This window comes from Duganella sp. CF402, from assembly GCF_900109645.1.
Classification (GTDB): Bacteria; Pseudomonadota; Gammaproteobacteria; order Burkholderiales; family Burkholderiaceae_D; genus Rugamonas.
On sequence record NZ_FOBG01000001.1, the window covers coordinates 1,363,252 to 1,593,937 of the forward strand.

The following is a 230,686-nucleotide window of genomic DNA, read 5'->3' on the forward strand; positions in this document are numbered from 1 at the left end:
GGTCATGCAGCGGCGCGGCCAGCGGCACGCCGAAGCGCAGGCCAACGCCGCGAATGAAGGCCTGCTGCGGATCGGCGTCGTAGACCAGCGTGTGCACGATGCGGACGGCGTCAGAGTTCTTGTAGAAATAGAGGCGCAGCGTGAATGACAGCAGCGTTTGGCCGTCTGCATGGCGATGCGTGCCGTTGATGCGCACCACCGCGCGCTGCGGACCGTTCTGTTCCAGCGTGGCCGTTTCGATGATGCTCTGGTAGGCGCGGCGGCTGGCGGCGGTGGCCTCATCCTCAGCGTAACCATCCACCAGCAGCACCAGCCGTCCTTGTCGCAGCAGCGGCTTGCCGTCACGCTGAATAGCGTCTACCAGCACCGAGCCCGCGCGCGGCAGCGTGCAGCGCAAAGGCCCCGTGTCGACAACAATCCGCTCCACACCCTGCTCCGCCAACGCCGCGCCCTCCGTGAGCGCGGCGCCGGGCCGCACCGCTATGTGAGCGTCGAGCAGCGGGTGTAGCGAGTAGCCGCCGGCCGGCGCAGCGCCATCGGCTGACGGCGGCAGCGCGTGGGCCGACCATTTAAGCGTGCCGTCCGGCCAATACGCCAGCGGCCACGATTGTACGGCCAGCGCATCGCCCGCGTCACGCTGTGGCGCCTCGGCCCGACGCAACGCGAAGCTTGCATCGCCGGGCACACGGCCTTGCGGCCACGGCACGCCCCACGTCGCACCCTTGAAACTTGATGGCGTGCCTTCCAGCCAATGCAGCAGCGTCGCGCCGTCCTCCGTCTCTTGTTGCAAGCCGCTTGTTGCCGGCGTCTCGCCGGCATCCACGCCAACCGCCGTCGCGCCGCCGGTAAGCAGCGCCGCCAGTTTGAAGAACTGCCGCCTGTCGAGCGTTCCACTCATACCGCCAACTCCTTAATACTTGTACGCCAGCGTCGCGCCGACCGTGCGCGCTTCGCCCAGCCACGCCCACACCGAACCATAATCGCCATTGGCGACGCGACGGTAGTACTGCTTGTCGAACGCATTGTTCACCCAAACCGAAGCACTCCATTCGCCATGCCCGACGCTGCGCTTGGTCCCCGCCGCAAAAGACGCCAGGCCATAACCTTCCACCCGTGTCAAACGGGAATTATCGACCGTGCCATACATCCAGCCGCGATACGAGTAACGCGCGCTGACAAAGTTCTCAAGTCCGTTCTCGCTGCGCCACGAATAGCGTGTGCTGGCATTCCACGTGGTGCGCGGCGCATTGAACACACGCTCACCAGTCAGATTGCACGACGCCGGTGGTTTCGGCGACAACGTCACCTCGGCCGGGCAACGCGCATTCTCGTATTCCGAATATTTGGCGTCATTGAGGATGCCCGCCAGATTGAACTGCCAGCCCTTGGCCAACGTCGCCGCAATACTGGCCTCAGCACCGCGCGAACGGAAGCTGCCAGCATTCATCAAGTAGGTCTGCTGGTCGTCCGGGTTATAGCCCTGCGTCTGGAAATCGCTGACCTCCGTCTGGAACACGTCGGCACTCACGGCAAGCTTGCCATCCCACAGCGAGCCCTTGACGCCCAGCTCCGTGCTGCGGGTCTTCTCCGGCTTGATCAACAGCGTGTCATAGCCGGCCGCCTTGGCTGCACCAGCCGAAATATTCAGGCCGCCCGACTTCTCGCCATACGACGCAGCCAGATAGCTCTTCCACGCCGGCGACAGATCATGCTTGAGCACCAGCGTCCCCGAAGGCAGCACATGGTATTCCTGCAGATAGCCCGAATTGAAAGACGCCCGGTTGTAGCGTACAAACGAACCGCCCTTCTCCTGATAGTTGGCACGCACCCCCGCCACCAGATCCCACGCCGGGGCAAAATGCCAGGTGCCCTGCGCGTACGGCGACGCCATGTAATCATGCACCTGGCCGACCCGGATCACATCAAGGCCGTTATAGCTGGTGGAATCCAGATAAATCCCCGCCAGCTTGTTATTGGTGTAGCGCGTGTGTGCCAGCGTATCCTGATGCTGGCCGAGATACGTCAGGCCAAGCGCATAGTCGAAATTCTCGCCGGCCGGCGAATCCAGACGCAGGTCCTGCGACCAGCTGCGATCGATCACGCGCGTGCCGGTGTTGTTGTACACGCCCACGCTCAAGCCGTCCGCCACATTTGGATCGGAACGGAAGAAACGATACGAGGTCACGGAACGCAGCTGGTAGCCGCTATCGAAACGCCAGGTGGCCTCCGCCGATGCGCCACCCTGCTTCACGTGCACGCTGTTCTCGTCATCCAGGTCCACATTCGGCCCGAACACCACGTGATTGCCCACGGCGGCAGAATGCTTGAGGAAGCTATCGACGCCGCTGAACACATTGGTCGACAACAGCACTGCCGTCGGCTCGCTGTTGGTGACATTGATATCCGCGCTCAGGCGCAGGCTGAAATTGTCGCCGCGCTTGTACAGCAACTGGCCGCGCGCGCCACTACTGGTCACACCACCCAGCGTATTGCCGTTACGGACATTGGTCACCGGGCCGTCGTTATTGGTGTACACCAGATTCAAGCGCCCGGCCCAGTTGCCGGACAAAGCGCCGGACAGCATGGCGCGGCCGCGCGTGTAGCCGTTCTGGCCATACGACACCGAAGCCGAAGCTTCCGGCGTAAAGCTCGGCGCGCGGGTGTGGATATTCAACACGCCGCCGGTGGCGTTGGCGCCGAAGGTCGTGCCCTGCGCGCCACTCAATACCTCGGCATATTCAATGTCGCCCAAGCCGCTGCTCAGCATACCGGCGCGTGGCAGGTAGACATTATCGACATAGATCGCCACGCTGCTCGGCATGCCGATGTTGGAATCGCCGCTGGCCTGGCCGCCACCGTCGCCAACACCGCGAATAGTGATCTGCGTATCCGAAGGATCGGTGCTCTGAATGACCAGTCCCGGCACCAGCTGCTGCAAGTCTTCCAGCGTGGTCAGGTTCTGCTCTTCCAGCTGCTCGCCGCTGACGCGATAAGACGATGTCGGCGCACGCTGCACATCGTCGGTCTCGTCGGAGGAGCGGCGCCTGGCGCCGCTCACGGTAACGCGAGCCAGCACTTCCGCATTTGGCGCTTCCGCAGCGGCGACAGCCGCCGCCGGGGCACGCAAAGCGACTTGCGTCATTACCGCCTGCACCGGCGGCCGGGCTGCGGCAGGCACGGTCAGGGAACGGCGAATGGTCAAGGTGCGGCCGCCGCCGGCGCTCACCAGCTCAAAGCCAGAGCCTTCCAGCGCCCGCGTGATTGCCTCCGTCGCGCTGTAATTGCCGTTGACCGGCGCCGAACGCGCCGATTCCAACAACTTGGGATCATACGCCAGCGCCACGCCGCTTTCGGCGGCGATGCGCAGCAGGGTCTTGTCCAGCGGCGCGCCGGCCAACTGGTATTGATGACGGGTTGCGTCCTGCGCCAGCGCCGCCGGCAAGGCAAGCAGCTGGGTGACGGCCAGGATGGCCAGGATATGCTGTGGTTTCTGCAAAACGTGCCTCACAAGGTTATGGCGCCTCGATCAAGGCGCTTCACTACCCATGTGCAGCGAGAATCGAAAAGTGTCACCACAAAATCAAAATATTTTTCAGGCCGCGCTCAACACCGTCAGATAGCCGCCATAACGCTGGATGCGCACCGGCAGGATGTCCGCCACTTGCAGCAATGCGCGCTCGATATCTTCGAGCCGGAATACACCGCTGATCTCCAGCGCGGCAGCACGTTCGCTAGCCCGCAGCAAACCCTTGCGATAGCGGCCGAAGATCTCCAGCAGTTCAGCCAGCGGCATGCGGTCCGCCACGCAAACGCCGCGCGTCCAGGCGCTGACAGCATTGAAGGACAGTCCGGATGCCAACGAGCCACCGCTGCCGCTGCTGCCGCCGCCGAAATAAAAACTCTCGCCGGCCGAAACCAGCACCGCCGGCCCATCCTTCGGCCGCAGCAAGGCGCTGCCCGCGCTCACCGCGACCACACTGCGTGCATGCAGGCGGCCGACGTTGAGCACCGCGCCGCCGGTCGCCACCGAGCCATGCGCGGTCGCCACGGTCAGCACGCCTTCGCGCTGCGCCCAGGATTTCAACAGTACCTGCCCTTGTCGCAGGTCCAGCACCGGGCTGGCGGCACTGCCGGATAAGTAGATGCGGCTGTTCGCATCGTAGGCCAGCGGCGTACCGTCGGCCAGCATGCCCTCGCCGCGTTGGCCGACGCCGCCCTGCCAATCCGCATCGAGGCCTAGCCCATGCACGCCTTCGCGCAGCGCCCAGGTGCCGCAACCCAGCACCAGCAAGCCAAACGCCGCACGCAGCGCCCGCCGACGTTCTGCCGCAGGCGTGCGCAAGGCATGTTTGACCGCAGAAGCATCGCGCGCATGCGCGCCGCCGATACGCGACAACCGCTGTTGCAAAGCGTTCCATGCGCGCTCATTCGCCGCTTCCGCAGTACGCCATTGGTCGAATTCATGCAGCACCGTCGCGCCAACGTTGCCTTCGCGCAGGCGCACTTCCCACATCACCGCCTGATGCTCGGCCGGGGCCAGCTTCATGCGAACGCGTAGCAGGCAGCCAGTGCCTGCGCCAGGTATTTGCGCACCATGCTGACCGAGACGCCGAGTCGTTGCGCAATGTCGGCGTAGCCAAGTTCTTCAAACTGGCTGAGGATAAAGGTTTCACGCGCCTTGGCGCTGATACGCTGCAAGGCCGCGTCGATGCGCATCAATTCATCAATGGCGACACAGATGTCTTCGGGCGAGGCATCTGAAAACTCCGGCGCCAGCGCCAGCTGTTCAAGATAGGCGCGTTCAAGGTCACGCCGGCGCCAGAACTCATAGGTCAGGCGGCGGGCGATGGTTGTCAGCAGCGCGCGCGGCTGGCGCACCTGGCTGACGTCTTCCATCCCGGCCAATTCGGTGAAGGCCGATGACGCCAGATCTTCAGCGTCGCAACGCGAGCCGACCAGCCGGTGCACACTGGCCGTGAGCCAGCCGTAACTGCGGCGGAATTCACTGCCCAGTAGCTGATCGCGAGCGGAGGTGGCAAGGGATACGGTACTCATGGCCGCCAATATAAGCCGCCGGTCCGCGTAATAAAACGAACAATTCCGAATAAGCTAGTTTAAAAAAATCGTTGATATCGAAACCGATATCAATGGCGCGATTCAGCTTATCGCCGTGTGACGCAGCAATGTGGCGAACATCTGCTCCACATCGATCGGCTTGGCGATGAAATCGTCCATGCCGGCTTGCGTGCACTGCTCGCGTTCGGACTCCATCACGCCCGCCGTCATCGCAATCACTGGCAGGGTCAGTCCCAGTTCCTCGCGGATCTTTTGGGTGGCGGTGAAACCATCCATCACCGGCATCTGCACATCCATCAGTACCAGGTCATAGTCGTTGGTGCGCAGCAGTTCCAGCGCCAGCTGGCCGTTGTCCGCCACGGCCACCACAGCATTCGCCTGTTCCAGTATGCCGCGTGCCACGTTCTGGTTGATTGGATTGTCCTCCACCAGCAAGATGCGCACGCCGTTCAGCTGCGGCGCGGCCGACGGCGGTGGCGTGCCGATCGCCTGCGCGCTTGGCGCAAGCGCGGTCTGCACCGCGTCGAACAGGCTGGAAGCCGTCACCGGCTTGGTGAGGAAGGTGGCGGCGCTGGACTCGACCATGTCCTTCATCATTCGCCCGCGCGTGTAGGCCTTGACCATGCAAATGACAGGAATCGGCTGCGCCGGGATCTGCGCGAACTGCCGGCTATCGACCAGCGCCACGTCGTAATGCGTGCCGGTGCGCAGCCGCGCCAGCGCCTCCTCGGCGGAGGCCACGCGGTCGCAGGTCCAGTTCCACGAACGAATAGTCTTGCCGATGAAGGTGCGGCTGGTGCGGTTTTCGTCCACAATCAACAGGTGCAGCCGCCGCGATGGGCGTGGAACTTCACTTTCTTCGGCCGCAGCCAGTTCCAGCGTGAAGCGGAATTCCGTGCCCCTGCCCGGCTCACTCTCCACCTGAATAGTCCCGCCCATCAACTCGATCAGGTTCTTGGAGATGGTCAGGCCAAGGCCGGTGCCGCCGAAGCGCCGCGTGAACGACAGGTCGCCCTGCGTGAACGGCGAGAACAAACGCGCCAGCTGTTCCTGATTCATGCCGATGCCGGTGTCACGTACGCAAAAGCGCAGCGTCAGCGGCGCGCTGGTCATGCGCTGCACCAGCACCGACACCTCGCCGTACTCGGTGAATTTGATGGCGTTGCCGGCCAGGTTGACCAGCACCTGCTGCAGCCGCAGCGCGTCGCCGACCAGCACGCGCGGCACATCCGGCTCCACCGCCATGCACAGTTCCAGCTCCTTTTCACCGGCGCTCACGCTCATGATGCTGGCCACCGAGTGCATCACATCATCCAGCTTGAAGCGCGCTGGATGCAGCTCCACCTTCCCGGCCTGCATCTTGGAGAAATCAAGAATGTCGTTCAGGACACCCAGCAGCGACTGGCCGGAAGCGCGTATCATCTCCAGATAGCGGCCCTGTTCCGGCGACAGCCGGGTGGTACCCAGCAAATGCGCCATACCCAGCACCGCGTTCATCGGCGTGCGCAATTCGTGGCTCATGTTGGCCACGAAGGCATCCTTGGCGGCGGCGGCCTGTTCGACCGAGCGCCCGACCTTGCGGCCATAGAGCCACGCCACGCAGAAACCGGCCGCCAACAGCAGCGCCACCACAAGGCTGATCCACTTGATCGACGCCAGCATCTCGGACCACACCACGCTGCGCGGCACGCCGATCACCACCGTCCATCCGCTGAACGGCGAACTGCTGTACATCGAGTACACCGGCAAGCCTTCCAGCGTGATGGCCTCAACCGCCGCCTCTTGCTTGAGCGGCAGTTGCGCCAGCAGCGACGGCGCGCCTTTCTTGCCGACGGTATGCTCCGCCTCCAGCGAACGCGCCACGATCACACCCTTCGCATCGAAAATGGCAACCACGCGGTCGGGCGGGAGGCGCTGCTCCTTCAGCACCTGCCCGAGGCGTTCCGGGACAAACGCGGTCGAGATGCAGTAAATTACCTTCCCGTCGCGTAGTACCGGGGCATGGATCGCCACCAGCGGACGTTTCAATACGCCGCCGATGAATAAGTCGGAAATCACCGGCTTGCCGGTCTCGAACACCTTGCGGATGCGCGCCGCGCTGCCTGGATCTGGCAGCAGCGGTCCATAGGGCCGCGCGGTGTTCAGCAGCTGCACCGAATCGCGATCGCTGAGGACGAAATTAAAACCGGGGAATTCAGGCCGCAAGGTCTTGCTGGCCTCCGCATGGAAGGCCGCGAAGTCGCGTCTATCGAGGCTGGGCGAGTTGGCCAGCGCCAGCGCCACCGTAATGCCGGTGTTGAGATCACGGTCCACCGCTAACATCAGCGCACGCGCCGTGATCAGGGTGTCGCGCTTGATCTGGTCGCGTTCGCGTTCGATAAAATGCGCCGTCAGCAGCGCGAAGCCGACGATGGCGGGCAATGCGCAAGCCCATACCAGACTATAGATCTGAAACTGAATCGACGGCAGCCTGCGTCGCACCATGAAAGTTGCCCTGTGACTTATATGGGAAACAACTCTATCACAAGCGCAGGTTTGCTCCCAATCGTATCGTGGCGGCGATATTACGCGCCGCGCCGCGCACATTGGCTGCGGCATTGGCCAGCGCTTCCTCCACCGTGCACGGGCGGCTGACGGAACCGAACACCGCATCGATGCCGTGCGCATGCACCGCCGCCGCGCCGGTTCCCAGCGAACCGCCGATGGCGATCACCGGTTTGCCGTGGCGTTGCGCCACGCGCGCGACACCGACCGGCGTCTTGCCCTGGGTGGTCTGGCCGTCGATGCGGCCTTCGCCGGTGAGCACCAGGTCCGCATCCGCTACCGCCGCATCCAGCCCGACGGCGTCGGTCACGATCTCGCTGCCCGGCCGCAGGCGGCCGCCGAGGAACACCAGCATGGCCGCGCCGATGCCGCCGCCGGCGCCGGCGCCCGGTACGTCGGCCACGTCATGTCCAAGGTCGCTGGCGATGATGCGCGCATAGTGGCGCAGGTTATCGTCCAGCCGCGCCACCATCTCCGGCGTCGCGCCCTTCTGCGGGCCGAAGATGGCCGATGCGCCTTGCGGGCCGACCAGCGGATTATTGACATCGCAGGCTACATCAAACGTGCAATCCTTGATGCGCGCATCGAGGCCGGACAAATCGATCCGGTCCAGCATATTCAGTGCGCCGCCGCCCACAGCAAGGTCGGCGCCGGTGGCGTCAATCAACCGGCCGCCCAGCGCTTGCAGCATGCCGGCGCCGCCGTCATTGGTGGCGCTGCCGCCGATGCCCAATACGAAACGGCGCGCGCCGGCATCCAGAGCGTGGCGTATCAATTGGCCGGTGCCGTAGCTGGTAGTCAGCAGCGGATTGCGCTGCGCCGGCGCGACCAGTTCCAGTCCGCTGGCGGCGGCCATTTCAATCACCGCCGTCTGGCCGTCGCCCATCAAGCCGTAGAAAGCGGCCACCGTTTCGCCCAGCGGGCCGCTGACGTTCAGGGCCACCAGCTTGCCGCCGCTGGCGTCGATCATCGCCTGCACCGTGCCTTCGCCGCCATCGGCCACCGGCAGCTTGCGGTATTCGGCGTCGGGGAAGATCTCGCGGAAGCCCGCCTCGATTTCATTGGCGACGACCATCGCCGTCAAGCTCTCTTTGAAGGAATCGGGCGCTATGACTATTTTCATCGGCTGCTCTTAACGGTTGACCAGACGCGCGGGAATGCGCAGCACCAGTATCGCACCAAGCAGCAGCACGCTGGACAAAATATACAGCGCCATGTCGGTGCTCTGTGTTGCATCCTTGATCCAGCCGACCAGGAAGGGGCTGACGAATCCGGCGATCTGGCCCAGCGAATTAATCAGCGCCAGTCCGCCCGCCGCCGCAGCGCTGCCGAGGAAGGCCGCCGGCAAGGACCAGAACTGCGCCAGCGCCGCCAGTGCCCCCATCGTCGCCATGCTCAAGCCGATCATGACGATCAGCGCATTGCTCGAGAAATTAGCCGCCATCAGCAGGCCGACGAGGCCCATCACCATCGGCAGCGACACGTGCAGGCGACGCTCGCGGTGCTTGTCGGCCGAGCGGCCGGCCCACACCATGAACACGGCGGCCAGCAGGTAAGGCACGGCGCTCAGCCAGCCCACCGTGACGGCGCTCTGGAAACCGAGCGACTTGATAATCGATGGCAGCCAGAAGTTAATCGCGTACACGCCCATTTGAATGCAGAAGTAGATCGCGCCCAGCATCCATACGCTGCCATTGCGCAGCACGGCGCTGAACGACTGGCCGACATTGCTGGCGGCGGCGCGTTGCTGCTCGTCGCTGGCCAGCGCGGCCTGCATGGCGCTCTTCTCTTCGCTGCTCAGCCATTTGGCTTGCGCGATGCCGTCGTTAAGATAGAAGTAGACGCCCACGCCCAGCAGCACGGTCGGCAAGCCTTGCAGCAGGAACAGCCACTGCCAGCCGGCCATGCCGCCTTGCCCCGCCGAGAAGTGCGACAGCATCCAGCCGGACAGCGGGCCGCCGATCAGGCCCGAAATTGGAATCGCCGACATGAACAGCGCCATCACCTGGCCGCGTTTCCGGGTCGGGAACCAGTGCGTAAAGTACAGCACCATGCCGGGGAAGAAGCCCGCTTCCGCCACGCCGGTGAAGAAACGCAGCACGTAGAACGAGGTTGGAGAATTCACGAACAGCATGCAGGCGGACAGGCCGCCCCACGCGACCATCATCACCGAGATCCAGCGCCGCGCGCCGATCTTGTGCAGGATCAGGTTACTCGGCACGCCGCTCAGGACATAGCCGATGAAGAAGATGCCGGCGCCCAGGCCATAAACGGTATTGCTCAATTTGAGCGCGTCCAGCATTTCCAGCTTGGCGAAACCGACGTTGACGCGGTCCAGGTAATTGAACAGGTAACAGACGAAGATAAACGGGATCAGGTGCCAGCCGGCTTTTTTATAGGCGCCCTCGAGGACGGAAGTGCTCATGCAAGTCTCCAGTGTCTTTTAATAGTATGGCGATTATCTGGAATCGATCACAAAAATGCATTGGCCGAATGCCTTAATCCTGTCAACCAAAGCCGCCATTTATTGTGCAAATGCCCTAAAATGAACAGCATGAACATTCTGAGCACGGCACTGGCGCAGGACATCGTCACCCGCACCATGCGCATCATTCCCTACAACGTCAACGTCATGGACGCCAACGGCAGCATCATCGCCAGCGGTAATCCGACGCGCATTGGCGAACTGCATGCAGGCGCCCTGCTAGCCTTGGCCAAGCAGCTGACGGTAGAAATCGACGAAGCCAGCGCGCGCAACCTGCATGGCGCCCAGCCGGGCATCAATTTGCCGCTGACGGTACACGGCCAATTGTGCGGCGCTGTAGGCCTGAGCGGCGCGCCGGACGAGGTCCGCCAGTTCGGCGAACTGGTACGTCTGACCGCCGAGATGATCCTTGAACAGGCGCAGTTGGCCGGCGAGCTGCAACGCGATTCGCGCTACCGCGAAGCCTTTGTGCTCAAACTGATCAACGGCGTGCACGCCAATCAGGCGGACCTCGCCGACCTGGCCGCGTGGGCGCAGCGCCTCGGCGTGCAGTTCGACCGCATGCACGCAGTCTACCTGCTGGAACTCGACGAGCCTGACGACGGCGCCGATCTGCATGCACTTCAACTTCGCCTGCAAGCGCGCATGCCGTCGCTGCTGACGGCCGCCGCCGGCCCGCAGGAGCTGGCCATCCTCGAATTCTTCGATGCGCCCGCGCACCAGAAGCAGTTGCAGGCGCTGGCGGCGGTACTGCGCACCGTCTGCCCGCAGCCGCACCGGCTGACGATGGGCATCGCCCTGCAAGGCGTGGAAGCGGTGGCGACCTCCTGGCACAGCGCCCGGACGGCGGCGCGGGTCGGCCGTCGGCGCCATCCCCGCCGTCACCAGTACAGTTACTACGACCACGTGCTGCCTGTACTGCTCTCCGGCCTGCACACCGGCTGGCAGGCGCCCCAGCTGCGCGCGCCGATCGAAAAGCTGGGCAAGAACCGCGAATTGCTGCAGCGCACACTGGAAGCGTGGTTCGCCCACGACGGCCATCCGGCCGCCACCGCCGACGCCCTGCACATCCACCGCAACACGCTGGACTACCGCCTGCGCCGCATCGGCGACATCACAGGGCTGGACCTCGGGCGGCTGGAAGACCGCTTCCTGCTGTATTTATCGTCTCTGCTAACCATCGACAAAACGAATACCAGCTAGTGATATAAACCATTCGTCGCCGGATGCCGTGCGGTCTACCATGAAGTCATAACAACAGGAGACACTCATGGCCATCCTCAAAACCGCCCTGTGCGCGGCGATCCTCGCCTCGCCGCTGGCTGCACCCGTCGTTGACTGGTTCGTGGAAAATGCCACGCCGGCCGCCGACCAGATCCTGCTCGCCCAGGCCTACGTACCGCCGCCGATCGACATGGGCAAACTGGGACAGGCGTTCCGACACTAAAAAGAAACAACCTGCGGCCCTACCGCCGATTTTTCGCTGATTAATCGGTATATTTGGCTCCACCGTATTGTATTATTTGCGGTCGCCCGACTTTCACGCCCACAAGGCGCCGTCGGGAATCAACGATAACCACAATAAAACGGAGCCATTTTGAGCATTTTTAGAACTAAGAATCTGGATGACATGATCGCATCCGCCCAGAAGCCGGGCGGACTGGCGAAAGTGCTCGGTCCTATGGACCTGGTCTTGATGGGTATTGGCGCCATCGTCGGTACCGGCATCTTCGTGCTGACCGGTACGGGCGCTGTCACTGCGGGTCCCGCGCTGACGCTGTCCTTCATTATCGCCGCCATCGCCTGCGGTTTCGCGGCGCTGTGCTACGCTGAATTTGCCTCCACCGTGCCGGTGGCCGGCTCCATTTATACCTACTCTTACGCCACGCTGGGTGAACTGGCCGCGTGGATGATCGGCTGGGACCTGCTGCTGGAGTACGGCCTCGCCACCTCCGCCGTGTCGGTCGGCTGGTCGGGTTACTTCCAATCGCTGCTGTCGGGCTTCGGCTGGCAGCTGCCGGTGGCGCTGACCGCCGCGCCGGGCGCGATTCCGGGTGTGAGCACCTTCATCAACCTGCCGGCGCTGTGCATCATGATGCTGCTGACCGCAATGCTGAGCATCGGCGTGCGCGAATCGGCCCGCATGAACAACATCATGGTGGTCATCAAGATCGGCGTGGTGCTGCTGTTTATCGTGGTTGGCGCACGCCACGTCACCCCGGCCAACTGGCAGCCGTTCATGCCTTACGGGATGGGTGGCACGCTGAGCGCCGCCGCACTGGTGTTCTTCGCCTTCATCGGCTTCGACGCCGTGACCTCGGCAGCGGAAGAAGTCAAGCGTCCGGAGCGCGATCTGCCGATCGGCATTATCGGTTCGCTGGCCGTCTGCACCGTGCTGTATGTCATCGTGTCGGCCATCATGACCGGTATCGTGCCGTTCAAGGAATTCCTCGGCATCGACCACCCGGTGACGCTGGCGCTGCAAAAAGCCGGTGAAAACTGGTTCGCCGGTTTCGTCGACCTGGGCGCCATCCTCGGCATGACCACCGTGATCCTGGTGATGGCTTTCGGCCAGACCCGCATCATCTACGCCATGTCGCGCGACGGCCTGCTGCCGAAGAAACTGTCGGAAGTGCACCCACGCTTCCATACCCCGTTCTTCTGCACCTGGCTGGTCGGCATCGTGTTCGGCGTGATGGCTGCATTCGTGCCGCTGAACGTGCTGAATGAACTGGTCAACATCGGCACGCTGGCGGCATTCAGCCTGGTGTCGATCGCCATCGTCATCCTGCGCAAGACCCGTCCTGACCTGAAGCGCGCGTTCCGCTGCCCAGGCGTGCCGGTGGTGCCTGCGCTGGCCGTGATCTTCTGCGTCACGCTGATGGCTTACCTGAGCTGGTTCACCTGGGTCGCCTTCGGCATCTGGCTGGCCATCGGCCTGGTGATCTACTTCACCTACGCCCGCAAGCACTCGCTGTTGAACAAGTAAGCTGCCCCTAAGCTGCCCGCGGCTGGAATTTCTTCCGGTACGACGCGGGCAGCAGTCCCACCCGCTGCTGGAATAGCCGGCGGAACGAATTACTGTCCTCATATCCCACTTTGAAGGTAATGGCGTCGAGACTCATGCGGGTCGACTCCAGCAGGTGCTTGGCTTTTTCCAGCCGCAGCGTTTGCAGGTAGGCCAGCGGCGTGTAGCCGGTCGCCTCCTTGAAGCGCCGCGCGAAATTGCGTACGCCGAAGCCGAAGCGCGGCGCCAGTTCGTCGATCGACAGCGGCTGGTGATAGTGCTCTTCCAGCCAGTTCTGCACCTTCAGGATGCCTTCGTCGCCGTGGCTCTTCGGCATGGACCACATCACATACACCGACTGCTCGCTGCGGGCGTTATCGATCAGCAGGTAGTGGCTGCACTTCTGCGCCAGATCGAGCGAGCCATAGCGGCGGATCAGATGCAGCAGCAAATCCATCGCCGCGCTGGCGCCGCCGCTACTGAGGATGCGGTTGTCCTCGCACAGGGTCTCGCGTTCATCCATGCGCACATCGGGATAGCGCTTGCGGAACAGGTCCGCAAAGGCCCAGTGGGTGGTGGCGCGGGCGCCGGACAGCAGGCCGGTTTCCGCCAGCATGAAAGTGGCGGTGCACATGGTGGCCAGCACAGCGCCTTGCGCATGCTGTTTGCGCAGCCAGTCAGCGTAACGGCCAAAGCCCGGCAATGCTTCGCGCAGCGTGAACAGGAAACCGGGAATCAGCACCAGGTCCGTGTGCGTGATTTGGTCCAGCGCCACCTCTGGCTGCAAGGTCTGGCCGCGCAGCGTGCGTACCGGCTTGCCGTCCAGCGAGGCAGTTTCCACGTCAAATACCGGCTCGCCAGCGAACAGGTTGGCGGCGGTGAGCAGTTCCAGCGCGGTGGTGGCGCTGGCGGCCGAACACTGGTCGGCAAACAATAAAGTCAGGTGCATGGCAGATTCCGCATGAAATAAGTCATTTCTGCACCTACCTTAGCAGATTCAGCTCACCTATAGTGGTGGTCATCCTCTACTCATCATACGTCACCTACACACTATGAATCTCTGGTTCCGACTGTTCTGGATGTTGCTGAAGCGCCCGTGGCGCAAGGCGGCCGATCCGTTTTCCACCACCGTGATCCGCATGCGCGTCTGGCCGCTGGACCTGGACCTGAACCGCCACGTCACCAACGGCCGCTATTTCACGATGGCCGATATCGGCCGCATGGACTACGTGTTGAAAACCGGCGCCTTCCGCACCGCCATGCGCCTCAAGGCCGTGCCTATCGTTGGCGACGCCTGGGGCAAGTTCCGGCGCGAGCTGAAATTGTTCGAGACGTTTGAAATCCACACTCGCATGCTGGGCTGGGACGACAAGTGGAGCTTCCTCGAGCACCGCTTTGTCAAGGATGGCCGCACGGCCGGCGTGGTCGTCATGCGCGGCCTGTTCCGCGCCTCCAAAGGCACCGTGCCGCCGGCGGTACTGATCAAAGATCTCGGCCTGCCGGAACAATCGCCTGCCATGCCGGAGTGGCTCACCGCGTGGTCCGACAGCTGCGACGGCATGAGCGCCCAGTTGCGCCACGAAGAAGCAAAAAACTAAATTCCCTCAAGGCTCAGCGCGCGCACTGCGCCCTTCAACTGAGCCAGCAGCAACCCGCGTTCCTCGTCGCTGGTGTCGGGGAACATCAACAACTCCACTTCGCGCACTTTCGGATCGCACTCGCGCAGGATGGCATGGCCCTCCTCGGTCAGCTGGATCTGGATGATGCGGCCGTGCGCCGGATCGGGCGAGCGCTCGATCCACCCTTTGCTCTCCATCGCCTTCACCATCTCATTGGCCGACTGCGGCGTGGTCATGATGCGCACCGCCAGCTGCGCGTTCGACAGCGAACCATGCGCGCGGAACACCGACAGCGCCGTGTACTGCGGCACCGACAGCCCGGCCGGGGCCACGCAATCGCGCAGCCGCTTGTTCAAAATGTGATCCAGACGCCCCACCAGATAGGCCAGTCCCGCCGGCCGATTATCGGAATGTGCTTTAACCATAAAAATTCATCTTGTAAAACGTAGAAGGTGGGTATAGTATAAGTCACATATCAGGTAGCCTGATAATAAACTTACACACAGGAGATATTGTATGTCCAAATACGCAGGCCGATGGGAAACCGTAAAGGTCGATATTGAAAACAGCATCGGCTGGATCACGCTCAACCGCCCGGAGAAGCGCAACGCCATGAGCCCGACGCTCAACCGCGAGATGATCGACGTGCTGGAAACGCTGGAACTGGACGAGGAAGCGCAAGTGATCGTGCTGACTGGCGCCGGCGACAGCTGGACCGCCGGCATGGACCTGAAGGAATACTTCCGCGAGAACGACGGCAAGCCGGAGATTTTCCAGGAACGCCTGCGCCGCGACTGCTCGCAATGGCAGTGGAAGCTGCTGCGCATGTACTCCAAGCCGACCATCGCGATGGTCAACGGCTGGTGCTTCGGCGGTGCGTTCTCGCCGCTGGTGGCATGCGACCTCGCCATCGCCGCAGACGAAGCGGTGTTCGGCCTCTCGGAAATCAACTGGGGCATCCCGCCCGGTAACCTGGTCAGCAAGGCCGTCGCCGACACGATGGGCCATCGCCAGGCGCTGCACTACATCATGACCGGCGACACCTTCACCGGCCAGGAAGCCGCCGCAATGGGCCTGGTGAACAAGAGCGTGCCGCGCGCCGAACTGCGCGACCACGTACTGGCGCTGGCCGACAAGCTGCTGGAAAAATCGCCGACCGTGCTGCGCATCGCCAAGAACGGTTTCAAACGCTGCCGTGAACTGAATTGGGACCAGAACGAGGACTACCTGTACGCCAAGGTAGACCAGTCCAACTACCGCGATCCTGAAAAAGGACGCGCCCAAGGCCTCAAGCAGTTCCTGGACGATAAGACCATCAAGCCAGGCCTGCAAACCTACAAACGCGGTTAAGCCCTACAATAAAAACGACGAGGAGACAACCATGTTTAATACCGATTTGCTGATCGGCGGCGCCACCGCCCCGGCACACAGCGGCGCCGTATTCGAGCGCCGCAATCCGGCCAGCGGCGAAGTCGCCACCAGCGCCGCAGCAGCCTCGCTGGAAGATGTGGACCGCGCGGTGCAAGCTGCGCAAGCAGCTTTCCCTGCATGGTCCGCCATGCTGCCGGGCGCGCGCCGTGCGCTGCTGCTCAAGGCCGCCGATGCGATGGAAGCACGCCGCGCCGAATTCGTCGAACGCGGCATCGCCGAAGCGGGCGGCGCGCCGGTCTGGTATCAGTTCAACGTGACGCTGGCCGCCAACATGCTGCGCGAAGCCGCCGCCATGACTACCCAGATCAGCGGCGAAGTGATTCCGTCCGACGTACCGGGCTCGCTAGCGATGGGCGTACGCCAGGCTTGCGGCGTGGTGGTCGGCATCGCGCCGTGGAATGCGCCGGTCATTCTCGGCACCCGCGCGCTGGCCATGCCGCTCGCCTGTGGTAACACCGTGATCCTGAAAGCATCGGAGCTGTGCCCTGCCCTGCACCGCCTGATCGGCAGTGTGTTTGAAGATGCGGGCTTCCCGCCGGGCGTGGTCAACGTTATCACCAACGCGCCACAGGATGCTCCGCAAGTGGTGGAACGCCTGATCGCCGCGCCGGCCGTCCGCCGCGTCAACTTCACTGGTTCTACCAATGTCGGCCGCATCATCGCCCAACATTGCGCCACCCATTTGAAACCGGTGCTTCTGGAACTCGGCGGCAAGAACCCGATCATTGTGCTCGATGATGCGGATATCGACGCCGCCGTCGAAGGCGCGGCCTTCAGCGCCTTCTTCAATCAGGGCCAGATCTGCATGTCGGCCGACCGCATCATCGTCGATAACAAGATCGCCGACGCCTTCCTCGATAAATTCGCCGCCAAGACGGCCAAGCTGAAAGCGGCCCACGCCGACGCGCCGCTGACCGGCATGATCGACAGCGCCGCCGCCCAGCGCGTGAGCGCCATGCTGCGCGATGCGCAAGAGCGCGGAGCGCGCGTGCTGCAATCCTCGTCCGAGGTGCAGGGCAACCTGATGCAGCCCGCCATCGTCGACGGCGTCACGCCGGAGATGCAGGTCTACCAGCAGGAATCGTTCGGCCCCATCGTCTCCATCCTGCGCTTCGATACGGAAGAGGAAGCGCTGCGCCTTGCCAACGACAGCGAGTACGGCCTGTCGGCGGCGGTGTTCAGCCGCGACATCGGCCGCGCAATGGCGGTGGCCAAGCGCATCGAGTCCGGCATCTGCCACATCAACGGCCCGACCGTGCATGACGAAGCGCAGATGCCGTTCGGCGGCGTGAAGCACAGCGGGCAGGGACGCTTCGGCGGCAAGGCGGCCATCGCGGAGTTCACGGAGCTGCGCTGGATCACGGTCCAGACCACGCCACGCCACTACCCGATCTAAGGAGCCACGCATGAACCAAGCATGGACTGCGGCGCCTGAAGTCAGGCGCCGCCCGGTCAAGCTGGGCAACCCGGAGGTCGCGGTGTACCAGGCCAACGGCTTGTGGCACGTGGACGCCGTCACGCCGCTGGAGGCCTTCCCGCCGCGCTATACCGACCGGCTGGAGTCAGGCGCCGCCGCACATCCAGACCGCACGCTGGTGGCGCGGCGCGGCCCGGACGGCGAGTGGATCCGCCTGTCGTATGCCGAGGTGCTGCAGCGCGCGCGCCGCATCGGCCAGTCGCTGCTCGATCGAGGCTTGTCGGCCGAGCGCCCGCTGCTGATTTTGTCGGGTAACGACCTTGAACACTTCCAGCTGGCGCTGGGGGCCATGTATGGGGGCATTCCGTATGCGCCGGTGTCGCCTTCGTACTCGCTGGTGGCAACCGACTACGGCAAGCTGGCGGAGCTGGTGACGCAACTGACGCCGGGCGCAGTGTATGCCTCGGACGGCAATGCCTTCAGCCGCGCCATCACCGCAGTGATGCCGGTTGACGCTGAGCTGATCCTGGCGCATGGCGAAGTGGCCGGCTACCAAGCTACCCGCTTCAGCGCGCTGCTGGACGTGGAACCGAGCACGGTGGCCGCCGCGCACGACAAGGTCAGCGCGCACACCATCGCCAAGTTCCTGTTCACCTCCGGCTCCACCAAGAAGCCCAAGGCCGTCATCACCACGCACGGCATGTTGACCAGCAACCAGCAGATGCTGTTGCAGACCTTCCCCTTCCTTGGCGAGGAACCGCCGGTGCTGGTGGACTGGCTGCCGTGGAATCACACCTTCGGCGGCAGCCATAACGTCGGCATCGTGCTGTATAACGGCGGCACGCTGTACATCGACGACGGCAAGCCGACGCCGCGCGACTTCGGCGCCACGCTGCGCAACCTGGCCGAAGTCGCGCCGACCATCTACTTCAATATCCCCAAGGGATTTGAAATGCTGACCGACGCCATGAAGACCGACAAGCAGCTCAGCGCCACCTTCTTCTCAAGGGTGAAGCTGTTCCTGTGCGCCGGCGCCGGACTGTCGCAGGCGGCGTGGGACCGTCTCGACGCGGCCGGCATCGCGGAATCGGGCGAGTCGATCCGCATCATGACAGGCCTGGGCATGACCGAAACCTCGCCGTCCTGCACCTTCGGCACCGGCGACATCATCAAGGCCGGCTACGTCGGCGTGCCGGCGCCGGGCTGCAAGGTCAAGCTGGTACCGTCGGGCGACAAGCTGGAAGCACGCTTCCACGGTCCGCACGTCACGCCCGGCTACTGGCGCGCGCCGGAGTTGACCAAGGCGGCGTTCGATGAGGAAGGCTACTACTGCACCGGCGACGCGCTGCGCTTTGTCGATCCCGATCACCGCGAACTCGGTTTCATGTTCGACGGCCGCATCGCCGAAGACTTCAAGCTCAGTACCGGCACCTTCGTCAGTGTCGGCCCGCTGCGCGCGCGCGTGATCAGCGCAGCGGCCCCGCATGTGCTGGACGTGGTGGTGACGGGCATCGACCGCAACGCCATAGGATTGCTGGTGTTCCCGCGCATGGAGCACTGCCATCCTCTGTCCGGGCTGGGTGCGGACGCCAGCGTGGAAGAAGTGCTGGCCAGCGCGCCGGTACGCGAGCGCTTCCAGTCGCTGCTCAACCGGCTCAATCAAGACGCCAGCGGTTCCTCGATGCGCATCGACCGCATGCTGCTGCAAGCGGAGGCGCCGTCGATCGATCATCGCGAGATGACCGACAAGGGTTCCATCAACCAGGCGGCGGTGCTTACGCGCCGCGCAGCAATCGTAGCATCGCTTTATGAAGGTTCAGATCCAAATGTAATCATCGCAGCATAAATAAAAACGACAGGAGACAATATGAAACTGAAAAAAGTAGCAATGCTGGGCGTGGCGCTGATGATGACTGGCAGCCTGGCACAAGCGCAGGACACCGTCCGCATCGGCGTCATCGCCGCCTTGACCGGGCCGTTCGCCAACACCGGCAAGCCATTCGAGGATGGCATCAAGACCTATATGCAGCAGTACGGCGACAAAGTGGCCGGTAAAAAAATTGAAATCATCTACCGCGACGATGGCGGCTCCAACGCCGACCTGTCGAAGCGCGCCGCGCAGGAACTGATCACCCGTGAAAAAGTCAGCTTCCTGATCGGTTTCTCGCTGACGCCTAGCGCGCTGGCGGTGGCGCCGATTGCCACGCAAGCGAAAATCCCGATGATCGTGATGAACGCCGTCACCACCGGCATCACCGCCAAGTCGCCCTACATGCTGCGCACCAGCATGACCATGCAGCAGATGACCGAACCTTTCGGCACCTGGAGCGCGGCCAACAAGGTCGGCAAGGTCTACACCCTGGTAAGCGACTACAGCACCGGCATCGACGCCGAAGCGCGCTTCAACAAAGGCTTCACGGCGGGCGGCGGCAAGGTGGTCGGTTCCTCGCGCGTGCCGCTGGCGAACCCGGACTACTCACCGTTCGTCCAACGCGTCAAGGATGAGAAGCCGGATGCGCTGTTCTTCTTCGCTCCCGGCGCCGAAGACGGCATCGGCGTGCTGAAAGCCTTCAGCGATAAGGGTCTGGACAAAGCAGGCGTCAAGTTCCTCGGCGTTGGCGACATGACTAGCGATTCGCCGACCCTGGAAGCGCTGGGCGACCGCGCGCTGGGCGCGATCACGGTGCTGAACTACTCGACGGCGCTGGACAACCCGGCCAACAAAGCCTTCCTGGCCGCCTACGCGACCGCGCTGCCAAAAGCGCTGCCGCCAACCTTCGTCACCGTGGCGGCCTATGACACGATGGGCATGCTGTATGAAACCATCCGCAAGCTGAATGGCGCGGTCACCGGCGACAAAGCGATGGCGATACTGTCCAACATGAAGTGGGACAGCCCGCGCGGTCCTATCTCCATCGATCCGGCAACGCGTGACATCGTACAGAACATGTACATCCGCGAAGTCAAGAAAGTCAATGGCAAGCTGGTTAATCAACCGGTCGGCGTGCTGAAAGACGTCTCGCCGATTTAATCCCTTGTAGTACCCAAGGCCGATCCGGACGCAGCCCACAGAAGGCTGCGCGGACCGGCACGTCCATCGCTTCGCGAATAGAGGAGACAACTCGTATGAAAAACACCCAACTGACTGCGGTGGCGGCATCCGTCGCCCTGCTGCTCACCGCCTGCGGCGGCTCAGGCACCAAGCCCCCGGCCGCCAACGCCCTTCCGCAACTCGGCGCCGCCACCGGCGCCACGCTCGGCAGCTGCACCGAGCTGGCGGCGAAGATCAACTTCGCCAATACCACCATTACGGCGGCCAACGCCATCGCGGCCGGCACGCTCACCGTCGCCGGCAAGCCTGTGCCGGCGCACTGCCAGGTCACGGGCCAGATGTTCAAGCGCACCAGCGCCGTGGATGGCAAGAGCTATGCCATCGGCTTTGAGATGCGCCTGCCGAATAACTGGAATGGCCGCTTCTTCTACCAGGCCAATGGCGGCGTCGACGGCAGCGTGGTCACCGCGACCGGCGCCGTGGGCGGCGGCGGACCGCTGGATAATGCATTGAACATGGGCTTTGCGGTCATCAGCTCGGACGCTGGCCACGCACCGGCCACGCCGTTCTTCGGCACTGATCCGCAAGCGCGCCTGGACTACGGCTATCAGGCGGTCGGCAAGCTGACGCCAATGGCCAAGTACATCATCGAAACGGCTTACGGCAAAAAGCCGGACCGTTCCTACATCGGCGGCTGCTCCAACGGCGGGCGTCACACGATGGTGGCGGCGGCGCGCTATGGCGACCAATATGACGGCTTCCTGGTCGGGAATCCCGGCTTCCGCCTGCCGCTGGCGGCGATCGCCAATATCGCCGGCGCCAAGGCCTACAACGCGCTGGCCACCACGCCGGGCGACCTGTCGACCGGCTTCACGCAGGCCGAGCGCACACTGGTGTCCAACGCGGTGCTGGCGAAGTGCGACGCGCTGGACGGCGCCGCAGATGGACTGGTTCAGAACACGCAAGCCTGCCAGGCGGCGTTCGACTTGAACCGCGATGTGCCGACTTGCAGCGGCTCCCGCGACGGCACTTGCCTGAGCGCCGCGCAGAAGACCGCCATCGGCGGCCTGTTCGCCGGAGCCACCACCGCCAGCGGTACCAAAATCTACTCCAGCTTCCCTTACGACGCGGGCCTCGCGACGGGCGGCTGGGCGCAGTGGAAGTTCAATGCCTCGCTCAACCTGGATACTGGCGCGGTAGGCTTTATCTGGTCGGTGCCGCCCGAAGATATCGCCACCTTCAATGGCCCTAACTTTGCGCTGACCGGGGACCTGGCCAGCATGCTGGCCAAGGTTGGCGCAACCAACGCCACGTTCACCGAAAGCGCTTTGTCGTTCATGCTGCCGCCGAATCCATCGGATTTATCGACGTTGAAAAACCGGGGCGCCAAGATCATGGTCTATCACGGCACCAGCGATCCGATCTTCTCCAGCGACGACACCACGGCGTGGTACAACGCGCTGCGCACGGCGAATGGCGGCGATGCGTCGAACTTCTCACGTTTCTTCGCGGTGCCGGGGATGAATCACTGCGCCGGCGGCCCGACCGCCGACCAGTTCGACATGCTGACGCCATTGGTCGCGTGGGTGGAGCAAGGCAAGGCTCCGGACAGCGTGCAGGCCAGCGTGCGCGGCGCGGGCAACGCAGGCGGTGTGAATGCCGACCTGCCGGCCGCATGGTCCGCCGCGCGTACCCGTCCGCTCTGCCCTTATCCGAAAGCCGCCAAGTACAAGGGCAGCGGCAGCATCGAGGACGCCGCCAACTTCACTTGTGAGTAGGGCTTAAATCACGATCAGATCAAGCTCGCGCAGGAAGGCTGCAGCCTGCGCGTGCGAGATCACGGCGCCTTTGAACAGACCTGCCTCGGTCAGCCGCACGCCTTCGATGCTGGCAGAGCGCAGGTCGGCACCCTGGAACTTGGCCAGCTTGAGCACCGCGTTGCGCAAGCTGCCACCTTCGAAGACAGCTTCGCGAAAATCACAGCCGGACAAGTAGGCGTCGGAAAAATCCAGTTCCTTCAAGGTCGCCTTGCGGAACGAGAAGCCGCGCATATCGGCGCCCACCAGCAGGCACTCTTCAAAGTGGATGCCGAGGTGCGCCACTTCCTCGAACGATGCGCCGGTCAGCTTGCAGCCGTGGAAAGCGGCGGAAGCCAGTTTGGAGCGGCGCCATTTGCTGTTATTCAGATCGCAGCCGTCGAAGCGCGCATCGACCGCGTCGACCGATTCGAAATCCGCGCCGCCGGCACGGCAACGCAGCCACTGCGAACGCGCCAGCTTGCTGGCGAACAGCGAGGTCTCGGCGAAAGTGCAGCGTTCGAACACGCAGCCTTGCAGGTCGAGGCGCGACAGGTCTTCATCGTCAAACGCACAGTTTTCAAAACGGCGCACGCCTTGCGCCAGTTGTGCTTCCAGTTCGTCGCGCTGCATTATTTCAGGTTCATGGTTTGTACTGCGAGCAGCTTGCACTGGCCATCGACGTTCACGTAAGTGCGCATAAACTGGTAGCGGTTGGTGCGCCAGGTCGCGCCGTCCGCATTCCACTGTTCGGTGGTGCTGATGCCGCGCACCACGGAAGTCTCGCCCTGCACATGCACCTGCGTGTCGCTGGTCGTGCGCGCCTTATAGACCACCGGCTTGGCCAACCGCGCCAGCAAACTGCTGCGGGTTTCGATCTGCGAGCCGAGCGAATGCACCCACACATAGTCATCCGCCAGCAAGGATTGCAAAAACGGCACGTCGCCGACGCGCAGCGCTTCTTCGTATTTCGAATCGAGCGCGGTCAGCGCGGGAGCCGGCAGGCAAGGCGCTGCCGATGAGATCAGCGGCACGCAAGCCGCCAGCGAGAGGAGGAATTTTTTCATAGTGGCGACGAGTATAACCGCTCCACCGTGCCCTAACCCACATACAATTTGAAGAAATACTCTTAGCCTTCCAGCATGAGTACTAACCAATGGTTCCTGCTGGTCGGCTTGCTGATGCTGGCACGGGGCCTGGCGGCGACGACGATCTCGCGGTCGCCGTTCACGTCGGCCATCGTCTACCTGTGCGTCGGGATCCTGCTCGGCCCGAGTTTCCTTGGCATCCTCCGCTTCGACCCTTGGAAACAGTCGGCGCTGCTGGAAATGCTGACCCAGACAGCGCTGCTGATCTCCCTGTTCTCGGCCGGGATCAAGATGCCGGTGCCGTTCAAGCTGGCGCGCTGGAATGCGCCGTTGCGGCTGGCGTGGATCTCGATGACGCTGACCGTGGCGCTGGTGGCGCTGTTCGCCTGGTACGTGCTGCACTTCCCGCCCGGCGCCGCCATCCTGCTGGGTGGGATACTGGCGCCGACCGATCCGGTGCTGGCCACCGATGTGCAGGTGCGCCATCCGGGCGACAAGGACCAGTTGCGTTTCACCCTCACCTGCGAAGCCGGCATGAATGACGGCAGCGCCTTTCCCTTCGTGCTGCTCGGTCTCGCCATGCTGGGTGTCGGCGGCGATCACAATAGCGAACACTATTTGCGCTGGCTGCTGGTGGACGTGGTCTGGGCGACAGCAGGCGCAGTGGCCGTCGGCGTAGCGGCCGGCGCCGGGCTGGCGCGGCTTGGGTGGCAATTGCGCGTCATCGAACCGCGCCATGACATCATGGACGACCTGGTGGCGCTGGGCCTGATCGCCATCGTGTACGCCGTCGCCAGCATGCTCAAGACATCGGGCTACCTGGCCGTGTTCTTCGCGGCAGTGGCGCTGCGCCAGACCGAGTTGGTGCTGGCCGGCGCGCCCAAGGACCGGCAAGGCTTGCTGGAACCGGACGTCGCCAAATCCGAAGCGGCGCAGGACAGCGCACCGCCGCTCGTCGTCAGCGCCGAAGCGCTGGTCTTCAAGGAGCACCTTGAACGCCTGTCCGAGCTGACGCTGGTGCTGCTATTGGGCGGCATGATATCGCTGCGCGAGCTCCCCTACGAAACCATCGGCGTGGCGGCCTTCCTGTTTGTGATCGCGCGGCCGCTGGCGGTGTACGTGGGGCTGATGGGCAGCGGCGTCGGCAAACGCATGCGCGTCATGACAGGATGGTTCGGCGTACGCGGCATCGGCTCCATCTTTTACCTGGTGTATGCGATACAGGCAGGCCTGCCGCCGAACATCGCACACCAGCTGACCGGCATCGCGTTCGGCGTGGTCATGCTGTCGATACTGATGCACGGCTTCAGCGTCAAGCCGCTGATCGATCCCGAATAAGCGCGGCGATGGCCATGCCTACCTGCGTGGTATCGGCAGCGCCGCCCATGTCCGGCGTGCGCGGTCCGTCAACCAGGCAGTGCTCCACGGCGGAGACGATGGCGTCATGCGCATCGGTATGGCCGAGGAAATCCAGCATCATCGCGCCGCACCAGATCATGGCGATCGGATTGGCGATGTTGCGACCGTAGATATCGGGCGCGGAGCCGTGCACCGGTTCGAACAGCGACGGGAAGGTACGCTCCGGGTTCAGGTTGGCCGATGGGGCGATGCCAATGGTGCCCGCGCACGCCGGCCCAAGGTCCGACAAGATATCACCGAACAGATTGGACGCTACCACCACATCGAAGCGCTCGGGCGACAGCACGAAGCGCGCCGCCAGGATATCGATGTGGTACTTATCATGCCGAACCTGCGGGTAGTCCAGGCCCATCGCGTCCACGCGCTCGTCCCAGTACGGCATGCTGATCGAAATGCCGTTCGACTTGGTGGCCGAAGTCAGATGCTTCTTCGGCCGTTTCTGCGCCAGTTCGAAAGCGAACTTCAGCACGCGGTCCACGCCGGTGCGGGTGAAGATCGATTCCTGCAGCACGAACTCGCGCTCCGTGCCTTCGAACATGCGGCCGCCGACGCTGGAGTATTCGCCTTCGGTATTCTCGCGCACGACGAACATATCGATATCGCCGGGCTGCTTGCTCGCCAGCGGGCAAGGCACGCCGGGCAGCAGGCGCACCGGGCGCAGGTTGATGTACTGGTCGAACTTGCGGCGGAACTGCAGCAGCGATCCCCACAGCGACACGTGGTCCGGCACCGTCTCCGGCCAGCCGACCGCGCCGAAGAACAGCGCGTCGAAGCCCTGCAGCTGCGCCATCCAGTCGTCCGGCATCATCTTGCCGTGGCGCTGGTAGTACTCGCAGCTAGGCCATTCAAACGTGGTCCACTCGATGGCGATATTGAAGCGGCGCGCGGCGGCGTCCACCGCGCGTATCCCTTCAGGCATCACTTCCTTGCCGATGCCGTCGCCGGCCAGCACCGCGATTTTATGTACCGTCATGACTGCTCCCTTCATAGAAAGCCACAGCATAAACCGGATGAACGTGTTTATAATTACCTGAAATGTGAAGCCTTAGAACACGATTCATGAATAATCCCATCGATAACGAAGACCTGCGCGTGTTTGTCACAGCGGCGCGCAAGGCCAGCTTTGCGGCGGCGGCCGAGGAACTGGGCATGTCGCCGGCCTACGTCAGCAAGCGAATCGGCATTCTTGAGCAAGCGCTGGGCGTGCGTCTGTTCCACCGCACCACGCGGCGCGTGATCGTCAGCGAAGATGGCGAGCGTGTCTACGCACACGCCATGACCATCCTTGAAAACCTCGACAGCTTGCTACACGAAGTGGCGGAACGGCGCGACCTGCCGCGCGGCCTGCTGCGCATCAGCAGCAGCTTCGGTTTTGGACGCAACGTGGTGGCGCCGGTGGTGGCGCGGCTGGTGGCGGCGCACCCCTCGCTGCAAGTACGGTTTGAAGTGTTCGACCGGTTGGTGGACATCGTGGCCGAGGGCTTTGACCTCGATATCCGCATCGGCGACGACATCGCGCCGCACCTCATCGCGCGCAAGCTGATGGCGAATCATCGCATCCTGTGCGCATCGCCGTCTTACCTGAAGCAGCACGGAACGCCGCGCAGCCTGCAGGAGCTGGCGCGCCATAACTGCCTGGCCATCAAGGAGCGCGACCTGCCGTTCGGCGTTTGGTCGCTACGCAGCAACGGCGGCGAAGAGGAAACCGTCAAAGTCACCGGCTCGCTGTCATCCAACCACGGCGAGATCGCGCTACAGTGGGCCGTGGAAGGCGCCGGCATCGTCCTGCGTTCGCAGTGGGACGCAGAACCGTACCTGCACAGTGGCGAACTTGTACAGGTACTGCCCCAGTACACACAAAGCGCCAACGTCTGGGCAGTCTACCCACAGCGCTTGGCCGGTTCCGCCAAAGTGCGTGTGTGCGTTGAGTTTATTCAGGCGCAACTGGTTGGCGTATAGTGTTGACTTGTTGTCGCTGAAATGGAAATCATGGACCTGCACTATCTAAGCCCGCTGTTTGCGCCCAAGTCGATCGTCGTGTTTGCCGGCCCACCGGATGAACCGGAGCGGCAGAATGTGTACGGCCGCAGCATCTGCGCCCAGTTGCGCGACGGCGGCTACGAAGGCGCCCTGACCTTCCTCGATGTCAGCATGACCGGCACCCTGGCAGACCTGGTGCACTCGCGCGCCGACCTGGCCCTGATCGCCCTGCCCAACGACGAACTGGCGTTCGCGCTGGAAGTGGCCGGCCGCATCCAGTGCAAATCGGCGCTCATCATTTCGTCGGGCGTGCTGCCGGAGCTAGCGGCGGAGCTGCACGCCATCGCCCGCAAACACGATATGCACCTGCTTGGGCCGAACAGCCTGGGTTATCAGCGGCCGCGCCTTAAACTCAATGCGGGCGTGGCCGGCAAGCTGGCGCAGGCCGGCAGCCTGGCGCTGATCTCGCAGTCCGGCGCCCTCACCTCGGCCATCCTGGACTGGGCTGGCTCCAATGCGGTCGGCCTTTCAGCGGTGATTTCGCTGGGACCGAACACCTCGGTCGACCTGGCGCAGGCGTTGGACTTCCTGGCCACCGATCCGGCCACCGAAAGTATCGTCATCTACATGGAAGGCATCACCGACGCGCGCCGTTTCCTGTCTGCGTTGCGCAGCACGGCCAATACCAAGCCGGTGGTCATCATCAAGTCTGGCAATGGCGCCGCGGCCTCGCGTGCGGCGGCCACCCACTCGGGTACTTTGATCGGCAGCGACGAAGTGTTCGACGCGGCACTGCGGCGAACCGGCGCGGTGCGCGTCAACACCTTCGTGCAGCTGTTCTCGGCCGCCAAATGCCTGGCCTCGCGCTACCGGCCGGTCGGGCCACGGCTGGCGATCATCAGCAATGGCGGCGGTCCCGGTGTGCTGGCGGCCGACTGGCTGGCCAAACTGGGGCTGCAACTGGGCGTGCCCGGCGCCGAAGCCGCGCAAACGCTGGCGCCGGAACTGCCGCCGCACGCCACGCTCACCGATTTGCTCGACCTCTCAGAGGAAGCCGGCGCCGAACACTACGCCGCAGCCATTCGCTCGTGCGCGCAGAATCCGAACATCGACGGACTGCTGGTGATCTACTCGCCCAAGCTGGATGGCGATCCGCTGGCGGTGGCACGCGGCGTGGTCGACGCGGGGCGAGGCCTGAGCAAGCCGCTGCTGGCCTGCTGGATGGGCGACGAGCGCGTGACACCGGGCCGCCAGTTGATCGCGCAATCCGGACTGGCCAACTTTCGCACACCGGAAGCGGCGGTCGATGGCTTCAGCAACATCGCCGTGTTCTACCAGAACCAGCAACTGCTGCAACAGACACCGCCGCCACTGTCGCAATTGGCCAAACCAGACCTCGACGGCGCGCGCCGGCTGGTGGAAAGCGTGCTGGCGGAACGCCGCAGCGTGCTGACCGAGATGGAATCCAAGGCCCTGCTGGCGGCCTTCCACATCCCGATCACGCCGACCATGCCGGCCCGCAGCGCAGCCGAAGCGCAACTGATCGCCGCGCAATTGGGCTACCCAGTGGCGCTGAAAATCGATTCGCCCGACATCAGCCACAAATCGGCGGTGCAAGGCGTGGTGCTGAACCTGGCAGACGCCGCCGCACTGGGCGTAGCCTACAACGACATGCTGGCCAATGTGCGGCGCCTGCAGCCCGAGGCACGCATCAACGGCGTCACAGTGCAGCGCATGGCGGGCAAGCGCGATGGACGTGAACTGTACATCGGCGTCGCCAGCGATCCGCTATTCGGGCCGGTGATCGGCTTCGGCGCGGGCGGCATCATGATCGACCTGCTCAACGACCGCGCGGTCGAGCTGCCGCCGCTGAACCAGTTCCTGGCGCAGCGGCTGGTGACACGCGCCCGCGTAGCCGACACGCTGGGCGAATGGCGCGGCGCGCCGGCGGTGGACATGCAAGCCATCGAGCATATCCTGCTGCGGGTGTCGGAAATGGTGTGTGAACTGCCGCAGCTGCGCGAGCTCGATATCAATCCGCTGATCGTCGACCAGCACGGCGTGCTGGCGGTGGATGCGCGTGTCATGGTCGGCGCCGCGCCGCCGCTGGCGCAGCGTTACGACCAGCTGGCCATCATGCCGTATCCGTCCAACTACGCCAGCGAATGGCCGATGCGCGGCGGCGGCCAGTACGCCCTGCGGCCGGTACAGCCGACCGATGCGGAAATGCTGCAATCGCTGGTGCGCGGCCTGTCCGAGCAGTCGCGCTACAACCGCTTCGCCTCCTCGCTGAGGGAACTGTCGGCGCAGATGCTAGCTCGCTACACCCTGATCGACTACGACCGCGAAATGGCGCTGGTGGCGGTGCTGACCACCCGCACCGTGGAAGACGACGGCAGTTTCAATGAAACCGAAAGCATCATCGGCGTCTCGCGCTACATTGCGAACCCGGACCGCAGCAGCTGCGAATTCTCGCTGCTGGTGGACGACAAGTTCAGCGGCCAGGGCCTGGGCACGCGCCTGATGGCCGAGATCATGGACGTCGCGCGCGATCGCGGCATGAGTGAAATCGTCGGACTGGTGCTGCGCAAAAACCGCCCCATGCTCAAGCTCATGACCAGCCTGGACTTCGAGATCCGCCCTTACGACGACGATCCCGAATTCCAGCTGTGCAGCAAAGCCCTCTAAATCAAGGCGACGGCTGCAGGCGCCAGCGCTGGCAGTCGCCGCCCAGCCATTGCCACTGCTGGACGTTGGCGCCGGCGGTGGTCGAGCAGGCGTCGACATCCAGCACCAGTCCACTGTTTTTGGAGACCCAGCGGAAGTAGCCGTCGCCCACCGGCTCCGGACGCCATGCCTGGCAGGCCGCGTTGTTCGGCGTCCATTGCTGCACATTGCCGCCGTTGGCGGTCGAGCAGGCGTTGACGTCCAATGCGAGGCCGCTGTTCATCGCGGTCAGCACGTAGTCGCCGTTACCCTTGTTTTGCACGTTCCAGCGCTGGCAGTTGGCGCCGTTCGGCGTCCACTGTTCCACGTTGGCGCCGGCCGTGTTTGAGCAGCCCGCGACGTCCAGCGCCTGGCCGCTATGCTTGGCCAGCAGTACGTAGATGCCGCTGGCGACCGGATTGTCCATCGGCCCGGCGGCAAACTTGATCGAGCAGCCGACGTTGACCAGCTCATACAGCTGCGTGCCGTCGGTGGACGGCAGCAGCTGCGTGGTGTAGCCGTTGCACACGTCGCTGCCGCCGGTGGTGGCGGCGCTCAGCGGCGTGGCGCCTTCGGTCCACACGCCGCTGCCGTTATTGGTGTTCCACATATAGGTCTGGCCATTGCCGGCGGCAATGCTGTTGTCGGCGTTGCGGCGCAGGACCATCGCCGTCACCAGCAAGCGGCCGTTGGCGCTGCCGTCGTTATACCAGCGTACCGTCGGCGTCTGCGTGAAGTGGTTGCCGGAGCTGGACTCGATGCGCGTGCCCATGTTGGAGGCAGTGCCCCAGCTGACGCCATTGGCCGAGGTGCGAATGAACGCTTCGCAGTTGGATGCGCCGCACACTTCATAAGTCATCACATAGCTGCCGTTCGGCAGGCGTACCACCAGCGGCATGCCGGGACGCTGCACATTGCCGTCGCTGACGCCGACGTCGATGGTGTCGCCGCTCCATGTCACGCCGCCGTCGGTCGAGATGCGGTGCGCGATCAGCTGGTTGTAGCCGCTGCCCTTGTATTCCTCGCTCGAGTAGTACATCACCAGCCGCCCGCTGCTGTCGATGGCGAATTCCGCTTCCCAGACGCCGGTGCTGCCGGTGACTGGCGTCGACAGCAGGCTCCATGTATGGCCTTTATCGAGGCTGCGATAGATCTTGATGGCGCGCGCGCTGCCGTTGGTGGTGGATGTGGTCCACAACAGCGCGCTTTTCGGCGTGCCGCCCACCGCCTGAGGCATTTCATACAGGCCGCTGCAGCAGTGCCCCGGCTCGCTGAGGTTAATTATGCCGATCTGCGCCCAGCTGGCGCCGTTGTTGGTGCTTTCCCAAACGGTGCTTTGGGTATTGCCGTAGTCGAAGCTGGCGATCAGGCGGTTTTCGGTCGAGAGCCGCAGCAGGCGCGGATAAAACGAGGTCTGGCTGCCCAGCGTGACGGCGGCGCCGGCGTCGAGCCAGCAGAATATCGCCAGCAAGGCGGCGTAAAAACGGGTCTTCATGTGCATGTCTCCTTTTTCTTTGGACGAAAAAAAAGCAGGGGGCGAGCCCCCTGCGAAGGTACAACACTGGAGCGGTTGAAACGACAGGGTTTACAACTTGAAGCGCAGGCCCAGCGAATACACTGCCGGGTCATAGCGGATGTCGCGTGCGAATTGCTGGTAGCCGCTGTAGCTTTCGTAAGCCGAATGCGTCAGGTTCCAGGCATTGAATTGCAGCGACAACTGTTTGTTGATTTCATAGCCGACCGACAGGTCAAGCTGGTTGCGCGGACGGACCACGTTGGTCGCCGGCAGCTGGACGCCGCCGTTGTTCAGCGATTCCACATAGCTGTCGCGGCGCGTGTAGGCCAGGCGGCCACTGATGCCGAACTTCTCGTAGATCAGCGCCAGGTTGGCGTTCTTCTTGGCCACGTTGGTCAGCGGTGTGACCGTGAAGGTGCCGCCGGTCAGGCTGGTCGCGGTCTCGGTGGTGCCGCTGATCCAGGTGTAGTTGGCCTGCACGCCCAGCCCGGACAACACGCCCGGCAGGAAGTCGAGGAACTTCTGGGCCGACAGCTCGTAGCCATGCAGCTTGCCCTTGCCCGCGTTCTGCGGACGGGTCACGGTGTAATCCAGGCCGTTGATGCTTTCCACCTGCGAGAACGGCTGCAGATAGCCATCGATGCGGCGGTCGAAGTACGCCGCCGAAGCGTAGCCGTTGTTGTCGAAGTAGCGTTCCAGCGTGATGTCGAACGATTTCGATTCCACCGGCTTCAGGTTCGGATTACCCGCGCTGCCGTAGCCTGGACGATTGATCGACGGCGGCGTCAGCGACAGCGCAGGATTCAGCGAGGCGAAGTCCGGACGGGTAACGGTCTTGCCCCAGCCGATGTGCGACATCAGGTCGCTGGTCCAATCCACCTTGGCGCTGGCGCTAGGCAGGACGTCGTTGTGGGAGGTGTTGATGTCGATATTACTGATGGTGTCGCCGATGCGGTTATTGCCGCTCAAGTCGCGCTGCACACGGCTCACACGGACACCCGCCAGGCCGGACACGCTGACCGTGCCGACATCAAAGCCGTAATTGGCCATGCCATAAACGGTGGTGGTTTTCTCGGTCTGCTTGAACAGGCGATTCGGATCATCCGCCAGGCGGCCGGCCGCGAGGCCGTAGTATTTGCGCACCTGGTCGCGGTTATCGAGCAGGAAGTCGGTCGACGGCGTCGCGAACGCACCGCCCAGCCGCGCCACACCCGGCACGATATCGTTGAACCCATTACCGAACACGCTAACCGGCACCGGACGCGCGCCGCCCGGCGTATCGGCGCCGCCTTCGGCGCCGTGGTACTCGGCGTCACGCGAGGAGAAGCGGAAACCGCCCGACAGCTTGCTGATAAAGCCCGTGCCCAGGCGGTAGCTCACGTCGTTGCGCCACTGCACCTGGCGGCCGCTGCTCTCGTTCCACGACTGGAAGAAGCCGCGCAGAATGTACTGGCTTGGGTCGGCGGCGGCGTTGGGGTGGCCCGGCGTGTAGGCAGTGAAGCCGCCGTGACCCTGCGCATCCAGCCCGACCACGTGCAAGGACGCATTCGGAATGCTCTGATCGACGATGATGCGGTCGTCGGTGAATTTGGAGTACGTGAACGCCAGGTCGGTGCTGGCCTGCCACGCGCCATCCTTGTATTTGGCGCCGAAGCTGCCGTAGCCGGTGTCGGTTTTCTGCTGGTGCGCTTGCGTACTGGACGCGGTGTACGGCGCAGTGCCGTCAGCGGCGGCCAGCACATCGGCCGATGCGATCGGGCAGGCATGGCCACGGCTGGTGTTGCAGTAGTCGCCGTCCGGCGCCAGTACCACGTTGGTGGCGCTGAAGCCTTCACGCGCCACGGCGAACAGATAGTCTTCCGCACTGCGCGAACGATAGCCCATGTAGATTACCTGGCTGTCCAGTTCCAGCTTGTCGTTCGGCTTCCATTGCAGCGCGCCGTGCAGCTGCTGGCGTTCGCGTTCGCCGGAGTTATAGACGCCGCCGGGGAACGGCATCACTGCGGCGGTGGTGGCGCCGCCCTTGGCTTTTTCAGCCGCCAGATTCGGATTGCTTGGGTCATCGCGGTAGGCGGTGCCGTCGGCGCGCACTTGCCACAGGCCCGGACCGCCCGGCTCCGCAAACCACTGCACCGGATTGACGAAGCGGTCTTTCACGTAGGTGCCATCCAACAGCACACCGACGTCGCCATGCTCGGTCTTCCAGCGATTCGAAATCAAGCCGCCCAGCGACGGATCGGTAAAGGACTTGGCGCTGGTGCCGCGCGGATGGACGTTGACGCCGTCGACAAAACCGGAAGCGCTCAGGCCTTTGAAGTCGAACGGCTTGCGCAGGCGTACGTCCATCAGACCGGCGATGCCGCCCTCCTGCTGGTTCGGGGTCGAGGATTTGAACACGTCCAGACCCGCCACGCCTTCGATGCGCAGGTCCTGGTACGACAGGCGGCGGCCGTCGCCGGTGAAGATCTCATTGCCGTTGATGGTGGTGGCCAGGTCCGGCAAGCCGCGAATCAATACGCTATTGACTTCGCTGGCGGTGCGGCCCACTTGCACGCCGGGGATGCGCTGCAGCGCTTCGCCCACCGAACGGTCGGGGAATTTGCCGATGTCTTCGGCGTTGATGGAATCGACCACCTGGTCGGCGGCGCGCTTGATGTCTTCGGCCTTGCGCACACTTTGGCGGATACCCGAGACCACCACGGTGGTGCCTTCGTCAGCTGCCTGCTGTTGTTGCGCCCATGCTGGAACACTTGCTAATACGCCCAGCAACGCCGCGGCGATCGGCGTCATCTTGAACTGTTGCATTGTCTGTCTCCACTATTTATCTCGGATGACTGCTGCCGTGCTGACCCGGTATGCCCTGTCGAGCTACAGATACCGGTTGCCTCCAGCGCTTGCACGGCGCGTCATCGCTTTATGTATTCGTTATGGGCGGCCACTATCGCAAACTTAGTTGCGACATTTAGCCCTGGTAACGAGGTAATAGTGGCGCGATTTCTATTTTATTTCAAGATTATTTGCGACTAATGCAGAAAAATGGCTCAAGCGACACTAAGCAACAACAAAAGTTGTTGGAAAAACGTCACGCTGGATCGAATCCGAGACGCATGACGATGTCCTGCGGGTAGTTACCGAACTTGCGGCCGAACAGATTCAGGCCGCCCTTGTTGCGCGCATCTTCCTTGACGCCGATGCGCACGCGGATGTGATTGGCCTGCGCCAGCTTGAGATCCGCAATGGTGGTCGGGCCCAGCGACATGCCGTCGATCATGGAGCCGCGCTCGTTGACGCTCCATTGTTTCAGCACGCCGTAGGTGGTGCCTTCGATCTGCCACCACGATGGCGTGAGCAGCGCCGGCTTGCCGCCGAAGTCGCCCGGCGAAGTCCAGGTGCCCACTTCCACGTCGTTGATCCACAACGTGATATCGGACGGCCAGTCCGGATTGTAGTTGGGCGCCTCCGAGCACAGCTCCATCGACAGCGACAGTTCGGTGGTCACCGCGCCGTACGGCACATTATTAGGGAAGGCATATTCCACATGGCCCGCGCCGAACCACAGCAGCTGGGCGTTGACGTGCTCCGGTTCGAAGAAGGAGCGTGGATCGTCCAGCATGCCGATGATTTTGGTCTCGCTCACCAGGCCGCAGGTGGGGCTGGCTTCGACGCTGCGGTAGCTGCCGATCGGCATGCTGATGGTGACGGTGTTCTGCTCCGCTTCCACCGCCGCACCGGGCAGGCGGATGCGCACTTCGTCGTAGCGCTTGGAGCACAGCTTCTGGATGCCGCGCGTGCCGGGCTCCGTCTCCACCACCACCAGCCCTACCGCTTCCAGCTGGTTGACGTTGAAGCTGACGGTGGAATGCGGCAGGTTCATGGCGACGGCCAGTTCGGACAAGTTGAGCACCTTGTGCGTCAACAGCGCCAGCATCGCTTGCCGCGTGTCCGACGACAGCGCCTTCACCAGCGGCAGCACCGCATCTCCCTCAACCAGCAACGCCCGATTTCCTGCATCCATGTAGCACCTATTCCTATGAATTTAGTTGTTGGTTCACCGTGCCGGGTGAGCCATCCCGCATCATACCTCGTGGCGAAAATGCCAGTGCGCCAAAATTTATAACAAATATTGTTGTCACTAATGACGAATGTTGCGATAATTAATCCAACAAAAATTATTGTGACTATCAAAGTCCAACCACCAAGGAGACCAGTATGACCCACTCGACCGGCGTCTTTGCCGCCGTGACGGCGCTTTGCGCCAGCCTGATCCTGACTGCTTGCGGCGGTAGCAGCGCCGTCGCCGCCGCACCAGCCACCACTACCACCACGCCGCCTGCCGCCAGCGTTGCGCCGCGCGGCACGCTGATGGCCGATGTCTTCGGCGCCTATCCGCGCCTGGTGCGACAAAGCCATCACCAGAACGCAGCGCTCAACGGCCGGCTGGTGGCCAGCATGTCGTCCAATGAAAACGGCACGCCGGTGGCCGGCATCTACGCCAGCAGCGACGACGGCAAGACCTTCGCCCGCATCAGCGCCATCGCCGATCCGGAGTTCAAGCAAGGCCACTGCTGCGGCACCTTGTATGAGCTGCCGGTGAAAATCGGCACGCTGCCGGCGGGGACGCTGCTGTATTCCGCCTCGGTCGGCCAGGAGCGCAACGCGCCGATGGAGAACCGCATCTATCAAAGCGCCGACGGCGGCGCGACCTGGAATTACCTGTCCTTGTGCGGCAAGGGCCGCATCGCCAAGAACCTGAAAGACCCGTCGGGCATCTGGGAGCCGGAATTCGCCATCGCCAAATCCGGTGAGCTGGTGTGCTACTACTCGGACGAAACGCTGGCCGGCAAATCGCAGATCCTGGTGCAGGTGACCAGCAAGGATGCGATCAACTGGAGCGCGCCGCAGACCATCGTCGCCGGCGACGATCCAAATGCGCGTCCCGGCATGGCGATTGTGCGCCAGCTGCCATCGGGTTCCTATCTCATGACCTATGAGAACTGCTACGGCGGCCCGCTCGATTGCGCGCTGCGCGCCAAGCGTTCACCGGATGGCCTGGACTGGGGCGCCGCCAACGATCCCGGCTTCCGTCTCGAAACCGCCAGCGGCCAGTTCTTCCGCCACGCGCCGACCTTCACCTGGATGCCGGTGGCCGGACAGCCGAACGGCATGCTGGTCGCCATCGGCCAGATTTTGTTCGACAAGAATGGCGTGGTGGATGCCAGCGGCAACGGCAAGACCATGTTCACCAACACCACGGCCGACGGCAGCGGCCCTTGGCGCGCGGTCGCCGCGCCGCTGGCGTTGCCGTCGCCGCCGCAGGTCACCAACTGGTGCCAGAACTATTCCAGCCCGCTGCTGCCGTCCGCCGACGGCAAGAGCCTGATCATGCTGCAGACCGACGGCGGCGCGGACAACAGCTGCCGCACGCGCTTCGGCAGCGCCGCCATCACTCCTTGAAACTCACTCACCCACATCAAGAAAGAACACGATGACTAACGCAATCGCCCCCGCCGTTCCACAAGCCCCAACGTGGAGCGCCTCGGCTGCGCATGCCTGGTACGCGGCACAGCCGCGCATCCTGGGCGCCAACTTCCTGCCCGCCAGCGCGATCAATCAGCTGGAGATGTGGCAGGCTGAAACCTTCGACACCGAACGCATCGACCTGGAACTGGGCTGGGCCGCATCGCTAGGCATGAACACCATGCGCGTGTTCCTGCACGATTTGCTGTGGGCGCAGGACGCCGCCGGCTTGAAGCAGCGTATCGACACTTATTTGTCGATCTCGGCGAAGCATGGCATCCGCACCATGCTGGTATTATTCGATTCGTGCTGGGATCCGCGTCCCGCCTTGGGCACGCAGCGCGCGCCCATGCCCGGCATCCACAACTCGGGCTGGGTGCAAAGCCCGGGCGCAGCGCAACTGGCCGATGAAGCCACCTACCCTGCGCTGCGCGCCTATGTCGAGGATATCGTGACCACCTTCGGCAAGGACGAACGTGTGTGGTGCTGGGATTTGTGGAATGAACCAGACAACCAGGGCGGCGGCATGGGGTATTACCTGCAGTTCGAAGCAAAGGACAAGATCGCGCTGGTGGCCAGGCTGCTGCCGCAGGTGTTCGGCTGGGCGCAGGCTTGCGCGCCAACGCAGCCGCTGACCAGCGGCATCTGGTTCGGCGACGACTGGTCGCCAACCTCCACCATCATGAACGATGTGCAGAAGGCGCAGCTGGCGCTGTCGGATATCGTCACCTTCCACGATTACAGCTGGCCGGAGAAGTTTTTGGCGCGTGTACGCCAGTTGCAGGCTTATGGCCGTCCGCTGGTGTGCACCGAGTACATGGCGCGCGGCATGGGCTCGACCTTCGACAACACGCTGCCGATTGCACGCGCCGAGAATATCGGCATGATCAACTGGGGCTTCGTGGCCGGCAAGAGCCAGACCAATATGCCGTGGGACTCTTGGAAGAATCCATACACCTTTGCGCCGCCGTCAGTGTGGTTCCACGACGTGCTGCATACCGACGGTACGCCGTATCGCCCTCATGAAATCGAGCTGCTGCGGCGGCACGTGAACGCCGTATGAAGATGACGCACGAACTGGGTGGCATCGAGTGGCGCGACGTCAGCAAGCGCTATGGCCAGCATACGGTGATCCCGAACTTCAACCTGTCGATTGCGGCCGGTGAGTTTATCGCCTTGCTGGGGCCTTCGGGCTGTGGCAAGTCGACCTTGCTGCGCATGCTGGCCGGCCTGGAGCCGGTGTCCAGCGGCCGCATTTCCATCGGCGGGCGCGACGTGACGGAGCTGGCGCCGGGCCAGCGCGGGATTGCGATGGTGTTCCAGCAGTATGCGCTGTATCCGCACATGACGGTGCGCGACAACATGGCGTTCGGTCTGCGCAATATCCGCATGGCGGAAGCGGAGATCGAGCGGCGCGTGGCTGCGGCGGCGCAAATGCTGGAGTTGCAGGCGCTGTTGGAGCGCAAGCCGATGCAGCTGTCCGGCGGCCAGCGGCAACGCGTGGCGATCGGGCGTGCGGTGGTGAAGGAGCCGCTGGCTTTCCTGTTCGACGAGCCGCTGTCCAATCTCGATGCGGCGCTGCGTACGCGCACCCGGCTGGAACTGGCGCGCCTGCACAAACGGCTCGGCGCGACCATGCTGTTCGTGACGCACGACCAGGTGGAGGCGATGACGCTGGCGAACCGCATCGCGGTGATGAACCAGGGCCGCATCGAGCAGTTTGCCGCGCCGATGGAGTTGTACACGCGGCCAGCCACGCGCTTTGTGGCCGGTTTTGTCGGCAGCCCGTCGATGAACTTTCTGCCGGTACAGCGCGCGGCCGACGAGGACGGCTACTGCGCCGTCACGCTGTCAAACGGCGCCACAGTGCGCACGGCCGTGCCATCGTTCGCGGCAGACGGCGCGATGGAACTGGGCTTGCGCCCGGACGCCATCACGCCGTCTGCCGACGGCCAGCTGCAAGGCGTGGTCGAAGTCATCGAGCGCCTTGGCGACCGCACCTTGCTGCACGTGCTGCTGGCGGACGGCCTGCTGGTCGTCGCCGACGCCCCGCCGCGCGAGGCAGAACCGGCCATCGGCGCCACCATCCGCCTGCGCATGGAACTGCAACGCGCACACCTGTTCGACGCGGCCGGCGCCGCGCACCATCCAGCATGAAGCGCGACCTGCCCATCAACGCGCTCGCGGCCAAGCGCCTCTCCGCCGGCTGGATCGGCCTCCTGTTCGTCGCGCCATTCCTGCTGTGCTATCTGACGCTGCTGGTCTGGCCGCTGCTGAACGGCTTGTGGCTCAGCCTCCACGCCATTGACCTGCTATCCAACATCGGCCGCTGGGTCGGCGCCATCAATTTCATCGACTTACTGCAAGACGAGATGTTCGTGCGCTCCGCCTTCAACACCGTGCTGTTCGCCGCCCTGTGCACACCGGCGATGGTCATCACCGGCCTCGCCCTGGCACTGGCGCTGAACCGCCCCGGCAGAGCGACCGCCATCCTGCGCGGCATCTTCTTCGGCGCCGGCGTGCTGTCGGTCACCATCGTCACCCTGATCTGGCGGCTGGTGCTGATGCCCGAACGCGGCATGCTGGCCAACGCCCTGCACGGCATGGGCCTGGCCGATATCGCCCCGCTCAACAACGAGTGGCTCGCCCTGCCCGCCGTGGCGCTGGCCACCGTCTGGTGGGGCATCGGCATGCCGATGATGCTGTTCCTCGCCTCGCTGCAGCAAATCCCGCACGACGTCTACGAGGCGGCGGCGCTGGACAACACCAGCCGCTGGCGCAGCCTCCGCTACATCACCCTGCCCGCCATCCGCCACAGCGTGATCCTGGTCGCGGTGACGCAGATGATCGCGCAGCTGCAAGTGTTCGGCCAGGTCCAGCTGCTGACCCAGGGCGGCCCGAATAACAGCACCCGCTCGCTGGTGATGTTTGTCTACGAAGCCATGTTCGAACAATGGCAGCTCGGCTACGCAGCCGCCGGCGCACAGGCCCTGTTCCTGCTGATGCTGTGCGGGATGTCCTTGCAAGGCTGGCTGGAACGACGCGCAGGAAAGGCGCAATCATGAATCCCAATCTGACCAACCGCTGGGGCAACCGCGCCATCCTCGGCGCCACCGTGTTTGCCGCCATCTGCTGGGTGGCGCCGCTACTGTGGGTACTGGCCCTGTCGTTCAAGCCGAACGAACTGCTGGCGCAGCGCACCGACATCCTGTTCGCGCCACCGTATACGCTGAAGAACTACAGCGACATCCTCGGCACCTCGCTGGTGTTCCGCTGGATCGCCAATTCCTGCGTGGTGGCGTTCGGCCAGACCATCCTGGTGCTGCTGCTGTCGTCGCTGGCCGGCTATGGCTTCGCCCGCACCGAGTTCCCTGGCAAAACGTGGATCTACCGGCTGGTGCTGGCCGGCCTGGCCGTGCCGCAAACCGCCGTGGTGATTCCGCTGCACCGCATGTTCGCCGACTGGGGACTGCACAACAGCTACCCCGGCCTGATTCTGCCCGGACTGGCCGCTCCGTTCGGCGTGTTCCTGATGACGCAGTACTTCAACGCCATCCCGCGCGATCTGGAAGAAGCGGCGCTGCTGGACAACGCCTCGCGCTGGACCGTGTTCACGCGGATCATCCTGCCACTGTCGCTGCCGGTGCAGGCTACGCTGGGTATCGTCACCTTCCTCAGCGCATGGAATGACTATCTGTGGCCGCTCATCTCCGCCACGCAGTCGGAGCACTACACGCTGACACTGGGACTGGCCTCGACCCAGACCAATTTCGCGCAATCCGAGGGCCTGGGCTTCCTGATGGCGCAAGCAGTGTTTGCGGCGGCGCCGGTGCTGGTGTTGTACGCCTACTTCCAAAAATATATCGTCGCGGCGGTTGCCGGCGGCAAGGTACGCTAAGCATGAGACTCATTTTAAAAACTGCGGCGTTGGCGCTGCTGCTGGCCTGCAGGCCGGCGGCCGCCGCGCCGGTGGAAATATCGTTCGCGCGCTTCTTCGGTTCGTGCGACGCGGATTACGGCAACGTCACCGATCCTTCGCAAGCAACCGGCGAATGCGGCATCATCACGGCGCTGGTCAACAAGTTCAACGCCCAGCATCGCGGGCAGATCGTGGTGCGCACGCAAGTGGTGGAGCATGGCTCCTACTACAGCCAGCTGGGCGCGCGCATCGTCGGGCGCGACGTGCCGGCGGTGGCCATCCTGCACAGCTCCGCGTTGAACGATTTCGTCAAGCGCGGCCTGATCGCGCCGCTGGACCACGAGTTCCAGGCCATCGGCATCGACAGCGCCGACTTCACGCCGCAGGCAGAAACCGCAGTCACGGTGGACGGCCAGCATTACGCCCTGCCGTTCGATACGCATTCATGGCTGTGGCACATCAACCTGAACCTGATGCGGCGCGCAGGGCTGGTGCGCGCCGACGGCAAACCGGTGCTGCCGAACTCCCCGCAGCAGCTGCTGGAACAGGCGCGCCGCTTCAAGAAAGCCACCGGCAAGCCTTACTTCATCTGGCTGACCACCAACGATCCGGCCTTCTTCCCGCGCACGCTGCTGTCCATGCTGCGCCAGCAGAATGGCTCGCTGTTCCCGAACGACGACTTCCATATCGACCTGCACAGCCCCGCCGTACGCGACGCCGTGCGGGTGCTGAAAACACTGTACGAAGAAGGCCTGACCTCGCGCGGCATGGACTACGGCGTGGCGCTGCAAGGCTTCGCGGCCGGCGAAGGCGCGGTCATGGTGAATGGCACGTGGATCATCGGCGACCTGCTGAAACAGGCCAGGCAGGCGGATAGCGCCACCTACAAAGGCTACACCGCCACGCCGTTCCCGCAGCTGTACGCGAACAGCGCAATGTGGGCCGACAATCACATCATGGTGATGCTGAAAGGCGGCACGGCCGATGCGGGTACGCGCCAGGCGGCGCTGGTGTTCCTCAAGTTTTTGTACGACGAAGGCGGCGTATGGGCGCGCACCGGGCAACTGCCGACGCGGCGTTCCGTGATCGATTCGCCGGCGTTCCGCCAACTGCCGCTGCGCAGCGAGATCGCCACCATCTCGCGCGACGGCGTGGCTCTGCCAATTGAAGTGGCACGCCAGGCCATCGTCGGCAAAACGCTGGGCGACGCGCTGACCGCCACCATCGTCTACGGCGCCGCCGTCGATAAAACGCTGGCACAGGCCGAAACCAGCATCAACCGCATGCTGGCCCGCGATGCGCAGTTCAAGGGAGGCACGGCCGGGGCGGCGCCTTGATCGGCTAGCGCGCGGACACCACGACCACGCGCTCGCTGGTGCCGACGACTTTCATCGGCACCTGGCGTTGCAGCAGGTGCTGGTACATGGTGTGGCGCATGATGGCGTATTGCGGCTGGCGTTTTGCCGCGCGGGCCTGCCAGCGGGTGATGAATTGTTCCAGCGTCGGGATGCCGAGTTCCGGCTGTTGCTGCAGGCCGAAAGTCAGTTCATCGCCGAAGGCCACGGTGGTGACTTTGTGCGCCATATAGAAGGTCATCGACTGTTCGTAGGTGCCGACCATGTACACCGGCGTGGATGGCGTCAGCGCCGGCCGCAGCGCCTTGGCCAGCGCCACGCCGGACTGTTCGCGGCCATGCGGTTCGGTCGCCGCCATCAGCAGCTGTGTCATGATCCAGCCGCTGACCGCCAGCGCGATCACCATGCCGGTGCGATGGCCGCGCCATTCCGCCATCCAGCCTGCGCCTGCACCGAGCAAGGCGACCAGGCTGGCGGTAAGCAGCAAGTGGCGTATATCGTCCAGCCCAGGCATCAGCAAGGCCACGCTCAAGCCGGCCGTTCCGGCCAGCGCCACAATAACTGTCATGCCCAGCGCCGCATTGCTGCTGGCGCGTTCCAGCTGGCGGCCCATCAGCAGCGCCAGCGCCGGGAACACCGGCAGCATGTAGCCCGGCAGCTTGGAGCTCGAATAGCTGAAGAAGGCTAGAATGAAGACGATCCAGATCAGCAGCATGATACCGGACTGGAAGCGGCCCGGCAGACGGCGGCGCGCTGCCACCACGCTGACTGGTATGATGGCGATCCACGGCATGGCGGCGGGAAGCAGCAGCACAAGGAAGTAGTACCACGGGCCTTCGCGGTGATGCTCTTTCAGGAAGAAGCGGTCCCAATGTTCGTGGATGAAGAAAAACGCCGGCTGCTCCGGATTGCGCGCGCCCACCAACAGGAACCACGGCAGGGACACCAGCAGGAACAGCGGCACGCCAGACCCGATATGCAGCCGCCGCCAGATCGCGCGGTCGCCGCTCAGCAGCGCGTACAGCACCAGCACGCCGCCCGGCAGCACGACGCCGATCAGGCCTTTCGCCAGCAGCGACAAGCCCATGCCGGCCCAGCACACCAGCATCCAGCGGCGGCGCTGCGTTTCGGTCGCGCTGCCCTGCTGCGCCAGCAGCAAGGCGCATAGCGACAAGCACATGGTCGCGGCCACGCCAAGATCGAGCGAATTGAATTGCGAAGCGCCGCCCCAGAACAGCATCGAGGCTAGCACCAGCGCCGCATATTCGCCAGCGAGGCCGCCGTACACGCGGCGGCCGGTATAAGCCACCATCAACACGCCGAAGATGCCGCACACGCCATTCCACAAGCGCGCCTGCCACTCGCCGATGCCGAACAGCGCGAACGACAAGGCGCTCATCCACGTGTGCAGCGGCGGCTTTTCAAAGTATTTGATGCCGTTCAGCCGAGTAGTGATCCAGTCGCCGCTGAGCAGCATTTCGCGCGCCATCTCGGCGTAGCGCCCTTCGTCCGGCGGGATCAAGGTGCGCACGTTGAGCACGAACAGCGATGCGACGATGAACAAGCCAGCCAGCAGATACCAGCCGGCCCGGGAGCGCAGGAACGCGAGCATCAGCAGCGCGTGGCGTCAGTTGACCAGCGCTTGTGCGTCAGCCACCTGGCCACGATAGGCGTCGAAGATTTTCTTCAATGCGTCGGCCATCGTGGTGGTCGGCTTCCAGTCCAGCTCTTCGCAGGTGTTGGTGATCTTCGGCACGCGGTTCTTCACGTCCTGATAGCCTTCGCCGTAGTAAGCACCGGAGGTGGTCTCGACAATCTTGACCTGTTTGGCGCTGTCGGCGTACTCGGGATATTTGGCGGCCAGTTCCAGCATCATGCCGGCCAGTTCGCGAATCGAGTAGTTGTTGACCGGGTTGCCGATGTTGTAGATCTTGCCGCTGGCCGCGCCGTCCTTGTTGGCGATGATCTTCACCAGCGCATCGATGCCGTCGTCGATGTCGGTGAAGGCGCGCTTCTGGTGGCCGCCATCCACCAGCGAGATGTTCTCGCCACGGACGATATGACCGAAGAATTGCGTCACCACGCGCGACGAGCCTTCTTTCGGCGTGTGGATCGAGTCCAACCCGGCGCCGATCCAGTTAAATGGACGGAACAGGGTGAAGTTCAGGCCTTCCATGCCGTAGCCCCAGATCACGCGGTCCATCAGCTGCTTGGCGTTGGAGTAGATCCAGCGCGGCTTGTTAATCGGGCCGCAGATCAGTTCCGAGTTCTCAGGGTCGAATTCCTCGTCGTGGCACATGCCGTACACCTCGGAGGTCGACGGGAACACCAGGTGCTTGCCATAGCGCGCAGCGGCGCGCACGATCGGCAGGTTGGCTTCGAAATCCAGTTCGAACACGCGCAGCGGGGCTTTCACGTAAGTCGAGGGGGTCGCGATCGCGACCAAAGGCAGGATCACGTCACACTTTTTGACGTGGTAATCCACCCACTCCTTGTTAATGGTGATGTCGCCTTCAAAGAAATGCATGCGCGGATGCGCCAGCAGATCACCGATACGGTCGGTGCTCATGTCCATGCCGTACACGTGCCAATCGGTGGTTTCCAGGATGCGCTTGGACAGGTGGTGGCCGATAAAGCCGTTCACGCCGAGAATGAGAACTTTTTTCATTTAAGACTACCGCTCGATTTTCAGAAGCGGGAAGTTTGCCTGAAAGAGTATTAACGCAGCATTAAAAAAGTACGGAGACGCTTAATCCGCGCCCTTCCAGCCCGTCAGACAGTACGATTTCGGCCTGATGGTGGTCGGCGATGTTGCGCACGATGGACAGCCCAAGGCCTGCGCCCCAGGCCTGCTGGCCGTCCGGCCGGAAGAAGCGGTCGAACAGGCGGCTCCGGTATTCAAGCGGCACGCCGGGGCCGTTGTCGCGCACCCGCAGCAGCGCGCGCCCATCTTCGCGGCAGGCCTGCAGGTCGACCCGGCCGCCCTCCTGCGTGTAGCGAAGCGCGTTGTCGACCAGGTTATTCAGCAGCACGCGCAAGGCGTCTTCGTCGGCGTCGATCACCAACTGGCACGGCGCCTCGATGCCGAGGTCGATGTTGCGGCTTTCGGCCAGCGTGGAATGATCGGCCACCACGGACTCCAGCAATCGCCCCAGGTCCACCGGCTTGTGCTGCGTTGCGGCCAGCGTGGACTCGTGCCGCGCCAGGCTAAGAAGCTGGCGCACCAGGTGGGTGCTGCGGTCCAGCCGTTCATCCAGCTTGGCCAGCGCCAGCGCGCGCGCCTCGTCGGTCGTCGCGCGTTCGACCAGTTGCAGTTGCAACTTCAACGCGGTCAGCGGCGAACGCAGTTCGTGCGCAGCATCCGCCACGAAGGTGCGCTGCGCGGTCAGCGCTTCGTCAAATTTCTGCATCAGGGAATTGAGCGCCAATACAACCGGCTGCAGCTCAGGCGACAATTCCTGGGTGGACAGCGGCTCCAGCGATGACGCCGAACGCCCTTCCACCGCCTGCGCCAGCCGCTCCAGCGGGCGCAGGGCGCGGCCGACCACCACCACCAGCAACGCGCCCAGTAGCAAAGCAAAAAACACCAGCGGCGTCCCGGAGCGCAGCGCCATCTCCGCCGCCAGCTTGTTGCGGATGGCCAGCGGCTGCGCCACCTGCACATAGCGGGTATGCTGCCGCTCGCCGTATATGCGCCAGTGATGGCCATCGATCTTGGTGGTGGTGAAGCCGCTTACCGCGAGACGTGGCAAGGGACGCAGGCCGTGCGAGGTGTGAAGCACCTCCACCCTGCCGCTACTGTCGTCCCAGCGCTGCAGCACAAATTCTTCTTCGGGATCTTCGGCCAGCGGCGACCCGCTCTCCGGCGCGACCGCCAGTTGGCGCAGCTGCAGGTCGGCCAGTTCGTTGGTTTCCATGCGCAGCGCGCGATAGAGCAAAGCACCGGCGCCCAGCACGCAGACCAGCGTGGCGCCGAGCAGGCCAATCAGCAGCTGGCGGCGGATGGTTTTCACGGCGCCGCCGCGATCTTGTAGCCGACGCCGCGCACGTTCTTGATGAAGTCCGAGCCAAACTTCTTGCGCAGGTGATGCACGTAGACGTCGACGGTGTTGCTCTCTACTTCGGCATTCCAGCCGTACAGCTTTTCTTCCAGCTGCGCCTTGGAGACCACGCTGCCCGGATTGTCCAGCAGCACGCGCAGTACGGAAAATTCGCGCGCCGACAGCTTGACCGGCTGGCCGTCGAGCGTGGCTTCGTGGCTGGCCAGATCCAGCCGCAGGTTGCCATGCACGATAACGGACTGGGTGCGGCTGACGCGCCGCCGCAGCAGCGCGCGGATGCGCGCCAGCAGTTCATCAAGGTCGAAGGGTTTGACGAGGTAGTCGTCGGCGCCGGCGTCGAGACCTTCGACGCGGGCCGGCGTGCCGTCGCGCGCAGTGATGATCAGCACCGGAAAATCGTCGCCGCGCGCACGGGCGGCGCGCAGCACTTCCATGCCCTGCTTGCCCGGCAAGCCGAGATCGAGCAGCATCAGGTCATACGCGACGCCTGCCAGTGCCAGCTCGACGTCGCCGCCGGTGCGCACCCAGTCGACCGCGTAGCTTTCGCCACGCAGGCCTTCCTCGATACTCTCGCCGATCATCGGATCGTCTTCGACCAGCAGCAAGCGCATCGCGGGCTCCTTACTTCCCGGACGGCGGCAGCTTATAGCGCTGCTCGCGGTACAGCAGCGATGGCAGCACCACGTGCGACATGGCCTTGTCCACCAACTGCGCATCGGGCACGCCGCCGGTGGTCAGCACGCCGGTAGCGGCGTCGTACTGGCCGGCCAGGGGCGCCTGCCCCGGACGCAGGATGGTGGCGGACGAACCTTCCAGCCATGCGAAATAGTTATCGAACTGGATCAGCGCACGGCCCGGCGTGTCGCTGTCGCGCGCCAGATCGCGGCCTATCATCGGGTGCTCGCTCGATACGCCCAGCAGCGACAGCAGCGTCGGCGCCAGGTCGACCTGGCTGGCGATGGTGGTGATGCGCTTCGGCTGCACATCCGCGCCCAGGATCAGGCCCGGAATGTGGAACTTCTTGATCGGCACCAGGCTGTCGCCATACACGCGGTTATCGTGGTCGGCCACGATCAGGAACACGGTGTCCTTCCAGTAGGCCTGCTTTTTCGCCTCGGCGATGAAGCGGCCCAGCGCATAGTCGGCGTACTTGACGGCGTTGTTGACGGTCTGCTTCTCCGCATCGTGCAGCTTGATGCGGCCGTCCGGGAACTGGAACGGCTCGTGGTTGGACGAGGAGAAGATCAGGCTGAAGAACGGCTTGCCGCTGGCGTGCAGGGTCTTCAAACGCTCCAGCGATTTGTCGAACAGGTCCTCATCCGATGCGCCCCAGCTGCCTTCGAACACCGGGTTCATGTCGCGGCGGTCCACCACTTTCTGGAAGCCGTTCCCGGTGAAGAAGCTGCGCATATTGTCGAAGTGCGCCTCGCCGCCGTACACGAATTCAGTGTGGTAGCCCTGCTTGCCCAGGCCTGCGGCCAGCGTGTAGAAGTTTTGCTGCGACAGCGACAGCTTCACCACGCTGCGCGCAGGGGTCGGCGGATAGCCCGCCACCACGGCCTCGATGCCGCGCACCGAACGGGTGCCGGTGGCATACAGCTGTTCAAACCACCAACCGTCCTTCTTCAGTTTTTCCAGCTCCGGCGTGACCGGCAGGCCACCCAACGATTCAACGAAGGTCGCGCCCAGGCTTTCTTCCAGCACGATGACCAGGTTGAGCGGACGCTCGCGTTGGATCGCCGCCACTTGCTTGTGCAGGGTCGGCATGTCGGCGGAGGTGAACTGCTGGTCACGCAGCCACGGTGCGCTCTTGACCACTTCGAATACTTTTTCGCGCGGGTATTTGCCGTAGATTTCGGACGAATTGGCTTCGTGGCTCATGGCGGCCCACGCGTCCAGTACCGACCACGGCGAGTTGATGATCAGGGAGTTGACCATCGCATCGCCGGTCAACGCGAACAGCGCCGGGTTGGCCGGACGGTGCGCCAGCGTCGAACGGATCTGGAACGCCACCAGCAGCACCAACAACGGCCACAGGGCCAGCAGTTTCAGTGGACGCCATGCGACCATGTCGGCCGATGCGGCTTTCAGCAGCTTGAAGATGGTGGCGCCCAGCACGATGGTCAGGCTGACGCCCAGCACCAGCGCGATGCGGAAGCCGTTCCACAAGGTAGACATCACCTCGGCCGGATACGACAGGTATTCGATGAACAGGCGGTTCGGACGCACGTCATACTGCATCACGAACTGCGGCGTGGAGACTTCCATGAAGACGATGAAGATCAGGGCGAATGTGCCCCACACCACCGTGATGTTCTTCCACAGGCCGAACGTCTTGTTATGCGCCAGCAGCGGCGACAACACCAGCGGCACGGCAATCAGGTAGCCGAGCATAATCAAGTCGGCGCGCACGCCTTGCACCAGAATTTGCCCGACGATGCCGGTGGCGGATACCCGCTCCCACTGCCACGCCACCAAGCCGATGCGCGACATTGAGAAGATCACCAGCCCAAGCAGCAGCAGTTGCAGCACGCCGGCGAATGGGCCGGCCCACAGCGTCAGTTTGCCCAGCCGGGCTGCCATACGCTTAATCATTCAGCACCGAAGCCTGGATGGCTGGCGATGTAGGCGCCGGCGCCTGCGCCGGCGCTCAGCATCCAGCCGCACAGGAGAATGAACACGAGGATCATGCAGAACAGCGTGGAGAGGTTGCGGCTGTCGCGCGATTCGCCGAACACCGGTTTTTTACCGTAGTTCACGCCGAAGAAGTATGCCGCAACCACGGTCACCAGATAGTGCATGGCGCCGAACAGTTCACCCAGTTCGCCCTTGCGTGGATGGTCGACCAGCAGGTGCGACAGCGCCACCAGCACGATGTAGATCAGCGATGCCGACAGCGGCGGCAGGTACAGTCCGAACTTCTCGACGAAGTCACGCACGGCCACGCGCTTGCGGGCCAGCAGCGGCAGGATGACGTTGTGGGTCAGGCCGACGACCGCGATCACCTTCAGCAGCACGGCTTTATGCAGGCTGCTTTTGCCCATTGCGAGGTTGTGCAGGTTGGTTTCGCCCTGGCGGTTATTTTGGGCGAAGAACTCCGGCGGCACGATGTGCAGCACGCGCTGGAACCAGCTGATTTCTTCCAGCGCCGCCAGACCGACCAGCGCGCAAAGGCCGGCGAAGGCAAGGAATTGCAGATTGATTTTCGGTTCGCGCTGCCACTGTTCGACGGCCAGGAAGCCCAGCAAACCAGACAGCAAGGCAAAGCACAGGAACTGCATCCACTCGACGATGCCGTCTTCCACCAGCAGGCGCCACTCGGCTGCGTTGTCGTTCGCCCACAGCACGGCCAGGCCCAGAATGAACACATTGATGATGACGCCGGTGGCGACCACCGGATGCACATACCACTTCGTCGATGCCATGTAATTTACTCCCTTGTTTATACTATTTATACCAATTTTATTCGATGCCGTTGGCAACGCGCGCCGCAGCCAGTTCTGGTTCCGGTTCAGGCGTCTCCTGGGCCGGGGCCTTGCGCGCCTGATGGCGGCGTACACCGGCCAGGATCACCGATCCCGCCGCCCATGCCCACACCAGCGGATCGATCAGCGCATCCCACAGATTGCCGGTCGGGAGACGCAGCAGCGAAAACAGCAGCACGCTGGTCATCAACGCCAGGCCGGCGCTGCCGGCAATGCGGAACAGGATGGCGGCGCCGGCGGCGACAGCGGCAACGCAGGTCAATAGCGTGGCGGCGCCGGAATCGAAGCCGCGATAGTACAGTCCCAGTGCCAGCACGCCAAAGGCGTCCAGGTACAGCACCACGCCGGCCACGGTCAGCAGCGCGGCGAAGGCCGGATGCAGCGGGAAGATCACCGGCCGCTCGCGCCAGCGCGCCAGCAGCGCCACCAAGCTGAATCCGGCCAGCAGGCCGCTCGGATACTGGAACACCAGCGTGAGCCAGTAGGCCGGCGAGGCCTCGCCCGGCAGCACCATCACCAACGCCACGGTGGCGATGACGATGGCCTTGGTGCGGTTGGCCAGTTGCGGGAAGACTTTCGGCAGCAGCGTCGGAAGCACCGACAGCAGCATCGCGGCCGCGATCAGGCCCCATGCGATGCGCGCATAGATAATCTGCAGTTCGAGTTCGGGCAAGCTCATTGCGGCTCCTCCGCGTCATGGATTTTCATGCGGTGGTGCGCGATCGCTTGCCGCTGGTGGGTGTACGTGATGTGCAGCTCATCGCCCACCTGGAACATGGCGGGATACGAGAACTCGTCGCCTGGCTTGCCGGCGACGATGTCGGTCAGCGGCTTCCAGGTCTGGCCGTCGGCCGATATCGACAGCGACAGCGTGCTGCGCGCGGTCTTGCGGTTGGTGCCCTGGTTCCCCAGCATCAGCAGGCTGCCGCTATGCAGGCGCAGCACCGCAAGCGAGGTGCCGAGATTGCGGATGGTGGTCGGGCCGAGGTCTTCCCAGGTGGCGCCGCCGTCGTGGCTCACCGCTTGCTGGACCACCGAGTTATCCTTGTGCGCATCGCGCATCCAGGCCCGGACTTCGGTCGGCGAAACCGGTACCAGCGTCGGCTGCAAGGAACGGGTGCGGGCGCCGATGCGGGTCAGGTTCTGTGGGTCGCCGTTGGCGTCGAAGGTCACCAGCATCGGATATTTGTGGCCGATCTCGAAGTACACCGGCAGCCACCAGCCGCCATCGGCCAGGCCGACCGGCGTGGAGCGCACCAGCACACTGGTATTGAACACCGGCGACATCGGCAGCACGCGCCGCACCTTGAAGCTGTGGCCTTCGTCGTGCGACTCCAGCTGCACTACGCGCGAGGCGGCCCAGCCGCCAAGGCCGGTGGCCACCACATAGAGATGCACGGTGCCGTCGGCCGCGGTCCACGCCACCGGGTTGCCGATGCGGCGCACGCCGTGGCCCAGCGCTTCGCCGAGCGAGTCGCGGCTGGCGACCACCCAGTTGTCGCTCCACTGGCCGTTGGACCAGCGTGAGGCGTACACCTTCACATCGGGGCCGCTTTCGCGGCTGCCGGCCCACCAGAAGGAAATCAGGTCGCCTTGCGGCAGCTGCGCCAGCGCGCTGGCATGCGCGGACGGCACGCCTTTCGGCATCGGGATGATGGTGCGGGAAATTTCGGTCAGCGTGACCGGCGATGGCGCGGACGCATCGGCCGTTGCCGGTTTTGCGTGATGCTGCCGCGCGCGCGACCAGCGCCAGCCCTCAGCAGCGGCCACAGTAGCAATAGCAAGAATACAAGCCAACACAGCCAGTTTTGCCGGCTTGTGCATCGGTGGGCGAAAAACTCCCATTCCGTCTCCAAGAGAAATAGTCGTACATCCTCCGGTCGGAAGAAGTCGGTATCCTACAGGAAAATGCGTGTCCGATGTGAAATTGATCCGGATCAAACCCCACGCGATATGGTGCGATGCCGCATACACGCGTGGTTGCGCAGGCCTCCAAGTTGGCACACACTGGATTCTCAGGAGGCGCCCATGAAAATGACTGTGACGATAGACGACGATCTGTACGAAGAGGCCTTGGCAATGGCGGACCCAGCGATGGATAGAGCCGACCTGTTCAGGGAAGCGATCAAAACCTTTATTCGGGTACAGGCTGGCAAGCGCTTGGCGGCTTTAGGCGGCACAGCGCCAGACATGCCGAAGATTCCTCGTCGCCGGCCCGGCCCAGCCCGATGAACGGAGTACTCGTCGACACCTCCGTATGGGTCGCTCATTTCAGGCGCCCCAGTGCAGAGCTTATCGATTTATTAAAGCGCGATCTCGTGCTAACCCATCCACTAATATTGGGCGAGCTGACCTGCGGCACTCCTCCGGCCCCCCGTGCCCAAACCCTTAAAGACATGTCCGTCCTGCAAAAACCACGACAAGCAGCGCTACGAGAAGTCATGTACTTTATCGAGCGCGAGCAATTATATGGATTTGGCTGCGGAATAGTCGATATGGCCTTGCTTTCTTCTACGCTGATTACTCCCGGCGTCAAGCTGTGGGCTTTTGACAAGCGCCTCGCACACTTAGCTAGTCGCTTTCGAGTCCAACACTAGCGCTTAGAGCATGGCGTTCAATTCAACTTGTATTTTCAACAAGGCCGGCAGGCAGCGTTCGGCCATTTGTTCAAGCGTCATGCGGCCGGCGTGGACGCTGATGTTCATGGCGGCCACGACTTCACCACGGAAGTTTTTCAGGGGTACGGCCATCGTGCGCAGGCCCAGTTCCAGCTCCTGGTCGACCAGCGCGTAACCCTGGCTGCGGGCGCGGTGGATGGCCTCGGCCAGGCGTTTTTTGTCGATGATGCTATGCTCGGTGATCGGCTCCAGCTGCACCCGCTCCAGATAGGCATCGAGCTGCGCCGGCGGCAGGCTGGCCAGCAGCATGCGGCCGTTGGCCGTGCACCAGGCCGGCACGCGGGTGCCCGGCTGCAGCGTCACCGACACCAGCTGCCCGGCGCTGACCGCCGCCACGCACACCAGTTGGTCGTGGTCGAGCACGCCGACCGAGGCGGCCTCTCCCTGCGCATAGGCCAGCCGGTACAGCAGCGGCTGCGCCAGACGCGGCAGGCGGGCCGAGTGCAAATAGGATTGCCCCAGCCGCAGCACCATCGGCGTCAGCGAGAACAGCTTGTTTTCATGGCGCATGTAGCCAAGGTGGGTCAGCGTAATTAAATAGCGGCGCGCCGCCGCCCGCGTCAGGCCGGTGCGCGCGGCCACGTCGGCGATGCTCAGGCGGCTGCGCTCCTGGTCGAAGGTGGCAATCACCTGCAGGCCTTTTTCCAGCCCCGCCACCAGGTCGCGCGGTGCGGGCGCTATCGAATCGTCATCGATATCCATAAAAAATAAATCGTCATTTGTGCGATATGCGCACAATTTGTGCGTATAGCGAATATAGCACGACAGCTCCCTCTTGTCCCCCGCCAGCCCGCTTCGTACCATCATCACAGCATTCACTAGAGGAGACTAGCTGTGAAATTCGACGCCATCGCTCCCGGGATCTACCCGGAACTGGTTTATCCACCGTACAAATCGACCACCCATCGCGGCCCGCAACAACCGCTGCTGCGCCTCGACGCGCCGGTGCCGGTGTCGGAAGGCATCGCGCCGAAGTCGCGCATTGTGCTGCCCAACGACGCCGACCTGACCAAGCACGGCGACGGCGAACCGATCGGCGAGAAAATTGTGGTCACCGGCCGCATCGTGGACGAAGACGGCAAACCGGTGCGCAACTCGCTGCTGGAGGTCTGGCAGTGCAACGCCGCCGGCCGCTATCGCCACAAGAAGGACCAGCACGACGCGCCGCTCGATCCGAATTTCAGCGGCTGGGGCAAGATGATGACCGACGACGACGGCCGCTATCGCCTCATCACCATCAAGCCTGGCCCTTACCCTTGGGGTAACCACGACAAGGCATGGCGCCCGGCGCACATCCACTTTTCGTTGTTCGGCAATGTGTACGCGCAGCGCCTGGTGACGCAGATGTACTTCCCGAACGATCCGCTGTTCGCGTACGACCCGATCTTCCAGAGCATTCCCGACGAAGCCGCGCGCCAGCGTTTGATCTCGCGCTTCAGCATCGAAGAAACCGTGAGCGACCAGATGCTGGGCTACGTATTCGATGTCGTCCTGCGCGGACGCGACGCCACCCCATTCGGCATCTGAGGAGACCAGTATGAGCAATATCACCACCTCGCAAACCATCGGTCCGTTCTCGCACGAAGCGTGGAAATGGGCGACTGAACTTAACGCCAGCGCTGGCGCCATCACCATCCAGGGCATCATCTACGACGGCGCCGGTGCGCCGATCAACGACGCGCAGATCGAATCATGGCAGCCTGCCGCCGCCGGCGCTGAAGCTGCGGCCGATATCCCCGGCTTCCGCCGCGTGCCTAGCGGCGAAGATGGCGGCTTCCGCTTCCAGCTGTCCAAGGCTGAACAGGCGGCGGGCGAGCCGGTGGCCTACATCACCGTGTTCGCGCGCGGCCTGGTCAAGCACCAGTTCACCGCCGTGTTCCTGGCCGACGATGCCGGCCTGTCGCAGTCCGCTATACTGGAACAAGTACCGGCCGCCCGCCGCGCTACGCTGCTGGCCGCGCCCCAGCCGGACGGCAGCTACCGCTGGGACATCCACATGCAAGGCGAACGCGAGACCGTGTTCTTCGACTATAAGTAAACATGAGCGTATCAATCTTCGATAGTTTCCTCACCAGCAGCGACATGATCGCGGTGTTCGACGACGCCGCGATCGTGCAAGCCATGCTGCGCTTTGAACAGGCGCTGGCACAGGCCGAGGCCGACGTCGGCCTGCTGCCGCAAGCCACCGCAGACACCATCGCCGCAGCGTGCGACGTGCAGCGCTACGACGTCGACGCGCTGGTGGTCGCCAGCCGCCGTGCCGGCAGCCTGGCGATCCCGCTAGTAAAAGAGCTGACCAAGGCCGTGGCCAGCATGGACGCTGAAGCGGCCCGCAAGGTGCACTTCGGCGGCACCAGCCAGGACGTGATCGACACCGCGATGGTGCTGGCCACGCGCGAAGCCTTACAGTTGCTGGACGACGGCCTGCACGACCTGACCGGCCGCCTGCTGGAACTGGCCGAGCAGCATACCGGCACGCCGGTGCTGGCACGCACGCTGATGCAGCCTGCCCTGATTACCTCGCTGGGCTTCAAGTTCGCTGGCTGGCTGGCGCCGCTGGTGCGCGCCCGCACGCGCCTGCGCGAAGCCAGCGCCCGCGCGTTGCAGCTGCAGCTGGGCGGTGCGGTCGGCACCTTGTCCGTCATTGGCGAGCAAGGGCCGGCGGTGGTCGAACGCATGGCCGCCATCCTCGGCCTGCGCTCGCCGGACGCTGCGTGGCACACCCAGCGCGACGAATGGGTGCGGCTCGGCCTGGAAGTGGCCGTGCTGTCGGGCAGCCTGGGCAAGATCGCGGCGGACCTGAGCCTGATGGCGCAGGGTGAAATCGCCGAACTGGCGGAACCGTCCGGTGAAGGCCGTGGCGGTTCGTCGGCGATGGCGCACAAGCGCAATCCAGTATCGGCCATGATCGCGCTGGCTGCCGCCACGCGCACGCCGCAGCATGGCGCGACGCTGCTGGCGGCAATGGGCCAGCAGCACGAGCGTGGTCTCGGCAACTGGCAGGCCGAATTGGCCGAGTGGCCGTCGCTGTTCCTCAGCGCGCACGGTGCGCTGTATGCGCTAAATGAAGCAATGGCCGGCCTGCACATCGACAGCGACCGCATGCTGCGCAATATCAGCGAATTCAAGGAATTGATTTATCCTGGTTCGGCGCAGGATGCAGCCGCGCTGGCGCGCCCCGCCCAACGTCTCGCCGAACAACAGCTGCGCCAACTGCGCGCGGACATCACCAAACTCTCGACACCAACATGAGCTACGATCCTATCGACCACGATTTCGAGCGCGGGCTGAATAACCGCCGCGCCATCCTTGGCGACGCCTGGGTAGAGCGTTCGCTGAACAACGCCAATACCTTCAACGCCGACTTCCAGAACCTGATCACGCGCTTCGCGTGGAATGAAATCTGGGGCCGTCCGGGGCTGGAGCAAAAGACCCGCCGCGCGATCGTCCTGTCCATCACCATTGCGCTGGGCCGCTGGGAAGAATTCGACCTGCACGTGCGCGCCGCGCTGCTGGGCGAGGACAGCAACCGCCTGACGCCGGACGAACTGAAAGAAGTGCTGATCCAATCGGCCATCTACGCCGGCGTTCCGGCCGCGAACACGGCTTTCACCCATGCGCAAGCGATCCTGCGCGAAGTCGGCCCGCAGATCGGCTACGTACTGGAGCCGCTGGCACCTGCCGCCACTGCGCATCCTGGCATCGGCCGCGAAGGCCGCACTGCCAGCACGCCAGCCCTGCACTACAGCGTACGCGAGCCGCGCAACGGCAAGACGCCGCGCCGCACCGTGGTGCTGAGCCACGCGCTGGGCTGCGACCTGACCATGTGGGACCACCTGGCCAACCTGCTGTCGGAAGACAGCCGCGTGATCGCCTACGACCATCGCGGCCACGGCAGCTCGGACGCGCCGGCCGGTCCGTACGCAATGGCCGACCTGGCCGACGACGCCGCACGCCTGCTGCGCGAGCTGGACTCCGGGCCGGTCACGTGGATAGGTTTGTCGATGGGCGGCATGGTGGGACAGGAACTGGCGTTGCGCCACCCGTCGCTGGTATCGGCGCTGGTGCTGGCGAATACCACTTCTTCATATCCGGCTGCGGCGCAAGCGATGTGGGAACAACGCATCGCCACCGTGCGTGAAGGCGGCATCGCAGCAATTGCGGAAGCGGTGATGGGACGCTACTTCCACGAAGGTTTCCGCGCCCAGCGCGGCGGCACGGTGGAGCGCTTCCGCCGTCGCCTGCTGACCACCGACACCGATGGCTACGTGGCTTGCTGCGCGGCCGTCGGCGGCGTCAATACGACGGATCGCCTGGCCAACATCAACGTACCAGCGCTGGTCATCGCCGGTGAGCTGGATGCCGGCACGCCGCCGGCAATGGCGGAAGAACTGGCCAAACAGCTGCCACGTGCGCAACTGCGGGTGATTCCCGAAGCCTCCCACATCAGCGCCATCGAACAGCCTGCGGCGTTCGCGGCGCTGGTGCTGGCGTTTCTGGCAGACGCTTAAAACGCGCCGACGTAGTTCTCAGCCAGCGCTGTCGCCAGCGCTGGCGAGCTGACGATGTTTTCCAGTTCGGCGCGCTGCATCGCGCGTTCAAACGGCGTGGCGTCGGCAAAGGTGTGCAGCAGCCGGGTCATCGTCCACGAGAAGCATTCCGCGCGCCAGATACGCTTCAATGCCGTTTCGCCATACGACTGCAGCAGCGCCTCGCTACCATTGCGGTAGAACTCCACCAGCCCTGCCGTCAGCACCTTCACATCGCCCACCGCCAGATTCAGCCCCTTGGCGCCGGTCGGCGGCACGATGTGCGCGGCGTCGCCGGCCAGGAACAGGCGCCCTGCCTGCATCGGCGTCGAAACGAAACTGCGCATGCCGATGATCCCCTTCTGGAAGATCTTGCCCTCCTTGAGCTTCCAACCGTCGTGATTCTCAAGACGGCCATGCAGCTCGGCCCAGATGCGGTCGTCCGACCAGTTATCGACGCTATCTTTCGGATCGCACTGGAAGTACAAGCGCTGCACGGTCGGCGAACGAGTGCTGACCAGCGCGAAGCCACGTTCATGCTGGGCATAGATCAGTTCTTCCGACGACGGCGCCGATTCCACCAGGATGCCGAACCAGCCGAACGGATAAATCTTCTGGTAGTCCTGGCGTTTGGCCTGATCCGGCATGGCGGGACGCGACACGCCGTGATAGCCATCGCAGCCAGCGACGAAATCAGCATCGATGCGCACTGCTTCGCCGGCGTGGCGCAGCGTGACATACGGCTTGGTGCTGGTCACATCGTGCAGCGCCACGTCGCTCACTTCAAACAGGATGGTGCCTTGCGCCGCCAGCCGCGCCGCCACCAGATCCTTCAGCACCTCGTGCTGCGGGTAGACGGTGATGGACTTGCCGGTCAGGCCGTGCAGGTCGATGCGATGGCGCTTGCCGCCGAACGCCAGCTCGAAACCGTGGTGCAGCGCGCCTTCCTTGCGCATGCGCTCACCGACGCCGGCGGCGGTCAGCACATCCATCGTGCCCTGTTCCAGCACCCCTGCGCGGATGGTCGCTTCGATATCGGCGCGCGAGCGGGTTTCTACAACGATGGAGGAAATCCCTTGCAGGTGCAGCAAATGGGACAGCAACAGGCCGGCGGGACCGGCGCCAATGATAGCGACTTGGGTGCGCATGTTTTATCTCCGATGTGGTGTAGGTATGACGTCATCGTAGCGGCGTTGGCACGTAAAAAACATGGATGAAAAACGCTAAAACTTGTACTATTTTGACAGACGACACACCGGCTCACGACCATGAACAAGCCCGATATTCCCCAGTTTGCCCTGTACGGCGAGCAGACCCGCCCCGCCACCGCTGAATTTGTACATATTGAACTGATCGAAACGCGCAGCCGGATATACGACTGGCATATCGGCAGCCACACGCATCCCGGCCTGTTTCAGGTACTTTTCCTACTCGGCGGCGAAGTCCGCGCCAGCATCGGCGACGCCGTGTGGCAGCGCAGCGGGCCGGTAGCGATCACCATACACCCATCGGTGGTGCATGGCTTCGATTTTTCGCCGGAGGCGCACGGCTATGTGCTGACGGTGGACCAGAACGTGATCTTCTCGGCCGCGCACGGCCAGGGGGATTTGTATTCGCCGCTGTTTGTGCAGCCGCTGGCGATCGACCTGACAGCGTCGCAACAGCGGCTGGTGGCCTTGCTGGAGAATTTGAGTGCGGAAGCGGCATGGCCGGAATACGGCCACACGTTGATGCTGGAATGGCTGGCGCGCAGCGCCCTGCTGCTGCTGGTGCGCGAACAGGCGGCGCACACGCTGGCCGATCAATCGGGCCGCAGCGACTTTGAACTGTTCAGCCGCTTCCGCGCGGAGGTGGAGCGGCACTACAAGGAACAATGGCAAGTCGGCCAGTACGCCGAAGCGCTGCGCGTGACGCCGACGCGCCTGAACCGCTTGTGCATCAAGCTGTCCGGCCAATCGGCCTTCGACCTGACGCAGGACCGCCTGATGCTGGAAGCCTGCCGCAAGCTGACCTATCTTCCGGCCAGCATTGCGAGCATCGCCTATGAACTAGGCTTCCAGGACCCGGCCTACTTCAGCCGCCTGTTCAAGAAGCGGATGGGCAGGACACCCAAAGACTTCCGACGCTAGCCCTTCGGCGGCGGGCCGCCCGGCGCCCACTTTTCGCGCGACTGGAACAGGAACAGCTGCGAGGCGTCGGCACTCATCGGCGCCTGCCGCGCCACCCACGCCTCGTCATGCAGGTCCATGTCAGCGTCGTACTCCACGTGGCAGCCCAAGGGACTGTTGAAGTACCAGAACCAGTTGGAGCCGAACCTGTGGCGCCCCGGCCCCCAGAACGACTGGTAGCCCTTGTTGACGAAGCGCGTCCCGGCCAGCAGCACTTCGGTCGGCCCGCCCATGTGGAAGGTGAAGTGCTCGCAGCCTTTCATGAAGGGCGGCGTCTGGATCAGGAACAGCGTGTGGTGGTCGTCGGTGCCGGCCGGCTTGAGGAACGGGCCGGCGCCCAGCAGCCGGTCGGTGCAGCGGAAACCCAGGCGGTCGCTGTAGAACGCTTCGGCCTTGGCGGCATCCGGCACAAAGTACACCACGTGCGACAGCGAGCGCGGTTGCGCTGCCGCCGCCTCGTCCACCGCCGGCACGTTGAGCGGACGTCGCAAGCTGGCGCCTGGCGCGTTGACCGCTTCGGCGCGCAGGTCGATGGCCTTGCGTACGGTGAGCTGGAAGCCCAGCACAAAGCCCATGTCGTCCTGCGCTTCGATGCTGCCGTCATCCAGCTTGTGCACTTCGCGGTCACGCTGCAGCTCCGTGGCGATGGCATCCAGCGTGCGCTGGTCGGCCACCCCGTAGATGGTCTTGCGCAGCATGCTGGCCGTGCCCAGCGACGGCGGCAGGCCGGCGCTGTCCTTGTGCGCGATGATGATGGCGGTGCCGTCCAGTGCTTCAAAGCGGCCGCCGTCGACCGTCACGCCCACCGGCGTCAGGCCGTAGTCGGTCAGGTACTGGGCACAGGCGCCGACGTCGTCCACGCCGAATACAAGTGCGTCTGGTCCGATGATGTTCATGCGTGGTTCCTTAGAAGTTGTAGCCTGCACGGATGCCGTAGGTACGTGGGTCGCTGATGAAGAAGGCGCCTGGCACGCGGCTTTGCAGCGTGATTTCGTCCTCGATGTTCTTGACGAACAGCTGCACGTTCCATTTGCCGTCCGCGCTGTCGTAGCCGATCGATGCGTCGGACTTGCGGAACGACGGCTGGCGATAGCGCACGTCAATCGTTGGATCGCTCAGGTAGTACGACGTCGAATGACGGGTCGACAGCGTGGCGGCAATTTCACCGCCGTTCTCCAGCAGGAAGCGGTGCGTGTAGCCCAGCCCAATGGTCGTATTCGGCGCGCGGTCCAGGTCTCGGCCCGAGTAGTTGATGGTGGTGCTTGGGTGGTAGTCCTTGTAGTGCGCATCGGTGAAGGCCGCCGTGGCGCGGAACTCGCCGCCGCTACCGACCTTCAGTTTGCTCTCGATTTCCAGGCCGTTGACCACCGAGTTGGCGGCGTTGCTGGTGAACGAATGGCAGGTGGCCGGGTCGTTGGTGCGGCAGGTGGTGATGGTCAGCTGCTGATTTTTGTAATCGTAGTGGAAGGCGTTGGCCGACACTTGCAGGTGGTTCTCGAAGAAGCGGCCCTTGACGCCGGCCTCGAACGATTTCAAGGTCTCCGGCTGGTACACGCCGGTATCGGCTTCCGCATTGAAGCCGCCGGACTTGTAGCCGGTCGAAACGCTGGCGTACAACATCACGTTCTTCATCAGGTCATGATCGATGCCGACTTTCCAGCTGGTGTTGTTGAAGCTGACGTCCTGCGCATAAGCCTTGCTGCTGGTGGTGGCCGGCGGTATGGCGGCTTCACCGCTCAGCGGATCGTAGCCGGACTTGCGGTCCTTGGTGTAGCGCAAGCCGGTGGTCAGGCGCGTGTCTTCGCGCAGCGAGTACGTAAGCTGGCCGAAGGCCGCCTTCGATTTGTTGTTGATCGAAGCGAGGAACGGCAGGTTGACCACGAACGAGCCGAATGGCGCGGTGATGTAGGTGTTGTATTCCGAGTGGCGGAAGTTGTCTTCGTCGAAGTGGTACACGCCGGCCACCCAGCGCAGCGGACCGGTGCCGGTGGAGTTGAAGCGCAGTTCATTCGATACCGCCTTGCTGTCGCCATTGATCGTATTGGCGAACGGGAAGCCGAAGTAGACGCCGTTGTTCAACTGGTCGGTGTGCATGCGCATCTGCGCCAGCTGGTAAGTCATTTCGGTCGATCCCAGCTTGGTCTTGAATTCGGCACGCAGCGAGTTGGCGAAGTTGTCGCGGTGCTGGTTCAGGTCCTGCTTGAACTCCCAGGCGGCGGTACGCTGTACATCGCTGCCGCGATCCACGTACACAGGATTCAGCAGGTCGTTGCCACGGCCCGGCGCAGTGAACGGCAAGGTACCGGTCGGCGTGCCGGAGAAGAAGTTGGTCAGCGGGACCGGCGACACGCCCGCGCCGCCGATTTCATTGCGCTCGGCAGTCAGCAGCAGGCTGGTGTCGGCGCTGAAGTTACCCAGTAAATGCAGGCGCAGCGACTTGTCGTCCTGGCTTTCCAGCGGAATGTGGTTCGGGCCGGGATTGAGGAAGGTGTCGTGCTTGTTGCCGTTGACGGCGGCACGGAAGGCCCACACATCGCCCAGCGGAATATTCAACACGCCGTCGTAGCGACGGGTGTTGAAGTTACCGAGCTCGATGCCGACTTTTCCTTCCAGCTTGCGGGTCGGCTTGTTGGTGATCAGGTTGATGGCGCCGGCGGTGGCATTACGGCCATACAGCGTGCCTTGCGGGCCGCGCAGCACTTCGATGCGATCGAGGTCGTAGAACGCCACGGCTTGCGCTTCGTAGCGCGGCACATACGCGCCGTCGACGTGGAAGGCCGCCGATGGATCGCCCTTCTCGGTCATGTCGAGGCTCGTCACGCCACGGATCGACACTTGCAGCATGCCGCTTTCCTGGCCGATTTCCACGTTCGGCAAGGTCGCTGCCAAGGCGCGCGGATCAACCGTGCCAGCGTTTTTCAAATCATCGCCGGAAATCACCGACAGCGCCAGCGGCGTCTTGCTGGCAGGTTGCGCGATCTTCTGCGCGGTGATGATGACTTCAGTCAGGCCGCCGTCTTTCTGCGCCTCGCCTTCGGCGGCTACGGCTACCGTGGCAATCGACAGGGAGCCAATGGCGATAAGGGCCTTGGCGATGGAAGTCAGTTGGGGGTTGTGCATTATGGTCTCCTAACATTTTCTGGTTTGTGTAAAAAAATGATAGGCGCTTTCCCGTTTTTTCCTGAAGCTCGTTGTATGGATAGCTAGCATTCGCGCGCCGAATAGCAGGCCCGGACGGCCATGCGTTTCGCAAATAAAAAAGCCCCGCCTGTGGGACAGACGGGGCTAACGACGGGCGCTTTTTCAATCAGGGGAGACTGACCCAGGCGCCGCCGGAGAGAGAAGAATGTTGTACCGTTTCGATGAACTGCACACCGCGCACGCCGTCGGCGATGGTTGGAAATTGTGCTGCGCCGGGATCGCTACCGTCGCGCCGGGCCAACAGATGGCAGGCGATCTCGCTGTACAAGGCGCCGAATGCATCGATATAACCTTCCGGATGCCCGGCGGGCACGCGGCTGGTGCGCGCGCCCGCAGCGTTCATGGCGCCGCTGCCGCGCGTAATGATGCGGGTCGGTTCGCCCAGCGGCGTCCATTTCAGTTCGTTGGGCTGCTCCTGCGCCCATTCGATGCCGCCCGCGCTGCCGACCACGCGGATGCGTAGTTCGTTGGTGCAGCCCACCGCCACCTGGCTCGCCCACAACATGCCGCGCGCGCCGCCCTGGTAGCGCAGCATGACCTGCACATCGTCGTCGATGGCGCGTCCCGGCACGAAGGAGCTCAGTTGCGCCGCCAGCGATTCCAGCCGCAGCCCGGTGATGAAGTCCGCCAGCTGCCACGCGTGCGAGCCGATGTCGCCGATGGCGCCGCCACCGGCCTTGGCGGGATCGGTGCGCCATGCAGCCTGTTTGTGGCCGTCCTGCTCCAGCGGCGCGGCCAGCCAGTCCTGCGCATACTGCACCTGCACCACGCGGATGGTGCCCAATGCGCCTTCCCGCACCATTTGCTGCGCATGGCGCACCAGCGGATAGGCCGAGTAGTTGTGCGTGACGGCGAACAACAGTCCGCGTTCCTCGGCCAGCGCTTGCAGCGCTAGCGCGTCGGCGCTGGTGGTCGTCACCGGCTTATCGCAGATGACGTTGATGCCCGCCTCGAGGAAGGCGCGTGCCACTGGCGAATGCATGTGGTTCGGCGTGACGATGACCACCGCCTCGATGCCATCTTCGCGCGCCGCTTCGGCTTGCGCCATTTGCTTGTAATCGTTGTAGATGCGTTCCGGGTCCAGGCCCAGCGCGCGGCCCGAGCGCTGCGAGGCGTCGGCGCTGGACGATAGCGCACCAGCCAGCAGTTCATAGCGATCATCAAAGCGCGCCGCGTGGCGGTGCACGGCGCCGATGAAGGCGCCCTCGCCGCCGCCCACCATGCCCAGCCGGATGCGGCCGGGGAAAATCTTCGGTTGTTCCATTTACTCTCCTAAGCGATGCCCAGCATGCGCAGGTTGCGCTGCGGGTCGGCCGCGCTGCCGGCAAAATCGTCGAAGGCTTTATCGGTCACGCGGATGATGTGGTCCCGGATGAAGGATACACCCTCGGCCGCGCCCTGCTCCGGGTGCTTCAGGCAGCACTCCCACTCCAGCACCGCCCAGCCTTTGAAGCCATACTGCGCGAACTTGGAGAAGATGGCCTTGAAGTCGACCTGCCCATCCCCGAGCGAGCGGAAACGACCGGCGCGGTCCACCCACGGCTGGTAGCCGGAGTACACACCCTGGCGCGCGTCGGGACGGAACTCGGCATCCTTGACGTGCATGACCTTGATGCGGTCGTGATAGCGATCGATGAAGCCGAGGTAGTCCAGCTGCTGCAGCAGGAAGTGCGACGGATCGTAGGCAATCGACAAACGTGGATGATGGTCGACGCGCTCCAACAGCATTTCAAACGTGGCGCCGTCGAACAGGTCCTCGCCCGGATGCAGCTCGAATGCCAGGTCCACGCCCGCCGCATCGTAAGCGTCGAGAATCGGCAGCCAGCGGCGCGCCAGTTCATCGAAGGCAGATTCGATGAGGCCCGCAGGACGCTGCGGCCACGGATACACAAACGGCCACGCCAGCGAACCGGGGAAGCTGATCGACGCATCCAGCCCGAGGTTGGCGGAAGCCCTGGCAGCCAGCAGCATCTGCTGCACCGCCCACGCCTGCCGCGCCTTGGGATTGCCGCGCAAGGCGGCCGGCGCGAAACCGTCGAAGGCTTCGTCGTAGGCCGGATGCACGGCCACCAGCTGGCCTTGCAGGTGCGTGCTCAGTTCCGTGATCTCGACGCCGTTGCGGCGCGCCACACCTTGCAGCTCGTCGCAATAGGTCTTGCTCTCCGCCGCCAGCGCCAGGTCGAACAGGCGCGCATCGTTGGATGGCACCTGTACACCTTTGTAGCCAAGCTCCCCGGCCCAGCGCGTGATCGCATCCCAGCTGTTGAACGGCGCCGCGTCGCCCGCGAACTGCGCCAGGAAGATAGCCGGTCCCTTGATGGTGGTCGCCATGAGTGTCCTCAGCCTGCGATGTTGGCGGTAACGGTGCAGCTGGTGACCGGGCTCCACGGCAGGTAGGAAATACGCAGTTGCACCGCCGCCGTCACCGTATGCTCGCCGGCCGGCAGGCCGCCCGGTTGCAGCACCGAGATCTCGGCCACTTCACCGAACTCCCAGCGTTCATCGTAAGTGGTTTCCACTTCGTCCAGGGTGCGGGTCACGCCGCGCACCGTGAAGCGCACGTTCTCGCGCGGCACCGGAACACCGTCCACCGTCAGCGCAACGTCTTCCACCGCCGACAGGATCTGGCCGCGATAGTAAGGCAGGCGCGCGCCCAGGCGCCAGCCGCCTTCGATGTTCTCAACGCTGCCCGGATAAATAATGTGTTTGTCGTACATGCTCTGGTTCCCCTTAAACTTCGCCCAACAGGCGCTTGAACATCTCTTGCTGGCGGCGTACCTGCTCGGCGCCATCCACTTCGAAGGCGTCCTCGATGTGGCGCTGGCCTTCGTACTCGCTCGACAGGTGGCCGTCGTAGCCGCCCTCGATCAGCACCGGAATGATTTCCTCGTATGGAATCGCCGGCTCCTTGCCGCCGTCGTCGATCTCGTAGAACTTGGCGTGGATGTTGAAGATCCACGGCATGAATTCCAGCATGCGGCGCGGATTGCTCCAGATGTTGTGGCGGATGGTCTCGGCCATTTGCAGGTCGACCGGGTTACCGCCCATCTTGCGCACATCCATCAGCACATAGTCGGCCAGCACGCGCGCCTTGTGCGCTTCGAGGATGAACTCCACAATCTTCGGCGTGGCGCCATTGCGCAGGAAGCGGTCGCGGAACACCGGCGGGTAGTTTTTGGTGTACATGCCCATGTCCGGCACATAGCCCACGTGGTCGGAGCCGGTGGCGCGCGTCAGTTCGGTGTAGCGTAGGATCCACGGATGGTCGAAGTGGAACGGCGAGTGCACCTCGATCCCCATGCGCACGTCCAGCTGTTCGGCCAGCGGCACGCAGGCCACCACCACTTCCGGCGGCGTGTTGACGATCACGCGCACATTGCGGCAGCCGATCTTCTTGGCGAAGTGCAGATCGCGCTTGAGCGACGCCACCATCTCCTCGAAATTCAGTTTGCGGTCCTTGTACAGCTTCACGTCCAGGAACATGTCGTGGCACTGGGCATAGGCGCCGTGGCGTTCCAGCGATGCGAACCAGCCGTCGATCTGCGCCTGCGGCACGTTGGGGAAGCCGGTGAACGACTGTTCGCTGACTACTTCGATGCCCTTGGCGCCAAGGCTGGCGGCATGGGCGATGCAGTCGTCAAGGGTCATCTTGCGCAGGAAGGTCTCGTATTGGTAGCTGTAGAGCGAGACGCCGCGCTTGATGCTGTGCTGAGTTTTCATACTATAAACCTCTGGTTGAGTTATTAGAGTGCGACGCTGGAAGGCGACGCCGGTGCCCGCAAGCGCAGCACGCAAGCCAGCAGTGCGCAGACGGCGGCGATCACGCCGAAGGCGACAAATGCGCCCTGCAGGTTGCCGACCGCGCCGCGCATCAAGTTGACCACGGCCGGCGACAGGAACTGCGCCACGAAGAAGGAACTGGCCCACCAGCCCATGCCGCGACCACGGTGTTCGAACGAGAATTTGCTTTGTGCCCAAGCGATCAGCGCCGGCACGATCAGGCCATTGGCCAGCTGCTGTACAAAGGCGAAGGCCAGCGCCACCTTGTAGTCCGGCGCCATGCCGATGCCGCCCAGGCCTATCGCGTAGCCGACGAACACCAGGAAGATCTGGGTGCCCGAGCCGTAGCGCGTGGTCAGCTTGAACAGCACCGCGCCGATCGGCACTCCGATGCTGGGAATCGCCATGCTCAAGCCGATCGATTTCGGATCGCCCACGCCCAGCTCTTTCAGCAGCAGCGAGAAGTTAATCACCTGGACGTAGTAAATGGTCGACAGGATCACGGTCACACCGCACACCACCAGCCCCGCAAGATAAGGGAATGGGGTCGACTGCACTGGCGCCACGCCCGCTGCGGCATTGCGCTTGCTGCGGGATTCCGGCTCGAACAGGAAGGCCAGGCTGGCCACCAGGATCGGAATCGCCACCGCGTACACCAGGAAGGGATACTGCCAGCCCTGCGCCGCCAGGAAGCCCGAGCTGGCGATGGTCACCGTGCCCAGCACCGAGCCAACCACGCCCTGTATCATCAGCCAGCGGTGGCGTTCCTGCTCTTCGTAGTAGTCGGCCAGCAGAGTGTTCACCACTGTCAGCACGCCGGCCTCGCCGATGCCGATCACCACCCGGCCGGCCACCACCGCCCAGAAGTTATCGATCACGAACGGCATCAGGCCACCACCGCCATAAAACGCCATCGCCCATAACAGCAGGCGGCGACGCCCAAAGCGATCGGCGATCACGCCGGCGGCCGGCGCGAACAAGGCGATGCAGGCGCTGGGCGCGGTAATCAACAGCGGCACCATTAATTTGGCGTTGGGCACATCATGGAAGTGCGCCAGCAGCGTGGGCAGGGTCGGCGCCAGCGCGATAATCGCCATCACCGGCAGGAAGCCGGAAAACACCAGGATCCAGCCCTGGCGCCAATCAGCCTTCCGGGGCGCCGGAAAATCAGAACTTTGCATTACTTGTCTCCTTTGTTGTCGTTTTGCCTGTACATGCAGGAAAACCTGGTCACGGAAAAATGATAGCGCTTTCCCGGCCTGCGCTCCACCGATAAATGCGCTTGTACAAGGCTTTTTATCGATATGTCGTATTGATATCTTGGATACCTGAAAAGGGCGGTTTTTACGGTATATTAGGAAAAACTTTTCCTGATTTATCACACAATGCCATCATCAGCCATCAAGATCCGAAACAAACCCGCCGCCACCGCCTCCATTTCGGCAGTGGCCGAGCGCGCGGGCGTGTCCATCGCCACCGTATCGCGGGTACTGAACGGCACCAAGGCGGTCAATGCCGATACCCGCGAGCGGGTCGAAAGCGCGGTCGCCGAACTGGGTTACCGCGCCAACGCGCTGGCCCGTAGCCTGATGCGCGGCGAAACCCGCTTGTTATTAGTACTGGTGCCGGACTTCGCCAACCCCTACTTTGCCGAAATCGTCAAAGGCGTGGAGTCGGTCACGCGCGCCAATGGCTATGGGCTGGTGATCGCCGACGCTTCGCAAACGCTGTCGCGCGACAGCGCGGCGCTCGATTCACTGTACAACCGGCTGGCCGATGGCGTCATCAGCCTGGCGCGCTTCGCCGACCTGAAGCCGCTGTTGCAGGAGATTCCCGATCTGCCGTGGGTGGCTTGCTCGGAATTCGTCGAAGACAGCGATGTACCAAGCGTCAGCATCGATCATCGCCAGGCCGCCATCGATGCGGTGCAGTACCTGCTCAATCGCGGCCACAAACGGATTGCCCTGTTGAGCGCCAGCGAGGACTATCGCTGGGCGCGGCAACGCCACGAGGGCTATGAATATGCACTGCAGCGCGCCGGCATCGCGGTCGAACCGCAGCTGGTGCGGGTGGCGCGCGGCACCGATTACATCCACGGCATGGAAGCCGCCGGCACGCTGCTGGCGATGGAGCATCCGCCGACCGCCGTCTTCGCGGTGGCCGACACCCTGGCCATCGGCGCCATCAAGGCCTTCCGCCGCGTCGGCCGCCGCGTGCCGGAGGACGTGGCGGTGCTGGGCTTTGACGATATCCCGGTGGCGCAGGTGTTCGAGCCGGCGCTGACCACCATCGCGCAGCCGGTGCGCGAACTTGGCGCGGCGGCGGCGGAGCTGCTGCTCAAGCGCCTGGCCGGCGGCGCCGCCGAATCGCGCACGCTGGATCATGCACTGATTGTGCGCCAGTCGGCATAACGCTTGTGGAGCAGCCATGCGTTTCAACAAACTCGATTTGAACCTGCTGGTGGCGCTCAATGCGCTGCTGGCCGAGCGCAATATCAGCCGCGCAGCGGAAAAACTTTACCTGAGCCAGCCCGCCACCAGCGGCGCGCTCTCCCGCCTGCGCGCCTACTTCAACGACGAGCTGCTGGTGCCCTCGGGCCGTCAACTGCTGCTGACGCCCCGCGCCAAGGAGTTGGTGGAGCCGGTGCGCGAAGTGCTGATGCGGATCGGCACCACCATCGCCGCCCAGCCGCAGTTCGATCCGGCCGCCGAAACACGCGTGTTTACGCTGCTGGTGTCGGACTACACCACGGCGGTGCTGATCCCGCCGCTGCTGGCGGCGCTGTATCGCGAAGCGCCCAACCTGCGCATCCGCCTGCGCGACCAGTCCGACCGCGCCAGCGAGCTGCTGGAACAGGGCGAGGCCGACTTCCTCGTGATTCCGTCGCAGTACACGGCCAAGGACCATCCGTCCGCCGCGCTGTTTGAAGAGGACTACCTGTGCGTGACCTGGGAGGGCAACACCCGCGTACGCGAAGGCCTGACGTTTGACGACTACCTGGCGTGCGGCCACGTCATCGCCACCTTTGCCAATCACGGCACATCGTCGCTACCGACATTTGACGGCTGGTTCATGGAGAGCTTCGACGTCAAGCGCCGGGTGGAAGTGACGGCGCCCACCATGACCGCCCTGCCCTCGCTGGTGATCGGCACCGACCGCATCGCCACCGTGCATCGCCGCATTGCGCTGCATGCGCTGGAGACCCTGCCGGTCAAAGTGTGGGAACCGCCGCCGCGCATACCGCGCCTGGTACAGATGCTGCAATGGCATAAGCACCGCAGCAACGATTCAGCCCTGAGCTGGATCCGCGACAAAATCATCCAGACCGCCGCCGGCGTCTGACTTCAATCAAAGGAAAACTATGCATCAAGCCGTTCCCGGAGCGGAGGGCAGCGCTTACGCTGCCGCCGCCGCATTCACGCCCCGCCGCCGCCTTTTGGCCCTCGTCGCCGTGGCACTGGCGTTCGTGATGGACCTGCTCGACACCACCATCGTGAACGTCGCCATTCCATCGATAGGCTCCACCATCGGCGCCAGCAAGGCCGCGCTGGAATGGATCATCGCCGGCTATGCGACCGCGTTCGCGGTGCTGCTGATCGTCGGCGGCCGGCTGGGCGACAGCCACGGCTACCGCCGCATGTTCCTGCTCGGGATAACGCTGTTCACCGCCACCTCGATGGCTTGCGGCCTGGCGCCGGACGCGCTGTCTCTGCAAATCGCCCGCGTACTGCAAGGCGCCAGCGCGGCGCTGATGGTGCCGCAGGTGATGGCGCTGGTGCAGGTGATGTATCCGCCAGAGCAGCGCTACAAGGTCTACACCGTGTTCGGCTTCCTTGGCGGCTTCTCGGCGGCGCTTGGCCCCATCATCGGCGGCCTGCTGATCGACGCCAACTGGTTCGGCCTTGGCTGGCGCCTGACCTTCCTCATCAACCTGCCGATCGGTTTATTCAGCCTGCTGGCCGGCGCGCGCCTGCTGCCGGCGGGCCGTGGCGTCAATGCGGTGCCGGTCGACGTGCGTGGCGCCGCGCTGTCGGTGCTGCTGCTGTTCGCGCTGCTGGCGCCACTGATCGAAGGCCCGTCGCGCGGCTGGCCGCCGGCCTTGATCGTGGTGCTCGCGGCAAGCGTTCCCCTGGCGTGGGCCACCGTGCGCTATCTGGCGTGGCGCCAGGCGGCGCGTGGCGATGCGCTGGTGCCGCTGTCGCTGTTCAAATTGAAGAAGGTCGCTCTCGGCCTGCTGTGCACCCTGACCATCAATCCCATCCTGCCCGGCTACCTGCTGGTGATGACCTTCGTGCTGCAAGCCGGCATCGGCCTGGGCGCCTCGCAGATGGCCTATGCCTGCGCGCCGATCGCTCTCGGTGCGATGGGCGGCATCACCATGATCGGCCCGCGCCTGTTCAAGCTACTCGGCGTGCGCGTGATGATGATCGGGCTGACGGTTACCACCATCAGCTTGTGCCTCGCCGGATGGTCAGTGCATGGCGGCGTGCTGCAATACTGGCCGCTGCTGGCAGCGCAATTTGGCATGGGCTTGGGCATGGGATTGTGCGGCCCGCAGCTGTCCAACGCCACCTTGCAGGATGTGCCGATGTCGGACGCCGGCGTGGCGGCTGGCTTGCTGACGGCGGTGCAGCAAGTCGCTGCCGCCCTGGGTGTGGCGCTGGCCGGGCTGGTGTTCTTCCATGACCAGCCGGCTGCGTCGGCGGCTGCGGCGCACTACGCACAAGCTTACCTGCAAGTGCTGCCGCTATTCGCCGCACTGGTGATGGTCGCCATGACAGGCGCCCATCACCTGGCCAGAGTGATGCCGCTGGTGCCGCGCGCTAGCGGCCTTCGATAATGCCGATACATTTACGCAACAACGCCACCTTGTCCTGAGCGGCGGATGGCGTCCATTCATGGCTGACAAAACCTCGATAGCCCAGGTCCGAGATGGTCCTGGCGAGATGGCGGTAATTCAGTTCCTGCGTTTCGTCTATCTCATTCCGGTTCGGCACACCGCCGGTATGGAAATGGCCGATCAGGTGAATATGCTTGCGCAGGAAATTGGTGATATTCCCATCCATGAGCTGTGCATGATAGAGATCGACCAGCAATTTCACGCGCGGCGAGTTCACTTGCGTGACCACGTCCAGCCCCCACGGCAAATGGTCGAACATGCTGCCCGGCGGTTCGGGAGGACCGCCGGCATGGCCCGAGTTGATGTTTTCCATCACGATGGTGACGCCGCGCTGCTCCGCTTGCGCACGTAAGCGCTCCAGAAAGCCGATCGCATTGCGTTTCCCGGCTTCGTAGCCTACCTCGCCCCTTGCCCCGCAGGTCACCAGGATGTTGGGAATCCCGTTCGCAGCAGCGGCATCGATACGGTCCCTGAACGCGGCTTCGAACAGGCCATCCCGATCGGGTGTTCCGATCGCGTTCCAGCCGGGAGGACCGGCCGGCGCGCGGGCCAGGGTGGATATGCCACCGCCATAGTCGACCCTTAGCACCGACATAACCAGGCCATATTTTTTCAGCAGCGGCCAGTCCAGGGGATTGCTAACGAAGTCCAGCGCCTGTATGCCCAGCGATACCGCCATCTTGCATGTGTCTTCAAGATCGGCATTGAACAGGTGTGGCGTCAGTCCTTGCCGCAATCGCTCGCGCGACATGGCGGAAGGACTGGCTGCGTAAGCGCCTGCCAATGCAAGCGCGGATAGAAAACGCCGGCGGTTAAATGCCGAGCGCATGGCGGGATCTTTCCAACGACGCGCCGTCAGCCGCAGTCGGGAAATACTCAAGCCCGATAACGCCCTGATAGCCTTTTTGGCGCAGCGCCGCCATGATGTCTCCCCAGCCGATATCGCCGGTGCCCGGTTCGTGGCGGCCGTTGGTGTCGGCTACCTGCACGTGGGCGATCAGCGCCATGCGGTTGCCGATGGCGGCGACGAAGTCCTCTTGCGTTTGGGCGGAGTGGTAGGCGTCGGCCAGCAGGCGCAGCGCCGGGCTGTCCACCGCCGCGACGATGTCCAGTCCACGGCCCACAGTGTCGACGAACATGCGCTGGCCGTTCACCACCATGTAGACCGGTTCCAGCCACAGCACCACGCCAGCCTGCTGCGCCAGCGCGGCTGCGCGTTTCAGCACACGGACGGCGGCGTCGAACTGTTCGCCCTCGGCCACATCCGGTCGGGTGAAACCGGAGGCCAGGATCATGGCGCTGTTGAAGCGCTGCGCCACCGGGACGGCGTCGGCGACTGCTGCCAGCACGGCCTCGTGGTCGGCAGGATCGACCAGGCTGCGGCGCGGCTCGACGCAGAAGCTAAGCAGTTGCGAGCCGGTCTCCTTCAGTGCCGCCTCGATGGCGTCGAGCGGCTTCTCGCGCCACAGGTGGAACTCCACGGCTTTCACACCGGCCGCGCTGGCGGCGCGGATGCGCGCGGCCAGGTCCTCGCCGGCATCGGCGAACATCCATTCAATACAAGCTGCGATTTGCATATCATTGTTCTTTCTGAGTGAGAGTCATCACGATGGCTGCGACAATGCATACACCGCCGATCACGGCCACGCTGCCAAGGAAGCTGAAGCCCGCGCTGCCGATCAGCGTGACCAGCGGTGGACTAAGGAATTGACCGAGGAAGAATGCGCCGCCCCACAGGCCCATGCCGCGTCCGCGATGTTCAAAGCTGTACTTTTGCAGCGCCCAGGTCACCAGCACCGGCAGCATCAAGCCGCCGCCGACCTGGCCCAGCGCGTCCAGCGGCAGGCCGATGGCGAGACTGGGCGCCCATGCGACGCCGAGATAGCTGGCGCCGTAGAAGGCCAGGATCACCGCCATCCAGCGCGCCACCGTCGTCTTGCCGTAACGTTTGAACAGGTAGCCGCCAACCACAGTGCCCAGGCTTGCGATGGTCGCCAGCACGCTGATGCGCTCGGGCGACGCCACGCCCATGTCGCCGAAGATGCGGCCGTGCTGCACCGCCTGCACGAAGAACACCAGCGAGAACAGCACCGTCACGCCGCCCACCAGCAGCGCAACGCGCCACGGGAACGGCGCGGCAGCCACCGGCTGGCCGGCGTGCGCTTGGACATGGCGGCCAGGCTCCCAGCACACCAGCCACACCAACGCCAGCACGGCAAAGCCGCTCAGGTACAGCAGGAAGGGATAGCGCCAGTGCAGGCCAGCCAGGAAGCCGCCGGACAGCAAAATCGCGGAGCCGATCAGCGGCGCGAACATGTTCTGGTAGCCGAGCCACTTCTGGCGTTGTTCGCCTTCGAAGTAGTCGCCCATCAGCGCGTTGCCGACGGTGAGGATGGCCGCTTCGGCCAGCCCCACCACCACCCGGCTGGCGACGATCAACAGCAGGCTGTCGAACATCAGCGGCGCGTGGCCGAGCAGCGCGAAGGCGAACAGCGCCGCCAGCAGCAGCTTGCGCCGCCCCCAGCGGTCCGCGATGGCGCCCATCACGCCGGAGAACAGCGCAACGCACAGCGACGGCACGGTGATAATCATCGGCACCAGCAACTGGAAATTCGGCACCGAAGAGAATTGCTGGAACAGCTGCGGCAAGCTGGGAACCAGCGCCGCCAATGCCAGCGTGGGCATGGCAAGGATAGCCATCAGCGCGATGCCTTGTGCCGCTCCGGCGCGACGTCCGCCGGCAGCCGGCGGGGCAGCATCGGCCACGTGGGCTGTGGCGGTGGACGCCACGGGTGGCTGGAGCGGATTCATGACAGCCGTTCCAGCACGTTCTGCCGGTACCAGCTATTGAGCATCATGCCGGTGGCGATGGGCTCGGGGCCTTTGTCGCTTTCGACGATGATCCAGCCCGCGTAGCGCTGCTCGCGCATGGCCGCCAGCAGCGCCGGGAAGTCCACCAGCCCGGTGCCCATCTCGCCAAACCAGCGCTGGATTTCACGCTCGCCGCCCGCCGCAATCAGCGCCCGCTCCGCGTTGGGCAGCTGGTACTCGCCCAGCGTGTCCACCGCCAGCGCATCCTTGAAGTGGAAGTGCAGCACGCGCGCATGGAAGCGCCGGTACAGCGCCACCACGTCATGCCCGGCGATGGTCAGTTCCGCCGTGTCGAACGCCAGGCCGACCGTATCGGCATCGCACAATGCCAGCAGCTGTTCCAGCTCGTCGGCCGTGCGCAGCGCCGACAGCGCATCGATATGCAGCGCCACCTTCAAGCCCAGCGACGCCGCCATCGCGCCCACCGCATTCCAGCAATCGGCCGCCGCCTGCAGATGCTCCGCATTCAGCGCCCCCTCCTTCCAGAACGACGGAAACGGCCGCACCACCAGCAATTCCCCGCCCAGCTCCGACAGCATTTCCGCATGAATGCGCGCCTGCGCCACAATGCGCGCATGGTCCGCCGGCTGGGTGCTCATCAAGCCGAAGTGCAGCTCTTCAAAACTCATCACCGTCGGGTCGAAGAAGGTGCTGGCCACACGATTGATGCCCAGCTCTTTCAGCTTCAGCCTGAAATGCGCCGCCGAGCCGTAATTGATCGCGACATTTTCTGGCCGCCCGATCGGATCCCAGCGCCCGCTGCCCGCGTTCAGCTCCACCGCATCGAAGCCGCAAGCCGCCGTCACCTTGAGCGCGCGCTCGATCTCTTCCAACCGCGCGAAACTGGTGAAGCCGGCCTTCCATTGATTAACGCCATATCCCCATTTGATCATTTGTTCACCTCACGCGTAGATTTTTTTCAGGACGTGCTGGATATACCAGGCCGACAATGCCGTGCTTTCCGGGTAGTTGCCGCCGCCGACATCGGCCTTGTCGTGCTCGACGCCGACCCAGCCCTCGTAGCCGCACTCCTTCATCGCCTGCATCATCGCGGGGAAGTCCACCAGGCCGCCCTCTACGCCCATCTCGTGGAACCAGCGCGGCGTGGTCGGCGCCATCACCTCGGCGTCCGGCTTGCGGCGATAATCGCCGGTCAGATCAACGTGTTTGGTGTCTTTCATATGGAAGCCGCCGCAACGATCATGCAGCTTCAGATACAAGTCCACCGGATCGACGCCCGCGATCACGTGCTGCGCCGTGTCGCAGTAGAAGAACACATAGCGCGGATCGGTCCATTCGTAGAACTTGCGCAGCTGTTCGGCGCTGCGGATACCGCAGAAGAACTCATGGTGGCAGCAGGTCTTGACACCATATTCCAGCGTCATCTTGCCGACCCGGCTCCACAACTCCGCGCAGGCGCGCAGCTTGTCGTCGGTGACCGGCTCCACGTCGTAGTACAAACCGGCCGGCATCACGATGAAATTCTCCACGCCCAGGCCGGCGCTGGAACGCATGATGTGCTGCGCATAGTTGAAGATGTGGTCATGCGTCGAACGCACGTGCGGCGCGCTCTGGCGCTCGTCGTACATCACCGCATGGAACAGGCTAAGCACCTTGTCGATGCCGCGTTCCTGCATGAAGGCGCGCGCATTTTCCAGCGAGCCGAATAGCTCGCGCAGCGGGCCAAGGTGAAAGTCAAACGTCTCGATCGCCTCGTAACCGATGGCCGAGATCTGTTTGAGAAACGCGTCGAAACGCTTCACCGAGGTGTATTGTGAGAGTTGCCCTTGCGGGGTGTCGATGCGCCAATGGTCCATGTAGGCCCAGCGCAGTTTGCGTGCGGGTGCAGTCATGCCTTTCCCTTTCCGGAATCAGAATGTTGATTAGGTTTTTGTGCGCAACCTGGAACGCGGAGGACCCGCGCCCCACGCCTGGTCAGCGCTTGGGAGGCGTAAACAACAGGAATGCCAGCATCATGTCACTCAAGTCTTGCAACAACTCGTTCCACTTGCTGGCTTCACCCTGCCCGCCGACGCTATCGAGTCCGAGGAAGCGGGCCTGGGTGGCATAAATCAGCAGCATTGATGTATCGATCGCGCGCTCCGGCTGCGGATGGCGGATCTCTTTGGAGCAGGCCTTCAACAAGGCGATGAACTTGCCGTGGTTCTCAATAAACGACTTCTTGCCGGCAGCCTCGATGGCGGCGTCGGTGGCGCTGCGCAGCATGAAGGAACGCAGCACGCTGGCGTTGTCCTTCAAAATATTACCGAGTCCCGCCACCACGGCCGGCACTACCTGCGCCAGGCCGCGCGCATTCTTGGCGATGTGTTCGGACTCCTTGTTGAACTGCTCGGCCATCCGTTCCAGGAACAGCACCTGCACCGCGCGCAGCAATTCATCCTTGCCAGCCACGCGTCCATACAGCGAACCTGTGGAGACGCCAGACCGTTCGCAAATCTCGGCCAGCGTAATCTGGTCGTAGGAACGCTCACGCAGCAATTCGATCGTGCCTTCGATGATGCGTTCGAAGGATTGACGGCTGCGGCCTTGTTTCGGCGCGCGTGCATGAGCGGTGATGGCTGGCATAGGTTCTTTGCTGTATCGGGACATGGGATTATAGACGACCCGCCTTGAACTCGGCCACGGCAAAGTCCACCGCCCGCGCCGTCAGCGCCATGTAGGTCAGCGACGGGTTGACCGTGCCGCTGGACGCCATCGCCGCGCCGTCGGTAACGAACAGGTTGGGCACGCCGTGCACCTGGTTGTGCGCGTTCAGCACCGACTCCGCCGGGTTGTGGCCCATGCGCGCGCCGCCCATCTCGTGGATCGACACTCCGGGAATCGCCCGCGACGGGATCAGCTGCACACGCTCTGCGCCGGCGGCCTTCAGCATCATCTCCGCCTGCTTGCCCGCGTCGACCGCCATCTTGCGCTCGTTCTCGCCGTAGGCCACGTCGAAGCTCAGCTGCGGCAAGCCGTAGTTGCCCAGCTTTTTGTCGTTGAGCGTGACGCGGTTATGCGCCTGCGGCAGCTGTTCGCCGAACGCGCCGAGGAAGGCCACCCACTTGCCGGGCCGCGCGATATTGTGCTTCATGCCCGCGCCGAAATCGTCGGTCAGCGCGGCGGTGTTGGTCCAGTCGTCGCGCATGGCGCCGCCCTGGAAGCCGTAGCCGCGAGTGAAGTCGGCATCGGCATCCTGCCCGCCGATGTTGCGGAAGCGCGGCACCAGGATACCGGTGGCGCGGCGGCCCTTGTAGTTGCGGTCTTCGAAGCCCTTGATCTCGCCGAAGGCTGCCACGCCGTGGTGGTCGATCAGGTAGCGACCCAATACATCGCTATGGTTGCCGATGCCATTCGGGTGCGCGGCACTGCGCGACTGCAGCAACACTTGCAGCGTGCCGTAGGTCGAGGCGCACAGAAAGATCACACGCGCCTTGAAGGCCATGCGCTTGCCGCTCCTGGCGTCGACCACGCGCACGCCGCTGGCCTTGCCAGTTTTCGGATCGACATCGATGGCTTCCACCACGCTGTCGGTGCGGACCGTGAGGCGGCCGGTTTTCTGCGCCGCTGGCAGGGTCGAGCTCAGGGAACTGAAATACGCGCCGAACGAGCAGCCGCGATTGCAGATATTCCGGTTCTGGCACTGGCCGCGCCCATTGTGCGGCACCGTCAGGTTGGCCACGCGGCCGATGGTGACGCGGCGATCGGTCCACTTGGCCTCGATGCGCTGCTTCAGCGCCGCTTCCAGCGCGGTCATCTCCATCGGCGGCAGGTAGTGGCCGTCCGGAAAATGCTCCAGCCCTTCCGGCTGGCCGCTCACGCCGATGAATTTCTCCACGTGCGAGTACCACGGTTCCAGGTCGGCGTAGCGGATCGGCCAGTCGTTGCCGTGGCCATCGCGCGCGTTGGCGAGGAAGTCGTCATTACCCCAGCGGTAGGACTGGCGGCCCCACGTCAGCGAGCGGCCGCCCAGCACATTGGTGCGGTGCCAGCGAAATGGCTTGATTTGTTCGTACGGATTTTCACGGTCATTGATCCAGTAATGGCGGTTGGCCCAGCTGAAGGCACCGCGTTCGATCTTGCTCTGGATTTCGTAGTCGCGCGCATACAGCTCGCGTTCCGGCAGGCCGTGGTTGGGCGCCTGCCACGGCGGCGTGAATTCGTGGATGTAGCCCTTCTGGTGTTCAAGATTGGCGCCCCGTTCCAGCACCAGCACTTTCAGGCCCTTCTCGGTCAGTTCCTTGGCGGCCCAGCCGCCGGTGATGCCGGAGCCGATCACGATGGCGTCAAATTGCGTAGTTTTGCTCATGCTCGATCCTTAGATGACGACCTGGTACGGCCAGTCCTTGATATCCACATTCGATTCAAACTTGCCGGGCACCGGCATGTAGCGCAGCTCCTGGTTGCTGCCCGCTTCAGAGGTGAAGTAGCCCAGCACCACCAGGTCCCGCAGGCGCAGGTAGAACGGCGCTTTTGGATCGAGAATGCGGTCGGTCAGCGAGAAGGTGCGGCCGCCGTATGGGCTGGACGCGCGCAGCGCCTGCAGCACTTCCGCGCCCTGCTCCGGTGAGCAGGCGGCAAAGCCGAGCTGGTAGCGCTCGCGGGCGCTGGCATCGAGGCCGGCGAGGCCTTTGCGGAACAACGCCGCCTCGTCGTCAGTCATCCAGCCGGTGAACAGCGCACCGACAAACTGCGGCACGCCGGCCTCTTTTGCGCCCGGTGTGTCGGTGGCCGGCACGATGACTTGCGCCGCCGCCGACAAGATCGCCATCTCTTCGGCGCCCAATGCGGGGCGCAGCACCGCTGGCGCACCGGCCTTCTTCAGCGCCGCAGCGGCGGCCGGAGCGCTCCAGGTTGCGGCAATCGCGCCGCCTGCCAGCAGCGCGGCCAGCACGTCGCGCCGCGACACGCCACCGGGCGCCGCGCCGGACGCGAAGCCCACCGTCTTGGCAAATTCCATTTTACTGATCTTCATGCATCACCTTTCTGTCAGAACTGCGTGCCTGCGCGCAGGCCAATGGTGCGCGGTGCGCCGATGCCGAAACCGCCCGGCAGCAAGCTATCCAGCGTCACCGAGTTTTCGAGATTGCGTGCATAGGCCTGCACGTAGTGGCGCTGGTCGGCCGAGGTGTAGGTTACGCCGATGTCGCTCTTGCGGTAGGCCGGCTGGCGGTAACGAATCGCTGCCGCCGAATCGCTGAGGAAGTAAGCGCCGTTCAAGCGCGTGCCGATACGGGCCGCGATGGTGGCGCCGCTGTCCAGCGCAAAGGAGTGGGTGTAGCTCAGGCTCCCGTTGTAGGCCGGTGCGCGGTCGATCTGCTGGCCGGACCAGTCGGCGGTGTCGTTCGGATGGTACTTCTGGAACTTGCCGTCCGACGTCGCCAGCGAGAAGTTGATGCGGTCGTCCGCCGTGACGTTGTAGCTGCCCTCCACTTCCACGCCCTTGATTCTGGCGTTGGAGGCGTTGGTGGTCAGCGCGCCGCAATTGGCCGCCGTGCCGGCGCCGGTGCAGACCACGGACGTCAGCTGCATGTCCTTGTAATCGTAGTGGAAGGCCGCAGCGCTCAGGCGCAGCTTGTTGCCGAAGAAGCGGCCCTTGATACCGCCTTCCACCGAGGTGATATTCTCCGGCAGGTATTCCTTGCCGCTGGTGTCGTTAAAGCCGCCCGCCTTGTAGCCGGTGGACAGGCTGCCGTACACCATGACGGCCGGCGCCACGTCGTAATCCGCAGCGAGGCGGAAGTTGGACTTGGAGCTTTCCACGTGCGCGGTGTAGCCAGGCCCGGTGGTGCTGCCGCTCAGCGCATCACGGCCGGACTTTTCATCGCGCGTGGTGCGGGCGCCGAAAGTCACCCGCAGCTTTTTGTCGAAGCGGTAGGTCAGCTGGCCAAAGGCGGCCTTGGAACGGCTCTCGATACTCGGCGCGAACGGCACCACGATCAGCGGTCCCGGCGTCACCGTGTTGTAGCTCGATGCGCGGAAGATGTCCTCGTTGAAGTGGTACACGCCGGCCACCCAGCTCAGGGCCGAATCGCCTGCGGAATTCAGGCGCACTTCATGCGTGCGCTGGGTCGAGCCGCCGGTGACGTAGTTATACATCGGGAAGCCGAAGTAGGTACCGTTGTTCAGCTGATCGACTTCCGCACGCAGACGGGCAAACTGGTAGGTCAGGTCGGCCGCGCCGCCAAGGCTGGTCTTGAATTCGGAACGCAGCGACGTCGCCACATCGGCCTTGTGCGAGCCGATATCCGCATACTGCGCGGCGGCAGTCAGCTGGGTGCCTGCGCCACGGTCGACGTACTGCGGATTGGCGAGATTGTTCCCGCCGGCGATTGGCGTGCCGGTGAAGAAGTTCGTCAGCGGCACCACGCTGGAACCATTGCCGCCGGACTTGCTGCGTTCCGCGGTCAGCAACCACGAAGTCTGCGGCGTGAAGGTGAGCAGCGCATGCAGGCGGCCGGCGTTGTCGTCCTGGTCTTCCAGTCCGATCTTGTTCGGGCCCGGATTCTGGTAGGTGTCGTGGCTGACCTTCACCGCCGCCGCGCGCAGCGCCAGCGTGCTGTTGACCGGGATATTCACCACGCCTTCCAACCGGCGTGCATTATAGTCGCCGATTTCCACATCGACGCGGCCTTCCAGCTTGTTGGTCGGCTTATTGGTAATCAGGTTGATGGCGCCGGCGGTGGCATTGCGGCCATACAGCGTGCCTTGCGGGCCGCGCAGCACTTCGATCCGTTCCAGATCGAGGAAGGCGCCAAGCTGCGCCTCGGTACGGCCGATGTAGGCGCCGTCGACGTTGAAGGCTGTCGAGGAGTCGCCCTTCTCGCTGGTGTCCAGACTCACCACGCCGCGTATCGCAACTTGCAGCTTGCCGTTGTCGGTGGAGATTTGCACGTTCGGCGCCAGCTCGGTCAGGGCCACCGCGTTGGTGGCGCCGGCCTGGCGCAAATCGTCGCCGCCCAGCACCGACAGGGCCAGCGGCGTTTTCGATGCGGGTTGCGCGGTCTTCTGCGCGGTGACGATGACTTCCTGAATCTGGCCGTCCTGGGCGGCGGCGCTGGCGGCGCACAGGCCAGCGAGGATGAGGGTCGATTGCGGCCGAACGAGCATGGCGCGCAACCGCTGTTGAATCACGGTTTGCTTAAGCACAGTTGTCTCCGATGTTCTTGTAGTCCGCACGCGCCTGTTATCGTTCAGACGTCATGTGCGGACCAGAATAGCATAAATTAGAATACGAATTCCAGTTTTATTTAACTCGCCGACGACGGGCTGCGGACGCCCACCACCTGCTCCGCCAGCATACGCAAGCTGCTGCTGACTTGCGCATCGGTGCACTGGCCATCGGCGTCGAACAGCTTGACGCCGGCGGTGTTGAGGGTGACGCCCAACGGCGTCGGCCAGCCGCGCAGCGCGTGCACGATGGAGCGCATCGCGCCCAGCGTGGTGTTGCAGCCTTGCCACCCGGCGGCGGTGACGATGCAGCCGACTGGCATGCCGTCGAGGTACACACGTTCATCGGCGCGCAGGTCTTCCAGCAGGTCGATGGCGTTTTTCACCAGGCCCGATACGCCGCCGTGGTAGCCGGGCGAAGCGAAGATCACTGCATCGGCGCGACGCACGGCTTCCACCAGTGCGGCCTGGCCTTCGGTGCGTTCTTTCTCTTCGGGCGAGTAGCCTGGCAGCGAGGCCAGTGCTTCGCCGCCAAACAACTGGGTCACGGCGCCCAATTCTTCGGCGTGGCGCAGCGCGGCTTGCAACGCGCTCTCGGTGCTGGAACCGGGGCGCGTGGTGCCGCCGATGCCGACGATGAAGGGCGCGCGGCCGTTGGCGCGGGCGTTGTTGGTGTATTTGTTCATGATGTGTCTCCTGTATTGATTACTGCTTGATCTGCACCGACAGCGGCAAGTCGGCGCTGGAACGGCCGACCAGCAGATCGATAGTGCCGGGCAGCGTGATCCAGGCGCCGTTCCATGTTTGGAGGCGGCGCGCGGCGATGACGACGCGCACTTCCTGTTGCTGCCCTGGTTCCAGCCATACTTTCGTGTAGCCGACCAGCGTCAGTTCGGGCACGGTACGGTACGCCTGCACCACTTCCGCGCCGGCGCGGCTGCCGGTGTTGCGCAGTTGGACCGTGAGCTCCCAGCCACCGTTGCCGACACTGCGTACCTGCGCGTCGCTGATGCTGAAGGTGGTGTAGCCAAAGCCCGCGCCGAACGGCTGGCGCGGCGCGATGCCACGTGCGGCCAGGCCGCGATAGCCGAAGCGCACGCCGTCGCTGTAATGCAGGTCGCCGTTGGCGTCCGGCTGAAGCGACAGGGCTGGATAATCCTTGTCCTCGCGCGCGATGGTGACCGGCATGCGGCCGCCCGGTTCGCGGTCACCGGCCAGCACCTGCGCCAACGCCGCGCCGAACTCCTGGCCGGGATACCAGCAATGCAGCACTGCCCTTGTCTGCTGCTCCCAGCGCACGTCGAAGGCATGGCCGACGTTGGTGACGATGACGGTGTTCGGATTGGCCGCGCAAATGCGTTCGATCAGCGCAAGCTGCTCCGGCGGCAGTAAAGTGTCTGCGCGGTCTTTGCTTTCCACGCTGGCGTCCGAGGTTTCGCCGACTATCAGGATCACGGCGTCGGCTTGCTGTGCGGCTTGCACAGCGTCGACCATCATTTGTTCGGCGCTGCCGGGGCCACGGATGCCATACCACAAGCCTTGGCAGCGTGCCGGCGTGTAGCGCAGTTCCACTACTACTTCCACAGCGATGCCCTGTTCCAGCGGGATGGTGATGCAGTCGGCGTCGCCGCTTTTCAGGCGACCCATCACATCGCCTGGCGCCAGTTGTTCGTCACGGCGGAAGTATTCTTTGCCATCGACCAGCAGGCGCAATGCACCGGTGCCGCCGACGTAGAACTGGTGCTCGCCGCTTTCCGTGGCACGGAACCAGCCGCTGGCACGGGTGCCGGCATTGGCTTGCAGCGCGCCGGCTTCGTGCACGCCGTGGAACCAGGTCAGCGAATTGGTGTCGCGCGTTTCGCTCAACAGCGGTCTGCCAGACAGGTCGGCGCTATCGAAGTAATCTAGCGTCATCCCCTTGATGCAGCCGTCGCCGAGATCGCGGCGTGGACGTGCGGCCATGCGCGGCAGCTTCGGTTGCGGATCGACGCCGGGCGCGTAGTCCACAATGGCGTCGCCAAAGCGCGCGCGCAGGGCATCGATAGGCAGCACCGCATCCGGCTTGACGGCGATCTTGGCGAAGGTGCCGCCCTGGAAGCAAGGCGCACTGGCATTCGGCCCGATCACAGCGATGCGCGGCCAGCGCGCCGGGTCGAGCGGCAGCATGCTCCGCTCATTGCGCACCAGCGTAAAACCACCGGCCGCCGCCTCGATCAACAGTTCAGCCGCCACCTCATCCGCCAGCGGCATGCCCTTGCTGCCACCAGCCGATGCCGCGCCGCCGGCGGCCGGGATGCTACGACCGAAGCGGCGGGCGGCGGTGGCGACGCGGTGGGCGGCATCGCGCAGACGTTCCGGCGACACCTGGCCTTCCGCCACGGCGACGGCGCTGCGGGCGCCGAGGTGGCGCGCCGGGCCGGGCATCTCCAGATCCAGTCCACCATTCAGCGAACCAACCGTCGAATGTGTACCGAACCAATCGCTCATGAACACGCCGGGGAAGCACCATTCATCCTTCACCACACGCTGCACCACCGGCCCGGCCTCCGCGCACCAGTCGCCATTGACCTTGTTATAAGCCGTGAGCATGCCCGCGCACCCTGCCTCCGTCGCCATCTCGAACGGCAGCAGATACACCTCGCGCAAAGTACGCTCATCGACCACCGCATTCATCTGGTCACGCGCCGTCTCGCTGTCATTGCAGACCAGGTGTTTGGCAATCGCACCAGTACCCATCGACTGGCACCCTTGCACCCACGCCGCGCCCAAGGTACCGCACAACAGCGGATCCTCGGAAAAATACTCAAACGCCCGCCCGGACAAAGGGCTGCGCGCCATGTTCAGGTTCGGCGCCAGCATCAGGTCAACGCCGCGCCGTATCGCCTCGCCGCCAACCAGCCGCCCAACCTTCTGCACCAGCGCCGGATCCCAGCTCGCGCCCAGCGCCAATGGCGATGGCGTCAGTAAGGAGATATCGCGTTCATCGATCTTCGACCCCGCCACCCCCATCGGACCATCCGCCATCGACAGCGACGGAATGTCGGCATCGGGAATCGCAGGCGTGGTCCACATGGTGGCGCCGGCGGTCAGCATCGCCATCTCCGCCGTGCTTAACTCTCTTGTCATGTCGGTCTCTTATTTGAAGGCTGGCAGCACGCGCTTGGCCAGCAATTCCAGGGTCTGATTCGCATAGGCCAAACGCTTCTCGGTCAGCGGGCCCGTGGTGGTGCCGCACAGGATATTGCCGATGCCGACTTCCTCATACGCGCGCAGCTTCTTGATGACCGTTTCCGGGCTGCCGTGCAGGCACCACGTCGCCATCCATTCCTCGGTCAGCGCGCCGCCGGTGCGGTCGGTCTTCTTGTTGGCCTCATCCGATTCGGCCTTGGCGTTGAATTCCGCTTCACGGTCGACAGCTTCCTGATAGGAGGTCAGGATTTCCAGCACTTCCTTGTGCGCCTGCTCGTCGGTCTCGGCGAGGTGCACGCACTGGTAGCTGTGGGTGGTCCACGACAGCGCATCGGCCACCACTTCATCCGGATGACCCGCCGCCAGCAGCTGCGTGTGATAGTTGCCGAAGTATTTCTTCACGTGGCTCAGTGGATCGGTGCCGCCGATCTGCGGCGGCGTGAAGGCCGGGATGAAGGCCGGCCAGCCATTGACGGCGGCGCGCGTGGCGCTGCTTTCCTTCATCGCCACCGGCATCAGGCGCGCCTGCTTCTGGCCATACGGCGCCGGTGCGATACGCTGCAGCACGCGGCCCTGGTGGAAGCCATGCAGCTCGATCGGCGCATCGGTGATCTTCTTGTTCCACAGCGCCGCTGCGGCCTGCAGGTTTTCTTCGGCGATGCGGCCGGCGTCCTTGTAGTTCACGCCGAAGCCGATCATCTCCTCCGGCGTGGTGCCCGAGCCGATACCGACCAGCAGCTTGCCCTTGGTCAGGTGGTCGAGGATGTTGATGCGCTCAACGAAGCGCACCGGATGGTGCAGCGGCACCGAGGTCACCGAAAAACCGAAGTGCATGTCCGGCAGCTTGGCCGCCAGGTAGGACGCGAACATATAGCTGTCGCTGGCCACCGGCATGTAGCCGTTGAAGTGGTGATCCGGCAGGAAGATGGCGTCAAAGCCGAGTTTTCCGGCCAACAGCGCGTGCTGCTCCAGGTCGACGATCAGCTGTTTATCGGCATCCGCGCTCATAGTGCGGGCATTGAGGAAGACGGAGAAGCGCATGGTATATCCCTTGTGGTGGCGTTAAATCATAATCCGAATTCTAATTATGATATTTGGCCGGATTTTGGAAGTCAACGAAAATCACAGTGCTGGGGTATGGATACTCTGGATACCGGCTATCGGCCGGACAAATAGGACAGCCGCCGGGCGAGCGCCGGCGGCCGGGGAAATCAGGCGTCTTCGAAGATGGCGACGGCACGGGTCCAGCCGGCGGAGGCGCCGCGGATTTTGTGCGGGAAGCAGCTGATGGTGAAGCCGGTCGGCGGCAGCGCTTCGAGGTTGTGCATCTTCTCGAGGTGACAGTAGCCGATATCGCGGCCGGCCTTGTGGCCTTCCCAGATCAGGCTCACATCGCCGGTTTCCTGGATTTTTTTGGCGGTGTAGCTGAACGGCGCGTCCCAGCTCCACGCATCGGTGCCGGTCAGGCGCACGCCGCGTTCCAGCAGGTACATGGTGGCCTCGTACCCCATGCCGCAACCGCAGTTGACGTAGTCCGGCTGGCCGTAGCGCGAACCGGCGCGCGTGTTCACCACCACGATTTCCAGCGGCGACAAGGCGTGGCCGATGCGCTTCAACTCCGCCTCCACCTCCGCCGCGCTGACCACATGGCCGTCCGGCAGATGGCGGAAGTCCAGCTTCACGCCCGGCTGGAAGCACCATTCCAACGGCACTTCATCGATGGTGATGGAGCGCTCCGCCTCGCCCAGCTTGCGGTTCATGGTCGAGTGGAAGTGGTACGGCGCGTCGAGGTGGGTGCCGCTGTGGGTGGTCAGGCGCACCCACTCGGCGGCGGCGGCTTCGCCGTCCGGGAAGTCGTTGGCCGTGGTCCCAGGCAGCATGTGCATGAACTCACCCAGCGTCTCCTTGTGGGTCTGGTACTCGATCTTCGGCGCCAGAATCGGCGGGTCGGACAGGACTTCGTTTTCGAGATAAATCGACAGGTCGACAAAACGGCGTGGCATGGTGATTCCTTTCCTCGTATGAATCCGCGCATGCTATGCGCGCCACGCCGCTTGCGACCAATGCTTTTTATCGATGCGAGCTATCGGTGCGGCCGATATCTGCATCCATCCTCACCACCGCCTGTTTCAGCAAGCCGCGCAACCACAGCAAACCCGGATCCTGCGTGCGGTATTTGTGCCACTGCATGGACTGCGTCATGCGCGTCATCGGCATCGGCAGCGGCAGGATTTTCAGCGGCAGGCCGCGCGACACCTGCAACGCGAGGCGCCGGTGCACGGTGGCGATGCGCTCCGTGCCCAGCACCAGATAGGCCGCCGCCAGGAAGCTGTAGGTGTTGACCTCCACCTTGCGCGCAATGCCCGTCTCCTGCATGAAGCGGTGTTCAAACGAGCGGTCCATGCCCGGCGGCTGCATCACCACGTGGCCTGCTTCCGCGTAGGATTCCATCGTCAGGCCATTGCGGGCGATGCGGCTCTGGTCCCATACCACGCAGCAGAACTCTTCCTCGAACAGTCTTTCGTCGGGATGATCGGGCGAGCAGTAATCGTGCGGCACCACCAGCAGGTCGCCGTCGCCCTGCTCCAGCGTGCGTTGCGGCTGGCGCGTTTGCGGCATCAGGTGGAAGCGCACGGTGCTGCCCTGCTCCTGCGCCAGCGCCAGGAAGTGCGGCATCAGCACCGCCATCGTGAAGTCCGACACGAAGATGCGGAACTCGCGGTCCGACTGCGTGGCGTCGAAGCTCGGCATGGCGGTGATGGTGGTGTCGACCCGCACCAGCACATCGCGCACCGCTTCGCGCAGCACTTCGGCGCGCGGCGTCAGCTCCATCTGGCGGCCGACCTGCACCAGCAGCTCGTCGTCGAAGTATTCACGCAGCCGCGCCAGCGAACTACTGAGCGCCGATTGGCTCATGTGTAGCTGTTCGGCCGCGCGGCTCACGCTGCGCAGGCGGAACAAGGCATCCAGCGCAACCAGCAGGTTGAGGTCCAGTTTATTGAAGCGCATTCTGTCTCCTTTGGTTTTTATGTATCGACAGGATCGATACTACGAATGCATGCAATCAATTTTACACATATAAGCGCTGGCGGCAAACTGCGATCTCCAATTACAAAAAATTTTAATGGAGACGCAAATGAGAGTATTGCACCTCACTTGGGCGGCGACGGCCCTGCTGATGGCGGGCTACGCGCACGCAACGGAACTGGAGCTCGACAACCCCGATTGGAGCCTGCGCTTCGATAACACCATCAAAGCCAGCACGCTGTATCGCCTGCACGACGCCGACGCCACGCTGGTCGACAGCACGCGCCTGCTGGTGCCGGGCGTGCCAGCATCGGCCTTCCCTCAGGCGCTGAACTTCAACGCCGGCAACGACAACTTCCGCAACAAGGGCATCGTGTCCAAGCGCGTCGATCTGCTGAGCGAGTTCGATGCGGTGTACCGCAAGGACTACGGCCTCCGTGTCAGCGGCGCCGCATGGTACGACTTTTCCTACGACGGCGCGACCGACGCCGCCGATGCGCTCAACGGCCAGCAGCCCTACAACGCTTTCCCGAGCGGCACCCGCAAACTGGCCGGCCGCAAGGCTGAACTGCTGGATGCCTTTATCTTCGGCGGCTGGCAGATCGGCGAAAGCCAGAAGCTGACCGCGCGCCTCGGCCAGCACGCGCTGGTGTACGGCGAGACCCTGTTCTTCGGCGATAACGGCGTCGCCCGCGCCCAAGGCCCTATCGATGTGTGGAAGTTGCAGTCATCGCCAAACGCGCAGTTCAAGGAAATCATCCGTCCAGTGCCACAGCTCTCCGGCCAGCTGCAATTGAGCCAGGATGTGATGCTCGGCGCCTACTACCAGTTCCATTGGGAGGCCGACCGCATAGCGCCGGCCGGCAGCTACTTCAGCAACGCCAACGCCATCTGGGGCGGTTCGCAGATGCCGGAAGTGATTACCACCAGCGTGCTGCTGCCGGGCGGCGACCGCAAGCCGTCCGACAGCGGCCAGTTCGGCGCGCAGCTCAAGTGGCGGCTGGACGAGACCGACCTCGGTTTCTACGCGGCGCGCTATCACGACAAATCCGGCGTGCTGTATTCGAAGCTGAATGTCACCAGCGCGGCGCCAGGCAGCTGGTACTACGTGTTCCCGGATGCGGTGACCACGGCCGGCGTCAGCGCCACGCATTCCATCGGCAGCACTAACTTGTCGGTGGAAGCCTCGGTACGCAACAACATGCCGCTGACGAATGCGAATATCGTGTATCCGAACGTGCAGGCCGCGCCGCGCTACGCCACCGGCCGCACCGCGCACGTCAACCTCTCGTGGCTGAGCAATCTCGATCCGAACTTCCTGTCGCGCGAATCGTCACTGGTGGGCGAACTGGCGTGGAACCGCGCGCTGTCCAAGGATGATCCGGACCACATGCTGGATGATCTGCGTACGCGCGACGCCACAGCGCTGCAGGTTATCTTTACGCCGTCGTATCGCCAGGTGCTGCCGGGCCTCGACATCAATGTGCCAGTCGGCCTGCGCTACATCGTCGATGGTTATTCGTCGATCACCGGCCTGGCCTGGGGCGCGAAGCATACCGGCACTGCCACGCTGGGCATCGACGGCGTCTATCAAGGTGTCTGGCAGTTCAGCATCAACTACAACAAATACCTCGGCGGCTCCGAGCCCTTCCTCGACTACCGCCCGCTGCTGACTGGCGGCCACGCGACTTACACGCGCGGCAATCCGCTGGCTGACCGCGACTACGTAGCACTGACCGTGCGCCGCACCTTCTGAGGAGACAAGACATGAACAAACATATGACTGTACTGGCCGCGCTGATGGCCGCCCTGCCTGCCTTTGCCGCCGTCACGCCGGAGGAAGCAGCGAAACTGAAATCGGAACTGACGCCGCTGGGCGGTGAAAAGGCGGGTAATAAGGATGGCAGCATTCCTGCATGGACCGGCGGCTATACCACCGCCATCGCCGGCGACAAGGCCGGCGGCCGTCGCGGCGATCCGTTCAAGGATGAAAAGCCGCTGTACGTCGTCACCGCGAAGAACGCCGACCAGTATGCGGCGCTGCTGACCGATGGTACCAAGGCGCTGCTGAAGAAATATCCAGAGTTCCGTCTCGATGTGTATCCAACGCACCGTACGGCGGCCGCACCGGCGTGGGTGTATGAGAACACCTTCAAGAACGCCACCCGCGCCAGGCTGAATGGCGATATCCCGTCCGGTGCTTACGGCGGCATTCCGTTCCCACTGCCGAAGACCGGCGCGGAAGTTATGTGGAATCACATGCTGCGCTGGCGCGGCACATCGTGGCAGTTCCAGGTCAATCAGTATCAGTTGACGGCGGACGGCAAGGCGGTGCTGACCACCAGCGGCATCGGCGACCAGCAAATGCCTTACTACCTGCAGGACGGCACGCCGGAGCAGTTTGCGAAGTCGAATGAGTTCTGGCTTCTGCGTTTGATTAATTCCGGTCCGCCGATCCGCGCCGGTGAGGCGATTGTGGGCCGTACCAATATCGACACCAGCAAGGATCAGGCCTGGGTATACCTGACCGGCCAGCGCCGCGTGCGCAAGCTGCCGAATCCTTGCTGCGACACGCCGACGCCTTCCACGGCGGGCGTGATGAGCTTCGATGAGATCGAGACGTGGAACGGCCGCACGGATCGTTTTGACTGGAAGCTGATCGGCAAGCAGGAGATGCTTATTCCGTACAACGGTAACAAGCTGCTGCAGCCGAAGACTGATGCGGAGGTGTTGGGCAAGGCTTATTTGAATCCTGACCATGTGCGCTGGGAGCGTCACCGCGTTTGGGTGGTGGAAGCTACGCTGCGCGCGGGCCAGCGCCATCAGGCGCCGAAGAGCCGCTACTATTGTGATGAAGATACCTGGAACTGCGTGCTCGGCGACCGTTGGGATGCCAATGGCCAGTTGTGGAAGACTCTGTGGTCGCAGACTTTCGTTGCGCCGGATTTGCCGGGGACTGTGATTGGTGCGTTTGGTTTTGCAGATTTGATTTCGGGGACTGGATTTGTCGGCAACCTGTATAACGCCAAGGCGGCGCAATATCCGCTGAAACCGCGCTATCAGGATAGTGTGTTTACGCCGGATGCTATGGCCGGGGAAGGTGCACGCTGATGTCGCAGTCGAAGAACTTCAGCAGGCTGTCGGCCAGCCTGCTCTACACCGCGCTGGCAGCCGCGCTGCTGCCGGCGGCCACCAACGCAGCGGCGAGTGGCGCAGCGGCGGCTGCGGCCACCGGTGGCGCTGTGACGGTCGCGCCGGCGTCCGGCGCAGTGGTGGCGGCGCAGTTGCGGCCTGCTGTGATGTCGCGGCAGGCGGCGCAGTCGGTGATGCTGGGCGCGGTGCGGGCTGGCTCGCGCATCGTCGCCGTCGGTGAGCGCGGCATTATTCTGTTCAGCGATGACAACGGCCAGCGCTGGCAGCAGGCGGACGCTCCGGTGAGCGTCACGCTGACCGCCGTGCGCTTCGCCGACGCCCGCAACGGCGTCGCCGTCGGCCATGCCGGCGTGGTGCTGACCACCGCAGACGGCGGCGCGCACTGGCAGCGCGTGCTGGACGGCCAACACCTGGCCGCCCTCGCCCTGCAAGCCGCCAAAGCCGCCGCCGGCTTCGGCCCGGCTGCCGGCGCAGGACCGCGCAAGGCAACGGCCACTCGCGCTGGCGCGGACACCGCCGCAGGCGCAGGTGCAAGTGCAGCCACGAGTGCCTCCGCGCTGCGCGATGCCGAACGCCTCGTCGCCGATGGCGCGGACAAGCCACTGCTGGACGTCTGCCTGCTCGGCACCAACCGCATCCTCGCGGTCGGCGCCTACGGCCTGGCCTTCGCCAGCGAAGACGGCGGCCGCACCTGGACGCCGTGGATGAACCGCATCGACAATCCCAAAGGCCTGCACCTGAACACCGTGCGCGCCAGCGGCGACACCATCCTGATCGCCGGAGAGCGCGGCTACGCCCAACTCTCCACCGACGCCGGCCGCAGCTTTAAACCGCTGAACGTGCCATACAACGGTAGCTTCTTCACCGCAGAACTGAGCGGCGAAAAAGAAATCCTGCTGGCCGGCCTGCGCGGCAACGCCTGGCGCTCCGCCGACGCGGGCAAGAGCTGGCAGCAAATCGCCAGCCCCGCGCCCGTCACCATTACCGCCTCCACCACCCGCAGCGACGGCACACAAATACTGGCCAACCAGGCCGGCATGCTGCTCGCCGTGCGCGATCAGGCATTGGTCCCCATCAGCGCCAAGCCGCTGCCGCCGCTCAACGCGGTGCTGGACCTGAACAACGGCGGCCTGCTCACCCTGAGCATCCAGGGCATCGTGCCGGTCGCAGGAGACAAACAATGAATCTGCACGACGTAACACCCGGCGAACTGTCGCAATTCGACACCAGATCCGGCTCCCTGATCGAACGCCTGCTGTTCAATCACCGCCTGCTGGTGGTCATCGCTTGTACTTTGCTGACCATCCTGCTCGGATGGCAAGCGACGAAACTGACCATCAACGCCAGCTTCGAAAAAACCATCCCAACCAACCATCCGTACATCGCCAACTACCTGCAATACCAGAACGAGTTGACGGGCCTGGGCAACGCCGTCCGCATCGCTGTCGACAACCCTAAAGGCAGCATCTACGAAGCCGCCTACCTCGAAACCCTGCGCAAGCTGAGCGAAGAAGTCTTCCTCGTCCCGGGCGTGGCGCGCAACCAGATGAAGTCCCTGTGGACGCCGACCACGCGCTGGGTCGGCGTCACCGAAGACGGTCTGGAAGGCGGCCCGGTCATCCCGGACGGCTACGACGGCAGCGCGGCCAGCCTCGCGCAACTGCAAGCCAACATCGCCCGCTCCGGCGAAATCGGCCAGTTGGTCGCCTTCAACGGCAGCTCCAGCGCGATTTACGTACCGCTGCTGGCCAAGGACAGCGACGGCAAAGCCCTCGACTACGGCCAGTTCTCGCAAAGGCTCGAAGCCCTGCGCGTCAAATACGAACAACAAGGCGTCACCATCCACATCACCGGCTTCGCCAAGCTGGTGGGAGACCTGATCGACGGTGTACGCGCGGTGCTGCTGTTCTTTGCCATCGCCGTCGCCATCGCCACCGCAATGGTCTACTGGTACACCCGCTGCATGCGCTCCACCGCGCTGGTGGTACTTGCCTCGCTGGTGGCCGTGGTGTGGGAGCTGGGCGTGCTGCCACTGCTCGGCTACGCGCTCGATCCCTACTCCATCCTGGTTCCCTTTTTGGTGTTCGCCATCGGCATGAGCCACGGCGCGCAGAAAATGAACGGCATCATGCAGGATGTGGGACGCGGCATGCACAAGCTGGTGGCGGCGCGCGTCACCTTCCGCCGCCTGTTCCTGGCCGGCCTGACCGCGCTGCTGGCCGACGCCGTCGGCTTCGCGGTGCTGTCCACCATCGACATCGCCGTCATCCGCGAACTGGCGATTGCCGCCTCGCTGGGCGTGGCCATGCTGATCTTCACCAACCTGATCCTGCTGCCGATCATGTTGAGCTACACCGGCGTTTCCGCCGCAGCCGCCGCACGCAGCCTGCAAGCGGAAGCCGCCGATGCCGCCGGCCAGAAACGCGCAGTGTTGTGGGCGTTGCTCGATCGCTTCACCGGCCGCCGCTGGGCCACCGGCGCCACCATCGCCGCCTTACTGCTGGCCGCAGGCGCGTATGCCCTGAGCACCCAGCTGAAAATCGGCGACCTCGATCCCGGCGCACCGGAACTGCGTGCCGACAGCCGCTATAACCGCGACGTGGCAGCCCTCAGCGCAGCCTACGGCGCATCGAGCGACGTCCTCGCCATCATGGTGAGAACGCCGGACGGCGCCTGCTCGCAGTACGATACGCTGAACAAGATCGACGCACTGGAATGGCAATTGCGCCAGATCGACGGCGTGGAGACCACCAACAGCCTGTCGCTGCTGAACCGCCGCGTGCTGGCTGGCCTCAACGAAGGCAATCCGAAGTGGTATGAGTTCCTGCCGAATCAGGACATGCTCAACACCGTCACCGCCGGTGCGCCGCGCGGCTTGTACAACGACAGCTGCAACCTGCTCACCGTCTACGTCTACCTGCGCGACCACAAGGCCGACACGCTGGCCCGCGTGACCGCTCACGTGGAAGCCTTCGCCGCTGCCAACAACACCAAGGACACCCAGTTCCTGCTGGCCGCCGGTTCCGCCGGTATCGAAGCCGCCACCAACATCGTGGTGCGCGAAGCCTGGCGCAGCATGCTGTTGATGGTCTACGGCGCGGTGATCCTGCTGTGCTTCGTCACCTTCCGCTCGTGGCGCGCAGTGGTTGTCGCCGTGCTGCCGCTGATGCTGACCTCCGTCATGGCGGAAGCGCTGATGGTGGTCTTCGGCATGGGCGTCAAGGTCGCCACGCTGCCGGTGATCGCGCTCGGCGTCGGCATCGGCGTGGACTACGCACTGTACATCCTGAGTATCACGCTGGCGCAGCTGCGTTCCGGCGCAACCCTGTCGGCGGCCTACTACCGCGCCCTGCTCTTCACCGGCAAGGTGGTGATGCTGACCGGCGTCACGCTGGCTATCGGCGTCATCACCTGGGTCGCCAGCCCGATCAAGTTCCAGGCCGATATGGGTCTGCTGCTGGCCTTCATGTTCATCTGGAACATGCTGGGCGCGCTGATCCTCGTGCCGGCGCTGGGCCACTTCCTGTTCAAGAAAACGAATTAACCACCAAGGAGCATCCATGTTTCGCTACTTCCCTACCAACTACGTCTGGGACCTCTCTGTCAACCTGGCCATCGAAATGGGCGCCAAGATGGGCGAGATCCAGGAGATGTGCGCGCCGCTGCAGGACGCAGCCAAGCAGCCCGACGCCGCCGGCACCAAAGCCTTCCGCGAAACCTGGGCGCGCATGGCCGACAAGCTGTGCGAACTGGCTGCAGAAGACGAAGCCAAAGGCCGTCTGATCTCGGCCGGCGATAAGTACGGCCGCGCCGCCACCTATTACCTGACCGCCGAGCGCTTGCAAGCGCATGGCGCGGAGGGCCGCATGGCGCTGTACAAGCGCTTCCAGGAAGTCTTCAACAAGGGCATCAAGCTGGCGGGCGAAAACTGCGAGCGCGTCGAAATCCCTTACGGTGACGCCCACATCTCCGGCCTGCTGGTACGCGCCGAAGGCGTGAGCGGCCGCGCGCCGATACTGGTGCAGGTCAACGGCCTCGATTCGACCAAGGAGATGAAATACCGCGTCGGCCTGCCACGCTGGCTGGCGCAGCGCGGCGTGTCCTCGCTCATCATCGACCAGCCGGGTACCGGCGAGGCGCTGCGCCTGCACGGCCTTACCGCCGTCTACAACAGCGAAATCTGGGCCAGCAAAGTGGTCGACTGGCTGGAACAGCGCGACGACATCGACGCCAAACGTATCGGCCTGGAAGGCGTGTCTCTGGGCGGCTACTACTGCCCGCGCGCGGTCGCCTTCGAACCGCGCTTCGCTTGCGGCGTGGTGTGGGGCGCCAACCATGACTGGCGCGACGTGCAGAAAAAGCGCCTGCTCAAGGAAGGCAGCTTCCCGGTGCCGCACTACTGGGAGCACGTGCGCTGGGTCTGGGGCGCCAAGGACATGGACGACTTCATGAAGATCGCCGAAAACGTCCATCTCGACGGCGTGGTCGAGAAAATCAAAGTGCCATTCCTGGTCACCCACGGCGAGAAGGACTCGCAAATCCCGCTGCACTGGGCGCAGCGCACCTACGACCAACTGGTCAACAGCCCTGAGCGCGAACTGAAGATCTTCACCGAGCGCGAAGGCGGCGTGCAGCACTCCAGCTTCGACAACTCGGCCAACGCCGGCGCCTACATCGCCGACTGGGTCGCGGAAACCCTGGGCGGCCGCACCGCCCTGTGAACCATCAAGGAATCAACATGAACATTATCGGACCAGATGCACTGATTTTCGGCGTAGACGATGTCGCCGCCTGCACCCAATACCTGATCGACTACGGCCTGAAGCCGGTCGACGTCACCGCATCCGGCGGCCGCTTTGAGGCGCTGGATGGCACCGCCATCGTCATCGCCCACCAGAGCGACGCCGCGCTGCCAGCGCCGCTGCCGACCAAGACCATGCTGCGCAAGACCGTCTACGGCGTGGCCGATGCCGCCACGCTGGGCGCCATCGCCGAAGAACTGGGCAAGGACCGCGAAGTGCGCCGCCTGCCGGACGGCTCGATCGAAGCCCGCGACGACATGGGCTTTGTACTGGGCTTCCAGGTGACGGTACGCCGCGCCATCAGCATCGCCGGCGAAACCATCAACGCGCCCGGTGCACCGGCGCAGCGCGCGCCCAACGTGGTGGCGGTCAGCGAAAACGCCGTCATCGTGCCGCGCACCCTGTCTCACGTGGTCTACTTCGTGCCGGACGGCGCCAAGGCCGAAGCCTTCTACGTCGAACGCCTGGGCTTCCGCTGCACCGACCGATTGGCAGGCGCCGGGCCATTCCTGCAGCCTGCCGGCACACTGGACCACCACACCCTGTTCCTGATTCAAACGCCGCCATTCATGCAAGGCTGCGAACACTTCACCTTCCACCTCGGCGGCCCGACGGAACTGATGCAGGCCGGCACCCGCTTCGTCAACAAGGGCTATCAATCGTTCTGGGGACCGGGGCGCCACAAGTTCGGCTCCAACTGGTTCTGGTACTTCAACAGCCCGCTGGGCTGCCACGTCGAATACGACGCCGACATGGACCTGCACGACGCCGAATGGACTGCCCGTACCGTGCCGATGAGCGCCGATGCTTCGCAGCTGTTCCTGTTCCAGTCGCGCGAGAAGTGGGCGCCGGCAGGCGGCCCGCCACCGGGCGCTAAACCGTAAGGACGCGGCATGCCGGCTCCCACCTATCTGTGCCGCATGGCCGATCTGCCCGACGGCGATTCGCGCGGCTTCGATCCCGAAGGCAGCGGCCAGGATAGCCTGTTCGTGGTGCGCCAAGGCGGCCGTCTGTTCGGCTACCGCGACCAGTGCCCGCACTATGGCGACACCCCGATGGCGTGGCGCCGGCATGCCTACCTGAACGCGGACGGCAGCCGCATCGTCTGCGCCGCGCATGGGGCGCTGTTCCAGGTGGAGGACGGCGCGTGCGTTCAAGGTCCCTGCCTCGGCCAGTCGCTGACGCCAGTGCCGGTCACCATCAACGGCGACGGCGAAGTGCACCTGATGCGCGCCAGCGGCCGTCCGCGCGCGGACGAAGTGGAGCAGCGCACGCGCGACCTGATACAGGTGGCGGCGGAGCTGTTCATAGCGCAGGGCTACGCCCACGTCAGCCTGCGCACCATCGCGGCGGAAGCGCGGGTGGCGGCACGCACTATTTACGCCAAGTTCGGCGGCAAGCTTGGCTTGTTCGAAGCGGTGATCGCCTGTGAACGCGACCGCCTGCTGACCAACCTGGACGAACAAACGCCGGGCAAGCGCGCACTGCCCGACCTGCTGGAAGACTTCTGCGGCCGCTACCTCGCGCTGGTGAACACGCCGCGCGCCATCGCCATCCAGCGCATGGTGATCGCGGAAGCGGCGCAGAACCCGCAACTGGGCCGGGTGTTCTACGACGCCGGCCCCGGCGCGCTGCGGGCCCGTCTTACCGGACTGTTCGCGCATCCGCAGTCGCAAGGCGCGTTCCGTACCGGCCTCAGTCCGGAACAACTGACCAACTTCCTGCTCTCATGCCTGCTCGGCGACAGCACGCAACGGCTGCTGCGCCACCCGGAGCCGGCGCAGGGCAACCAGTCGCACACCGTACAAGCCGCACTGGCCGCGTTCTTCGCGGTCGCCGGCAAGACGGCATAAACAACACATCTTCAACGGAGACAAACATGACCTCACCAGCAAAAAAAATCCTCATCATTGGCGGCGGCTTTTCCGGCATGGCGGCAGCCATCCAGCTGCGCAAGCAAGCGCTGGAAGTCGACGTGGTGGAAATCGATCCGGGCTGGCGCTCGTACGGCGCCGGCATCAGCCTGGGCGGCGCCACCCTGCGCGCGTTCAAGACGCTGGGCATCCTGCCGCAATTCCTTGAGCGCGGCGCGGCCGACGACGGCGTGGATATCTTCCTGCCGCACGGCCCCAAGGTCGCCACCCTGCCGACACCGCGCATCGCCGGTGCGGACGTGCCGGGCGGCGGCGCCATCATGCGCCCGGTGCTGGCCAAGATCCTGGCCGAAGCCACCGTCGCCAGCGGCGCCAATGTACGGCTGGGCTGCACCTTCACGGCGCTGCGCCAGCATGGCGATGGCGTGGAGGCGACCTTCACTGACGGCAGCACCGTCAACTACGACTTGGTGATCGGCGCGGACGGCCTTTACTCCAAGACCCGCGCCGCCATCATGCCGGAAGCGCCGCAGCCGCAGTACTGCGGCCAGGCGGTATGGCGTGCAGTGCTGCCGCGTAAACCGGGCATGGACCGCGCCAGCATGTGGCTCGGCCCCAAGATCAAGACGGGGCTCAATCCGGTATCGAAGGACGAGATGTACCTGTTCGTCACCGAAGACCGCGAAGAAAACGTGATGATCGATCCGAAGGACTTCGCGCCCATGCTGTCGGCACTGCTGGCGCCGTTCCAGGCGCCGGAGATGCAGCAATGCCGCGAGCAGATCAACGATCATGCGCAAATCGTCTACCGTCCGCTGGAATCGCTGCTGGTGCCGCAGCCGTGGCATCGCGGCCGCGTGGTGCTGATTGGCGACACCGTGCACGCCACCACGCCGCACCTGGCCTCGGGCGCCTGCATCGGCATCGAGGACGCGCTGGTACTGGCGGAGGAACTGGAAAAGGCCGACGACGTTGAACAGGCGCTGGCCAGCTTCGGCGCGCGGCGCTGGGAGCGTTGCCGCATGGTGGTGGAAAACTCGGGCCGCCTCGGCGAGATCGAGATCACCGGCGGCGACAAGGCCGAACACGCGCAGATCATGCGCGAGACGCTGGCCGCGCTGGCCGCACCGATCTGATCGCGGGAGCACGCCATGCGCAATCACGATTCCAGTAGCGAGAACTGGCGCGGCCGCACCGCGCTGATGGTGGCCCACTGCGCCGGCATGGTCGACTTGGTGGCGCTACCGGTGTGGATCGGCGCACTGATCGCGCGCTACCATCTGCAACCGCAGCAGGCCGGCATGCTGCTGACGCTCTTCCTGCTGGGTGCAGTCGGCGCCAGCCTGTTTTGCGCGCCGCGCTTCCAGCGGCTGCCGACCCGCCTGGTGGCGGTGGGCGGCTTTGCCGGCGCAGCGCTGGCTTTCCTCGGCGTTGCGGCCAGCACCGGGTATGCGCAGATGGCCGGCCTGCACCTGCTGGCCGGCGTGGCGGCGGGCAGCGCGCTCAGTGTCACGCATGGCACGGCGGGCCTGAGCATCAATCCGCATCGCATGTTTGCCTTGTGCGGCATGGCGCTGGGCGTATTCGCCATCGGCTTCCTCGGCGCCATGCCTGGCATCGTGGCGGACAACGGCGGCTCGGCCCTGTTTGTCGCACTGGCCATCGTCATGCTGGTCGCCACAGCCGTCAGTGCCCTGCTGTTCCCGCATCGCACAGTGGTGGTGCAAGCCGACGAGCGCGGGCCGCGCGGCACGCTGCCGCCGATCAGCAGCGCGGTGTGGTTCGCGGCGTTCGGTATCGGCTGCATGGGCCTCGTACAAGCCATGATGTTCAGCTTCCTCGAACGCATCGGTGCGGACCGTGGCTACAGCGCCAGCGCCGTCACCGGCGTCCTGATCGCGCTTGGCGTCGTCAACCTGTTCCCGGCGCCGCTGGCGGCATTGCTGGAAAAGCGCTGGCCTGCCCGCCACGTGGTGCTGGCCGGCCCGGTGGTACAAGCCGCCGTGGCCCTGACCATCGCCCACAGCACCAGCTACGCCGGCTATGCCGCCGCCGGCGCCGTATTCGCCGCCGTGATGATCTTCACCCACACCTTCGCCTTCGGCCTGATCGCGCAACTCGATCCCGCCGGCCGCGCCCTGAGCGCCACACCGGCCATGCTGATGATCGGTGCGGCCATCGGCCCTATCCTCGGCGGCACGCTGGTGCAGCAGGCCGGCTACGGCTCGCTGGGCGTCGCCGCCGTACTGATCGCCACCATCGCCGTGCTGTGCTTCGCGCGCGCCGGCCATCGCTATACCTTAAGGAGCACCCAATGAGTTTCCCTCCCATCCACCGCGTCGTCACCGGCCATGATGCCGACGGCAAAGCCATCGTCACCTCCGAAGGCGCGCTGCCGACAGTGATCGAGCTGGCGGCGATTCCCGGCACCGTGTTCCATGAAGTGTGGAGCACCGCCGCAACGCCGGCTGGCGTCGATAACGGTGCCGATCCAAGCACCGGCCCACTGGTACTGCCGCCACCGAAGCACGGCACCCGGCTGCGCTTCGTCGATATCCCGCCTGACACCGAGGAGTACCTGGCGCACGGCGCGGCCCGCATGCAGGACGCCTTCAGCGAAATCGGCGACGCCGCCGCCTCCACCGTGAAGGCCAACTCGCCGCACCCGCTGATGCACCGTACCGAGTCGATCGACTACGGCATCGTCATCGCGGGCGAGCTGACGCTGGTGCTGGACGATTCCGAAGTCCAGCTGAAACCCGGCAGCGTAGTGATCCAGCGCGGCACCAACCACGCCTGGGCCAATCGCTCGCAAGCGCCATGCCGCATGCTGTTCGTGCTGATCGACGGCGCCTACGATCCGGCCATCGCCAGCGCATTGAAGCAGCGCGTATGACCGAGCCGCTGTCCAACTGGTCCGACCTGTTCGACTTACGCGGCCGCGTGCTGCTGCTGACCGGCGCCACCGGCGGCTTGGGCATGGCGCTGGCGCAGGCAATGGCGGCGCATGGCGCCACGCTGCTGCTGTCCGACCACAACGCCGCTCAATGCGAAGCAATGGCGCAGCAGCTACGCACCGACGGCCACCAGGCCAGCGCATTGCCATGCGACCTGTCGCAACACGATCAGGTGCGGCACCTCGCCGCTGCCGCGATGGAAGTGCATGGCCGTGTCGACGTCCTGGTCTGCAACGCAGGCATACAAGGCCCGGCCGGGCCGCTGGCCGCGGTCGATGCGCAGCAATGGGACGCCGTCATGGACGTCAACCTGCACAGCGCCGTCACCCTCACCTCCCTGCTAATCCCCACGATGGCGGAGCGTGGCGGCGGCAGCGTGATCCTCATGTCGAGCATCGCCGCCCTGCGTGGCAATAAATCCATCGGCTTGTACGGCCTGTCAAAGGCGGCGCTGGCGCAACTGGCGCGCAACCTTGCAGTTGAATGGGGACCACGCAACGTGCGCGTCAACGCCATCGCGCCCGGCCTGATACGCACACCGCTGGCGGCGGGTCTGCTGGCCGATCATGGCTTCATGACGCGGCGCATGGCGCAAACCCCGCTGCGCCGTCCCGGCGAGCCGCACGAAATCGCCGGCGTCGCCGTGATGCTGGCCAGCGCCGCCGGCGCTTTCTTCACCGGACAGACGCTGGTCGTCGACGGCGGCACCACCATCAGCGACGGCAACTGACAACACCAAACGAAAGCACACCATGAAATTCGCCACCCTCAAAGACCATACCATCGACGGCCGCCTGCTGGTCGTCTCACGCGATCTGGCGCGCTGCGTCGATGCTAGCGCCATCGCACCTTCGCTGCTGCATGCCGTTCAGAATTGGAGCAGCGTCGAAGCCGCACTGCGCCAGTTGTACGACACTCTGAACAACGACGCCAGCGCCGGCCAGCCATTCGACCCGCGCCTGTGCGCCGCACCGCTGCCGCGCAGCCCCCAGTGGTGCGACGGCTCTGCATTCCTCAACCACGCCAACCTGATGGAACAGGCCTTCAAAACGCCGCCCATCCCGGACCTGGACACGATTCCGCTGATGTACCAAGGTGCCAGCGACGACTTCCTCGGCCCGCACGACAGCGTGTCACTACCCAGTGAAGCCGACGGCATCGACTTCGAAGGCGAATTCGGGGTCATCCTCGATAGAGTCGCCATGAGCAGCACGCCGGATCAAGCTTTGCAGCGGGTGCGCCTGCTGGTACAGCTCAACGACTGGAGTCTGCGCGCGATGGGGCCGCGCGAAATGCGCACCGGTTTCGGCTTCCTGCAAGCCAAGCCATCGACCAGCTTCGCGCCGGTCGCCGTCACGCCCGATGAACTGGGCGATGCGTGGCGCGACGGCCGCGTGCACCTTGAACTGCACGTGGAATGGAACGGCGCCCACTTCGGCCATCCAAACGGCGGACAAATGAGCTTCGGCTTTGGCGACTTGATCGCCCACGCAGCGCGTACCCGCAAACTGTCGGCCGGCACCATCATCGGGACGGGCACTGTGTCCAACACCAGCCGCGAAGTAGGATCCGCCTGCATCGCCGAACGCCGCGTGATCGAAGTGATCGATCATGGCGAACCACACACTGGATTCATGCGCTTCGGCGACCGCTTGCGCATGCAAGCGCGCGTGCCTGGCACCGAGGTTGGACCGTTCGGCGTCATCGAGCAGCAGGTAATAAAGGCATGAGCCACATCCTTATCACCGGAGCCAATGGCTTTGTCGGCCGAGGTCTGGTCAAGCGCCTGCTGGCACAGGGCGGCCACACGCTTACGCTGATCGACCGCAGCTTCGACGATGTGCTGCCGGAGGGCGCGCCGGCGCCGGCGCAAGTGCGGCGCATCACAGGCTCCTTCGGCGACGCGGCAGTGCTGGATGCGGCGCTCAAATCGCCAGTCGATATCGTCTTTCACCTGGCCAGCATGCCCGGCGCGCTGGCCGAGCGCGAGCCGGCGCTGGGCTATCAAGTCAACTTGCAGGCGACGCTAACGCTGGCGCACCGGCTGGCCGCCCGGCCGCGCCCTGTGCGCTTCGTGTTTGCCAGCTCGGTGGCCGTGTACGGCGCGCTGGGACCGGACCATGTGCACGAAAATCAGCCGGCCCGCCCTGCCCTGAGCTACGGCGCGCACAAGCTGATGGCAGAAATCGAATTGGCGGACCTGAGCCGGCGCGGCACGCTGGATGCGGTGAGTTTGCGCCTGCCCGGCATCGTCGCGCGGCCGCCCTCCGAGTCTGGTCACGGCTCGGCCTTCATGAGCCTCGTAATGCACAAGATCGCCACCGGCCAGCCCTATGTGTGCCCGGTCGGCCCGAAGGCCACCGCGTGGTGGATGTCGCTGCACTGCTGCATCGACAACCTGCTGCACGCCGCCGCCATGCCGACCGCCGGCGCACCGGCGAGCCGCGTGTGGCAGCTGCCGGTCCTGCACCTGAGCATGCGCGAAGTGCTGGACGCGCTGATCTGGCGCTACGGCCCGCAGCGCCGCGAGTTAATCAGCTTCGCACCGGACGAGCGCATCGAAGCCCTGTTCGGCCGCATGCCGCCGCTGCATACGCCGGCAGCACTAGCCGCGGGCTTCCGCCACGACGAGGATGCCGACCAGTTGATCGTGGCAGCTTTGCAAGCGCAGTGATGATGGCAGGGCAGCCTGGCTAGCGTCGCCGCAAGCTCAAACTGCGGATGGCTCAGGGCTACAGCAAAGCATCGCGCAACAAGCGCGGCGCCAGGCCGGTCCAGCGCTTGAAGGAACGGCGGAAGTTGGTGGCATCGTGGAAACCGAGGTATTGGGCCACCGCTTCGTTGTCGTAGCCACGCATCTGGAACAGGTGCATGGAGACGTGGGCGCGCACTTGATCCAGCTCGGCCTGGAAATGGCTGCCGTGGCGGGCCAGGTGGCGTTTCAGCGTCGCCGGGCTGATGCCGAAGGCGACGGCGCTGCCTTCCAGTGTCGGGCCAAGCCGGATATTCTCCAGCAGATAATCGTACAACGCCGTCAGCAGGCCTGGCGTCAGCGCTTGTACTTCAGCCGCTGCGCCTTGCAGCGCCACCGAGGCCGCCATTGCGTTACCGCGCGGCCAGGGCTGGTCCAGCCACGCCGGATCAATCAGCATGGCGTCGAGATGGCAGTTGAAGCGCAGGTCGCTGCCGAGGTGGACTTCGTGCTGCTCCACATGCGACGGCGCGCTGCGATTGATGCAGTAGCGCCACGGCAGATGCTCTCCGCCCAGCCAGCGGCACATGGCCGTTACCGCCGTCATGTGCATTTCCACCAGCGCCGGCAGCTGGCTCGGCGCGCCGAAGCTGTCGGTCCAGTACAGCACGGCCAAACCGCCCTCCTCACGCCAGCGCGGCGTCAGCAACGGACACAGTCGCGCATGGCCGGCGCACAGGATGTCCAACGCCTGCCGCAGGTTTTGCGCTTGCAGCAGCGCGTGACTCAAGGCGCCGTAATGGCCGGGCAGCATTTGCTGGCCGAGCAGGAAGCTGGCGTCCGGGCTGTCCAGCGCGCGCATCACGTTCGATAGCAGTTGCAGGTATTCGGCCGGCGTCAGCGTGCAGTCTGCGGACGGCATTTGCCAGCCTTGCAAGCCGGTGCCGCGCAGCAGCTGATGACCATCGCGGTGCAACTCCTGGCTGCAGGCGTAGTCGAGCACCAGCGCCGCATGGTGCTGGGCCGGGATGAAGCGGTCGGTGATCTGTCGGTAGGCAATCACGCGCTGGCCGTCCCGGCCGATTTCGCCTCGGCTTGCAGCGCCAGTTCGCGGCCCAGCTGGGCCAGCAGCACATCCGGCGCCTGATCCGCACTGGCGCTGGCGTGGCGCAACGTGATGTGGACGCGGCCATCCTTGGCGTGGTGGCGCATCTGGCCGACCATCGCGCTCAGGTGGCGGGCCAGCGCATCGGCTTCGGCGGCGCTGGTTTCCGGCATCAGCAAGGCGAAGCGGTCGCCGGCGTAGCGGCACAGCAGGTCGTCGTTGCGCAGGTTCAGCAGCAGCATGTGCCCGACCGCTTGCAGCACGCGGTCGCCCTCGCGCTGGCCGTGGGCGCGGTTGATCAGGTGGAAGCCGTCGATATCGAGCAGCACCAGCGCGCACTGGCGGCCGGGGCGCAACGACTGTTCGTGGCGGATCTGGCGCCGCAGGTAATCGGCGTTGGCCAATTGCGTGATGCGGTCGAAGGCGCGGTGGTCGCGGAACAGGCGCTCGCGCTTTTGCAGGTGCTCGTTGAGGCGGAACTGTTCGTGGCGCCAGTAGTACATGCCGCAGGTGACGCACAGCATGCCGAGCGGGACCAGCGCTTCCAGCCAGTGATCCCAGCGCGCGGTTTTGCTGATGACGAAGAATTCATCGAGGCAGTCGGCGAAGGAGCCGATCATGATCATGGCCAGGCCGCCGGCCAGCAGGCGCGTGACCAGGCCGCCGGGGCGGCTGCTCAAGGTGAACAGCACCCAGACGCCGGCCATCACGGCGGTGCCGCCTTCGCTGACGATGTCGGTCCATTTCCAGATGGCGAAGGGCTTGGCTACGCCGAGCGATGCGTACAGGCAGACGCAGGCCACCAGGGCCAGGGCGGCGGCGATCAGGGTGAGGCGGTGGAGTTGCAGCATAGGTTGTCGTTGGGCGTGATGGGTGCGGGCGCAGCTTAGCGGGGCTTTGTGACCAGCGTGTGACAAGCGGGGCGATGGGTAAATTTGCCACACCTGCGGCCAGACAGGTCAAAACAGCTCACAGCGCGTCATTCCCCCCATTGGGGGAAATGACTTCCGGCGAAGGCGGACGGTCCGCCGCTGCGGCCCATAGGCCGCCTCCCGTCACGCTCAGCATGGGTTCCGGCCTTCGCCGGAACGACGAGCGGGCGCAGGTCATTCAAGCTCATTTCTCACGCTAGAGCGCTATTTCGCACCTGCCGCGCCCTCGCCTGTCACGTAACTGAAACATTGCCCGCCTATCATCCGCCCCGTTCTCCCTTCCACCAACGGACACCAATGAATACGACTGCACACTACACCACCGCACCGCGCCTGTCGGCCCTGACCATCGGCGTGCTGGCCATGCTGGCCGGCCACGCCTACGCCGGCGAAGCGGCCGACACCGCCGAACTGGCCGCCGCCGCCAACAGCGTGGTCGTCAGCGGCCAGCGCGCCAGCCTGCGCAACGCCATCGCCGCGCAAGAAAAAGCCGACAACATCGTCAGCGTCATCAGCAGCGACGACATCGGCGGCCTGCCGGACAAGAACGCCGCCGAAGCCCTGGCCCGCCTGCCGGGCGTGGCCGTCCAGCGCGATCAGGGCGAAGGCCGCTACGTCAGCGTGCGCGGCCTCGGCCCGGACTTGAACGCCGTCACCATCAACGGTGCGCTGGTGCCGTCGCCGGAATCGGGCCGCCGCGCGGTGGCGCTGGACGTGCTGCCGGCCGGCCTGATCCGCTCGCTGGAAGTCAGCAAGACCCTCACGCCCGACCACGACGCCAACTCGCTGGGCGGCACGGTGGAAGTCAAAACTCTGACCGGCTTCGACCTGCCGAACAAACTGCTGTCAGCCACCATCGGCGCCAGCCGCGACCAGAACATCGGCAAGACCAGCCCGAGCGGCAGCGTGCTGTTCGCCGATCGCTTCCTCGACGGCAAACTGGGCGTGGCCGGCGGCATCAGCTACGAGAAGCGCGAGTTCGGTTCGGACAACGTGGAAACTGGCGGCGCCTGGAACAACGGCAAGCTGGAAGGCGTGGAATTCCGCGACTACCTGCCAACCCGCGAACGCCGCGCCGCCGCCCTCAATCTGGACTACCACCCGGACAACGCCAGCAAATACTTCCTGCGCAGCTTCATCAGCGACTTCAGCGACGATGAAGTCCGTGACCGCCTGACCATCAGCAACATCGCCGGCGGCAGCGTGGCCGAAGGCCAGACCGCCAGCGCACGCGGCGAGCGTCGCCTGCGCCAGCGCAAGTACACCCAGACCATCAAATCGCTGGTGCTGGGCACCGAGCAGAAATGGAACCAGTGGAAGCTGGACCTGAACGGCGGCGTTAGCCGTTCCAGCGACGACGCGCCGGAATCGATCAACGATGCGCGCTTCCGTGGCAGCAAGGACTTCGCCGGTGTCGGCTTCAGCAACACCGAGACGCCACACCTGATCGCGCCGGACGCGATCTACAGCGCCGCCAACTACAAGCTCAACTCGATCGCCCTCAAGCAAAGCTATGCCGAGGACAAGGAACACCACCTGCAATTCGACCTGGCTCGCAAGTTCGAGCTGGCCGACGGCAGCGCCACGCTGAAATTCGGCGCCAAGACCAGCCGACGCGAAAAGACCAACGACACCGAAGCCTGGTCCTACAGCAGCAAGCAGATCGGCAGCGCCAGCACCGCGATGAGCGACTACGTCACCGCCGACCAGCTCGACTACAAACTGGGCCGCATCGGCAACGCCATCAACCCGGCTGCGATCCGGGCACTGGTGGCGGGCCTGAGCCGCGCCAACGCCCGCGTGCTGGCCGATTCCACCATCGACGACTACCGCCTGAAAGAGGACATCGACGCCGGCTATGTGCAGCACAGCATCGACCTCGACACCTGGCACGTGCTGGCTGGCGTGCGCGCCGAACGCACCCGCTTCGATGCGGCCGGTTCGCGCGTCGATGAAGAGGCCAGCACCATCAGCGCCGTCAAGCGCGACCGCTCCTACACCAACTGGCTGCCGGCCCTGCAAACCCGCTACGACGTGGACGGCAAGACCAGCGTGCGTGCCGCGTGGACGCACTCGGTGGTGCGCGCCAACTTCGACCAGCTGGCGCCGGGCATCAGCCAGGCCAGCGATACCGAAGCCACCATCGGCAATCCGGACCTGGCGCCGCTGAAGTCGACCAACCTGGACCTCGGCATCGAGCGCATCCTCGGCGACGACGGCGCGGTCTCGGCCTACGTGTTCCACAAAGACATCAAGAACTTCACCTACACCACCAACCTGGCCGGCAGCGGACAGTGGGCCAACTACACCTCGGCCATCACCTACGCCAATGGCGACAAGGCCAGCGTGAAAGGCATCGAGCTGTCGTACAACCAGCCGCTGCGCATGCTGCCATCGCCGTTCAACCGCCTGATCTTCGGCGCCAACGGCAGCCTGACCCGTTCGGACGCCAACGTCGCCCGTTACGATACCGACGCCAAGCGCATGCGCTCCCGCAGCATCAAGCTGCCGGGCCAGTCGGACCAGGTGCTGAACCTGATGCTGGGCTACGAGCAAGGTCCGCTCAGCGCGCGCGTGGCGGTCAACTATAAGTCGGAATACCTGCTCGAAATGGGCGACGATATTCTGGACGCCAAGCAGGATCGCATCGTCGATGCGCAAAAGCAGGTGGACTTCTCGGCCTCCTACCAGTTGAGCAAGCAGGTGCAGCTGAACTTTGAAGCGGCCAACCTGAACAACGAGAAATACTACGTCTACCTCGGCAGCAAGGCCTACAACGCGCAATACGAGCAGTATGGCCGGACCTACAAACTCAGCCTGAAAGTGAGCCTGTTCTGATGCGCGCGCTGAATAGTATTCTGCTGGCTGCACTGGCCTCCTGCGCAGCGCTGGCCCACGCCGCCACCGCGCTGCCGGGTCTGGCCGCCAAGGCCAGCGAACTGGCCGCGCTGCCGGATGGCGGCTGGCTCAGCGTCGACAAGCAAGGCCTGCATCTGCTGGATGCGGGCGGCAAGGAACGCGCTCGATTGAAGGTGCGCGCCAAGCATCTGGACCTGCGGGCGCAAGGCAGCGGTGCGCTGGCGGTGGTGATGGACGCCAATGCCGAGCAAGTGCTGCCGGTGTTGGTGGATTGGCAGGCCGGCACACTGGCCACCCAAGCGCCCTTCCCGGCGCCGCCGTTCGGCATCGAGAGCACTTGCCTGTACCGCGACGCACAGCAGATCGATCACCTGTTCGTGATCGGCAAGGATGGCCAGGCCGAGCAATGGCTGATGCATGGCGACCAGCGCCAGCTGGTGCGCAAGCTGGCGCTGCCGCCGCACACCAAGCACTGCCGCGCCGACGATGCGGCGCATCAGTTGCTGGTCAACGAGAATTCGGTCGGCCTGTGGGCGTACAACGCCGAGGCCGAAGGCGCCCCCGAGCGCAAGCTGCTGAAACGCGGCGGCACCGAGCGCAAAGGTGAAGTCGTGGTGCGGCCGTGGCCGGCCCCGGCTTCGGCCCGCACGTCGGCTGCCGACAGCGCCAAAGCCATCGTCGTGCCTCGCGGCCAGACCGAGCCGGTGGCGCGCACAGGCGATGCCGCTGACGATCCCGCCATCTGGCGCAATCCTTCCGATCCGGCGGGCGCGCGCATCCTCGGCACCAACAAGAAGCAAGGCCTGCTGGTCTACAACCTGGACGGCAAGGAATTGCAGCTGCTGGAAGTCGGCCGCCTCAACAACGTCGACGTACGGCAGGACGTGACAGTTGGCGGCAACAAGCTGGACCTGGCCGTGGCCACCCAGCGCGACGACAACAGCGTGATGCTGTTCACCATCGCCGCCAATGGCGTGGTCACACCAGCCGGCGCCTTCGCCACCGGCCTGGATAACATCTACGGCATGTGTCTGTACCGCCCAGCGGACGGCGGCCTGGAAGCCTTCATCAACGACAAGGACGGCAGCTTCCTGCAATACCGCATCGAAGGCAGTGCCGAGGCCATGACCGGCAAGTTGCTGCGCCGCTTCAAGGTCGGCAGCCAGCCGGAAGGCTGCGTGGTGGACGACCGCAACCAGCGCCTGTTCCTTGGCGAAGAAAAGCGCGGCGTGTGGACCGTATCGGCACGCGGCGACGCCCCGGCCAGGCTGACGATGGTGATGCCAGTCGGCCCGCAACTGGTGGCCGACGTCGAAGGCATGGGCCTGTACCAAGGCGCCAAGGCCAGCTATCTGGTGGTGTCCAGCCAGGGCGATAACAGCTACCTGGTGCTGGACGCGCAAGCGCCCTACCGCGTGCGCGGCAGCTTCCGGGTCGGCTACAACCTGGCCGCCGGCATTGACGGCACCTCGGAGACTGACGGCCTGGAAGTCAGCTCCGCCAACTTCGGCGGCGCCTATGCGAAGGGCATGCTGGTCATCCAGGACGGCTACAAACGCCTCCCAGACGGCCCGCAAAACTTCAAGTATGTGGCCTGGGAAGACGTCGCCAAAGCGCTCAATCTTGACTGATCAGGTCTTCGGTACAAGGGGGCATTTATGCTGACTTGTACCGGAGATATCAATCAAGCGCACCGCTGGCACGTTCCCATTTGGATACTGAACGAATTCAAGCCTTACGTCCCCAGATTTAGTCACGAACGCTGCGGAGCCGATTGCCACAATTTCGGCTTCAGCTTGATTCTCCAATTGCATAATGAGCCGATGGCCACGTTGTGTGATCTTTAGCGAGCAGCCGCCGGCCAAGTCGTATTGACCTTTAAAATCCTGTAAGTCGGTAGTGAGCATTTGCCGGTCGGATGCGATGGCGGCGGTGAATACGCAGCAGCCCAATAACGCTGCAAAGAATTTGGTTCGCATGATATATCCTCAGTAAGTGTCGCCATCTTCTATGCGATGGCAATATGCTTACTTTAGAGCCGCAGCATTGGCATTCGGCAGGCTATCCGACCAATGGCGATTTATCATGGACGAATGGCGGCTAGATGGTGGCGAATGAAATCCACAGCGAATTTTCTGGCCTCTCGCGGTCGCTATAGAACAGCATTGCCGAAATCTGACAGTATTATTGTTGCGGTCGGCTGATGTTCATTGCACAATGTCGGGATGAGTGATTTCCGATCCATTCGCCGGGCAGTTTTGCTTGTTTGTGCGCTGGCTGCCGCTGGGCAGGCTGGCGCGCAGTCGTTTGCGCCGGAATACTTCAACCAGTTTCAGTCCAACAGCGCAATGGATATGGTCAACCGCCTGCCCGGCTTCGTCTTCGAAGGCGGGAATGTGGGCCGCGGCCAGCCGGGAAATGTCCTCATCAACGGCAAGCGCCCTGCTTCCAAGACCGAATCGCTGTCGGATGTGCTGGGCCGGATTCCGGTCGTCGGCGTCGAACGCATTGAAGTCATCAACGGTGGCGCGCCTGGCATCGACATGCAGGGCTATCCGACCATCGCCAATGTCACGCTCAAGCCGATCGACCTGGTGGCCGCGTCCACCACGGTGTCCAGCACGGTGATGCCGGATGGCAGCCTGGAGCCCACGTTCGACGGTAATTACAGCCTGAAGCGCGGCGACAAGAGCATCAACGTCACGGTCGGCTGGCGCCGCGCGCCCGATACCGGCCAAGGCACCGGCTCGCGCATCACCGAATATGCCAACGGCTCGCCGGCGACGGAGGTGACCGTTTCGGGCAGCGGCATCAATGAAAGCAAGTCGGTCCGGGTCAACTACGGGCAGGACCTGCTGGACGGCCAGTTGACCGTCAACGGCGCGGTCAATCCGTGGGCTTATCAATCGCAGATCCGCTTCGACGGCACAAATCCGTCTGTGAACCTGAACGACAACGCCGGCCGCACAGTGGAACAAGGCCTGGCTTACACCCGCGACCTGTCGCCCAGCACCAGCATGGATCTCAAGCTGGTCCATCGCAGTTCCGAAGTTGATTCGGACTGGGGCAATGCCACCAGCAGCGGCACCGCGCACTCGGTCACCAACACCTCGGCCAGCGAGCAAGTCGTGGCCGGCCAGCTGACCTGGCAGGCGCGCGATGGCATCACGATCCGCACCGGCATCGAACACACGGTCAACGCCAACGATTCCACCAACACCTGGCAGCCCAACGCGCAGTCGCCGGCCACGCCCGGCGTCGGCGCGTGGATCCAGGAATCGCGCACCGAAGGCCAGCTGTCGTCGGCCTGGCAGCTGGATCGCTCGCTCAATGCCGAAGCCGGCCTGCGCATCGAACATTCCAGCCTGAGCACCAGCGCCGGCCAGCAGGATGGCAAGTCCTACGTGTATCAGAAGCCGCGCCTGCGCCTGTCGCTGTCGCCTTCGCAGGCATTGCAGCTGCGCTTGCGCCTGGAACGCGAAGTCAGCCAGTTCGGTTTCTACGACAATGCTGGCTACTTCGGCATGGCCGACAAGACGCTGCGCGCCAATCTGCCCGATCTGGTGCCGGCCAAGACCTGGCTGTGCGAAAGCGCGGTCGAGTACCGTTTCTGGGAGCGCGGCGCGGCCACGCTGAGCTACACGCAGGCGCACATCAGCGATGTGATCGACCGCATGCCGATCCGCACCGCCACCGCCACCTACGACACGGCCGGCAATATCGGCGATGCCAATACCGACGCCGTCACCGGCATGCTGAACCTGCCGACCGACGGCTGGGCGCTGCCACAAGGTTTGCTCAAGCTGTCGACCACCTGGCGCTCGTCGTCGGTGAACGATCCGGCCACGCAGACCGGCCGCCGCCTGTCCGGCGAGCAGCCGCTGGCGTGGCGGGTCGAGTTCTCGCAGGACTTGCCGCAGCAGCGCGCCAACTGGGGCTTCTCGCTCGACAACGGCTGGAACAGCGACAACTGGCAAGTGGCCGAGCGCGACACCAGCAGCGGCAGCGGCTGGGCCCGCGCTTACATCAACTACCGCCCTGCCGCCAACATGACGCTGACGCTGGAGTTGAACAACCTCGCCAGCCGCACCGTCACCTACGACCGCGCGCATTACAGCGGCAATGACCGCTACGCCAGCCTCGATTTCACCGAGCACAACATCACCCGCACCCAGCCGTTCGCCATGCTACGTCTGCGTACCGACTGGTAATTGTTGTTCAGCTGTTGTTCCTATGCAAAAAACATACTTCACGGAATTAGTTGACATTTAAATCTGTTAGTATGCAAGCCACATTTCATTTGCATAGGACAGTACATGCACGGCCACGAAACCGTTCTTGAAGACGGCAAGCCCATCGTCACCACCACTGACTTGAAGGGCCGCCTTACCTACGTCAACTCCACCTTCACGGCGGCCAGCGGTTACACTGATCAGGAACTGACCGGCAAACTACAAAGCACGCTCTACCATTCCGACATGCCGCCCGAAGTCGACGCCGACATGTGGCGCACGGTGCAGTCGGGCGAACCGTGGCGCGGGCTGGTCAAGTACAGCGGCAAGGACGGCGGCTATTTCTGGTGCATCGCCAACGTCACGCCGGTGATGGAAGGCGGCAAGAACACCGGCTTCATGTCCGTTTGCACCAAACCCAAGCGTGAGCAGATCGAGCAGGCGGCGCAGCTGTACCGCACGCTCAAGGGCAACAATCCGGATGGCGTGCGCATCGTGCGTGGCGCCGAAGCGGCGCGCGGCTGGGGCAAGCTCCGCAACGCGCTGCGCGACATCACGCTGGCGCAGCGGCTGGCGCTGAGCTTTGGCAGCATGGCGCTGCTGGCGCTGGCGATCGCCAGCCATGCGCTGTTCGATTTTGCCGACAGCACGCTGATCGGCATGGCACTGCTGGTCGCCGCACTGGCCCTGTACAGCTGGCGCAACCTGCATGTGGCCATCGTCGAGCCGATCAAGTCCAGCATCAGCGCCACCCGCATTTTGGCCGGCGGCGATCTGACCACCCGCATGGCGGTCGACCGTCACGATGAACTGGGCCAGCTGCAAGCGTTTGTGCGCCAGCTGAACCTGAACCTGGCGTCGATCCTGGTCGATATCCGCAGCAACTTCAGCCTGACCCGCAGCACCACCACGCAAGTGGGCGCGGCCAATAGCGAGCTGTCGGCGCGCACCGAAGCGCAGGCCGCCAACCTCGAGCAGACCTCGGCCCACATGGGCCAGATCACCGGCATGGTCGGCCAGACCGCCGACAACGTCAACACCGCCAGCGGCGTGGCCAGCGAGGCGACGGCGCTGGCCGAACGCACCGGCGTGGCCGTGACGCAGGTGGTGGCGGCGATGAACGACATCAGCCAGTCTTCGCGCAAGATTGTTGACATCATCAGCCTGATCGACGGCATCGCGTTCCAGACCAACATCCTGTCGCTGAACGCGGCGGTGGAAGCGGCGCGCGCCGGCGAAAGCGGCCGTGGCTTTGCGGTGGTGGCCAGCGAGGTGCGCAACCTGGCCCAGCGCAGCGCAGCGGCGGCCAAGGAGATCAAGGCGCTGATCGATACCTCGGCCGGCAAGATCGAGATCGGCGCGGGCATGGCCAGCGCGGCCGGCGAGGACATGCAGGCGGTGATCGCAGCCATCGGCCGGGTGGCGTCCATCATGGGCGACATCAGCGGCTCCACCCGCGAGCAGAACAACGGCGTGCATCAGGTGCAGGACGCCATCATGCAGCTGGATGAAGTTACGCGCCAGAACGCGCAGATGGTGGAAGAAGCCGCCGTCGCCACCGGCGTGCTGGACATGCAGACACAGGCCGTGGCCAAGGCACTGGAAGTGTTCAAGCTGCCGCCGCAAGGCGGCGCCAAGGGCAAGCCAGGCGCCAGCCTGGTGCTGAAAAAATCGCAGGCCATCGAGCCGGCCGGCCACAGCGAAGAACGCCAGGCGGCACGCCGCGCCTGACGCCAGCCAATGCGCCGCCTCCTCCCCGTGCTGCTGTTGCTGGCCATGCCGCTAGCAGCGGCGCAGGCGGAGCTGAACGTGGCCACCTACAATCTCCGCCTGGATACCCCGAAGGACGGCAAGAATACGTGGAGCGAACGGCGCGATGCAGTGCGTGCGCTGGTGCGCTATCACGGCTTCGATCTGTGGGGCACGCAGGAAGCGCTGGCCAATCAGTTGACCGATCTGGAAGCGCTGGACGAATACGCCCACGTCGGCGCCGGCCGCGACGACGGCAAGCAAGCCGGCGAACACGCCGCCATTTTTTACCGGCATGCGCGCTTCGCATTGGAAGCTCATGGCGACTTCTGGCTCAGCGAAACTCCCGGCACGCCATCAAAAGGCTGGGACGGCCGCTGCTGCAAGCGTATCGCCAGCTGGGCGCGCCTGCGCGACAAAACCAGCGGTCAAGCGTTCTTGGCGCTGAACGCGCATTTCGATCATGAAGGCGTGGTGGCGCGGCGCGAATCGGCGCGTTTGCTGCTGGCGCGCGGACGCTCACTGGCCGGACCGCTGCCGCTGATCGTGATGGGCGATTTCAACAGCACGCCGGACAGCGAGGCCGTCGCCATCATCAGCGCCGCGTTGCACGACGCCCGCGCCGTCAGCCAGCAGCCGCCCTACGGCCCGGAAGCGACCTTCAACGCGTTCGACACCAGCCGTCCTGCGCAGGAACGCATCGACTACATCTTCCTCAGCCCGCAGTGGCAGGTGCTGCGCTACGCGGTACTGAGCGATTCCATCGACGCCCGCTATCCGTCCGATCACTTTCCGGTGCTGGCGCGTGTTCGCCTCCCCTAGCGGAGAATTAACATAGAGCAATAGACGTTGCATTCTAGAGATTTCACATTGACAATTCAGTTTCCATTGTTGTAAGCTGCAAGAATACTAACGATAGGTGCCGAAATGAAAACTCTGGGGATGTTGCTTGCAAGTGCTGCGCTGTGTGGTTCGGCCCAGGCCACCGTTTTTGAATATGACTTCACCGTCACCATCCAGGAAATGCTGGAGTTCTCGCCCGTCACCGGCACCGGCGGCATGGTCAACTCCAGCACGCTGGCGGGCGATGCCCTGTCGGTCGGCGATGTGGTGTACGGCCATTTCAGCTACGACACCGAAACCGCGCAGTTCGGCAACTTCGGCGTTGGCCCGGTGTATGCCGCCAGCGGCGCCAGCAATTCCCTGAGCGCAGGCACCTTCAGCCACAACCTGGCCCTGCACGACGCCACCGCCAACAACACGATGGTGCAAGTGTCCAACAACGCGGCCCTCCTGGGCGGCGGCGATAGCCTGGCGATCGGCAATACCTCGGAAAATGCGGCGGCCACGCAACTGATGGCGGTGGATTTCTTCGACCGCACCGGCACCGCGCTTTCGAGCGACGCGATTCCCGGCGCGATCGACGCCAGCGCCTTCAACCAAACCAGTTTTTACTACCTGTACACGGCCAAGGACAGCCACACCATGCTCGGCGCCAACGGCGCGCTGACCTCGCTGACGCTGGTGTCCTCGGTGCCGGAACCGCAAACCTACGCGATGCTGTTCAGCGGCCTGGGCATGCTCGCCGGCCTGGCGCGCCGCCGGAGCAAAGCAAGCAAGTAAGTAAGCAAGTAAGTCATTAATCGGTTATCGTGGCGGTGTATGCAGGTGGCTTGATCCAAGTCACTTGAGGCCGCCATCCGTTCCGTATATGCTAAGCATTCGGACGCCAGCACACACCACCGGGAGTGCTTAAGATGACTGAAACATTAAAGCCTGAACAAGAGCATCCAGCGCAGGAGCCAGCCGCCCTGCCGTTCCGCACCCTGCTGTACCGCTTCCTCTTCTTCGACTGGCTGTTCCGCGATGTCAGCGCGGCGCGCAACCTGTTCGAACGCCACGCCGCGCTCCAGCACAACATCTACATGTCCCGCTACCTGCCGATTTACATGCGACGCTGGAGCGTGCTGGCCACCTTCGACTTCGGGCTGGGCTTCCTGTGCGAACGCGGCTTGCAGGCTACCGTGCTGTCGGCCTGCTTTTTCACCTGGTCGTGCATGACCATCGCCGGCATCGTGGTGATTGTGGTGGCATGGATCTTCCTCACGTTCGGCCGATTCTTGTGACGCATGGGGAAATGGCGCTCCGGCGCGGCTGGCTGCGCCTTCCTGATCGCCTGCTCTCCGGTGATGGCAGCCGCGCTGGCCGTGAGCCTGCCGCCGGCGCAGGCGCAGCAAGCGGTGCTGCGCGCAGTCCAGCAGATCGCGCCACACAATGAGTTGCGGCGGCGCTACCGCATGGCCCTGCCCTTCGGCAGTCAGCTGTTTCCACCCGACGCCGACCTGGCCCTGCCGCCTGCCGCGCCGGACTTGCGCGCGTGGCTGGCCCTGCCCGCCGCACAACGCCGGCACGACCTGCTGGTCACGCCCGACATCGATTACTTCTGGCCTGCCGAGGACCGGCAATACAGCTGCCAGTTCCTGATCCACATCACCGCGCACGGACCGGGCGCGCAACTGGCAGTGTTGCAGCTGCGGCCCACCGAATACGCCGGCAAGGAATTCAAGCTGCTGGGCCGCACCGGCCCGGGCCGCTACATGAAGCTGCTGCCGGCCAGCCCGTCAGCCGAGTCCGATGCTGGCATGCGCGCCTTCCTGGCGGCGGCGCTGTCGGGCCAGCAGTAGCGCGGCGCCCAGCGCCAGCAACGGCAAGCTGCCCGGCAGCGGCAAGGCTGCCGCCGCCACCGTCAACGAGTAGGCGGCCTGCACGCCATCGGCCGCTTGCAGGAAGATGCCGCCGGCCAGCGGGTCGCCACTCCACCATTCTCCTGACACGGTAAACAGGCCGCTGTCGCTCTGCCCCGCCAGCGCGAACGGGAAGATCTGCACTCCATACAGGCCGGTGTGCAACAGCGCGTCGAAGGCGGCGTCGACGCTGGCGCCCGGTGCGAGGATGGGGAAGTCGAAGTAACTGGCGTCCGGCACCCCAAGACTGAACGACGAAACATTCAGCTGGGTCGGCACAAACCAGTTGCTGCTGTCGGTGTTGACCAGCTGGTAGCCCCAGCCGACGGTCTGGCCGGGCAGTCCGCTGACCGCGCCGCCGGCCGGACCGGCAGCGAACGTGAAGGTGAACGGCAGCGCGTGCGCGCCCAGCGACAGCATGCTCAATAACAGGACCAGCAGGGTCCGCAAGTATCGGTGTTTCATGATGGGGCTCCTCATTTCGGTATCACGGATTGGGCTTGCGAGTAGGCGTAGCTGACGCCGGCCAGGTCGGTCACACTGCCGTTCTCGCTGACGCTGAAGCGCTTGACGGTGGTCGGCAGGTTGAACGTCAGCCGCACAGTGAAGAAGCTGCCCACGTCCACATTCGGCGTCACGAACGGCAGCGCCGGCGACAGCGCGGTGTTGAGCGTGACCACACCGGTGCCTGCCAGCGTGCGCAGCGTCAGCGAACCGAGGCGCATATCGCGCGCCGTGCCGATGCCGGTATTGGTGAAGCGCACGTCCAGCCCGATCACGCCGGGCGCCACGCTCTCCTGACCGATGATGTCGGCGATCAGGTCCGGCCGCCCCGGCGCTTGCGCCACGCCGCTCACCAGCACGGTCAGCGAGGCGCTGTTGTGCAGCGAGGCCACGCTGGTGCTTTGCGCGCTGACGGTCAGGCTGTCCGCACTGCCGATGACGGCGCCCGGTGGCGGCGTCAGCGTGACGGTGACATTGGCGCTGGCGCCGCTCGCCAGTGTCAGCGTGGTCGGCGACACGGAAGTGATGTAATGCCGGTCGTCAGTGGCGCTGATGGTGAAGGTGTCGGCCGGACCGTCATTGCGCACCTGGTACACCAGCGTGGTGCTGACGCCGGGCCGCAAGTCCTGCCGCGACGGCGCAATGACCGCCACGGTTTGCGGCGTCACCATCACGCTCACCAGCCGCTGGTACGGGTAGCCCGAGCTGTCGTTGCCGGTGGCGTAGACCACGAACGGCTCGTTGGGAATGGTCAGCGCACCAAAGTATTTGCCGTTGTCGGTCTGGTCCTGCTCCAGCGCCAGCGGCCCCAATGCGCTGAGGTTCTTGCGGCGCAGCTGGAACTGCGGCGCGCTGGCGATGCCGCTCAGCGCCGCGATCGCATACAGCGGCTGGCCCGGACCCGGCTCGCCGTCAATGGTCATCAAGCCCTGGTGCGGCGGCATGGCGCCGAAGCGCGCCAGCTTGAAGGAGTTGAAGGCCAGGTCGGCGACGCCGTTCACGTTCACATAGGTCTGGTCGCTGGAGCCGCTGACCGACAGCGTCCACGCGCCGCGCAACGGACTGTCGACCGAGATGATGACGCCGCTCGACAGGCTCAGGTACTTGGTGGCGGTGGCCGCCGTGACCACCACGCCATCGGGCCGCGTCAGCGTGACGACCGGCCGCACGCCGGCCTGGGTGCCGCTGACCGACACCGTCAGGCGGGTCAGGCTGGTGTCGACCGGCACCGTGTAGCTCTTGGCGCTGCTGTAGGTGTCGACCACCGACAGGATCTGCACCACGTTGTTGCGCGCCACCAGATCGGCCAGCTCGGTAACCGTGCCGGCCTCGCCGCCGAACAGGAAGAACACCTGTCCGCCAGTCTCGGCCGCCGCTTGCAGAAAGCCCGGCGTCAGCGGCGAGCAGCTGCCGAACAGGATCGGATAAATCTTGATGTCCTTGCTCTTGGCCAGGCTGATCACCGCGCCCGCCAGTCCGGCGTCCTTGGCGGTGGCGTCGGTGTACATGAACAGGTCGCCGCCGGGATCGGCCAGCGACAGGCCGTTGTACATGCCGGTCATCGCCAGTTCGGGGCAATCGCCGCCGCCCGTGGCGAACAGGCCGCCGATGAAGGACTTGAACAACCCGGCGTCGTTGGTGGCCGTGGTCGGCCCGGTGCCGGGGTCGTTGAACGGCGCCAGCACGTATTGCAGCGGTTCCTCGTCCGTGCCCAGCCGCGCGTCGACGATGCTGGTGGCCGAAGCGCGCACGCCGGCAATGATGCCGCCCATGCTGCCGGTGGTGTCGATGGCAAACGCCAGCGTCGGCCCGGCGCCCAGCAGCGCCTTCAGCTGGGCCGGCGTGATCTCGGCCTTGATGTCTTCGACGAATTGCTGGGTGCCGGCGATGGCGGCGGCCGCCGCCGTGCTGTGGAAGCTGCTGTGCGGCGAAATGTCGCAGTACAGCGTGTCCTTGTTGATGCCTTCACGGAAGTAGCCGACCGGATCGCTGGACGGCGAACTCTTGTCCAGCGGCCCGCCGTGGCTGCACTTGAAGGCGCCCGGCTTGACGCGGTCTTCGCCGCCGTAGTAGCCGCTGGTCAGCAGCGAGCCGACCAGGTTGGACGAATTGGCGCAGGTCAGCCCGGTGTCGGTGAAGCCCGAGCAGGTCGGCGTGGTAGGGCCGGCGAAGGCCAGCGCACCGGGCCGGCCCACGCCCGGATGGGCGCTGCTATTGCCCTGCTCCACCCAGTTGCTGTGCGAATAAAAGTCCTGGATGGTGTGCAGCGCGCTCCCGAGGTTGTCACGCGCGCCGGTGGCGTTGATCGGGTCGCTGCGCAAGGCATCGAGGATGTTTTGCTTGAGCGTAGCCAGCCGCAGCTGCGCGCCGGCGGCGTTCTCGCCGTCGAAGTGCTTGGCCGAGCTGGTCTGGTCTTCGTCGACCTTGGCGTCGGCCTCGATGATCTGGTCGAGCGCTTTTTGCATCGACGCGGTCAGCTTGGGCACGGCGAAGTAGCGCTTGTCGAGTTCCTCGATGCCGCGCTGGGTGATGTCCTGGTGGGTCAGGCTGCCGGCCGACTTGGACGTGATGAAACAAACGAAACCGTTCTTGGGGCAGAAGGCGTTGCTCGGTAGGCTGACGGCCAGCAGCAGCGACGCCAGCAGCAACGATAGGAAAATGCGCATACGATATCCTTTCTCAACGAACAGGAATCCGCACAGGGCAGATACGCGACGGCCTGTCGCATCTCTCGTGCCATGTGCTGCGCTTGCTTTGAAATCAGTGGCTTGGCGCGAGCTGCGCCGGCAAGCGGCGCGCCAGTGTCAAATTTGCCGACACGCCGTGGCGGGCCAGCAGCCCGGCCAGCTCCGTCGGCCGCCCGGACAGATAGCCTTGCACCTGAGTGCAGTCGAACTGCCGCAGGAAGCCCAGTTGCGCATCGCATTCCACGCCCTCCGCGATGATGCGCAACTGCATGTTGAGGCCCAGGTCGATGATGGTGCGGACGATGGCGCAGTCGTTGCGGTTGTGCGGCACGCCCTGCAGGAACACGCGGTCGATCTTGATCGAACTGATCGGCAGGGTCTTCAGCAGCGACAGCGAGGAATAGCCCATGCCGAAATCGTCGAGGCTGATTTCAAAGCCCAGCCGCACCAGCTCGCGCATGATGGGCAGGGTCTTGTCGATGCGGCGCATGATCACGCCTTCGGTCAGTTCGAGGCAGATCCGCGCCGGATCGACGCCGGCCGCATCGACGATGGCCATCAGCTCGTGCGGCAAATCGTCGTCGAGGAATTCCGGCGCGGCCATGTTGACGTGCACCTGAACGTCCGGCAGGCCGGCCGCCTGCAGCAGCGGCAGATCGCGGCACACCTGCTCGATCACCCAGCGGCCGATGTAGACGATCAGCCGGCTCTGCTCGGCCACCGGGACGAACTGGTCCGGCGGCACGATGCTGCCGTCGGCCCTGCGCCAGCGGATCAGCGCTTCCAGCCCCACCACGCGGTCGCTTTGCAGGTCGCGGATCGGCTGGTACTCGACAAAGAACTCGTTGCGCTGCAAGGCGTCCTGCAAGGCCGACAGCATCAGCAATTGCGCCGCGACCACGCGCTGCTGGCTGTCGCTCTCGTTGCCGAAATAGCTGGCCAGGTTGCGGCCGTTGCGCTTGCTCTGGTACATGGCGGCGTCGGCCGCATGCAGCAGCTGGGCGGTATCGGCGCCGTGCAGCGGGAACAGGCTGACGCCAATGCTGGCCGATACCGACAAATCATGTCCGAGATAGTTGAAGCGCGCGCGGGCGGCATCGAGGATGGCGGCGGCCAGCGCGTCAAGCGACTGCTGGTCGGCGCCGGGCGGCGTCATCAACGCGAATTCATCGCCGCCGAGGCGCGCCACGCTGGCGCCGGCCGGCGCCAGCTGCCGCAAACGCTCGGCAAACTGGCACAGCACCAGATTGCCGGCCGCATGGCCAAAGCCGTCATTGATGGGCTTGAACTGATCGAGGTCGATGTACAGCAGGCCGAAGCGTTCGCCGCGCGCGCAGGCCGCGTCCAGCAGCGCGTGGAAATGGGCGCGGTTGTACAGGCCGGTCATCTCGTCGGTCTGGGCCAGCACCCGCACGCGTTCCTGCTGCACCATGCGCTGGCCGGCTTGCGCGATCAGCGCGCTGATCGATTCGGCCAGGCCGGGCAACTGCGCCTCGCGCTGGCGCGGCTCGGCGCTGAAGAATTCCAGCACGCCCACGCTGTGCAGGCGGCCGTCGGCGCCGACATAGGTCACCGGGAAGAAGAACCCCGACTGCAGGCCGCAGTGGGCCGCCGCCCGCACCCGCGCGACATCGCTCGCGGCGGCGCTGGCGTCGACCCAGAGCGACTGGCCGCTGCGCCAGGTCTGGCCCACCACACCCTGGCCCGGCTCCACCACCAGCATGGCGGCGGCGCTGCGCAGCGGCGCATAGTCGCGGTCGGGCTTGTGCCAGATGTGTCGGCAGCGCAGCACGTCGGCCTCGCCGCTGCGGTCCAGCGCCCAGAACGCGCCCCACTCCCAGCCCAACTCCTCGCACACCAGATGGATGATCTTGTAGACCGCCTCGTCCAGCGTATCGGTGCCGATCAGGTACTGGGTCAAGGCGAAATTGAAACGCTCGCGCAGCGCGGCGCGCTTGAGCATGGTGATATCGGTCAGCATGCCATGCACCACCGGCTGCCGACCGGCCGCCACTGACTGCAGGCGCAGCCAGCGCACGCCCTGCTCGCGCTCCACCAGCCGGAACTCGCAGCTGACCGCCGCCTCGCTGCCGTCCAGCGCCGCCAGCGCCGTATCCACCGCCTGCCGGTCTTCGGGCACCACCCGCTCGCTCCACGGCCCCGCGTCGCCCGGCTCCATACCCAGCAGGCGCATGGCCGTGGCCGACAAGCACAAGTGCCGCGCGCCGCGCGCCAGCGACCAGCGCCCCAGCCCGGCCAGGGAGTCGATGGCGTCGTGCTGCACGGCGGTGGCACACTGCGGGCACAAATTGCCCTGGTCATTCTGCATTAGCGGGTCCAAAGTTGGTCAAATAGGCGGCCAGCCGCACCAAAGCGGGGCCTGCAGGCCGGTCCGTGCCTTGCAAAGCAGTATTCATGCCAGTTAAAATGTTGCGAATTTGCCAATCCACTGTTTAGCTTTTGCGGTTAAACAGCGACATTTGCAAAAGAATTATTTGTTCGGTGCTCGCATTAATGATAATTTTGCGATTACCGACACCAGTTGATACCAGTTGCCGGACATATAAAAAATACGCGGGAGACAAGTAATTGAACAATGAAACGCATGGCGGTGGGATCCGCAGGATAGTTATCGTCGGTGGCGGCACGGCCGGCTGGATGACGGCGGCCCCGCTGGCCCAGCGCCTGGCGCGCCATCCGACCCAACCGTGCGAGATCACCCTGATCGAATCGCCCGAGATCGGCACCATTGGCGTCGGCGAGGCGACCCTGCCCACTATCCGCGTCTACAACAAGGCGCTGGGACTTGATGGCGCCGACTTCGTCGCCAAGACCCAGGCCAGCTTCAAGCTCGGTATCGAATTCAAGGATTGGGGCCACCTCGGCAACCGCTTCTTCCATCAGTTCGGCGATTTCGGTCCGCCGCTGGCCGGTATTAGCGCGCACCACCACTGGCTGCGCCTGGCCAAGGAATTCAATCAGATGCCGGAGATCGAGAACTGGTCGCTGGCCTCGGTCATGGCGCGCGAGAACAAGTTCGTGCCGCCCAACGAAGACACGCCCGGCATGACTGACGCCTATTCCTACGGTTTCCATTTCGACGCCAGCCTGTACGCCCACTATCTGCGTGATTATGCGGTAGCGCGCGGCGTCAACCGCATCGAGGGCATGATCGTCGATGTCGAGCAGCATCCTGAAAACGGTTTCGTCCGCGCCGTGAAGCTGCGCGACGGCCGCCGCGTCGAAGGCGACCTGTTCGTCGATTGCTCGGGCTTCCGCGGCCTGCTGATCGAAGGCGCGCTGAAAGCCGGCTACGAGGACTGGAGCAACTACCTGCCGTGCAACAGCGCGCTGGCCGTGCCATGCGCCTCGGCGCCGCAGCTGACGCCGTTCACCCGCTCGACCGCGCAGGAAGCCGGCTGGACCTGGCGCATTCCGCTGCAGCACCGCACCGGCAACGGCTACGTCTACAGCAACAACTTCACCAGCGACGCGCGCGCGCGCGACGTGCTGCTGGGCGCGCTCGACGGCGAAGCGCTCGACGAGCCGCGCCAGATCCGCTTCGTCACCGGCCGCCGCCGCAAATCGTGGGACAAGAACGTGGTGGCGATCGGCCTGTCGGCCGGCTTCGTCGAACCGCTGGAATCGACCAGCATCAACCTGATCGAAACGGCGGTCGGCAAGCTGCTGGAACTGTTCCCGGACCGCGACTGCAGCCCGCACCTGGCCGATGAATTCAACCGTTTCATGGGCATCCGTTATGAATCGGTGCGCGACTTCATCGTGCTGCACTACAAGCTGACCCGGCGCGACGACACCGAATTCTGGCGCCATTGCGCCCACATGGCGATCCCCGACTCGCTGCAGCACCAGATCGAGCTGTTCCGCGCCACCGGACGGGTGGCCATCCTCGACCGCGCCGGCTTCGCCGAGCCGTCCTTCGTCGCCATGATGATGGGCCTGGGCGTGACGCCGAAACGCTACGACCCGCTGGCCGACCGCGTCGATATCCGCGCGGTGCACGGCCACTTTGCCGAACTGCGCGACATGATCGCCAAGGCCGCAGCGCGGATGCCGGACCACGGGGTCTTTGTCGCCAACCAGGCCGCAGCGGCCAAGGCCGCATCCCGGGCCGCCGCCTGACACCAATTACCTGATTAAAAAACTGATGGAGGCAAAAACGATTCGACAAGCGCTTATGAAAACGTTATCAGCAGTAAAAGAAAACACCTTTAGGGGGGAGACAAATTGAGCAAGTTACAAAAAACAGCAATCGCCGCAGCGGTTGCACAAATTGTCGTGCTGCACGCCAGCCCGGCCTGGGCCCAGACCACTGATACTACTGCCACCGGACCGGTGGTGGTGGTGAGCGGCCAGCGCGCCGCGCTGCAATCCGCACAAAAACTGAAACAAGACGCCGATGAAGTGGTCGACTCGATCGTCGCCGAAGACATCGGCAAGCTGCCGGACCGCTCGGTGACCGAGGTGCTGCAGCGTATCGCCGGCGTCACCATCGACCGCAATATGGCGGGCGACCCGAACCGCCAGTCGGTCGAAGGCTCCGGCGTCTCGGTGCGCGGCCTGACCTATGTGCGTTCCGAAATCAACGGCCGCGATGCGTTCTCGGCCGGTGGCGGCCGCTCGCTCGGCTTCGCCGACGTGGCGCCTGAGCTGATGGCCGGTGTCGACGTCTACAAGAATCCGTCCGCCGAACAGGTGGAAGGCGCGGTGGCCGCGCTGGTCAACCTGCGCACCGCCCTGCCGTTCGACTACAAGGGCTTCAAGGGCGTGATGGGCGTATCGGAATCGTATTCCACCCTGCGCAAGGGCAAGCCTTCGCCGACCGGCACCATCCTGCTGTCGAACCGCTGGGCCACCGACCTCGGCGAGTTCGGCGCCCTGATCGATATCGCCCACGCCAAGAGCCCGAGCCGCTCCGACGGCGTCGGCGTCGATCCGTACTTCCCGCACGTGAACTCGACCGACCCGGCCCTGTACGACCGCTCCAAGACTCAGTGGATTCCGCTCGGCGTCGGCTATCGCTCGCAGGACTTCGACCGTACCCGCCGCGGCGACTACGCCGCCTTCCAGTGGCGTCCGAACAAGGACCTGACCGCGTCGCTGACCTACTTCAAGACCAAGTACAAGGAAGACCTCGACGAGCACGTGGTGGCCTCGTCCGAAGACAAGTGGTACCAGCAGGTGGCCAGCTCCAACGCGGTGTTCGACAAGAATGGCGCGTTCCAGAGCGGCACCATCTCGAACCCGACCTATGGCGGCTCGCCGTTCAACAGCTCGCAGCGCATCAACACCCGTGAATCCGGCACCCGCGACCTGTCGCTGAACGTGCAATGGCGCGTGTCGCCGTCCCTGACCTGGACCAATGACTTCCAGCACGTGCGCTCGACCACCGAGGGCTTCGACGCCGACGTCTCGACCGGCTTCATCCTGCCGAACCAGACGATGGACATGACCGGCAGCGTGCCGCAGATCAGCCTCGGTTCGGCGGCCTACATGGCCGATGCGAAAAACTACTACTGGGCCTACACCCAGGAAGCACTGGACCGCGCCAAGGCCACCCAGAAGGCGTGGAAGTCGGACTTCAAGTACTCGTTCGACGATCCGGTGCTGCGCGACGTCCGCTTTGGCGTGCGCTTCACCGACCGCGAAGGCGTCAACAACAAGGCCCAGAAGTTCTACAACTGGCAGGGCATTACCTTCCCGTGGATGGAAGGCTGGCAGATCCCGCACGTGGCACGCCTGAACGATCCGCGCTTCGCCGGCGGCGCTTCGCTGCAGACCATCGACAACTTCTTCGGCGGTAAATACAACCTGCCACCGATGCTGTTTGCCGACGAGGCCACCGTGCGCGGCTTCCCGGACCAGTGGAGCAAGATCCACGCTTACCACGACGTGCTGTGCGCGGAGCAGTCGGCCGCCCAGGGCTGGGGCACCTGCGATACGTGGAAGCCGGCGACCTTCAACGATCCGGCTGCCACCAACAAGCAGAACGAGCGTACCCATGCGGCCTACGGCCAACTGCGCTTCGGCTGGGATGACCTCAAGTATCCGGTCGACGGCAACGTCGGCCTGCGCTACGTGAAGACCAACGGCTCGGGCAGCGGCTACGTCTCGTTCACGCCGCCGACCACGCCGACCATTCCGGCCGGCGCCGCCGTGACCGGCCAGGACAAGCTGATCAACATTGCCGGCTTTGCCGAAGCGCAGTCGTACAAGAACTCCTACGACAACTGGCTGCCGAGCCTGAACCTGCGCCTGAAGGCCACCGACCAGCTGCAGTTCCGCTTTGCCGTGGCCCGTGGCATGTCGCGTCCGGACTTCAACCAGCTGCAGGTGCAAACCACGCTGAGCGCCCAGCACCTGCAGACGGTCACCAAGGATGCGGCCGGCAACACCACCGGCGTGCGCTTCGACGGCACCAGCCTGACCGGCACCAGCGACGGCAACCCGCTGCTGAAGCCGACCATGTCGACCAACGTCGACCTGACCGCCGAATGGTACTTTGCCAAGGCCGGTTCGCTGACCTTCTCGGCGTTCAACAAGGACCTCAAAGACATCATCATGACGCAGAATTATTCGTACACTGCGAAAGATGTCGCCGGCAAGCCGCAAACCTTCGTGGTCACCGGCCCGGTCAATGGCGCCAACGGCTACGCCCGCGGTTTCGAGATCGCTCACCAGCAGTACTACGACTTCGTGCCGGACTGGCTGCGCGGTATCGGCACCCAGGCCAGCTGGACCTACGTGGATAGCGAGCGCACCCTGAAGAAACCGGTGTTCGAAGCATGGTGCTCGGGTAACGACGCCTCGTCCAACTTCAACCTGAGCATCAATGGCTGCGATACCGACGGCCGCGCGTTCGGCAAGACCCCGCTGCAGGGCCTGTCGCGCAACACCGTCAACTTCGCGATCATGTACGAGCAGCACGGCCTGTCGATGCGCCTGGCCTACAACTGGCGCTCGCGCTACCTGCTGGGCGTGAACCAGTGGGGCAGCCGGGGCAACAACGGCCTGAACACCAATCCGGACTCCGGTGCGGGCCGCTTCCTGATCCCGACCACCAACAACGACCAGGCCTTCGGCCTGCCGCTGTACCAGGCTGCGTATGGCCAGGTGGATGCGTCGATCTTCTACGACTTCACGGACAAGTTCCGTGTCGGCCTGGAAGGCACCAACCTGACCAACTCGTACACGCGCCAGATCATGCAACAGCACTCGGGTGAGTTCACCCGCCAGGTGTTCATGAGCGGTCCGCGCTACACCCTGCTGGCACAGTACTCGTTCTAAGCTGTAACACCCCCGCCGCCGCCGTGGCCCGCAAAGCCCCGGCGGCGTTTTTTATTACGAAATTAAACAAACCCGGCAATGATTCTCGCGAAGCTGCGCTGGCACGGTGATTCCTGCGCGATAATGCCAGCCGCAACCTTTATTCCGAGATAGAAGAGACACTATTCATGACCGCATTTTCCACACTCGATTCCATCGTTTTCCTGGTGTATTTTGTCCTGGTGGCCGGCTACGGCATCTGGGTCTATCGGCGGCGCCAGGCCAGCTCCGGCCTGGCCTCCCACGATTACTTCCTGGCGGAAGGCTCGCTGACCTGGTGGGCCATCGGCGCCTCCCTGATCGCCTCCAATATTTCGGCCGAACAGTTCATCGGCATGAGCGGTTCCGGCTACCGCATCGGCATGGCGATCGCCGTGTACGAGCTGATGGCCGCCGCCACGCTGGTGATTGTGGCCGTGTTCTTCATGCCGGTGTATCTTAAACACCACATTTACACCATGCCGCAATTCCTCGAGCAGCGCTACGGCAAGGCGGTCGCCACCACGATGGCGCTGTTCTGGCTGGGCCTGTACGTGGTGGTCAACCTGACCTCGATCCTGTACCTGGGCGCGCTGGCGATTTCCAGCCTGTCGGGCATCGCCCTGCTGCCGTGCATGCTGTTCCTGGCCGTGTTCGCCGCCATCATCACGCTGGGCGGCATGAAGGTGATCGGTTATACCGACGTGGTGCAGGTGGCCTGCCTGGTGGTCGGCGGCCTGGTCACGACCTGGCTGGCGCTGGACCTGGTGGCCTCGCTGGCCAACGGCCACGGCGCGCTGCAAGGCCTGTCCGAGCTGTACAAGAGCACCCGCGATCATTTCGACATGGTGCTGACCCGCGACAACGCCAACTACATGGACCTGCCGGGCCTGTCCATCCTGCTGGGCGGCATGTGGATCGTCAACCTCAACTACTGGGGCTGCAACCAGTACATCACCCAGCGCGCGCTGGGCGCCGACCTGCCGACCGCACGCAAGGGCCTGCTGTTTGCCGCCTTCCTGAAACTGCTGATGCCGGTGATCGTGGTACTGCCAGGTATCGCCGCGTTTGCGCTGGACCGTTCCGGCATGCTGGGCGACGCCATGCGCCAGGGCGGCGAGCTGAATCCTGACCGCGCCTACCCTATCCTGCTGGGTCTGCTGCCATCGGGCCTGAAAGGCGTGGCGTTTGCCGCCCTGACCGCTGCCGTGGTCGCTTCGCTGGCCGGCAAGGCCAACAGTATCGCCACCATCTTCACGCTGGACATCTACAAGCAGCGCTTCCACAAGAACGCCAGCGAGCAAAGCCTGGTGTGGACCGGCCGCCTGACCGTGGTGGTCGCCATGCTGCTGGCCGTGCTGATCGCGCCGCTGCTGGGCATCGACAAGCAAGGCGGCTTCCAGTACATCCAGGAATACACCGGCTTCGTGTCGCCAGGCATCCTGGCCATGTTCCTGATGGGCTTCTTCTGGAAGAAAACCACCTCGGGCGCGGCCATGTTCGCCACCGTCGGCGGCCTGGTGGGCTCCGTGATCCTGAAGTTCCTGCCGCAGATGACCGACCTGTCGTGGCTGATCCCGTTCGGCTTTGCCAAGGCCACGGCCAGCGGCGTGGTCGAGATTCCATTCCTCGACCGCATGTTCATCGTGTTCTTCGTGGTGGTGGCCGGCATGGTGCTGATCAGCAAACTGGCCGAGCAGCGCGGCCACAAGGAAGACAAGGGCCTGGAAATCGACCGCGCCCTGTTCCGTGTCAGCCCTGGCTTCGCGGCCGGCGCAGCCATCATTGGCGTGATCCTGGTGGCAGTCTACGCGCTGTGGTGGTAAGCAGCCCGTAGTTTTTAGGCAGACAGGCTACTCGCTACGGCTGTAACGGGCTTCGATCGCCTTGGCCGTGCCGTCGCGGGTTAGCTTGTCGACGGCATCGGCAAGGCGGGTGACCATGACCGGGTCGCAGATTTTCGAGCAGGCCATGTAGTTGAGGGTGGCGCCCAGCGAGGTGCTGGCCTTGATCCGGTGTTGCGGGTCGGCGTCACGCAGCCACTCGCGAAACTGCAAGGTCGGTCCGTACCAGGCGTCGAAACGCTGGGCCAGCAACATGCGCGGGGCGATGTCGTTGTCGTTGATTTCATAGATCTGGTGCGCCGCAAAGCCCTGTTCCTGGAGGATGTGAACGCCGGCGGTGCCGCGCGCCACCCCGATCACGCGAAAGGCCGAACGCGCCTCGTCAAAGCTGGCCACACTACGGTCGAGCGCGAAAAACGTGCGGTTGACTTTGGCGACCGGGGCGATCCAGGTGTAGTGCGGCTCGCGCTCTTTCAACCGCGCCAGCGGGATGATCAGGGTGTCGCGCGCGTCGCCGCCCTGCACCATCGCCATCGCCCGGTTGTTGGGCACGACGATAATCCTGGCGTCATAGCCTGCGCGCTTGATGGCCGCCAGCGCCAGATCGCCGGCGATGCCATAACGGCCGGGACTGTTGAGCGTCAGCGGCGGCACCTGCATCACGTACAGCGTCACCTCGGCCGCCTGCGTGCTTTGGGCGGCGACCGTGGCGAACAGCAGACTGACTGCAATGGCGTACCGGTATCGTCTCATGCATTCGATACTACAAACCGGCCACTACAACGTCAATAACAAAAAAAGGCCGGCGCCTCGTTGAGGCGCCGGCCTTTCTTATCCTGCGATGTAAAGCGAATCAGGCTTTGCGGCGGCGCGCTGCGAAGCCGATCAGGCCCAGGCCCGCCATCAGCATGGCGTAGGTTTCTGGTTCCGGCACGGCGGCCATCACGCTGACGTTGTCGACCAGCGCATCGGTGTTGTTCGTGTTCAGGCTGGTGTCGCGGAACAGCAGGTGGGTGCTGCTGCTGTTGGCGATGAAGGTGAACGAATACGGCGACACCAGGGCCGCTTGATTAGTGGTGCCATAGGCGCTGACGTCCAGCGAACCCAGCAGCGATTGGCCATCCGATGCCTCCACCGTCATGGTCTGCAGTGCGTTGCCGGAGATGGCGCCGTACGAGAAGTTCACGGTATACGTCAGGCCGGCCACCGTAGCCAGGTCCTGGAAGATGGTGCCGCCCGCTTGCTGGCCCCAGCCGAAGAACGCTGCCGCCACGCCATTGGCGGCGGGATAGCCGCTGCCATCGATGCCGCAGCAATTGATGTAGGCCGAGATCGGTGCGAAACCGACGGTCTGGGTCGAGCCCCAGCCGGCGCTACCGTCTTCAAAACCACCGTTGCTCACCAATTCGGCGGCGCTGGCGCCTGCTGCAGCGAAGGCCAGCAAGCTGGCGGCAATTACTTTTTTCATGGTGAGCATCCTTTTAATATCCATTAAACAACAGTGATTGCCATTTTACATCACAATTGTCGGCGAGAGTAATATTTTTAACATGCTTTTCAGCAACTTATTTCATGGTTTAGCGGGCTGGCGTCCGTCTTCCTCAGCCAAGCTGTGTTAGGCTAGCCAACCTGTCTTCTTGCCGAATTGGCTGTCATGTTGCGGTTCATCTGCTTTCTTGCCTGCATACTCCTGGCGCCGTTCTCATCGGCATCAGCGCCGACAGCGGCGCCGCTTGAACTGCGCATCGCGGTGGTGTCCGATGGACGTGCCGACTACTTTATCCGCCTGCTGGAAGAATCGTTGAAGCTGATTCACCAGCCTTACCGCATCCACTACGTCAAGGACATTCCGGCCCGCCGCATGTGGTGGATGCTGGAAAAAGGCGACATCAATCTGTTCTACGGCATGCAATCGAAGGAAAAAGACAGCAACGCACAGCTGGTCGCGGTGCGCAACGCCCTGACCAATGGCCTGATCGGCCAGCGCGTGCTGTTGATCCGCCAGGCCGACGCTAATGTTTTCGCACAAGTCCAGACGGTGGCTGAGCTGAAGCGTACCGGCTTGATCGCCGGCTTCGGCGCCGGCTGGGGTGACACCAGGGTATGGAAGGCTGCGGGCCTGCCGCTGTACGAGCACGCCGCACCGTGGAGCACGATTTACGCGATGGTGGCGGCGAAAAACCGCAACGTCGACTACCTGCCGCGCGGCGTTATTGAAGTGATGGAAGAAGCACGCACGCATCCCGAGCTGGTGGTGGAACAGCACCTGCTAGTAGAATACAGCGCTGACTTTGCTTACTATCTGAACGCATCGGTCGCCAGCTACCGTCCCATCATCGAGCGGGCGTTGAAGGAGGCCGAAGCGACCGGACTCAAAGCCCGCCTGATCGAGGAAGCATTTGGCGCCGATATCAAGGCGCTCCGCCTGAACCGCCGCCTGCGCGTGCGGCTTTCGGCGGCTCCTTGAATCCGAACCAACACCGCCCACCGTACCATGAATACTATCGACCTGCCCTTCCGGGCAACCACCACGGAAGCCTGCGCCTGGATGGCCCGGCAAACCGGCGACGCCTGGACTTTGGCGCGCCTGCTTGAACACGCGCTGACGCCAGTCGTGTGGCTCGACTATGACGCCGCCTATCCTGAATTGTTCGGCGACGCCAATGGCGGCTACGCCGCCCCCATCTTTTTCGCCGACGACATTGCCCGGCTGGCAGCCGGCAGCGAAGACGTCCTGATCACGTTTACCAAAGACGCCTACAAACTGCCGGCTCGCCTGCCCGAGCCCGGATTTCGCCGCCCGCTCGATCAGCTGCGCTTCCAGAAAAAAGACCTGGAGCGGCTCGCCGGCAAGCTCAAGCACGAAGCGCAAGCCGCGCAGCGTCCACCGCAGGACAACAGCGGGGCCGCCAAGGAGTCGCAAGCAGGTATCGGCAAGGACGAGGTACTGACTGCATTTGCCGGCATGGTGCGGCTGGACCTGGCACGCGCCCTGGATGAGGCTATCGGCATCTTTGGCGACGATGGCGCCCGCGTCAAAGCCAGCGCCCGCAAGAGCAAGCGCAACGCGGTCTGGAATCCCGTCACGCTGGCGCTCGGGCTGCATGACGTCTACCGCGTGCCGTTCGGTCCGCTGAAACGCGCATTCAAGACCCACGACTTCCTCTCTCCGTGGCAAGGCGCCTGGGACGAATCGCTGCGCCTGCTGGGACAATAAACAATGACTGCTGTTTTGAACGAAGTAAAACTGATGAACGACAAAAAAGACCGCGCCCATCGCCCTACCCGCCTGGCCGCAGCAGCGCTCGTGCTGGCACTGGCAGCCAATCTCTCGCTGGCGCAAGCACTGGAAACAGCAGAGGCGCCGCAAACGGTCGACGCCATCGGGAAATTGCAGTTCCACCGGTTTGCCGACGTCAATGCCCAGGTCGCCGGCCAGATCAAGGATGTGCCGGTTGCGGTCGGCGACGCCGTGCGGGAAGGCCAGCTGGTGATGGAAATCTCGCCGGCGGTGCGCGCCAACCAGATGGAAAGCAACCGTGCGCAAATGGCGCGGCTGCGGGCCGAACTGGCGGACCAGCAAGCCCAGACAGATTTCGCCGAGTCGCAGTTCAAGCGCCAGACCCAGCTCAAGGCGCAAAACGCCACCCGCGAAGAAAGCTTCGAGTCGAGCCGCATGAATGTCTCGTCGGCCCGCGCCCGGCTGGACTCCATCAACGCGCAGATCCAGCAGCTGGAAGCGACGCTGAAACTCGATGAAGAAAGCAACCGGCAAAAGCAGGTGCTGGCGCCGCTGTCGGGAACCGTGGTGGCGCTTAATGCGCGCGTCGGGCAAACGGTGGGCGTCGGCCAGGCGGCCCTGCCCTTGATGCGCATTGCCGACCTGTCGCAGATGACGGTCCAGGCGCGCGTGGCCGAGGCCGATGTGACGCGCCTGAAGCGCGGCATGACCGCCAACTTCCAGACGCCCGGCTATCCCGGCCGCACCTGGTCGGGCAAGCTGCGCCAGGTGCTGCCCGTACCTGCCGACGGCACGGGCGAGCAAGGCAAGCAGACTTTTTACAATGTGCTGTTCGAGGTCGATAATCCGGAGCAGGAACTGATGAGCGGCATGACCGCCAAGGTGCAGTTCATCATTCAGCCCAAGCCCGCTGCGTCGGTGGGAGCGCCATGAAGCAAGGCGCTGCACACTACGCGCCGCGCGTGCGCGTGCTGGCGGGCTGCCTCGCCGGCATTTTACTGGCCGGCTGTGCCCACAAAATCCCGGTGGCGGAACCGGCGCCGACAGTCGAATTGCCGGCCGGCTGGTCGCAGGCGGGCAAGCCGGGCAGCCAGGAATGGCCGGACACCGACTGGTGGCAACGCTTCGGCAGCGACGAACTGAGCCAACTGGTGCGCGAGGGCCAGGACAGCAACCTGCAACTGGCGGCCGCGCTGTCGCGCATGCGCCAGGCGGCGGCGCAGGCACGGATTGCCGGCGTCGCGCTGCTGCCGTCCGTCGACGCCTCCGCAAGCGCCAGCCGGGATCTGCCGCTGGCGGGCAATCGCAACGCCAATGTTTCAACCAGCGGACAGTTGCAGGTGTCTTACGAGCTCGACTTTTGGGGCAAGAACGCCGCCAGCGTTGCCGCAGCCGAGGCATCGCTCCGGGCCAATTTCTACGACCGCCAAACCGTGGCGCTCACCGTCACCAGCGGCGTCGTGTCGACCTATCTGCAGCTCTTGTCCCTGCACGACCGGCTCGCCGTCGCGCGCGAGAACGCCAGCACTGCAGAGCATGTGCTGTCGCTGGTCGAAGCCCAGAGCAGCGTCGGCGCCGCCACTTCGGTGGACCTGGCTCGCCAGCGTTCCGCCGTCGCCAGCCAACATGCCACCATCCCTGCTTTGCTGCAGCAGCAGCGCGAGGCGCAGTCTGCGCTGGCCATCTTGCTTGGCCGGTCGCCGCAAACCTTCAAAGTCAGCGATAGCGGACTGGCCACCATCCGCTTGCCCGAAGTAACGGCGGGCATGCCGTCCGAACTGCTGTCGCGGCGCCCCGACATCCGCCGTTCGGAAGCGGTGCTGGCAGCCGCCAGCGCGAATGTCGAAGCAGCGCGCGCGGCACTGTTCCCCAGCATTCGCCTGACCGGATCGACCGGCACGCAAAGCAATGCCTTGCTGTCGCTGCTGAACGCCCAAAATTTGTTCGCCAATGTCGGCGCCTCTTTGGTGGCGCCGATTTTCGATGGCGGCCGTTTGCGGACCGAGCGTGATCTCGCCATCGAACAGAAGCAAGAGCTGGTGCAGACCTATCGCTCGACCGTCCTCGCGGCCTTGGCGGAAGTGGACACGGTGCTGGGCCAGATCAGCAGTCTCGACGAACAGCGCCGGCTGAAAGAGGTGGAACTGGAACAGTCGCGCCTTGCCTTCAACTTATCGGAGATCCGCTACAAGGCCGGGGCCGAAGACCTGATGACCGTGCTCGATACCCAGCGCAACCTGTCGGACGTGCAAAATGAGCTGGGCATACTGAAACTCAAACGCCTGCAAGCCACGGTATCGCTCTACAAAGCCCTCGGCGGCGGCTGGCAGAGCGAAGGCTGACAACCGGCTAAGACATCGTCGTCCTCAAACCAGCATCGACTGCTGGGCGGAGATACCCGCCGTCGCGCCCTGCGCTATTGCTGCGGTGACCGAGGCCATCAGCGGGTTTGCGAGATCACCCGCCGCATAGATGCCGGGCATGCTGGTTTCGCGGCGCTCGTCGACCTGAAGGGCGATACCGAACGGCGTGTTGACCGTGGCCAGGCCCAATGATTCATGCAGGCTGGCGGATGGCTTGTTGCGCGGATGCGCAAACAACATGTCGACCGCGACATCGGGCCCGGCATCGAGCTTGACGGTGGCATGATGGTCCCCGTGACGGGCGATTCCGGTGACCCGGCCCTCGACCACAGGTATCGCGCGGCGTTCCAGGTCGGCCCTGATATCGGGTGCAATGTCGTGACCATCGGCGAACACCGTCAACCTGTCGGTCCAATCGTGGTACAGCCTGACATAATTATGCGACTGCGGGCCCGACCAGACGAGGCCCCAATGCTGGCCGGCGACCTCAAAGCCATCGCAATAGGGACAAGGCACAATGGAGGCGCCCCAGTTGTCGGCGAAGCCCGGAATATCGGGCATCTGGTCGGCAACGCCATAGCTCAGGATCAGCCGGCGCGCCTCAAGGCCTTGACCATCGCCGGTGGTGACGGAGAACTGGTCAATGGCGCCGGCGACGCTGTCGGCCCGGGCATGGACCAGCCTGATCGTGGGATAACGCGCCAGCTGCTGCCGCGCCTCGGCCAGGATGTCCAGCGGTGGCTTGTGGTCGTGCCCGAGCAGGCCGTGCGAGTGGCCGGCGAAGCGATTGCGCGGCAGGCCGGTATCGAGAACGATGACCTTGCGGCGGGCACGGCCCAGTTGCAGGGCGGCGGCAAGGCCGGCAAAGCTGCCGCCGATAATGATGACGTCATTCATGGTGATGGACTCCGAACGTGAGGGGATGATCTGGATTGCACACTTAAGATACTTCATAGTATCATAATTTGAGAATTAGAATACTAACGAGTACTGGAATTTTTATGAGCGAAAACAGTCAGGCCCGGCGCGGCCGGCCCGTCAACGCGGCGCTTGGACAAACCATAGTCGATGCCGCGTACGAACTTTTTGTGGAATTGGGTTTTCAAGCGACGACGATGGACAAGGTCGCCCAGCGGGCAAAAATATCCAAGCTCAGCATCTATCGGCATTTCGAGAACAAGGAGGCGCTGTTCAGCGCGGCCATCGCGGGCCGCTGCCATCAGTTTGTACCGCAGCCCCTTTTTGAAGGCGCCGACGGATCGGCCGAAGACCAGCTCATGGCGGTGGGGTCATCCCTGCTGCGCACGCTCCTGAGTCCGGAGGTGCGTGGGGTCGAAGCCATGATCATGGCCGACACGACGAATCAAAAGTCGTTAAGCAAGCTGCAATACGAAGCCGGCCCCGCCTATGTCATCGCCCAGATCGAGGCCCTGTTGCGGCAGTTGCACGAGAAGGGGGCGCTGAACGTGCCCGCCCCTCTTCCATCCGCCCGCTTGTTTGCCGCGCTGATCAAAGGATCCGATCTCCTGACTATCGTACGCTTCGATGAGGCGCGCGCAAAAGACGACAACGAAATCGCATCCTATTGCCGTTCAGCCGTCGCCATGTTCATCGCCGCCCACGGTGGCAACAGCCACGCGGGCGGATAAGCAATTGATTGCTCCGGGCTCGCCACACCCGCAGGCTACCCGCGTCCATGCAGTCGCTTCCATTCGACGGCGCGCTCGATCCTGCGGGCGATCGCGGGGTGGTCGTAAAACAGCCACTCCTCCAGCCGACCCGGCGACGCAGCGCGATAGTTCGCGGTGCGCAGCAGTGCAATCGCCATGCCGTCCGGCTCCTCCGCATGCTCGAGCGAGTAAACGTCGGCCTGGTTTTCCATCAGGCGCACGATGCCGTTGGTGAGCGGCGTGAAGACCAGGAAACAAAGCGTCAGGATGAGCGACAGCAGCGGCAGGCCTGCGGGATCCGCCAGCGTACCGGTCCCCGGCGCACCGAACATGCGCATCAGCGGCGCGTACAGCCTGTGCGTGATCCAGAAAGACAAGGTCAGCAGCAGTTTGCTGGCCGAGGTACGCCGAAGTTGACAATGCAGTATGAAATGGGTGGTCCGGATGCATGTAAAGGCCAGGGAATATGGATGAAATATGGTTGGCTACGGAGAGACGATGCCGCGTTGCGTCGCCAATACCACCGCCTGCGTACGGGCACTGGCGCCCAGCTTGTTAAACAAGGACTTGATGTGCGACTTCACCGTGCCAACGCCGATATCAAGGTCGCGGGCGATCGGCTTGTTGGACTGTCCCTGCGCCAGCAATTTCAGCACGTCGTTCTCGCGTTGGGTAAAGCCGTCCTGCAGACGGTTGTCGGCGGCGCGTGCCAGCAAATCCCTGCTGAAATAACGTTCGCCGGCGCCGAGCGTGCGTAGCGCCGTCATCAGCTCGGACGCATTGCACTGCTGCGGCAGGTAGCCATGCGCGCCGGCCGACAAAGCGGTACGCACATCCCATTCACGCCCGCGCTGGCCTCGGCATGGCAAATGCCGACCTTTAAAGGATTTGCTGGCGTCACTCGCTTCCCCTCGCTCAGGCCAGGGTGATGGCGCTGGCGTCGATCGACACTACCACCGGCTCAGGTTGATGCTTGCCATCGGCGTCACGCACATAGATCACGTGCCTGGTCGGGAACGTGATGCCTTGCACCGTGATGTGGCCGGACAGATAGTGCGCCGCCGGTGCGCCGCCGCTGATATCGACCTCATAGTCGTGACGACGCAGCAAGCCGTCATCGGAGAAGTAAAATATTTGTACCGGGCTATGGGTGGCGACCGTCGACGGGAACCGGACTTCAAGACGCCGCAGGCGCTGTCCATCCTCCTCCACTGCGCGCAGTTCGGTCGCCGAGAAACCGGGCGCGGCAAGCGTGAATGGCATGGTGAAGTAATTCCAGATCGCGTAGCCAACAAAGTAGGCCAGCTGGGCATCGGTCCACGGGGTGTCCAGTTGATGGCCATCGAACGAAGCGCGCGGCGCCAGCACCTCTTCCAGCACGCGGCCGTCGACGGTTTCAATAGCCACGCGCTCAGGCGTAACAGCGGTGCGGCGTTCGGGGCCGCCGAACGGACTGTGCGACGTCCACGGATGATGCAGTGCGATCTTGATGTCCACTTCGTCCAGCATGCCGCCCTTGCCCTTCAGCGGCCAGATGATGCCGCCTTGCGACAAATGCGCGGACAAGGTGCTAAAGCTCTTCCAGCGTGCCATGCCGCCGTGTGCCTCAATGACTTGATCTAACAATTTTTCCATGATGATTCTCTTTCTGTCTTTCTAAATTAAAAATTACAAATCGCCTGCCAGCCAGCGCGCCACATTGATGACGTAACGATGGATGTCGGCCAGCGCGGCGGGATGGGTGGACATGCCGTCGCCCGGGGCCTCGCTAACAAAGCCAGGGCAGCCGGTGCGCGCGTCCCAGTTGTAGTCGGCAAAGTGGTGGAAGGTGCTCTGCGCAATGGCGCGCCCATGCTGCTGGTGACGCTCGAACGCCACCACCAGGTTGAACTGCTCGCCGCTGACCTTGCTGCGGCCGCAGGCGATCACCCGGGCCGGCTGGTCCGGCGGCGCACTCACCGCGCCCTCGTGCGGATGCGCCGGGAAAAAGCGGATCGCGCCGCTCGCCGAGCCGGGATCGGCCAGTACCGGGTGGATGGCCCCGCACACCTGCAGCTCCTGATAATCGCCGTTGCGGCCGGAGTGGTAATTGGGCCAGTGAATGTAGGACGTTGCGACGTCGTCATTCACGCGCCGGCTGGCGTCGCCTTCCTGGTTGCGCGTATGGAAGTGATGTGCCAGGCCGATGCCGTTCAAGTCACAAACCGACGAACCAAGATCCATGTGGTCGCGCGCCACCATCAGCCCGCCGCCACGCAGCCGGAAACGCTCGATGGCGCGGCACTCTTCCGGATGCAGGCCATTACCCACATCGACCGCCAGCAGCCACAGTACATCGACGTCGCTGGTGTCCAGCTGCGACAGCACGCTATCGGGCCGCGCGCCGCTATCGCGGTCACGCGCCTGCACCTCGAACAGCGGTGCGCCGCGCGCATCGCGTTGCGCGCCCAGCAGCGCCACCATTTGGCTGAAGCGGTCGATCGCCCAGTCGTCCAGCGTGGATGGAATGGTGGTCTGGACCAGTATCTTGCGTACGGTCATTGCGCGGACAGGAAGTAATTAACCTGGCTGGCAAACAGCGCCGGATACTGGAACAGCGAGGCGTGACCCGAGTCCGGGTAAAGACTCAACTGCGCATTGGACAGGCTTTCAAACAGGCGAACCGATTGCGGTGTCGGGAACATGGTGTCGTTACTGCCCTGCACCACCAGCACCGGATGCGGAATCGCCCGCAACGCCGCATCATCAAACGCCGATTCGCACCACGCGACGATTGCCTGGTATTGCGCGGCGAAGACCTGTTCCGACGGATTCGGGCCATGCTCGCCGCTAAACGACAAGCGCTGCACGAACGCCTGGCCCAGCGCTTGGCTGGCCACGCTCGGCGTGAAGAACAATTGCAGCAGCACGTCGGCACCCGATTTGTCGGCCACGCCGGCGATTACCTGATGGAACGTGGCGGCGCCCTGCCCCGGCGGGCAGCCGCCCACCATGATGACTTTACGCAGCAACTCGGGACGGCGCTGGGCCATTTGCTGGGCAATGAAACTGCCGAGCGAGAAGCCCAGCAGGTCGACTTGCTGGAGGTCCAGCGCGGTAACAAAGGCGATCACGTGCGCCGTCATGGCATCAACGTTGTCAGGCGTCTGGCCGTGCGAGGCGCCAACGCCGGCATTGTCCAGCAGGATGAGCGGGCGTTCGGCCGCCAGCGCCTGCACCACGGCAGGATCCCAATTGTCCATCGTGCCGGTGAAGTGCTGCAACAGCAGCAGCGGCGGGCCGTCCGCGCGGCCGCGGCGGCGGTAAGCGGTACGGATGCCATTGACATCGATGTAGTTGGTGGTGGCTTGTTGCGACATACGAATTCCTTCAAACGACTATATTAAAAACCGGCGAGGACAATTTTCCCCAACGTCTTGTTGCTTTCAACCAGGGCATGGGCCTGCCGCAAGGTGGCGGCGCTGATGGCGCCGAGCTGCTGGCCGACTGTGGTCTTGATCACGCCCTGGTCGATCAGGGCGGCAAGGCGGTCCAGCAAGGCATGTTGCGCGGCCATGTCCTGCGCCTGGTACATGGAGCGGGTGAACATGAATTCCCAATGCAGCGAAATCGATTTGCGCTTGAGCGGCATGGCGTCCAGCGTGGCGGGATCATCGATCAGCGCCAGTTGGCCTTGCGGCTTCAATACCTCGATGATCTGCGGGTAGTAGCTGTCGGTATGCGTCAGGCTGACCACATGGTCGACCTGTGCGACGCCGAGCGCGGCCAGCTGCGGCGCGAACGGCTGGCTGTGGTCGATCACGTGATGCGCGCCCAGCTCGCGCACCCAGGCTTGCGAGTTGGCGCGGGAGGCGGTACCGATCACGGTCAGGCCGGTCAGCTTGGCGGCCAGCTGCACCAGGATGGAACCGACACCGCCGCCGGCGCCGATCACCAGCAAGCGTTGGCCCTGGCCACCGCCTTCGGCGATGTTCAGGCGGTCGAACAGCAGTTCCCAGGCGGTGATGCCGGTCAGCGGCAAGGCGGCAGCCTGCACGGCCGACACCGAGCGCGGACGATGGCCGGCAATCCGTTCGTCCACCAGGCCGTATTCGGCATAGCTGCCGGCGCGGGTAATGTCGCCCGCGTACCAGACCGCATCGCCCGGCTTGAACATGGTCACCTCGGCGCCCACCGCCGTCACCGTGCCGGCCGCGTCCCATCCGAGAATGCGCGGACCGGCCGGCTGCACGCCGAGCCGCAATTTGGAATCGACCGGATTGACCGATACCGCTTCTATCCTGACCAGCAGGTCGCGCGGGCCCGGCTGCGGCTGCGGCAACTCGGTTTCATACAAGGCCTTGGGATCGTCGATGGGCAGGCCGGCCTGGGTGTAGACAATGGCTCTCATGGATGTTTCCTTGTTAGTGTTGTTGAGCGTCGGGATGCATGACCAGTACCGCGCGGAAGCGCACGTCTGCGCGCATCATGCGGTCGTAGGCGGCCTGCGCCTGTTCGAGCGGGAAGGTTTCTATCATCGGCAGCACGCCCTGCAACTGGGCGAAGCCCAGGGTCTCTTCGTTGTCGGTGACGGAGCCGGTGAGCGCACCAATGATGGAGCGGCCGCCGAACACCAGGTCTACCGCGTTCACCGAAATCGGATCGTGCGGCACCGCCACCACGATCAGCTTGCCGCGCGGCGACAGCCCCCGCACCACCTCCGCCATGCCCTTGCCGGTCGGTGCGGTGCCCAGTACCACCTGGGCGCCGCCCATGTCGCGCAGCACGGCCGCCACGTCTTCAGCGTCGGCGTCGATGTAGCGATGTGCGCCCAGCTGCTGCGCCAGCGCCGCCTTGTCGGCGCCGCGTGCGATGGCCACGGTGTGGAAGCCCATCTTGTTGGCAAACTGCACGCCCAAGTGGCCCAGCCCGCCCAGGCCATGAATCGCCACCACATCGCCCGCGCGGGCGCCGGCATTGCGCAGCGCGTTGAAGGTGGTGAGGCCGGCGCACAGCAGCGGCGCCGCTTCCACCGCCAGCAGTTCATCGGGCACGCGCACCAGGCCGCGCGCTTCGGCCAGCATGACTTCGGCATAGCCGCCGTCGGTGTTCATGCCGGTGATCACCGGGCTTTCGCAGTTGACGACGTCGCCGTGCCGGCAAGACGGGCAAGTGCGGTCTTCACCGGCCAGGAAGCCGACGCCCACGCGCTGGCCGGGCAACCAGCCGGTGACGCCTTCGCCGACAGCCTCGATCCGGCCGACGACCTCGTGGCCCGGCACCATCGGCTGGACGCCTGCCGGCACCGGGCGTTGCACGGTGGCGCTATCCGAATGGCACACGCCGCAAGCGTGCACGCGGATAAGCACCTGGCCCGGCCCCGGCTGCGGCACGGCGCGCTCCACCAGGGTGAGTTCGCCGGGCGCTGTGGCCACCACAGCGCGATAAGTTGATGCCTGCTGCATACTGCTTCCTTTATTCAAAACGGAAATCGGACAGATCGACGCCGACGATCAGCGGTTCGGCCAGCGCCAGGTTGTCCGGCGCGCGCGGATAAATGCGGAAACGGCTCGGCATACGGATGCCCTGCACTTCGACGTAGTCGCTGAGGTAGCGCGCCGCTGCGTTGCGGCCCTGGATGTCGACCTCGTAGTCGTGGCGGCGCAGCAAGCCGTCCGCATCGAAATAAAAGGTCTGGACCGCGCTGTGGGTGGCGATCGATGGCGCGAACTCCACGCGCAGGCGGCGCCACGCTGCCACAGCACGCCCGAGTGGTGCAGCTGTGCGGAGACGCTGTTAAAACTGCGAAAGCGCTGCAGGCCGCCGGCGGCCTGGAGGGCGAAGTCGATCAGATCAGTCATGTAATGGGTCCCGTTGTTTCAGAGGTTGGGCCGCATCGCGAGGAATGCAGCGATATGCAGGGCCGCTGCGCGCGGGTACTGCTGTTGCGGGCCGTGGCCTGCTTGCGGAAAGGTGACCAGTTGCAGCGTGGGCAACTGGCCGTTGAGTGCATACCAGTTCTCCACCGGGAACACGATGTCGTGGTCCGCACCAAGATGCAGCACCGGGATGGCGGTGGTCTTCAGTGCTTGCAGCACCGCTTCCGATGGAAACACCGGATTTTTCGGCGCATCGCCGAGTTGCTGCCCCGCCCACTGGAATGGCACAGCTGGGCTGACACCTTGCGTGCGCTGGGCCAGCCGCTGCGCCGATTGCACGGCGGCCTCACGGCTCGCTGGCGAGTGCGGTGCAAAGAACAAGCGGGTGAAGTCATCGAAATCGTTCTCGCGCTTGGCCATCGTGTAGAACAGCTGTTCGCCGCTGCGCACCAGCGGGCCGGGCGGCGTGGTGCCGATCAACACCGCGTGGCTGATCAATTGCGGCGCCTGCGCCAGCACGATCTGCGCGGCGATGCCGCCGATCGACCAGCCGCCGATGATCGTCTTGCCAAGGCGCAGCGTGGTCATCAGTTCAATGGCGTCCTTCGCCAGCGCTGCCGGGTTATAGGTTGGCTCGCCGGTAGACTGCCCCAGCCCGGTGTAATCGAACACCGTGACCTGCAAGCCTTGTTCTGCCAGGCTGTCGAGAAACAGCGGATCCCAGCTATCCATCGTGCCCCGGAAGCGTACGCACAGCAGCAGCGGCCGGCCACTGCCAAAGGTGCGATACGCCAGCCGGCGCCCGTTGATGTCGGCAAATTGCGTCTCCGCATTCAGACTCGGAGATAGGTGATTCATGACGCTCCTTTCATTTATATCAGCGGTCCGTAGCCCATATCTTCCGGGGAATACACGGCATTTTCCAGGCCATTTATAATGGGGTTTTAGGACACGGACACAGGTATTGGCGATGCATCGAATCGGTTTTTTTCTGACTGAACGCTTTCAGATCATGGCGCTCGGCACGCAGTCGGTGTTTGAATTCGCCAACGTGGTGGCACGCGAACAGGTGTATCAGGTGAAGAATTATTCGGTGGCCGGCGGCGAGATTCGTTCCTCACAGGGGGTGTCGATCAACACCCTGGCGGCCGGTACCGGCGCCGAGGCCGACAGCTGGCTGATCAGTGGCGTGGTCGATCCGATCGCCGGCGCCGCGACCGCCGACGAGGCGGCGTTTATCCGGCGCGCCTCCACCCAGGCGCGGCGCACCGTGGGCCTGTGCACCGGCGCGTTCTTCCTCGGCCAGGCCGGCCTGCTCGATGGCCGGCGCGCCACCACCCACTGGGCCTATGCCGAGGCACTGAAGGCACGCCATCCGCTGGCGCGGATCGAACCGGACCGGATATTCATTGTCGATGGACCGATCTGGACCTCCGCCGGCCTCACTGCGGCGATGGACCTCGCACTGGGCATGGTGGAAAAAGACCTGGGGCCGGAGATTGCGACCTCCGTGGCGCGCGTGCTGGTGATGGATCACCGGCGTTCGGGTGGGCAGTCGCAGAAGTCCGAGCTGTTGAAGCTGGCGCCCAAATCGGACCGCATCCAGAAGGCGCTTGCGTATGCGCGCAAAAGCCTGGCGCTGCCGCTGCGCGTGGATGACCTTGCGAGGGAAGCAAATTTAAGTCCGCGCCAGTTCAGCAGGATTTTTCAATCCGAGACCGGAAAGTCGCCAGCCAAGGCCATCGAACAGCTGCGCGTTGAAGCCGCCCGGAATATGATTGAACGAGGCCGCCATCCGCTGGAAGTGATTGCGCGGGAAACCGGCTTCCGCGATCGGGAACATCTCAGGGAAGTGTTTGTGCGCGAACTGGGCGTGGCGCCGCAGTCGCTGCGGCGCGAGGCGCGCAGCGAGCTGGAGGAAGCGTAGAAATCAGGACTTGAAGAACGCGAGCAGGTCGGCGTTGATCACGTCGGCATGGGTGGTTGGCATGCCGTGTGGGAAGCCGGGATCGGAAATCAGCTTGCCGTGCTTCAGCAATTTCACCGATTTCACGCCGCTGTTCTGGAATGGCACGATCTGGTCATCTTCGCCATGCAGCACCAGCACCGGGATGTCCAGCGCACGCAGATCGTCGCTGTAGTCCACTTGCGAGAACTGGTAGATGCAATCGTAGGCCGCCTTGACGCCGCCCATCATGCCCTGGCGCCACCAGTTGGTGCGCACCGCCTCGGATACTTTCGCGCCGGGACGGTTGAAGCCATAGAACGGCAGCGTCAGGTCCATATAGAACTGCGAGCGATTGAATGCGGTACCCTTCGGATATCGTCAAACACTTCCAGCGGCACGCCCTCCGGATTGGTTTCTGACTTCACCATGATCGGCGGCACCGCGCTGACCAGCACCGCTTTCGACACCAGAGCCTTGCCATGCCGGCGCACATAGCGCGCGACTTCGCCGCCGCCGGTGGAATGGCCGACGTGAATGGCGTTCTTGACCTTCAATGCCGCCACCAGTTCCGCGACGTCGGCGCTGTAGGTGTCCATGTCGTTGCCGGTATCGGTTCGGGTGGAGCGGCCGTGGCCACGGCGGTCATGCGCGATGACGCGATAGCCGTGCTGGAGGAAGAACATCATTTGCACCGCTTGTAATCTACCTTATGGACAGAAAAAAGCAGCCCCTTCGGGCTGCAAGTTATAATACTTTCATCATTTTACGAAGGAGGAAATTGTTATAGTGAACGTCTGGGCTGGTACCTTGGCCGTACTCACGGCATTTTCTCCGCTTGCCAACTCCGCAGTTGAACCGCTGCCGTTCTGGAAGTCTAGCCCGCTCCACCAAGCCTGGGTCAACCGTGACGGCGCGCCGTCCGATGCCAGCGCTATGGTGCAGGACCGGACCGGCATGCTCTGGTTTGGCGCCGTCAACGGACTGTTCCGCTTTGACGGTGTCCGTTTCGAACGCATGGATGATATCGCCGGCCACCGACTGCTGTCGCCCAATGTGTACGCGCTGGCCTTGTTCGGTGACGCGCTATGGGTAGGCTACGAGCATGGCGGCATCTCGGTGTTTGACCGCGGCACGGTACGGCATTACCGCGAAGCAGAAGGCGTGCCGCCAAATGCCATCTCACGGTTCGGAAAAACCAGCGACGATACGATGTGGTTTTCCAGTACTTCCGGCATCTACTGGTTAGACGGCTCGCGCTGGCGACAGGTGTTGCCGGCCGATGGCTTACCTTACGGCGACCAACCCCATCTCAACATTTTGCATGACGGCAGTCTGCTGGTAACGCACCTTACGGGTGTCTATCGCAATATCCCCGGCACGCATAGATTCCGGCGGATCAGCGACTTTGGCAGTATGCAACCGAGTCAACTGCTGGCGGATGGCAAGGTCCTCATTTTCAGATTCGGCAAGCCAACGCGTTTATATGATCCAGCGACGGACAGCGTCACCGTCCCCCGCCTGCCCACCACGGTTGCCACGCCGTACAGCGTGCACCGTGATCGCCGCAACGCATGGTGGATCGGTCAGGGAGACGGCCTGCACTTGTACAGCCCAGACTTACAACTGAAGAAGCAATTACTTGCACCTCACGATTTCAGCGCCGTTCGCGTCTACCGCCCGCCGCTGGAAGACCGCGAAGGCAATTTGTGGTTTATCACCGAGAACGGCGTTGACCGGATTCGGGAAACCCGTCTTTTGCCGCAGGAGATGCCGGCGGGAAGCACCGATTTTAGTCTCACTCCCGGCCCCGATGGCGAAGTCTGGATCAGCAGCCACTCATCGAAGGACCCGATCTCCCCGCCAACCTTTGCCATCGCGGCTGACGGCCGCCGCATCGCAAGCGATATGTACTCCGCAACCGCTGGCACGCGCGCGCCGGATGGCACGCTGTGGTTCGGCGATCCTCACTGGCTGTGGCGCAGGCAAGCCGGCAAGGTGCAGCTCTGGCCGTACCCGCCGCCATTGCAAGAGCAGGCAACCCAGGCGCTTGCCGTGGCCGCCGATGGCTTGCTGTGGGTGTCGATAGGGCGACGCGGCGTATATACATTCAACAATGGCGTCTGGGATGCAGGTGGCGGCCATGCGGCGTTGGCGGAGCGTACCGCCCTATCGCTGCATTCAGACGAACAAGAGCGGCTCTGGTTCGGCTACACCAACAATAGAATGGCAATGCTACAGCACGGCAAGATCCAGCAGTTCGATGCTACCGATGGTCTGACGGTTGGCAACGTGCTGGCGATGTTCAGTCGGCGCGGCACCCTGTGGGTCGGTGGCGATCAAGGCCTGGCATATTTTCACCAAGGGCGCTTTGTCGCGATCAACGATAGCAGCGGCCACCCCTTTTCCGGCGTTTCCGGCATCGTCGAAACGGCACAAGGCGAGCTGTGGATGCATTGCTCCGACGGTCTGGTCCGTATCGATGCAGCGCAGCTCACCGCTGCACGCAACGGCGCTGACCAGGTCTCGGACCAACACTTCGACTATCTGGACGGCTATGCCGGCGCGGCCCAGCAACTGCGCCCACTGAACACGTTGATCGAGGCGGATGACGGCCGCCTGTGGTACGCCACCTCAAGCAGCGTCGGTCTGATCGACCCGCGCGAGATCCATCGCAACCGGGTCGCGCCAACACCGCTGGTCACCTGGCTGCACACAGACCACCAGCGCTATCGCGCCGCCAACGGTATCGAACTCCCCCGGCACACCCAGAACCTGCATATCGATTTTACCGCCGCCGTATTATCGATTCCGGAACGGGCGCGTTTTCGCACCAGACTCATCGGTCAGGACCATGAGTGGCGCGACGCCGGCGGGCTACGACAAACCTTCTATACCAACCTTGGTCCCGGCAATTACCGCTTCGAAGTGATGGCCGCCAATGAGGACGGCGTCTGGAGCGATGCGCCCGCCAGCTTGAGCTTTTACATTACGCCAGCGTTTTACCAGACCATGTGGTTCAAGCTGCTGTGCGCCAGCATATTGGCCGGCGGTCTCTACCTGCTGTACCTGCGGCGGCTAAAGCAAATGACGGCGCGCGCGGTCGAGCGCTTACGCACGCGCATCGATGAACGAGAACGCATCGCCCGTACCCTGCACGACACCTTCCTGCAAAGCGTGCTAAGCCTGAGTCTTCGCTTCCACAGTATCAAGGCAGCTTTGCCGAAAGATGACGCGGTCCGGCAAAAGATCGACGAGGCGCTGGACGCGGCAGACGCAGTGGTGGAAGAAGGCCGCGAGGAACTGATGGACTTGCGCGTCAACCATTTCTGTAGCGGCGATCTGGGATCCGCGCTGAGAGCGTTGGGTGAGAATGCCGCCCTCCCCTATGGTGTGGCGTTCTCGCTGCAAGAGGAAGGTACACGGCGTCAGCTGCAAGTCCACGTGCAAGAAGAATTGTTCGCCATCGCCAAGGAGGCCATCAGCAATGCACTGCGCCACGCTGACAGTAAAGTGCTGATGGTGAAGCTGTGCTATGGCGCCACGATGTTCACGATGGAAGCCTGCGATGAAGGCAAGGGACTGGACGACTCGGTACGAAAAACCGGGCGGCGAGAACGGCATTGGGGTATGACCGGCATGCGCGAGCGGGCGGCCCGGATCAACGCCAGGCTGGCCATCCACAGCGTGCCAGCAGCGGGTACCAGCGTGGTCGTCACGTTGGCGAGCCGGCTAGCCTATGAATAATGCTGTTCAGGCGCGGCGCAACGCGGCATTCTCCCGTTCCAGTTGCGCTATGCGCTCGCGCAGTGGTTCGACCACGATGGCGATCTGGGACTCGGTGTAGCGCCGGGTAATGTGCTGCGGACAGTTCCAGTCAAAAGCCTGCAGACGCAGTCTGAAGATCCGCTCCGGGCGCGCTGCGTAGCCCGGGTCCAGCACGCGTTCGGCCAGCTGCGGGTCGGCATCCAGCGCCAGCTTTTCGACGTGGGCGTAGATCTTCAACCGGGCGCGCCGGGGATAGTCGACCAGGATCATGCAGGCGCGGTCATTGGCCTTGAAATTGCCGGTGCTGATGTATTGCCGGTTGCCCCGGTAATCAGCAAACGCCAGCGTCTGGTCGTCGATCATTTTCAGAAACCCGGCTGGTCCGCCGCGATGCTGGACGTAGGGCCAGCCGGTTTCCGACACGGAGGCAAGATATAGCGTGTCCTGCTGCGCAATGAAGGCCGCCTCCTGATCGGTGAAGCGATCGAAGTCGCGATGCCCGTTGAAATCGGCCCAAAGATGGTCCGCGCCCCTCTCGGCCTGCGCGGCACGTACCGCCGGCGTGATCGCTACATCCATGAATCCGTATGTCATGGCCAGCTCCTTAAACCTTGTCCCTGGCGGCTTGCTGCGCGCGTGCGTAGCTCTCCATCACCGCAGCGTAATTTGGCGCCGCCAGTGCATACAGCTGCGCCAGGTCGGCAGCTTCCGGACGCGCCCAGGTACGGTGCATTTCCGACAGCAAGGCGTTGGTGCTGGTCGGCTTGACGCCGCCCTGCACGAAACGCGCCAGCGACACGCGCGACGCCATCTCGCCCGGGTCGCCGGAGGCGTCGATGACGGCATAGACGTCGTAGCCTGCCGCCACCGCGTCGAGCGCCGGGAACATCACGCACACGCTGGTCCAGACGCCCGCCATCACCAGCGTTTTGCGGCCGGTCGCGCGCACCTGGGCGACGAAGTCTTCGTTGTCCCACGCGTTGACTTCGCCTTTGCGCGGCACATAAACCGCATGCGGCGCCAGCTCGTGGATTTCCGGCATCAGCGGACCGTTGCTGCCGGCCGGCTCCGAGGCGGTGGTGATGACCGGCACCTTCAGCAAGGTGCACAGCCGGGCGATCATGGCCACATTGCGCCGCAGGTCAGCGACCGGAATATCCTTGACGGTCTGGAACAGGCCGGACTGGTGATCGAGCAGCAGCACCAGGGTGTCGGCCGGGTCTAGCAGGCGCGCGCCGCCGCCGGTGGCCAACACGCTGGCTTTTGCCGTTGAAGTGGTTTGCATGGTAGTTCTCCTTTATTTGAGGAATTGCCGGATCAGCGGGACCATCTGGTCGCTCTTGTCTTCCAGCGCGAAATGGCCAGTATCGAGGAGGTGCAGCTCGGCCTGCGGCAGATCGCGCAGGAAGGCTTGCGCGCCTTCGAGCAGGAAAATGGGATCGTTGACCCCCCATAAAATCAGCGCAGGCGGTTGGAACACCCGGAAGTAGTCATGGAAGGCCGGATACAGCGCGACATTGGTGCGGTAGTCGTACATGATGGCCAGCTGGATTTCGTCGTTGCCGGGACGGTCGAGGAAAAACTGGTCGTGTATCCACGCAGCCGGATCGATCCTGCTCTCGTCCTTCACCCCTGCCACATACTGGAAACGGGTGGCGTCCAGCTTGAGGAAAGGCCGCATGGCGTCACGCTGCGCCGCGCTATTGTCCTCCCACAGTGCGCGCGTGCTAGCCCAGAACTCGCCCATGCCGGCCTCATAGGCGTTGCCGTTCTGGATGATCAGGGCCGACACGCGTTCAGGATGCCGCAGCGCCAGGCGGAAGCCGACCGGCGCGCCGTAATCCATCACGTACAGTGCATAGCGCTCAACACCCAACTGCGACAGCAACTGATCAACGATGACGGCGAAGGTCGCAAAGCTGTACGAAAAATCCGCAGGGGACGGCATATCGGACAGGCCGAAGCCTGGCAGGTCGGGCGCAATCACACGATAGCGGTCAGCCAGCGCCGGGATCAGATGGCGGAACATGTGCGACGAACTGGGGAAGCCATGCAGCAGCACCACCACCGGCGCATCGGCCGGCCCCGCCTCGCGGTAAAACAAGGTGAGGCCGTCCACCTGTGCCGTGCGGTGATGGGTCATTTCGCATCCTTGCAGAGCTTGCGGTCGAGGAAGTTGTGGATCAGCGGCGCCATCACGTGCAACTGGTCTTCCAGCGCAAAGTGGCCGCTGTCGAGGATGTGTATTTCAGCCTTGGGCAGGTCGCGCAGGTAAGGGTGTGCGCCGGCTTCCGGGAAGATCTTGTCGTTCTTGCCCCAAACAATCAAGGTAGGCGGCTTGACCTTGCGGAAGAAGGCCTGGAAGTCCGGATACAGCGGCAGGTTGGTGCCGTAATCGAGGAACAGGTCGAGCTGGATCTCGCGGTTGCCCGGACGGTCCAGCAGCGCCTGGTCGATGATCCAGTTGTCGGGGCTGATGCGGGAAACGTCGCTCATGCCGTCGGTGTACTGGAACTTGGTGATCGGCAGCGTCACCAGGTTGCCGATGGCTTCGCGGTGGGCCTGCGAGCCGTCCGCCCAGTAGGCTTTGATCGGATCCCAGAAAGCGCCCAGGCCCTCGGTGTAGGCGTTGCCGTTCTGGACGATCAGCGCCTGCACGCGTTCAGGATGTTTGATCGCCATGCGGTAACCGACCGGCGCGCCGTAGTCCATCATGTACATGCTGTATTTCTTGACGCCGAGCGCGACGGTCAGCTTGTCGGTGATGTCGGCGAAATTGGCGAAGGTGTATTTGAACTTGGCGCGGTCGGGCGAGTCGCTCTGGCCAAAACCCGGATAATCCGGTGCGATCACATGGTAGCGGTCGGCCAGCAGCGGGATCAGGTTGCGGAACATATGGGACGAGGTCGGGAAGCCATGCAACAGCAACACCACCGGCGCATTGGCCGGTCCGGCCTCGCGGTAGAACACATTGATGCCGTCGATCTTCGCCGTCTTGTAGTGAATCACCGGCACCGCTTGCGCAGCGATGCCCTGCGCTGGTTTCGTGCAGACGTTCTCGGCGAACGCCGGACTGGCCGACATCAGGAAAACCAGGGCCAATAATTTAAGTTTGTTCATCAATCCTCCAAAAGCCTACCTTGCTTAACGCGGTGTGAGCGGCTTGAGGTAGTGAGCAAGCCACAGGCACGAAAGCTGGCCCGGTTGGGAGCCGCTTTCATAGGATCAGCTTGCCTGTTTTTCTTGCCGCCGAGCGATGCCGGGGAAAAGATGACGCCGCGCTTTCCCCCCGAACAGGGGGAGCGGCGGCGCTGGATTGTGCACACTACCTCGATCGAGGTAGTGCGGTCTGCTACTCTGTGCAGAGGTGCGCCGTCAGAGGCTGAGGATACCCCGTTCCAAGGCAATCATCACCGCGTGGGTCCGATCGCGCGCCTCCAGCTTGAGCAGGATGCTGCTCATATAGCCCTTGACCGTTTCGCTGGACAGCCCCAGCGCCGCGGCGATCATCGGATTGGAATTACCACGTGCAGCCAGCTTGAGCACATCGACCTCGCGCGCGGTGATGGCATTGCCGTTGCGCGTTTCGGCCAGCGCGTACACCAGCGACGGCGGAATGCAGCGTCCGCCAGCGTGGACGCTGCGTAGCGTGTCAATCAGGTTTTTGCGTACCGTGCTCTTGTAGATGAACCCGACCGCGCCGGCCTTGATGGCGCGTGTCGCATGCACGTCGCCCTCGAGCGTGGTGAGGACGACGATGCGCGCGGCCGGGAATTCCGCACGGATGGCGGTAATGGCGTCGATGCCACTCATGTCCGGCAACTGCAAGTCCATCAGGGTGACGGCCGGACGCGTCTGGCGATACAGCGCGACCGCTTCGGCGCCGCTGGCCGCCTGGCCGACCAGGTACAGATCGGGCTCGATATTGATGACGCTGGCGATGCCCTGTTGGAACAGCGGGTGGTCGTCCACGGTCAGGATCGAGATCGGCAGCGGATGGATGAGATTCATCGAAGTCAAGGTAGAGCGGATGATGGCAGAGAAGCAACAGCCTACAACAGGACGTATTTCGTATCAATACCTCTGATTGATGCGTCGCCGTTCTGCTAGCGGGCCGCGATCTCCCGGATCGCGGCCACCAGCCGGTCGAGGTCGGCCGGGCCGGTGAACAGCGAGGGGGTGATGCGGACACAGCTGCCGCCGGCAGGCCCGCTGCGCGCCACCGGCAACACCAGGCCGGTGCGATGGCTGATATGGGTCAGCAACAGCAAGCGGGTGCGCGGATTGCTGCGCAGCGCTTGCTCAGCTGCGCACGGATGGTCTCGATGCCGTCGCGGTCGAACTCCTGCCGCATGTAGCGCGAATTCTCAAGATTGAGAAAATCGATGTTGCGCTTGACAGGGCGGCGCCAATGGCGGAGCAATGCAGGAAGGCACGGCGGCTAATCGTATTGGTCATGTTTTTCCCGGTAGGGTTGGACCACCACACCATTCTAGGCAGTTATACTGCGCGTGCACGCCAGTCCACTTTTCAACCCATAAGCCAGACGGTGTTTCTGCAACTCTCCCATGAAAAACGACGGTGAAACGATCCTACCCCCCGGCCTACCGCCCGTTTATGTACACTTTGATACCACGGGCGCCCTTTGAAGCTGATGATATTTTCCTTGTTCGGACAGGCGGTCTGAAAGCCAGGCGGCTATCGTGCAACGTGATACGACGGCTGCTACGTCAATCGATTATCGTCTATGCCAGTAGCTAGACTTCAAGAGAGAACAAGTATCGAATCCACACTTGAGCGCAAGCTTTGGTCAGATCCTGCTTGTCCCTGGCAGCAGAGACTACCTCAGGCCACATACCGCCCCAGCCAGACATTTCCATGTGATTCCTCATGTCAGAAATGCTGATCACGCGATCGCAACTGTACATCAGCAGGAAGGAACGCACTGCCAAATTCTGGCCGTCCGCATCAAGCATCTCTTGATATTGGATATTATTCATCCGATTATTCCGATCTAAAAAGGGCAATCGCGTATCCGGGGGTGGGCAAGAGTGCGCGGGCGAACAAGTGATGCCGCCCCAGGACAAGCCGGCGTCGGAGGTAGCACGGTAGAACGGAATTACGGATCGAACCCGCGAGTGAAAGGGAAAGCCATGCATGCGCCTTTGATCTTACAGCGTTTTCACCAGAACAGTGCAGCTTTATGCATGCCACGCGCCAGCGCCAACCTTGCCGTCGCGGCTGAGGCTTGTTGCTTGTCACGACAGCGATAGATCGCAGTGGACAGCGGCCGTCAACCTGCTAAGGTGATCTGCTCTACTCCTTTCGATGGGCACACTGTCATGCAGAACCGCGAAAATATCCGACTGGCAGTCAAGGTCCGCACCGGCATCCTGATTGATGCGGTCAACGGCGCCAGTGCGGCCTGGGCCTACATGATGCACTATCAGGTACCGCGCCACGTGATACTGCGTGTACTGGCGGCCCCCGCCAGAAGGCGCACCAGCGATGCCCGCCATCCCTTGAGTGAACAGGAAACCCGGCGGCTGGGCAATCTGGCGCAATTGCAGCGCCGCTACCTGAGCGGGCCCGATCAGCCGGCCGATACCGATAACGGCGGCAAGCACCACGGCGTCGACCTCAGCACCGCCAATTTTTTCCCGCTGCCGACGCTCAGGACCAAGAACACAGTACGGTTGCTACAGCCCGGCATGCGTTTGAAAATCGATGCGGTCAACATCGAGAATCCGTATGACTGTATTGAGGTCGACACCTGGCTGGTGGTCAAGGCGGACGGCCTGCATTTCCGCTATCAGGACGGTCCCGGCGGCCGCCAGGTCGACCTTGGCAACGCCGACGCGGTCCGGGCCGCGATCGACGCCGCCCCTGCGGCGGACTAAGGTAACAGCGGCCCCGCTGGCGCCGCAGCCATGCGTGCCGCGCCCGGCGACGACAGGCGAAACCGGCGGCGCCGGTCGCCCATCCACTGCCGCAATTCCAGCAAGCTGATACCGGTGATCTCGTGGATCCGCAGCAGCACCACGCCGCTGATCGGCAATTGGCGCTGGCGCATCTTGCGCAGCAGCGGCGCAGCGACCTGCAGCTGGCGACACAGTTCGCGGTCGTTGCGCAAGCTGAGGTGCGCTATCGTGCTGTCAAACAGCTGGCCGGGATCGTAGATGCGGACCATGACGTCGCCAGCTCCACGCTCGCCGCTACAGGCTGGCCAGGGCCGCGCCAATGCCGCCGCTCAGGCGCCGCGCCATCTCATCGAGCGTATAGTCGGCGGCGCTGCGCCGCGCCCCGGCACGCAAGCGCGACAGCTTGTCCGGCGCCGATAAGGTGTGCACGATTTCAGCCGCAAACGCCACGCTGTCATTGACCGTCATGACCCCGTTCACGCCGTTTTCAAGGTAGGCGATCTCGGGCGAATGCAAGCCGCAGTCGGTGGTGAACATCGGCGTGCCGCTGGCAAACGAATCGAGGATGCCCAGCCCGACCAGGCCGGGATTGAGCATGACGTCGGCCAGGCGCAAGGCGAGCGCCTTGTCCTGCTCGTGCAAGGCGCCCAGGACATGAATCCAGCGGTGGCTGTCAGCGGCTTGGTCGATCAGCCCCTGTTCGGGCCCGGCACCGACCACCAGCAGCTGGAAGCCGGGGATCTGGCGCCGCACTTCCAGCGCCGCCGCCAGCAGGAAGTCCAGGCGTTTTTCCTTGTACAGCGAGCCCAGATAGATGGCCACCGGCCCGTCGCTCAGGCCCAGCTGCTGCCGCCGCGCCGCCAGCGTCTGGCTATCGATGCCCTGGCACAAGGCCGTCATGGCGGTGGTGTCGATGGCGTTGCGGACCACGGTGGTGCGGTCCGGCGGAAAGCCGGCGGCCGCGATCAGCGACGCGCTCAGATCGGTGTAGGCGAACCACCAATCGGCGCGGCGGACGGTCCAGCGCTTGAAGCGTTCCTTCCAGCCTTGGGGACGCGCCGACTGCAGGTTGGCGCCGTGGCCCCAGAATGCCAGCCGCGCCGGGCGCCGCACGAACATCAGCCACAGGTTGTACAGGATTTTGTTCTCGTGCATGACGATCACGATGTCGGCGCCGCGCGCGTAGCGGCCATACGGCTGCCAGCATAGACGGCCGTTGAGCAGGTAATGGGTCGGGATCGACACCACCCAGTCCAGATGCGCGTCGTTGCGCTTGAGCTTTTCGGCCGGCGTGCCCTCGCCGACCAGCAATTGCAGCTCCATGCCCTGGGCCGCCAGCAGTTCGCGCAGGCGCTCATAGATGCCGACCCGGTAGTGCAGCAGTTGGCGCTCGACGATCAGGACCCGCGGGCGCGAGCGGTAATTGCCGTCCTGCGGCGCGCTGGCCTGCTGGCGCTGCCACGCGCGGCGGCATGCCTGCTGCAGGCCCTGCGCCGCATGCGCGTAGGTATAGCCGGCCACCAGTTGCTGCGAACGCGCCGCAAAGCGCCGGTAGGCGGCATCGTCATCGAGCAGGCTGGCGGCGCGCGCGGCCCAGCGGCCGGCGTCGGGCTGGTCGACATAACCATTCTCGCCGTCCAGCACCAGTTCGCCCACCGCGCCGGCGGCCGGCGTGGTCAGGATCGGCAGCCCGGCGGCACAGGCCTCGTTGAACACCACGCCCCACGGTTCCCAGCTGGTCGGCATGACGAACAGGCGCGCGCTGCGGTACAGCGCCGGCAGCGCGTGCTGGCTGGCAAAGCCGGCGAAGGTCACGGCCACACGGTCGGCATGGCGGGCGGCCTCGGCCTTGAGCGCCGCCATCTGCGAGCCGCTGCCGACCATCAGCACGCTCACTTGCCGGCCGCTGCGCGTGGCCAGCGCCAGCGCCATCTGCAGCACGAACTGCGGCCGCTTGACCGCTTCCAGCCGGCCGCAAAACAGCAGGTCGAACTGCGGCGCCGCCGCCGCCCGCGCAAAGGCCTGGTTGTCAATCGCCAGGCAGGAGGTGAAGCGCTGCGCGTGCGGCACGCCATAGGCGTCATACAAGGCCTGGCCGCCGGCGCTGGCCGCGACAAAGGCTTGCGAGCGCGCGTACACCCAGCGCCGCACCCAGCGGTGCAGCAGCGTCAGCGTTTGCTCCGACGCCAGCGTGCCGTCGGTCATCGCCACGTGGGCGACGGCGCGCAGCCGGCAGTAGGCAAACGCATACAGGTGGGTCGGATTGAAGCCGTCGGTCACCACCACGTCCGGATTGTAGCGGTGCAGGCCGCTTAACACGTCGAGGTTGCTGTGGATGTAGCGCTGGCGCCAGACCACGAAGCAGCGCTGCAGCGTGGTCTGGCCGGTGCGCAGCGGCGCATAGTCCCACTGCCGGTTCGGCTCGCGCTCGACGCAGCTGAACACGTGGACCTCGATGCCCGGCATGGCGGCCAGCGCGGAAAACACCGGGGTGCGGTAAGGCGCCAGCGTGTTGGTGACAATCGCAATTTTCAGCATGGGAAGGTTCCAGGAAAGAGCGGACCAGCGGCCGCGACATCGGCCATTGAATACCCATTCCGCAGCGCCGGTTTGCTTACTGTCATAAATGCCGGCGATCGCGCTCCGGCGCAACAGCGGCTGGCTTATTTTGGCGCTGCGCATGGGTGTTATGACAATCAACAAAGATGGCGCGGCCGGGCCGCTTAACCTGAGTCCAACCTGATGCAAGGAGCCGCCCATGTCGATGTCCAACCCGCGCCACTGCCGCCTGCAACTGCCGGGCCTGCTGATGATTTGCGGCAGCCTGTTGATGGCCGGCTGCGCCAACCGCAGCGCCCTGTCCGATAGCACCGGGCGCGCCGACCTGCCGGCCAAGCCGGTCCTGATTACGGCCGCCCTGATCGCCGAGCAGCGCAGCGCGCGCAAGCAACGCGGCGGCGACGACCTGGCCGCGCTGCGCACCGCGCCCTCCGCCTACACGCTGGGGCCGGGCGACCTGCTGGCCATCAGCGTCTACAAGAACGCGGACCTCACCATGTCGGTGCCGGCCGCCGCCGCGCCGGGCGCCGTGGCGGACGAACAGAACGCCGCCGCGCAGCAGGGCTTCCTGCTCAACGCCGCCGGCGCCATCCAGTTTCCCCTGGTGGGCGAACTGGTGCTGCAAGGGCTGACCGTGGCGCAGGCGCGGGCGCTGTTGACGGAACGGCTGGCCAAATACCTGCAGCGGCCCAGCGTCAAGCTGCATGTGCAAGCCTTCCGCAGCCAGCGCATCTATGTCGACGGCGAAGTCAAGCAACCGGGCGTGCAGGCGATCAACGACCTGCCGATGACGGTGACCGAAGCGATCAATCGCGCCGGCGGCATCACCGCAGCGGGCGACCAGAGCCAGCTGTGGTTGCTGCGCGACGGCCATCGCTATCATATCGACCTGCCGCTGCTGGTGCAGCACGGCGAGGACCCGAACCACCTGCTGATGCGCAGCGGCGACGTGCTGCGCGTGACGGCGCTGGACGAGAGCAAGGTGTTTGTCAGCGGCGAGGTGGTCACGCCCAAGGCGCTGCTGATGCACAGCGGCCGCCTGTCGCTGAACGAGGCGATCGGCGAAGCCGGCGGCATCAATCCGCTGAGCGGCGATGCGCGGCGGGTGTTCGTGGTGCGGCGCCGCCAGGACACCATCGAGCTGTACCAGCTGGATGCGCGCGACACCGGCGCGCTGGCGCTGGCCGAAAGTTTTGAACTGGCGCCGCGCGACCTGGTGTTCATCGACGCCACCGGGCTGGCGCACTGGCACCGCACGCTCAGTCTGATCATCCCCGGCGCGCTGACGTCGGCCGTCAGCGCCGGGAAGCAATGATGGACCGCCCGCTGTCCCAGCGCGCCCTGCCCGCCCCCGCCAGCCTGCAGGCGGCGGCGCCGCTGCCGCCCTACGAGGCCGAGATCGAGCTGACCGGCTACCTCGACATCCTCGTCGAGCAGCGCTGGCGCATGGCCTGGATCTTGTCGCTGTGTCTGTTCTGCGGCGGCGTGTACGCGCTGCTGGTGGCGCCGGTCTACGAGGCCACCATGCTGATCCACGTGGAAGAGGACCTGCCCAACAACAATACCAAAAATATGATCGGCGAGATTTCCTCCATGTTCGACGTCAAGGCGGCCGCCATCTCGGAAATGGAGCTGATCAAGTCGCGCATGGTGATTGCCAAGTCGGTCGACAGCCTCGGCCTGTACATCGACGCCCACCCGGTCTACCTGCCGCTGGTCGGCGCCGCCATCGCGCGCTACCGCCGCGGCCTGTCCGCGCCCGGCCTGTTCGGCTACGGCGGCTACGCCTGGGGCGCGGAAGCGATCGACATCACCCGCTTCTACGTGCCGGAGGCACTGCAGAACAGCCACTTCCGCGTGATCGCCGGCCCCGGCCGCGACTACCGCCTGCTGCACGCTCAGTCCGGCATCGACGTCCACGGCCAGACCGGCGTGCCGCTGACCCTGACCCTGCCGCAGGGCCAGCTGCTGCTGACCATTGAACAGCTGGCGGCCAAACCCGGCACCGAATTTTCGCTGCGCTACGTGCCCAAACTGGCGGCCATCGAGCAGGTGCAAAAGGCGCTGCTGGTGGCCGAGATCGGCAAGCAGTCGGGCCTGATCAGCGTCACCATGAGCGGGCCGGACGCCAAGAGCACGTACGACACCCTGAGCGCCATCGGCCGCGAGTACATTCACCAGAACGTCACCCGCAAGCTGGAGGAGGCGGAAAATTCGCTGGCCTTCCTGGAAAAGCAGCTGCCCGACATCAAGCAGCGGCTGGACCAGTCGGAAAGCGCGTTCTACCGCTTCCGCCACCAGAGCGGCACCGTGGACCTGGCCGAGGAAAGCAAGCTCAGCCTGCAGCAACTGGCGGCGGTCACCGCGCGCCAGCTGGAGTTGCGCCAGAAGCGCAACGAACTGCTGGTCAGCTTCACCGCCGCCCACCCGCTGGTCGAAGCGCTCGACCAGCAACTTGGCCAGCTGGACCGCGAGAGCGCCCGCGTCAACCAGCAGATCCGCAAGCTGCCCATCCTTGAACAGGAATTGCTGCGCCTGAACCGCGAAGTCAAGGTCAATACCGAGCTCTACAGCGCGCTGCTGAACTCGGCGCAGCAGTTGCGGCTGGTGAAGGCTGGCAAGGTCAGCAACGTGCGCCTGATCGACTTGCCGATGCTGCCCGAAGCGCCGGCCCGGCCGCACCGCGGCACCATCATGGCGGTCGCGGCGGCGGCGGGGCTGTGCCTCGGGCTGGCGGTGGTGGTGCTGCAGCGCCTGCTGGTCAAGGGCATCCAGAGCGCCCGCGCCATCGAGCAATTGCTGGGCGCGCGCGTGGTGTACGCCAACATCCCGCACAGCGCGGCGCAGGAGCGCTACCGCCAGCACGCGGCCAAGGCCGGGCGCGCGGCGCTGCCGCTGCTGGCGGCGCTGGCGCCGGGCGACCCGGCGGTGGAAAGCCTGCGCTGCTTCCGCACCACGCTGCAGGTCAGCATGCCGCGCCAGCGCAACAACGTGGTGCAGATCTGCGGCGCCACCGCGCTGCTGGGCAAGTCCTTCATCTGCGCCAATTTCGCCGCGGTGCTGGCCTCCAGCGGCAAGCGCGTGCTGCTGATCGATGCCGACCTGCGCGGCGGCCAGCTGCACTGCTATTTCGGGCAGCCGCGCGGCGCCGGCCTGAGCGAGGTGATCGGCGCCAGCCTGCCCCTGCAGCAAGCGGTGCGCGAGACCGGCATCGGCCACCTGCAACTGCTGACGACCGGCGCCCTGCCGCCCAACCCGGCGGAATTTCTGCTGCACCCCAACGTCGGCGCGCTGCTGGCGCTGGCCTCGCTCGACTGGGACTACGTGCTGCTCGACGTGCCGCCGCTGCTGGCGGTATCGGACGCGCTGGTGCTGGGCAGCCACGCCGGCGCCGTGTTCATCGTGGCGCGCGCCGGCCACACCAGCGACGACGAACTGAATGAGTCGGTCAAGCGCCTGAACCATGCCGGGGTCGCCCCGCAAGGGGTGCTGTTCAACGACCTGCGGCTGCGCCACGCCGCCTCTCCGCGCCTGCCGGCGCCGGCGCTGCCGGCGCTGGCCGGCTAGCCCCCTGACCTGATTGGAATGCACATGTCCGCTCCCTCCCTCCCGCCGCTGCTGGCCGTGCGCGAGCACCACGTCCGCTGCTGGCACAACCAGGTGCCCGACTGGGTCGGTCCGGCGCTGGAACGGCTGTATGGCAACCTGTTTGCCTCGCTGCCGCAGTTCCGTACCAGCCGCGACCTGGGCGCGGCCCACACCTACGCCGTGTACCAGCGCGGCGAACTGCGCACGCTGTTCATCTTCAGCCTGCAGCACGGCGTGGCCACGCTGTACAACGAGGTGATTGCGGTCAGCGCAGCCGAGATCCAGGACTTCGCCGACTATGTGTTTGCCGAGTTCGCGGCAGCGCAGGTGATCAGCCTGCGCGCGGTGCAGGCCGCGCACCACCGCTACCGCTACCCGAGCCAGCAGTACGACTACCTGGAAGACACGGTGGTGGCGCTGCCCGCCAGCGTGGCCGCCTATACCGACAGCCTGAGCAAGAACACCCGCCGCAACGTGCGGCGCTACGGCCAGAGCGTGGAGCGCGGACTGCCCGGCTGCCGTTTCACCGTCCGCCTGGGCAGCGAGGTCGACCCCGCGCAGATCGACGCCGTGATCGCGCTCAACCATGCGCGCATGGCCGGCAAGCAGCGGCGCTCGATCATCGACCGCGCCGAAACCGAGCGCCTGCAAAACCTGGCGCGCCACTGCGGCCTGGTGGCGCTGCTGACCATCGACGGCAAGGTCTGCGCCGGCGCCATCAGCTACCGGGTCGGCGACAACTTCTTCCTGGTGGTGCTGGCGCACGCGCCCGAGTACGACCGCTACAGCCTGGGTTTCATGTGCTGCTACTGGACCATCAGCGCCTGCATCGAGCGCGGCGGCAAGGAATTCCACTTCCTGTGGGGGCGCTACGACTACAAGCGCCTGTTCCTCGGCCAGCTGCGCCAGCTCGACCAGCTGCAGCTGTACCGCTCGCGGCGCGCGCTGCTGGCCCACGGCGGCCTGTGGCTGCGCAGCTGGTGGCGGGCGCAGCAGCGCCGCCTGCTGGTCTGGCTGCACGCCGCGCGCCACAGCGAGCGCGCCGGCGTGCGCACCGTGTGGCAAGCCTACACGCTGCTGCGGCGCTGGCGCCAGCGCCTGGCGCCGCGCTGACGCGCTGCCGACGCCGCCACCGTCCCCTCCTCACGAAAGATTGCCATGTTCATCGATACGCGCCAGCTTGGCCCGCTCACCCAGGTCGACACCACCGTCTGCATCGTCGGCGGCGGCGTGGCCGGCCTCACCATCGCGCTGGAGATGGAGCGCCTCGGCATCGCCACCTGCCTGCTGGAAAGCGGCGGTTTCCACGCCGACGACGCCACCCGCGACCTCTACCGCGGCGCCGACCTCGGCCTGCCCTACCGCTTTGCCGACGGCTGCCGCAGCCGTTTCCTCGGCGGCAGCAGCAACTGCTGGGGCGGCTGGTGCCGGCCGCTCGATCCCTGGGATTTCCAGCAGCGGCGCTGGATCCCGCACAGTGGCTGGCCGTTCGGGCCGGAAGCACTGGCGCCGTACTACCTGCGCGCGCACGCGGTGTTGCAACTGGGGCCGTACAACTACGTGCCGCAATACTGGGTCGACGCCATCGGCCGTGCCGACGTGCGGCGCCTGCCGCTGCGCAGCGGCAAGGTGCGCGACACGATTTCGCAGTTCAGCGCGCCGGTGCGCTTTGGCGCCGCCTACCGCCAGGACCTGCAGCGCGCGCGCCAGGTGCGGGTCTACCTGTGGGCCAACGCCACCCACCTGGCCGCCGCCCGCCCGGCGCACCAGCTCGAGCAAGTCGAGGCGCGCACCCTGTGCGGGCGCCGCCTGCAGGTGCGCGCCCGCTATTACGTGCTGGCGGCCGGCGGCATCGAAAATGCGCGCCTGCTGCTGGCGTCCGACGATGTCCAGCCGGGCGGGCTGGGCAACGGCAACGACCTGGTCGGCCGCTACTTCATGGACCATCCGCGCATCCTGTCCGGGCAGCTGGCCTGGCTGCCGGAGTGGCGCCGCAACAAACTGTATGACATCAAGTACCACTACCAGAACACGGCGGTGGCGGTCGGCGCCACCCGCGTCGCGGCCCAGCTGGCGCTGAGCGAGGCCACCCAGGCCAGCGAAGGCTTGCTCAACGCCCGCGTCTGGTTTTCCTCGACCTTCCCGGGCGAAGGCAGCCCGGCCGCCGCCGCCCTGTTCCGCTACAAGCAGGCCGCGCTCAGCAAGGACCAGCCGGACTGGCAGCCGCTGGCCGACGCCGCGCTGATGGTGCGCCATCCGCTAGACACGCTGGGCTACGGCATGACCCGCCTGCTGCAGCCGCGCTGGCTGGTGCGCGAGGTGCGCTTCCAGGCCATCGTCGAGCCGCAGCCCGATCCCGACAGCCGGGTGACGCTGTCGGCCACCGAGCACGACGCGCTGGGCATGCGCCGGGTGCAGGTCGACTGGCGCCTCGGCAGCAATGTCCAGCGCACCTTCGACCGCACGCTGGCCATCATCGGCGCCGAACTGGAACGCGACGGCGTGGCCAAGGTGACGCTGGGGCCGACGCTGGAAGGCGGCCCCTGGCCGTCCAGCCTGGAACCGGAAGGCACCTGGCATCACATGGGCACCACCCGCATGCACCGCTCGCCGCGCCACGGCGTGGCCGATGCCGACTGCCGCGTGCACGGCATGCGCAACCTGTACCTGGCCGGCAGCTCGCTGTTCCCCACGGCCGGCGCCAACTTCCCGACCATCACCCTGACCGCGCTGGCGCTGCGGCTGGCCGACCACCTGGCCGCCGAGCTGCGGCGGCCGGTGGCCACGGCCGCCACGCCCAGCGAGGCCTCGCTCCACTAACGACAGTCCCGACACCATGCGCATCCCCTTACTCAACGATACCGAACGGCTCAGCTTTGCGCTGCGCCTGGGCGACCTCGCGCTGCTGACGCTGGCCGGCCTGGGCGCCAGCCGCTGGCAGCTCCTGGGCACGATGGCGGCGCCGGCGCCGGCCTGGCTGCCGCTGTGCGTGGCGCTGGGCGCGGCGCTGCTGCCGCAGTGCGGCCTGTACCGGCTGGACTTGCCGGGCGCACCGCGCGCGCTGCTGGCGCGGCTGCTGGCAACCTGGCTGTGCCTGCTGGCCGGGTCCCTGCTGGCCGGCCTGGTGCTGGAGCAGTCGCCACGCGCCACGCTGCTGTGGCTGGGACAGTGGCTGCTGCTGGCGCTGCCGCTGATGTGGGGGCTGCACATGGCCGCGCGCGGCGCCGGCCTGAGCCCGGCGCGGGTGCTGGTGATCGGCCAGGCCGGCGCCAGCCAGACGCTGTACCAGCGCCACCGCCAGGCCGGCGCCGGGCCCTACCAGATCACCGCGCTGTGCCTGACCGACGGCGCCAGTGCGCCGGCCGCGGCCGGGGTCGAGCAGATCGCGCGCAGCAGCCAGGTGCCGGCCTACGTCGGCAGCCACGCGATCGACCAGATCTGGATCGTGCTGCCGCTCAGCGACGCCGCCGCCATCGCCCGCCTGCAGCATCTGCTGCGCAATACCCTGGTGCACATCCGCTGGCTGCAGGACCTGCGCGACCTGCAGGTGCTCAACGTCAGCGGCAGCACGCTGTACGACTTCCCGGTGCTGGACCTGAACTGCATGAAAGCCAGCGCCGCCGGCCAGCTGCAGAAATACCTGTTCGACAAGGTCTTCGCGCTGCTGGCGCTGCTGCTGCTGGCGCCGCTGCTGCTGCTGATCGGCCTGGCCATCCGCTGCGAGACGCCGGGGCCGGCGCTGTTCGTCCAGCCGCGCATCGGCCTCAACGGGCGCCAGTTCAGGCTCTACAAGTTCCGCAGCATGCACCGCCACGCCGACAGCCCGACCCTGCAACAGGCCGGCCGCGACGACCCGCGCGTGACCCGGCTCGGGCGCTGGCTGCGGCGTACCAGCCTCGACGAGCTGCCGCAGTTTTTCAACGTGCTGCTGGGCGACATGTCGGTGGTCGGTCCGCGCCCGCACGCAGTCCCGCACACCGAGCTGTACTGCCGCCAGCTCGACGTCTACATGGTGCGCCACCGCGCCAAGCCCGGCATCACCGGCTGGGCCCAGATCAACGGCGCGCGCGGTGAGACCGACACGCTCGACAAGATGATCCGGCGGGTGCAGCTGGACCTGTATTACCTGCAGCACTGGTCGCTTTGGCTGGACCTGCGCATCGTGCTGTGGACAGCCTGCAAGGGCTGGACCGGCAACAACGTTTATTAACCATGACATCACCAGGAGCCCCAGATGAATGACAAGCCCGCACTATCCGCGCTGGAGCGCGCAATGCCGCAGCCGCACGCTGCCAAGGTGGCGCTGATCACCGGCATCACCGGCCAGGACGGCTCTTACCTGACCGAACTGCTGCTCGACAAGGGCTATGTGGTGCACGGCATCGTGCGGCGCAGCTCCAGTCCCAACACCAGCCGCATCGACCACCTGCTGGGCAGCAGCGACGCCGCCGGCGGCCGCCTGTTCCTGCACGACGGCGACCTGACCGACGCCGCCGCGCTGATGCGCATCATGGCGGCCGTGCGGCCCGACGAGGTCTACAACCTGGCCGCCCAGAGCCACGTCGCCTGCTCGTTCGAGGTGCCCGAGTACACCGCCCAGACCGACGCGCTCGGTCCGCTGCGGCTGCTGGAGGCCATCCGCACGCTGGGGCTGACCCACCGCACCCGCTTCTACCAGGCCTCCACCTCGGAGCTGTATGGCCAGGCCCAGGCCTCGCCGCAGGCGGAGGACACGCCGTTCGCGCCGCGCAGCCCGTACGCGGCGGCCAAGCTGTATGCCTACTGGATCACCGTCAATTACCGCGAGGCGTATGGCATCTACGCCTGCAACGGCATCCTGTTCAACCACGAATCGCCGCGCCGCGGCAACGAATTCGTGACGCGCAAGATCACCCTGGCGCTGGCGCGCATCGCCTGCGGCCAGCCGGCCACGCTGCGCCTGGGCAACCTGGCCGCGCTGCGCGACTGGGGCCATGCACGCGACTACGTGGCGATGCAATGGCTGATGCTGCAGCAGCCCGATGCGCGCGATTACGTGATCGCCACCGGCGTGCATTACAGCGTGCGCCACTTTGTCGATTGCGCCGCCCATGAACTGGGCATCACGCTGGCATGGTCCGGCACCGGCTTGCACGAACGCGCCCACATTGCCGCGCTGCAGGCCGGCTCGGCCGCGGCCGCGCACTGCCGCTGCGGCCAGCTGGTGGTGCAGATCGACCCGGCGCTGTTCCGCCCGACCGAAGTGGCCACCCTGCTCGGCGACGCCAGCCGGGCGCGCCTGCAACTGGGCTGGACGCCGCAGCACAGCTTTGCGCAGCTGGTGCGCGGCATGGTGCAGGCCGACCTGGCGCTGGCCATGGCCGCGGCGCCCGCCAGCGCGCCCGCTGCCGTCCACCGGGAGAATCTCGCATGAACCCGCTCAGCCAACGCATCTTCGTCGCCGGCCACCGAGGGCTGGTCGGCTCGTCCATCGTGCGCGCCCTGCGCCGCCAGGGCTATGTCAATCTGCTGACCTGCTCGCACGAGCAGCTCGACCTGACCGACCAGGCCCAGGTGCGCGCGCTGTTCAAGCGCGAATCGATCGACGTGGTCTACCTGGCCGCCGCCACCGTCGGCGGCATCCACGCCAACAACAGCTATCCCGCCGAGTTCATTTATTCGAACATGGCCATCGAGGCCAACGTGATCCACGAAGCGTGGCGCCACGGCACCCAGAAGCTGCTGTTCCTCGGCTCGTCGTGCATCTACCCGCGGCTGGCGCCGCAGCCGATCCACGAATCGGCGCTGCTGCACGGCGCGCTGGAGCCGACCAACGAACCGTACGCGATTGCCAAGATCGCCGGCATCAAGATCTGCGAAAGCTACAACCGCCAGTACGGCACCCGCTTCCGCAGCGTCATGCCGACCAATCTGTACGGCCCGGGCGACAACTACCATGCCGAGAACAGCCACGTGATCCCGGGCCTGATCCGGCGCCTGCACGACGCCCGCCACAGCGGCGCCAAGGAGGTGCTGATCTGGGGCACCGGCGAGGCGCGCCGCGAATTCCTGTATGTGGACGACCTGGCCAACGCCTGCCTGCACGTGATGAACGTCAGCGAGGACCGCTACCGCAGCGTCACCAAGCCGATGGTGTCGCACCTGAACATCGGCAGCGGCGAGGAAGTCAGCATCGCCGCGCTGGCGCAGATGATCGCGCAGATCGTCGGCTACGGCGGCCGCCTGGTATTCGACCTCAGCCGGCCGGACGGCACGCCGCGCAAGCTGCTCGACACCGCCAGCCTGAACAAGCTGGGCTGGCGCGCCAGCGTCACCCTGGCGCGCGGCCTGCAGGAGACCTACCACAGCTTCCTGCGCGCCGAGCAGGCCGGCAGCCGCCAGCAGCAGGCGCGGGCGCTGGACCCGGTCTCGCACCGGCTGCGCGGCCAGTTCCAGCCGGCGCCGTCGCTGGCCCATGCCTACGCCGACATGCGTGCGCCCTACTGAGGCCGGGCCGCCGTGTCGACCACCCGCGAGCGCCGCCCGCGCCTCCCTGCCCTGGCGGCGCTGCGCGCGCCGCTGCTGCTGAGCCTGGCCAATCAGCTGCTGGGCAGCGGCGCCAATTTCGTGGTCGGGGTGTACCTGGCGCGCAGCCTGGCGCTGGCCGAATTCGGGCTGTACGGCATCTGCTACGGCCTGTGCATGCTGTACCTCGGCGTCGGCAACGCCCTGCTGCTGACCCAGATGACCGTCAGCATGGCCGGCCAGCCGTCCGCCGTGCAGGCGGCCTATGCCGGGCGGGTGCTGGCCGGCATCCTGCTGCTGGGCAGCGTGCTGCTGCTGGCCGGCGCCGCCAGCGCCGCCGCGCTGTGGCGCTGGGACGCTGCCAGCCCGTATGCGGGGCTGGCAGCGCCGGTGGCGGTGGCGGCAGCGCTGATGCTGTGCGGCGAATTTTTCATCACCTACGCCTACATCCGCCACCACGAGCGCGCGGCGCTGCTGGTCAATGCCGCCGCGCTGGTGGTGGTGGCGGGCGGGCTGGCGCTGCTGCATGGGGCCGGCATGGCGCCGGACGCGGCCGGCGTGCTGCTGCTGTACGCCGGCGGCAATGCGCTGGGCGCCGCGCTGGCCTACCTGAGCGCGCCGCTGGCCTGGCGCCAGCCGCTGCCGCAGTTGCGCTGCCACTGGCGCAGCGCGCGCGGCCACGGCGGCTGGTCGCTGGGCGGGATGGCCATCAGCTGGGTGCAGGCGCAAAGCGCGACCTACACCCTGGCCGCCATGCTGGGACCGGCCGGCGCCGGGCTGGCCAACCTGAGCCGCCTGTTCATCTCGCCGTTCACCTTCCTGGTGCCGGCGGTAAACAAGATTGCGCTGCCGCGGCTGGCGGCGCTGCGCGCCAGCGACCCGCGCCGCATGCGCCGCCTGGCCACCCGGCTGGCGCTGGCGATGGTGCTGCTGGCGGCGCTGTACGCGCTGCTGCTGCTGTCCTGCCTGGGCTGGCTGGCGCCGCTGCTGCTGGGCTACAGCGTGCCGCAGCTGCCGCTGCTGGTGGCGGTGTGGTGCCTGGTGCTGCTGTTCCAGGTGGGCCGCAGCTGCGGCGCCCTGTTGTTGCAGACGCAAATGAAGTTCCGCCAGCTGACGCTGATTACGCTGCCGTGCGCAGTGCTGGCGGTGGGCACGGCGGTGCTGCTGATGCAGCGCTATCAGGCGGCCGGCGCCATTGCCGGCGTACTGGCCGGCGAAGGCTTGCTGGCCCTGCTTATCTGGAAGGAGATCGCTCATGGCGCCCGAACTGAACTCGGTTGATATCTGTATTGCCACCTATCGCCGGCCGGCCTTGCTGGCCGCGCTGCTGGCCGCGCTGGCGCAGCAGGACCGGCGCGGCATGGCGGTGCGCCTGATCGTGATTGACAACGACCGCCACGGCACGGCGCGCGCGGCGGCGCGCGCCGGCGCCGCCCACAGCGGCCTGCCGCTGCTCTACCAGATCGAGCCGCAACAGAACATCGCGCTGGCGCGCAACCGGGCGCTGCGCTTAAGCAAGGCCGACTACATCGTCTTCATCGACGACGATGAAACCCCCGCGCCCGGCTGGCTGGCGGCGCTGCTGACGTGCTGCCAGCGCTGCGACGCCGATCTGGTGTTCGGCCCGGTCGACAGCGTGCTGCCGGCCGACGCGCCGGCGTGGGCCCACGCCTGTTTCCACAAGCCGCCGCTGGCCACCGGCGCGGCGCTGCGCTACGGCGGCGCCGGCAACGTGCTGCTGCGGCGCCGCGTGCTGGCCCCGCCCGGCCCCTGGTTCGATCCCGATTTCGGCCTGACCGGCGGCGAAGATCTGGACTGGTTCTATCGCCTGCACCTGGCCGGCCGGCGCCTGGTCTGGTGCGCCGAAGCCAGCGCCAGCGAGCCGGTGCCGCCGGCGCGCCTGCAACTGCGCTGGGCGCGCCGGCGCGCCTTCCGCGGCGGGCAGACCTACTACCGGGTGGTGGTGCGGCGCAGCCCGCGCCGCAGCCGCTGGCTGTGGTTGGGCGGCAAGGCCCTGCAACTGCTGGCGGGCCTGGCGCTGGCGCCGCTGCTGCGCTGCGCCAGCTATCCGGCGTTTGTGCAGCTGACGCTGCGCCTGGCCGGCGCCGCCGGCCAGCTGTCGCGCAGCCTGGTGCCCTACGACTACGAGGAATACCATGCGCGCCAACAGCCTTAACCTTACCCCGGCCGGCGCCGGCGGCCTGGCCGACCGCTGGTGCGCGTGGCCGCTGCTGATCCTGATGGCCAGCTCCGGCCTGCCGATCAGCTACAGCCTGGCGCCGGCGCGCGTCATGGCGGTGGCCGACGTGGCCGAGCAGACCGCCGCTGCCGCCTCCAGCGCCAGCACCCTGGGCTCGCTCGGCAACCTGCTGCTGCTGGGCGGCCTGTACAGCTGGGCCGGCGCCATGCTGCTCAGCCGGCCGCGCAGCGTGGCCGCGGTGCTGCTGCGCTGCTGGCCGCTGCTGCTGCTGATGGCGCTGCTGCTGGCCAGCGCGCTGTGGAGCTATCTGCCGGAAAAAGTCCTGCTCAACGTGGTGCACAACAACGGCGTGCTGCTGATCGCGCTGGCGGCCGCCATGCGCTACCGCCACCAGCCGGCCAGCCTGCCGCAGCAGCTGGGGCTGGTACTGGGCGCCAACATGGCGCTGCAGGTGGCGGCCGTGCTGCTGCTGCCCGGCTATGCCATCGACTGGCAGGGCCGCTGGCAGGGCCTGACCGTGCACCCCAATACGCTGGGCGGGCTCGGCTTCACTGCCTTCTGGGCCAATGCGGCCGCGCTCAGCGCCGGCCCGCCGCCCTGGCCGCGCTGCCACTGGCTCGGTTGCGCACTGTCGCTGCTGGCCATCGGCGGCGCCGACAGCGTCACCTCCAAGGTGTGCGTGGCGCTGGTGCTGCTGGTGCTGCTGGGCCTGCGCTGGCTGCGGCGGCGCGGCACCAGCCGCCAGCAGTACCTGCGGCTGCTGGCGGCCGGCGCCATGCTGCTGGTGCTGCTCAAATTGCTGGCCGGCGCGGTCGACCTCGAATGGCTGTACGCGCTGCTGGGGCGCAACAGCCAGCTGACCGGCCGCGACGAGGTGTGGCGCGACGCCTACCAGGCCATCGGCGCGCGGCCGCTGCTGGGCTGGAGTTTCGACGACCACGCCTACCTGATCGCCTCGGCCGGCATGCCGTATTCGAGCTACCACAACGGCGTGCTCGACCTGGCGGTCAACGGCGGCGGCGTGGCGGTGCTGCTGCTGGCGCTGCTGATGCTGAACTGGGCGGCCGGCATGCTGCGGCCGCGCCTGCTGGCGGCGCGCATTGCGCCGTACTCGGTGGCGTTCGTGCTGGCCTACATGCTGCACAACCGGGCCGAAGCCTCGTACGTGTCGCCGCGCGGCCAGATGTGGGTGATCTTCCTGGCGCTGCTGCTGCTGGGCGCCTGCCGCCCGCCGCAGCGCCAGCGCGAGCACGGCCTGTCCTTTGCGGAGGCCGGCCATGCAGCCCGCTGAGCGCAGCCCCTACCGGGCCGACATCGACGGCCTGCGCGCGCTGGCGGTGCTGGCGGTGATCGGCTTCCACCTGGCGCCTAGCTGGCTGCCGGGCGGGTTTGCCGGGGTCGACGCCTTCTTTGTGATTTCGGGCTACCTGATCACGCGCCTGATCACCGGCGCGCTCGCGCAGCGGCGCTGGCGCCTGGCCGACTTCTACCAGCACCGCATCATGCGCCTGCTGCCAGCCTACGCGCTGGTGAGCCTGGCCACGCTGGCGGCGGCCAGCTACCTGCTGATCCCGGACGACTACCTGTTCTACACCACCTCGCTGGCGGCCTCGTGGGCCTTCGTCTCCAACATCTTCTTCTCCATGCTGAGCTGGGGCTACTTCGGCCAGCGCGCCGAGCAGTTCCCCTTGCTGCACACCTGGTCGCTGTCGGTCGAGGAACAATTCTACTTTGCCTATCCGCTGCTGCTGATGCTGCTGCAGCGCCACTGGCAGCGCTACCTGACGCCGCTGCTGGCGCTGCTGGCGCTGGTCACGCTGCTGTGCTCGCAGTGGCAGGCGGACCAGGTCGGCAGCTACTTCCTGCTGCCCTACCGCGCCCACGAACTGCTGCTCGGGGCGCTGGTCGCGCGCGTGCCGGCGCAGCGCCAGCCGGGGCCGCGCCAGGCCGGCTATGCCGCGCTGGCCGGCCTGCTGCTGCTGGCCGCATCGCTGCTGCTGTTGCGCCGCGAGCTGCCCTTCCCCGGCCTGTATTCGCTGCCGCCGTGCCTGGGCGCGGCGCTGCTGCTGTACGGCGGCGCCCGCGCCAATCCGGTGTCGGCGCAGCTGGGCCGGGCGCCGCTGGTGGCCATCGGGCGGATGTCGTATTCGCTGTACCTGTGGCACTGGCCGGTGCTGTCGCTGCTGCGCTATCGCCACATCGCGCTCGACGGCGGCGCCGGGCTGGCGGTGCTGGCGCTGATCTTCGCGCTGTCGTGGCTGACCTGGCGCTACGTCGAGGCGCCGCTGCGGCGGCGCCGCCTGCCGCTGCGCGCCAGCATGCTGCGCTACTATGCGGCGCCGGCCGCCGCCTGCCTGGCGCTCGGCCTGTACTCGTACGCCACCGACGGCGCGCCGCAACGCTTTGCGCCGGACGCCCGCGAACTGCTGGCCAGCTATTCCTACGAGCGCGACCTCGGCGGCGCCTGCGCGCTGCGCAGCGGCGTGGCGGCCACCATCACCGCGGCCTACCTGCGCCGCCACTGCGGGTTTGGCGCGCCGGCCGAGGCCGGCGAGCGGCCAGCCGTGCTGCTGTACGGCGACTCGCACGCCCACCATTTCAAGCCGTTTGTCGATCAGCTGGCGCGCCAGGCCGGCATGCGGGCGGTGTACCACATCGCCGGCAGCTGCGAGCCGTTCGACCTGGCTGAACCGGGCGCGCCGCCGACCGTCTGCCAGCGCCGCAACGCCGACATGCTGGTGCTGGCGCGCCAATACCGCTACGTGGTGCTGGCCGGGCGCTGGCAATACCGCGCGCAGGAAGCCCTGTTCGCGCGCCGCCTGCAGCAGGTGGCGCAGGCGCTGGCCGGCGGCGGCACCACGCTGGTGCTGTTCAAGGATAATCCCTCGACCGACGCCGACCTGTCGCGCTGCGTGCTGTTCCGCCGGCGCGGCTGGCTGCCGGCCGACCGCGACTGCGACTTCCGTTACGCCGACGTGCAGGCCGCCCAGGGCTCGATGGACCATGAAATCGACCGCCTGCAGGCGGCCATGCCGCAGGTGCGCGTGATCAACGCCAAGCGCGTGATGTGCGACCAGCAGCGCTGCCTGACCGCGATCGGCAACACCGCGCTGTACAAGGACGGCAATCATCTGAATGCGCCGGCGGCGCGGCTGCTGGCCGAGCGCTATCTGGCGGTGGCGGCCAACCCGCTGGCGCCGGCCCCGACGGAAAGGAGGCCCGCCCATGCGCGTGCTGATCGTCCATAACCGCTACCAGCTGCGCGGTGGCGAAGACGTGGTGGCCGAGGCCGAGGCGGCGCTGCTGCGCGCCAACGGCGTCGAGGTGCGCGTCTACCAGCGCAGCAACGACGAGCTGCGCGACATGCCCGCCGCGCTGGCGGCGCTGGCAACGGTGTGGTCGCGGCGCGCGGCGCGCGAGATCGCCGCGCTGTGCCGCGCCCAGCGCCCGGACCTGATCCACTTCCACAACACCTTCCCGCTGATCTCCGCCGCGCCGTACTGGACGGCGGCGGCGCACGGCATCCCGGTGGTGCAGACCCTGCACAACTTCCGCCTGCTGTGCCCGCAGGCCATGCTGCTGCGCGACGGCCGGCCCTGCCACGACTGTGTCGGCCGGCTGCCGTGGCGCGCGGTGACGCACCGCTGCTACCGCGACTCGCTGCTGCAGTCGGGCGTGGCCGCCGGCGCGCTGGTGGCGCACCGCCTGCTCGGCAGCTACCGCCACCGGGTGCAGGCATATATCGCGCTGAGCCAGTTCAGCCGCCAGCAATACCTGGCCGGCGGCCTGCCGGCGCAACGCCTGTACGTCAAGCCCAACTTCGTGGCCGACCACGGCGCGCCGCCGGCGCAGCCGCGCAACGGCGGCCTGTTCGTGGGCCGCCTGTCGGCCGAAAAAGGCGTGGCCGCGCTGGTCAGCGCCAGCGCCCGGCTCGAGCGCAGCGCCGGCCCGCTGCGGGTGGTGGGCGACGGGCCGCTGGCTGCCGCCGTGCAGGCCGCCCGCCTCGACTACCTGGGCGCGCGCAGTGCGGCCGAGGTGCACGAGCTGATGCGCAGCAGCAGCTTTCTGGTGGCCCCCAGCACCTGCCTGGAAACCTTCGGGCTGGTGGCGGTGGAAGCCTTTGCCGCCGGCCTGCCGGTGATTGCCAGCGGCCACGGCGGATTGGGCGAACTGGTCGAGGACGGCGTCACCGGCCTGCATGTACGGCCCGGCGACGCCGCCGACCTGGCGCACGCCATCCGCTGGGCCCAGCACCACCCGGACGCCATGCTGGCCATGGGCCGGGCCGCCCGCGCCCGCTATCTGGCGCACTACACGCCCCAGCGCAATTTCGATTTATTGCACGCCATCTATCAACACGTGTTGTCCCTGCCAGGAGCCCGCCATGCTGCGTAAACGCCAACTTGTCCTTCACACCAAAATCGATGTACTGACCTGGGAAGCGGCGCTGCAGCGCCTGCTCGAATGGGGGCGCAAGCGTGACCGCCGCTACGCCTGCATGTGCAATGTCCACTCGGTGGTCACCGCCGCCTACGACAGCGAATTCCAGGCCATCCTCAACCGCGCCGACCTGGCCACGCCAGACGGCGCGCCGGTGGCGTGGGCGGTGCGCCATTTTACCGGCCAGCCGCAGGTGCGCATCAACGGCCCGGACCTGATGTGGAAAGCCCTGGCCGCCGCCGCCCAGGCCGGCATCGCGGTGTACTTCTACGGCAGCAGCCCCGCCACGCTGGCCGCGCTGGGGGCCGCCTGCCAGCGTGATTTCCCGGGCCTGCGCATTGCCGGCAGCGCGGCGCCGCCGTTCCGGCCGCCGACACGCGAGGAAGAGCTGGCAGATATTGCGCGTATCAATGGCAGCGGCGCCGGCCTGGTGTTTGTCAGCCTCGGCTGTCCCAAGCAGGAGCGCTGGATGGCGCGCAACTGCGCGCTGGTGGCGGCGCCGCTGATCGGCGTCGGCGCCGCCTTCGACTACCACGCCGGCACGCTGCGGCGCGCGCCGTTGTGGTGGCAGACGCATGGACTGGAATGGCTGTACCGTCTGGGCAAGGAACCGCGCCGGCTGGCCGGCCGCTACCTGGTGGGCAACAGCCTGTTCCTGCTGGGCCTGGTGCGCCAGATGCTGTTCCAGCGTCCGCTCAGGCGGCCATGAAACCGCCGCCCGTGCCCGACGAGCAGGAGTACAGCCCGGCGCGCTTGCTGGATGTGCTGGTGGCCAGGCTGCGCCTGAAAAATGACGCTGCCCTGTCGCGCCTGCTCGGGGTGGAAGCCCCGACCATCAGCAAGATCCGTCACAAGCGGCTGCGGGTCGGGGCGGCAATGCTGCTGCGCATGCACGAGGTGAGCCACCTCAGCATTGATGAACTGCGCGCCCTGATGGGCGACCGGCGCGCGCGCATGCGCTTGCCGGGCACCCTGGGACGCCACCGCTGACTACTCGGCGTTGCGCAGCGGATGCGGGTAGGTGAACGGCGTGTAGCCGGGCTTGGCGCTGAGGAAGTAATCGCGGTTCAATCCAATCGAAGACGGGCAGGTGTTATCGATGCCGTTGCTGGTGTAGCCATTCGACGAATTGTTGGCGTTGTTCCAGATGTACAGCGAACGGATCTGGTCCGGGCCGGCATACGTGCCGCAGCTGAAGCCCTCGGTCATCAGCTCGATGGTGCGGCTGATGGTGGCGGTTGCGGTGTTGTTGAAGATCACACCATCGCCGCCCCGGATGCCGATCGCGCTGCGCTGCAAGCCGCCGCTGATGCTGGTCGAGTAGTCGTTGTTGTAGATCTCGTAGCTGCGCGAACCGCGCGGCGAGGACGACACGCCGTGGGCGTCGGTCATGGCATAGTCCTTGGCCGCGTCGGTGCCCACCACCTTGTTGTAGCGGAACACGTAGACCGAGCCGTTGTTGGACGCGATGTTGTGGCGGTTGCCCGAGAAGCTATTGTTCTCGACGAACACGGCGTTGGCCGAGCCCAGCTCCAGCGCCGGCCACGCGCCGCCACCGTACACCACCACGCCATACCCGAGGTTCCTCAGGTCCGCGCTGTAGTTGTTAATGAAGCTGTTGTTGTAGATGACGCCGCGCTGGTTTGCCGCATCGCCCACATACACGGCGCTGAACACGAAGTTCTTGAAGGTCGAGCCGAACACGCGGAAGTCGCGGCAGCCGTTCAGCAGCCCCAGGCCCTTGTCCTGGATGGCGCCGTTGCCGTTGCCGATCAGCGTCATGCCGGAGAAGGCGGCGGCCGCGCCGTTGCTGCAATCGATCGCCACCAGATAGCTGGTGTTGGGCACCGAACCGACGCGGCGGATGGTGGTCTTGTCCTGCCCTGCGCCTTGCAGGTGCAGGCCGGCAGGCAGGTTCAGCTGCTGGGTGCCCCAGCTGCAGTCACCGGCCGGAATGGCCACGGTCATGCCCTTGCTGGCGGTGTTCACCGCGGCGCTGACGTCGGCATAGCTGCAGCTCTTGGCGGTGCGGTCGGCGGTCACCGGCGGGGTCGGCGTCGGCGTCGGCGTCGGCGTCGGCGTCGGGGTCGGCGTCGGCGTTGGCGTAGGCGTTGGCGTTGGCGTGGTGCCGGCGGTGCAGGTGTAGGGACTCCAGAAATACGTGCTGATCACCGGATCCCAGCCCGGGTTGGCGTGGCTGGCCTGGTAGAACTTGCTGTTGTAGCGGACGATATCGCCGGCTGCATAGTTCTTGCCCCACACATAGTCGGGATAGTCGCAGCTGGCCGGCGCGGTGGTGCCGGGGCCGGGGCTGGCAACCGCACGCGCCGGGTGCGGATAGGCATACGGCGTGTAGCCGGCGCGGGTGGTGAGGAAGTAGTCGCGGTTCAGCGCCACCGACGACGGGCAGTTATTGGCGATGCCGCCACTGGCGTAGCTGGTATTGCCGATGGTATTGCCCCAGATGTACAGCGAGCGCACCTGGTCGGCGCCCGGATATTTGCCACAGGTGAAACCCGAGGTGCTGATCTCGACACCGCGGCTGATGCTGGCCGGGATCACGTTGTTGAAGATCACGCCATCGCCACCGTCGATGCCGATCGCGGTGCGGGCCAGGCCGCTGAGGCCGGATGCCTGGTAGGTGTTGGCGTAAATCTCATAGCTGCGCGTGCCGTGAGTGGCGCTGCTCAAGCCCTGGACATCGGTCATGTAAAAGTCTTTCGTGGCGTCGGTTGCGGCAACGGTGTTGTGCCGGAACACATAGCTTGCCCCATTCGTCGACGACACGCTTTGACGATTGCCGGAAAAACTATTGTCTTCCAGGTAGACCGCATTGGCCGTGCCCAGGCTCAGCGCCGGCCAGGCGCCGCCGCCCGACACCAGCACGCCGAAGCCCAGGTCTTTCAGGTCGGCGCTGTAGTTGTCGACAAAACGGTTTTGCGCGATCACGCCGCGCTGGTTGGCGGCATCGCCAACGTAGATCGCCGCGTGGACGAAATTCTTGAACGTGGAGGCCGTCACCTTGAAGCCGGCGCAGCCTTTCAGCAGGCCGAGGCCGCTGTCCTGGATCGACCCCTTGTGGTTGCCGACCAGCGTGATGCCCGAGAAATCGGCGACCTTGCCGTTGGAGCAGTCGTACGCGACCAGATAGGTGTCGCGGCCGACCGCCCCCACCCGGCTGATCACCGTGGCATCCTGGCCGGCGCCGCGCAGATACACGCCGGCCGGTACATTCAGCTGCTGGGTGCCCCAGCTGCAACTGCCGGCCGGGATCCGCACCGTCACGCCGCTGCTGGCCGACTTGACCGCCGCCTGCACGTCGCTGAAGCCACAGGTGGCGGCGTTCACCGACTGCGGCAGGGTTGCCAGCGCCACCGCGCCGCTTACTGTCTGCGGCGCGCTCGCGCTGGTGGTTTCCGCCAGCAGCTGATCCTGCTGAGCGGCCGTGCCGGCCGTGCCACCACCGCCGCATGCCGTTAAGGCGGCCAGGGCGGCCGACGACAGGGTCACGCCGCTACGGCGTGTCAAAATTGTCAAATCCATCATTTGAAATTTCCTTGTAGAAATAATAAAATACGTTCCGACGTAGCCGCCTTTTTGTTGTGCGGCAATATTAAGTCAGCGTATTTTGAATCCACAAGGAAAAATTTCAGATTAGCAATTTTTCATGGAATATCTTTACTTTAAAAAAAATGAAATAATTCCATGCCAAAATGTCCTGATCAATTTCCTATTTCCATGTCTTTTATACTCTGCACGATTCTGTTTATTAATACTTCCTTGCATTCCTTCCCTATGAGAAACCGCTTCATATCAAAAAATCCGGGATAAAATATTATTTTTAAATAAATAAGTTTGTAACGACCATCATAATTGCTGTGATAGCTTGTTTTTCCCCGTTAAAAAAAATTTTGACAATATTTCACCGCGCGCCCAATCCGTATTTTTTCAGCCCAATAATTAGCCAGAAATTTCTTTTGGGAAATAGTGAGCGGCCAACCCTGCGTTGGTCCAGCGCTGGCCGGGCGGCACGGTGCCGGCCACATGCCGCAACAAGCCGTCCAACGCCTCCCAGGCGGCCAGCCGTTCGATATCCATGCTGTGAAGCCATAAATGGAACACCCCGCCGCGCGCCAGCGCGTGATCGAGCATGGCGTGCAGCCGGCCTTGCCACTCCTGGCGCGCCAGCGCGTCCAGCAGCAGCGGGGCGCGCCGCTGCCAGTGGCCGCCGCGAATAAAGTTGCGCAGGTAGACCGCGCGGCCATGCGGATAAAACTGGCAGCTGGTGGCCAGTTCGAAGCGCCCCGGGCCGGGCCCCAGATGCAGATTGCTGGTGGTCCTCGCATAGTGAAAACCGGCCGCCTGTACCATTTGCACGTGTGCCGGCCGGTATTTTCCGCCGGGATAGCAGAATCCCGCCACCCCCTGCCCCAGGATTTGTTCCAGCGCGGTTTTGCCCCGTTCGATCTGGAACTGCGCCTGGCCGTCATCCAGGCGGCTCAGGAAACAATGGTCGTGCGTATGCGAGCCAATTTCGAAGCCCTGCGCCAGCTCACGCATCTGTGCGTCCCGCAGCACCGGCCATCCCTCGGTATTGTGAATTGGAAGATAAAACGTCGCATTGATCCCATGACGGGCCAGGTAGTGCGCCAGCCGCATATCGGCGGGATGGCCATCATCGACAGAGCAGCTAAAAATCATACCGAAAATTCCTTTTTTAAATTTCCCGCCACGCATGCATATGTAGTTTTATCCCTGCGCCAGCGCCAGATATTGCAGATGTTGTGACTTTCATCAGGAAAATTATGAGAAAGACCCGCAACTCCCGGTTATTAGCAGACCAGTCTGATACTCTGATTAAGCGTTATCCTATTGACACTGCTGCATTTTTGTTTATCTGAATATTTTTTCACCACTCGGCAGCACCGTTCTCATAGTCTTTCATTTGGCGCCGTATTGCGGTAGCTGGCATTCCCCGAGTTTGTTTATTATCAGGAGATGTTAATGTTTTCTATGCAGAAAATTTCATTCGATACGAAGACCAGTACCAGCGACCATTTGCCTGCGGCGCGGGCGGCACCGCCGCCACCGTCGTATTCGTCGTCGCTGGCCGAGCTATGTTCGTTGCTCAATATGAGCGTCGACCTGCGCCATCACCACCACTTCCGTCTGCACCACGTGCGGCTGCACCGCGACCAGCAGCTGTACTTGGCCGGGCAGCCCTGCCGGCAGCTGTACGTGGTCAAGACCGGCTTTCTGAAAGCTGTGCTGCCAGCCGACACGCAGCGTCCGACGGTGGTCGGCTTTCCCATGCGCGGTTCGCTGGTGGGGGTCGAAGGGATCGCCTCGGGACACCATACGGTTGAGGTGACGGCGCTGTCGGACTGCGAACTGGTGGTGCTGCCGCTCGACACCCTGGCCCTGCTCAGTCGCGAGTGCGTGGGCCTGAGCCGCAGCATGTGCTTTGTGATGGCCGGCGAGCTGGCGCGCGAACTGTCGATCAGCAAGCGGCGCGGCCTGAGCGCCAAAGCCCGGGTCGGCCGCTTTCTGCTGGACTGGTCGGAACGTTTCGCCAACATGGGCTACGCACGCAATACATTCAATCTGCCGATGTCGCGCGGCGACATGGGCAGTTACCTGGGCATGGCGCTGGAGACCGCCACCCGCGCCCTGCTGGCGCTGGAGCACGAGGGCCTGATCAGCACTAACTACCGTACCGTCTGCATTCATGACCGGCAAGCACTGCTGACCCTGAAGCGGATGCCGCGCCAACGCTGCCGGCCGGATTGACGCGCCATCATGTCTACCGCCTGGATCACGTTCAGCCGCGCGATGAAATACCTGGCCGGTCCCGGGGACCAGCGGGAGCGCCTTGCCCATGCCTGCAGCGCCGACATGCTGCACATGAAACGAAAGGAAATTCCACAGGAAGTGCGGGCGGAGTTCGATGCCCTGCTTCACCTGATCGGCAAAAACTGGACCGCCACGGCGACCGCCCCCACCGGGACCGCGCTGGTGCGCGCGCTCAACGATGCGCAGATCGCCCAGGCAGCCACCAAGGTGCTGGTGATCTACGACCAGTTGACCCGCTACCAACCGACCAGCAGCATGCCATTCACGCTGTCGAATAACCCGAAGGCCGGCGAATAGCAGCAGCCTGACAATCAACAAAAATCTCATGCGGAGGACAGTGCACCATGTTGGTTTCAACCGATCACAGCAGAAGGCAACCCATGCTGCAACTCGTCCCTGCGCAAGCCATCGCCCAACAACCGCTGCTGGCCAAGGCGCTGGCCGCCACCGCGACGCCAGCGTTGATTGCCGATGCCCACGGCAAGATCGTCTGGGTCAACCACGCGTTTATCGCCTTCAGCGGCGCCGCCGAGCATGAGCTGCTGGGCCAGCAGGCGCCGATCCTGCGCGATGGCAAGCGCGACAGCAGCGACTATGCGCGCGCCTGGCGCGCACTGCAGCGCGGCCACGAGTTGCACAACGAAGTGGCCGGCACCCATCGCAACGGCGCCCGCTACACGGTCGAGGAATTCATCACGCCGCTGTTCGACGACGGCGGCGAGATTACCCATTTCTTCGTGATCCGGCATGACATCACGCAACGTACCCAGCACAACGAAAAGATCCAGCATCTGGCGGACCACGATGACCTGACCGGCTTGCAGAACCGCAGCAAATTCCGCAAGGAGCTGGCCAGCGCCATCGGCCACGCACGGCAGAGTCCGCACATACTGGCCACGCTGTTTATCGACCTCGATCATTTCAAGCCGGTCAACGACCAGTTGGGCCACGACGTCGGCGACCTGCTGCTGACTGCGATTGCGCACCGCCTGCGCAACGCGGTGCGCAACGGCGACCTGATTGCGCGCTTCGGCGGCGATGAATTTGCGGTGCTGCTAACCGACCTGCCGGAAGCCGGCGTGGCCGAAGCGCTGGCGGCCAAGCTGCTGGCGGCGCTGACCCGGCCCTTCCTCCTGCAGAGCCATCGCGTCACCATCAGCGCCAGCATCGGCGTCGCCATCTACCCCCGTGACGGCCGGGATGCGCGCACGCTGCTGCTCAAGGCCGACCGCGCGATGTACCGGATCAAGCATGGCGGCGGCAACGGCGTGGCGACGGCGCCGCTGAGCAACGGCGCTATCTAGCCTCGCCAAGGGCGGCCTGGCCGCCCTCGCCGCTTCTCACCGAACGGCCGATGCTGTGGTATTCAATGCCGGCGTTGAACATCGCCTCGGGATCGAACAAATTGCGCCCGTCAAACACCACGGCCTGCTTCAGATTCGCCTTCAGCCGCTCCAGGTCCGGGCTGCGGAATGCCTTCCACTCGGTGACGATGACCAGCGCCTCGGCCTCCACCAGCGCGTCTGCCGGGCTGTCGGCAAAGCGCACCAGCGCCAGTTCGGTGGCGGACAAATCGAGCGCAAGCACGCGCCGCGCTTCGGCCATCGCAATCGGATCGTACACCGCCAGCGTCGCGCCGGCATCAATCAGCTGGCGCACCAGCACCCGCGCCGGCGCTTCCCGCATATCGTCAGTATTGGGCTTGAACGACAAGCCCCAGATGGCGAAATGCTTGCGCTCCAGATTGGCGCCGAAACGCGCCAGCACTTTGTGGCCCAGCACCAGCTTCTGCTTGTTGTTCACCGACTCGACCGCCCGCAGGATCTGCAGGTCGTGCGCACAATGGCGCGCCGTTTGCAGGAGCGCCTGCACGTCCTTGGGGAAACAGGAACCGCCGTAGCCGGCGCCGGCGTACAGGAAGCTGTGGCCGATGCGCGGATCGGCACCGATACCGCGCCTGACCACCTCGATGTCGACGCCGACATTTTCCGCCAGGTTGGCCAGCTCGTTCATGAACGAAATGCGGGTCGCCAGCATGGCATTGGCAGCGTATTTGGTGAACTCGGCCGACAGCACATCCATCCAGACGGTGCGCTCGTGATTGCGGTTGAATGGCGCGTACAGCCGCTTCATCAGCGCGGCGGCCTGCAAGCCTTCCGGCGCGTTGTCATGGCCGATCACGATGCGGTCCGGGCGCATGAAATCGTCCAGCGCGGCGCCCTCCTTGAGGAACTCGGGATTGGACACCACCGCGAACCTGGCATTGGCGCCACGTGCGTCGAGCTCGTCCTGGATCGCCCGCCGCACGCGCTCGCCCGTGCCGACCGGCACCGTGGATTTGTCGACGATCACCTTGTAGCCCGTCATATGCTTGCCGATGTTGCGGCTGGCGGCCAGCACATATTGCAGGTCGGCCGAACCGTCTTCGTCGGGCGGGGTGCCGACCGCAATGAACTGCAAATCGCCGTGCGCCACCGAGGCCGCCACGTCGGTTGAAAACCGCAGCCGGCCGGCAGCGCGGTTGCGCGCCACCACGTCCTCCAGCCCCGGCTCCTGGATCGGAATACCGCCCCGGTTCAGCAGATCGACCTTGCCCTGGTCGAGGTCGAGGCAGAACACCTCGTTGCCCAACTCGGCCAGACAGGCGCCAGTGACCAAACCTACGTAACCAGTACCGATAATCGTGATTTTCATGGAATTTAGCCCGGCGAGTGAGGGGTCGACACTGACCGCAATTTGCGGCAACAGCTGCTATTTGATATCAGCCCGGCGCCGCCGGTTTGCTGATTGTCATAAACTCCCGCCTCGAACGCAAAAAGGGCAGCCCGAATGAACAGGGCTGCCCTTCTTTAATCAGCATCTTATAGCAGACGCGTCATTCCCACTCGATGGTCGCAGGCGGCTTGCCCGAGATATCGTAGACTACACGGTTGATACCGCGTACTTCGTTGATGATGCGGTTCGACACTTTGCCCAGCAGCGAATGCGGCAAATGGGCCCAGTGTGCGGTCATGAAGTCTTGCGTCTGCACTGCGCGCAGCGCCACCACGTATTCGTAGGTGCGGCCGTCGCCCATCACGCCCACCGATTTCACCGGCAGGAACACGGCGAACGCCTGCGAAGTCGCTTCGTACCAGTTCTTCGGTTCGGCGTCCTGATCGAAGCCCGGCACGATGGTGGCCTGGTACGGGGTGTTGCGCAGTTCTTCGATGAAGATGGCGTCGGCCTGGCGCAGCAGGTCGGCGTATTCCTTCTTCACTTCGCCCAGGATGCGCACGCCCAAGCCTGGACCTGGGAACGGGTGACGGTAGACCATCTCATGCGGCAGGCCCAGCGCCACGCCCAGCTTGCGCACTTCGTCCTTGAACAGCTCGCGCAGCGGTTCCAGCAGCGACAGTTTCATGTGTTCCGGCAGGCCGCCCACGTTGTGGTGCGACTTGATGGTCTGGCCTTTCTTGCCCTTGCCGGCCGACTCGATCACGTCCGGGTAGATGGTGCCTTGCGCCAGCCATTTGGCGTTGACCAGCTTGCCCGATTCCTTGTCGAACACTTCGACGAATTCGCGGCCGATGATCTTGCGCTTCTGCTCAGGATCGCTGACGCCGGCCAGGTGGCCCATGAACTGGTCTTCCGCATCGACGCGGATCACTTTCACGCCCAGGTTGTTGGCGAACATGTCCATGACCATCTTGCCTTCGTTCAGGCGCAGCAGGCCGTGGTCGACGAACACGCAGGTCAGCTGGTCGCCGATAGCGCGGTGGATCAGCGCCGCCGCCACCGACGAATCGACGCCGCCCGACAGGCCCAGGATGACTTCATCCTTGCCCACTTGCGCGCGGATTTTCTCGACCGCTTCCGAAATGTAGTCCGGCATGTTCCAGTCCGACTTGCAGCCGCAGATTTCGTGCACGAAGCGGCTCAGCATGACCTTGCCCTGCACGGTGTGGGTCACTTCCGGGTGCCACTGCACGCCGTAGAACGATTTCTCTTCGTTGGCCATTGCGGCGATCGGGCACGACGGGGTATCGCCCATCAGCACGAAGCCCGGCGGCATTTCCAGCACTTTGTCACCGTGGCTCATCCAGACCTTTTGCATGCCGTGGCCTTCGTCGGTGACGAAGTCGACGATGCCGTCCAGCAGTTTGGTGTGGTTACGCGCGCGCACTTCAGCGTAGCCGAATTCGCGCACCTTGCCGTTTTCCACTTTACCGCCCAGCTGCGCAGCCATCGTTTGCATGCCGTAGCAGATACCCAGCACTGGCACGCCCAGTTCGAACACGGCGTCCGGTGCGCGTGGCGCGTCGCCTTCCAGCGTCGAGCTGTGGCTGCCCGACAGGATCACGCCGGCGGCGCCGTAGTTGCGCACGAATTCGTCGCTGACGTCATACGGATAGACTTCCGAGAACACGCCCGAATCGCGCACGCGGCGCGCGATCAGCTGGGTCACCTGGGAACCGAAATCGAGAATGAGGATTTTAGAGTGCATGGGATGTAAACCAGTTTGAATATAGAAAAACGCCGGCGGGCCGCCGGCGTTTGCAAGGTCTTAGTCGCCCGAACGGTAGTTCGGCGCTTCCTTGGTGATTTGCACGTCGTGCACGTGCGATTCGCGCATACCGGCCGAGGTGATCTCGACGAACTCCGCCTTGTTGCGCAGTTCTTCGATGGTGGCGCAGCCGCAGTAGCCCATCGACTGGCGCACGCCGCCGACCAGCTGGAAGATAATCGCCAGCACCGAGCCTTTGTAGGCCACGCGGCCTTCGATACCTTCCGGTACGAACTTGTCCTGCTTCATGGCCGCGTCCTGGAAGTAGCGGTCGGCCGAGCCGTCCGACATCGCGCCCAGCGAGCCCATGCCACGATACGATTTGTACGAACGGCCCTGGTACAGGATCACTTCGCCCGGCGCCTCTTCGGTGCCTGCGAACATCGAGCCCATCATCACGGTCGAGGCGCCGGCTGCCAGCGCTTTCGAGATATCGCCCGAGAAGCGGATGCCGCCGTCGGCGATACATGGCACGCCGGTGCCTTCCAGTGCTTCGGCCACGTTGGAGATGGCGGTGATTTGCGGCACGCCCACGCCAGCGACGATACGGGTGGTGCAGATCGAGCCTGGGCCGATACCGACCTTGACCGCATCGGCGCCGTATTCGACCAGCGCCTTGGCAGCAGCAGCGGTGGCGATGTTGCCGCCGATGACGTCCACTTGCGGGTACTTGGTCTTGATCCAGCGCACGCGGTCCAGGATGCCTTGCGAGTGGCCGTGGGCGGTGTCCACCACCAGCACGTCAACGCCGGCGGCGACCAGCAGGTCGATACGCTCTTCGTCCTTGGCGCCAACGCCGACAGCGGCGCCGACCAGCAGCTTGCCCTGCGAGTCTTTCGACGCCAGCGGGTGCTCGGTGGATTTCTGGATGTCCTTGACGGTGATCAGGCCGCGCAGTTCAAACGCGTCGTTGACGACCAGCACGCGCTCCAGGCGGTGCTTGTTCATCAGGCGCTTGGCTTCGGCGGTGTCGGCGTCTTCCTTGACGAACACCAGCTTTTCGCGCGGGGTCATTTTGGTGCGGGCTTCAGCGTCCAGCTCTTGCTCGAAACGCAGGTCGCGGTTGGTGATGATGCCGACCACTTCCTTGCCTTCAACGACCGGGAAACCGGAAATGCCATATTGCTCGGTCAGCTTGATGACGTCGCGGATTTTCATGGTCGGCGGGATCGTGATCGGGTCACGCAGCACACCGGCCTCGAAACGCTTGACGCGCGCTACTTCACGGGCCTGGTCCTTCGGATTCAGGTTCTTGTGAATGATGCCAATACCGCCTTCCTGGGCCATCGCAATTGCCAGGCGGGCCTCGGTGACCGTATCCATTGCTGCCGACAGCAGTGGAATGTTCAGGCTGATATTGCGGGTCAGACGGGTTTTGAGGGACGTATCCGCAGGCAGAACGTTGGAGTACGCTGGGACGAGCAGCACGTCATCGAATGTGAGTGCTTTTTGAAGTAGACGCATAGCATTTCCTATAGGCGCAAAGCGGCATTATACAGGAAACGCGATGTTCTGTCTGGAACTTATCAAACGGCCTCGGCAATTGTTAAATCTTGCAGCGCGGAATTGGTGTTGTTTTAACGCCAATCTAAGAAAAAAGATATCGTAGTTCCGCTGCTGAAAAGCGGCATAAACAGCCCGGTAGCTGCATCTGCCGGTCACTATAAACTATGTTTTTAGGGGTTCTACGATGAAACTGAAACTACTTGCTGCTGCAATTCTCGCCGGTGTCGCATTTTCCGCCAGCGCCGATGATCAATCGATCGCCATCACGCTGGGCCAAACCTACGACTTCGACGACATCGGTACCATCCTGAGCGGTGGCTCCGATACCATCACCTTCACCGGCTTGGCTGCTGGTTCCTACAATGTGGTCCTGTCCTACAGCGGCAACTATGTTAACCTGAGCTCGGTAACGCTGAATTCGGCGCCTGCTTCGTACTCGTGGACCGCCCCATCGGGCAAGTTCACGATCGGCGGCTTTGAACTGGCCACCGGCTCGCCGTTCAACCTGGTCCTGACCGGCAGCCCGATCGGTACCAACGTCGCCTCCTACAGCGGCCAGATCACCGTGACCGCTGTACCAGAGCCTGCCACCTACGGCATGTTGCTGGGCGGCCTCGGCCTGCTGGGCATGGTCGCTCGCCGCAAGAAGCAGTCGTAAGCATTACCCGCGCTCCAGTTGACAGTTGCCATGAATCATGGCGAAATCGCTGCATGCCTATCTGGAGCGCTCTTATGAATTACCGCAACAAGCTGTTGACCGCCCTATTGCTGGCCGCCGCCCCACTGGCGATGGCCCAATACATGTGGATCGACGACAAAGGCATCAAGCAATTCTCCGACCGCCCGCCGCCGCCCAATGTGCCGGAAAAACGCATTCTCAAGGCGCCCGGCAAACCGCTGTTCAATCCCAACGCCGTCGAGCCGGAACCGGCCGCCGAAGCGCCAACCGTCAAGCCCGCGCCCACGCTGGCCGAGCGCAATGCCGATTTCAACAAGCGCAAGGCCGATGCCGCCGAGGCCGCCAAGCAGGCCGCCGCCAACGCCCAGCGCAAGGCCGACGAAGCCGCCAATTGCAACGCCGCCCGCCAGAACCAGCAGGCGCTGGACCAGGGCCTGCGGCTCAGTTCGTACGATAAAAATGGCGAACGCGGCTATATGAACGACGAACAACGCGAAGAACTGCGTAAAAACACACAAAAAGTGTTGGCCGCCTGCAAATAGATATTCTTCCTTTGGGTATAGCTGCCGTATGATATCGCTATCAATATCACTCAGATTGCAGCAATGACCAAGACTCAAGCGGGCAAGAGCCGCGCCAGCGGCCGGATTACCCTTGCAATGGTGGCGGAAAAGGCCGGCGTGGCCACCATGACCGCCTCGCGCGCCATCACGCAGCCGGAAATGGTGTCGCAAGCCCTGCGCGACCGGGTCGATGCGGCCGTGGCGGAACTCGGCTATGTGCCGAACCGCGCCGCCCGCGCGCTGGCGTCGTCGCAATCGAAGGTGATCGCGGTGCTGGTGCCGTCGCTGTCCAACGCGGTGTTCACCGAAGTGCTGGCCGGCATCCAGGATGCGCTCGATGCGGACGACTACCAGATCCTGATCGGCAACACCCGCTATTCCGACAAGGAAGAGGAAAAGCTGATCAACACCTACCTGCAATCGAACCCGGACGGCATGCTGCTGTCCGGCCTGAGCCACAGCCCGCGCGTGCAACAGATCCTGTCCACGCTGCGCATGCCGGTGGTGTCGATGATGGACATGTCGACCGATCCGGAACAGCTGACGGTGGGTTTCTCGCAATTCCAGGCCGGCTACGCCATGACGCGCTACCTGCTGGACAAAGGCCACCAGCGCATCGGCTTTATCGGCGCGCAGCTGGATGAACGTACGCTGCGCCGCGCCGAAGGCTACCGCAAGGCCATGCAGGAAGCCGGCCGCGCCGACGGCAAGCTGGAAGTGATGGTGGCCGAGCCGTCCACCATCGCGCTGGGCGCCGAACTGCTGGGCCGCATGCTGGCGCAAGCACCCGATTGCGACGCCATCTTCTGCTGTAACGACGACCTGGCGCACGGTGCCATCTACCAGTGCCAGCGGCGCGGCATTTCGGTGCCGTCGCAGCTGGCCATCTGCGGTTTCAACGACTTGCCGGCCTCGGCGTGGATGAATCCGTCGCTGACCACCATCGGCACGCCGCGCTATCGCATCGGCTTTGAGGCGGCCACGCTGCTGCGCTCGGTCATCAAGGGCGAGCAGCCGGCCAACCGCCAGATCGACCTCGGCTTTACGCTGATGGCGCGCGAAAGCGCCTGAGCATAGCTATGAGCATGCGTACGCCTGCTGCGCCGCAGCATCGATAGTTCTTTACAAATTTCGCAATCCCTTTAAACTCGCCCCATCTGTTAGCGCTATCATTCATATGCTCAAAAGTATCAACATCAAGCCAGTCCGCTGGGTCGTCATGGGTGTCAGCGGCTGCGGAAAAAGTTCGGTCGGATTGCAGCTTGCCGGGGCGCTCAGCGTGCCTTTCCTCGAGGGCGATAATTATCACTCGTTCGAGAACGTGGCCAAGATGACGGCCGGCGTGCCGCTCACCGATGCGGACCGCGCCGACTGGCTGTGGGCCCTGCACCGCGAAATCCGCGAAGCGCGCCTCAAACACAACGGGCTGGTGCTGTCGTGTTCCTCGCTGAAGCGACGCTATCGCGACCTGCTGCGCAGCGCCGATCCGGAACTGCACTTCGCCCATCTGGCCGGCCCGCGCGAACTGATCGCCGAGCGCATGTCGGCACGCCAGGACCACTACATGCCAACCACCCTGCTGGACAGTCAATTGGCCACGCTGGAACCGCTGCAGGACGACGAAGCCGGCGTTGTTCTGGACATCGCGCTCCAGCCGGCGGAATTGGTGCGACAAATTTTACGAACATAGTTACCGCTATCAAAGAGCTCTCCCCGGAACCCTAACAAGTTCCGTTCAGGCAGTGATACCCTTACTGCCTGTTTTTACAAGCGTATGAAGACCACCGTGAACAAACATTTGACCTGGCGCGAAAAGATCAGCTACGGCATCGCCGACATGGGTTTCAATTTTTATTGGACCAATGTCGCGACCTTCCTGCTGATCTATTACACCGACACCTTCGGTATCTCGGCCGCCGCCGCCGCCTCGATGATGTTCACGATCAAGCTCATCAACGCATTCACCGACCCCATGATCGGCGCGGCGGCGGACCGCACCAGCACGCGCTGGGGCAAGTTCCGCCCTTACCTGATCTGGGTTCCACTGCCGCTGGCCGGCGCGGCCTTCCTCACCTATACCACGCCCGACCTGTCGGAAGACGGTAAACTGATCTGGGCCTACGGCACCTACCTGTGCATGATGGTGTGCTACACCTGCATCAACATCCCCTACAACGCCTTGTCCGGCGTGCTGTCGGCCGATGCGCAGGAGCGCTCCACCGTCAACGGCCTGCGCTTTATCTTCGCCTTCGCCGGCGGCACGCTGGTGACGGCGGCCACGCCGTGGCTGGTGCAGCAGCTGGGCGGCGGCAACGACAAACTGGGCTGGCAACTGACCATGCTGGCGTGGAGCGCCTTTGCCTCGGTGCTGTTCGTGCTCACCTTCCTCAACACGCGCGAGCGCATTGCGCCGCCGGCCGAGCAAAAGAGCAATGTGTGGCAGGACGTGCGCGACCTGTCGCAGAACCGGCCGTGGGTGGCGCTGTTCTTCCTGGCGCTGATCATCATGATCACCATCACGCTGCGCACCAGCAGCGCCGCCTACTATTTCAAATACGTGGTGGAGCGCCCGGACCTGATGGCGGGCTTTGTACCGGCCTATATGCTGGCTGCCGCCGCCGGCGCTTCGCTGACGCCGCTGATGACGCGCTTCGTCGACAAGCGCAAGCTGATGATGATCCTGATGACCATCACCGCCCTGCTCTCCTCGGCCTTCTTCTTCGTGCCGAAAGACCAGATCGCGCTGATGTTCGCGCTGCAGGTCGGCATGGGCCTGGCGCTGGGACCGAAGTCGCCGCTGGCCTTCTCCATGTACGCCGACACCGCCGACTACAACGAATGGCGCACCGGCCGCCGCGCCACCGCCATGACCTTCGCCGCCGCCACTTTCTCGCAGAAGCTGGGCACCGCCGTCGCGGTGGCAGTGATCGGCGCCATCTTCACCAGGCTTGGCTACGTCGCCAACGCCGCGCAGAGCGCGGTGTCGCAAGCCGGCATCGTGTGGCTGATGTCCTTTATTCCTGCCGCCTTCGCGCTGCTCGCGGTGGCGGTCATGTTCTTCTACAACCTCGATAACCACAAACTGCTGCAGATCCAGAAGGATCTTGAAGCGCGCAAATCCTGACGGAGAGATGTCTATGTTACGCCCCACCCACAACGGCGATCGCTATGAGCTGACCAGCCCTACGGCCATGCCGCAAGCAGCAGGCTTCCTGTGGAATCAGAAGATGATGATCCAGATTACCTGCCGTGGTTACGCCACCGCGCAGTTCATGCAGCCGGAACCCGCCAAGTATGCGCACGCGCCGAACCTGGAAGCCAAGACCTTCATGCAGCCGGAGCAGAACTACTACGCGCACCATCCGGGCCGCTTCTTCTACATCAAGGATGAAGAGACGGGCGAACTGTTCTCGGCGCCGTATGAGCCGGTGCGCACGCCGGTGGATCGCTTCAATTTCTCGGTCGGCAAGAGCAATCTGGAATGGACCGTCGAGCAGCTCGGCGTCCGCGTGGAGCTGGTGCTTGGCCTGCCGGTGGCGGATGTGGTGGAACTGTGGTCGCTGCGTGTGACGAACATCTCGGGCCGCGCGCGCAAGCTCAGTGTCTATCCTTACTTCCCGATCGGCTACATGTCGTGGATGAACCAGTCCGGCGAATACCGCGCGGACCTGGGCGGCGTAGTGGCCAGCAGCGTCACGCCGTATCAGAAAGTGGCGGACTACTTCAAGCAGAAGGACTTCAAGGACAAAACCTACTTCCTGTGCGAGCAAGCGCCGGATGCATGGGAAGTGCGCCAGTCCGCCTTTGAAGGCGAAGGCACGCTGAATCGCCCGGCCGCCATCGACGCCGAACAACTGGGCGGCAGCGATGCGCGCTACGAAACGCCAACCGCCGCCGTGCAGTACCGCGTATCACTGGCCGACGGCGAAGCGCGCGATTACCGCTTCGTGTTCGGTCCAGCGTTCGATGACGCCGAGATCAAAGCCGTGCGCGCAAAATACCTGAGCGCCGAAGGCTTCAAAACCACCGCCGACGAATACGCTACCTACATCGCCGGCGGCCCTGGATGCCTGCGCATCGAAACGCCGGACGCGGAGCTCGACAACTTCGTCAACAACTGGCTGCCGCGCCAGGTGTTCTACCACGGCGACGTCAATCGCCTGAGCACCGATCCGCAAACGCGCAACTACCTGCAAGACAATATGGGCATGAGCTTCATCAAGCCTAGCGTGATGCGCAAAGCCTTCCTGCACGCGCTGTCGCAGCAGGAAGCCAGCGGCGCCATGCCGGACGGGATCTTGCTGGCCGAAGGAGCGGAGCTCAAATACATCAACCAGGTGCCGCACACCGACCACTGCGTGTGGCTGCCGGTGGCGCTCAAGGTCTACCTCGATGAAACCGGCGACTACGACATCCTCAACGAAGATGTAGTCGGCGCCGAAAGCGGCGTCGCCCTCACCGTCTCCGAGCGCGTGAGCAGCGCGATGGACTGGCTGCTGCAAGCGCGCGACAAGCGTGGCCTCAGTTACATCGCACAAGGCGACTGGTGCGACCCGATGAACATGGTCGGATACAAAGGCCGTGGCGTGTCCGGCTGGCTGACCGTTGCCACTGCCTATGCGCTCAACCTGTGGGCCGAGATTTGCGAAACCACCGGCGCCAGTTCCTCGCTGGCCGAAAGCGCGAAGCACTTCCGCGCCGGAGCGCGCAACGTCAACCGCGCCGCCAACGAACACCTGTGGGACGGTGACTGGTTCGCACGCGGCATCACCGACGACGACGTGGTGTTCGGCACCAGCAAGGACAAGGAAGGCCGCATCTGGCTTAACCCGCAAGCCTGGGCCATCCTCGGCGGCGCCGCCAACGCCGGCCAGCGCGCCGCGATGCTGGCGCAGATCGACGCGCAGCTGTGCACCCCGTACGGCGTGCAGATGTTCGCGCCACCGTTCAGCGCCATGCGCGACGATGTCGGCCGCGTGACGCAGAAGCATCCAGGATCGGCGGAGAACGGCGCGGTCTACAACCATGCCGCCGTGTTCTACATCCACAGCCTGTACACCATCGGTGAAAGCGACCGCGCCTACACGCTGCTGCGCCAGATGCTGCCCGGCCCGAGCGAGGCGGATTACCTGCAGCGCGGCCAGCTGCCGGTGTTCATCCCCAACTACTATCGCGGCGCCTACCACGAGTATCCGCGCACGGCAGGCCGTTCCAGCCAGCTGTTCAACACCGGCACGGTGTCTTGGGCTTATCAGTGCTTCATCGAAGGCCTGTGCGGTTTGAAGGGTTGCAGCGACGGCCTGGCCATCAAGCCGCAACTGCCGTCGCACTGGGACGGCATGAAGGTGGTGCGCCAGTTCCGTCACGCGACTTTCAATGTGTCTATACAACGTGCCGACGTCAGCGAAATACAGGTCTGGCATGAAGGTAGGTGTTTGACTGAAAACGTTTTCACCGGTATCGTTGCGGGCGGAGCATATGCGCTGGAGGTCTTGATTCCGCGCTGAAGATTGATTGACTAAAACTATAAGGACACTGCATCAAATGAAAAAGCGTCTCTGGCTGTCTCTGGCACTGGCTTATCCACTCATGTTGACCGGCGCCGCGCACGCCGCAGACGCTGACAAACCTTGGTTGAATCCGGCGCTATCGCCGGATGTGCGCGCCGACCAGCTGGTCAAGGCGATGACGCTGGATGAAAAAATCCAGACCGTGTTCGCCTACTTCTCGACCGAGTTCACGCCGAAGAAATTCGAGCAGCCGAAAGAAGGCCGTCCTGATTCGGCCGGCTGGGTGCCGGGCATTCCGCGCCTGGGCCTGCCGTCGCAGTGGCAGTCGGACGCTGGCGTCGGCGTTGCCACGCAAGCTGTGTCGAAGAAGCCATACGAGCGCACCTCCCTGCCGTCGGGCATCGCTACCGCCGCCACCTGGAATCCGAAAGTCGCCTTCGCCGGCGGCGCCATGATCGGCAGCGAAGCGCGCAGCACCGGCTTCAACGTCCAACTGGCAGGCGGCGTCAACCTGCTGCGCGAACCGCGCAACGGCCGTAACTTCGAATACGGCGGTGAAGACCCGCTGCTGGCCGGCATCATGGTCGGCGAGCAGATTCGCGGCATCCAGTCGAACCACATGATTTCGACGGTCAAGCACTACGCCTTCAACGACCAGGAAACCAACCGCAACCACGTCAACGTCAAGATCGACGACAAGGCCGGCCGCATGTCGGACCTGTTGGCGATGCAGTTCGCCATCGAGCGCGGCCAGCCTGGCTCGGTGATGTGCGCCTACAACCGCATCAACGGCGACTACGCCTGCGAGAACGACTACCTGCTGAACCAGGTCCTGAAGCAGGACTGGAAATATCCCGGCTATGTGATGTCGGACTGGGGCGCGACCCACTCCACCATCCCTGCCGCGCTGCGCGGCCTGGACCAGCAGTCCGGCTGGCCGTTCGATAAATCGGACTACTTCAACGGTGCCCTGAAAGAAGCCGTGGTCAACCGCCACGTGCCGGAAGCGCGCCTGGACGACATGGTCAAGCGCATCACCCGCACCATGTTCGCCAACGGCCTGGTCGAACATCCGGTGACCGCGCCGACCTCGGCCGACGCCGGCATCGACTTCGCTGCTCACGGCAAGATCACCCAGGCCGACGCCGAAGAAGCCATCGTCCTGCTGAAGAACCACAACGACCTGCTGCCGCTGGCGGCCAGCGTGCGCAGCATCGCCATCATCGGCGGCCACGCCAATGTGGGCGTGCTGTCGGGCGGCGGTTCGGCGCAGGTGTACCCGATCGGCGGCTCGGCCGTGCCGAACGAAGGCCCGGCCTACTTCCCCGGTCCTATCGTCTACCACCGCTCGTCGCCGATGGGCGAACTGGCCAAGCTGAGCAAAGCCAAGCTGAGCTACAACGACGGCAAGGATCTGGCCGCCGCCGCCAAGCTGGCCGCCAGCAGCGACGTGGTGATCGTGTTCGCCAACCAGTGGCTGGCCGAAAGCTTCGACGCCGAAGACCTGAACCTGCCGAACAAGCAGGACGCCCTGATCGAAGCGGTTGCCAAGGCCAACGCCAAGACCGTGGTGGTACTGCAAACCGGCGGTCCGGTGGTCATGCCGTGGCTGAACAAGGTTGGCGCCGTGCTGGAAGCCTGGTATCCGGGCACCAGCGGCGGCGCCGCGATTGCGCGCGTGCTGAACGGCGACGTGAATCCGTCCGGCCGCCTGCCTGCCACCTTCCCTGCTTCGCTGGCGCAGCTGCCGCGTCCGGTACTGGATGGCGACGCCAAGACCAAGGATGAGAACATCATCGAGAAGATCACTACCGACTACAACATCGAAGGTGCGGCAGTCGGCTACAAGTGGTTCGACCTGAAAGGCCACAAGCCGCTGTTCCCGTTCGGCTATGGCCTGTCGTACACCAGCTTCGCGTATGAAGGCTTGAGCGCCAAGGCGGCGGGCACCGGCATCGAAGTCTCGTTCAGCATCAAGAACACCGGCAAGCGCGACGGCAAGGCCGTGGGCCAGGTCTACGTGTCGTCGCTGGCCGGCGGCTGGGAAGCGCCCAAGCGTCTCGGCGGCTGGGACAAGCTGGACCTGAAGGCCGGCGCCAGCGGCAACGCCACCGTGAAGATCGACCCGCGCCTGCTGGGCGTGTACGACAGCGCCAGCAAGACCTGGAAAATCGCCGCCGGCGAGTACCTGGTCACGCTGGCCGAGTCGGCCGGCGCCAAGCCAGCGGCCAGCGTCAAGGTCAAGCTGGATGCGCGCACCGTGGACGTCAACGGCCGCTGATCTTCACTCGGGCGTGGACAGGCTGTTCAACAACGGCCCCACGCCCGGCTTGAAGGTGCGCCTGACGGTGGCTTCATCGATATAGCGCGAGTAGTAGCCGAGCACCAGTTGCTCGGCCACCATCCCTTTCAGGACCGAGGCATAAAACTGGCGCGTGCGCGTCGGCACTGTGCTCTTCGAAACATAGATACCGGTAACGCGCGGCGTCGCTTCCGCAATCGGTATCACCACACTGTTCTTCAGCTTCCCGTCTTTCAGGTATTTCGCGTAGATTGCCGCCGTGGCGATGGTGCCGTCGGCGCGGCCCATTTCCAGCTTGCCGAACACGGTTTCGAAATCATTCACCACTTCCAGCCGGCCGGCGGAGGCCAGCAGCGCCAGTTGCGTCTCGACGGCGCTATCGTAGACCAGGCCGCGCGTGACGTTGAGCCGCCCGCCGCCCCGTTCGACAAACTCGCTGAGGCTGGCATAGCTGCGGCTCGGCGCTTCACGCAGGATCAAATCGTATTGCAGGTAGGCGTAAGGCAGGTGGCGGGCGTAGGCGTCGCGCTCCGGGGTGCGGAACGCGCCCATCGCCATGTCGACGTGGCCGGACTGCAGTTCCACAAACAGGCGCTGGCGCGGAAACCAGTGGAACTCAAACTTGCAGCCGGAACGCCGCGCCATTTCGTTGATGACATCCACCGCGATGCCGACGATGCGGCCGTTCTCGCGATAGGAGCCATAGCCGAGGTCGCTAAGGCCGACACGGGTAACCGGAGGGCAAACCTCCCCGGCCTGGGCGGAAGGCAGGCAGCAGGACAGCGCGGCAATCACAAGCAAGCGATGGCATCTCATCATAAACTCTTCGCAGATGGTAATGATGAGTGTATCTTAGGTTGCACATGGGAAGCGAGGAAGCCCCATCCCCGCAAACCCACTTTGCAACACTGCAAGGGCTTACGCCGCAGGTTTTTTGCGGCGGCGGCGGGCGTTCTTGGGGTCGGCGATCAGGGGGCGGTAGAGTTCGATGCGGTCGTGCCCGCGCAGGACGGTGTCGCGCGGTTTTTTCTTGGCGTAGATGCCGGTTTCGAGTGCGGCCACGTCCACGTCGGGCATGGCTTGTTGCAGGCCGCTCAAGGCGATGGCCTGCTCGATCGTTGTGCCGGGCGGGACTTGCAAGGCACGCAGGAATTGCGTCGCCTCGCTGGCGTAGCACACCTGGATGTTGATGGTCTCAGCCGCCATACACTGTTTCCGCCCGTTTGCAGAAGGAATCCACCATGCTGTTGGCGATGATCCCGAACACCGGCCCCACCAGCTTGGCCAGCAGGGCACTGGAGAACTCATAGTGCAGGTCGAGGTCGATCTTGCAGGCGTCCTCGCGCAGCGCTTTGAAGGTCCAGGTGCCGTCCAGGCACTTGAAAGGACCGTCCACCAGCTTCATCTTGATGGAGCTCGACGGCGTGTTGTCATTGGCCGTCGTGAAGCTTTGCTTGACGCCGTGGTAGTTGATGCCGACGCTGGCCACCACCGTATCGCCATTGCGCTCCTTGATCTCAACACCACCGCACCACGGCAAGAATTTGGGATAGTCCTCGATCGCAGCCACCAGATCGAACATTTGCTGGGCGCTGTAAGCGAGTAAAACTGATTTGTGTACTACTGCCATTGTCTAACCATTTGCTATGATGTTGAATTATTCGCGCTTCGGGCGCGCAGCAGTAGTTTAACCGATACCATCTCATGACCATAGCCGATAACAAAAAAGCCTTTTTTGACTACTTCATCGAAGACCGCTATGAAGCGGGCATCGTGCTGGAAGGGTGGGAAGTCAAGGCCATCCGCGACAACAAGGTGCAAATCAAGGAAGCCTACGTCACCATCAAGGGCGACGAGCTGTACCTGTTCGGCGCCCACATCAGCGCCCTGCCGACCGCCTCCACCCACATCAGCCCGGAAGCCGTGCGCACCCGCAAGCTGCTGCTGCACCGCGAACAGATCGACAAACTGATCGGCAAAGTGGTGCGCGCCGGCTACACCCTGGTGCCGCTCAACCTGCACTTCAAGGGCGGCCGTGTGAAATGTGAAATCGGCCTCGCCAAGGGCAAGAAAATGCATGACAAGCGTGCTACCGAGAAAGATCGCGACGGCAAGCGCGAAGTGGCGGCCGCGATGAAAACCCATCGCCGCTAAAACTGTTGCGCACTCTGTACAAAACCCGGTCCCGTACCGGGTTTTTTATTGCGTAGACAATTTCTAATTAGAAACATCCATGCTAAACTGGGTGGAGAACGATTTTACATTCGCACCTTTGACGACGAGGCAATTATGGCGCTGAAAACTGCAATGGCTGTGGCAGCCGGACTCCTGCTGGCAGGATGCGCGGCGCGCTACACGCCGACCCCGCTGGCCGCCAACTTCCCCACCACCAAGCAAGCCAAGCTGCAAGCGGCTTACCACTGGGGCGTCATCTCCGACAATATCGAAAAAGGCGTGGCCGCCGAGCTGAAGAAGAGCCCGCCGCGACCGGTCTACATCAATGAACCGAAAGACCCGACGCCGTTCCAGCGCGCGCTGGCGACCCAGCTGACCACTTCGCTGGTGAATGACGGCTACGTGGTGTCGCGCAGCCCGGCCGGATCGCTCAAGGTGGACATGGATGTGCAGGCAGTGACCTTCTCCGCCAACCGTCCGCAATACCGCTACCACGGCGAGCGCGCCATCCTTGGCGCCGGCGTCTGGCTGCTGAGCGAGATCGAAGCGCCAGCCCTGCTCAACGTGGCCGCCGGCGCCGGCGCATGGGATGCCTACGACTGGTTCAACGCCCAGTTCGCACCGGGCGCGACGCCGAAGACCGAGATCATCGTCACCGTGTCGGTATCGGACCAATACCGTTTCCTGGCGCGCAGCACCTCGGCCTACTACGTGGCCGACAGCGACCGCGTGTTGTATGGCATTGTCGATCCCAAGCCTGAAGAACCTAAACTGACCCGTACCTTCCAGGTACGCGGAGACATGTAATGCTGAAAACCGTATTGCGCACCGCCCTGCTGGCCGCACCGCTGCTGCTGGCCGCCTGCTCTTCCACGCCGAAAAGCGAGGAAGGCAATTACTCCACGATTTCGTCCAACCAGTTCATCAACGCCAACTACAAGGCCGCCGACGCGCTGCTGCAGCAACTGAGCGGCAAGCTGCTGGCCGACAAGCCGCTGATCGTCGCCACCGTGGTCAACATCGATGCGCTGGAGCAGACCACCACCCTGGGCCGCCTGGTGTCCGAGCAAATTTCGACACGCATGGCGCAGGGCGGCCTGAGCATGCTGGAGATGAAGCTGCGGAACAGCGTCTACCTGAAACGCAACCAGGGCGAGCTGATGCTCACGCGCGAGATCGGCGAGGTCGCCAACAGCCACAACGCGCAAGCCATCGTGGTCGGCTCGTATGCCGAGACCAGCGACATGGTGTTCATCAACATCAAAGTGATCCAGCCGAACACCAACTTCGTGCTGGCCGGCCATGACTACGTGCTGGCCAAGGAAGCCATCATCCGCTCGATGTTGCAGCGGAATTAAAGCAAGCGCGGCAGCACATCGACTGCCGACGCCTCCACCTTCAAGCCGATCAGGTCATCCGCGCGGGTCTTCCCGATGTTGATGGCCGCGATCGGCTTGTTCGCTTGCGCCGCCAGCTTGGCGAAGCGGAAGCCGGAAAACACCATCAGCGACGAACCGACCACCAGCACCGCATCGGCCTCCTCGGCCAGTTGCAGCGCTTCGGCCGTGCGCGGCGCCGGAATGTTATCGCCGAAGAAGATCACATCCGGCTGCAAGGTGCCGCCGCAGGCTGTGCAATACGGCAGCTGGAAATCCTGGAACTCGTCGATCTCGACCTCGGCGTCGCCGTCCGGGCGCGCTTCCGGCACCACCTCGCCCGCCGGACCAGTCGGCACCCATTCGGGATTGGCTTGCGCCAGCCAGTGCTGGATCTCGGCGCGCGGATGCACCGTGCGGCAATCGAGACACAACACGCCGTGAATATTCCCATGCAGCTCAATCAGCTTGCGGCTGCCGGCCCGCGTATGCAGGCCGTCGACGTTCTGCGTGATGATGCCGTGGATGCGCCCGGCCGCTTCCAGCTCGGCCAGCGCGTGGTGGCCGGCGTTGGGGGCGGCGCCCGCCAGGGTCGGATAACCAGCCATGCTGCGCGCCCAGTAGCGGCGGCGCACCGCCTCGGACCGGCGAAAATCCGGCCCCTGGATCGGGTTGCGGCCGCGTCGCACGCCATCCTTGTCGCGGTAATCGGGGATGCCGGAGGCTGTGCTGAGGCCGGCGCCGGTCAGCACCAGCACCCGTTGATTGTCGTGCAGAAAGTTTTGCAGCTGTTCGATATCTTGGTTCATGCCGGAATGGTACAACACATCAGAAAGTGACAAATATCACTGGCGTGTTTTGGTGTTGCAGAGATAAAATTTGCATGTCTTTTATGAATTACAAATTTCCAATAATCAACATCTGGGGATCACCATGAAATTGCTGAAAACCGCCGCCTTGGCGGCCCTGCTGGCCACTGGCGCCGCGCACGCATCGAGCGAACTGCTGATCAACGGTAGTTTTGAAGCCGACACCCAAGGCTATAACAGCTGGAACATCTACAGCACACTGACCGGCTGGACCGGCGTCGGCGCCGGCATCGAGCTGCGCAACAACGTCGTCGGCGTAGCGCCGGACGGCCTCAACTTTGTCGAACTGGACACCACTGCCAACAGCGCGATGTACCAGAACGTGAGCACTGCGCTGAACCAGAGCTACACCCTGACCTTCCAGTTCCAGGACCGTCCGGGCGTGAGCACCTCGTCGCAAGGCCTGGAAATCAGCTGGGGCGGCAACGTCGTCGGCACCGTCAACAACTCGGCAGGCGGCAATTGGCAGACTGTCAGCTACACCCTGCTCGGCACCGGCAACATCGAAGCCCTGAGCTTCCGCGCCATTGGCACCAGCGACAGCCTGGGCACCTCGCTGGACAACGTCTCGTTGACCGCCGCCGTGCCTGAACCAGAAACCTACGCCATGCTGCTGGCCGGCCTGGGCCTGGTAGGCTTCGCCGCCCGCCGCCGCAAGCAGTAACACCGTCGCTCCCGCGCAGGCGGGAGCCCATGCTGCGCCGGACTTGCCTGCGCCGTATGGATTCCCGCCTGCGCGGGAATGACGTCGGTGCTTATAGACGGGCGCGCAGGTCTTCGACTGAGGCGCGCCAGTCTGCGTAGTGCTCGCTTTCTTCCCACAGCTGGCGCAGCTCGCTGTCGGGCGCGAGGATGCGCTCGATGGCTTGCGCGGCTTTCGCCGCCAGGTCAGCGCGCGGCTTGACGACTTTGGCTTTGCGCGCCTCCACCCACTGATCCACCGTCTCGCTATCCTCGCTGCGCGGACCGCCCTTGCCTTGCAGGCGCGCCAGTACTTCAATCGCTGCCAGCGCTTCCGCCGCAAACGGCGCCTCCAGTTCCACTCCGCTGTCCAGCACCGTGTTGAGCGTGTCTTCGACCGCGTCCAGATTGCTCGTCTCGTGCAAATCCTCCGCCCAGTCCTGCGCGTAGTCGTTGCCGAAGGCGTCCACCGCCCAAGTACCCATGCTTACTCCTTGATGATCTTGCCCTGCGTTTTGACGACCTGCATGGCGGTGGCAATCAGTCCGCTCATGTCGCCCAAATTGGCCGGTATGATAATCGAATTATTGGTCTTGGCAAGCTGGCCGAAGGCGCCCACGTACTGCTCGGCCACTTTCAGATTCATGGCCTCGTCGCCGCCCGGCTCGCGCAACGCGGCACCGACCTGGCGCAGCGCCGAGGCGTTCGCTTCCGCCAGCGCCACAATCGCCGCCGCCTGGCCTTGCGCGCGGTTGATGGCCGCTTGCTTGTCACCCTCGGAGCGCGCAATCTGCGCTTCACGCTCGCCGCTGGCGATGTTGATCTGCTCCTGCTTGCGGCCTTCCGACGCCGCGATCAGCGCGCGCTTCTCGCGTTCCGCCGTGATCTGCGCCTGCATCGCGTGCAGGATTTCTTTCGGCGGCGTCAGGTCCTTGATTTCGTAACGCAGCACTTTCACGCCCCAGTTGGCGGCCGATTCATCGATCGCATTCACGATGGCGGTGTTGATGTGCTCACGCTCCTCGAACGTTTTATCCAGCTCCATGCGGCCGATCACCGAGCGCAGCGTGGTCTGCGCCAGCTGGGTGATCGCGGCGATGTAGTTGGACGAGCCATACGACGCGCGCATCGCATCGGTGATCTGGAAGTACAGGATGCCGTCCACCTGCAACTGTGTGTTATCGCGCGTGATGCAAACCTGCGGCGGCACGTCGAGCGGAATCTCCTTGAGCACGTGCTTGTAGGCGATGCGGTCCACGAACGGGATCACGATGTTGAGGCCCGGCCCCAGCGTCGCGTGATATTTACCCAGCCGCTCGACCACCCACGCGTGCTGCTGTGGCACCACGTTGATGGTTTTGAAAACGAATACGATCGCCAAAATAAACAGAATGAAGGTGACGTTGCCTATGCTGATGTCCATGTAAATCTCCGTTGATTAATCTTAGGCGGCCACGATCAGGCGGCTGCCGCGTACTTCGCGGATGGTGAATTGCCCCGGCGTGGCGCGCACGCCCGGAGCCAGCTCCACATCCCACAGCGCGCCGCGATACATCACGCGCGCTGCGTTATCCTGCCACGCCGGCACATGCACGGTCTGGCCGATATCAAGATTCACGTTCGGATCGCGCCCCGCATCGACGCGCTCCTGCTGCTTGCCATAGCGGCTGCGGCGCAGCGCCACGGTGGCAGCCACGCCGACCACGGCGGCCACCAGCAGTTGCACCGCCTCGCCCAAGCCCAGCAAGGCCGCAGCACTGCCGGCCGCCAGCCCGATGGCGATCATCAGCAGATAGAAAGTCCCGCTGAACAGTTCAAGAATCACAGTCAGGCCGGCCGCAGCCAGCCAGTAACTCCAATCAGCCATGATGCACTCCTTTCAAATGAAAAAACCCCCGCTTCCCGGGATGGGCGGCGAGGGTTTTGTGCTGCTGACAGATGGTATTGATAGAGTTTTTTGCTACTAAATTCGATAACTCCAGTCTATACCATTTTCAGGCTGCGTCAATCACTTCTGCAGGCTGGCCAGTTTCTGCCAGGTGTCGATCACCGAGTCAGGGTTCAGCGACATCGATTCGATGCCCTGTTCCATCAGCCACGCCGCGAAGTCCGGGTGGTCGGAAGGACCCTGGCCGCAAATACCGATGTACTTGCCCTGCGCGCGGCAGGCCTTGATCGCTTGCGACAGCAGGGCTTTCACCGCGTCGTCGCGCTCGTCGAAGTCGGCCGCCAGCAGCGCCATGCCGGAATCGCGGTCCAGGCCCAGCGTCAGCTGGGTCAGGTCGTTGGAGCCGATCGAGAAACCGTCGAAGTGCTCGAGGAAGCGCTCCGCCAGAATCGCGTTCGAAGGCACTTCGCACATCATGATCAGGCGCAGGCCGTTCTCGCCGCGCACCAGACCGTTCTTGCCGAGCAGGTTCACCACCTTCTCGGCCTGGCCCAGGGTACGCACGAACGGCACCATGATCTCGACGTTGGTCAGGCCCATGTCGTTACGCACGCGCTTCATCGCTGCGCATTCCATTTCGAATGCGCCGGCGAAGTCGTCGGCCAGGTAACGTGCCGCGCCGCGGAAGCCCAGCATCGGGTTTTCTTCATCCGGCTCGTAGCGCGAACCGCCGATCAGTTTCTTGTACTCGTTGGACTTGAAGTCCGACAGACGCACGATCACTGGTTTCGGCCAGAACGCAGCGGCGATGGTGGCGATACCTTCGGCAAGCTTGTCGACGTAGAAGGCGCGTGGCGAAGCGTGGCCGCGTGCGACCGACTCCACTGCTTTCTTCAGGTCCGCGTCGATGTTCGGGTATTCCAGAATCGCTTTCGGGTGCACGCCGATGTTGTTGTTGATGATGAACTCAAGACGGGCCAGACCCACGCCGCCGTTCGGCACGGCCTGGAAGTCGAACGCCAGCTGCGGGTTACCCACGTTCAGCATAATCTTGGTCGGCAGCTTAGGCAGCTCGCCGCGCGACACTTCCGACACTTCGGTTTCCAGCAGACCGTCGTAGATCCTGCCTTCATCGCCTTCGGCGCAAGACACGGTCACGAAGGTGCCGTCTTTCAGCACGTCGGTCGCGTCGCCGCAACCCACCACTGCAGGCACGCCCAGTTCACGCGCGATAATCGCCGCGTGGCAGGTACGGCCGCCACGGTTGGTGACGATGGCGGAAGCACGCTTCATCACCGGTTCCCAGTTCGGGTCGGTCATGTCGGCCACCAGCACGTCGCCCGGCTGCACGCGTTCCATTTCCGACGGATCGTGGATCACACGCACCGGACCGGCGCCGATCTTCTGGCCGATCGCGCGGCCCGAGGCCAGCACGGTGCCCGACGACTTCAGCTTGAAGCGCTGCTGCACGTCGGTGGCTTTCTGCTGCGATTTCACGGTCTCAGGACGCGCTTGCAGGATGTACAGCTTGCCGTCGCGGCCATCCTTGCCCCACTCGATGTCCATCGGACGGCCGTAGTGGTTTTCGATGATGACGGCGTACTTGGCCAGCTCCACCACTTCCTGGTCGTTCAGCGAGTAGCGGTTGCGCAGTTCAACCGGAACGTCGACGGTCTTCACCGAACGGCCAGCCTTGGCTTCGGCGGTGAACTCCATCTTGATCAGCTTGGAGCCGATGTTGCGGCGGATGACAGGCGATTTGCCTTTTTCCAGCATCGGCTTGTGGACGTAGAATTCGTCCGGATTGACGGCGCCCTGCACCACGGTTTCGCCCAAGCCGTAGCTCGAGGTGACGAACACCACGTCTTTGAAGCCGGACTCGGTGTCGATGGTGAACATCACGCCGGCCGCGCCGAGGTCGGAACGGACCATGCGTTGCACGCCGGCCGACAGCGCCACTTCGGCGTGGGTGAAGCCTTTGTGCACGCGGTACGAGATGGCGCGGTCGTTGTACAGCGAAGCGAATACGTGCTTCATCGCGTCCAGCACATTCTCGATGCCGACCACGTTCAGGAAGGTCTCCTGCTGACCTGCGAACGATGCGTCCGGCAGATCTTCAGCCGTTGCAGAGGAACGCACGGCGAACGACATTTCAGTCGACGAATCGGCGACCAGTTTGTCGTAGAAGGTTTTGATTTCCGCTTCCAGGCGTGGCTGGAATGGGGTTTCGATGATCCATTGACGGATCTCGGCGCCGGCCTGGGCCAGCGAGCGCACGTCGTCAATGTTCAGGTCGGCGAGGCGATCGGCGATACGGTCGGCCAGCGACTTGCCGCCGGCTTCGCTGTAGGACAGGAAGTCGCGGAAAGCCTGTGCCGTGGTGGCGAAACCACCTGGCACGCGCACGCCGGCTTCCGCCAGTTGGCTGATCATTTCGCCGAGAGAGGCGTTCTTGCCGCCGACGGATTCAACATCCGTCATGCGTAAGTTTTCGAACGAGGCAACGTAGACTGCTTCGTTGTTTTGCTCCTTCAATGCTGCGTTGGACATAATTACACCTTTTTGATGATAGAAATCTTCCAGCGAGGCGCAGACTTGTTTCTTGTTATTCTGTTCGTCGTGCAGCACAATAAAACCATTGGCGCTAATTCTACAGCCTGCGGCGCGAATTGACGAACCACAATACCCGATTGCAACCTCTACATGACACAAGAACAACGACCACAACTGCCTTCCGCCGCCCGCACCGTCTTTTTTGTCTCGGACGGAACCGGTATTACTGCTGAAACCTTCGGTCATTCCGTGCTGACCCAGTTCGAGCTGCGCTTCCGCCAGGTGCGGCTGCCGTTCATCGATACGCTGGACAAGGCGCATGATGCGGTGCGCAAAATCAACGAGGCGTTTGCCACCGACGGTCAGCGCCCGATCATCTTTTCGACGCTGGTCAAGACCGAGTTGTCGGACGTCATTCGTCTATGCAAGGGCATGTATATGGACATGTTCCAGACGTTTGTTGCTCCGCTGGAACAAGAGCTGGGTGTGAAGTCCACCCACACGATTGGGCGCTCGCACAACATCGTCGACAGCGAGGAATACAAGAACCGGATCGAGGCGATCAATTTCTCGCTGGCACATGATGACGGCCAGTCGCACAAGAATTTGTCGTCGGCGGATGTGATTCTGGTCGGCGTGTCGCGCTCGGGCAAGACGCCGACCAGCTTGTACCTGGCAATGCAATACGGGATCAAGGCGGCCAACTACCCGCTGATCCCGGACGACTTCGAACGCGGCAAGCTGCCGTCGTCGCTGTATGAGTTCAAGAGCAAGATCTTCGGCCTGACGATCACGCCGGAACGCCTGAGCGAGATCCGCAACGAGCGCCGCGCAGGCAGCAAGTATGCGGCGCTGGAAAACTGCCGCTATGAGGTCAATGAAGCTGAGCTGATGATGAAACGCGAAGGCATCCGCTGGCTGTCCTCGACCACCAAGTCGATCGAGGAAATCTCGACGACGATCCTGCAAGAAATCAAGCCGGACCGCCGCGAGTACTAGCGCCCCGGCCTGTCAGGCAATGCCGGCGCCGAGCGCGGGAAACACATCGGTGAACAGCAGGGTAATCAGCTGTTGACCGTCAGGCGTCGACCAATCCTGGGCGATCTCCGCCATCAGGGTGTTGGTCGCGGTCAGCACAACGCCGGCATCATGCATGCGTTGGCGCGCGAATTCTTCGGACAACTCGCTCGGCGAACCAGAAGCATCCATCACCGCCTGCACGTTAAAGCCTTCTTGCGCCGCATCGATGGCGGGAAAGATCAGGCAGACGTCGGTGGTCACGCCAGCCATGATCAGGTTCTTGCGGCCGGTGGCCAGCACCGCGTCGCGGAAGGCTGGATAGGCCCAGGCATTGACCACGCCCGGACGTTTAACACGGGCGGCGTGTGCTTGCGGCAGAATTTCGGCAATTTCAGGCAGGATCGGGCCTTGGGCACGATCTTCCTGGCTGGACGTGATGATGGTCGGCAGGTTCAGGATCTTCGCCATTTTGGCCAGAGCAATCGATTGCTTGGCGGCGAGTTCCTTGTCGATGTTTTTAATCAGTTGCATGGTGCCTACCTGGTGATCGATCAGCAGCAGTGCGGTATTTTCGGCGGTAAAGCGTTCTACTTTCATGGCAGTTCTCCGGGGTTGGTTTAGTGGCGATGCCTACAGGCTTCCCATATCGCCACGGTGGTAGGCGGCGACTGCCGCATTCAGGCTCTCCTTGGTGGCAAAAGCCATCGGCCCGTTGGAAAGTACGGGTTGATTCAGTGGTTGACCGATAAATACGGCAAGCTGCGCGCCGCCGCCACTGGCGACCAGCCGGTGGCTGCTCGCGGCGGCGCCCGGCGACACAATGGGTGCGCCAAGATCGTCAAGGCCGAATGGCTGCCCATCGAGTTCAGCGTTGCCCGATATCGGCATGAAGAAGGCGCGCTGCCCCGCTGCGACCGGCAGCGTGAAGACAGCGCCGGCGTCCATGAACACATCGAGCAGCGTGACATCCGTTGGCGGCGTCAACGGCGATTGGTGATCGCCGTAGCTGCCGATCGGTACGCGGACGGTCAGGCCCGGTTGCTGCACCACCGGCACATCTTGCGGCGCCAGCGTCAATGCGAACGGTGCGTCGTTTTGTTTGTGCTGTGGCAGATTGATGAAGATCTGCAGCAGGTGGGCGGTACGGCCCAGAACGGCAGGGTCTTCCCGGTGCACCACCCCGCGGCCTGCCGCCGTCCAGTGCAATCCGCCCGGCTTGATCATGACGCTGTTGCCCAACGAGTCCTGATTGGCGATATCCGTTTCGGAATCCTGGAACAGATAGGTCACGGCCGAGAAGCCGGCATGAGGATGCGGTGGGAATGTTGGCGCGCTCATCCACGCATGGTCGATGCCCATGAAAGGGTCAAGCTGCGCCGGCTCCGAACCGTGCAGGCGGACAGCACGGAATTGGCTGCCTCGGCTGGCTTGCTGCATGCGGGCGATAGTGGTGCTCATGAGGATTGCCTTTCTTGTTGGTGCTGCGCCTTAAGCGGCTTGGGACACGCCCAGAGCCGGGTAATCGATATAGCCGTGCGCGGTCGGTGGCGCGAAAAAGGTATTGCGGTCCGCTTCGTTCAATGCGGCGCCCCGGCGGAAGCGCTCCGGCAGATCCGGGTTGGCCAAGAAGGCAGCGCCGAACACGGTGGCGTCGGCCTTGCCCTCTGCGAGAACGGCCTCGGCGCGCTGTTGCGTCAAGCCGCTGCCCATCAGGTAGGTACCGTCAAACAGCGGGCGCAGGACGCCGTGGTAGTCGGTCTGCGTACCGAACAGCGCTACGTGCAGGTAAGCCAAGCCCTTGCCGCGCAATTGCTCCACCAGATAACGATAGGTGTGCTGCGGATCGGCATCGGTGATGCTGTTGTAATTCATTTCCGGCGAGATCTTGATGCCGACGCGGTCCGCACCGGCCTCTTCAGCCATCGCATCCAGCGTTTCCAGCACGAAGCGGGCGCGGTTTTCCACCGAGCCGCCGTATTGATCCTGGCGCTGATTGCTGCCGGAGGACAGGAATTGCTCTGGCAGGTAGCCGGATGCGGCGTGCAGCTCGACACCGTCGAAACCGGCTTCGATGGCGCGGCGCGTGGCCTGACGGTAATCGTCGATGACGCTCGCTACTTCGGCGGTGCTCAAGGCGCGAGGTTCTACGAAGTCCATCTGGCCGGTGCTGGTCCATGCCTGGCCGGCTGGCTTGATGGCCGAAGGCGCCACCGGCGTTTCGCCGTTCAGCAACGACGGATGGGAAATACGGCCGCAATGCATCATCTGCATGAAGATCCGGCCACCGCGTTCGTGCACGGCGTCAGTCACTTTTTTCCAGGCCGCGACCTGTTCGGGGGTCTCGATGCCAGGCGTGTGCACATAGCCCTTGCCGAGCGCGGAAGGGAAAACACCTTCGCTGATGATCAAGCCGGCGCTGGCGCGCTGCGCGTAGTAGGTCACGGCCAGGTCGCTGGCGACGCCGTCGTCGCCAGCGCGCGACCGCGTCATCGGCGCCATCACCAGGCGGTTGGGAAGATCGTAGCGGCCGATACGGACTGGGGTGAGAGTATTGCTCATGGCGTTTTCCTTGTAGAGTGAGTTAGATGCGTGCCTGGCCGCCGTTGGCGATGAGGTGCGATGAACGTATCTTCAGCCAATTCACAAATGGGATAAAGGGGGTACAATGGGAAGGATTGATCCAAAAATGGCGTAATCGATGGAACTGCTCAATGACATGGCCCTGTTTATCGAGGTGGCGAGCACCTTGAGCTTCCGGCGCGCGGCCGACGTTTCGGGAATACCGAACTCCACCTTGTCGAGGCGCATCGCTGCGCTGGAGAAGCACATCGGCTTGCGGCTGCTGCACCGGACCACGCGCAGAGTTGAGCTCACTGAAGCCGGGCAGCTTTACTACGAGCGCTGCCGGCGCATCGTGGACGAAGCGCGTATCGCCCATGAGCAACTGGGAGAGATGCTCGCCCAACCGACTGGCGTATTGCGGGCCTCCTTGCCGGTGGACTTCGCCACGATCTACATGGCGCCGTTGATCGCCGAGTTTTCCCGGCGGTTTCCGGGCATTACCTTTGAATTTGATTTGACGCCCCGCAGGGTGGACCTGGTGACCGAGCCCTTTGACATCGCGATCCGCATGGGCGAGCAATCCGACTCCAACCTGATTGCCCGGCTGTTGGCCCGCTTGTCGGTGCAGCTATACGCGTCGCCCCAGTATCTGGCGCAGCATGGCGTGCCGCAGCACCCGGCCGACCTGGTACGGCACGAGTGCCTGGGCTTTCCAAAATCGGGGCGCTGGACCCTGCACCGCGATGCCGAGACGATTGAGGTGGAGGTGGCGGGACGCTTCCTGGTCAATAGCGTGGGTATGTTCAGGCGCTTGGCCACGCTGGATCTGGGCATCATCATGCTGCCGGAAGAAGTTGCGGCAGAAGAATTGGCTGCCGGGCGCTTGCAACGCGTGCTGCCCGACTGGCGTGGCCAGTCCACGCCCGTGTATGCGATCACTGAAACCCGCTTGCTGCCGGCAAAAACCCAGCGCTTCATCGAATTCTTGCAGGAGCATCTGCGCCAGTAGCGGGCGATGTCGCAGGATTACGCCAGTTTTGGATCAGTCATTCCCATTTACCCCCATTTATCCCGTGCCGATTCTGACGGATGATGCAGCGGTTGGGCATCTACAAGGGGGAATATGATCTACGCCGTCAAAGAAGTCTCGGTCAACCGCTTTCGCGAGCAAGGCGATCCACTGTTAAGCCGAGCGCAGGTATGGGCGGGATTGCAGCGCAAAGCGCGCAACGGCGTTCCGTTTATTCCTTCGATGACGCGGTGCGAAATAATCGAAGATACTGAAACTGGGCTGATACGCGACGTTGCAATACGTGGGGAAATCGCACGTGAGCGCGTCACCTTTTATCCGCCCAAAAAAACCGTGTTTGCGCGTCTTTCGGGACCGATGGACGGCCTCATTGTGAATGAAATTCTCGAGACGCCCGACGGCGATCTCAAGCTCCGGTTTAGCTTTGCGCTGCAACTGGTCGATGTTGATTCCGGCTCGCCCGAGGAACGCGAGTTCAGCAGCTATATGTGCGACGACTATTCCTCGGCTGTCGATGCCGTACTGGCGGAAATTCGGCGCACGGTGAAGGCGGGCCTGCTTTAGGTACGCGCTCAGGTTCAGAAGAAGTGCTGCCAGTCGGCCAGCCAGGTCGGGAATTCTTCGACTGGCATCGGTTTGGCGATGTAGTAGCCTTGGGCGTAGGTGCAGCCCAAGCCTTGCAGGAAGTCCCAATCCTGTTTGGTCTCGACGCCGACCGCCACCGATTTGCGGTCAAGGCTGCGCGCCAGGCCGAGGCAGGAGCGCAGCACGGTGCCGATGGCGGCGCGCTTGGAGGCGCCGTCGACGAAGCTGCGGTCGATCTTCAGTTCAGAGAATGGAATGCGCGCCAGCAGTTGCAGGTTGCTGCGCCCGGTGCCATAGTCGTCGATCGCCAGCCCGAAGCCTTTCATGCGCAGGCGCAGCAGGCGTTCGAGGAAGTGCGGGTCGGTGCTCAACACCGACGATTCGGTCATTTCAAACGTGATGTAGTCAGCCATGATGCGGTGCCGCTCAAGGCAGGCCGCGATCTGCTCCATGAATTGCGGATGCGCCAGCGTACTCTGGTCCACATTGATCGACACCGAGATCGGCACACCCTGGTCATGCAGCTGGCGGCAGGCGGCGACCGATTTTTCGATCATGGTCCAGTCGAGGAAATCGACGCGACGATTATCTTCCAGCGCCTGCATGAAGGAGGCAGGCCCCAGCACGCCGTGCAGCGGATGGCGCCAGCGTGCGAACATTTCCAGGCCTTTTACCTGCCCGGTTTCCAGTTCGATTTTAGGTTGGAAGAAGGGATCGAACTCCTTCGCCTGCAAGCCTTGCCCCACTTCGGCAAACGACAGTTTCTGCACCGGCGCACGTGCGCCGTGCCCCTCGCCCGGCTGCACGTAATTCTGCACCAGCGCCATCAAACGGCTGCCGATCACCGGCTTGCCAATCGCGCCCAGCACGTTGACGCCGTAGGCCAGCGCCATCGTCTCGACAGAGAACAGCACCGCGTTGGTCTGTGCGCCAACCACGATAATGCCGGCCTTGCATTTCGCCTCGCCGAGGCGGCGGATCAGTTCCAGCGCATCCATGCCCGGCAGCGCCAGGTCGATGATGGCGATGTCCACCGCCGGCGTGATGCCGGCGTTGAAGTGGCGCAGCGCCGTGTGCCCATCCGGCGCCTGCGTAATCCGTCCGACGCCGACATGCACAAGGATATCGGCCAGCGCATGGCGTTGAACCTGATCCCCTTCGGCTACCAGAAAATGCAACTGCGCGATATCCATGTACGGCTCCGGTGTGTTCTTAAGCCTGATTCTGCCTTACTTGCTCGAAAAAGCAAACTGCCGCGCAAGCCGCGACGTTGAGCGATTCCACCTGCCCGAGGTGTGGGATCACCACTTTGTGCGAGGCCAGCGACAGCAGGTCGTCCGCCACGCCCTGCCCTTCGTGGCCGAACAGCCACGCGGTCGGCACGCGCAAGTCGACGTCGTACAGGCGCTGGGTGGCGTAGCCGCTAGTGGCCAGCGTCTGCACTTTGGCGTTGCGCACCAGCTCCGCGAGGTCAACGTTTTCAAAGATATCGAGCACGAAGTGCGCGCCCATCGCGGCCCGCAGCACTTTCGGCGACCAGCAGAATGCCGTGCCGGCGCTGCAGTACACTTGCTTGATACCCGCCGCCGCCGCGCTGCGCAAGATGGAGCCCACGTTGCCCGGATCCTGCACGCCGTCCAGCAGCACTGCCGACACGCTCACCGGCACCGTCACCGCGCGCTCCGGCGTGGCGATCAGGAACATCACGCCGACGCCGTGTTCGACCTGGCTGACCGCGTTGTACAGCGCATCAGGCAAGGCCAGCACGTGGGCGCGCTGCGCTTCCAGCTTGCCGATAATGTCCATCACTTCCGGATTTTGCAGCGAGCCTTCGCTCACCACGCACTGCTCCGGCAGGCCACGCAACTGCAAATAGGACTCGCACAGGTGCACACCGTCGAGCAGCGTGCGGCCGGCCTTGCGGCGCGCCTGCTGGCTGCCGGCCAGCTTGACCAGTTCCTTGTATTGCGCGTTGTCGCGCGAGGTAATCGTCTTCATTTGCCCACTCCCAGCAAGGCGCGCACCGGCGCGAACGAACGGCGATGCACCGGCGACGGGCCATGCTCGCGCAGGCGCTCCAGGTGCAACGCGGTGCCGTAGCCTTTGTGCTGGTCGAAGCAGTACTGCGGGTACTGCGCATGCAGCGTCACCAACGCGGCGTCGCGCGCGGTCTTGGCGAGGATGGAGGCGGCCGAAATGGCTTCCACCTTGTCGTCGCCGCCGACGATCGCGATGCTTTGCACCTTCATCACCGGGCAGCGGTTGCCGTCGATCAGGGCCAGCGTCGGCAAGGTGCTCAGGGCTTCCACGGCACGGCGCATGGCCAGCATGGAGGCCTGCAAAATATTCAGCTTGTCGATTTCCTCTTCCGACGCTTCGGCGATGGCCCACGCCACGGCGTGCTGCTTGATCAGCGGCGCCAGCATATCGCGCTTGGCTTCGTTCAGTTTCTTCGAGTCGCGCAGGCCCTCAATCGGCCGCGTTGGACAGAGGATGACGGCGGCCGCAAACACCGGGCCGGCCAGCGGCCCGCGTCCCGCCTCGTCCACGCCGCAGATGATTTCATCGGGCGATTCCGGCAAGTCGTCGAAGAGGCCTAAATTTTGGTTCTTCACTTTTGTCCTTCAATGACGCGCAGCACGGCGGCTGCGCTCTCCGCCGCGCTGTTGCGCAGCAGGCTGTGATGCATATCGGTGAAACGCTGCGCCAGCCGCAGGCGATGCGGCGCATCGCTGAGCTGCTTCCACATCGCTTCGGCCAGCGCTTCAGGGCTAGCGGCGTGCTGCAGCAGCTCCGGCACCAGCCATTCGCGCGCCAGGATATTCGGCAAGCCTATCCACGGCTGGTAGCCGAAGTGGCGCAGGATTTGCCATTCCAGTTCCATCATCTTGTAGGCGATGACCATCGGCTTCTTGAACAGCGCCACTTCCAGCGAGGCCGTGCCCGAAGCCACCATGACCGCATCGGCGGCGGCGATCGCGGTGTGCGACAGGCCGTCCAGCAGCTGGATCTCGACATCCTGCAAGCCGGCTTGCGCCACCAGCTGCTGGAAGTACGCCTTCTGCCGCTCGCCCGCCATCGGCGCGACGAAACGCAGCGTGCGGTCGCGCAGCTTGAGCAGCTTGGCCGCCTGCATGAAGGCCACGCTGTTGTACTTGATCTCCGACATGCGGCTGCCCGGCATGATGGTGACCACGTTGGCGTCTTCCGGCAGGCCCAATGCGCGCTTGGCGGCGTTTTCGTCCGGCGTCATCGGGATCAGTTCGGCCAGCGGATGGCCGACATAGCTAACCGGCACGCCGGCCTGCTTGTAGATCTCTTCCTCGAACGGGAACACCACCAGCATGTGCGATACCGCGCGGATGATTTTCTTGATGCGTCCACCGCGCCAGGCCCAGATCTGCGGGCCGATGTAGTGCATGGTCGGGATGCCGGCCGCCTTCAGCTGTTCTTCCAGCCCGAGGTTAAAACCCGGATAGTCGGCGCCGATAAACACCGACGGCCGCTCGGCCAGCAGCTGGTCGCGCAACTGGCTCTGGATGCCTTTCAACTCGCGGTAGCGCATCAGCACCGGCAGCAGGCCGCGCACGGTCAGCTGGTCCATCGGCCAGTGCGATTCGAAGCCGTGCTCCATCATCGCCGGGCCGCCAATGCCGTGGAAGCGTGCATTCGGCAAGTGCGGACGCAGGCCGGAAAGCAAACGAGCCGCCAGCATGTCGCCGGACGGCTCGCCTGCCACGAGGGCGATGGCGGGTTGCCCCGCCAGCGATTTATCGAACGATGCCACGGGACGCGGTATCGAGGAACTCGCGCATGGCGCGCATGTGCAGCGCCACGTCGGCCGGAACCGCCGCTTCTTCCGCGATCAGCGCCGCCTTGGCTTCTTCCAGCGTGTTGCCGGAACGGTAGATGATCTTGTACGCAGCACGGATGCCGTTGATCTGTTCGCGCGTGAAGCCACGGCGTTTCAGGCCTTCGATATTGACGCCGTGCGCCGCTGCCGGATTACCGTTCAACAGCACGAACGGCGGCACGTCCTGGGTCAGCGAGGTGCTCATGCCGACAAACGCGTGCGCGCCGATCTTGCAGAACTGGTGCACGTTGGCGAAGCCGCTCATGATGACGTAGTCGCCGATCTCCACGTGCCCCGCGATCTGCGCGTTGTTCGAGAAGATGGTGTTGCTGCCCACAACGCAGTCGTGCGCCAGGTGCACGTAGGCCGAGATCCAGTTGTCGTTGCCGAGCGAGGTCACGCCCTTGTCCTGCACCGTGCCGGTGTTGAAGGTGCAGAATTCGCGGATGGTGTTGCGGTCGCCGATGGTCAGGCGGGTAGGCTCGCCGTTCCACTTCTTGTCCTGCGGCGCGGCGCCGATCGACGAGAACTGGAAGAACTTGTTGTCGCTGCCGATGGTGGTGTGGCCTTCGATCACCACGTGCGGGCCGACCACGGTGCCGGAGCCGATGGTCACGTTCGGGCCGATCACCGAGTACGGGCCGATTTCTACGCTGTCGTGCAGCTCGGCCTTGCTGTCGACGACGGCGGTGGCATGAATTTTTGCCATGATGCTTAACCTGCAGGCTGCGAAGCGTCGGTCGCGCTGCGGATGGTGCACATCAGTTCCGCTTCCACCGCCACCTGGCCGTCGACCGAGCCGACCGCCTTGTATTTCCAGATGCCGCGCGCATTGCGCAGGATTTCAACGTCCATGCGCAGCTGGTCGCCAGGACCGACCGGGCGCTTGAAGCGCGCGCCGTCGATGCCGACGAAGTACACCACCGAGTTCTCGTCCGGTTTCAGGTTCATGGTCTTGAACGACAGCAGCGCTGCGGTCTGCGCCATCGCCTCGATCATCAGCACGCCCGGCATGACCGGCTTGTGCGGGAAGTGGCCGTTGAAGAACTCTTCGTTCACGGTCACGTTCTTGATGGCGGTGATGGTCTTGCCCTCTTCGTACGAAATCACGCGGTCGACCAGCAGCAGCGGATAGCGGTGCGGCAGGTAGGACTTGATTTCGCAGATGTCCATCGTCTTGGAGGAGGTTTCGGTAGTGGTCATGATTCGTCTTCTTCTGTTTTCGTCTTAATGGTTTTTTCCAGCGCGCGGATTTTATCGCGCATGCTCGGCAGGTTGCGTACGATGACGGCCGATTTTTCCCAGTCGGCGTTCTTCGCCAACGGGTAGAAGCCGGTGTACTGGCCCGGTTCCAGGATCGAGCGCGATACCATGCTGCCCGAGCCCACGTGCACCTTGTCGACAATGGTCAAATGGCCCAGCACCATCGCGGCGCCGCCGAAGGTGCAGTACTTGCCGATCCTGGCGCTGCCTGCCACGCCGACGCAGCCGGCCATCGCCGTGTGCGCGCCGATATGGCAGTTGTGGCCGATCTGGATCTGGTTGTCCAGCTTCACGCCGTCTTCAATAATCGTATCGGCCAGCGCGCCACGGTCGATGGTGGTGTTGGCGCCGATATCCACGTCGTCGCCGATGATGACACGGCCGGTCTGCGGAATCTTGATGTACACGCCGCCTTCGTTGGCAAAGCCAAAACCGTCGGTGCCGATCACCGCGCCGGAATGGATGATGCCGCGCTTGCCGATCTGGCAGTACGCATGGAAGGTCACGTTGGCAAACAGCTTGGTGCCCTCGCCGATCACCGCCTCGCGGCCGATGAAGCAGCCGGCGCTGATGACCGCGCCGTCTTCGATCACGGCGCCGTCTTCGATGACCACGCGCGGGCCGATGTGGGCCGATGGCGCCACCTGCGCACTGTCCGCCACCACGGCGGTGGCGTGCACGCCAGCCACTGGCACGATGGCCGTCAGCGATTCGAAATACTGCGCCGCGCGGGCGAAATACACATACGGATTCGGGACGACGATGCGCGCGCCGCTGTAGCCGGCCGCGATGAAGGCGTCATCGGCGGCCGACACGATCAGTGCCGCCGCCTTGCTCTGCGCCGCTTGCGCGCGCAGCTTGCTGTTGCTGAGAAAGCTGATGTGCGAAACGCCGGCATCAGTCAATGGGGCGATCCCGGTCACTTCCAGGTTCGCATCGCCCATCAACTGTCCGCCCAAGCGTTCGACCAATGCTCCTAGTCGAGTGCCCATCGGGTAGTCCAATCAGTTTTATTTGTCTTTATTTGTCTTTGTCCAAAGCCGCCAGCACCTTGTCGGTGATGTCGATGCGGTTGCTGGCCCAGACGGCGTCCTGCAGCACGATGTCAAAGCCTTCCACCGCCGCCAGCTGCTTGATGATCTTGGTGGCGCGTTCCGAAATCGCCTGGCGCTCTTCGTTGGTGCGCTGGCTGACGTCTTCGCGGAACTCGCGCTGGCGGCGCTGGTATTCCTTATCCAGCTCAAACACGTCGCGCTGGCGCTTGACGCGATCGGCCTCGGTCAGGGTCGGCGCATCCTTTTCCAGCTTTTCCGACGCGGTCTTGAGGCGGCCGGCCATGTCGGCCATCGCGCGCTCGCGCGACTTGAATTCTTCCTTCAGTTTTTCCTCGGCCAGCTTGGCCAGCTTGGACTCATTGTAGATGCGTTCAGGGCTGATCCACGCGATGCGCGAGGCCGAGGTCTGGGCCTGCACCGGCGCCAAGGAACACCAGCCCAGTGCAAGCACGGCGAGATATTTGCTCAGGGTTGCGGATGCAGTCTTCAACTTATTTCTCCGAGATAAAAATTAGTGCCCAAGATCATCAGAAACCGCTGCCCATCTGGAACTGGAAGCGTTCCAGGCGGTCGCCGGTCTTGGCGTTCAGGGGCTTAGCATAACTCAGTTTCAGCGGACCTACCGGCGAAATCCAGCTGATGCCCAGGCCGGACGAGTAACGCAGCTGCGACAGGCGCATTTTCTCGCCTTCCTGATAGACCTGGCCGCCGTCGATGAAGCCGAACCAGCGCAGGCTGCGGTCCTGGCCCGAGCCAGGGAACGGCAGCTGCAGCTCGGCATTGCCGATCAGGCGCGAAGCGCCGCCCAGGGCGTCGCCATAGGTGTAGTCGACCGCGCCCAGCGAGGAGCTGTAGTAGCCGCGCACCGAACCGATACCGCCGCCGTAGAAGTTCTTGAACACCGGGTAGCTGCTGCTGCCCAGGCCACGGCCGTAGTCGATCTCGCCCTTCAGGGCCAGCGTGACTTTCTGGTAGATCGGCTTGTACCACTGGTGTTCGTACACCGCGCGGTAGTATTTCTGCTGGCCGACCACGTCGATTTCCAGGTTGGCGCGCTGGTAGCGGCCCACGGTCGGCGTCAGCGACGAGTCGCGGCTGTCGCGCGCCCACGCCGCCGTCAGCGGCACCGCGTTGGTGGTGGCGGTGCCGATACCGGTGGTGGTGCCGTTGATGGTGTTGACGTACTCGCGGAAGCGGGTCGGCGAGGTGGCGTCGGTGGTGATCATCGAACGCTCCAGGCCAATGCCGAAGAACACGGTGTCCACTTCCGAGAACGGCACGCCCCAGCTGATACGGCCGCCGTGCTGTTTAATCGTGTAGTAACCGATGTTGACCGCAGGCGGTTTGGTGGTGCGCAGATACAGCTCGTAGCCGCGCGACACGCCGTCGTCGGTGTAGTAAGGGTCGGTCTGCGAGAACGAAATGGTGCGGCTGTACTTGGAGGTGTTCAGCTCCAGGCCCACGGTGGTGCCCGAACCGGCGAAGTTGGCCTGCTGGACCGCCGCCTGGAACGAGAACTTCTCCGACTGCGAGAACGCGCCGCCGATCTGGAAGTTACCGGTCGGTTTTTCGGTCACGGTCAGGTTGACGTCCACCTGGTCGGAAGTGCCCTGCGCTTCCGGCGTGTCGATGGTCACGTCCTTGAAGTAGCCGAGGCGGTCGACGCGGTCGCGCGACAGCTTGATCTTGTTGGCGTCGTACCAGCTCGATTCGAACTGGCGGAACTCGCGGCGGATCACCTCATCGCGGGTGGTGGTGTTGCCGGCGATGTTCATGTGGCGCACGTAGGCGCGCTTGCCCGGATCGATGAAGAAGGTGAACGATACTTCACGCTTGTCACGGTCGATGTCCGGGTTGGCGTTGACGTTGGCGAAGGCGTAGCCGAAGGTGCCCAGGCGATCCGAAATCAGCTTGTTGGTGGCGGTCAGCAGTTCGCCCGAGTAGGTCGCGCCTTTTTTCAGCAGCACCAGCTGGCGCAGCTCGTCCTCGCGGCCGAAGGTCTCGCCTTCGAACTTGATATCCTTGACGTTGTACTTCTCACCCTCGGTGATGTTGATGGTGATGTAGATGTCCTTCTTGTCGGGCGTGATCGACACCTGGGTCGACTCGATGTTCATCTCGATGTAGCCGCGATTCAGGTAGTAGGACTTGAGCGACTCGATGTCGCCGGTCAGCTTGGTCTTGGAGTACTGATTGGCCTTGGTGTACCACGAGAACCAGCCGCCGGTGTTCAGGGCCAGCTGGTCTTTCAGTTCCTTGTCGCTGAATACCTTGTTGCCGACGATGTTGATCTCTTTGATCTTGGCGACGTCGCCCTCGTCCACCGCGAAGGTGACGTTGACGCGGTTACGCTCGATCGGGGTCACCGTGGTGACCACCTTGACGCCGTACAGGCCATGCGACAGGTACTGGCGCTTCAGCTCTTGTTCGGCGCGGTCGACCGAGGCCTTGTCGAAAATCTTGGCCTCGCCCACGCCGATGTCTTTCAGCGCCTTGACCAGGGTGTCTTTTTCAAATTCCTTGGTGCCGGTGAAGTCCACCTTGGCGATGGCCGGACGTTCCTCGACCAGCACCACCAGCACCTGGCCGTCCTTCTCCAGCTTCACATCCTTGAAGAAACCGGTGGCGTACAGCGCCTTGATGGCGGTGATGGATTTGTCGTCGTTGAAGGTCTCGCCGACGCGAACCGGCAGATAGCTGAAGACCGTACCGGCTTCCGTACGCTGGATCCCTTCGACGCGGATATCTTTGATGACGAAAGGATCGATCGCAAGTGCGCTGCCGCTGCACAGCGCCAGGACAGCGGCGCCGATCAGGCTACGGCGCAAGGAAGTTGAAGTAATACGGTCAGAATATAATTTCATCGGGTTCAATGGCTAAATCAACGATAACTGCTACAACAACCGGGCCACGTCGTTAAAGACCGCCAGCAGCATCAAGGTCAGTAACAAACCCATGCCGAGACGCTGCGCAATCTCTCCGACGCGCTCCGGTACAGAACGCCCAGTTAAAACTTCCAGCGAATAATACAGCAAATGCCCGCCATCCAGAACCGGAATTGGCAGCAAATTCATTACACCTAAACTAATGCTGATGAAGGCGATAAAGCTCAAATAGCTCGCCACGCCCATTCGTGCGGTCTGCCCTGCATAATCGGCGATCGTGATCGGGCCGGTGACGTTCTTCAGCGAAGCCTCGCCGGTGATCATTTTGCCGATCATTTTCAGCGTCATCGCACAGGTATCCCAGACCTTGGCGACGGCTTTGCCGAGGGCCGCAATGGGGGACGATGGCACGTTAATCATATCGGGCTGCAGCGCGACGTAAGCGCCGATCTTACCGACTGTTACAGTTCCTTTGCCGGATTTTGCCTGCTCCGCTTGCGGCGCCGCGTCGAGGACCAGCGGCTGGCCGGCGCGCAGCAAGGCCACTTGCACGGTCTTGCCGGCCGAGGCGCGGATGATGTCGATGAAGGCGATGCCGTCGGCAACGGGCGTGCCGTCGACTGTGGTCAGCAGGTCGCCCTCGCGCAGGCCGGCGCGTTCGGCCGGGCTGCCAGGCATCACCTGCTGCACCACCGGGGCCGGACGCGATACGCCCACGCCCAGCTGCGACGGCACGTCGTCTTCCAGATCGAGGCCGGCCAGCGCGGACGCCGGCACGGTGGCCGACACGCGCCCTGCTCCCGGACGTTCGGCCGCAATGCGGATATCGTGTTTGTCGATGGCCGACTGGATGAACTGCCAGCGCAGCTCCGACCACACCTGCACCGGCTGCTCGTTGACGGCGGTGATCACGTCGCCGCTTTGCAAGCCGGCTTGGGCGGCGGCCGAACCGGCGGCGCGCACGCTGATTTTGCTGCTTGGCTCTTCGATGCCGTGCATGAACAGGCCGGCGAACAGCACGATGGCGATCAGGAAGTTGGCGGCCGGGCCGGCGGCGACGATGGCGATGCGCTTCCACACATTCTGGCGCGTGAACTCGCGCTGCAGGTCCGCTTCCGGCAGGCCGGCAAGCTCGCCTTCACGCGCGTCGAGCATCTTGACGTAGCCGCCCAGCGGCAACGCCGAGATGGCCCACTCGGTCTGGTCCGGCCCGAAACGGCGCGACCACACCACCTTGCCCATGCCGACCGAGAAGCGCAGCACCTTCACGCCGCACCAGCGCGCCACCAGATAATGCCCCAGTTCGTGGAAGACGATCAGGGAGCCGAGGCAGACGACGAACGCCAGCACGGTTTGGAGGAAGTTCATTTTGCCAGTCCGGCGATGATGGCTTCAGCAGCGGCGCGGGCGGCGGCGTCTTGCGCCATCACCGCTTCGATGCTGTGGGCGGCGCCGTGCGGCAGCGTGTCCACCACTTGGGCGATCACACGGTCGATCTGGCGGAAGCCGATTTTCAGGTCGAGGAAGGCCTGCACCGCCACCTCGTTGGCCGCGTTCAGCAGGGCCGGTGCGGTGCCGCCTGCGCGCAGCGCGTCGAAGGCCAGCGCCAGGCATGGGAAGCGGTTGAAGTCCGGCTTCTCGAATTGCAGCGTGGCGATCTGGGTCAGGTCCAGCTGCGCCACGCCGGAAGCGATGCGCTCCGGATAGGCCAGCGCGTGGGCGATCGGCGTACGCATGTCCGGGTTGCCCAGCTGCGCCAGCACCGAGCCGTCGACGTAGGACACCATCGAATGGATCACCGACTGCGGGTGGATCACCACTTCGATCTGGTCGGCGGGAGCGCCGAACAGCCAGTGGGCCTCGATCACTTCCAGGCCCTTGTTCATCATGGTGGCCGAGTCGACCGAGATCTTGCGGCCCATCGACCAGTTGGGGTGCTTGCAGGCCTGCTCCGGCGTTACCGCGTCCAGCGTGGCGACGTCGCGCGCCAGGAACGGGCCGCCGGATGCGGTCAGCAAAATCTTGGCCACGCCGGCCGCCGCGTCGCGCACCGCCGGCACGCGGCCGCCGAACTGCGGCATCGACTGGAAGATGGCGTTATGCTCGGAATCGATCGGCAGCAGCACCGCGCCCGATTCCTGCACCGCATCCATGAACAGCTGGCCGGACATGACCAGCGCTTCCTTGTTCGCCAACAGGATTTTTTTACCGGCGCGGGCGGCGGCCAGCGTAGGTGCCAGGCCGGCCGCGCCGACGATGGCTGCCATCACGCTATCGACTTCCGCTGCGCTGGCGATGGCGCACAGCGCCTGCTCGCCCCACTCCACTTCGGTGCTCACACCGGCCGCGCGCAGCAGCGCGGCCAGGCGGTCGGCGGCGGCGGCGGTGCCGACCACCGCGCGCGCTGGACGGAACTGCACGCACTGCGCGGCCAGTTCATCGACGCGGCCATGCGCGGACAAGGCGTAGACGGCATAGCGCTCCGGATGGCGCGCCACCACATCCAGCGTGGATACGCCGATGGAACCGGTGGCGCCTAAGACGGTAATACGTTGCATGATTAAGCTACTTTCAGAGCCAGGACGCGACCAGCGCCGCCATCGGCAGCACCGGAATCAGCGCGTCCACACGATCGAGCACGCCGCCGTGGCCAGGCAGCAGGTTGCTGCTGTCCTTCATGCCGGCGCGGCGCTTGAGCGCGGATTCAAACAGGTCGCCAATGACCGAGAACATCACGATCACCAGCAGGATCAACAGCGTCAGGCTCCAGCCAAAGCGGGCGTGCAGCTTGTAGGTAAAGGTGTCTTGCAGCCACGGAGCGGCCGAATCGGCGAGGATCACCGACAGCGCGGCAATCGCCAGCACGGCAATCGCGCCGCCAATCGCGCCTTCCCACGACTTGCCCGGCGAGATGGTCGGCGCCAGCTTGCGCTTGCCGAAGGCCTTGCCGGAGAAGTAGGCGCCGATATCGGCGATCCACACCAGCACCATCACCGACAGCAGGAACAGCGGCGAATGCAGGTACAGGCCGACAATCGCGAAGAAGCACGCAAACACGGCAAAGGTAAAGGTGATGGCCAGCGACCAGTTGGCCGCGCCGCCCAGTTGCGGCAGGCCCAGGCCCAGCGTTGGCGCATAGCGGATGATCCACAGCAGCGCGGCCACGCCGTACAGCGCGTTGACCGAACCCGGCTTGGCGGTGTACATCAGGCCGACGAACAGCGCGCCGCCGATCACACCGGCCACGCGGGCCTTGCCTTCAGCGAGGCCGAACAGGCGCGCGCCCTCCCACACGGCGGCGCCGACAAACAGCGTCACCACCAGGGCAAACGCGGGGAAATAGTTGAAGAACAGGACCGGCAGCAGCACCGCCAGTAAAGCAACAGCGGTAATAATCCTCGTTTTCAGCATCAGTTTGTCTTTTCAGCCAGTTGCGCGCCGGTACGGCCGAATCGCCGCTCGCGGTGCTGGTAGGAGGCGATCGCCTCGTCGAGACACTCGGCGGAAAAGTCCGGCCAGTAGGTGTCGGTGAAGAACAGCTCGGTGTAGGCAAGCTGCCACAGCAGGAAATTGGAAATGCGCTGTTCGCCGCCGGTGCGGATGAACAGGTCGGGCTCCGGCGCGTAGGCCATCGCCAGGTGAGGCGCCAGTTGTTCTTCGGTGAAGTCGGTCATGCCGGGATGGGCCTTGACCATCTGGCCGACGGCCTGCATCACGTCCCAGCGGCCGCCGTAGTTGGCGCAGATGGTGACGGTCATGCGGGTGTTGGCGGCGGTCTTGCGCTCGGCGGCGGCAATCATGCCTTGCAGCTTTTCATCGAAGCGCGACAGGTCGCCCACCACTTTCAGGCGGATATTATTGGCGTGCAGCTTGGAGACTTCGCGCTCGAGCGCGGTGACGAACAGGCGCATCAGCAGCGACACTTCCTCCTCGGGGCGGCGCCAGTTTTCCGAGCTGAAGGCAAACAGGGTGAGGTATTCGACGCCGCGGCGGGCGCAGGCTTCGACCACGGCGCGCACGGCTTCCACGCCCTTGACGTGGCCGCCCACGCGCGGCAGGAAGCGCTTGGTGGCCCAGCGGCCATTGCCGTCCATGATGATGGCCACGTGGCGCGGCACGGCGGGTGCGTCTGGAACCTCGGTAGTCGAACTCGTATATTTCATGAAAACGTTGGTGCCAAAGTATAAAGTATTGCAGGTGTTGGTCGAAAAAACAAGACGCCAGCACGGCAGTTGCTGCCGTGCTGGCGTCCTTGCTTTTTTTACACCGTCAGAACTTCTTTTTCTTTCTCGGCCAGCATCTTGTCGATGTCGGCGATGGCTTTGTCGGTCAGCTTCTGGATCTCGTCGGTGCCACGGCGCTCGTCGTCTTCCGAGATGGCCTTATCCTTGACCAGCTTCTTCAGGCCCTCGTTGGCGTCGCGACGGATGTTGCGCACGGCAACCTTGGCGTCTTCACCTTCGCTCTTGACCAGCTTGACCATCTCCTTGCGGCGCTCTTCCGTCAGTGCCGGGGTCGGCACGCGGATCTGGTCACCCTGGGACGATGGGTTCAGGCCCAGGTCGGAATCACGGATCGCCTTCTCGATGGCGGCGGCCATTTTCTTTTCGAACGGCTGCACGCCGATGGTGCGGGCGTCGACCAGGGTCAGGTTGGCGACCTGGTTGATCGGGGTCGGGTTACCGTAGTAATCGACCATCACGCTATCGAGGATGCCGGCGTGGGCACGGCCGGTACGGACCTTGGCCAGGTCGCCGCGCAGGGTTTCCAGCGATTTGACCATGCGCTCTTGCGCGCTCTTTTTAACGTCAGCTACGGACATTGCTGCTCTCCTGTTTTCTTGAAAATTAAACGTGAACCAGTGTACCTTCATCCTCGCCCATGATTACGCGCATCAGCGCGCCGGGCTTGGTGATGGAAAACACTTTGATCGGCAGTTTCTGGTCGCGGCACAGCGCAAACGCGGTGGCGTCCATCACCTGCAGGTGCTTGGCGATCGCTTCATCGAAGCTGATCGAGCTATACAGCGTGGCGTTCGGATCCTTTTTCGGGTCGGCGGTGTAGATGCCGTCCACTTTGGTGGCCTTCAGCACGATTTCCGCGCTCACTTCCGAGCCGCGCAGCGCCGCTGCGGTGTCGGTGGTGAAGAACGGGTTGCCGGTGCCGGCCGCGAACACCACGACCTTGCCTTCTTCCAGGTACTGCAGCGCTTTCGGGCGCACATACGGCTCGACCACCTGCTCGATGCCGATGGCCGACATCACGCGCGCGGTGATGCCGACATGGCGCATGGCGTCGGCCAGGGCCAGCGCGTTCATCACGGTGGCCAGCATGCCCATGTAGTCGGCCGTGGCGCGGTCCATGCCCTGCGCACCGGGTGCTACGCCCCGGAAGATATTGCCGCCGCCAATGACGATCGCCAGTTCCACACCCAGTTTCGCGACCTCGGCCACATCGGCCACCGTCCGTTCGATCGTGGCGCGGTTGATGCCGTACGGATCATCGCCCATCAGGGCTTCGCCGGACAATTTGAGGAGGACGCGCTTATAGGCTGGTTTGGACATGAGACGGGGCTCCTAATTGATTGGGTTATTCAGGGTTAAGTCTGCGGCGCTATGATACATCGCCCGGCGCCGCGTACTGCTGCGGGCTTAAAAAAACGGGCCTCTCGGCCCGTTTTCTGTATTACGCTCCTTTGGAAGCGGCCATCTGTGCGGCCACTTCTGCTGCGAAGTCGTCTACCTTCTTCTCGATGCCCTCGCCTACCACGTACATGGTGAAGGCTTTAACGGTGGTCGATTTTTCTTTCAGCATCTGCTCGATCGATTGCTTGTCGTTTTTCACGAAAGCCTGGTTCAGCAGCGATACTTCTTTCAGGTACTTCTGCACCGAGCCTTCCAGACGCTTGGCGACGATGTCGGCAGCTTGCGGCGTTTTGCCAGCGGCAACAGCAGCAGCGGCATCTTCGTCCGCTTTCAGTTGGGCAACCGAACGCTCTTTTTCGATCAGTTCCGCTGGAACCTGGTCAGCCGACAGCGACACTGGCTTCATTGCAGCGATGTGCATGGCCACGTCTTTACCGACTTGCTCGTCGGCGCCGTCGAATTCAACGATCACGCCGATACGGGCACCGTGCAGGTACGACGCCAGCTTGGCGCTGGTTTCGAAACGCTGGAAGCGGCGGATCGACATGTTTTCGCCGATTTTACCGATCAGGGCCGAACGCACTTCGTCCAGGGTCTTGCCTTCGTCGCCGGCTGGCAGGGCCAGCAGGGCAGCCACGTCGGACGGGTTCTTTTCCGCTACCAGACGGGCGGCGGTGTTGGCCAGGGCCAGGAAGTCGTCGTTTTTCGCAACGAAGTCGGTTTCCGAGTTCACTTCCACCAGGGCGCCTACGCCGCCGGCGATGTAGGTCGCTACCACGCCTTCAGCGGTGATGCGGCTGGCGGCTTTACCGGCCTTGCCACCAAGCTTGACGCGCAGGATCTCTTCCGCACGACCCATGTCGCCTTCGGCTTCGGTCAGTGCTTTTTTGCATTCCATCATCGGCGCGTCGGTTTTCGCGCGCAGTTCGCCTACCATTGCTGCAGTAATCGCTGCCATGTGTTTCTCCTGTATTCGGTATTTCAGTATTCGGTGGGGGTGCTTATGTCAAAAAAAAGGGGGAGCTGTTGGCCACCCCTTTTTTTCTTACAGCCTGTCAGGAACGATTAAGCCTGTTCGCTGACTTCGACGAATTCGTCGCCGGCTGCGGCTTTTACCAGCTCAACAACTTCAGCGCCGGCTGCCGAACGGCCTTCCAGGATCGCATCTGCCACGCCGCGGGCGTACAGAGTGATGGCTTTCGACGAGTCGTCGTTGCCTGGAATGACGTACTGCACGCCTTCTGGCGAGTGGTTGGTGTCGACCACGCCGATCACTGGGATACCCAGTTTAGCGGCTTCGGTGATGGCGCCTTTATGGTAGCCAACGTCAACGACGAAGATTGCGTCAGGAACGCCGCCCATGTCTTTGATGCCGCCGATCGATTTTTGCAGCTTGACGATTTCGCGTTGGAACATCAGCGCTTCTTTTTTCGACAGCTTCTCAACCGAACCGTCTTGCAGAGCGGCTTCCATGTCTTTCAGGCGCTTGATCGAGGTCTTGATGGTTTTGAAGTTGGTCAGCATGCCGCCCAGCCAACGCTGGTCAACATAAGGAACGCCTGCGCGCTGGGCTTCAGCAGCGATGATATCGCGTGCTTGACGCTTGGTGCCAACCATCAGGATGGTGCCACGGCTAGCGGCAACCTGTTTCACGTGTTTCATCGCTTCTTGATACATACCCATCGTCTTTTCCAGATTGATGATATGGATCTTGTTGCGGTGACCGAAGATGAACGGAGCCATCTTTGGGTTCCAGAAACGGGTTTGGTGACCGAAGTGGACACCGGCTTCCAGCATTTCGCGCATAGTTACGGACATAATTTACTCCAGGGTTAGTTCTGGAATCCGATCAGTCACCTAGTAGGCACCCTTGTCGACCGGATTCGCGTGTTTAAATTAACGGAATTTACAACATTGCTTAAACCAAATTCAAGCAACCCAAGATTCTACCTTGAAAACCCGGTGGAGAGCAAGCTTTCCCGCTCTATGCGGACGCCCCGCAATGGTGCGCACGCACCAGACTTGTGCATAGCTTGTAGATAGTCAAAATAAATTTCCTACCGGCTGTCTATAGCTGCCTAAAATGTAATATTATTTCGGCTACCAAAGTTTCAGAAGATTAATTATTGCTGCGCCCAGTCCATGCGATAGCATTCGCCTGAGAGACCAATCATGCCTGTATTGCTAGCCGTAACCCTTGCCGCCGCGCTCCAGCCCGCATGCTCCTGGGATAATCCCGGACATAACCCCTATACCGGCGGCGCCGCCGCCGCCATCGACCGCTACACCGACATTCCCGAAGCCGTGCGCAGCACGCTGAAACGCCGCCTCGCCGAAGGCCAGTCGGACGACAAGGTCAACATCACGCGCGACGGCATCGCCGGCAAGTACCAGTACGACCCCGCCATCCGCGACATGCATTTTGGCCGCGCTTCGGTATGCCGCACGGTCACCCGCGACCGCTGGGCCGCCACCCGCAGCGAGCCCGGGGCCGTCTACTGCGTGGGCGAGCATTGCATCCTGGTGCCGCGCATCTGCGGCAATGTCAGCCGCATCAGCCGCACCGCGCCGGCCGTGGCGGCCGCGCCGAAGGAAGAGGCGCGCGAGATGGAGCAACCGCTTGCGTTTGCCGACCTGGGCCTGGCCGACGCGCCGGAGCGCGGCGAAATGCCGCTGGACGAGGCCGAGGAAGCCGAACGGCGCGCCTCGCACCAGCGCGCGCAAGACACCGTGGCCGAACTGCTGGACGAAGCCGAACTGGAAGCCACCGCCAGCAACAGCCGCTTCCGCAGGCTCGGCGGCGACGGCGCCTTCACCGACGACGACATCGGGCGCGACGTCTCGCCGGTGCCGGAAGCCGACACCTGGGCCATGCTGCTGGCCGGCCTCGGCCTGGTCGGCTGGCAGGTGCGCCGCAGCCGCCGGCAAGCCCGCTAATCCCCGGCCGGGACAGCCGCACGATCCGCGCGCTGTCGTTTATAATTTCGACATATTGCACGCCCGGCCGCGCCGGGCGCGTTCACCGTTTACTTTGCAGATTGCGATCCAATATGTCTATTTCCATTAAAACCGCCGAAGATATCGAAGGCATGCGCGTAGCCGGTCGCCTCGGCTCCGAAGTGCTGGACTACATCACCCCCTTCGTCAAGGCCGGCGTCACCACCGGCGAACTGGATCGCCTGTGCCACGAATACATGGTCAACGTGCAGGGCACCATCCCGGCGCCGCTGAACTACTGCCCGCCGGGCTACACGCCCTACCCTAAAGCCATCTGCACCTCGGTCAACGACGTGATCTGCCACGGCATCCCGGGCGACAAGGTGCTGAAGAACGGCGACGTGGTCAACCTCGACATCACCGTCATCAAGGACGGCTACCACGGCGACAACAGCCGCATGTTCTTTATCGGCGAGCCGTCGATCATGGCCAAGCGCCTGTCCGAGATCACCTACGAGTGCATGTGGCTGGGCATCCAGCAAGTCAAGCCGGGCGCTTTTCTGGGCGACATCGGCCACGCCATCCAGCAGCACGCCGAAAAAGCCGGCTACAGCGTGGTGCGCGAGTTCTGCGGCCACGGCATCGGCAAAGTGTTCCATGAAGAGCCGCAGGTGCTGCACTACGGTAAACCGGGCACCGGCGTCAAGCTGGAAACCGGCATGATCTTCACCATCGAGCCGATGATCAACGCCGGCCGCCGCGAGATCCGCGAAATGAACGACGGCTGGACCATCAAAACCAAGGACCGCAGCCTGTCGGCCCAGTGGGAACACATGATCCTGGTCACCGAGACCGGCTATGAAGTGCTGACCCTGTCGGCCGGCAGCCCGCCGCCGCCGGCGTTTATCACTGGCGCAGCTGCCAAGGCAGCCTAAACCGTGAACGCGGCCGTGATGAAGCAGGAACTGCGCGACCAGCTCAAGCGTCAGCTCAAGGCTGACCGCCAGGTGGTGATTGCCGCTTTCAAGGAAGACGGCAAGCCCGAGAAACTGCTGCGCAGCCTGCGCCAGAGCGTGGATGCGGTGCTGACCACGGCCTGGCACGCGGCCGGCCTGCCCGAACAAACCGCGCTGGTCGGCGTGGGCGGCTACGGCCGGGGCGAACTGTTCCCCCATTCCGACGTCGACCTGCTGATCCTGCTGGAACAGGCGCCCGACGCCGACACCACCGCCAAGCTGGAAGAACTGGTGCAACTGCTGTGGGACCTGGGCCTCGAGATCGGTCACAGCATCCGCACGGTGGACGAATGCCTGAGCGAGTCGGCGGCCGACATCACGGTGCAAACCAGCCTGCTCGAAGCGCGCATCATCTGCGGCGACGAGCAATTGTTCCAGCAACTGGAGCAGCGCTACGCGGCGGCGATGGACCCGCGCGCCTTCTTCCACGCCAAGGTGCTGGAAATGAAGCAGCGCCACGCCAAGTATGAAGACACGGCCTTCAGCCTGGAGCCGAACTGCAAGGAAAGCCCGGGCGGCCTGCGCGACCTGCAAGTGATCCTGTGGCTGGTGAAAGCCTCCGGCCTGGCCAACTCGTGGCGCACGCTGGCCACCAGCGGCCTGATCACGCAGACCGAAGCCAAGCAGCTGATGGAAAAGGAACGCGCCTTCAAGGACATCCGCGTGCGCCTGCATTTGCATGCGGGCCGGCGCGAAGACCGGCTGGTGTTCGACGTGCAGACCGCCATTGCCGAATCGCTGGGCCTGACCGCCACCGGCAGCGGCGTCCACATGCGCCGCGCCAGCGAATACCTGATGCAGCGCTACTACTGGGCCGCCAAGACCGTCACGCAACTGAATACCATCCTGCTGCAGAACATCGAGGAACGGCTGTTCCCGCAATCGGGCGAAGCGGTGCGCATCAACGAGCGCTTCAACGATGTGAACGGCCTGATCGACATCGCCGAGGACGACACCTTCGAGAAAACGCCGTCGGCCATGCTGGAAATCTTCCTGCTGATGACCGAGCGCCCGGCACTGAAAGGCATGACCGCGCGCGCCACCCGCGCGCTGTGGCACGAACGCTTCAAGATCGATGCGGCGTTCCGCGCCGATCCGGCCAACCGCGCGCTGTTCCTGCGCATCATGCAGGCGCCGGTCGGCATCATCCACGCGCTGCGCCGCATGAACGACCTGTCGATCCTGGGCCGCTACCTGCCCAACTTCCGCAAGATCGTCGGCCAGATGCAGCACGACCTGTTCCACGTCTACACGGTCGACCAGCACATCCTGATGGTGGTGCGCAATATGCGCCGCTTCACGATGGCCGAGCACGCGCACGAATACCCGTTCTGCAGCCAGCTGATGGCCAACTTCGGCCAGCCGTGGGTGCTGTTCCTGGCCGCGCTGTTCCATGACATCGCCAAGGGCCGCGGCGGCGACCACTCGCAGCTGGGCATGGCCGACGCCGAGCAGTTCTGCCGCGAGCACGGCATGAGCGACGAGGACACCGAACTGGTGGTGTTCCTGGTGCAGAACCACCTGACCATGTCGCAAGTGGCGCAGAAGCAGGACTTGTCCGATCCGGACGTGATCCAGGCCTTCGCCAAGGTGGTGGGCGACGAGCGCCACCTGACCGGCCTGTACCTGCTGACCGTGGCCGACATACGCGGCACCAGCCCGAAAGTCTGGAACGCGTGGAAGGCCAAGCTGCTGGAAGACCTCTACAAGATCACCCTGCGCGTACTGGGCGGCGAGGAACACAGCGCCGACAACGAACTGCGCAACCGCCAGCAGGAAGCGCTGGCCACGCTGCGCCTGTACGGCCTGGAAGCCGACGCCCACGAAGCCTTCTGGCAGCAGCTGGACGTGGCCTACTTCCTGCGCCACGACGCCTCCGACATCGCCTGGCAAACGCGCGCGCTGTACGAGCGTTTCAACAGCGAGCAGCCGGTGGTGAAATGCCGCCTGGCGCCGATCGGCGAAGGCTTGCAGATCGCGGTCTACATCAAGGACCAGCCGGACCTGTTCGCGCGCATCTGCAGCTATTTCGACCGCAAGAACTTCTCCATCCTCGACGCCAAGATCCACACCACGCGCCACGGCTACGCGCTGGACACCTTCCTGGTCACCGAGCAAAACTTCGCCAAGAGCTACCGCGACATCATCAGCCTGATCGAGCACGAGCTGTGCGGCCTGCTGACCTCGCAGGAGCCGCTGCCGACGCCGGGCAAGGGCCGTTTGTCGCGCCTGTCGCGCACCTTCCCGATCCAGCCGACGGTCGATCTGCGGCCGGACGAGCGCGGTCAATACTACCTGCTGTCGGTGGCCGCCAACGACCGCACCGGCCTGCTGTATTCAATCGCCAATGTGCTCTCCAAGTACCATATCAACCTGCACACGGCCAAGGTCATGACCCTGGGCGAGCGCGTGGAAGACGTGTTCCTGATCGACGGCGCGGCGCTCAACAACGCCCGCAACCAGATCCAGCTGGAAACCGACCTGCTGGACGCCATCAAGGTCTAACCCGTTTTAAAGAGTTACTAAATGTCTGAAGAATTACTCCGCCTGTCCAAGCGCATGTCCGAACTGGGCCTGTGCTCGCGCCGCGAGGCCGACGAATGGATCGCACGCGGCTGGGTCCGCGTCGATGGCAAAGTCGTGTCCGAACTGGGCACCAAGATCTACCCGAGCCAGAAAGTCACCGTGGAACGCCAGGCCGCCGCCGAGCAATCGAAGCGGGTGACCATCATCATCAACAAGCCGATGGGCTACGTCAGCGGCCAGGCCGAGGACGGCTACCAGCCGGCCGTGGTGCTGATCAAGCCGGAAAACCGCTGGCCCGAGGATCCGTCGCCCGAGATGTTCCATCCGACGCAGCTGCGTTCGCTGGTGCCGGCCGGCCGCCTCGACATCGACTCGGTCGGCATGCTGGTGCTGACCCAGGACGGCCGCGTGGCCAAGCACCTGATCGGCGAAACCACCGAGGTCGACAAGGAATACCTGGTGCGCGTCGAGTACACCAAGCCGGGCAAGCTGCCCGACAGCGACCTGAAAAAACTCAACCACGGCCTGTGGATGGACGGCAAACCGCTGCTGCCGGCCAAGGTGCGCTGGCAAAACGACGACCAGCTCAGCTTCACGCTGAAGGAAGGCAAGAAGCGCCAGATCCGCCGCATGTGCGAAATGGTCGGCCTGAAGGTGGTCGGCCTGAAGCGGGTGCGCATCGGCAAAGTGAAACTGGGTGATCTGCCGGTCGGCCAATGGCGCTATTTGCGTCCCGACGAGCGCTTCTGAACCACACGAAATCAAATATTCTTGCCTTTTTGCAAGCCAAAACCGCGAATCCGCTGTAAACTAAGTGGATCGACCTCGCATTGCAGAAGTCATTATCAAAGAGATATGCCGTCGTGAACGATCCAATACCAAATGAATTTCGCCGCGGGCCTCCCACCCTAAAAGACGCTGTGGAGCCAATCGCGACGGGTTCGAACCCGCACGACATGACCGATGAACATGACATCGGTGATGCCCTGACCGCGCTCGCAGAATCCGGCGAGCCCGTGTCGATTTATCCGACCTCCTCCACCAACGTGGTGATGGCGCGCATCCGCTCGGTTGATCCGGAAAACCCCTACTTCGTGCTGGAACTGAACGAAGGCGAATTCCTGCCGCCAGGCGCCGCCACCTTTGTCGCCTGGCTGCGTTCGGCCAAGATCCAGTTCAACCTGAATTCGGACACCTGGACTTCGTTGCCGGAACAGCCGACCTTGCTGCAACTGGAATTCCCGCTCAAGTGCATGGTGCTCAACCGCCGCTCGTCGGCGCGGCTGGAAACGCCGCTGGGCGTGT

General features: G+C 64.1%; 202 protein-coding genes and 1 pseudogene (2 of these 203 running past the window's edge). 96 read left to right on the forward strand and 107 right to left on the reverse strand.

Features of this window, described 5'->3' with window-relative positions; all coding sequences use genetic code 11:
* The 7 genes from BMZ70_RS28550 to BMZ70_RS06115 all read right to left on the reverse strand — a co-directional run.
* Window positions 1-898: the start of an exo-rhamnogalacturonan lyase family protein gene (locus BMZ70_RS28550; protein WP_207231520.1), read on the reverse strand. It extends 2,450 nt beyond the left edge of the window; 898 of the gene's 3,348 nt are visible here — the first part of the coding sequence; it begins with the start codon at window positions 896-898; its stop codon lies off the left edge, out of view.
* A gap of 12 nt (window positions 899-910) precedes the next feature.
* Window positions 911-3,496 (reverse strand): TonB-dependent receptor, encoded by a 2,586-nt coding sequence (locus tag BMZ70_RS06090; RefSeq protein ID WP_092271271.1) that lies wholly within the window; start codon window positions 3,494-3,496, stop codon window positions 911-913.
* 96 nt (window positions 3,497-3,592) lie between these two features.
* Complete coding sequence (locus BMZ70_RS06095; RefSeq protein WP_092271273.1) at window positions 3,593-4,546, reverse strand: DUF4880 domain-containing protein; 954 nt, start codon at window positions 4,544-4,546, stop codon at window positions 3,593-3,595.
* A complete protein-coding gene (locus BMZ70_RS06100; protein ID WP_092277604.1) occupies window positions 4,543-5,055 on the reverse strand; it encodes a sigma-70 family RNA polymerase sigma factor in 513 nt (170 codons plus the stop codon). The genes BMZ70_RS06095 and BMZ70_RS06100 overlap by 4 nt, the downstream gene beginning before the upstream one ends.
* 102 nt (window positions 5,056-5,157) lie before the next feature.
* The gene (locus tag BMZ70_RS06105; protein WP_092271274.1) at window positions 5,158-7,560 is read right to left on the reverse strand and encodes a hybrid sensor histidine kinase/response regulator; all 2,403 of its coding nucleotides are present in this window, start codon (window positions 7,558-7,560) and stop codon (window positions 5,158-5,160) included.
* A 37-nt stretch (window positions 7,561-7,597) separates the two neighbouring features.
* On the reverse strand, window positions 7,598-8,743 hold the full coding sequence (locus tag BMZ70_RS06110; protein ID WP_092271276.1) for a glycerate kinase: 1,146 nt from the start codon (window positions 8,741-8,743) through the stop codon (window positions 7,598-7,600).
* 9 nt (window positions 8,744-8,752) lie between these two features.
* Window positions 8,753-10,045 carry an MFS transporter gene (locus BMZ70_RS06115; RefSeq protein WP_092271278.1) on the reverse strand — a complete coding sequence of 431 codons (1,293 nt, stop codon included), beginning with the start codon at window positions 10,043-10,045 and terminating at the stop codon, window positions 8,753-8,755.
* 129 nt (window positions 10,046-10,174) lie between these two features.
* Here BMZ70_RS06115 and BMZ70_RS06120 point away from each other — a divergent pair, with 129 nt between their 5' ends.
* The 3 genes from BMZ70_RS06120 (at window position 10,175) to BMZ70_RS06125 (ending at window position 13,094) form a co-directional block, all read left to right on the forward strand.
* Window positions 10,175-11,308, forward strand: a complete 1,134-nt coding sequence (locus BMZ70_RS06120) for a sugar diacid recognition domain-containing protein (RefSeq protein ID WP_092277606.1) — start codon at window positions 10,175-10,177, stop codon at window positions 11,306-11,308.
* Between the two features lie 67 nt (window positions 11,309-11,375).
* Window positions 11,376-11,552, forward strand: a complete 177-nt coding sequence (locus BMZ70_RS28280) for a hypothetical protein (RefSeq protein WP_165403516.1) — start codon at window positions 11,376-11,378, stop codon at window positions 11,550-11,552.
* Between the two features lie 150 nt (window positions 11,553-11,702).
* Entirely contained in the window at window positions 11,703-13,094 is a 1,392-nt protein-coding gene (locus tag BMZ70_RS06125; protein ID WP_092271280.1) for a branched-chain amino acid transporter BcaP, read from the forward strand.
* Window positions 13,095-13,101: 7 nt separating this feature from the next.
* On the opposite strand, the gene BMZ70_RS06130 is transcribed toward BMZ70_RS06125, so the two are convergent.
* Window positions 13,102-14,061 (reverse strand): GlxA family transcriptional regulator, encoded by a 960-nt coding sequence (locus tag BMZ70_RS06130; RefSeq protein WP_092271282.1) that lies wholly within the window; start codon window positions 14,059-14,061, stop codon window positions 13,102-13,104.
* Between the two features lie 103 nt (window positions 14,062-14,164).
* Here BMZ70_RS06130 and BMZ70_RS06135 point away from each other — a divergent pair, with 103 nt between their 5' ends.
* The gene (locus tag BMZ70_RS06135) at window positions 14,165-14,710 is read left to right on the forward strand and encodes a thioesterase family protein (RefSeq protein WP_092271284.1); all 546 of its coding nucleotides are present in this window, start codon (window positions 14,165-14,167) and stop codon (window positions 14,708-14,710) included.
* Here BMZ70_RS06135 and BMZ70_RS06140 read toward each other — a convergent pair.
* Window positions 14,707-15,156 (reverse strand): MarR family winged helix-turn-helix transcriptional regulator, encoded by a 450-nt coding sequence (locus tag BMZ70_RS06140; RefSeq protein WP_092271286.1) that lies wholly within the window; start codon window positions 15,154-15,156, stop codon window positions 14,707-14,709. The genes BMZ70_RS06135 and BMZ70_RS06140 overlap by 4 nt on opposite strands.
* A 91-nt stretch (window positions 15,157-15,247) precedes the next feature.
* Between BMZ70_RS06140 and BMZ70_RS06145 the strand changes: the two genes are divergently transcribed.
* The 5 genes from BMZ70_RS06145 to BMZ70_RS06165 all read left to right on the forward strand — a co-directional run bounded on the left by BMZ70_RS06145 (window position 15,248) and on the right by BMZ70_RS06165 (window position 22,409).
* Entirely contained in the window at window positions 15,248-16,081 is an 834-nt protein-coding gene (locus BMZ70_RS06145) for a p-hydroxycinnamoyl CoA hydratase/lyase (protein ID WP_092271288.1), read from the forward strand.
* 31 nt (window positions 16,082-16,112) lie between these two features.
* Window positions 16,113-17,558 carry an aldehyde dehydrogenase gene (locus BMZ70_RS06150; protein WP_092271290.1) on the forward strand — a complete coding sequence of 482 codons (1,446 nt, stop codon included), beginning with the start codon at window positions 16,113-16,115 and terminating at the stop codon, window positions 17,556-17,558.
* A 10-nt stretch (window positions 17,559-17,568) separates the two neighbouring features.
* Entirely contained in the window at window positions 17,569-19,425 is a 1,857-nt protein-coding gene (locus BMZ70_RS06155; protein ID WP_092271292.1) for a feruloyl-CoA synthase, read from the forward strand.
* A 21-nt stretch (window positions 19,426-19,446) separates the two neighbouring features.
* Complete coding sequence (locus BMZ70_RS06160) at window positions 19,447-20,610, forward strand: ABC transporter substrate-binding protein (RefSeq protein ID WP_092271294.1); 1,164 nt, start codon at window positions 19,447-19,449, stop codon at window positions 20,608-20,610.
* 95 nt (window positions 20,611-20,705) lie between these two features.
* Window positions 20,706-22,409 (forward strand): tannase/feruloyl esterase family alpha/beta hydrolase, encoded by a 1,704-nt coding sequence (locus BMZ70_RS06165; protein WP_092271296.1) that lies wholly within the window; start codon window positions 20,706-20,708, stop codon window positions 22,407-22,409.
* A gap of 3 nt (window positions 22,410-22,412) precedes the next feature.
* On the opposite strand, the gene BMZ70_RS06170 is transcribed toward BMZ70_RS06165, so the two are convergent.
* Both BMZ70_RS06170 and BMZ70_RS06175 read right to left on the reverse strand, forming a co-directional pair.
* Window positions 22,413-23,060: a pentapeptide repeat-containing protein gene (locus tag BMZ70_RS06170; protein WP_092271298.1), complete on the reverse strand. Its 648-nt coding sequence runs from the start codon at window positions 23,058-23,060 to the stop codon at window positions 22,413-22,415.
* Complete coding sequence (locus BMZ70_RS06175; RefSeq protein ID WP_092271300.1) at window positions 23,060-23,494, reverse strand: nuclear transport factor 2 family protein; 435 nt, start codon at window positions 23,492-23,494, stop codon at window positions 23,060-23,062. Before BMZ70_RS06175 ends, BMZ70_RS06170 begins: the two co-directional genes overlap by 1 nt.
* A gap of 75 nt (window positions 23,495-23,569) precedes the next feature.
* On the opposite strand from BMZ70_RS06175, the gene BMZ70_RS06180 reads away from it, so the two are divergent.
* Window positions 23,570-24,853 carry a cation:proton antiporter gene (locus BMZ70_RS06180; RefSeq protein ID WP_092271302.1) on the forward strand — a complete coding sequence of 428 codons (1,284 nt, stop codon included), beginning with the start codon at window positions 23,570-23,572 and terminating at the stop codon, window positions 24,851-24,853.
* Here BMZ70_RS06180 and BMZ70_RS06185 read toward each other — a convergent pair.
* On the reverse strand, window positions 24,828-25,907 hold the full coding sequence (locus BMZ70_RS06185) for a tartrate dehydrogenase (RefSeq protein ID WP_092271304.1): 1,080 nt from the start codon (window positions 25,905-25,907) through the stop codon (window positions 24,828-24,830). The two genes, BMZ70_RS06180 and BMZ70_RS06185, sit on opposite strands and share 26 nt — an antisense overlap.
* 86 nt (window positions 25,908-25,993) lie before the next feature.
* On the opposite strand from BMZ70_RS06185, the gene BMZ70_RS06190 reads away from it, so the two are divergent.
* On the forward strand, window positions 25,994-26,893 hold the full coding sequence (locus tag BMZ70_RS06190; RefSeq protein WP_092271306.1) for a LysR substrate-binding domain-containing protein: 900 nt from the start codon (window positions 25,994-25,996) through the stop codon (window positions 26,891-26,893).
* Window positions 26,894-26,923: 30 nt separating this feature from the next.
* Window positions 26,924-29,602 (forward strand): bifunctional acetate--CoA ligase family protein/GNAT family N-acetyltransferase, encoded by a 2,679-nt coding sequence (locus tag BMZ70_RS06195; protein WP_092277608.1) that lies wholly within the window; start codon window positions 26,924-26,926, stop codon window positions 29,600-29,602.
* A 1-nt stretch (window position 29,603) separates the two neighbouring features.
* Here BMZ70_RS06195 and BMZ70_RS06200 read toward each other — a convergent pair whose 3' ends face one another.
* From BMZ70_RS06200 to BMZ70_RS06210, 3 genes are all read right to left on the reverse strand, one after another.
* The gene (locus BMZ70_RS06200) at window positions 29,604-31,115 is read right to left on the reverse strand and encodes an RICIN domain-containing protein (protein WP_165403514.1); all 1,512 of its coding nucleotides are present in this window, start codon (window positions 31,113-31,115) and stop codon (window positions 29,604-29,606) included.
* 90 nt (window positions 31,116-31,205) lie between these two features.
* Window positions 31,206-33,941, reverse strand: coding sequence for a TonB-dependent receptor (locus tag BMZ70_RS06205; RefSeq protein WP_092271310.1), 2,736 nt, complete (start codon window positions 33,939-33,941; stop codon window positions 31,206-31,208).
* Between the two features lie 277 nt (window positions 33,942-34,218).
* Window positions 34,219-35,151: an ArsR/SmtB family transcription factor gene (locus BMZ70_RS06210; protein ID WP_092271312.1), complete on the reverse strand. Its 933-nt coding sequence runs from the start codon at window positions 35,149-35,151 to the stop codon at window positions 34,219-34,221.
* A gap of 194 nt (window positions 35,152-35,345) precedes the next feature.
* Here BMZ70_RS06210 and BMZ70_RS06215 point away from each other — a divergent pair, with 194 nt between their 5' ends.
* From BMZ70_RS06215 to BMZ70_RS06240, 6 genes are read left to right on the forward strand one after another with little or no spacing between them, the layout of a single operon-like run.
* The gene (locus tag BMZ70_RS06215) at window positions 35,346-36,590 is read left to right on the forward strand and encodes a sialidase family protein (RefSeq protein ID WP_092271314.1); all 1,245 of its coding nucleotides are present in this window, start codon (window positions 35,346-35,348) and stop codon (window positions 36,588-36,590) included.
* A gap of 31 nt (window positions 36,591-36,621) precedes the next feature.
* Window positions 36,622-37,716: a glycoside hydrolase 5 family protein gene (locus BMZ70_RS06220; protein WP_092271316.1), complete on the forward strand. Its 1,095-nt coding sequence runs from the start codon at window positions 36,622-36,624 to the stop codon at window positions 37,714-37,716.
* Between the two features lie 14 nt (window positions 37,717-37,730).
* Window positions 37,731-38,810 (forward strand): ABC transporter ATP-binding protein, encoded by a 1,080-nt coding sequence (locus BMZ70_RS06225; protein ID WP_229205456.1) that lies wholly within the window; start codon window positions 37,731-37,733, stop codon window positions 38,808-38,810.
* Window positions 38,807-39,718 carry a carbohydrate ABC transporter permease gene (locus BMZ70_RS06230; RefSeq protein ID WP_092271318.1) on the forward strand — a complete coding sequence of 304 codons (912 nt, stop codon included), beginning with the start codon at window positions 38,807-38,809 and terminating at the stop codon, window positions 39,716-39,718. The genes BMZ70_RS06225 and BMZ70_RS06230 overlap by 4 nt, the downstream gene beginning before the upstream one ends.
* Window positions 39,715-40,551, forward strand: coding sequence for a carbohydrate ABC transporter permease (locus tag BMZ70_RS06235; protein WP_092271320.1), 837 nt, complete (start codon window positions 39,715-39,717; stop codon window positions 40,549-40,551). Before BMZ70_RS06230 ends, BMZ70_RS06235 begins: the two co-directional genes overlap by 4 nt.
* A 2-nt stretch (window positions 40,552-40,553) precedes the next feature.
* The gene (locus BMZ70_RS06240; protein WP_092271322.1) at window positions 40,554-41,909 is read left to right on the forward strand and encodes an extracellular solute-binding protein; all 1,356 of its coding nucleotides are present in this window, start codon (window positions 40,554-40,556) and stop codon (window positions 41,907-41,909) included.
* Between the two features lie 4 nt (window positions 41,910-41,913).
* On the opposite strand, the gene BMZ70_RS06245 is transcribed toward BMZ70_RS06240, so the two are convergent.
* From BMZ70_RS06245 to BMZ70_RS06280, 8 genes are all read right to left on the reverse strand, one after another.
* Window positions 41,914-43,539: a glycosyltransferase family 39 protein gene (locus tag BMZ70_RS06245; RefSeq protein ID WP_092271324.1), complete on the reverse strand. Its 1,626-nt coding sequence runs from the start codon at window positions 43,537-43,539 to the stop codon at window positions 41,914-41,916.
* Window positions 43,540-43,554: 15 nt separating this feature from the next.
* A complete protein-coding gene (locus BMZ70_RS06250) occupies window positions 43,555-44,595 on the reverse strand; it encodes a bifunctional UDP-4-keto-pentose/UDP-xylose synthase (protein WP_092271326.1) in 1,041 nt (346 codons plus the stop codon).
* A 61-nt stretch (window positions 44,596-44,656) separates the two neighbouring features.
* The gene (locus tag BMZ70_RS06255) at window positions 44,657-45,940 is read right to left on the reverse strand and encodes an ATP-binding protein (RefSeq protein WP_092271328.1); all 1,284 of its coding nucleotides are present in this window, start codon (window positions 45,938-45,940) and stop codon (window positions 44,657-44,659) included.
* A complete protein-coding gene (locus BMZ70_RS06260; protein WP_092271330.1) occupies window positions 45,937-46,599 on the reverse strand; it encodes a response regulator in 663 nt (220 codons plus the stop codon). The genes BMZ70_RS06255 and BMZ70_RS06260 overlap by 4 nt, the downstream gene beginning before the upstream one ends.
* A 10-nt stretch (window positions 46,600-46,609) precedes the next feature.
* Entirely contained in the window at window positions 46,610-48,571 is a 1,962-nt protein-coding gene (locus tag BMZ70_RS06265; RefSeq protein WP_229205313.1) for an LTA synthase family protein, read from the reverse strand.
* A gap of 8 nt (window positions 48,572-48,579) precedes the next feature.
* Window positions 48,580-49,413 carry a hypothetical protein gene (locus BMZ70_RS06270; RefSeq protein ID WP_092271334.1) on the reverse strand — a complete coding sequence of 278 codons (834 nt, stop codon included), beginning with the start codon at window positions 49,411-49,413 and terminating at the stop codon, window positions 48,580-48,582.
* Window positions 49,414-49,450: 37 nt separating this feature from the next.
* Window positions 49,451-50,152, reverse strand: coding sequence for a hypothetical protein (locus BMZ70_RS06275; RefSeq protein WP_092271336.1), 702 nt, complete (start codon window positions 50,150-50,152; stop codon window positions 49,451-49,453).
* Window positions 50,149-51,318 carry a sialidase family protein gene (locus BMZ70_RS06280; RefSeq protein ID WP_092271338.1) on the reverse strand — a complete coding sequence of 390 codons (1,170 nt, stop codon included), beginning with the start codon at window positions 51,316-51,318 and terminating at the stop codon, window positions 50,149-50,151. The genes BMZ70_RS06275 and BMZ70_RS06280 overlap by 4 nt, the downstream gene beginning before the upstream one ends.
* 183 nt (window positions 51,319-51,501) lie before the next feature.
* Here BMZ70_RS06280 and BMZ70_RS06285 point away from each other — a divergent pair, with 183 nt between their 5' ends.
* Together BMZ70_RS06285 and BMZ70_RS28745 are read left to right on the forward strand one after the other, a co-directional pair.
* Complete coding sequence (locus BMZ70_RS06285; protein ID WP_092271340.1) at window positions 51,502-51,705, forward strand: type II toxin-antitoxin system VapB family antitoxin; 204 nt, start codon at window positions 51,502-51,504, stop codon at window positions 51,703-51,705.
* Window positions 51,702-52,070 carry a type II toxin-antitoxin system VapC family toxin gene (locus tag BMZ70_RS28745; protein ID WP_092271342.1) on the forward strand — a complete coding sequence of 123 codons (369 nt, stop codon included), beginning with the start codon at window positions 51,702-51,704 and terminating at the stop codon, window positions 52,068-52,070. Before BMZ70_RS06285 ends, BMZ70_RS28745 begins: the two co-directional genes overlap by 4 nt.
* 3 nt (window positions 52,071-52,073) lie before the next feature.
* Here BMZ70_RS28745 and BMZ70_RS06295 read toward each other — a convergent pair whose 3' ends face one another.
* Window positions 52,074-52,853 (reverse strand): IclR family transcriptional regulator domain-containing protein, encoded by a 780-nt coding sequence (locus BMZ70_RS06295; RefSeq protein WP_092271344.1) that lies wholly within the window; start codon window positions 52,851-52,853, stop codon window positions 52,074-52,076.
* 132 nt (window positions 52,854-52,985) lie between these two features.
* Between BMZ70_RS06295 and pcaH the strand changes: the two genes are divergently transcribed.
* The 4 genes from pcaH to pcaD are packed head-to-tail and all read left to right on the forward strand — an operon-like array spanning window position 52,986 to window position 56,662.
* Window positions 52,986-53,678: a protocatechuate 3,4-dioxygenase subunit beta gene (gene pcaH / locus BMZ70_RS06300; RefSeq protein WP_092271346.1), complete on the forward strand. Its 693-nt coding sequence runs from the start codon at window positions 52,986-52,988 to the stop codon at window positions 53,676-53,678.
* A 10-nt stretch (window positions 53,679-53,688) separates the two neighbouring features.
* Window positions 53,689-54,189 carry a peptidase associated/transthyretin-like domain-containing protein gene (locus BMZ70_RS06305; protein ID WP_092271348.1) on the forward strand — a complete coding sequence of 167 codons (501 nt, stop codon included), beginning with the start codon at window positions 53,689-53,691 and terminating at the stop codon, window positions 54,187-54,189.
* A 2-nt stretch (window positions 54,190-54,191) separates the two neighbouring features.
* Complete coding sequence (gene pcaB / locus BMZ70_RS06310; RefSeq protein WP_092271350.1) at window positions 54,192-55,403, forward strand: 3-carboxy-cis,cis-muconate cycloisomerase; 1,212 nt, start codon at window positions 54,192-54,194, stop codon at window positions 55,401-55,403.
* Window positions 55,400-56,662: a bifunctional 4-carboxymuconolactone decarboxylase/3-oxoadipate enol-lactonase PcaCD gene (pcaD, locus tag BMZ70_RS06315; protein ID WP_092271352.1), complete on the forward strand. Its 1,263-nt coding sequence runs from the start codon at window positions 55,400-55,402 to the stop codon at window positions 56,660-56,662. Before pcaB ends, pcaD begins: the two co-directional genes overlap by 4 nt.
* Here the strand turns inward: pcaD and BMZ70_RS06320 are convergent.
* The gene (locus tag BMZ70_RS06320; protein WP_092271354.1) at window positions 56,659-57,828 is read right to left on the reverse strand and encodes a 4-hydroxybenzoate 3-monooxygenase; all 1,170 of its coding nucleotides are present in this window, start codon (window positions 57,826-57,828) and stop codon (window positions 56,659-56,661) included. The genes pcaD and BMZ70_RS06320 overlap by 4 nt on opposite strands.
* Window positions 57,829-57,948: 120 nt before the next feature.
* Here BMZ70_RS06320 and BMZ70_RS06325 point away from each other — a divergent pair, with 120 nt between their 5' ends.
* Window positions 57,949-58,809, forward strand: a complete 861-nt coding sequence (locus tag BMZ70_RS06325) for a helix-turn-helix domain-containing protein (RefSeq protein WP_092271356.1) — start codon at window positions 57,949-57,951, stop codon at window positions 58,807-58,809.
* On the opposite strand, the gene BMZ70_RS06330 is transcribed toward BMZ70_RS06325, so the two are convergent.
* The 7 genes from BMZ70_RS06330 to BMZ70_RS06360 form a co-directional block, all read right to left on the reverse strand.
* Window positions 58,806-59,744, reverse strand: a complete 939-nt coding sequence (locus BMZ70_RS06330) for a VOC family protein (RefSeq protein ID WP_092271358.1) — start codon at window positions 59,742-59,744, stop codon at window positions 58,806-58,808. The two genes, BMZ70_RS06325 and BMZ70_RS06330, sit on opposite strands and share 4 nt — an antisense overlap.
* 10 nt (window positions 59,745-59,754) lie before the next feature.
* A complete protein-coding gene (locus BMZ70_RS06335) occupies window positions 59,755-61,968 on the reverse strand; it encodes a TonB-dependent receptor (RefSeq protein ID WP_092271360.1) in 2,214 nt (737 codons plus the stop codon).
* 187 nt (window positions 61,969-62,155) lie between these two features.
* Complete coding sequence (locus BMZ70_RS06340; RefSeq protein WP_092271361.1) at window positions 62,156-63,313, reverse strand: Gfo/Idh/MocA family protein; 1,158 nt, start codon at window positions 63,311-63,313, stop codon at window positions 62,156-62,158.
* A gap of 8 nt (window positions 63,314-63,321) precedes the next feature.
* Window positions 63,322-64,380 carry a sugar phosphate isomerase/epimerase family protein gene (locus BMZ70_RS06345; protein WP_092271363.1) on the reverse strand — a complete coding sequence of 353 codons (1,059 nt, stop codon included), beginning with the start codon at window positions 64,378-64,380 and terminating at the stop codon, window positions 63,322-63,324.
* A gap of 8 nt (window positions 64,381-64,388) precedes the next feature.
* Window positions 64,389-64,766 carry a C-glycoside deglycosidase beta subunit domain-containing protein gene (locus tag BMZ70_RS06350; protein WP_092271365.1) on the reverse strand — a complete coding sequence of 126 codons (378 nt, stop codon included), beginning with the start codon at window positions 64,764-64,766 and terminating at the stop codon, window positions 64,389-64,391.
* A 13-nt stretch (window positions 64,767-64,779) separates the two neighbouring features.
* The gene (locus BMZ70_RS06355) at window positions 64,780-65,769 is read right to left on the reverse strand and encodes a sugar phosphate isomerase/epimerase family protein (RefSeq protein WP_092271367.1); all 990 of its coding nucleotides are present in this window, start codon (window positions 65,767-65,769) and stop codon (window positions 64,780-64,782) included.
* A 23-nt stretch (window positions 65,770-65,792) separates the two neighbouring features.
* Window positions 65,793-67,010: an MFS transporter gene (locus tag BMZ70_RS06360; RefSeq protein ID WP_092271369.1), complete on the reverse strand. Its 1,218-nt coding sequence runs from the start codon at window positions 67,008-67,010 to the stop codon at window positions 65,793-65,795.
* 204 nt (window positions 67,011-67,214) lie between these two features.
* On the opposite strand from BMZ70_RS06360, the gene BMZ70_RS06365 reads away from it, so the two are divergent.
* The 3 genes from BMZ70_RS06365 to BMZ70_RS06375 are packed head-to-tail and all read left to right on the forward strand — an operon-like array spanning window position 67,215 to window position 70,669.
* Entirely contained in the window at window positions 67,215-68,240 is a 1,026-nt protein-coding gene (locus BMZ70_RS06365) for a LacI family DNA-binding transcriptional regulator (RefSeq protein WP_175500759.1), read from the forward strand.
* A gap of 16 nt (window positions 68,241-68,256) precedes the next feature.
* Window positions 68,257-69,171: a LysR family transcriptional regulator gene (locus tag BMZ70_RS06370; RefSeq protein ID WP_092271371.1), complete on the forward strand. Its 915-nt coding sequence runs from the start codon at window positions 68,257-68,259 to the stop codon at window positions 69,169-69,171.
* A 19-nt stretch (window positions 69,172-69,190) separates the two neighbouring features.
* A complete protein-coding gene (locus BMZ70_RS06375) occupies window positions 69,191-70,669 on the forward strand; it encodes an MFS transporter (protein WP_092271373.1) in 1,479 nt (492 codons plus the stop codon).
* On the opposite strand, the gene BMZ70_RS06380 is transcribed toward BMZ70_RS06375, so the two are convergent.
* The 14 genes from BMZ70_RS06380 to BMZ70_RS06445 form a co-directional block, all read right to left on the reverse strand.
* On the reverse strand, window positions 70,653-71,558 hold the full coding sequence (locus BMZ70_RS06380; protein WP_092271374.1) for a TIM barrel protein: 906 nt from the start codon (window positions 71,556-71,558) through the stop codon (window positions 70,653-70,655). The two genes, BMZ70_RS06375 and BMZ70_RS06380, sit on opposite strands and share 17 nt — an antisense overlap.
* A complete protein-coding gene (locus tag BMZ70_RS06385; protein WP_092271376.1) occupies window positions 71,542-72,306 on the reverse strand; it encodes a TIM barrel protein in 765 nt (254 codons plus the stop codon). The genes BMZ70_RS06380 and BMZ70_RS06385 overlap by 17 nt, the downstream gene beginning before the upstream one ends.
* A 1-nt stretch (window position 72,307) precedes the next feature.
* Window positions 72,308-73,540 (reverse strand): MFS transporter, encoded by a 1,233-nt coding sequence (locus BMZ70_RS06390; protein WP_092271377.1) that lies wholly within the window; start codon window positions 73,538-73,540, stop codon window positions 72,308-72,310.
* Entirely contained in the window at window positions 73,537-74,493 is a 957-nt protein-coding gene (locus BMZ70_RS06395) for a sugar phosphate isomerase/epimerase family protein (protein WP_092271379.1), read from the reverse strand. Before BMZ70_RS06395 ends, BMZ70_RS06390 begins: the two co-directional genes overlap by 4 nt.
* Before the next feature lie 9 nt (window positions 74,494-74,502).
* A complete protein-coding gene (locus tag BMZ70_RS06400) occupies window positions 74,503-75,453 on the reverse strand; it encodes a sugar phosphate isomerase/epimerase family protein (RefSeq protein ID WP_229205314.1) in 951 nt (316 codons plus the stop codon).
* A gap of 82 nt (window positions 75,454-75,535) precedes the next feature.
* Window positions 75,536-76,186 carry a TetR/AcrR family transcriptional regulator gene (locus BMZ70_RS06405; protein ID WP_165403513.1) on the reverse strand — a complete coding sequence of 217 codons (651 nt, stop codon included), beginning with the start codon at window positions 76,184-76,186 and terminating at the stop codon, window positions 75,536-75,538.
* 28 nt (window positions 76,187-76,214) lie between these two features.
* Window positions 76,215-77,909 carry a GMC oxidoreductase gene (locus BMZ70_RS06410; protein ID WP_092271382.1) on the reverse strand — a complete coding sequence of 565 codons (1,695 nt, stop codon included), beginning with the start codon at window positions 77,907-77,909 and terminating at the stop codon, window positions 76,215-76,217.
* Window positions 77,910-77,918: 9 nt separating this feature from the next.
* On the reverse strand, window positions 77,919-78,575 hold the full coding sequence (locus BMZ70_RS06415; RefSeq protein ID WP_092271384.1) for a gluconate 2-dehydrogenase subunit 3 family protein: 657 nt from the start codon (window positions 78,573-78,575) through the stop codon (window positions 77,919-77,921).
* Window positions 78,576-78,589: 14 nt separating this feature from the next.
* On the reverse strand, window positions 78,590-80,749 hold the full coding sequence (locus tag BMZ70_RS06420) for a TonB-dependent receptor (protein WP_229205315.1): 2,160 nt from the start codon (window positions 80,747-80,749) through the stop codon (window positions 78,590-78,592).
* A 101-nt stretch (window positions 80,750-80,850) separates the two neighbouring features.
* A complete protein-coding gene (locus tag BMZ70_RS06425) occupies window positions 80,851-81,456 on the reverse strand; it encodes an NADPH-dependent FMN reductase (protein WP_092271386.1) in 606 nt (201 codons plus the stop codon).
* Window positions 81,457-81,475: 19 nt separating this feature from the next.
* Complete coding sequence (locus tag BMZ70_RS06430; protein WP_092271388.1) at window positions 81,476-83,896, reverse strand: beta-glucosidase; 2,421 nt, start codon at window positions 83,894-83,896, stop codon at window positions 81,476-81,478.
* 9 nt (window positions 83,897-83,905) lie between these two features.
* The gene (locus BMZ70_RS06435; protein ID WP_092271390.1) at window positions 83,906-85,000 is read right to left on the reverse strand and encodes an LLM class flavin-dependent oxidoreductase; all 1,095 of its coding nucleotides are present in this window, start codon (window positions 84,998-85,000) and stop codon (window positions 83,906-83,908) included.
* 170 nt (window positions 85,001-85,170) lie between these two features.
* A complete protein-coding gene (locus tag BMZ70_RS06440; protein ID WP_373922471.1) occupies window positions 85,171-85,962 on the reverse strand; it encodes a cyclase family protein in 792 nt (263 codons plus the stop codon).
* A gap of 67 nt (window positions 85,963-86,029) precedes the next feature.
* A complete protein-coding gene (locus BMZ70_RS06445) occupies window positions 86,030-86,968 on the reverse strand; it encodes a LysR family transcriptional regulator (RefSeq protein WP_092271394.1) in 939 nt (312 codons plus the stop codon).
* 127 nt (window positions 86,969-87,095) lie between these two features.
* Between BMZ70_RS06445 and BMZ70_RS06450 the strand changes: the two genes are divergently transcribed.
* Genes BMZ70_RS06450 through BMZ70_RS06510 form a run of 13 tightly spaced genes read left to right on the forward strand, consistent with a single transcriptional unit; the run spans window position 87,096 to window position 102,446 of the window.
* Window positions 87,096-88,742, forward strand: coding sequence for a DUF1302 domain-containing protein (locus tag BMZ70_RS06450; RefSeq protein ID WP_165403512.1), 1,647 nt, complete (start codon window positions 87,096-87,098; stop codon window positions 88,740-88,742).
* An 11-nt stretch (window positions 88,743-88,753) separates the two neighbouring features.
* Complete coding sequence (locus BMZ70_RS06455) at window positions 88,754-90,097, forward strand: DUF1329 domain-containing protein (protein ID WP_092271397.1); 1,344 nt, start codon at window positions 88,754-88,756, stop codon at window positions 90,095-90,097.
* Entirely contained in the window at window positions 90,097-91,323 is a 1,227-nt protein-coding gene (locus BMZ70_RS06460; RefSeq protein ID WP_092271399.1) for a WD40/YVTN/BNR-like repeat-containing protein, read from the forward strand. Before BMZ70_RS06455 ends, BMZ70_RS06460 begins: the two co-directional genes overlap by 1 nt.
* A complete protein-coding gene (locus BMZ70_RS06465; RefSeq protein WP_092271401.1) occupies window positions 91,320-93,683 on the forward strand; it encodes an efflux RND transporter permease subunit in 2,364 nt (787 codons plus the stop codon). The genes BMZ70_RS06460 and BMZ70_RS06465 overlap by 4 nt, the downstream gene beginning before the upstream one ends.
* Window positions 93,684-93,699: 16 nt before the next feature.
* On the forward strand, window positions 93,700-94,860 hold the full coding sequence (locus BMZ70_RS06470) for an alpha/beta hydrolase family protein (protein WP_092271403.1): 1,161 nt from the start codon (window positions 93,700-93,702) through the stop codon (window positions 94,858-94,860).
* Between the two features lie 17 nt (window positions 94,861-94,877).
* Window positions 94,878-95,825, forward strand: a complete 948-nt coding sequence (locus tag BMZ70_RS06475) for a VOC family protein (RefSeq protein WP_092271405.1) — start codon at window positions 94,878-94,880, stop codon at window positions 95,823-95,825.
* 9 nt (window positions 95,826-95,834) lie between these two features.
* Window positions 95,835-96,794, forward strand: coding sequence for a TetR/AcrR family transcriptional regulator C-terminal domain-containing protein (locus BMZ70_RS28285; RefSeq protein ID WP_130300886.1), 960 nt, complete (start codon window positions 95,835-95,837; stop codon window positions 96,792-96,794).
* A gap of 26 nt (window positions 96,795-96,820) precedes the next feature.
* Window positions 96,821-97,951, forward strand: coding sequence for an FAD-dependent oxidoreductase (locus tag BMZ70_RS06485; protein ID WP_092271407.1), 1,131 nt, complete (start codon window positions 96,821-96,823; stop codon window positions 97,949-97,951).
* Window positions 97,952-97,966: 15 nt separating this feature from the next.
* Window positions 97,967-99,133, forward strand: a complete 1,167-nt coding sequence (locus BMZ70_RS06490; protein ID WP_092271409.1) for an MFS transporter — start codon at window positions 97,967-97,969, stop codon at window positions 99,131-99,133.
* Window positions 99,130-99,711 carry a cupin domain-containing protein gene (locus BMZ70_RS06495; RefSeq protein ID WP_092271411.1) on the forward strand — a complete coding sequence of 194 codons (582 nt, stop codon included), beginning with the start codon at window positions 99,130-99,132 and terminating at the stop codon, window positions 99,709-99,711. Before BMZ70_RS06490 ends, BMZ70_RS06495 begins: the two co-directional genes overlap by 4 nt.
* Window positions 99,708-100,502: an SDR family NAD(P)-dependent oxidoreductase gene (locus BMZ70_RS06500; RefSeq protein WP_092271413.1), complete on the forward strand. Its 795-nt coding sequence runs from the start codon at window positions 99,708-99,710 to the stop codon at window positions 100,500-100,502. Before BMZ70_RS06495 ends, BMZ70_RS06500 begins: the two co-directional genes overlap by 4 nt.
* 22 nt (window positions 100,503-100,524) lie before the next feature.
* Window positions 100,525-101,502 carry a fumarylacetoacetate hydrolase family protein gene (locus BMZ70_RS06505; protein ID WP_092271415.1) on the forward strand — a complete coding sequence of 326 codons (978 nt, stop codon included), beginning with the start codon at window positions 100,525-100,527 and terminating at the stop codon, window positions 101,500-101,502.
* Complete coding sequence (locus tag BMZ70_RS06510) at window positions 101,499-102,446, forward strand: NAD-dependent epimerase/dehydratase family protein (RefSeq protein WP_092271417.1); 948 nt, start codon at window positions 101,499-101,501, stop codon at window positions 102,444-102,446. The genes BMZ70_RS06505 and BMZ70_RS06510 overlap by 4 nt, the downstream gene beginning before the upstream one ends.
* A gap of 58 nt (window positions 102,447-102,504) precedes the next feature.
* Here BMZ70_RS06510 and BMZ70_RS06515 read toward each other — a convergent pair whose 3' ends face one another.
* Together BMZ70_RS06515 and BMZ70_RS06520 are read right to left on the reverse strand one after the other, a co-directional pair.
* Window positions 102,505-103,527: an AraC family transcriptional regulator gene (locus BMZ70_RS06515; RefSeq protein WP_092271419.1), complete on the reverse strand. Its 1,023-nt coding sequence runs from the start codon at window positions 103,525-103,527 to the stop codon at window positions 102,505-102,507.
* Window positions 103,524-104,420: a GGDEF domain-containing protein gene (locus tag BMZ70_RS06520; RefSeq protein WP_092271421.1), complete on the reverse strand. Its 897-nt coding sequence runs from the start codon at window positions 104,418-104,420 to the stop codon at window positions 103,524-103,526. The genes BMZ70_RS06515 and BMZ70_RS06520 overlap by 4 nt, the downstream gene beginning before the upstream one ends.
* A 378-nt stretch (window positions 104,421-104,798) precedes the next feature.
* Between BMZ70_RS06520 and BMZ70_RS06525 the strand changes: the two genes are divergently transcribed.
* Window positions 104,799-107,339 (forward strand): TonB-dependent receptor, encoded by a 2,541-nt coding sequence (locus BMZ70_RS06525; RefSeq protein WP_092271423.1) that lies wholly within the window; start codon window positions 104,799-104,801, stop codon window positions 107,337-107,339.
* On the forward strand, window positions 107,339-108,991 hold the full coding sequence (locus BMZ70_RS06530; RefSeq protein ID WP_092271425.1) for a phytase: 1,653 nt from the start codon (window positions 107,339-107,341) through the stop codon (window positions 108,989-108,991). The genes BMZ70_RS06525 and BMZ70_RS06530 overlap by 1 nt, the downstream gene beginning before the upstream one ends.
* Here BMZ70_RS06530 and BMZ70_RS06535 read toward each other — a convergent pair whose 3' ends face one another.
* Window positions 108,992-109,339: a hypothetical protein gene (locus BMZ70_RS06535; protein ID WP_092271427.1), complete on the reverse strand. Its 348-nt coding sequence runs from the start codon at window positions 109,337-109,339 to the stop codon at window positions 108,992-108,994.
* Window positions 109,340-109,618: 279 nt separating this feature from the next.
* Between BMZ70_RS06535 and BMZ70_RS06540 the strand changes: the two genes are divergently transcribed.
* From BMZ70_RS06540 to BMZ70_RS06565, 6 genes are all read left to right on the forward strand, one after another.
* Window positions 109,619-111,571: a TonB-dependent receptor plug domain-containing protein gene (locus tag BMZ70_RS06540; RefSeq protein WP_130300884.1), complete on the forward strand. Its 1,953-nt coding sequence runs from the start codon at window positions 109,619-109,621 to the stop codon at window positions 111,569-111,571.
* Window positions 111,572-111,676: 105 nt separating this feature from the next.
* Window positions 111,677-113,323 carry a methyl-accepting chemotaxis protein gene (locus BMZ70_RS06545; protein WP_092271430.1) on the forward strand — a complete coding sequence of 549 codons (1,647 nt, stop codon included), beginning with the start codon at window positions 111,677-111,679 and terminating at the stop codon, window positions 113,321-113,323.
* A gap of 9 nt (window positions 113,324-113,332) precedes the next feature.
* Window positions 113,333-114,163, forward strand: coding sequence for an endonuclease/exonuclease/phosphatase family protein (locus BMZ70_RS06550; protein WP_092271432.1), 831 nt, complete (start codon window positions 113,333-113,335; stop codon window positions 114,161-114,163).
* 105 nt (window positions 114,164-114,268) lie between these two features.
* Complete coding sequence (locus BMZ70_RS06555; RefSeq protein ID WP_092271434.1) at window positions 114,269-114,964, forward strand: PEP-CTERM sorting domain-containing protein; 696 nt, start codon at window positions 114,269-114,271, stop codon at window positions 114,962-114,964.
* A 134-nt stretch (window positions 114,965-115,098) separates the two neighbouring features.
* Window positions 115,099-115,467, forward strand: coding sequence for a hypothetical protein (locus BMZ70_RS06560; RefSeq protein WP_092271436.1), 369 nt, complete (start codon window positions 115,099-115,101; stop codon window positions 115,465-115,467).
* A 3-nt stretch (window positions 115,468-115,470) separates the two neighbouring features.
* Entirely contained in the window at window positions 115,471-116,025 is a 555-nt protein-coding gene (locus BMZ70_RS06565; protein WP_229205316.1) for a hypothetical protein, read from the forward strand.
* Here BMZ70_RS06565 and BMZ70_RS06570 read toward each other — a convergent pair.
* The 3 genes from BMZ70_RS06570 to BMZ70_RS06580 all read right to left on the reverse strand — a co-directional run bounded on the left by BMZ70_RS06570 (window position 115,963) and on the right by BMZ70_RS06580 (window position 121,605).
* On the reverse strand, window positions 115,963-116,550 hold the full coding sequence (locus tag BMZ70_RS06570; RefSeq protein ID WP_092271438.1) for a hypothetical protein: 588 nt from the start codon (window positions 116,548-116,550) through the stop codon (window positions 115,963-115,965). The genes BMZ70_RS06565 and BMZ70_RS06570 overlap by 63 nt on opposite strands.
* Window positions 116,551-116,561: 11 nt before the next feature.
* Window positions 116,562-119,255 carry a hypothetical protein gene (locus BMZ70_RS06575; RefSeq protein WP_092271440.1) on the reverse strand — a complete coding sequence of 898 codons (2,694 nt, stop codon included), beginning with the start codon at window positions 119,253-119,255 and terminating at the stop codon, window positions 116,562-116,564.
* 94 nt (window positions 119,256-119,349) lie between these two features.
* The gene (locus tag BMZ70_RS06580; protein WP_092271442.1) at window positions 119,350-121,605 is read right to left on the reverse strand and encodes a putative bifunctional diguanylate cyclase/phosphodiesterase; all 2,256 of its coding nucleotides are present in this window, start codon (window positions 121,603-121,605) and stop codon (window positions 119,350-119,352) included.
* A gap of 260 nt (window positions 121,606-121,865) precedes the next feature.
* Here BMZ70_RS06580 and BMZ70_RS06585 point away from each other — a divergent pair, with 260 nt between their 5' ends.
* The 3 genes from BMZ70_RS06585 to BMZ70_RS06595 all read left to right on the forward strand — a co-directional run bounded on the left by BMZ70_RS06585 (window position 121,866) and on the right by BMZ70_RS06595 (window position 128,428).
* Window positions 121,866-123,419 carry a tryptophan halogenase family protein gene (locus tag BMZ70_RS06585; protein ID WP_229205317.1) on the forward strand — a complete coding sequence of 518 codons (1,554 nt, stop codon included), beginning with the start codon at window positions 121,866-121,868 and terminating at the stop codon, window positions 123,417-123,419.
* 105 nt (window positions 123,420-123,524) lie between these two features.
* Window positions 123,525-126,584 (forward strand): TonB-dependent receptor, encoded by a 3,060-nt coding sequence (locus tag BMZ70_RS06590; protein WP_092271444.1) that lies wholly within the window; start codon window positions 123,525-123,527, stop codon window positions 126,582-126,584.
* 167 nt (window positions 126,585-126,751) lie between these two features.
* Window positions 126,752-128,428, forward strand: coding sequence for a sodium:solute symporter family transporter (locus BMZ70_RS06595; protein WP_092271446.1), 1,677 nt, complete (start codon window positions 126,752-126,754; stop codon window positions 128,426-128,428).
* A 27-nt stretch (window positions 128,429-128,455) separates the two neighbouring features.
* Here the strand turns inward: BMZ70_RS06595 and BMZ70_RS06600 are convergent, their stop codons facing one another.
* Together BMZ70_RS06600 and BMZ70_RS27910 are read right to left on the reverse strand one after the other, a co-directional pair.
* Window positions 128,456-129,199 carry a substrate-binding periplasmic protein gene (locus BMZ70_RS06600; protein WP_092271448.1) on the reverse strand — a complete coding sequence of 248 codons (744 nt, stop codon included), beginning with the start codon at window positions 129,197-129,199 and terminating at the stop codon, window positions 128,456-128,458.
* A gap of 100 nt (window positions 129,200-129,299) precedes the next feature.
* On the reverse strand, window positions 129,300-129,914 hold the full coding sequence (locus BMZ70_RS27910) for a PEP-CTERM sorting domain-containing protein (RefSeq protein WP_165403511.1): 615 nt from the start codon (window positions 129,912-129,914) through the stop codon (window positions 129,300-129,302).
* A gap of 186 nt (window positions 129,915-130,100) precedes the next feature.
* Here BMZ70_RS27910 and BMZ70_RS06610 point away from each other — a divergent pair, with 186 nt between their 5' ends.
* The 4 genes from BMZ70_RS06610 to BMZ70_RS06625 are packed head-to-tail and all read left to right on the forward strand — an operon-like array spanning window position 130,101 to window position 134,029.
* On the forward strand, window positions 130,101-130,913 hold the full coding sequence (locus BMZ70_RS06610) for a hypothetical protein (protein WP_229205318.1): 813 nt from the start codon (window positions 130,101-130,103) through the stop codon (window positions 130,911-130,913).
* 27 nt (window positions 130,914-130,940) lie between these two features.
* Entirely contained in the window at window positions 130,941-131,663 is a 723-nt protein-coding gene (locus tag BMZ70_RS06615; RefSeq protein ID WP_092271452.1) for a hypothetical protein, read from the forward strand.
* Between the two features lie 33 nt (window positions 131,664-131,696).
* On the forward strand, window positions 131,697-132,620 hold the full coding sequence (locus BMZ70_RS06620; protein ID WP_229205319.1) for an efflux RND transporter periplasmic adaptor subunit: 924 nt from the start codon (window positions 131,697-131,699) through the stop codon (window positions 132,618-132,620).
* Window positions 132,617-134,029 (forward strand): efflux transporter outer membrane subunit, encoded by a 1,413-nt coding sequence (locus BMZ70_RS06625; RefSeq protein WP_092271454.1) that lies wholly within the window; start codon window positions 132,617-132,619, stop codon window positions 134,027-134,029. Before BMZ70_RS06620 ends, BMZ70_RS06625 begins: the two co-directional genes overlap by 4 nt.
* Before the next feature lie 24 nt (window positions 134,030-134,053).
* Here the strand turns inward: BMZ70_RS06625 and BMZ70_RS06630 are convergent, their stop codons facing one another.
* Entirely contained in the window at window positions 134,054-134,947 is an 894-nt protein-coding gene (locus BMZ70_RS06630; protein WP_092271456.1) for an NAD(P)/FAD-dependent oxidoreductase, read from the reverse strand.
* A gap of 104 nt (window positions 134,948-135,051) precedes the next feature.
* On the opposite strand from BMZ70_RS06630, the gene BMZ70_RS06635 reads away from it, so the two are divergent.
* Window positions 135,052-135,699, forward strand: a complete 648-nt coding sequence (locus BMZ70_RS06635) for a TetR/AcrR family transcriptional regulator (protein WP_092271458.1) — start codon at window positions 135,052-135,054, stop codon at window positions 135,697-135,699.
* 35 nt (window positions 135,700-135,734) lie between these two features.
* Here the strand turns inward: BMZ70_RS06635 and BMZ70_RS06640 are convergent, their stop codons facing one another.
* The 9 genes from BMZ70_RS06640 to BMZ70_RS06680 all read right to left on the reverse strand — a co-directional run bounded on the left by BMZ70_RS06640 (window position 135,735) and on the right by BMZ70_RS06680 (window position 142,436).
* Window positions 135,735-136,199, reverse strand: coding sequence for a M48 family metalloprotease (locus BMZ70_RS06640; protein WP_307184029.1), 465 nt, complete (start codon window positions 136,197-136,199; stop codon window positions 135,735-135,737).
* 6 nt (window positions 136,200-136,205) lie between these two features.
* On the reverse strand, window positions 136,206-136,553 hold the full coding sequence (locus BMZ70_RS06645) for a LuxR C-terminal-related transcriptional regulator (protein ID WP_229205320.1): 348 nt from the start codon (window positions 136,551-136,553) through the stop codon (window positions 136,206-136,208).
* 82 nt (window positions 136,554-136,635) lie between these two features.
* Window positions 136,636-137,355 carry a hypothetical protein gene (locus tag BMZ70_RS06650; RefSeq protein ID WP_092271462.1) on the reverse strand — a complete coding sequence of 240 codons (720 nt, stop codon included), beginning with the start codon at window positions 137,353-137,355 and terminating at the stop codon, window positions 136,636-136,638.
* A 33-nt stretch (window positions 137,356-137,388) separates the two neighbouring features.
* On the reverse strand, window positions 137,389-138,261 hold the full coding sequence (locus tag BMZ70_RS06655; RefSeq protein WP_092271464.1) for a hypothetical protein: 873 nt from the start codon (window positions 138,259-138,261) through the stop codon (window positions 137,389-137,391).
* A complete protein-coding gene (locus tag BMZ70_RS06660) occupies window positions 138,258-139,079 on the reverse strand; it encodes an alpha/beta fold hydrolase (protein WP_092271466.1) in 822 nt (273 codons plus the stop codon). Before BMZ70_RS06660 ends, BMZ70_RS06655 begins: the two co-directional genes overlap by 4 nt.
* 23 nt (window positions 139,080-139,102) lie before the next feature.
* Window positions 139,103-140,110 (reverse strand): zinc-binding alcohol dehydrogenase family protein, encoded by a 1,008-nt coding sequence (locus BMZ70_RS06665; RefSeq protein ID WP_092271468.1) that lies wholly within the window; start codon window positions 140,108-140,110, stop codon window positions 139,103-139,105.
* Window positions 140,111-140,123: 13 nt separating this feature from the next.
* The gene (locus BMZ70_RS06670) at window positions 140,124-141,164 is read right to left on the reverse strand and encodes an alcohol dehydrogenase catalytic domain-containing protein (protein WP_092271470.1); all 1,041 of its coding nucleotides are present in this window, start codon (window positions 141,162-141,164) and stop codon (window positions 140,124-140,126) included.
* Window positions 141,165-141,174: 10 nt separating this feature from the next.
* Entirely contained in the window at window positions 141,175-141,459 is a 285-nt protein-coding gene (locus BMZ70_RS06675) for a hypothetical protein (protein WP_229205321.1), read from the reverse strand.
* 119 nt (window positions 141,460-141,578) lie between these two features.
* Complete coding sequence (locus tag BMZ70_RS06680; RefSeq protein WP_092271472.1) at window positions 141,579-142,436, reverse strand: alpha/beta fold hydrolase; 858 nt, start codon at window positions 142,434-142,436, stop codon at window positions 141,579-141,581.
* 112 nt (window positions 142,437-142,548) lie between these two features.
* Here BMZ70_RS06680 and BMZ70_RS06685 point away from each other — a divergent pair, with 112 nt between their 5' ends.
* Entirely contained in the window at window positions 142,549-143,505 is a 957-nt protein-coding gene (locus tag BMZ70_RS06685; RefSeq protein WP_092277628.1) for a GlxA family transcriptional regulator, read from the forward strand.
* A 3-nt stretch (window positions 143,506-143,508) separates the two neighbouring features.
* Here BMZ70_RS06685 and BMZ70_RS06690 read toward each other — a convergent pair.
* A pseudogene (locus BMZ70_RS06690) lies at window positions 143,509-144,215 on the reverse strand (alpha/beta fold hydrolase); the annotation flags it as partial.
* A gap of 118 nt (window positions 144,216-144,333) precedes the next feature.
* On the opposite strand from BMZ70_RS06690, the gene BMZ70_RS06695 reads away from it, so the two are divergent.
* Window positions 144,334-147,270, forward strand: coding sequence for a sensor histidine kinase (locus BMZ70_RS06695; protein ID WP_130300880.1), 2,937 nt, complete (start codon window positions 144,334-144,336; stop codon window positions 147,268-147,270).
* Window positions 147,271-147,276: 6 nt separating this feature from the next.
* On the opposite strand, the gene BMZ70_RS06700 is transcribed toward BMZ70_RS06695, so the two are convergent.
* The 7 genes from BMZ70_RS06700 to BMZ70_RS06725 form a co-directional block, all read right to left on the reverse strand.
* Complete coding sequence (locus tag BMZ70_RS06700) at window positions 147,277-147,885, reverse strand: pyridoxamine 5'-phosphate oxidase family protein (protein ID WP_092271476.1); 609 nt, start codon at window positions 147,883-147,885, stop codon at window positions 147,277-147,279.
* Between the two features lie 10 nt (window positions 147,886-147,895).
* The gene (locus tag BMZ70_RS06705) at window positions 147,896-148,576 is read right to left on the reverse strand and encodes an isochorismatase family protein (RefSeq protein ID WP_092271478.1); all 681 of its coding nucleotides are present in this window, start codon (window positions 148,574-148,576) and stop codon (window positions 147,896-147,898) included.
* A 12-nt stretch (window positions 148,577-148,588) separates the two neighbouring features.
* A complete protein-coding gene (locus tag BMZ70_RS06710; protein WP_092271480.1) occupies window positions 148,589-149,434 on the reverse strand; it encodes an alpha/beta fold hydrolase in 846 nt (281 codons plus the stop codon).
* Window positions 149,431-150,411, reverse strand: a complete 981-nt coding sequence (locus BMZ70_RS06715) for an alpha/beta fold hydrolase (protein ID WP_092271482.1) — start codon at window positions 150,409-150,411, stop codon at window positions 149,431-149,433. Before BMZ70_RS06715 ends, BMZ70_RS06710 begins: the two co-directional genes overlap by 4 nt.
* Before the next feature lie 255 nt (window positions 150,412-150,666).
* Complete coding sequence (locus BMZ70_RS06720) at window positions 150,667-151,302, reverse strand: response regulator (RefSeq protein WP_092271484.1); 636 nt, start codon at window positions 151,300-151,302, stop codon at window positions 150,667-150,669.
* Between the two features lie 95 nt (window positions 151,303-151,397).
* Window positions 151,398-151,562: a hypothetical protein gene (locus tag BMZ70_RS28290; RefSeq protein ID WP_165403509.1), complete on the reverse strand. Its 165-nt coding sequence runs from the start codon at window positions 151,560-151,562 to the stop codon at window positions 151,398-151,400.
* Window positions 151,563-152,048: 486 nt separating this feature from the next.
* The gene (locus tag BMZ70_RS06725; RefSeq protein WP_092271486.1) at window positions 152,049-152,291 is read right to left on the reverse strand and encodes a hypothetical protein; all 243 of its coding nucleotides are present in this window, start codon (window positions 152,289-152,291) and stop codon (window positions 152,049-152,051) included.
* A 342-nt stretch (window positions 152,292-152,633) separates the two neighbouring features.
* On the opposite strand from BMZ70_RS06725, the gene BMZ70_RS06730 reads away from it, so the two are divergent.
* Window positions 152,634-153,191: a hypothetical protein gene (locus tag BMZ70_RS06730; RefSeq protein ID WP_092271488.1), complete on the forward strand. Its 558-nt coding sequence runs from the start codon at window positions 152,634-152,636 to the stop codon at window positions 153,189-153,191.
* On the opposite strand, the gene BMZ70_RS06735 is transcribed toward BMZ70_RS06730, so the two are convergent.
* Both BMZ70_RS06735 and BMZ70_RS06740 read right to left on the reverse strand, forming a co-directional pair.
* Window positions 153,188-153,481 carry a hypothetical protein gene (locus BMZ70_RS06735; protein ID WP_092271490.1) on the reverse strand — a complete coding sequence of 98 codons (294 nt, stop codon included), beginning with the start codon at window positions 153,479-153,481 and terminating at the stop codon, window positions 153,188-153,190. The two genes, BMZ70_RS06730 and BMZ70_RS06735, sit on opposite strands and share 4 nt — an antisense overlap.
* A 25-nt stretch (window positions 153,482-153,506) precedes the next feature.
* Entirely contained in the window at window positions 153,507-155,750 is a 2,244-nt protein-coding gene (locus BMZ70_RS06740; protein WP_092271492.1) for a glycosyltransferase family 4 protein, read from the reverse strand.
* Window positions 155,751-155,970: 220 nt separating this feature from the next.
* Between BMZ70_RS06740 and BMZ70_RS06745 the strand changes: the two genes are divergently transcribed.
* The 14 genes from BMZ70_RS06745 to BMZ70_RS06805 are packed head-to-tail and all read left to right on the forward strand — an operon-like array spanning window position 155,971 to window position 173,493.
* Window positions 155,971-157,086, forward strand: coding sequence for a polysaccharide biosynthesis/export family protein (locus BMZ70_RS06745; RefSeq protein WP_229205322.1), 1,116 nt, complete (start codon window positions 155,971-155,973; stop codon window positions 157,084-157,086).
* Window positions 157,083-159,338, forward strand: a complete 2,256-nt coding sequence (locus BMZ70_RS06750) for a polysaccharide biosynthesis tyrosine autokinase (protein WP_092271494.1) — start codon at window positions 157,083-157,085, stop codon at window positions 159,336-159,338. The genes BMZ70_RS06745 and BMZ70_RS06750 overlap by 4 nt, the downstream gene beginning before the upstream one ends.
* A 24-nt stretch (window positions 159,339-159,362) precedes the next feature.
* Complete coding sequence (locus tag BMZ70_RS06755) at window positions 159,363-160,472, forward strand: GNAT family N-acetyltransferase (RefSeq protein WP_165403508.1); 1,110 nt, start codon at window positions 159,363-159,365, stop codon at window positions 160,470-160,472.
* 45 nt (window positions 160,473-160,517) lie between these two features.
* Window positions 160,518-162,179, forward strand: a complete 1,662-nt coding sequence (locus BMZ70_RS06760; protein WP_092271498.1) for an FAD-dependent oxidoreductase — start codon at window positions 160,518-160,520, stop codon at window positions 162,177-162,179.
* 16 nt (window positions 162,180-162,195) lie between these two features.
* The gene (locus BMZ70_RS06765) at window positions 162,196-163,569 is read left to right on the forward strand and encodes an undecaprenyl-phosphate glucose phosphotransferase (RefSeq protein WP_092271500.1); all 1,374 of its coding nucleotides are present in this window, start codon (window positions 162,196-162,198) and stop codon (window positions 163,567-163,569) included.
* A 24-nt stretch (window positions 163,570-163,593) separates the two neighbouring features.
* Complete coding sequence (gene gmd, locus BMZ70_RS06770; RefSeq protein ID WP_092271502.1) at window positions 163,594-164,772, forward strand: GDP-mannose 4,6-dehydratase; 1,179 nt, start codon at window positions 163,594-163,596, stop codon at window positions 164,770-164,772.
* A complete protein-coding gene (locus tag BMZ70_RS06775) occupies window positions 164,769-165,845 on the forward strand; it encodes a GDP-L-fucose synthase family protein (protein WP_092271504.1) in 1,077 nt (358 codons plus the stop codon). The genes gmd and BMZ70_RS06775 overlap by 4 nt, the downstream gene beginning before the upstream one ends.
* 12 nt (window positions 165,846-165,857) lie before the next feature.
* Window positions 165,858-167,144 carry a polysaccharide biosynthesis protein gene (locus tag BMZ70_RS27915; RefSeq protein WP_130300878.1) on the forward strand — a complete coding sequence of 429 codons (1,287 nt, stop codon included), beginning with the start codon at window positions 165,858-165,860 and terminating at the stop codon, window positions 167,142-167,144.
* On the forward strand, window positions 167,119-168,039 hold the full coding sequence (locus BMZ70_RS06780) for a glycosyltransferase family 2 protein (protein WP_092271506.1): 921 nt from the start codon (window positions 167,119-167,121) through the stop codon (window positions 168,037-168,039). Before BMZ70_RS27915 ends, BMZ70_RS06780 begins: the two co-directional genes overlap by 26 nt.
* Window positions 168,020-169,354: an O-antigen ligase family protein gene (locus BMZ70_RS06785; protein WP_092271508.1), complete on the forward strand. Its 1,335-nt coding sequence runs from the start codon at window positions 168,020-168,022 to the stop codon at window positions 169,352-169,354. The genes BMZ70_RS06780 and BMZ70_RS06785 overlap by 20 nt, the downstream gene beginning before the upstream one ends.
* Window positions 169,341-171,311: an acyltransferase family protein gene (locus tag BMZ70_RS06790; protein WP_092271510.1), complete on the forward strand. Its 1,971-nt coding sequence runs from the start codon at window positions 169,341-169,343 to the stop codon at window positions 171,309-171,311. Before BMZ70_RS06785 ends, BMZ70_RS06790 begins: the two co-directional genes overlap by 14 nt.
* Window positions 171,289-172,458 (forward strand): glycosyltransferase family 4 protein, encoded by a 1,170-nt coding sequence (locus BMZ70_RS06795; RefSeq protein ID WP_092277632.1) that lies wholly within the window; start codon window positions 171,289-171,291, stop codon window positions 172,456-172,458. Before BMZ70_RS06790 ends, BMZ70_RS06795 begins: the two co-directional genes overlap by 23 nt.
* Window positions 172,448-173,212, forward strand: coding sequence for a WecB/TagA/CpsF family glycosyltransferase (locus BMZ70_RS06800; protein ID WP_092271512.1), 765 nt, complete (start codon window positions 172,448-172,450; stop codon window positions 173,210-173,212). The genes BMZ70_RS06795 and BMZ70_RS06800 overlap by 11 nt, the downstream gene beginning before the upstream one ends.
* Complete coding sequence (locus BMZ70_RS06805) at window positions 173,209-173,493, forward strand: hypothetical protein (RefSeq protein ID WP_092271514.1); 285 nt, start codon at window positions 173,209-173,211, stop codon at window positions 173,491-173,493. The genes BMZ70_RS06800 and BMZ70_RS06805 overlap by 4 nt, the downstream gene beginning before the upstream one ends.
* Here BMZ70_RS06805 and BMZ70_RS28295 read toward each other — a convergent pair whose 3' ends face one another.
* Window positions 173,494-176,049, reverse strand: a complete 2,556-nt coding sequence (locus BMZ70_RS28295; protein WP_165403451.1) for a hypothetical protein — start codon at window positions 176,047-176,049, stop codon at window positions 173,494-173,496.
* 414 nt (window positions 176,050-176,463) lie between these two features.
* Entirely contained in the window at window positions 176,464-177,240 is a 777-nt protein-coding gene (locus BMZ70_RS06810) for a polysaccharide deacetylase family protein (protein WP_092271516.1), read from the reverse strand.
* Window positions 177,241-177,516: 276 nt separating this feature from the next.
* Here BMZ70_RS06810 and BMZ70_RS06815 point away from each other — a divergent pair, with 276 nt between their 5' ends.
* The 3 genes from BMZ70_RS06815 to BMZ70_RS06825 all read left to right on the forward strand — a co-directional run bounded on the left by BMZ70_RS06815 (window position 177,517) and on the right by BMZ70_RS06825 (window position 179,660).
* Window positions 177,517-178,293: a Crp/Fnr family transcriptional regulator gene (locus tag BMZ70_RS06815; protein ID WP_165403507.1), complete on the forward strand. Its 777-nt coding sequence runs from the start codon at window positions 177,517-177,519 to the stop codon at window positions 178,291-178,293.
* Between the two features lie 114 nt (window positions 178,294-178,407).
* Window positions 178,408-178,653 (forward strand): hypothetical protein, encoded by a 246-nt coding sequence (locus BMZ70_RS06820; RefSeq protein WP_130300876.1) that lies wholly within the window; start codon window positions 178,408-178,410, stop codon window positions 178,651-178,653.
* Between the two features lie 83 nt (window positions 178,654-178,736).
* Window positions 178,737-179,660, forward strand: coding sequence for a sensor domain-containing diguanylate cyclase (locus tag BMZ70_RS06825; RefSeq protein WP_165403506.1), 924 nt, complete (start codon window positions 178,737-178,739; stop codon window positions 179,658-179,660).
* Here BMZ70_RS06825 and BMZ70_RS06830 read toward each other — a convergent pair.
* From BMZ70_RS06830 to guaB, 3 genes are all read right to left on the reverse strand, one after another.
* A complete protein-coding gene (locus BMZ70_RS06830; protein ID WP_092271523.1) occupies window positions 179,653-181,050 on the reverse strand; it encodes a UDP-glucose dehydrogenase family protein in 1,398 nt (465 codons plus the stop codon). The two genes, BMZ70_RS06825 and BMZ70_RS06830, sit on opposite strands and share 8 nt — an antisense overlap.
* Before the next feature lie 181 nt (window positions 181,051-181,231).
* Window positions 181,232-182,842, reverse strand: coding sequence for a glutamine-hydrolyzing GMP synthase (gene guaA / locus BMZ70_RS06835; protein ID WP_092271525.1), 1,611 nt, complete (start codon window positions 182,840-182,842; stop codon window positions 181,232-181,234).
* A 60-nt stretch (window positions 182,843-182,902) separates the two neighbouring features.
* On the reverse strand, window positions 182,903-184,366 hold the full coding sequence (guaB, locus tag BMZ70_RS06840; RefSeq protein ID WP_092271527.1) for an IMP dehydrogenase: 1,464 nt from the start codon (window positions 184,364-184,366) through the stop codon (window positions 182,903-182,905).
* Window positions 184,367-184,592: 226 nt separating this feature from the next.
* Here guaB and BMZ70_RS06845 point away from each other — a divergent pair, with 226 nt between their 5' ends.
* The 7 genes from BMZ70_RS06845 to BMZ70_RS06875 all read left to right on the forward strand — a co-directional run bounded on the left by BMZ70_RS06845 (window position 184,593) and on the right by BMZ70_RS06875 (window position 193,441).
* On the forward strand, window positions 184,593-185,066 hold the full coding sequence (locus tag BMZ70_RS06845) for an FxDxF family PEP-CTERM protein (protein WP_092271529.1): 474 nt from the start codon (window positions 184,593-184,595) through the stop codon (window positions 185,064-185,066).
* Between the two features lie 74 nt (window positions 185,067-185,140).
* On the forward strand, window positions 185,141-185,629 hold the full coding sequence (locus BMZ70_RS06850) for a DUF4124 domain-containing protein (RefSeq protein ID WP_092271531.1): 489 nt from the start codon (window positions 185,141-185,143) through the stop codon (window positions 185,627-185,629).
* 63 nt (window positions 185,630-185,692) lie between these two features.
* Window positions 185,693-186,721 carry an HTH-type transcriptional regulator GntR gene (locus BMZ70_RS06855; protein WP_092271533.1) on the forward strand — a complete coding sequence of 343 codons (1,029 nt, stop codon included), beginning with the start codon at window positions 185,693-185,695 and terminating at the stop codon, window positions 186,719-186,721.
* 106 nt (window positions 186,722-186,827) lie between these two features.
* A complete protein-coding gene (locus BMZ70_RS06860; protein ID WP_229205323.1) occupies window positions 186,828-187,340 on the forward strand; it encodes a gluconokinase in 513 nt (170 codons plus the stop codon).
* Between the two features lie 96 nt (window positions 187,341-187,436).
* Complete coding sequence (locus BMZ70_RS06865; protein WP_229205324.1) at window positions 187,437-188,774, forward strand: MFS transporter; 1,338 nt, start codon at window positions 187,437-187,439, stop codon at window positions 188,772-188,774.
* A gap of 13 nt (window positions 188,775-188,787) precedes the next feature.
* Window positions 188,788-191,157 (forward strand): GH36-type glycosyl hydrolase domain-containing protein, encoded by a 2,370-nt coding sequence (locus BMZ70_RS06870; RefSeq protein WP_092271537.1) that lies wholly within the window; start codon window positions 188,788-188,790, stop codon window positions 191,155-191,157.
* Window positions 191,158-191,194: 37 nt separating this feature from the next.
* Window positions 191,195-193,441 (forward strand): beta-glucosidase family protein, encoded by a 2,247-nt coding sequence (locus tag BMZ70_RS06875; protein ID WP_092271539.1) that lies wholly within the window; start codon window positions 191,195-191,197, stop codon window positions 193,439-193,441.
* A 3-nt stretch (window positions 193,442-193,444) separates the two neighbouring features.
* Here the strand turns inward: BMZ70_RS06875 and BMZ70_RS06880 are convergent, their stop codons facing one another.
* The 3 genes from BMZ70_RS06880 to BMZ70_RS06890 form a co-directional block, all read right to left on the reverse strand.
* Window positions 193,445-194,281: a substrate-binding periplasmic protein gene (locus BMZ70_RS06880; RefSeq protein ID WP_092271541.1), complete on the reverse strand. Its 837-nt coding sequence runs from the start codon at window positions 194,279-194,281 to the stop codon at window positions 193,445-193,447.
* Between the two features lie 99 nt (window positions 194,282-194,380).
* Window positions 194,381-194,668, reverse strand: coding sequence for an RnfH family protein (locus BMZ70_RS06885; RefSeq protein ID WP_092271543.1), 288 nt, complete (start codon window positions 194,666-194,668; stop codon window positions 194,381-194,383).
* Entirely contained in the window at window positions 194,658-195,092 is a 435-nt protein-coding gene (locus tag BMZ70_RS06890; protein ID WP_092271545.1) for a type II toxin-antitoxin system RatA family toxin, read from the reverse strand. The genes BMZ70_RS06885 and BMZ70_RS06890 overlap by 11 nt, the downstream gene beginning before the upstream one ends.
* A gap of 74 nt (window positions 195,093-195,166) precedes the next feature.
* Between BMZ70_RS06890 and smpB the strand changes: the two genes are divergently transcribed.
* The 3 genes from smpB (at window position 195,167) to BMZ70_RS06905 (ending at window position 196,995) form a co-directional block, all read left to right on the forward strand.
* Window positions 195,167-195,616, forward strand: a complete 450-nt coding sequence (gene smpB, locus BMZ70_RS06895; protein ID WP_092271547.1) for an SsrA-binding protein SmpB — start codon at window positions 195,167-195,169, stop codon at window positions 195,614-195,616.
* A gap of 153 nt (window positions 195,617-195,769) precedes the next feature.
* Window positions 195,770-196,444: a hypothetical protein gene (locus tag BMZ70_RS06900; protein ID WP_229205458.1), complete on the forward strand. Its 675-nt coding sequence runs from the start codon at window positions 195,770-195,772 to the stop codon at window positions 196,442-196,444.
* Window positions 196,444-196,995: a FlgO family outer membrane protein gene (locus BMZ70_RS06905; RefSeq protein ID WP_092271551.1), complete on the forward strand. Its 552-nt coding sequence runs from the start codon at window positions 196,444-196,446 to the stop codon at window positions 196,993-196,995. The genes BMZ70_RS06900 and BMZ70_RS06905 overlap by 1 nt, the downstream gene beginning before the upstream one ends.
* On the opposite strand, the gene BMZ70_RS06910 is transcribed toward BMZ70_RS06905, so the two are convergent.
* Window positions 196,992-197,822, reverse strand: coding sequence for an NAD-dependent protein deacetylase (locus BMZ70_RS06910; protein WP_092271553.1), 831 nt, complete (start codon window positions 197,820-197,822; stop codon window positions 196,992-196,994). The genes BMZ70_RS06905 and BMZ70_RS06910 overlap by 4 nt on opposite strands.
* Window positions 197,823-197,946: 124 nt before the next feature.
* On the opposite strand from BMZ70_RS06910, the gene BMZ70_RS06915 reads away from it, so the two are divergent.
* Window positions 197,947-198,546, forward strand: coding sequence for a PEPxxWA-CTERM sorting domain-containing protein (locus BMZ70_RS06915; protein WP_092271555.1), 600 nt, complete (start codon window positions 197,947-197,949; stop codon window positions 198,544-198,546).
* Between the two features lie 91 nt (window positions 198,547-198,637).
* On the opposite strand, the gene BMZ70_RS06920 is transcribed toward BMZ70_RS06915, so the two are convergent.
* The 4 genes from BMZ70_RS06920 to ppsA form a co-directional block, all read right to left on the reverse strand.
* Complete coding sequence (locus BMZ70_RS06920; protein WP_092271557.1) at window positions 198,638-199,048, reverse strand: DUF4259 domain-containing protein; 411 nt, start codon at window positions 199,046-199,048, stop codon at window positions 198,638-198,640.
* A 2-nt stretch (window positions 199,049-199,050) separates the two neighbouring features.
* The gene (locus tag BMZ70_RS06925; RefSeq protein ID WP_092271559.1) at window positions 199,051-199,986 is read right to left on the reverse strand and encodes an SPFH domain-containing protein; all 936 of its coding nucleotides are present in this window, start codon (window positions 199,984-199,986) and stop codon (window positions 199,051-199,053) included.
* A 21-nt stretch (window positions 199,987-200,007) separates the two neighbouring features.
* Window positions 200,008-200,430, reverse strand: coding sequence for an NfeD family protein (locus BMZ70_RS06930; RefSeq protein WP_092271561.1), 423 nt, complete (start codon window positions 200,428-200,430; stop codon window positions 200,008-200,010).
* A 141-nt stretch (window positions 200,431-200,571) separates the two neighbouring features.
* The gene (gene ppsA / locus BMZ70_RS06935) at window positions 200,572-203,001 is read right to left on the reverse strand and encodes a phosphoenolpyruvate synthase (RefSeq protein ID WP_092277636.1); all 2,430 of its coding nucleotides are present in this window, start codon (window positions 202,999-203,001) and stop codon (window positions 200,572-200,574) included.
* Between the two features lie 153 nt (window positions 203,002-203,154).
* Between ppsA and BMZ70_RS06940 the strand changes: the two genes are divergently transcribed.
* Complete coding sequence (locus tag BMZ70_RS06940) at window positions 203,155-204,003, forward strand: posphoenolpyruvate synthetase regulatory kinase/phosphorylase PpsR (protein ID WP_092271563.1); 849 nt, start codon at window positions 203,155-203,157, stop codon at window positions 204,001-204,003.
* 12 nt (window positions 204,004-204,015) lie between these two features.
* On the opposite strand, the gene BMZ70_RS06945 is transcribed toward BMZ70_RS06940, so the two are convergent.
* The 3 genes from BMZ70_RS06945 to BMZ70_RS06955 are packed head-to-tail and all read right to left on the reverse strand — an operon-like array spanning window position 204,016 to window position 206,583.
* Window positions 204,016-204,621 (reverse strand): isochorismatase family protein, encoded by a 606-nt coding sequence (locus tag BMZ70_RS06945; protein ID WP_092271565.1) that lies wholly within the window; start codon window positions 204,619-204,621, stop codon window positions 204,016-204,018.
* 33 nt (window positions 204,622-204,654) lie between these two features.
* A complete protein-coding gene (locus BMZ70_RS06950) occupies window positions 204,655-205,482 on the reverse strand; it encodes a pirin family protein (protein ID WP_092271567.1) in 828 nt (275 codons plus the stop codon).
* A 30-nt stretch (window positions 205,483-205,512) separates the two neighbouring features.
* Window positions 205,513-206,583, reverse strand: a complete 1,071-nt coding sequence (locus BMZ70_RS06955) for an alkene reductase (protein ID WP_092271568.1) — start codon at window positions 206,581-206,583, stop codon at window positions 205,513-205,515.
* A gap of 139 nt (window positions 206,584-206,722) precedes the next feature.
* Here BMZ70_RS06955 and BMZ70_RS06960 point away from each other — a divergent pair, with 139 nt between their 5' ends.
* Together BMZ70_RS06960 and BMZ70_RS06965 are read left to right on the forward strand one after the other, a co-directional pair.
* Window positions 206,723-207,595: a LysR family transcriptional regulator gene (locus BMZ70_RS06960; RefSeq protein ID WP_092271570.1), complete on the forward strand. Its 873-nt coding sequence runs from the start codon at window positions 206,723-206,725 to the stop codon at window positions 207,593-207,595.
* A gap of 114 nt (window positions 207,596-207,709) precedes the next feature.
* On the forward strand, window positions 207,710-208,180 hold the full coding sequence (locus BMZ70_RS06965) for an SRPBCC family protein (protein ID WP_092271572.1): 471 nt from the start codon (window positions 207,710-207,712) through the stop codon (window positions 208,178-208,180).
* 14 nt (window positions 208,181-208,194) lie between these two features.
* Here the strand turns inward: BMZ70_RS06965 and BMZ70_RS06970 are convergent, their stop codons facing one another.
* The 17 genes from BMZ70_RS06970 to rpsB form a co-directional block, all read right to left on the reverse strand.
* Window positions 208,195-209,394, reverse strand: coding sequence for an EAL domain-containing response regulator (locus tag BMZ70_RS06970; protein ID WP_092271574.1), 1,200 nt, complete (start codon window positions 209,392-209,394; stop codon window positions 208,195-208,197).
* Between the two features lie 19 nt (window positions 209,395-209,413).
* Window positions 209,414-210,199 (reverse strand): TrmH family RNA methyltransferase, encoded by a 786-nt coding sequence (locus tag BMZ70_RS06975; RefSeq protein WP_092271576.1) that lies wholly within the window; start codon window positions 210,197-210,199, stop codon window positions 209,414-209,416.
* Complete coding sequence (rnhB, locus tag BMZ70_RS06980; protein WP_092271578.1) at window positions 210,196-210,816, reverse strand: ribonuclease HII; 621 nt, start codon at window positions 210,814-210,816, stop codon at window positions 210,196-210,198. Before rnhB ends, BMZ70_RS06975 begins: the two co-directional genes overlap by 4 nt.
* Entirely contained in the window at window positions 210,813-211,988 is a 1,176-nt protein-coding gene (gene lpxB / locus BMZ70_RS06985; protein ID WP_255372216.1) for a lipid-A-disaccharide synthase, read from the reverse strand. The genes rnhB and lpxB overlap by 4 nt, the downstream gene beginning before the upstream one ends.
* A complete protein-coding gene (gene lpxA / locus BMZ70_RS06990; RefSeq protein ID WP_092271580.1) occupies window positions 211,972-212,763 on the reverse strand; it encodes an acyl-ACP--UDP-N-acetylglucosamine O-acyltransferase in 792 nt (263 codons plus the stop codon). Before lpxA ends, lpxB begins: the two co-directional genes overlap by 17 nt.
* Before the next feature lie 5 nt (window positions 212,764-212,768).
* Entirely contained in the window at window positions 212,769-213,257 is a 489-nt protein-coding gene (gene fabZ, locus BMZ70_RS06995) for a 3-hydroxyacyl-ACP dehydratase FabZ (protein ID WP_092271581.1), read from the reverse strand.
* Entirely contained in the window at window positions 213,254-214,309 is a 1,056-nt protein-coding gene (gene lpxD, locus BMZ70_RS07000; RefSeq protein ID WP_092277640.1) for a UDP-3-O-(3-hydroxymyristoyl)glucosamine N-acyltransferase, read from the reverse strand. Before lpxD ends, fabZ begins: the two co-directional genes overlap by 4 nt.
* Before the next feature lie 28 nt (window positions 214,310-214,337).
* Complete coding sequence (locus tag BMZ70_RS07005) at window positions 214,338-214,862, reverse strand: OmpH/Skp family outer membrane protein (protein WP_092271583.1); 525 nt, start codon at window positions 214,860-214,862, stop codon at window positions 214,338-214,340.
* Window positions 214,863-214,899: 37 nt separating this feature from the next.
* Window positions 214,900-217,236: an outer membrane protein assembly factor BamA gene (bamA, locus tag BMZ70_RS07010; RefSeq protein ID WP_092271585.1), complete on the reverse strand. Its 2,337-nt coding sequence runs from the start codon at window positions 217,234-217,236 to the stop codon at window positions 214,900-214,902.
* Between the two features lie 30 nt (window positions 217,237-217,266).
* Window positions 217,267-218,625 (reverse strand): RIP metalloprotease RseP, encoded by a 1,359-nt coding sequence (rseP, locus tag BMZ70_RS07015; protein WP_092271586.1) that lies wholly within the window; start codon window positions 218,623-218,625, stop codon window positions 217,267-217,269.
* Window positions 218,622-219,815 (reverse strand): 1-deoxy-D-xylulose-5-phosphate reductoisomerase, encoded by a 1,194-nt coding sequence (ispC, locus tag BMZ70_RS07020; protein WP_092271588.1) that lies wholly within the window; start codon window positions 219,813-219,815, stop codon window positions 218,622-218,624. The genes rseP and ispC overlap by 4 nt, the downstream gene beginning before the upstream one ends.
* A 13-nt stretch (window positions 219,816-219,828) precedes the next feature.
* Complete coding sequence (locus tag BMZ70_RS07025) at window positions 219,829-220,668, reverse strand: phosphatidate cytidylyltransferase (protein WP_092271590.1); 840 nt, start codon at window positions 220,666-220,668, stop codon at window positions 219,829-219,831.
* Complete coding sequence (gene uppS, locus BMZ70_RS07030) at window positions 220,668-221,420, reverse strand: polyprenyl diphosphate synthase (RefSeq protein ID WP_092271592.1); 753 nt, start codon at window positions 221,418-221,420, stop codon at window positions 220,668-220,670. Before uppS ends, BMZ70_RS07025 begins: the two co-directional genes overlap by 1 nt.
* A 98-nt stretch (window positions 221,421-221,518) precedes the next feature.
* The gene (gene frr / locus BMZ70_RS07035) at window positions 221,519-222,079 is read right to left on the reverse strand and encodes a ribosome recycling factor (RefSeq protein WP_092271594.1); all 561 of its coding nucleotides are present in this window, start codon (window positions 222,077-222,079) and stop codon (window positions 221,519-221,521) included.
* A 25-nt stretch (window positions 222,080-222,104) separates the two neighbouring features.
* Window positions 222,105-222,821 (reverse strand): UMP kinase, encoded by a 717-nt coding sequence (gene pyrH, locus BMZ70_RS07040; protein WP_092271596.1) that lies wholly within the window; start codon window positions 222,819-222,821, stop codon window positions 222,105-222,107.
* 121 nt (window positions 222,822-222,942) lie between these two features.
* Window positions 222,943-223,860: a translation elongation factor Ts gene (tsf, locus tag BMZ70_RS07045; protein WP_092271598.1), complete on the reverse strand. Its 918-nt coding sequence runs from the start codon at window positions 223,858-223,860 to the stop codon at window positions 222,943-222,945.
* A 107-nt stretch (window positions 223,861-223,967) separates the two neighbouring features.
* The gene (rpsB, locus tag BMZ70_RS07050; protein ID WP_092271600.1) at window positions 223,968-224,720 is read right to left on the reverse strand and encodes a 30S ribosomal protein S2; all 753 of its coding nucleotides are present in this window, start codon (window positions 224,718-224,720) and stop codon (window positions 223,968-223,970) included.
* A 354-nt stretch (window positions 224,721-225,074) separates the two neighbouring features.
* Here rpsB and BMZ70_RS07055 point away from each other — a divergent pair, with 354 nt between their 5' ends.
* The 5 genes from BMZ70_RS07055 to BMZ70_RS07075 all read left to right on the forward strand — a co-directional run.
* On the forward strand, window positions 225,075-225,839 hold the full coding sequence (locus BMZ70_RS07055) for an MHFG family PEP-CTERM protein (RefSeq protein ID WP_092271602.1): 765 nt from the start codon (window positions 225,075-225,077) through the stop codon (window positions 225,837-225,839).
* Window positions 225,840-225,952: 113 nt separating this feature from the next.
* Complete coding sequence (gene map / locus BMZ70_RS07060) at window positions 225,953-226,774, forward strand: type I methionyl aminopeptidase (RefSeq protein ID WP_092271603.1); 822 nt, start codon at window positions 225,953-225,955, stop codon at window positions 226,772-226,774.
* An 18-nt stretch (window positions 226,775-226,792) separates the two neighbouring features.
* Complete coding sequence (locus BMZ70_RS07065) at window positions 226,793-229,360, forward strand: [protein-PII] uridylyltransferase (RefSeq protein ID WP_092277642.1); 2,568 nt, start codon at window positions 226,793-226,795, stop codon at window positions 229,358-229,360.
* Window positions 229,361-229,381: 21 nt separating this feature from the next.
* Complete coding sequence (locus BMZ70_RS07070) at window positions 229,382-230,131, forward strand: pseudouridine synthase (protein ID WP_175500760.1); 750 nt, start codon at window positions 229,382-229,384, stop codon at window positions 230,129-230,131.
* Window positions 230,132-230,337: 206 nt separating this feature from the next.
* On the forward strand, window positions 230,338-230,686 hold the 5' portion of the coding sequence (locus BMZ70_RS07075) for a flagellar brake protein (RefSeq protein ID WP_092271607.1). It continues 329 nt past the right edge of the window; the window shows 349 of its 678 coding nt (coding positions 1-349); the start codon lies at window positions 230,338-230,340; its stop codon lies beyond the right edge, outside the window.

Coding starts and splice junctions, on each gene's coding strand:
- BMZ70_RS06095 (WP_092271273.1), bottom strand. CDS start 4,546: ATGAAGCTGGCCCCGGCCGAGCATCAGGCGGTGATGTGGGAAGTGCGC.
- BMZ70_RS06100 (WP_092277604.1), bottom strand. CDS start 5,055: ATGAGTACCGTATCCCTTGCCACCTCCGCTCGCGATCAGCTACTGGGC.
- BMZ70_RS06105 (WP_092271274.1), bottom strand. CDS start 7,560: ATGGTGCGACGCAGGCTGCCGTCGATTCAGTTTCAGATCTATAGTCTG.
- BMZ70_RS06110 (WP_092271276.1), bottom strand. CDS start 8,743: ATGAAAATAGTCATAGCGCCCGATTCCTTCAAAGAGAGCTTGACGGCG.
- BMZ70_RS06115 (WP_092271278.1), bottom strand. CDS start 10,045: ATGAGCACTTCCGTCCTCGAGGGCGCCTATAAAAAAGCCGGCTGGCAC.
- BMZ70_RS06120 (WP_092277606.1), top strand. CDS start 10,175: ATGAACATTCTGAGCACGGCACTGGCGCAGGACATCGTCACCCGCACC.
- BMZ70_RS28280 (WP_165403516.1), top strand. CDS start 11,376: ATGGCCATCCTCAAAACCGCCCTGTGCGCGGCGATCCTCGCCTCGCCG.
- BMZ70_RS06130 (WP_092271282.1), bottom strand. CDS start 14,061: ATGCACCTGACTTTATTGTTTGCCGACCAGTGTTCGGCCGCCAGCGCC.
- BMZ70_RS06135 (WP_092271284.1), top strand. CDS start 14,165: ATGAATCTCTGGTTCCGACTGTTCTGGATGTTGCTGAAGCGCCCGTGG.
- BMZ70_RS06140 (WP_092271286.1), bottom strand. CDS start 15,156: ATGGTTAAAGCACATTCCGATAATCGGCCGGCGGGACTGGCCTATCTG.
- BMZ70_RS06145 (WP_092271288.1), top strand. CDS start 15,248: ATGTCCAAATACGCAGGCCGATGGGAAACCGTAAAGGTCGATATTGAA.
- BMZ70_RS06150 (WP_092271290.1), top strand. CDS start 16,113: ATGTTTAATACCGATTTGCTGATCGGCGGCGCCACCGCCCCGGCACAC.
- BMZ70_RS06155 (WP_092271292.1), top strand. CDS start 17,569: ATGAACCAAGCATGGACTGCGGCGCCTGAAGTCAGGCGCCGCCCGGTC.
- BMZ70_RS06160 (WP_092271294.1), top strand. CDS start 19,447: ATGAAACTGAAAAAAGTAGCAATGCTGGGCGTGGCGCTGATGATGACT.
- BMZ70_RS06165 (WP_092271296.1), top strand. CDS start 20,706: ATGAAAAACACCCAACTGACTGCGGTGGCGGCATCCGTCGCCCTGCTG.
- BMZ70_RS06170 (WP_092271298.1), bottom strand. CDS start 23,060: ATGCAGCGCGACGAACTGGAAGCACAACTGGCGCAAGGCGTGCGCCGT.
- BMZ70_RS06175 (WP_092271300.1), bottom strand. CDS start 23,494: ATGAAAAAATTCCTCCTCTCGCTGGCGGCTTGCGTGCCGCTGATCTCA.
- BMZ70_RS06180 (WP_092271302.1), top strand. CDS start 23,570: ATGAGTACTAACCAATGGTTCCTGCTGGTCGGCTTGCTGATGCTGGCA.
- BMZ70_RS06185 (WP_092271304.1), bottom strand. CDS start 25,907: ATGACGGTACATAAAATCGCGGTGCTGGCCGGCGACGGCATCGGCAAG.
- BMZ70_RS06190 (WP_092271306.1), top strand. CDS start 25,994: ATGAATAATCCCATCGATAACGAAGACCTGCGCGTGTTTGTCACAGCG.
- BMZ70_RS06195 (WP_092277608.1), top strand. CDS start 26,924: ATGGACCTGCACTATCTAAGCCCGCTGTTTGCGCCCAAGTCGATCGTC.
- BMZ70_RS06200 (WP_165403514.1), bottom strand. CDS start 31,115: ATGAAGACCCGTTTTTACGCCGCCTTGCTGGCGATATTCTGCTGGCTC.
- BMZ70_RS06205 (WP_092271310.1), bottom strand. CDS start 33,941: ATGCAACAGTTCAAGATGACGCCGATCGCCGCGGCGTTGCTGGGCGTA.
- BMZ70_RS06210 (WP_092271312.1), bottom strand. CDS start 35,151: ATGGATGCAGGAAATCGGGCGTTGCTGGTTGAGGGAGATGCGGTGCTG.
- BMZ70_RS06215 (WP_092271314.1), top strand. CDS start 35,346: ATGACCCACTCGACCGGCGTCTTTGCCGCCGTGACGGCGCTTTGCGCC.
- BMZ70_RS06220 (WP_092271316.1), top strand. CDS start 36,622: ATGACTAACGCAATCGCCCCCGCCGTTCCACAAGCCCCAACGTGGAGC.
- BMZ70_RS06230 (WP_092271318.1), top strand. CDS start 38,807: ATGAAGCGCGACCTGCCCATCAACGCGCTCGCGGCCAAGCGCCTCTCC.
- BMZ70_RS06235 (WP_092271320.1), top strand. CDS start 39,715: ATGAATCCCAATCTGACCAACCGCTGGGGCAACCGCGCCATCCTCGGC.
- BMZ70_RS06240 (WP_092271322.1), top strand. CDS start 40,554: ATGAGACTCATTTTAAAAACTGCGGCGTTGGCGCTGCTGCTGGCCTGC.
- BMZ70_RS06245 (WP_092271324.1), bottom strand. CDS start 43,539: ATGCTCGCGTTCCTGCGCTCCCGGGCCGGCTGGTATCTGCTGGCTGGC.
- BMZ70_RS06250 (WP_092271326.1), bottom strand. CDS start 44,595: ATGAAAAAAGTTCTCATTCTCGGCGTGAACGGCTTTATCGGCCACCAC.
- BMZ70_RS06260 (WP_092271330.1), bottom strand. CDS start 46,599: ATGCGCTTGCTGCTGGTCGAAGACGATCCGATGATCGGCGAGAGTATC.
- BMZ70_RS06265 (WP_229205313.1), bottom strand. CDS start 48,571: ATGGCAGCCCGGCTGGGCAAACTGACGCTGTGGGCCGGCCCATTCGCC.
- BMZ70_RS06270 (WP_092271334.1), bottom strand. CDS start 49,413: ATGGCATCGACGAAGTGGTATGTGCATCCGGTGGTCGCCACCGGCGTC.
- BMZ70_RS06275 (WP_092271336.1), bottom strand. CDS start 50,152: ATGAGCTTGCCCGAACTCGAACTGCAGATTATCTATGCGCGCATCGCA.
- BMZ70_RS06280 (WP_092271338.1), bottom strand. CDS start 51,318: ATGGGAGTTTTTCGCCCACCGATGCACAAGCCGGCAAAACTGGCTGTG.
- BMZ70_RS06285 (WP_092271340.1), top strand. CDS start 51,502: ATGAAAATGACTGTGACGATAGACGACGATCTGTACGAAGAGGCCTTG.
- BMZ70_RS28745 (WP_092271342.1), top strand. CDS start 51,702: ATGAACGGAGTACTCGTCGACACCTCCGTATGGGTCGCTCATTTCAGG.
- BMZ70_RS06295 (WP_092271344.1), bottom strand. CDS start 52,853: ATGGATATCGATGACGATTCGATAGCGCCCGCACCGCGCGACCTGGTG.
- BMZ70_RS06305 (WP_092271348.1), top strand. CDS start 53,689: ATGAGCAATATCACCACCTCGCAAACCATCGGTCCGTTCTCGCACGAA.
- pcaB (WP_092271350.1), top strand. CDS start 54,192: ATGAGCGTATCAATCTTCGATAGTTTCCTCACCAGCAGCGACATGATC.
- pcaD (WP_092271352.1), top strand. CDS start 55,400: ATGAGCTACGATCCTATCGACCACGATTTCGAGCGCGGGCTGAATAAC.
- BMZ70_RS06320 (WP_092271354.1), bottom strand. CDS start 57,828: ATGCGCACCCAAGTCGCTATCATTGGCGCCGGTCCCGCCGGCCTGTTG.
- BMZ70_RS06325 (WP_092271356.1), top strand. CDS start 57,949: ATGAACAAGCCCGATATTCCCCAGTTTGCCCTGTACGGCGAGCAGACC.
- BMZ70_RS06330 (WP_092271358.1), bottom strand. CDS start 59,744: ATGAACATCATCGGACCAGACGCACTTGTATTCGGCGTGGACGACGTC.
- BMZ70_RS06335 (WP_092271360.1), bottom strand. CDS start 61,968: ATGCACAACCCCCAACTGACTTCCATCGCCAAGGCCCTTATCGCCATT.
- BMZ70_RS06340 (WP_092271361.1), bottom strand. CDS start 63,313: ATGGAACAACCGAAGATTTTCCCCGGCCGCATCCGGCTGGGCATGGTG.
- BMZ70_RS06345 (WP_092271363.1), bottom strand. CDS start 64,380: ATGGCGACCACCATCAAGGGACCGGCTATCTTCCTGGCGCAGTTCGCG.
- BMZ70_RS06350 (WP_092271365.1), bottom strand. CDS start 64,766: ATGTACGACAAACACATTATTTATCCGGGCAGCGTTGAGAACATCGAA.
- BMZ70_RS06355 (WP_092271367.1), bottom strand. CDS start 65,769: ATGAAAACTCAGCACAGCATCAAGCGCGGCGTCTCGCTCTACAGCTAC.
- BMZ70_RS06360 (WP_092271369.1), bottom strand. CDS start 67,010: ATGCAAAGTTCTGATTTTCCGGCGCCCCGGAAGGCTGATTGGCGCCAG.
- BMZ70_RS06365 (WP_175500759.1), top strand. CDS start 67,215: ATGCCATCATCAGCCATCAAGATCCGAAACAAACCCGCCGCCACCGCC.
- BMZ70_RS06370 (WP_092271371.1), top strand. CDS start 68,257: ATGCGTTTCAACAAACTCGATTTGAACCTGCTGGTGGCGCTCAATGCG.
- BMZ70_RS06375 (WP_092271373.1), top strand. CDS start 69,191: ATGCATCAAGCCGTTCCCGGAGCGGAGGGCAGCGCTTACGCTGCCGCC.
- BMZ70_RS06380 (WP_092271374.1), bottom strand. CDS start 71,558: ATGCGCTCGGCATTTAACCGCCGGCGTTTTCTATCCGCGCTTGCATTG.
- BMZ70_RS06385 (WP_092271376.1), bottom strand. CDS start 72,306: ATGCAAATCGCAGCTTGTATTGAATGGATGTTCGCCGATGCCGGCGAG.
- BMZ70_RS06390 (WP_092271377.1), bottom strand. CDS start 73,540: ATGAATCCGCTCCAGCCACCCGTGGCGTCCACCGCCACAGCCCACGTG.
- BMZ70_RS06395 (WP_092271379.1), bottom strand. CDS start 74,493: ATGATCAAATGGGGATATGGCGTTAATCAATGGAAGGCCGGCTTCACC.
- BMZ70_RS06400 (WP_229205314.1), bottom strand. CDS start 75,453: ATGACTGCACCCGCACGCAAACTGCGCTGGGCCTACATGGACCATTGG.
- BMZ70_RS06405 (WP_165403513.1), bottom strand. CDS start 76,186: ATGCCAGCCATCACCGCTCATGCACGCGCGCCGAAACAAGGCCGCAGC.
- BMZ70_RS06410 (WP_092271382.1), bottom strand. CDS start 77,909: ATGAGCAAAACTACGCAATTTGACGCCATCGTGATCGGCTCCGGCATC.
- BMZ70_RS06415 (WP_092271384.1), bottom strand. CDS start 78,575: ATGAAGATCAGTAAAATGGAATTTGCCAAGACGGTGGGCTTCGCGTCC.
- BMZ70_RS06425 (WP_092271386.1), bottom strand. CDS start 81,456: ATGAACAAATACACCAACAACGCCCGCGCCAACGGCCGCGCGCCCTTC.
- BMZ70_RS06430 (WP_092271388.1), bottom strand. CDS start 83,896: ATGACAAGAGAGTTAAGCACGGCGGAGATGGCGATGCTGACCGCCGGC.
- BMZ70_RS06435 (WP_092271390.1), bottom strand. CDS start 85,000: ATGCGCTTCTCCGTCTTCCTCAATGCCCGCACTATGAGCGCGGATGCC.
- BMZ70_RS06440 (WP_373922471.1), bottom strand. CDS start 85,962: ATGCCACGCCGTTTTGTCGACCTGTCGATTTATCTCGAAAACGAAGTC.
- BMZ70_RS06445 (WP_092271394.1), bottom strand. CDS start 86,968: ATGCGCTTCAATAAACTGGACCTCAACCTGCTGGTTGCGCTGGATGCC.
- BMZ70_RS06450 (WP_165403512.1), top strand. CDS start 87,096: ATGAGAGTATTGCACCTCACTTGGGCGGCGACGGCCCTGCTGATGGCG.
- BMZ70_RS06455 (WP_092271397.1), top strand. CDS start 88,754: ATGAACAAACATATGACTGTACTGGCCGCGCTGATGGCCGCCCTGCCT.
- BMZ70_RS06460 (WP_092271399.1), top strand. CDS start 90,097: ATGTCGCAGTCGAAGAACTTCAGCAGGCTGTCGGCCAGCCTGCTCTAC.
- BMZ70_RS06465 (WP_092271401.1), top strand. CDS start 91,320: ATGAATCTGCACGACGTAACACCCGGCGAACTGTCGCAATTCGACACC.
- BMZ70_RS06470 (WP_092271403.1), top strand. CDS start 93,700: ATGTTTCGCTACTTCCCTACCAACTACGTCTGGGACCTCTCTGTCAAC.
- BMZ70_RS06475 (WP_092271405.1), top strand. CDS start 94,878: ATGAACATTATCGGACCAGATGCACTGATTTTCGGCGTAGACGATGTC.
- BMZ70_RS28285 (WP_130300886.1), top strand. CDS start 95,835: ATGCCGGCTCCCACCTATCTGTGCCGCATGGCCGATCTGCCCGACGGC.
- BMZ70_RS06485 (WP_092271407.1), top strand. CDS start 96,821: ATGACCTCACCAGCAAAAAAAATCCTCATCATTGGCGGCGGCTTTTCC.
- BMZ70_RS06490 (WP_092271409.1), top strand. CDS start 97,967: ATGCGCAATCACGATTCCAGTAGCGAGAACTGGCGCGGCCGCACCGCG.
- BMZ70_RS06495 (WP_092271411.1), top strand. CDS start 99,130: ATGAGTTTCCCTCCCATCCACCGCGTCGTCACCGGCCATGATGCCGAC.
- BMZ70_RS06500 (WP_092271413.1), top strand. CDS start 99,708: ATGACCGAGCCGCTGTCCAACTGGTCCGACCTGTTCGACTTACGCGGC.
- BMZ70_RS06505 (WP_092271415.1), top strand. CDS start 100,525: ATGAAATTCGCCACCCTCAAAGACCATACCATCGACGGCCGCCTGCTG.
- BMZ70_RS06510 (WP_092271417.1), top strand. CDS start 101,499: ATGAGCCACATCCTTATCACCGGAGCCAATGGCTTTGTCGGCCGAGGT.
- BMZ70_RS06520 (WP_092271421.1), bottom strand. CDS start 104,420: ATGCTGCAACTCCACCGCCTCACCCTGATCGCCGCCGCCCTGGCCCTG.
- BMZ70_RS06525 (WP_092271423.1), top strand. CDS start 104,799: ATGAATACGACTGCACACTACACCACCGCACCGCGCCTGTCGGCCCTG.
- BMZ70_RS06530 (WP_092271425.1), top strand. CDS start 107,339: ATGCGCGCGCTGAATAGTATTCTGCTGGCTGCACTGGCCTCCTGCGCA.
- BMZ70_RS06535 (WP_092271427.1), bottom strand. CDS start 109,339: ATGCGAACCAAATTCTTTGCAGCGTTATTGGGCTGCTGCGTATTCACC.
- BMZ70_RS06545 (WP_092271430.1), top strand. CDS start 111,677: ATGCACGGCCACGAAACCGTTCTTGAAGACGGCAAGCCCATCGTCACC.
- BMZ70_RS06550 (WP_092271432.1), top strand. CDS start 113,333: ATGCGCCGCCTCCTCCCCGTGCTGCTGTTGCTGGCCATGCCGCTAGCA.
- BMZ70_RS06555 (WP_092271434.1), top strand. CDS start 114,269: ATGAAAACTCTGGGGATGTTGCTTGCAAGTGCTGCGCTGTGTGGTTCG.
- BMZ70_RS06560 (WP_092271436.1), top strand. CDS start 115,099: ATGACTGAAACATTAAAGCCTGAACAAGAGCATCCAGCGCAGGAGCCA.
- BMZ70_RS06565 (WP_229205316.1), top strand. CDS start 115,471: ATGGGGAAATGGCGCTCCGGCGCGGCTGGCTGCGCCTTCCTGATCGCC.
- BMZ70_RS06570 (WP_092271438.1), bottom strand. CDS start 116,550: ATGAAACACCGATACTTGCGGACCCTGCTGGTCCTGTTATTGAGCATG.
- BMZ70_RS06575 (WP_092271440.1), bottom strand. CDS start 119,255: ATGCGCATTTTCCTATCGTTGCTGCTGGCGTCGCTGCTGCTGGCCGTC.
- BMZ70_RS06580 (WP_092271442.1), bottom strand. CDS start 121,605: ATGCAGAATGACCAGGGCAATTTGTGCCCGCAGTGTGCCACCGCCGTG.
- BMZ70_RS06595 (WP_092271446.1), top strand. CDS start 126,752: ATGACCGCATTTTCCACACTCGATTCCATCGTTTTCCTGGTGTATTTT.
- BMZ70_RS06600 (WP_092271448.1), bottom strand. CDS start 129,199: ATGAGACGATACCGGTACGCCATTGCAGTCAGTCTGCTGTTCGCCACG.
- BMZ70_RS27910 (WP_165403511.1), bottom strand. CDS start 129,914: ATGAAAAAAGTAATTGCCGCCAGCTTGCTGGCCTTCGCTGCAGCAGGC.
- BMZ70_RS06610 (WP_229205318.1), top strand. CDS start 130,101: ATGTTGCGGTTCATCTGCTTTCTTGCCTGCATACTCCTGGCGCCGTTC.
- BMZ70_RS06615 (WP_092271452.1), top strand. CDS start 130,941: ATGAATACTATCGACCTGCCCTTCCGGGCAACCACCACGGAAGCCTGC.
- BMZ70_RS06620 (WP_229205319.1), top strand. CDS start 131,697: ATGAACGACAAAAAAGACCGCGCCCATCGCCCTACCCGCCTGGCCGCA.
- BMZ70_RS06625 (WP_092271454.1), top strand. CDS start 132,617: ATGAAGCAAGGCGCTGCACACTACGCGCCGCGCGTGCGCGTGCTGGCG.
- BMZ70_RS06630 (WP_092271456.1), bottom strand. CDS start 134,947: ATGAATGACGTCATCATTATCGGCGGCAGCTTTGCCGGCCTTGCCGCC.
- BMZ70_RS06635 (WP_092271458.1), top strand. CDS start 135,052: ATGAGCGAAAACAGTCAGGCCCGGCGCGGCCGGCCCGTCAACGCGGCG.
- BMZ70_RS06650 (WP_092271462.1), bottom strand. CDS start 137,355: ATGGAAAAATTGTTAGATCAAGTCATTGAGGCACACGGCGGCATGGCA.
- BMZ70_RS06655 (WP_092271464.1), bottom strand. CDS start 138,261: ATGACCGTACGCAAGATACTGGTCCAGACCACCATTCCATCCACGCTG.
- BMZ70_RS06660 (WP_092271466.1), bottom strand. CDS start 139,079: ATGTCGCAACAAGCCACCACCAACTACATCGATGTCAATGGCATCCGT.
- BMZ70_RS06665 (WP_092271468.1), bottom strand. CDS start 140,110: ATGAGAGCCATTGTCTACACCCAGGCCGGCCTGCCCATCGACGATCCC.
- BMZ70_RS06670 (WP_092271470.1), bottom strand. CDS start 141,164: ATGCAGCAGGCATCAACTTATCGCGCTGTGGTGGCCACAGCGCCCGGC.
- BMZ70_RS06680 (WP_092271472.1), bottom strand. CDS start 142,436: ATGAATCACCTATCTCCGAGTCTGAATGCGGAGACGCAATTTGCCGAC.
- BMZ70_RS06685 (WP_092277628.1), top strand. CDS start 142,549: ATGCATCGAATCGGTTTTTTTCTGACTGAACGCTTTCAGATCATGGCG.
- BMZ70_RS06700 (WP_092271476.1), bottom strand. CDS start 147,885: ATGACATACGGATTCATGGATGTAGCGATCACGCCGGCGGTACGTGCC.
- BMZ70_RS06705 (WP_092271478.1), bottom strand. CDS start 148,576: ATGCAAACCACTTCAACGGCAAAAGCCAGCGTGTTGGCCACCGGCGGC.
- BMZ70_RS06710 (WP_092271480.1), bottom strand. CDS start 149,434: ATGACCCATCACCGCACGGCACAGGTGGACGGCCTCACCTTGTTTTAC.
- BMZ70_RS06715 (WP_092271482.1), bottom strand. CDS start 150,411: ATGAACAAACTTAAATTATTGGCCCTGGTTTTCCTGATGTCGGCCAGT.
- BMZ70_RS06720 (WP_092271484.1), bottom strand. CDS start 151,302: ATGAATCTCATCCATCCGCTGCCGATCTCGATCCTGACCGTGGACGAC.
- BMZ70_RS06725 (WP_092271486.1), bottom strand. CDS start 152,291: ATGAATAATATCCAATATCAAGAGATGCTTGATGCGGACGGCCAGAAT.
- BMZ70_RS06730 (WP_092271488.1), top strand. CDS start 152,634: ATGCAGAACCGCGAAAATATCCGACTGGCAGTCAAGGTCCGCACCGGC.
- BMZ70_RS06735 (WP_092271490.1), bottom strand. CDS start 153,481: ATGGTCCGCATCTACGATCCCGGCCAGCTGTTTGACAGCACGATAGCG.
- BMZ70_RS06740 (WP_092271492.1), bottom strand. CDS start 155,750: ATGCTGAAAATTGCGATTGTCACCAACACGCTGGCGCCTTACCGCACC.
- BMZ70_RS06745 (WP_229205322.1), top strand. CDS start 155,971: ATGTCGATGTCCAACCCGCGCCACTGCCGCCTGCAACTGCCGGGCCTG.
- BMZ70_RS06750 (WP_092271494.1), top strand. CDS start 157,083: ATGATGGACCGCCCGCTGTCCCAGCGCGCCCTGCCCGCCCCCGCCAGC.
- BMZ70_RS06755 (WP_165403508.1), top strand. CDS start 159,363: ATGTCCGCTCCCTCCCTCCCGCCGCTGCTGGCCGTGCGCGAGCACCAC.
- BMZ70_RS06760 (WP_092271498.1), top strand. CDS start 160,518: ATGTTCATCGATACGCGCCAGCTTGGCCCGCTCACCCAGGTCGACACC.
- BMZ70_RS06765 (WP_092271500.1), top strand. CDS start 162,196: ATGCGCATCCCCTTACTCAACGATACCGAACGGCTCAGCTTTGCGCTG.
- gmd (WP_092271502.1), top strand. CDS start 163,594: ATGAATGACAAGCCCGCACTATCCGCGCTGGAGCGCGCAATGCCGCAG.
- BMZ70_RS06775 (WP_092271504.1), top strand. CDS start 164,769: ATGAACCCGCTCAGCCAACGCATCTTCGTCGCCGGCCACCGAGGGCTG.
- BMZ70_RS06780 (WP_092271506.1), top strand. CDS start 167,119: ATGGCGCCCGAACTGAACTCGGTTGATATCTGTATTGCCACCTATCGC.
- BMZ70_RS06785 (WP_092271508.1), top strand. CDS start 168,020: ATGCGCGCCAACAGCCTTAACCTTACCCCGGCCGGCGCCGGCGGCCTG.
- BMZ70_RS06790 (WP_092271510.1), top strand. CDS start 169,341: ATGCAGCCCGCTGAGCGCAGCCCCTACCGGGCCGACATCGACGGCCTG.
- BMZ70_RS06795 (WP_092277632.1), top strand. CDS start 171,289: ATGCGCGTGCTGATCGTCCATAACCGCTACCAGCTGCGCGGTGGCGAA.
- BMZ70_RS06800 (WP_092271512.1), top strand. CDS start 172,448: ATGCTGCGTAAACGCCAACTTGTCCTTCACACCAAAATCGATGTACTG.
- BMZ70_RS06805 (WP_092271514.1), top strand. CDS start 173,209: ATGAAACCGCCGCCCGTGCCCGACGAGCAGGAGTACAGCCCGGCGCGC.
- BMZ70_RS28295 (WP_165403451.1), bottom strand. CDS start 176,049: ATGATGGATTTGACAATTTTGACACGCCGTAGCGGCGTGACCCTGTCG.
- BMZ70_RS06810 (WP_092271516.1), bottom strand. CDS start 177,240: ATGCGTGGCGGGAAATTTAAAAAAGGAATTTTCGGTATGATTTTTAGC.
- BMZ70_RS06815 (WP_165403507.1), top strand. CDS start 177,517: ATGCAGAAAATTTCATTCGATACGAAGACCAGTACCAGCGACCATTTG.
- BMZ70_RS06820 (WP_130300876.1), top strand. CDS start 178,408: ATGAAACGAAAGGAAATTCCACAGGAAGTGCGGGCGGAGTTCGATGCC.
- BMZ70_RS06825 (WP_165403506.1), top strand. CDS start 178,737: ATGCTGCAACTCGTCCCTGCGCAAGCCATCGCCCAACAACCGCTGCTG.
- BMZ70_RS06830 (WP_092271523.1), bottom strand. CDS start 181,050: ATGAAAATCACGATTATCGGTACTGGTTACGTAGGTTTGGTCACTGGC.
- guaA (WP_092271525.1), bottom strand. CDS start 182,842: ATGCACTCTAAAATCCTCATTCTCGATTTCGGTTCCCAGGTGACCCAG.
- guaB (WP_092271527.1), bottom strand. CDS start 184,366: ATGCGTCTACTTCAAAAAGCACTCACATTCGATGACGTGCTGCTCGTC.
- BMZ70_RS06845 (WP_092271529.1), top strand. CDS start 184,593: ATGAAACTGAAACTACTTGCTGCTGCAATTCTCGCCGGTGTCGCATTT.
- BMZ70_RS06850 (WP_092271531.1), top strand. CDS start 185,141: ATGAATTACCGCAACAAGCTGTTGACCGCCCTATTGCTGGCCGCCGCC.
- BMZ70_RS06855 (WP_092271533.1), top strand. CDS start 185,693: ATGACCAAGACTCAAGCGGGCAAGAGCCGCGCCAGCGGCCGGATTACC.
- BMZ70_RS06860 (WP_229205323.1), top strand. CDS start 186,828: ATGCTCAAAAGTATCAACATCAAGCCAGTCCGCTGGGTCGTCATGGGT.
- BMZ70_RS06870 (WP_092271537.1), top strand. CDS start 188,788: ATGTTACGCCCCACCCACAACGGCGATCGCTATGAGCTGACCAGCCCT.
- BMZ70_RS06875 (WP_092271539.1), top strand. CDS start 191,195: ATGAAAAAGCGTCTCTGGCTGTCTCTGGCACTGGCTTATCCACTCATG.
- BMZ70_RS06880 (WP_092271541.1), bottom strand. CDS start 194,281: ATGATGAGATGCCATCGCTTGCTTGTGATTGCCGCGCTGTCCTGCTGC.
- BMZ70_RS06885 (WP_092271543.1), bottom strand. CDS start 194,668: ATGGCGGCTGAGACCATCAACATCCAGGTGTGCTACGCCAGCGAGGCG.
- BMZ70_RS06890 (WP_092271545.1), bottom strand. CDS start 195,092: ATGGCAGTAGTACACAAATCAGTTTTACTCGCTTACAGCGCCCAGCAA.
- smpB (WP_092271547.1), top strand. CDS start 195,167: ATGACCATAGCCGATAACAAAAAAGCCTTTTTTGACTACTTCATCGAA.
- BMZ70_RS06900 (WP_229205458.1), top strand. CDS start 195,770: ATGGCTGTGGCAGCCGGACTCCTGCTGGCAGGATGCGCGGCGCGCTAC.
- BMZ70_RS06905 (WP_092271551.1), top strand. CDS start 196,444: ATGCTGAAAACCGTATTGCGCACCGCCCTGCTGGCCGCACCGCTGCTG.
- BMZ70_RS06910 (WP_092271553.1), bottom strand. CDS start 197,822: ATGAACCAAGATATCGAACAGCTGCAAAACTTTCTGCACGACAATCAA.
- BMZ70_RS06915 (WP_092271555.1), top strand. CDS start 197,947: ATGAAATTGCTGAAAACCGCCGCCTTGGCGGCCCTGCTGGCCACTGGC.
- BMZ70_RS06920 (WP_092271557.1), bottom strand. CDS start 199,048: ATGGGTACTTGGGCGGTGGACGCCTTCGGCAACGACTACGCGCAGGAC.
- BMZ70_RS06925 (WP_092271559.1), bottom strand. CDS start 199,986: ATGGACATCAGCATAGGCAACGTCACCTTCATTCTGTTTATTTTGGCG.
- BMZ70_RS06930 (WP_092271561.1), bottom strand. CDS start 200,430: ATGGCTGATTGGAGTTACTGGCTGGCTGCGGCCGGCCTGACTGTGATT.
- ppsA (WP_092277636.1), bottom strand. CDS start 203,001: ATGTCCAACGCAGCATTGAAGGAGCAAAACAACGAAGCAGTCTACGTT.
- BMZ70_RS06940 (WP_092271563.1), top strand. CDS start 203,155: ATGACACAAGAACAACGACCACAACTGCCTTCCGCCGCCCGCACCGTC.
- BMZ70_RS06945 (WP_092271565.1), bottom strand. CDS start 204,621: ATGAAAGTAGAACGCTTTACCGCCGAAAATACCGCACTGCTGCTGATC.
- BMZ70_RS06950 (WP_092271567.1), bottom strand. CDS start 205,482: ATGAGCACCACTATCGCCCGCATGCAGCAAGCCAGCCGAGGCAGCCAA.
- BMZ70_RS06955 (WP_092271568.1), bottom strand. CDS start 206,583: ATGAGCAATACTCTCACCCCAGTCCGTATCGGCCGCTACGATCTTCCC.
- BMZ70_RS06960 (WP_092271570.1), top strand. CDS start 206,723: ATGGAACTGCTCAATGACATGGCCCTGTTTATCGAGGTGGCGAGCACC.
- BMZ70_RS06965 (WP_092271572.1), top strand. CDS start 207,710: ATGATCTACGCCGTCAAAGAAGTCTCGGTCAACCGCTTTCGCGAGCAA.
- BMZ70_RS06970 (WP_092271574.1), bottom strand. CDS start 209,394: ATGGATATCGCGCAGTTGCATTTTCTGGTAGCCGAAGGGGATCAGGTT.
- BMZ70_RS06975 (WP_092271576.1), bottom strand. CDS start 210,199: ATGAAGACGATTACCTCGCGCGACAACGCGCAATACAAGGAACTGGTC.
- lpxA (WP_092271580.1), bottom strand. CDS start 212,763: ATGGCAAAAATTCATGCCACCGCCGTCGTCGACAGCAAGGCCGAGCTG.
- fabZ (WP_092271581.1), bottom strand. CDS start 213,257: ATGACCACTACCGAAACCTCCTCCAAGACGATGGACATCTGCGAAATC.
- lpxD (WP_092277640.1), bottom strand. CDS start 214,309: ATGGGCACTCGACTAGGAGCATTGGTCGAACGCTTGGGCGGACAGTTG.
- bamA (WP_092271585.1), bottom strand. CDS start 217,236: ATGAAATTATATTCTGACCGTATTACTTCAACTTCCTTGCGCCGTAGC.
- rseP (WP_092271586.1), bottom strand. CDS start 218,625: ATGAACTTCCTCCAAACCGTGCTGGCGTTCGTCGTCTGCCTCGGCTCC.
- ispC (WP_092271588.1), bottom strand. CDS start 219,815: ATGCAACGTATTACCGTCTTAGGCGCCACCGGTTCCATCGGCGTATCC.
- BMZ70_RS07025 (WP_092271590.1), bottom strand. CDS start 220,668: ATGCTGAAAACGAGGATTATTACCGCTGTTGCTTTACTGGCGGTGCTG.
- uppS (WP_092271592.1), bottom strand. CDS start 221,420: ATGAAATATACGAGTTCGACTACCGAGGTTCCAGACGCACCCGCCGTG.
- frr (WP_092271594.1), bottom strand. CDS start 222,079: ATGTCCGTAGCTGACGTTAAAAAGAGCGCGCAAGAGCGCATGGTCAAA.
- pyrH (WP_092271596.1), bottom strand. CDS start 222,821: ATGTCCAAACCAGCCTATAAGCGCGTCCTCCTCAAATTGTCCGGCGAA.
- tsf (WP_092271598.1), bottom strand. CDS start 223,860: ATGGCAGCGATTACTGCAGCAATGGTAGGCGAACTGCGCGCGAAAACC.
- rpsB (WP_092271600.1), bottom strand. CDS start 224,720: ATGTCCGTAACTATGCGCGAAATGCTGGAAGCCGGTGTCCACTTCGGT.
- BMZ70_RS07055 (WP_092271602.1), top strand. CDS start 225,075: ATGCCTGTATTGCTAGCCGTAACCCTTGCCGCCGCGCTCCAGCCCGCA.
- map (WP_092271603.1), top strand. CDS start 225,953: ATGTCTATTTCCATTAAAACCGCCGAAGATATCGAAGGCATGCGCGTA.
- BMZ70_RS07065 (WP_092277642.1), top strand. CDS start 226,793: ATGAAGCAGGAACTGCGCGACCAGCTCAAGCGTCAGCTCAAGGCTGAC.
- BMZ70_RS07070 (WP_175500760.1), top strand. CDS start 229,382: ATGTCTGAAGAATTACTCCGCCTGTCCAAGCGCATGTCCGAACTGGGC.